Source organism: Thermopolyspora sp. NPDC052614 (assembly GCF_040678635.1).
In the GTDB taxonomy this organism is placed as follows: Bacteria; Actinomycetota; Actinomycetes; order Streptosporangiales; family Streptosporangiaceae; genus Thermopolyspora.
Genome location: NZ_JBFATZ010000012.1, coordinates 1 through 230,686 on the forward strand (window position 1 = coordinate 1; position 230,686 = coordinate 230,686).

Annotated in this window: 195 protein-coding genes, 3 tRNA genes, 1 other RNA gene and 2 pseudogenes (1 of these 201 cut by a window edge); 98 read left to right on the forward strand and 103 right to left on the reverse strand. The window is 70.4% G+C overall.

Going from position 1 to position 230,686, the window contains the following annotated elements:
- The first annotated feature begins 200 nt into the window (after positions 1 to 200).
- The gene (locus tag AB0K60_RS24230; RefSeq protein ID WP_364059178.1) at positions 201 to 1,070 is read left to right on the forward strand and encodes an AraC family transcriptional regulator; all 870 of its coding nucleotides are present in this window, start codon (positions 201 to 203) and stop codon (positions 1,068 to 1,070) included.
- Positions 1,071 to 1,110: 40 nt separating this feature from the next.
- On the opposite strand, the gene AB0K60_RS24235 is transcribed toward AB0K60_RS24230, so the two are convergent.
- On the reverse strand, positions 1,111 to 1,557 hold the full coding sequence (locus AB0K60_RS24235) for an SRPBCC family protein (RefSeq protein WP_364059181.1): 447 nt from the start codon (positions 1,555 to 1,557) through the stop codon (positions 1,111 to 1,113).
- 173 nt (positions 1,558 to 1,730) lie between these two features.
- Entirely contained in the window at positions 1,731 to 2,366 is a 636-nt protein-coding gene (locus AB0K60_RS24240; RefSeq protein WP_364059183.1) for a TetR/AcrR family transcriptional regulator, read from the reverse strand.
- A gap of 134 nt (positions 2,367 to 2,500) precedes the next feature.
- Between AB0K60_RS24240 and AB0K60_RS24245 the strand changes: the two genes are divergently transcribed.
- Positions 2,501 to 3,544: a hypothetical protein gene (locus tag AB0K60_RS24245; RefSeq protein ID WP_364059186.1), complete on the forward strand. Its 1,044-nt coding sequence runs from the start codon at positions 2,501 to 2,503 to the stop codon at positions 3,542 to 3,544.
- Positions 3,545 to 3,584: 40 nt separating this feature from the next.
- On the opposite strand, the gene AB0K60_RS24250 is transcribed toward AB0K60_RS24245, so the two are convergent.
- From AB0K60_RS24250 to AB0K60_RS24295, 10 genes are all read right to left on the reverse strand, one after another.
- Positions 3,585 to 4,085, reverse strand: a complete 501-nt coding sequence (locus AB0K60_RS24250; protein ID WP_364059189.1) for an ArsI/CadI family heavy metal resistance metalloenzyme — start codon at positions 4,083 to 4,085, stop codon at positions 3,585 to 3,587.
- A 238-nt stretch (positions 4,086 to 4,323) separates the two neighbouring features.
- Positions 4,324 to 5,307, reverse strand: a complete 984-nt coding sequence (locus AB0K60_RS24255) for a sigma-70 family RNA polymerase sigma factor (RefSeq protein ID WP_364059740.1) — start codon at positions 5,305 to 5,307, stop codon at positions 4,324 to 4,326.
- A gap of 174 nt (positions 5,308 to 5,481) precedes the next feature.
- Positions 5,482 to 6,009 carry a hypothetical protein gene (locus AB0K60_RS24260; protein WP_364059192.1) on the reverse strand — a complete coding sequence of 176 codons (528 nt, stop codon included), beginning with the start codon at positions 6,007 to 6,009 and terminating at the stop codon, positions 5,482 to 5,484.
- A gap of 23 nt (positions 6,010 to 6,032) precedes the next feature.
- Positions 6,033 to 6,677: a response regulator transcription factor gene (locus tag AB0K60_RS24265; RefSeq protein ID WP_364059196.1), complete on the reverse strand. Its 645-nt coding sequence runs from the start codon at positions 6,675 to 6,677 to the stop codon at positions 6,033 to 6,035.
- Positions 6,668 to 7,909, reverse strand: coding sequence for a histidine kinase (locus AB0K60_RS24270; protein WP_364059199.1), 1,242 nt, complete (start codon positions 7,907 to 7,909; stop codon positions 6,668 to 6,670). The genes AB0K60_RS24265 and AB0K60_RS24270 overlap by 10 nt, the downstream gene beginning before the upstream one ends.
- A gap of 360 nt (positions 7,910 to 8,269) precedes the next feature.
- Positions 8,270 to 8,974, reverse strand: a complete 705-nt coding sequence (locus AB0K60_RS24275) for a hypothetical protein (protein ID WP_364059202.1) — start codon at positions 8,972 to 8,974, stop codon at positions 8,270 to 8,272.
- Entirely contained in the window at positions 8,971 to 9,837 is an 867-nt protein-coding gene (locus tag AB0K60_RS24280) for an ABC transporter ATP-binding protein (RefSeq protein WP_364059205.1), read from the reverse strand. The genes AB0K60_RS24275 and AB0K60_RS24280 overlap by 4 nt, the downstream gene beginning before the upstream one ends.
- Positions 9,834 to 10,196: a GntR family transcriptional regulator gene (locus AB0K60_RS24285; RefSeq protein WP_364059208.1), complete on the reverse strand. Its 363-nt coding sequence runs from the start codon at positions 10,194 to 10,196 to the stop codon at positions 9,834 to 9,836. Before AB0K60_RS24285 ends, AB0K60_RS24280 begins: the two co-directional genes overlap by 4 nt.
- Before the next feature lie 65 nt (positions 10,197 to 10,261).
- Positions 10,262 to 10,987 carry a DUF998 domain-containing protein gene (locus AB0K60_RS24290; RefSeq protein WP_364059211.1) on the reverse strand — a complete coding sequence of 242 codons (726 nt, stop codon included), beginning with the start codon at positions 10,985 to 10,987 and terminating at the stop codon, positions 10,262 to 10,264.
- Positions 10,988 to 11,087: 100 nt separating this feature from the next.
- Positions 11,088 to 12,968, reverse strand: coding sequence for an ABC transporter ATP-binding protein (locus tag AB0K60_RS24295; RefSeq protein ID WP_364059214.1), 1,881 nt, complete (start codon positions 12,966 to 12,968; stop codon positions 11,088 to 11,090).
- Between the two features lie 256 nt (positions 12,969 to 13,224).
- Between AB0K60_RS24295 and AB0K60_RS24300 the strand changes: the two genes are divergently transcribed.
- Entirely contained in the window at positions 13,225 to 15,027 is a 1,803-nt protein-coding gene (locus AB0K60_RS24300; RefSeq protein WP_364059217.1) for a hypothetical protein, read from the forward strand.
- Between the two features lie 156 nt (positions 15,028 to 15,183).
- Here AB0K60_RS24300 and AB0K60_RS24305 read toward each other — a convergent pair whose 3' ends face one another.
- Positions 15,184 to 15,624 carry a helix-turn-helix domain-containing protein gene (locus AB0K60_RS24305; RefSeq protein WP_364059220.1) on the reverse strand — a complete coding sequence of 147 codons (441 nt, stop codon included), beginning with the start codon at positions 15,622 to 15,624 and terminating at the stop codon, positions 15,184 to 15,186.
- A gap of 140 nt (positions 15,625 to 15,764) precedes the next feature.
- Between AB0K60_RS24305 and AB0K60_RS24310 the strand changes: the two genes are divergently transcribed.
- The 3 genes from AB0K60_RS24310 to AB0K60_RS24320 all read left to right on the forward strand — a co-directional run bounded on the left by AB0K60_RS24310 (position 15,765) and on the right by AB0K60_RS24320 (position 18,445).
- A complete protein-coding gene (locus tag AB0K60_RS24310) occupies positions 15,765 to 16,886 on the forward strand; it encodes an SGNH/GDSL hydrolase family protein (RefSeq protein WP_364059223.1) in 1,122 nt (373 codons plus the stop codon).
- Positions 16,887 to 17,057: 171 nt separating this feature from the next.
- Positions 17,058 to 17,711, forward strand: a complete 654-nt coding sequence (locus tag AB0K60_RS24315; protein WP_364059226.1) for an SDR family NAD(P)-dependent oxidoreductase — start codon at positions 17,058 to 17,060, stop codon at positions 17,709 to 17,711.
- A gap of 218 nt (positions 17,712 to 17,929) precedes the next feature.
- Positions 17,930 to 18,445 (forward strand): hypothetical protein, encoded by a 516-nt coding sequence (locus tag AB0K60_RS24320; RefSeq protein ID WP_364059229.1) that lies wholly within the window; start codon positions 17,930 to 17,932, stop codon positions 18,443 to 18,445.
- A gap of 115 nt (positions 18,446 to 18,560) precedes the next feature.
- Here the strand turns inward: AB0K60_RS24320 and AB0K60_RS24325 are convergent, their stop codons facing one another.
- On the reverse strand, positions 18,561 to 19,598 hold the full coding sequence (locus tag AB0K60_RS24325) for an NAD-dependent epimerase/dehydratase family protein (RefSeq protein ID WP_364059232.1): 1,038 nt from the start codon (positions 19,596 to 19,598) through the stop codon (positions 18,561 to 18,563).
- A 69-nt stretch (positions 19,599 to 19,667) separates the two neighbouring features.
- Positions 19,668 to 20,177 (reverse strand): NUDIX hydrolase, encoded by a 510-nt coding sequence (locus AB0K60_RS24330; protein ID WP_364059235.1) that lies wholly within the window; start codon positions 20,175 to 20,177, stop codon positions 19,668 to 19,670.
- Positions 20,178 to 20,603: 426 nt separating this feature from the next.
- On the opposite strand from AB0K60_RS24330, the gene AB0K60_RS24335 reads away from it, so the two are divergent.
- A complete protein-coding gene (locus AB0K60_RS24335; protein ID WP_364059238.1) occupies positions 20,604 to 21,500 on the forward strand; it encodes a putative RNA methyltransferase in 897 nt (298 codons plus the stop codon).
- 149 nt (positions 21,501 to 21,649) lie between these two features.
- A complete protein-coding gene (locus AB0K60_RS24340) occupies positions 21,650 to 23,419 on the forward strand; it encodes a prolyl oligopeptidase family serine peptidase (protein ID WP_364059241.1) in 1,770 nt (589 codons plus the stop codon).
- Between the two features lie 48 nt (positions 23,420 to 23,467).
- On the opposite strand, the gene AB0K60_RS24345 is transcribed toward AB0K60_RS24340, so the two are convergent.
- Positions 23,468 to 25,042 (reverse strand): SpoIIE family protein phosphatase, encoded by a 1,575-nt coding sequence (locus AB0K60_RS24345; protein WP_364059244.1) that lies wholly within the window; start codon positions 25,040 to 25,042, stop codon positions 23,468 to 23,470.
- A gap of 133 nt (positions 25,043 to 25,175) precedes the next feature.
- Between AB0K60_RS24345 and AB0K60_RS24350 the strand changes: the two genes are divergently transcribed.
- Together AB0K60_RS24350 and AB0K60_RS24355 are read left to right on the forward strand one after the other, a co-directional pair.
- Complete coding sequence (locus AB0K60_RS24350) at positions 25,176 to 29,381, forward strand: HAMP domain-containing protein (protein WP_364059247.1); 4,206 nt, start codon at positions 25,176 to 25,178, stop codon at positions 29,379 to 29,381.
- Between the two features lie 3 nt (positions 29,382 to 29,384).
- Entirely contained in the window at positions 29,385 to 30,023 is a 639-nt protein-coding gene (locus AB0K60_RS24355; protein WP_364059250.1) for a response regulator, read from the forward strand.
- 96 nt (positions 30,024 to 30,119) lie between these two features.
- Here AB0K60_RS24355 and AB0K60_RS24360 read toward each other — a convergent pair whose 3' ends face one another.
- Entirely contained in the window at positions 30,120 to 32,669 is a 2,550-nt protein-coding gene (locus tag AB0K60_RS24360) for an NYN domain-containing protein (protein ID WP_364059253.1), read from the reverse strand.
- A 433-nt stretch (positions 32,670 to 33,102) separates the two neighbouring features.
- Here AB0K60_RS24360 and pyrE point away from each other — a divergent pair, with 433 nt between their 5' ends.
- Positions 33,103 to 33,639 (forward strand): orotate phosphoribosyltransferase, encoded by a 537-nt coding sequence (gene pyrE, locus AB0K60_RS24365; protein WP_364059256.1) that lies wholly within the window; start codon positions 33,103 to 33,105, stop codon positions 33,637 to 33,639.
- A gap of 37 nt (positions 33,640 to 33,676) precedes the next feature.
- On the opposite strand, the gene AB0K60_RS24370 is transcribed toward pyrE, so the two are convergent.
- A complete protein-coding gene (locus AB0K60_RS24370) occupies positions 33,677 to 34,237 on the reverse strand; it encodes a hypothetical protein (protein WP_364059259.1) in 561 nt (186 codons plus the stop codon).
- A 114-nt stretch (positions 34,238 to 34,351) separates the two neighbouring features.
- Complete coding sequence (locus AB0K60_RS24375; protein ID WP_364059262.1) at positions 34,352 to 35,542, reverse strand: VTT domain-containing protein; 1,191 nt, start codon at positions 35,540 to 35,542, stop codon at positions 34,352 to 34,354.
- A gap of 112 nt (positions 35,543 to 35,654) precedes the next feature.
- Here AB0K60_RS24375 and fbaA point away from each other — a divergent pair, with 112 nt between their 5' ends.
- Positions 35,655 to 36,677, forward strand: coding sequence for a class II fructose-bisphosphate aldolase (gene fbaA / locus AB0K60_RS24380; protein WP_364059265.1), 1,023 nt, complete (start codon positions 35,655 to 35,657; stop codon positions 36,675 to 36,677).
- A 149-nt stretch (positions 36,678 to 36,826) separates the two neighbouring features.
- Positions 36,827 to 37,249 (forward strand): DUF3151 domain-containing protein, encoded by a 423-nt coding sequence (locus AB0K60_RS24385; RefSeq protein ID WP_364059268.1) that lies wholly within the window; start codon positions 36,827 to 36,829, stop codon positions 37,247 to 37,249.
- Positions 37,250 to 37,403: 154 nt separating this feature from the next.
- Here AB0K60_RS24385 and AB0K60_RS24390 read toward each other — a convergent pair whose 3' ends face one another.
- Positions 37,404 to 42,002, reverse strand: coding sequence for a carboxypeptidase regulatory-like domain-containing protein (locus AB0K60_RS24390; RefSeq protein WP_364059271.1), 4,599 nt, complete (start codon positions 42,000 to 42,002; stop codon positions 37,404 to 37,406).
- A 342-nt stretch (positions 42,003 to 42,344) separates the two neighbouring features.
- On the opposite strand from AB0K60_RS24390, the gene AB0K60_RS24395 reads away from it, so the two are divergent.
- The 3 genes from AB0K60_RS24395 (at position 42,345) to AB0K60_RS24405 (ending at position 45,653) form a co-directional block, all read left to right on the forward strand.
- Positions 42,345 to 42,890, forward strand: a complete 546-nt coding sequence (locus tag AB0K60_RS24395; RefSeq protein ID WP_364059274.1) for a winged helix-turn-helix domain-containing protein — start codon at positions 42,345 to 42,347, stop codon at positions 42,888 to 42,890.
- A 271-nt stretch (positions 42,891 to 43,161) separates the two neighbouring features.
- Positions 43,162 to 44,445 (forward strand): adenylosuccinate synthase, encoded by a 1,284-nt coding sequence (locus AB0K60_RS24400; RefSeq protein ID WP_364059277.1) that lies wholly within the window; start codon positions 43,162 to 43,164, stop codon positions 44,443 to 44,445.
- Between the two features lie 260 nt (positions 44,446 to 44,705).
- Positions 44,706 to 45,653, forward strand: coding sequence for a glycerophosphodiester phosphodiesterase family protein (locus tag AB0K60_RS24405; RefSeq protein WP_364059280.1), 948 nt, complete (start codon positions 44,706 to 44,708; stop codon positions 45,651 to 45,653).
- A 77-nt stretch (positions 45,654 to 45,730) separates the two neighbouring features.
- Here AB0K60_RS24405 and corA read toward each other — a convergent pair whose 3' ends face one another.
- Positions 45,731 to 46,888 carry a magnesium/cobalt transporter CorA gene (corA, locus tag AB0K60_RS24410; RefSeq protein WP_364059283.1) on the reverse strand — a complete coding sequence of 386 codons (1,158 nt, stop codon included), beginning with the start codon at positions 46,886 to 46,888 and terminating at the stop codon, positions 45,731 to 45,733.
- 463 nt (positions 46,889 to 47,351) lie between these two features.
- On the opposite strand from corA, the gene purD reads away from it, so the two are divergent.
- From purD to AB0K60_RS24435, 5 genes are all read left to right on the forward strand, one after another.
- Complete coding sequence (purD, locus tag AB0K60_RS24415; RefSeq protein WP_364059286.1) at positions 47,352 to 48,584, forward strand: phosphoribosylamine--glycine ligase; 1,233 nt, start codon at positions 47,352 to 47,354, stop codon at positions 48,582 to 48,584.
- Between the two features lie 750 nt (positions 48,585 to 49,334).
- Positions 49,335 to 50,600, forward strand: a complete 1,266-nt coding sequence (gene murA / locus AB0K60_RS24420; RefSeq protein WP_364059289.1) for a UDP-N-acetylglucosamine 1-carboxyvinyltransferase — start codon at positions 49,335 to 49,337, stop codon at positions 50,598 to 50,600.
- A gap of 496 nt (positions 50,601 to 51,096) precedes the next feature.
- On the forward strand, positions 51,097 to 52,329 hold the full coding sequence (locus tag AB0K60_RS24425) for a transcriptional regulator (protein ID WP_364059743.1): 1,233 nt from the start codon (positions 51,097 to 51,099) through the stop codon (positions 52,327 to 52,329).
- Positions 52,330 to 52,618: 289 nt separating this feature from the next.
- Positions 52,619 to 54,283 (forward strand): hypothetical protein, encoded by a 1,665-nt coding sequence (locus AB0K60_RS24430; RefSeq protein WP_364059292.1) that lies wholly within the window; start codon positions 52,619 to 52,621, stop codon positions 54,281 to 54,283.
- Positions 54,284 to 54,742: 459 nt separating this feature from the next.
- Positions 54,743 to 55,699, forward strand: coding sequence for an EamA family transporter (locus tag AB0K60_RS24435; RefSeq protein WP_364059295.1), 957 nt, complete (start codon positions 54,743 to 54,745; stop codon positions 55,697 to 55,699).
- Between the two features lie 13 nt (positions 55,700 to 55,712).
- Here AB0K60_RS24435 and hisC read toward each other — a convergent pair whose 3' ends face one another.
- From hisC to AB0K60_RS24500, 13 genes are all read right to left on the reverse strand, one after another.
- Positions 55,713 to 56,768 (reverse strand): histidinol-phosphate transaminase, encoded by a 1,056-nt coding sequence (gene hisC, locus AB0K60_RS24440; protein WP_364059298.1) that lies wholly within the window; start codon positions 56,766 to 56,768, stop codon positions 55,713 to 55,715.
- A 181-nt stretch (positions 56,769 to 56,949) separates the two neighbouring features.
- The gene (locus AB0K60_RS24445) at positions 56,950 to 57,468 is read right to left on the reverse strand and encodes a MauE/DoxX family redox-associated membrane protein (protein ID WP_364059301.1); all 519 of its coding nucleotides are present in this window, start codon (positions 57,466 to 57,468) and stop codon (positions 56,950 to 56,952) included.
- The gene (locus AB0K60_RS24450) at positions 57,465 to 57,881 is read right to left on the reverse strand and encodes a S26 family signal peptidase (protein WP_364059304.1); all 417 of its coding nucleotides are present in this window, start codon (positions 57,879 to 57,881) and stop codon (positions 57,465 to 57,467) included. Before AB0K60_RS24450 ends, AB0K60_RS24445 begins: the two co-directional genes overlap by 4 nt.
- Entirely contained in the window at positions 57,878 to 59,704 is a 1,827-nt protein-coding gene (locus AB0K60_RS24455) for an ABC transporter ATP-binding protein (protein ID WP_364059307.1), read from the reverse strand. Before AB0K60_RS24455 ends, AB0K60_RS24450 begins: the two co-directional genes overlap by 4 nt.
- Positions 59,701 to 60,216, reverse strand: coding sequence for a TlpA disulfide reductase family protein (locus tag AB0K60_RS24460; protein WP_364059310.1), 516 nt, complete (start codon positions 60,214 to 60,216; stop codon positions 59,701 to 59,703). Before AB0K60_RS24460 ends, AB0K60_RS24455 begins: the two co-directional genes overlap by 4 nt.
- Positions 60,217 to 60,248: 32 nt before the next feature.
- Positions 60,249 to 62,072, reverse strand: a complete 1,824-nt coding sequence (locus AB0K60_RS24465; RefSeq protein WP_364059313.1) for an asparagine synthase-related protein — start codon at positions 62,070 to 62,072, stop codon at positions 60,249 to 60,251.
- 88 nt (positions 62,073 to 62,160) lie between these two features.
- A complete protein-coding gene (locus tag AB0K60_RS24470) occupies positions 62,161 to 62,385 on the reverse strand; it encodes a hypothetical protein (protein WP_364059316.1) in 225 nt (74 codons plus the stop codon).
- 164 nt (positions 62,386 to 62,549) lie between these two features.
- On the reverse strand, positions 62,550 to 62,873 hold the full coding sequence (locus AB0K60_RS24475; protein ID WP_364059746.1) for a helix-turn-helix transcriptional regulator: 324 nt from the start codon (positions 62,871 to 62,873) through the stop codon (positions 62,550 to 62,552).
- A gap of 345 nt (positions 62,874 to 63,218) precedes the next feature.
- On the reverse strand, positions 63,219 to 63,875 hold the full coding sequence (locus AB0K60_RS24480; RefSeq protein WP_364059319.1) for an NUDIX domain-containing protein: 657 nt from the start codon (positions 63,873 to 63,875) through the stop codon (positions 63,219 to 63,221).
- Between the two features lie 69 nt (positions 63,876 to 63,944).
- A complete protein-coding gene (locus AB0K60_RS24485; protein ID WP_364059322.1) occupies positions 63,945 to 65,798 on the reverse strand; it encodes a DUF4434 domain-containing protein in 1,854 nt (617 codons plus the stop codon).
- Positions 65,799 to 65,870: 72 nt separating this feature from the next.
- Positions 65,871 to 67,025, reverse strand: coding sequence for a glycosyltransferase (locus tag AB0K60_RS24490; RefSeq protein ID WP_364059325.1), 1,155 nt, complete (start codon positions 67,023 to 67,025; stop codon positions 65,871 to 65,873).
- A 27-nt stretch (positions 67,026 to 67,052) separates the two neighbouring features.
- The gene (locus tag AB0K60_RS24495) at positions 67,053 to 68,315 is read right to left on the reverse strand and encodes a nucleotide sugar dehydrogenase (RefSeq protein ID WP_364059328.1); all 1,263 of its coding nucleotides are present in this window, start codon (positions 68,313 to 68,315) and stop codon (positions 67,053 to 67,055) included.
- Between the two features lie 126 nt (positions 68,316 to 68,441).
- The gene (locus AB0K60_RS24500) at positions 68,442 to 69,962 is read right to left on the reverse strand and encodes a glycosyltransferase family 4 protein (protein WP_364059331.1); all 1,521 of its coding nucleotides are present in this window, start codon (positions 69,960 to 69,962) and stop codon (positions 68,442 to 68,444) included.
- Positions 69,963 to 70,161: 199 nt separating this feature from the next.
- On the opposite strand from AB0K60_RS24500, the gene wecB reads away from it, so the two are divergent.
- Entirely contained in the window at positions 70,162 to 71,313 is a 1,152-nt protein-coding gene (gene wecB, locus AB0K60_RS24505; RefSeq protein WP_364059334.1) for a UDP-N-acetylglucosamine 2-epimerase (non-hydrolyzing), read from the forward strand.
- 40 nt (positions 71,314 to 71,353) lie between these two features.
- A complete protein-coding gene (locus tag AB0K60_RS24510; RefSeq protein WP_364059337.1) occupies positions 71,354 to 73,414 on the forward strand; it encodes a glycosyltransferase in 2,061 nt (686 codons plus the stop codon).
- A gap of 84 nt (positions 73,415 to 73,498) precedes the next feature.
- Here the strand turns inward: AB0K60_RS24510 and AB0K60_RS24515 are convergent, their stop codons facing one another.
- Positions 73,499 to 73,948, reverse strand: a complete 450-nt coding sequence (locus tag AB0K60_RS24515; RefSeq protein ID WP_364059340.1) for a hypothetical protein — start codon at positions 73,946 to 73,948, stop codon at positions 73,499 to 73,501.
- A 231-nt stretch (positions 73,949 to 74,179) separates the two neighbouring features.
- Between AB0K60_RS24515 and hypF the strand changes: the two genes are divergently transcribed.
- A complete protein-coding gene (gene hypF, locus AB0K60_RS24520) occupies positions 74,180 to 76,462 on the forward strand; it encodes a carbamoyltransferase HypF (protein WP_364059343.1) in 2,283 nt (760 codons plus the stop codon).
- Positions 76,463 to 76,495: 33 nt separating this feature from the next.
- Here the strand turns inward: hypF and AB0K60_RS24525 are convergent, their stop codons facing one another.
- Together AB0K60_RS24525 and AB0K60_RS24530 are read right to left on the reverse strand one after the other, a co-directional pair.
- On the reverse strand, positions 76,496 to 77,281 hold the full coding sequence (locus AB0K60_RS24525; protein ID WP_364059346.1) for an SDR family oxidoreductase: 786 nt from the start codon (positions 77,279 to 77,281) through the stop codon (positions 76,496 to 76,498).
- Positions 77,282 to 77,402: 121 nt separating this feature from the next.
- Entirely contained in the window at positions 77,403 to 78,578 is a 1,176-nt protein-coding gene (locus tag AB0K60_RS24530) for an alpha/beta fold hydrolase (protein ID WP_364059349.1), read from the reverse strand.
- 286 nt (positions 78,579 to 78,864) lie between these two features.
- Here AB0K60_RS24530 and AB0K60_RS24535 point away from each other — a divergent pair, with 286 nt between their 5' ends.
- A complete protein-coding gene (locus AB0K60_RS24535; RefSeq protein ID WP_364059352.1) occupies positions 78,865 to 79,767 on the forward strand; it encodes a LysR family transcriptional regulator in 903 nt (300 codons plus the stop codon).
- Positions 79,768 to 79,793: 26 nt separating this feature from the next.
- On the opposite strand, the gene AB0K60_RS24540 is transcribed toward AB0K60_RS24535, so the two are convergent.
- Together AB0K60_RS24540 and AB0K60_RS24545 are read right to left on the reverse strand one after the other, a co-directional pair.
- Positions 79,794 to 81,020: a DUF3500 domain-containing protein gene (locus AB0K60_RS24540; RefSeq protein WP_364059355.1), complete on the reverse strand. Its 1,227-nt coding sequence runs from the start codon at positions 81,018 to 81,020 to the stop codon at positions 79,794 to 79,796.
- Position 81,021: 1 nt separating this feature from the next.
- Complete coding sequence (locus AB0K60_RS24545) at positions 81,022 to 82,131, reverse strand: alcohol dehydrogenase catalytic domain-containing protein (protein ID WP_364059358.1); 1,110 nt, start codon at positions 82,129 to 82,131, stop codon at positions 81,022 to 81,024.
- A 277-nt stretch (positions 82,132 to 82,408) separates the two neighbouring features.
- On the opposite strand from AB0K60_RS24545, the gene AB0K60_RS24550 reads away from it, so the two are divergent.
- A complete protein-coding gene (locus tag AB0K60_RS24550) occupies positions 82,409 to 83,341 on the forward strand; it encodes a dihydrodipicolinate synthase family protein (protein ID WP_364059361.1) in 933 nt (310 codons plus the stop codon).
- Between the two features lie 36 nt (positions 83,342 to 83,377).
- On the opposite strand, the gene AB0K60_RS24555 is transcribed toward AB0K60_RS24550, so the two are convergent.
- The 5 genes from AB0K60_RS24555 to AB0K60_RS24575 all read right to left on the reverse strand — a co-directional run bounded on the left by AB0K60_RS24555 (position 83,378) and on the right by AB0K60_RS24575 (position 88,880).
- A complete protein-coding gene (locus AB0K60_RS24555; RefSeq protein ID WP_364059364.1) occupies positions 83,378 to 84,103 on the reverse strand; it encodes a hypothetical protein in 726 nt (241 codons plus the stop codon).
- A gap of 169 nt (positions 84,104 to 84,272) precedes the next feature.
- Entirely contained in the window at positions 84,273 to 85,625 is a 1,353-nt protein-coding gene (locus AB0K60_RS24560; RefSeq protein WP_364059367.1) for an MFS transporter, read from the reverse strand.
- Between the two features lie 498 nt (positions 85,626 to 86,123).
- Positions 86,124 to 86,339, reverse strand: coding sequence for an SDR family oxidoreductase (locus AB0K60_RS24565; protein WP_364059370.1), 216 nt, complete (start codon positions 86,337 to 86,339; stop codon positions 86,124 to 86,126).
- On the reverse strand, positions 86,336 to 86,926 hold the full coding sequence (locus AB0K60_RS24570; RefSeq protein WP_364059749.1) for an SDR family NAD(P)-dependent oxidoreductase: 591 nt from the start codon (positions 86,924 to 86,926) through the stop codon (positions 86,336 to 86,338). The genes AB0K60_RS24565 and AB0K60_RS24570 overlap by 4 nt, the downstream gene beginning before the upstream one ends.
- A gap of 205 nt (positions 86,927 to 87,131) precedes the next feature.
- A complete protein-coding gene (locus tag AB0K60_RS24575; protein WP_364059373.1) occupies positions 87,132 to 88,880 on the reverse strand; it encodes a SpoIIE family protein phosphatase in 1,749 nt (582 codons plus the stop codon).
- A 476-nt stretch (positions 88,881 to 89,356) separates the two neighbouring features.
- On the opposite strand from AB0K60_RS24575, the gene AB0K60_RS24580 reads away from it, so the two are divergent.
- Positions 89,357 to 90,481, forward strand: coding sequence for a DUF3616 domain-containing protein (locus tag AB0K60_RS24580; protein ID WP_364059376.1), 1,125 nt, complete (start codon positions 89,357 to 89,359; stop codon positions 90,479 to 90,481).
- On the opposite strand, the gene AB0K60_RS24585 is transcribed toward AB0K60_RS24580, so the two are convergent.
- Positions 90,451 to 91,314, reverse strand: a complete 864-nt coding sequence (locus tag AB0K60_RS24585) for an MBL fold metallo-hydrolase (RefSeq protein ID WP_364059379.1) — start codon at positions 91,312 to 91,314, stop codon at positions 90,451 to 90,453. The genes AB0K60_RS24580 and AB0K60_RS24585 overlap by 31 nt on opposite strands.
- 532 nt (positions 91,315 to 91,846) lie before the next feature.
- Between AB0K60_RS24585 and AB0K60_RS24590 the strand changes: the two genes are divergently transcribed.
- The 5 genes from AB0K60_RS24590 to gndA all read left to right on the forward strand — a co-directional run bounded on the left by AB0K60_RS24590 (position 91,847) and on the right by gndA (position 99,653).
- Complete coding sequence (locus AB0K60_RS24590; RefSeq protein ID WP_364059382.1) at positions 91,847 to 93,586, forward strand: LCP family protein; 1,740 nt, start codon at positions 91,847 to 91,849, stop codon at positions 93,584 to 93,586.
- A 78-nt stretch (positions 93,587 to 93,664) separates the two neighbouring features.
- Positions 93,665 to 94,192, forward strand: a complete 528-nt coding sequence (locus tag AB0K60_RS24595; protein WP_364059752.1) for a 2Fe-2S iron-sulfur cluster-binding protein — start codon at positions 93,665 to 93,667, stop codon at positions 94,190 to 94,192.
- 262 nt (positions 94,193 to 94,454) lie between these two features.
- Entirely contained in the window at positions 94,455 to 95,468 is a 1,014-nt protein-coding gene (locus AB0K60_RS24600; RefSeq protein WP_364059385.1) for a xanthine dehydrogenase family protein subunit M, read from the forward strand.
- A 2-nt stretch (positions 95,469 to 95,470) separates the two neighbouring features.
- Complete coding sequence (locus AB0K60_RS24605; RefSeq protein WP_364059388.1) at positions 95,471 to 97,876, forward strand: xanthine dehydrogenase family protein molybdopterin-binding subunit; 2,406 nt, start codon at positions 95,471 to 95,473, stop codon at positions 97,874 to 97,876.
- A 349-nt stretch (positions 97,877 to 98,225) separates the two neighbouring features.
- Positions 98,226 to 99,653 (forward strand): NADP-dependent phosphogluconate dehydrogenase, encoded by a 1,428-nt coding sequence (gene gndA, locus AB0K60_RS24610; protein ID WP_364059391.1) that lies wholly within the window; start codon positions 98,226 to 98,228, stop codon positions 99,651 to 99,653.
- A gap of 73 nt (positions 99,654 to 99,726) precedes the next feature.
- Here gndA and AB0K60_RS24615 read toward each other — a convergent pair whose 3' ends face one another.
- Positions 99,727 to 100,362 carry a transcriptional regulator gene (locus AB0K60_RS24615; RefSeq protein ID WP_364059394.1) on the reverse strand — a complete coding sequence of 212 codons (636 nt, stop codon included), beginning with the start codon at positions 100,360 to 100,362 and terminating at the stop codon, positions 99,727 to 99,729.
- On the reverse strand, positions 100,359 to 100,763 hold the full coding sequence (locus AB0K60_RS24620; RefSeq protein ID WP_364059397.1) for a DNA-binding protein: 405 nt from the start codon (positions 100,761 to 100,763) through the stop codon (positions 100,359 to 100,361). Before AB0K60_RS24620 ends, AB0K60_RS24615 begins: the two co-directional genes overlap by 4 nt.
- Before the next feature lie 57 nt (positions 100,764 to 100,820).
- Here AB0K60_RS24620 and AB0K60_RS24625 point away from each other — a divergent pair, with 57 nt between their 5' ends.
- Positions 100,821 to 102,068 (forward strand): PEP/pyruvate-binding domain-containing protein, encoded by a 1,248-nt coding sequence (locus AB0K60_RS24625; protein WP_364059400.1) that lies wholly within the window; start codon positions 100,821 to 100,823, stop codon positions 102,066 to 102,068.
- A 52-nt stretch (positions 102,069 to 102,120) separates the two neighbouring features.
- On the opposite strand, the gene AB0K60_RS24630 is transcribed toward AB0K60_RS24625, so the two are convergent.
- Positions 102,121 to 102,912, reverse strand: a complete 792-nt coding sequence (locus AB0K60_RS24630; RefSeq protein ID WP_364059403.1) for an MFS transporter — start codon at positions 102,910 to 102,912, stop codon at positions 102,121 to 102,123.
- Here AB0K60_RS24630 and AB0K60_RS24635 point away from each other — a divergent pair.
- From AB0K60_RS24635 to AB0K60_RS24655, 5 genes are all read left to right on the forward strand, one after another.
- A complete protein-coding gene (locus AB0K60_RS24635; RefSeq protein WP_364059406.1) occupies positions 102,905 to 103,246 on the forward strand; it encodes an MFS transporter in 342 nt (113 codons plus the stop codon). The two genes, AB0K60_RS24630 and AB0K60_RS24635, sit on opposite strands and share 8 nt — an antisense overlap.
- Before the next feature lie 237 nt (positions 103,247 to 103,483).
- Positions 103,484 to 104,866 (forward strand): LCP family protein, encoded by a 1,383-nt coding sequence (locus AB0K60_RS24640; protein WP_364059409.1) that lies wholly within the window; start codon positions 103,484 to 103,486, stop codon positions 104,864 to 104,866.
- Positions 104,867 to 105,100: 234 nt separating this feature from the next.
- Positions 105,101 to 106,954: a protein kinase gene (locus AB0K60_RS24645; RefSeq protein WP_364059412.1), complete on the forward strand. Its 1,854-nt coding sequence runs from the start codon at positions 105,101 to 105,103 to the stop codon at positions 106,952 to 106,954.
- 223 nt (positions 106,955 to 107,177) lie between these two features.
- Positions 107,178 to 108,134, forward strand: a complete 957-nt coding sequence (locus AB0K60_RS24650) for an ATP-binding protein (protein WP_364059415.1) — start codon at positions 107,178 to 107,180, stop codon at positions 108,132 to 108,134.
- Between the two features lie 210 nt (positions 108,135 to 108,344).
- On the forward strand, positions 108,345 to 108,731 hold the full coding sequence (locus AB0K60_RS24655; protein WP_364059418.1) for an SCO5389 family protein: 387 nt from the start codon (positions 108,345 to 108,347) through the stop codon (positions 108,729 to 108,731).
- A gap of 118 nt (positions 108,732 to 108,849) precedes the next feature.
- On the opposite strand, the gene AB0K60_RS24660 is transcribed toward AB0K60_RS24655, so the two are convergent.
- Entirely contained in the window at positions 108,850 to 109,623 is a 774-nt protein-coding gene (locus AB0K60_RS24660) for a glucose 1-dehydrogenase (protein WP_364059421.1), read from the reverse strand.
- Between the two features lie 130 nt (positions 109,624 to 109,753).
- A complete protein-coding gene (locus AB0K60_RS24665) occupies positions 109,754 to 110,701 on the reverse strand; it encodes a LysR family transcriptional regulator (RefSeq protein ID WP_364059424.1) in 948 nt (315 codons plus the stop codon).
- 96 nt (positions 110,702 to 110,797) lie between these two features.
- Between AB0K60_RS24665 and AB0K60_RS24670 the strand changes: the two genes are divergently transcribed.
- On the forward strand, positions 110,798 to 112,102 hold the full coding sequence (locus AB0K60_RS24670) for a pyridoxal phosphate-dependent aminotransferase (protein WP_364059427.1): 1,305 nt from the start codon (positions 110,798 to 110,800) through the stop codon (positions 112,100 to 112,102).
- Positions 112,103 to 112,364: 262 nt separating this feature from the next.
- On the opposite strand, the gene AB0K60_RS24675 is transcribed toward AB0K60_RS24670, so the two are convergent.
- Complete coding sequence (locus AB0K60_RS24675; protein ID WP_364059430.1) at positions 112,365 to 112,871, reverse strand: hypothetical protein; 507 nt, start codon at positions 112,869 to 112,871, stop codon at positions 112,365 to 112,367.
- Between the two features lie 688 nt (positions 112,872 to 113,559).
- On the opposite strand from AB0K60_RS24675, the gene AB0K60_RS24680 reads away from it, so the two are divergent.
- Positions 113,560 to 116,754 carry a BTAD domain-containing putative transcriptional regulator gene (locus AB0K60_RS24680; RefSeq protein WP_364059433.1) on the forward strand — a complete coding sequence of 1,065 codons (3,195 nt, stop codon included), beginning with the start codon at positions 113,560 to 113,562 and terminating at the stop codon, positions 116,752 to 116,754.
- 69 nt (positions 116,755 to 116,823) lie between these two features.
- Here AB0K60_RS24680 and AB0K60_RS24685 read toward each other — a convergent pair whose 3' ends face one another.
- Entirely contained in the window at positions 116,824 to 117,105 is a 282-nt protein-coding gene (locus AB0K60_RS24685) for a hypothetical protein (RefSeq protein WP_364059436.1), read from the reverse strand.
- A gap of 208 nt (positions 117,106 to 117,313) precedes the next feature.
- Complete coding sequence (locus tag AB0K60_RS24690; RefSeq protein ID WP_364059439.1) at positions 117,314 to 118,789, reverse strand: methyltransferase; 1,476 nt, start codon at positions 118,787 to 118,789, stop codon at positions 117,314 to 117,316.
- 111 nt (positions 118,790 to 118,900) lie between these two features.
- Between AB0K60_RS24690 and AB0K60_RS24695 the strand changes: the two genes are divergently transcribed.
- Positions 118,901 to 119,209 (forward strand): hypothetical protein, encoded by a 309-nt coding sequence (locus AB0K60_RS24695; protein WP_364059442.1) that lies wholly within the window; start codon positions 118,901 to 118,903, stop codon positions 119,207 to 119,209.
- 56 nt (positions 119,210 to 119,265) lie between these two features.
- On the opposite strand, the gene AB0K60_RS24700 is transcribed toward AB0K60_RS24695, so the two are convergent.
- Together AB0K60_RS24700 and AB0K60_RS24705 are read right to left on the reverse strand one after the other, a co-directional pair.
- Positions 119,266 to 119,874, reverse strand: a complete 609-nt coding sequence (locus AB0K60_RS24700; protein ID WP_364059445.1) for a TetR/AcrR family transcriptional regulator — start codon at positions 119,872 to 119,874, stop codon at positions 119,266 to 119,268.
- A 26-nt stretch (positions 119,875 to 119,900) separates the two neighbouring features.
- Entirely contained in the window at positions 119,901 to 120,491 is a 591-nt protein-coding gene (locus tag AB0K60_RS24705) for a GNAT family N-acetyltransferase (RefSeq protein ID WP_364059448.1), read from the reverse strand.
- 88 nt (positions 120,492 to 120,579) lie between these two features.
- Here AB0K60_RS24705 and AB0K60_RS24710 point away from each other — a divergent pair, with 88 nt between their 5' ends.
- The 3 genes from AB0K60_RS24710 to AB0K60_RS24720 all read left to right on the forward strand — a co-directional run bounded on the left by AB0K60_RS24710 (position 120,580) and on the right by AB0K60_RS24720 (position 123,318).
- Positions 120,580 to 121,137 (forward strand): helix-turn-helix domain-containing protein, encoded by a 558-nt coding sequence (locus tag AB0K60_RS24710; RefSeq protein ID WP_364059451.1) that lies wholly within the window; start codon positions 120,580 to 120,582, stop codon positions 121,135 to 121,137.
- 94 nt (positions 121,138 to 121,231) lie between these two features.
- Positions 121,232 to 122,038 carry an SURF1 family protein gene (locus tag AB0K60_RS24715; protein WP_364059454.1) on the forward strand — a complete coding sequence of 269 codons (807 nt, stop codon included), beginning with the start codon at positions 121,232 to 121,234 and terminating at the stop codon, positions 122,036 to 122,038.
- Positions 122,039 to 122,118: 80 nt separating this feature from the next.
- Entirely contained in the window at positions 122,119 to 123,318 is a 1,200-nt protein-coding gene (locus AB0K60_RS24720; RefSeq protein WP_364059457.1) for an amidohydrolase family protein, read from the forward strand.
- 69 nt (positions 123,319 to 123,387) lie between these two features.
- On the opposite strand, the gene AB0K60_RS24725 is transcribed toward AB0K60_RS24720, so the two are convergent.
- The 5 genes from AB0K60_RS24725 to AB0K60_RS24745 form a co-directional block, all read right to left on the reverse strand.
- On the reverse strand, positions 123,388 to 123,768 hold the full coding sequence (locus tag AB0K60_RS24725) for a DUF1232 domain-containing protein (RefSeq protein WP_364059460.1): 381 nt from the start codon (positions 123,766 to 123,768) through the stop codon (positions 123,388 to 123,390).
- A 294-nt stretch (positions 123,769 to 124,062) separates the two neighbouring features.
- A complete protein-coding gene (locus AB0K60_RS24730) occupies positions 124,063 to 125,022 on the reverse strand; it encodes an LLM class F420-dependent oxidoreductase (RefSeq protein WP_364059463.1) in 960 nt (319 codons plus the stop codon).
- Between the two features lie 265 nt (positions 125,023 to 125,287).
- Positions 125,288 to 126,397: a hypothetical protein gene (locus AB0K60_RS24735; RefSeq protein WP_364059466.1), complete on the reverse strand. Its 1,110-nt coding sequence runs from the start codon at positions 126,395 to 126,397 to the stop codon at positions 125,288 to 125,290.
- A gap of 170 nt (positions 126,398 to 126,567) precedes the next feature.
- Positions 126,568 to 127,083 (reverse strand): sigma-70 family RNA polymerase sigma factor, encoded by a 516-nt coding sequence (locus tag AB0K60_RS24740; RefSeq protein ID WP_364059469.1) that lies wholly within the window; start codon positions 127,081 to 127,083, stop codon positions 126,568 to 126,570.
- Between the two features lie 337 nt (positions 127,084 to 127,420).
- Entirely contained in the window at positions 127,421 to 128,089 is a 669-nt protein-coding gene (locus tag AB0K60_RS24745) for a TetR family transcriptional regulator (protein WP_364059472.1), read from the reverse strand.
- 169 nt (positions 128,090 to 128,258) lie between these two features.
- On the opposite strand from AB0K60_RS24745, the gene AB0K60_RS24750 reads away from it, so the two are divergent.
- A complete protein-coding gene (locus tag AB0K60_RS24750) occupies positions 128,259 to 129,344 on the forward strand; it encodes a hypothetical protein (protein WP_364059475.1) in 1,086 nt (361 codons plus the stop codon).
- A 226-nt stretch (positions 129,345 to 129,570) separates the two neighbouring features.
- Here AB0K60_RS24750 and AB0K60_RS24755 read toward each other — a convergent pair whose 3' ends face one another.
- From AB0K60_RS24755 to ffs, 7 genes are all read right to left on the reverse strand, one after another.
- Positions 129,571 to 130,683, reverse strand: a complete 1,113-nt coding sequence (locus AB0K60_RS24755; RefSeq protein ID WP_364059478.1) for an aspartate-semialdehyde dehydrogenase — start codon at positions 130,681 to 130,683, stop codon at positions 129,571 to 129,573.
- Positions 130,680 to 131,954: an aspartate kinase gene (locus AB0K60_RS24760; RefSeq protein ID WP_364059755.1), complete on the reverse strand. Its 1,275-nt coding sequence runs from the start codon at positions 131,952 to 131,954 to the stop codon at positions 130,680 to 130,682. The genes AB0K60_RS24755 and AB0K60_RS24760 overlap by 4 nt, the downstream gene beginning before the upstream one ends.
- Before the next feature lie 568 nt (positions 131,955 to 132,522).
- Positions 132,523 to 133,053, reverse strand: coding sequence for a DUF5063 domain-containing protein (locus tag AB0K60_RS24765; protein ID WP_364059481.1), 531 nt, complete (start codon positions 133,051 to 133,053; stop codon positions 132,523 to 132,525).
- Entirely contained in the window at positions 133,046 to 133,645 is a 600-nt protein-coding gene (recR, locus tag AB0K60_RS24770) for a recombination mediator RecR (protein ID WP_364059484.1), read from the reverse strand. The genes AB0K60_RS24765 and recR overlap by 8 nt, the downstream gene beginning before the upstream one ends.
- 16 nt (positions 133,646 to 133,661) lie before the next feature.
- Positions 133,662 to 134,015 carry a YbaB/EbfC family nucleoid-associated protein gene (locus AB0K60_RS24775; protein WP_364059487.1) on the reverse strand — a complete coding sequence of 118 codons (354 nt, stop codon included), beginning with the start codon at positions 134,013 to 134,015 and terminating at the stop codon, positions 133,662 to 133,664.
- A 594-nt stretch (positions 134,016 to 134,609) separates the two neighbouring features.
- Entirely contained in the window at positions 134,610 to 137,144 is a 2,535-nt protein-coding gene (locus AB0K60_RS24780) for a DNA polymerase III subunit gamma and tau (protein WP_364059490.1), read from the reverse strand.
- A gap of 27 nt (positions 137,145 to 137,171) precedes the next feature.
- Positions 137,172 to 137,267: signal recognition particle sRNA small type (gene ffs / locus AB0K60_RS24785), an RNA gene on the reverse strand.
- Positions 137,268 to 137,604: 337 nt separating this feature from the next.
- Here ffs and AB0K60_RS24790 point away from each other — a divergent pair.
- Positions 137,605 to 137,690: transfer RNA gene (locus tag AB0K60_RS24790), tRNA-Ser, on the forward strand.
- Positions 137,691 to 137,866: 176 nt separating this feature from the next.
- Here AB0K60_RS24790 and AB0K60_RS24795 read toward each other — a convergent pair.
- Positions 137,867 to 138,988, reverse strand: a complete 1,122-nt coding sequence (locus AB0K60_RS24795; protein WP_364059493.1) for a cation diffusion facilitator family transporter — start codon at positions 138,986 to 138,988, stop codon at positions 137,867 to 137,869.
- Positions 138,989 to 139,068: 80 nt separating this feature from the next.
- Between AB0K60_RS24795 and AB0K60_RS24800 the strand changes: the two genes are divergently transcribed.
- The 4 genes from AB0K60_RS24800 (at position 139,069) to AB0K60_RS24815 (ending at position 140,857) form a co-directional block, all read left to right on the forward strand.
- Entirely contained in the window at positions 139,069 to 139,449 is a 381-nt protein-coding gene (locus AB0K60_RS24800) for a metalloregulator ArsR/SmtB family transcription factor (RefSeq protein WP_364059496.1), read from the forward strand.
- Between the two features lie 219 nt (positions 139,450 to 139,668).
- Positions 139,669 to 139,971, forward strand: coding sequence for a type II toxin-antitoxin system VapB family antitoxin (locus AB0K60_RS24805; protein ID WP_364059499.1), 303 nt, complete (start codon positions 139,669 to 139,671; stop codon positions 139,969 to 139,971).
- An 81-nt stretch (positions 139,972 to 140,052) separates the two neighbouring features.
- Positions 140,053 to 140,142 (forward strand) — tRNA-Ser (locus tag AB0K60_RS24810).
- 58 nt (positions 140,143 to 140,200) lie between these two features.
- The gene (locus AB0K60_RS24815; protein WP_364059502.1) at positions 140,201 to 140,857 is read left to right on the forward strand and encodes an HAD family hydrolase; all 657 of its coding nucleotides are present in this window, start codon (positions 140,201 to 140,203) and stop codon (positions 140,855 to 140,857) included.
- An 89-nt stretch (positions 140,858 to 140,946) separates the two neighbouring features.
- Here the strand turns inward: AB0K60_RS24815 and AB0K60_RS24820 are convergent, their stop codons facing one another.
- Both AB0K60_RS24820 and AB0K60_RS24825 read right to left on the reverse strand, forming a co-directional pair.
- The gene (locus tag AB0K60_RS24820) at positions 140,947 to 142,299 is read right to left on the reverse strand and encodes a hypothetical protein (RefSeq protein ID WP_364059505.1); all 1,353 of its coding nucleotides are present in this window, start codon (positions 142,297 to 142,299) and stop codon (positions 140,947 to 140,949) included.
- Positions 142,300 to 142,319: 20 nt separating this feature from the next.
- On the reverse strand, positions 142,320 to 142,784 hold the full coding sequence (locus AB0K60_RS24825; RefSeq protein ID WP_364059508.1) for a hypothetical protein: 465 nt from the start codon (positions 142,782 to 142,784) through the stop codon (positions 142,320 to 142,322).
- 286 nt (positions 142,785 to 143,070) lie between these two features.
- Here AB0K60_RS24825 and AB0K60_RS24830 point away from each other — a divergent pair, with 286 nt between their 5' ends.
- Together AB0K60_RS24830 and AB0K60_RS24835 are read left to right on the forward strand one after the other, a co-directional pair.
- Positions 143,071 to 143,310: a hypothetical protein gene (locus AB0K60_RS24830; protein WP_364059511.1), complete on the forward strand. Its 240-nt coding sequence runs from the start codon at positions 143,071 to 143,073 to the stop codon at positions 143,308 to 143,310.
- Complete coding sequence (locus AB0K60_RS24835) at positions 143,307 to 143,648, forward strand: hypothetical protein (RefSeq protein WP_364059514.1); 342 nt, start codon at positions 143,307 to 143,309, stop codon at positions 143,646 to 143,648. The genes AB0K60_RS24830 and AB0K60_RS24835 overlap by 4 nt, the downstream gene beginning before the upstream one ends.
- A 178-nt stretch (positions 143,649 to 143,826) precedes the next feature.
- Here AB0K60_RS24835 and AB0K60_RS24840 read toward each other — a convergent pair whose 3' ends face one another.
- The 4 genes from AB0K60_RS24840 to AB0K60_RS24855 form a co-directional block, all read right to left on the reverse strand.
- A complete protein-coding gene (locus AB0K60_RS24840; protein ID WP_364059517.1) occupies positions 143,827 to 144,216 on the reverse strand; it encodes a PPOX class F420-dependent oxidoreductase in 390 nt (129 codons plus the stop codon).
- Positions 144,217 to 144,300: 84 nt separating this feature from the next.
- Positions 144,301 to 144,732, reverse strand: coding sequence for a tRNA adenosine(34) deaminase TadA (gene tadA, locus AB0K60_RS24845; protein WP_364059758.1), 432 nt, complete (start codon positions 144,730 to 144,732; stop codon positions 144,301 to 144,303).
- 95 nt (positions 144,733 to 144,827) lie between these two features.
- Positions 144,828 to 145,310 carry a tRNA adenosine deaminase-associated protein gene (locus AB0K60_RS24850; RefSeq protein WP_364059520.1) on the reverse strand — a complete coding sequence of 161 codons (483 nt, stop codon included), beginning with the start codon at positions 145,308 to 145,310 and terminating at the stop codon, positions 144,828 to 144,830.
- A gap of 19 nt (positions 145,311 to 145,329) precedes the next feature.
- On the reverse strand, positions 145,330 to 145,944 hold the full coding sequence (locus tag AB0K60_RS24855) for a tRNA adenosine deaminase-associated protein (RefSeq protein WP_364059523.1): 615 nt from the start codon (positions 145,942 to 145,944) through the stop codon (positions 145,330 to 145,332).
- Positions 145,945 to 146,055: 111 nt separating this feature from the next.
- Between AB0K60_RS24855 and upp the strand changes: the two genes are divergently transcribed.
- The 6 genes from upp (at position 146,056) to AB0K60_RS24885 (ending at position 150,553) form a co-directional block, all read left to right on the forward strand.
- A complete protein-coding gene (upp, locus tag AB0K60_RS24860) occupies positions 146,056 to 146,694 on the forward strand; it encodes a uracil phosphoribosyltransferase (RefSeq protein WP_364059526.1) in 639 nt (212 codons plus the stop codon).
- Positions 146,695 to 147,044: 350 nt separating this feature from the next.
- Positions 147,045 to 147,263: a hypothetical protein gene (locus AB0K60_RS24865; protein WP_364059529.1), complete on the forward strand. Its 219-nt coding sequence runs from the start codon at positions 147,045 to 147,047 to the stop codon at positions 147,261 to 147,263.
- A gap of 208 nt (positions 147,264 to 147,471) precedes the next feature.
- Positions 147,472 to 147,630 (forward strand): hypothetical protein, encoded by a 159-nt coding sequence (locus AB0K60_RS24870; protein ID WP_364059532.1) that lies wholly within the window; start codon positions 147,472 to 147,474, stop codon positions 147,628 to 147,630.
- Positions 147,627 to 148,154: a PH domain-containing protein gene (locus tag AB0K60_RS24875; protein WP_364059535.1), complete on the forward strand. Its 528-nt coding sequence runs from the start codon at positions 147,627 to 147,629 to the stop codon at positions 148,152 to 148,154. Before AB0K60_RS24870 ends, AB0K60_RS24875 begins: the two co-directional genes overlap by 4 nt.
- 133 nt (positions 148,155 to 148,287) lie before the next feature.
- The gene (locus AB0K60_RS24880) at positions 148,288 to 149,625 is read left to right on the forward strand and encodes a helix-turn-helix transcriptional regulator (protein WP_364059538.1); all 1,338 of its coding nucleotides are present in this window, start codon (positions 148,288 to 148,290) and stop codon (positions 149,623 to 149,625) included.
- 241 nt (positions 149,626 to 149,866) lie between these two features.
- Positions 149,867 to 150,553: a FadR/GntR family transcriptional regulator gene (locus AB0K60_RS24885; RefSeq protein WP_364059541.1), complete on the forward strand. Its 687-nt coding sequence runs from the start codon at positions 149,867 to 149,869 to the stop codon at positions 150,551 to 150,553.
- 14 nt (positions 150,554 to 150,567) lie between these two features.
- On the opposite strand, the gene dnaN (AB0K60_RS24890) is transcribed toward AB0K60_RS24885, so the two are convergent.
- The 3 genes from dnaN (AB0K60_RS24890) to AB0K60_RS24900 all read right to left on the reverse strand — a co-directional run bounded on the left by dnaN (AB0K60_RS24890) (position 150,568) and on the right by AB0K60_RS24900 (position 154,110).
- Positions 150,568 to 151,662, reverse strand: coding sequence for a DNA polymerase III subunit beta (gene dnaN, locus AB0K60_RS24890; protein WP_364059544.1), 1,095 nt, complete (start codon positions 151,660 to 151,662; stop codon positions 150,568 to 150,570).
- A gap of 130 nt (positions 151,663 to 151,792) precedes the next feature.
- A complete protein-coding gene (locus AB0K60_RS24895) occupies positions 151,793 to 152,446 on the reverse strand; it encodes a response regulator transcription factor (protein WP_364059547.1) in 654 nt (217 codons plus the stop codon).
- 59 nt (positions 152,447 to 152,505) lie between these two features.
- Positions 152,506 to 154,110 carry a histidine kinase gene (locus tag AB0K60_RS24900; RefSeq protein ID WP_364059550.1) on the reverse strand — a complete coding sequence of 535 codons (1,605 nt, stop codon included), beginning with the start codon at positions 154,108 to 154,110 and terminating at the stop codon, positions 152,506 to 152,508.
- Positions 154,111 to 154,241: 131 nt separating this feature from the next.
- On the opposite strand from AB0K60_RS24900, the gene AB0K60_RS24905 reads away from it, so the two are divergent.
- The 3 genes from AB0K60_RS24905 to AB0K60_RS24915 all read left to right on the forward strand — a co-directional run bounded on the left by AB0K60_RS24905 (position 154,242) and on the right by AB0K60_RS24915 (position 157,007).
- The gene (locus AB0K60_RS24905) at positions 154,242 to 155,153 is read left to right on the forward strand and encodes an ABC transporter ATP-binding protein (protein ID WP_364059553.1); all 912 of its coding nucleotides are present in this window, start codon (positions 154,242 to 154,244) and stop codon (positions 155,151 to 155,153) included.
- Positions 155,154 to 155,271: 118 nt separating this feature from the next.
- Positions 155,272 to 156,087: an ABC transporter permease gene (locus tag AB0K60_RS24910; RefSeq protein WP_364059556.1), complete on the forward strand. Its 816-nt coding sequence runs from the start codon at positions 155,272 to 155,274 to the stop codon at positions 156,085 to 156,087.
- 101 nt (positions 156,088 to 156,188) lie between these two features.
- Positions 156,189 to 157,007 carry a helix-turn-helix transcriptional regulator gene (locus AB0K60_RS24915; RefSeq protein WP_364059559.1) on the forward strand — a complete coding sequence of 273 codons (819 nt, stop codon included), beginning with the start codon at positions 156,189 to 156,191 and terminating at the stop codon, positions 157,005 to 157,007.
- 24 nt (positions 157,008 to 157,031) lie between these two features.
- Here AB0K60_RS24915 and dnaB read toward each other — a convergent pair whose 3' ends face one another.
- The gene (gene dnaB / locus AB0K60_RS24920; RefSeq protein ID WP_364059562.1) at positions 157,032 to 159,515 is read right to left on the reverse strand and encodes a replicative DNA helicase; all 2,484 of its coding nucleotides are present in this window, start codon (positions 159,513 to 159,515) and stop codon (positions 157,032 to 157,034) included.
- Positions 159,516 to 159,877: 362 nt separating this feature from the next.
- On the opposite strand from dnaB, the gene AB0K60_RS24925 reads away from it, so the two are divergent.
- Both AB0K60_RS24925 and AB0K60_RS24930 read left to right on the forward strand, forming a co-directional pair.
- Positions 159,878 to 161,215, forward strand: a complete 1,338-nt coding sequence (locus AB0K60_RS24925) for an MATE family efflux transporter (RefSeq protein WP_364059761.1) — start codon at positions 159,878 to 159,880, stop codon at positions 161,213 to 161,215.
- 108 nt (positions 161,216 to 161,323) lie between these two features.
- Entirely contained in the window at positions 161,324 to 163,030 is a 1,707-nt protein-coding gene (locus tag AB0K60_RS24930) for an amino acid permease (RefSeq protein WP_364059565.1), read from the forward strand.
- A gap of 307 nt (positions 163,031 to 163,337) precedes the next feature.
- Here the strand turns inward: AB0K60_RS24930 and rplI are convergent, their stop codons facing one another.
- From rplI to rpsF, 4 genes are all read right to left on the reverse strand, one after another.
- On the reverse strand, positions 163,338 to 163,784 hold the full coding sequence (gene rplI / locus AB0K60_RS24935; protein WP_364059568.1) for a 50S ribosomal protein L9: 447 nt from the start codon (positions 163,782 to 163,784) through the stop codon (positions 163,338 to 163,340).
- Between the two features lie 17 nt (positions 163,785 to 163,801).
- Positions 163,802 to 164,038: a 30S ribosomal protein S18 gene (gene rpsR / locus AB0K60_RS24940; protein ID WP_364059571.1), complete on the reverse strand. Its 237-nt coding sequence runs from the start codon at positions 164,036 to 164,038 to the stop codon at positions 163,802 to 163,804.
- A gap of 118 nt (positions 164,039 to 164,156) precedes the next feature.
- Positions 164,157 to 164,666: a single-stranded DNA-binding protein gene (locus tag AB0K60_RS24945; protein ID WP_364059574.1), complete on the reverse strand. Its 510-nt coding sequence runs from the start codon at positions 164,664 to 164,666 to the stop codon at positions 164,157 to 164,159.
- A 189-nt stretch (positions 164,667 to 164,855) separates the two neighbouring features.
- Positions 164,856 to 165,146, reverse strand: coding sequence for a 30S ribosomal protein S6 (gene rpsF / locus AB0K60_RS24950; RefSeq protein WP_364059577.1), 291 nt, complete (start codon positions 165,144 to 165,146; stop codon positions 164,856 to 164,858).
- 265 nt (positions 165,147 to 165,411) lie between these two features.
- Between rpsF and AB0K60_RS24955 the strand changes: the two genes are divergently transcribed.
- Positions 165,412 to 165,723, forward strand: coding sequence for a hypothetical protein (locus tag AB0K60_RS24955; protein WP_364059580.1), 312 nt, complete (start codon positions 165,412 to 165,414; stop codon positions 165,721 to 165,723).
- Positions 165,724 to 166,004: 281 nt separating this feature from the next.
- The gene (locus tag AB0K60_RS24960) at positions 166,005 to 166,763 is read left to right on the forward strand and encodes a deoxyribonuclease IV (protein WP_364059582.1); all 759 of its coding nucleotides are present in this window, start codon (positions 166,005 to 166,007) and stop codon (positions 166,761 to 166,763) included.
- A gap of 58 nt (positions 166,764 to 166,821) precedes the next feature.
- On the opposite strand, the gene AB0K60_RS24965 is transcribed toward AB0K60_RS24960, so the two are convergent.
- From AB0K60_RS24965 to AB0K60_RS24980, 4 genes are all read right to left on the reverse strand, one after another.
- A complete protein-coding gene (locus AB0K60_RS24965) occupies positions 166,822 to 168,135 on the reverse strand; it encodes a mannosyltransferase family protein (RefSeq protein WP_364059585.1) in 1,314 nt (437 codons plus the stop codon).
- A 44-nt stretch (positions 168,136 to 168,179) separates the two neighbouring features.
- Positions 168,180 to 169,562 carry a glycosyltransferase 87 family protein gene (locus AB0K60_RS24970; RefSeq protein WP_364059588.1) on the reverse strand — a complete coding sequence of 461 codons (1,383 nt, stop codon included), beginning with the start codon at positions 169,560 to 169,562 and terminating at the stop codon, positions 168,180 to 168,182.
- Positions 169,563 to 169,633: 71 nt separating this feature from the next.
- Entirely contained in the window at positions 169,634 to 172,204 is a 2,571-nt protein-coding gene (locus tag AB0K60_RS24975; RefSeq protein WP_364059591.1) for a transglycosylase domain-containing protein, read from the reverse strand.
- 308 nt (positions 172,205 to 172,512) lie between these two features.
- Positions 172,513 to 172,923, reverse strand: coding sequence for a DUF5318 family protein (locus AB0K60_RS24980; protein ID WP_364059594.1), 411 nt, complete (start codon positions 172,921 to 172,923; stop codon positions 172,513 to 172,515).
- A 186-nt stretch (positions 172,924 to 173,109) separates the two neighbouring features.
- Here AB0K60_RS24980 and AB0K60_RS24985 point away from each other — a divergent pair, with 186 nt between their 5' ends.
- Positions 173,110 to 173,730 (forward strand): PadR family transcriptional regulator, encoded by a 621-nt coding sequence (locus AB0K60_RS24985; RefSeq protein WP_364059597.1) that lies wholly within the window; start codon positions 173,110 to 173,112, stop codon positions 173,728 to 173,730.
- Between the two features lie 12 nt (positions 173,731 to 173,742).
- Positions 173,743 to 174,822, forward strand: a complete 1,080-nt coding sequence (locus tag AB0K60_RS24990) for an inositol-3-phosphate synthase (RefSeq protein WP_364059599.1) — start codon at positions 173,743 to 173,745, stop codon at positions 174,820 to 174,822.
- 85 nt (positions 174,823 to 174,907) lie between these two features.
- On the opposite strand, the gene idi is transcribed toward AB0K60_RS24990, so the two are convergent.
- The gene (gene idi / locus AB0K60_RS24995; protein WP_364059601.1) at positions 174,908 to 175,534 is read right to left on the reverse strand and encodes an isopentenyl-diphosphate Delta-isomerase; all 627 of its coding nucleotides are present in this window, start codon (positions 175,532 to 175,534) and stop codon (positions 174,908 to 174,910) included.
- A 279-nt stretch (positions 175,535 to 175,813) separates the two neighbouring features.
- Between idi and AB0K60_RS25000 the strand changes: the two genes are divergently transcribed.
- On the forward strand, positions 175,814 to 177,121 hold the full coding sequence (locus AB0K60_RS25000) for an MFS transporter (protein WP_364059603.1): 1,308 nt from the start codon (positions 175,814 to 175,816) through the stop codon (positions 177,119 to 177,121).
- A 92-nt stretch (positions 177,122 to 177,213) separates the two neighbouring features.
- Here AB0K60_RS25000 and AB0K60_RS25005 read toward each other — a convergent pair whose 3' ends face one another.
- Complete coding sequence (locus AB0K60_RS25005) at positions 177,214 to 178,653, reverse strand: CCA tRNA nucleotidyltransferase (protein ID WP_364059605.1); 1,440 nt, start codon at positions 178,651 to 178,653, stop codon at positions 177,214 to 177,216.
- Positions 178,654 to 178,792: 139 nt separating this feature from the next.
- Between AB0K60_RS25005 and AB0K60_RS25010 the strand changes: the two genes are divergently transcribed.
- From AB0K60_RS25010 to trxA, 8 genes are all read left to right on the forward strand, one after another.
- Positions 178,793 to 179,335, forward strand: coding sequence for a YbaK/EbsC family protein (locus AB0K60_RS25010; RefSeq protein WP_364059607.1), 543 nt, complete (start codon positions 178,793 to 178,795; stop codon positions 179,333 to 179,335).
- A gap of 150 nt (positions 179,336 to 179,485) precedes the next feature.
- Positions 179,486 to 181,639, forward strand: coding sequence for a DUF6049 family protein (locus AB0K60_RS25015; RefSeq protein WP_364059609.1), 2,154 nt, complete (start codon positions 179,486 to 179,488; stop codon positions 181,637 to 181,639).
- Positions 181,636 to 183,255 carry a murein biosynthesis integral membrane protein MurJ gene (murJ, locus tag AB0K60_RS25020; RefSeq protein WP_364059611.1) on the forward strand — a complete coding sequence of 540 codons (1,620 nt, stop codon included), beginning with the start codon at positions 181,636 to 181,638 and terminating at the stop codon, positions 183,253 to 183,255. The genes AB0K60_RS25015 and murJ overlap by 4 nt, the downstream gene beginning before the upstream one ends.
- A gap of 239 nt (positions 183,256 to 183,494) precedes the next feature.
- Positions 183,495 to 184,982 carry a protein kinase family protein gene (locus AB0K60_RS25025; RefSeq protein WP_364059613.1) on the forward strand — a complete coding sequence of 496 codons (1,488 nt, stop codon included), beginning with the start codon at positions 183,495 to 183,497 and terminating at the stop codon, positions 184,980 to 184,982.
- A gap of 13 nt (positions 184,983 to 184,995) precedes the next feature.
- A complete protein-coding gene (sigM, locus tag AB0K60_RS25030) occupies positions 184,996 to 185,643 on the forward strand; it encodes an RNA polymerase sigma factor SigM (RefSeq protein WP_364059616.1) in 648 nt (215 codons plus the stop codon).
- Positions 185,633 to 186,841 carry a hypothetical protein gene (locus tag AB0K60_RS25035; protein WP_364059619.1) on the forward strand — a complete coding sequence of 403 codons (1,209 nt, stop codon included), beginning with the start codon at positions 185,633 to 185,635 and terminating at the stop codon, positions 186,839 to 186,841. Before sigM ends, AB0K60_RS25035 begins: the two co-directional genes overlap by 11 nt.
- Before the next feature lie 170 nt (positions 186,842 to 187,011).
- A complete protein-coding gene (gene trxB, locus AB0K60_RS25040) occupies positions 187,012 to 187,944 on the forward strand; it encodes a thioredoxin-disulfide reductase (RefSeq protein ID WP_364059622.1) in 933 nt (310 codons plus the stop codon).
- A 166-nt stretch (positions 187,945 to 188,110) separates the two neighbouring features.
- Positions 188,111 to 188,434, forward strand: a complete 324-nt coding sequence (gene trxA / locus AB0K60_RS25045; protein WP_364059625.1) for a thioredoxin — start codon at positions 188,111 to 188,113, stop codon at positions 188,432 to 188,434.
- A 128-nt stretch (positions 188,435 to 188,562) separates the two neighbouring features.
- Here the strand turns inward: trxA and AB0K60_RS25050 are convergent, their stop codons facing one another.
- On the reverse strand, positions 188,563 to 189,180 hold the full coding sequence (locus tag AB0K60_RS25050) for a GNAT family N-acetyltransferase (RefSeq protein WP_364059628.1): 618 nt from the start codon (positions 189,178 to 189,180) through the stop codon (positions 188,563 to 188,565).
- A gap of 323 nt (positions 189,181 to 189,503) precedes the next feature.
- Between AB0K60_RS25050 and AB0K60_RS25055 the strand changes: the two genes are divergently transcribed.
- The 3 genes from AB0K60_RS25055 (at position 189,504) to AB0K60_RS25065 (ending at position 193,220) form a co-directional block, all read left to right on the forward strand.
- The gene (locus tag AB0K60_RS25055) at positions 189,504 to 190,736 is read left to right on the forward strand and encodes a PLP-dependent aminotransferase family protein (protein WP_364059764.1); all 1,233 of its coding nucleotides are present in this window, start codon (positions 189,504 to 189,506) and stop codon (positions 190,734 to 190,736) included.
- 74 nt (positions 190,737 to 190,810) lie between these two features.
- Complete coding sequence (locus tag AB0K60_RS25060) at positions 190,811 to 191,761, forward strand: D-alanine--D-alanine ligase (protein ID WP_364059631.1); 951 nt, start codon at positions 190,811 to 190,813, stop codon at positions 191,759 to 191,761.
- Positions 191,762 to 192,131: 370 nt separating this feature from the next.
- The gene (locus AB0K60_RS25065) at positions 192,132 to 193,220 is read left to right on the forward strand and encodes a low specificity L-threonine aldolase (protein WP_364059634.1); all 1,089 of its coding nucleotides are present in this window, start codon (positions 192,132 to 192,134) and stop codon (positions 193,218 to 193,220) included.
- 886 nt (positions 193,221 to 194,106) lie between these two features.
- Here the strand turns inward: AB0K60_RS25065 and AB0K60_RS25070 are convergent.
- From AB0K60_RS25070 to rpmH, 9 genes are all read right to left on the reverse strand, one after another.
- On the reverse strand, positions 194,107 to 194,295 hold the full coding sequence (locus AB0K60_RS25070; RefSeq protein WP_364059637.1) for a hypothetical protein: 189 nt from the start codon (positions 194,293 to 194,295) through the stop codon (positions 194,107 to 194,109).
- An 82-nt stretch (positions 194,296 to 194,377) separates the two neighbouring features.
- On the reverse strand, positions 194,378 to 195,346 hold the full coding sequence (locus AB0K60_RS25075; protein WP_364059640.1) for a ParB/RepB/Spo0J family partition protein: 969 nt from the start codon (positions 195,344 to 195,346) through the stop codon (positions 194,378 to 194,380).
- Positions 195,347 to 195,431: 85 nt separating this feature from the next.
- Complete coding sequence (locus tag AB0K60_RS25080; RefSeq protein WP_364059643.1) at positions 195,432 to 196,259, reverse strand: ParA family protein; 828 nt, start codon at positions 196,257 to 196,259, stop codon at positions 195,432 to 195,434.
- Between the two features lie 233 nt (positions 196,260 to 196,492).
- Complete coding sequence (rsmG, locus tag AB0K60_RS25085) at positions 196,493 to 197,236, reverse strand: 16S rRNA (guanine(527)-N(7))-methyltransferase RsmG (RefSeq protein WP_364059646.1); 744 nt, start codon at positions 197,234 to 197,236, stop codon at positions 196,493 to 196,495.
- An 804-nt stretch (positions 197,237 to 198,040) separates the two neighbouring features.
- On the reverse strand, positions 198,041 to 198,595 hold the full coding sequence (locus tag AB0K60_RS25090) for a R3H domain-containing nucleic acid-binding protein (protein ID WP_364059649.1): 555 nt from the start codon (positions 198,593 to 198,595) through the stop codon (positions 198,041 to 198,043).
- A complete protein-coding gene (yidC, locus tag AB0K60_RS25095) occupies positions 198,592 to 199,542 on the reverse strand; it encodes a membrane protein insertase YidC (RefSeq protein ID WP_364059653.1) in 951 nt (316 codons plus the stop codon). Before yidC ends, AB0K60_RS25090 begins: the two co-directional genes overlap by 4 nt.
- 4 nt (positions 199,543 to 199,546) lie before the next feature.
- Complete coding sequence (yidD, locus tag AB0K60_RS25100) at positions 199,547 to 199,828, reverse strand: membrane protein insertion efficiency factor YidD (protein WP_364059656.1); 282 nt, start codon at positions 199,826 to 199,828, stop codon at positions 199,547 to 199,549.
- Positions 199,825 to 200,289, reverse strand: a complete 465-nt coding sequence (rnpA, locus tag AB0K60_RS25105) for a ribonuclease P protein component (protein WP_364059659.1) — start codon at positions 200,287 to 200,289, stop codon at positions 199,825 to 199,827. The genes yidD and rnpA overlap by 4 nt, the downstream gene beginning before the upstream one ends.
- Positions 200,290 to 200,344: 55 nt before the next feature.
- Entirely contained in the window at positions 200,345 to 200,482 is a 138-nt protein-coding gene (gene rpmH / locus AB0K60_RS25110) for a 50S ribosomal protein L34 (RefSeq protein ID WP_364059662.1), read from the reverse strand.
- 788 nt (positions 200,483 to 201,270) lie between these two features.
- On the opposite strand from rpmH, the gene dnaA reads away from it, so the two are divergent.
- From dnaA to AB0K60_RS25130, 4 genes and pseudogenes are all read left to right on the forward strand, one after another.
- Complete coding sequence (dnaA, locus tag AB0K60_RS25115; RefSeq protein WP_364059767.1) at positions 201,271 to 203,082, forward strand: chromosomal replication initiator protein DnaA; 1,812 nt, start codon at positions 201,271 to 201,273, stop codon at positions 203,080 to 203,082.
- A 627-nt stretch (positions 203,083 to 203,709) separates the two neighbouring features.
- Positions 203,710 to 204,846 (forward strand): DNA polymerase III subunit beta, encoded by a 1,137-nt coding sequence (gene dnaN, locus AB0K60_RS25120; protein WP_364059665.1) that lies wholly within the window; start codon positions 203,710 to 203,712, stop codon positions 204,844 to 204,846.
- 70 nt (positions 204,847 to 204,916) lie between these two features.
- Positions 204,917 to 205,861, forward strand: a complete 945-nt coding sequence (gene gnd / locus AB0K60_RS25125) for a phosphogluconate dehydrogenase (NAD(+)-dependent, decarboxylating) (protein WP_364059668.1) — start codon at positions 204,917 to 204,919, stop codon at positions 205,859 to 205,861.
- A 220-nt stretch (positions 205,862 to 206,081) separates the two neighbouring features.
- A pseudogene (locus AB0K60_RS25130) lies at positions 206,082 to 206,270 on the forward strand (CDP-alcohol phosphatidyltransferase family protein); the annotation flags it as partial.
- A gap of 6 nt (positions 206,271 to 206,276) precedes the next feature.
- On the opposite strand, the pseudogene AB0K60_RS25135 reads toward AB0K60_RS25130, so the two are convergent.
- Positions 206,277 to 206,542: pseudogene (locus AB0K60_RS25135) on the reverse strand (transposase); the annotation flags it as partial.
- Between the two features lie 356 nt (positions 206,543 to 206,898).
- Between AB0K60_RS25135 and recF the strand changes: the two are divergent.
- From recF to AB0K60_RS25170, 7 genes are all read left to right on the forward strand, one after another.
- Positions 206,899 to 208,356 (forward strand): DNA replication/repair protein RecF, encoded by a 1,458-nt coding sequence (gene recF / locus AB0K60_RS25140; RefSeq protein ID WP_364059671.1) that lies wholly within the window; start codon positions 206,899 to 206,901, stop codon positions 208,354 to 208,356.
- Positions 208,346 to 208,876: a DciA family protein gene (locus AB0K60_RS25145; RefSeq protein WP_364059674.1), complete on the forward strand. Its 531-nt coding sequence runs from the start codon at positions 208,346 to 208,348 to the stop codon at positions 208,874 to 208,876. The genes recF and AB0K60_RS25145 overlap by 11 nt, the downstream gene beginning before the upstream one ends.
- 294 nt (positions 208,877 to 209,170) lie before the next feature.
- Entirely contained in the window at positions 209,171 to 211,153 is a 1,983-nt protein-coding gene (gene gyrB / locus AB0K60_RS25150) for a DNA topoisomerase (ATP-hydrolyzing) subunit B (RefSeq protein ID WP_364059677.1), read from the forward strand.
- A gap of 55 nt (positions 211,154 to 211,208) precedes the next feature.
- A complete protein-coding gene (gene gyrA / locus AB0K60_RS25155) occupies positions 211,209 to 213,746 on the forward strand; it encodes a DNA gyrase subunit A (RefSeq protein WP_364059680.1) in 2,538 nt (845 codons plus the stop codon).
- Between the two features lie 248 nt (positions 213,747 to 213,994).
- Complete coding sequence (locus AB0K60_RS25160; RefSeq protein ID WP_364059770.1) at positions 213,995 to 214,582, forward strand: DUF3566 domain-containing protein; 588 nt, start codon at positions 213,995 to 213,997, stop codon at positions 214,580 to 214,582.
- A 178-nt stretch (positions 214,583 to 214,760) separates the two neighbouring features.
- Positions 214,761 to 214,834: transfer RNA gene (locus AB0K60_RS25165), tRNA-Ile, on the forward strand.
- Positions 214,835 to 215,412: 578 nt separating this feature from the next.
- A complete protein-coding gene (locus AB0K60_RS25170; protein ID WP_364059683.1) occupies positions 215,413 to 215,661 on the forward strand; it encodes a hypothetical protein in 249 nt (82 codons plus the stop codon).
- Positions 215,662 to 215,702: 41 nt separating this feature from the next.
- On the opposite strand, the gene AB0K60_RS25175 is transcribed toward AB0K60_RS25170, so the two are convergent.
- On the reverse strand, positions 215,703 to 216,014 hold the full coding sequence (locus AB0K60_RS25175) for a hypothetical protein (RefSeq protein WP_364059686.1): 312 nt from the start codon (positions 216,012 to 216,014) through the stop codon (positions 215,703 to 215,705).
- A 372-nt stretch (positions 216,015 to 216,386) separates the two neighbouring features.
- Between AB0K60_RS25175 and AB0K60_RS25180 the strand changes: the two genes are divergently transcribed.
- Positions 216,387 to 217,820: an aldehyde dehydrogenase gene (locus AB0K60_RS25180; protein WP_364059689.1), complete on the forward strand. Its 1,434-nt coding sequence runs from the start codon at positions 216,387 to 216,389 to the stop codon at positions 217,818 to 217,820.
- Between the two features lie 206 nt (positions 217,821 to 218,026).
- Here AB0K60_RS25180 and AB0K60_RS25185 read toward each other — a convergent pair whose 3' ends face one another.
- Together AB0K60_RS25185 and AB0K60_RS25190 are read right to left on the reverse strand one after the other, a co-directional pair.
- Positions 218,027 to 218,860 carry an IclR family transcriptional regulator gene (locus AB0K60_RS25185; RefSeq protein ID WP_364059692.1) on the reverse strand — a complete coding sequence of 278 codons (834 nt, stop codon included), beginning with the start codon at positions 218,858 to 218,860 and terminating at the stop codon, positions 218,027 to 218,029.
- Positions 218,861 to 218,904: 44 nt separating this feature from the next.
- Positions 218,905 to 220,455 carry an MFS transporter gene (locus AB0K60_RS25190; RefSeq protein ID WP_364059695.1) on the reverse strand — a complete coding sequence of 517 codons (1,551 nt, stop codon included), beginning with the start codon at positions 220,453 to 220,455 and terminating at the stop codon, positions 218,905 to 218,907.
- Positions 220,456 to 221,122: 667 nt separating this feature from the next.
- Here AB0K60_RS25190 and AB0K60_RS25195 point away from each other — a divergent pair.
- Together AB0K60_RS25195 and AB0K60_RS25200 are read left to right on the forward strand one after the other, a co-directional pair.
- Complete coding sequence (locus tag AB0K60_RS25195) at positions 221,123 to 221,530, forward strand: putative zinc-binding protein (protein ID WP_364059698.1); 408 nt, start codon at positions 221,123 to 221,125, stop codon at positions 221,528 to 221,530.
- Entirely contained in the window at positions 221,502 to 222,269 is a 768-nt protein-coding gene (locus AB0K60_RS25200) for a YwiC-like family protein (RefSeq protein WP_364059701.1), read from the forward strand. Before AB0K60_RS25195 ends, AB0K60_RS25200 begins: the two co-directional genes overlap by 29 nt.
- A gap of 386 nt (positions 222,270 to 222,655) precedes the next feature.
- Here the strand turns inward: AB0K60_RS25200 and AB0K60_RS25205 are convergent, their stop codons facing one another.
- Positions 222,656 to 222,889 carry a hypothetical protein gene (locus tag AB0K60_RS25205; RefSeq protein ID WP_364059704.1) on the reverse strand — a complete coding sequence of 78 codons (234 nt, stop codon included), beginning with the start codon at positions 222,887 to 222,889 and terminating at the stop codon, positions 222,656 to 222,658.
- Between the two features lie 712 nt (positions 222,890 to 223,601).
- Here AB0K60_RS25205 and AB0K60_RS25210 point away from each other — a divergent pair.
- From AB0K60_RS25210 to csb2, 5 genes are all read left to right on the forward strand, one after another.
- On the forward strand, positions 223,602 to 224,969 hold the full coding sequence (locus tag AB0K60_RS25210) for a helix-turn-helix transcriptional regulator (protein ID WP_364059707.1): 1,368 nt from the start codon (positions 223,602 to 223,604) through the stop codon (positions 224,967 to 224,969).
- A 33-nt stretch (positions 224,970 to 225,002) separates the two neighbouring features.
- On the forward strand, positions 225,003 to 225,482 hold the full coding sequence (locus tag AB0K60_RS25215; RefSeq protein ID WP_364059710.1) for a hypothetical protein: 480 nt from the start codon (positions 225,003 to 225,005) through the stop codon (positions 225,480 to 225,482).
- A 129-nt stretch (positions 225,483 to 225,611) separates the two neighbouring features.
- Positions 225,612 to 227,729 carry an RtcB family protein gene (locus tag AB0K60_RS25220; protein WP_364059713.1) on the forward strand — a complete coding sequence of 706 codons (2,118 nt, stop codon included), beginning with the start codon at positions 225,612 to 225,614 and terminating at the stop codon, positions 227,727 to 227,729.
- A 646-nt stretch (positions 227,730 to 228,375) separates the two neighbouring features.
- Positions 228,376 to 229,602, forward strand: a complete 1,227-nt coding sequence (gene cas7u / locus AB0K60_RS25225) for a type I-U CRISPR-associated RAMP protein Csb1/Cas7u (RefSeq protein WP_364059716.1) — start codon at positions 228,376 to 228,378, stop codon at positions 229,600 to 229,602.
- 7 nt (positions 229,603 to 229,609) lie between these two features.
- Positions 229,610 to 230,686, forward strand: partial view of a type I-U CRISPR-associated protein Csb2 gene (gene csb2 / locus AB0K60_RS25230; RefSeq protein ID WP_364059719.1) — the 5' portion only. It continues 453 nt past the right edge of the window; 1,077 of the gene's 1,530 nt are visible here — the first part of the coding sequence; the start codon lies at positions 229,610 to 229,612; the stop codon falls past the right edge of the window.

The window sequence follows — 230,686 nt, forward strand, 5'->3', positions numbered from 1 at the left end:
GACGGCATGTCGATCGAGATGCGCGACACCGACGAGGACGTCTTCCGCGCCGCGGAGGAGCTCGGCATCGACCTGGCTCGACGTCCCAACGAAGGCGCGATGACCGTCGACGAGGTCTGATCCTGGTCTGATCCTGGCGGGTGGCGGCGGCACGATTTCGCGCCGCCGCCACCCGTCGCCGACGCGCTAGCGTTTGACTCATGGACCGCACGTCGCGATTCGACATGGGGGCCTACGCCGGGTTCGACATGGCGGCATATGTCTCGCGTACCTTGTCGAGCTGGGACGATGTGGGCTGGCGTGCGCTGCTGGTGCAGCGGTTCCGGCACGCGCCCTCGGTCGAGCGCCTGACCCTGCCGGCGTCGTCGGATCACCATCTGTGGCTGGTCACCGCGGGAGCGGGCCGGATGCGGATTCGACGAGCCGGCGAATGGTCCGATGTCGTCATCCGGCCCGGGCACCTCGACCTGGCGATCCCCGGCGAGCCGACGCACCTGGAGTACGCCGCCACCCTGCCGATGGAGACCGTCCAGGTCCACCTTCCGGCGGCGACCGTGGACCGGGTCAAGGCCGAACTCGGCGCTCGGGGTCCGGTGCGTCGTCCCGGCGACGACGCGGTGCTGGCACAGCTGATGCGCTCGCTGGCCGCGGCGGCCGAGCGGCGCGTCGACGCGCTGTACGCCGAGGCCGCGGCGGAGTTCCTCGCCGTGCATCTGGTGGCCGGGCCGGGCGGCGGCGGGGTCGCCGCGGCCACTCGTGAGGACGCTCGGGTGCGCAAGGCCGTCGCCTTCATGCGGGAACGGCTCGCGGAGCCGATCGGCCTCGCGGACATCGCCGCAGAGGTCCACCTCAGCACGTACCACTTCCTGCGAGTCTTCAAGGCCGTCACCGGGGAGACCCCGCGCCGCTACCTGATCCGGCTGCGGGTCGAGGAGGCCAAGCGCCTGCTGGATCGCGGCATGCCCGTCAGCGAGGTCGCCGCGCGTTGCGGCTTCAGCAGTCCGGCGCACCTGTCCGACGCGTTCCTGCGCACGACGGGTCTGCGCCCGTCGAGGTACCGCGTCAGGTAGGGCGTCGGGTAGTACGTCGGGTAGTACGTCGGGTAGGGCGTCAGGTAGTGCGTCGGGTGGTGCGCTCCACCGACTCGGCGTGAGCGGCGAGCCCCTGCGCGCAGCGCCGCATGAAGTTCGTCAGGACGAGCCGCCAGAACCAGCCGGTGCCCGGCGTTTTCGGACGAAAGGTGGCGCGCCAGCGGATGTCGGTGCCGCCGTCCACCGTGCGGCTCAGCAAGATGTCGCCGCGATAGTCGAGCAGCGCGCCGGATTCAATCACATAACCGATATGCCGGTCCGGAGCCATTTCGACGATGCGTTCCCGGCTGACGTTGCGTCCGGTACGAAACACCCGGATCGTGCCGACGCCTTCCGGTTCTTCGCCGTCCACGATCTCGGCAGTGTCGATCGGTGACCAGGTCGGCCAGGTCGTGCAGTCGGCGAGCAGGCCGAAAACGACCGATGGTTTGGCCGCGGAGTGTGCGGTGACGTCATATCCCGGCATGGCGATCTCTCCAATGTCGCGTCGTCGCCCCCGATGGCGACACGACAATCACCGTAGGAGGCGCCCGCTGAGCGCGGCATCCATCGCCTTGCTTGGAAACGACGATCGATTGCTCTTCGGCGACGGGGAGAAGGCCGGTCAGGCGCTCGTGTTTAGGTGTCCTTGAGCCGCCGTCACCCGCCATCGTGAGAAGCGCCCGGCGCTCGTCCCCTGATGAGCGGCAGATAGACCTCGTCCACGATCTCGACGAGGACGTCGTCGGGCACGCTGGAGGTGCCGCGCGTGACGAACTCATTGCGCAGCAGGGCGACGGCCGCCGTGGCGACGCGGGGATGGAGGGCCTCGGGCGCGGCCTCGCCGCGGGCCACGGCCCGCCCGAGGACCGTCAGCCACATGCCAGCCCCGCCCTCGGCCGCCTGGGAGTGAATCCGCGCCAGGAGTTCCGGCTCGTCGCGGGCGCTCGCCAGCAGGCCGAGCACGATCTCCCCCAGCGGCGAGGACAGGTGCCGGTTCGCACGGCGCAGGAGTTCCAGCACGTCCGCGCGCAACTCGCCGGTGTCAGGGGGACGCGCCTCGGTCTCGGTCATCTGCCGGTAGGCGGCGACGGCGAGCGCGGCGCGGCTCGGCCAGCGGCGGTAGATCGCGTTCTTGTTGGTGCCCGCGCGCTTGGCCACCCGGTCCATGGTCAGGCCCGGATATCCGGCCTCCCTGAGCTCCTCGGCGGCGGCGCTCAGGATCGCCCGCTCCAGGGCCGCGCCGCGCCGCCTGGTGGGTGCGGCGGCCTTACCCTGTGCCGATTCTCCAGCCATGATCGCCCTTCCGTTGGGCTCTCATCGTACCCTAATCAACCCGATTGCCTAATCACAGTGATTGCCATTACGGTACTGCCAGTACCTTAACGTCGCCGTAGGGACGGCCGACAGGATGAGAGGAGTGCCGGAGCATGCGCGGCAAAGGCATCAACTTCGACACCGGCTTCGCGGACGCGTTCGCCCGCGAAGCCGGGTGGAGCACCCGGGAACCCTTCGACCCGACGGTGGTCGAGCGGGAGATGCGGATCATCCGGGAGGATCTGCACTGCACCGCCGTACGGATCACAGGCGGCGCCCCCGAGCGGCTCAAGGTCGCCGCGACGCACGCCGCCGCGGCCGGGCTGGAGGTGTGGCTGTCCCCGTTCACCTGCGACATCACCGCCGACGAACTGCTCGCCGTCATCGCCGACTGCGCCGAACACGGCGAACGGCTCCGCCGCGAGGGCGCGGATGTCGTGCTGGTCACCGGCTCGGAGATAAGCCTGTTCACCGACGGCTTCCTGCCCGGCGACACGTTCCGGGACAGGATGCCCCTGCTGGCCCGGCCCGAAAGCCTGCGGCAGGCGCTCCCGACCCTGCCCGCCCGCGTCAACGCCTTCCTCGCCAAGGCGGTGGCGATGGTGCGCGAACGATTCGGCGGCCCGGTCACCTACTCCTCCATCCCGATGGAGCAGGTCGACTGGACCCCCTTCGACATCATCGCCACCGACGCCGGCTACCGCTCGGCCACCACCGCCCCCACCTACCGCGACACCGTCCGCGCCCTGGTCGCCCAGGGCAGGGCGCAGGGCAAACCCGTGGCCGTCAACGAATTCGGCTGCGGCACCTATCGCGGCGCGGCCGACATGGGCGACCGTTCCGACTCGATCGTCGAGTGGGGCCCGCACGGCGGACCGGCCCGTCTCACCGGCGACCACGTCCGCGACGAGCAGGAACAGGCCGCCTACCTGCGCGAAGTGCTGGCCATCCTCGACGAGGAGGGCGTGGACAACGCCTTCTGGTACACCTTCGCCCGCTACGACCTACCTCACCGGGACAACCCGAGCGAGGACTTCGACCTGGCCAGCCTTGGAGTGGTGAAGGTTCTGGAGGCAGGCCACGGCACGACGTACTCCGACATGCCGTGGGAGCCGAAGGCCGCCTTCGCGGCGCTCGCGGACTGCTACCGGGCCTAGGAACTCGCCCACGGCCCTGCGGGCAGGCCGCGAAGCGCCGTCAGCAGCAGCCGGCCCCGGTCTTGGCCTCCACGGGCTCCTCCGCCTCGGCCTTGCCCTCGTCGGCACGGTCGGCCTCGGTACCGCAACAGTCGCTGCCTGCGGCGACCGCGACGTCGCTCTTGCCGAGGGTGTCGGCGTCGGCCTTCACGACGTAGACCTCCCACGGCTCGGCTCCGGGCCCGTGCACCCACACCTTGTCCTGCAGGGCGTAGCAGCAGGTGGTGTCGTTCTCCTCGAAGGTGGCCAGGCCCGCCTCCTTCAGCCGGTCGGCGGCGGCGTTGACCTCGTCGGTGGAGGCGACCTCGATGCCGAGGTGGTCCAGGCGGGTGTCCTGACCGGCCTCGCCTTCGATGAGCACGAGCTTGAGCGGCGGTTCGGCGATGGCGAAGTTCGCGTACCCCTCCCGGCGCTTGGCGGGGGAGGTGCCGAACAGCTTGGAGTAGAAGGCGATCGAACCTTCGAGATCGGCGACACGAAGAGCGAGCTGGACACGGGACATGACGGTCTCCCTTCTAGCGACTGTTTCGACATCCGTCTAATCAATGAGCCTGGCACGCTGATTAGATAAATGTCAATACAGGCTTGGGGTGTCCTGGCGGGACGTCGTCCTCCTCGAACGTCGCAGCCCCCAGGTGTCCTGTACGCCCGCCCGGCCGGTCAACTGATGGTCGATCGGTGACCGATGCCTGCGCCTATGCGCCTCCCCGCAGACGGCCCGGCGGCCGACCCGATGCCCGCTACGCGTCCTGCGGGAGCGTGTCCGGTAGGCCGAAGAGGGGGAACAGGCTGAGGTCGAAGAACATCGTGCCGTGTTCGATGCCCGAGGCGGAGAGGGTGAGGACGTTGATGGCGAAGGAGTGGTAGGTGCCGTCGCGGCGGAGGTACATGGCGAAGGCGGGCTGGCCGTTCGCCTCGGTGGGGAGGAGTCGCAGGTCGCCGGGGCGCTGTGCGGGGCACTGTGCCGAGATGAGGCGGCCGATGGAGTCGGCGCCCTGGTACCAGGTCGGGAAGGGCGGCATCTCCCAGACCGCGTCCTTGGTGAACAGGGTGACGATGGCGTTCACGTCGTACCGTTCGAAGGCCTCGACGTAGCGGTTGAGCAGGTCGCGCTGGTCCTGGGTGGTGGGCTCGGCGACCTCGTCCTCTGATGGGGAGATCTCGTCGAGTTGGGCGCGGGCGCGTTGGAGCATGCTGTTGACGGCGGCGGCGGAGACGTCGAGCAGTTCGGCGACCTCGGCGGCGCGCCACTTCAGCACGTCCCGCAGGATCAGCACGGCCCGCTGGCGGGGCGGCAGGTGCTGCAGCGCGGCGATGAGGGCGAGCCGGACGCTCTCCCGCGAGGTGACGATCGCGGCGGGGTCGGCGTTGGACGCTCCGACCATCACGTCCGGCGCCGGCTCCAGCCATGGCACCTCAACCTGCTCGACCACCGGGATCGCCGGGTCGGCGCTCCCGGTGCCGAGACCGGTGGGCATCGGCCGCTTGCCCCGGCTCTCCAGCGCGGTGAGGCAGACGTTGGTGGCGATGCGGTACAGCCAGGAGCGCAGCGAGGACCTTCCCTCGAACTTGTCGTAGGAGCGCCACGCCCGCAGGTACGTCTCCTGCACCAGGTCCTCGGCGTCGTGGATGGAGCCGAGCATGCGATAGCAGTACGCGGTCAGCTCGCGCCGGAAGGGGTCGGCCAGATGGAGGAAATCGTCCCGGACCTGGGTTTCCATCATGATCGTGCCTTCCGTGCTCTCCCTGCCGAGGGTGTGCGCCGCGTACACCTCGACGTGACCTACCCAGTACACAGGGAGCCACCGACAGAATCCGCGCGGACCGCGGGCGGCCCTCCCGCGACGCGCCCGCCCCGGCCTCGAGGAAACCCGCCCGGCTCGGCGGTGGGGGCCGGGTCAGCGGGACGCGGTCGGGGTGCGGCAGACGGTTTCTGCGGTGGAGAGGCGGCATTCGTGGGTCGCCCGGGGGCCGGCGATCATCACTTTGACGTCCGGGGGGACGGTGAGGGAGTAGTCGGCGGTGCAGGTGAGGCCGGCGCCGGCGCGGGGGCCGGGGCAGATGAACAGGACGTGCAGGACCTTGCCGTCGAGCCACTGCTGGCTGAATTCCCGGCCCTGGGGGCCGTAGGTGAGCTCGCGGCGGATGGTGAGGCGGTCCGGTTCGCCGCGGGTGACGCGGACGCCCACCGGGCCGGTGACGTCGACGATGACCACGGGGGAGGTGATCTCGTAGACGGTGGTGGTGGTCTCCTGGGAGCGCTCGCTGATCAGGGAGGCGCCGTACGTGCCGGGGAAGGCGTAGTCGTAGTCGCGGGGCTCGCGGAACTCCGACCAGATGCCGAGGGCGGTGAGGAGCACGGTGATCACGGTCAGGGCGGCGCCGACGATGAGCCATAGGGCTCGGATGTTGCGGGGCATCGCCATCGGGTCACCTTTCGCCGGCGGGTTCAGGAGATCTTGAGGAAGCGCAGTACGGCGAGCACCCGGCGGTGGTCGCCCTCGGCGTTGGGCAGGCCGAGTTTGGTGAAGATGTTGTTGATGTGCTTGCCCACGGCCCCTTCGCTGATGGTGAGGGCCTCGGCGATGCCGGTGTTGGAGCGGCCCTCGGCGATCAGGGCGAGCACCTCGTACTCGCGGCGGGTGAGCTGGTCGAGCGGGTCGCTGTGCCGCCGGATCAGCAACTGGGCGACGACCTCGGGGTCGAGGGCGGTGCCGCCGGAGGCGACGCGGCGCAGGGCGTCGACGAACTCGGCGACGTCGGCCACCCGGTCCTTGAGCAGGTAGCCGATGCCGCTGGTCTCGGTGGACAGCAGCTGGGTGGCGTAGCGTTCCTCGACGTACTGCGACAAGACGACGATCGGCAGGCCCTGGTGCCGGCGGCGCAGCACGAGCGCGGCGCGCAGGCCCTCGTCGCTGTGGCCGGGCGGCATGCGCACGTCGGTGATGACGAGGTCGGGGCGGTGCTCGTCGGCGGCGCGCAGCAGCGCCTCGGCGTCGGCGACCGCGGCCACGACCTGCATGCCGGCCGCGCCGAGCATCCACACCAGCCCCTCGCGGAGCAGCACGGAGTCCTCGGCGAGCACTACCCGCATGGCAGTTCCGCGGTGATGGTGGTGGGGCCGCCGCGCGGGCTGTCGATGTAGAGGGCGCCGTCGACCGAGCGGATCCGCTGGGTGAGGCCGCGCAGGCCGGTGCCGCGCTCGGGGTCGGCGCCGCCGCGGCCGTCGTCGGAGATGACCACGCGGAGCAGGTCGCCGTCGCGCCAGACCATGACCTCGGCGGACGTGGCCCGGGCGTGCTTGGCGACGTTCGTCAGGGCCTCGGACACGACGAAGAACGCTACCGCCTCGACGGTCGGGGTGGGCCGCTCGGGGACGTCGACGTTGAGCCGCACCGGGAACGGCGACCGTACGGCGAGGCCGGAGAGGGCGGCGTCGAGGCCCTCGTCGGTGAGCACCGCCGGGTGCAGCCCGCGGACGAAGTCGCGCAGCTCCTTCAGCGCCTGCTTGGCCTCCTCGTGCGCCTGCGCGATCATCTGCTTGGCCGGGTCGGGCAGGTCGGTGAGGGTGGCGCGGGCCATGCCGAGGTTCATCGCCAGGGACACCAGGCGCTGCTGCGGGCCGTCGTGCAGGTCGCGTTCGATGCGGCGGCGCTCGGCGTCGGCGGCGTCGATGACCTCGGCGCGGCTCTCCTCCAGGGTCTCGACGCGGCGGGCCAGCAGGTCGTTGACGTTCGGGCCGAGCAGCGCCTCGGCGGCCATCAGGTCGAGCCCGGTGACGCCGCGGGCGAGCCACGGCCCCGCGACGAACAGCGCCAGCGTGAGCAGCATCAGCGGCGCGCTCTGCCAGGTGCCGCCGACCGCCCACACCTGGATGGCGAGCGCCGCCGAGGCGAGGCACGCCGCCCAGGCGAGGATCACCGCGAGGAAGCCGATCAGGCTGATCAGCGGCGAAAGCACGTGGTAGGCGATCTGCCGCCACGTGCTGCCCGCCCGCGCCGTGCGGATCAGCCACTTCACCGGCCCGCGTGCGCCCCTGGGGGCCGGGATGCGCGGAATGTCCATGTTGAGGAAGGCGGAGAACCGGGACCGCTGCAGCGCGGTCAGCAGCGGCAGCAGCCAGAACAGCAGCACCAGGCTGATCAGCGGCACGACGATGGTCCAGATCAGGAAGACCGAGAACAGGGTGAGGGTGACCAGCACCGTCCCGGCCAGCAGGGCGATCGGCACGCCCGTCATCACGTGCATGGTGCGAAGCCAGGTCGGCGTGGACCAGTGGCCGCGGATCCGGTCCCAGGGGGAGGCGACCAACTGCGCATGGCTCATGATTCCACCGTAGGAATTTCGACGTTCGGGCAACATGCGCCAGGCATCCCAATCCGTGGTAGGGATAACCCTACCCTTGGGCGTCTGGCGGGGGTCCGGTACGCGTGAGGCGTGGAGGTGAGCCCTGCTCAGCGGTGTCCTCGGCGGGGCGAGGGCTCGACGCGTCCGACCGGGGGCGGCGGCGGCTGGGTACGGCCCTTTCGGTGAGGTCGCTGAAAGGGCACACTTGCGTGACTCAGGCGAGGCGAGGACCCGATGTGCCCGGCCCCGCGAGGCGGCGGACGCGCGCGATCTTCGTTTCCCGGCCGGGCGGCCGATCCGGGTGTGGTACGGCCGCCCCCGATGTGTCGCCGTCGTGGCTCAGGCGAACTGGTTGCGCAGTGGTATGTCGCGGATGATCGACCAGGTGAGCAGGAGGCCGACGAGGAAGACCGCGACGCCCGCCACGAAGGGGGTCAGCGGCAGGTCGGGCAGGCCGATGTCGAGGCGGTTGGTGACGATGGGCAGCCAGAATTTGGAGTCGATCGAGCTCTCGGCGATGATGATCAGAGCGGCGCCGCCCGGGACCGACAGCAGGCCATTGCTCCGGAACCGGTAGAAGGCCGCACCCATGAACGCGCCCGCCGGGATCCAGGCCGCGAATTGGACCAGGTACTCGGCGAAGATCGGCGGCACCTGGGTGGGCGAGGTGAACAGGTGGGTGCGGGTGAGCACGTGCGGCCAGTCCGCCAGGCCGTACAGGACGCCCTCCAGCAGGTAGGAGATCACGAGCAGGGCGGCCAGGAACGGCGCGAACAGCGCGACGGTGATCAGGCCGTGGACGGCGAAGCGGCGGCGGGTCTGGCCGTGCGCGATGTACATCGGCATGAACTCGCGGACGAGCGCCACGCCGAAGAACAACGCGTACCAGCGCGGGGCCTGCGCGGCGACCTCCCAGGCGCTGCTCGTGAGCCTGCCGGTCACGCCGAGGAACACCGTGATCGCGGTGACGAGCGCCCAGAACCCGGCCCAGAGCAGCAGCGCGAAGACCGCGTTCGCGGCGAGCAGGCGGGTGGGAAATCTCATGTCCGACCTCCGGTCAGGTGGATGAACAGGTCCTGCAGGGCGATCGGGCCGAGCTCCAGCCCCGCCTCGCGGGCCTTGCGGCGCTGGGTCTCGTCGAACTCGCCGTACACCATCGCCGAGGTGGTGGGGCCGAGCGATCGGGAGCCGAGCACCTTCAGACCCGCGGTGAAGGTGTCGACCAGCGCCGTCGGGCCGGTGACGGAGACGCCCTTGGACAGCAGGGTCTGGCTCTCCTCGTGTACGAGCAGCCTTCCCCTGTCGATGATCACGATCTCCTCGAAGAGGGGGCCGACCTCCTCGATCACGTGGGTGGACATGATGATCGTGCGGGGGTGGGCCATGTAGTCCGCGAGCACCTGGTCGTAGAACGCCTGCCGGGAGGGGGCGTCCATGCCCAGGTACGACTCGTCGAACATGGTGAGCGGGGCGCGGGAGGCGAGGCCGACGATGATGCCCATCGCGGAGCGCCGGCCCTTGGACATGTTCTTGACGTTCGCCTTCGGGTTGATGTCGAACAGGTCCATGAGGGAGCGGGCGTAGTCGGCGTCCCAGTTCCGGCGTAGACCCTTGGCGAAGTACAGCGCGTCCTCGGCGGTGCCGATGTCCACGGCCTCGCCGGTGTCGCGGATCAGGGCGATGTCGCGGGTGATCGCGCCGTTCTCGAACACCGGCTTCCCGCCGACGCGTACCCTGCCGGAGGTCTGCTTGCGGAAGGCGGCCAGGATCGACAGCAGGCTCGTCTTGCCCGAGCCGTTGCGGCCGAGCAGGCCGTAGATCTTGCCCTCCTCCAACGTGAGGGTCATCCCGTCAATCGCGGTGACGTCGCCGTAGCGCAGGACCAGGTCCTCGATCTCGATCCTCACGCGCCGCCCTCCAGCTCCTCGATCCGCCGGATGATCTCGCGCAGCGGGATCCCGGCGGCCTTGGCCTCGGCGACCATCGGGTCCACGACGTCGGCGAAGAAGCTCTCCCTGCGCTTGGCCCTGAGTCGATCGCGGGCGTCCGGGCTCACGAACATGCCGATACCTCGCTTCTTGTACAGGACGCCCTCGTCGACCAACTGCTGGAACGCCTTCGCGGCGGTGGCCGGGTTGATCCGATAGTAGGCGGCGTACTGGTTGGTGGACATCACCTGCTCGTCGCCTTTGAGCACCTCGCTCATCACATCGGCCTTGATGCGCTCGGCGATCTGCCGATAGATCGGGCTCCGGTCGTCGAACATGGCACCTGCTTCTTTGGTTCATTACTTGTGTAATGAACCATAGGAGCTTCGCCGGAGCCCGTCAATCACTTTTTCCGCCGCCTCCGCTCCCGGACCGGCGCCCTCAGCAGCCGTACGGCGAGCAGGCTCAGCCAGGCGAACCCGATGGCGGCCGTGCCGCGCTGCAGCAGCCCGGCGATCTCGACCAGGCCCGCCACCTGCGCGAAGCCCACACTGGAGAGCACCAACCCGATGCCGAAGGCGACGCCGGAGAGACCGGAGTAGACCGCCCACCCGCGCTCCCCGCGCACGGCGAACCACCACGCGAACACCAGGCAGGCGGCCGCCAGGCTCACGAAGCCGGGCACGGCCGCCGCGTCGTGGATCGCGCCACCGAGCGTGGGTCGCACGGGCACGTCGGGGGTTCCCGGCGGGTACCCGCTCACCGGGTCGGAGGTGAAGACGCCCGCGAGGATGAAGTGGACGGCCCACACGCCGATCAGCAGCGGACCCCACAGGCCGCCGACCGGACGCAGGACGCGCCGCACGCCGACCGCGAAGGCCAGCGTCAGCACGCCGACGACGACGAAGTTGACCGCCTGCGTCCAGCCGAGGTCGCCGATGGCGAGCGAGCTGCCCGGGTGGCGCAGGGCGTCGTAGCCCTCGCGGGTCGCGCCCAGGACGAGGAGCACGGCGAGGAAGAGCGGACCGGCGATCAGGCCGCAGACGAGCGGCTTTGTGGGGACCGGGACAGGGCGCGGGCGGGGTGCCTCGGCCGCGCCTACGAGTGTGGAACCTGGGATATCAGCCATACTCGTCAACATAGGTTGACGAGTATGGTGTGTCAACCTACATTGACGGGTGCACCCCTTGGACGTCGCCGATGAGGTACCTGATGCGAAATCCCCTACGTCAGGCGGCGGCCTCCACCGGGGACTCGTCGAACTGGGTGCGGTACAGCTCCGCGTAGCGGCCGTCCTCGGCGAGCAGGGACTCGTGGGTGCCGCGCTCCACGATCCGGCCGTCCTCGACCACCAGGATCAGATCGGCCGCCCGTACGGTGGACAGCCGATGGGCGATCACCAGGGCGGTGCGGCCGTCGAGGGCCTCGGCGAGGGCCTCCTGGACGGCCGCCTCGGAGGTGGAGTCCAGGTGGGCGGTCGCCTCGTCGAGGATGACGACGCGCGGGCGGGCCAGCAGCAGGCGGGCGATCGTGAGGCGCTGGCGCTCGCCGCCCGACAGGCGGTAGCCGCGCTCGCCGACGACGGTGTCGAGGCCGTCGGGGAGGGCGCGCACCAGGTCGTCGAGGCGGGCGCGGAGCAGGACGTCCCACAGCTCGTCCTCGGCGGCCTCGGGGCGGGCCAGCAGGAGGTTCTCCCGGATGGTGTCGTGGAACAGGTGGCCGTCCTGCGTGACCATGCCGACGGTGCTTTTGATCGAATCGAGGGTGAGGTCGCGGACGTCGACGCCGCCGAGCCGTACCGCGCCCTCGTCGACGTCGTAGAGCCGGGGCAGGAGCTGGGCGATCGTCGACTTGCCCGCGCCGGAGGAGCCGACCAGGGCCACCAGTCGCCCGGGTTCGGCGCGGAACGATATGTCGTGCAGGACCTGGACGCCACCGCGCGTGTCGAGGTTCGCGACCTCCTCCAGGGACGCCAGCGACACCTTGTCCGCCGACGGGTAGGCGAAGCTCACGCCGTCGAACTCGACCGCGACCGGGCCGTCCGGGACCTCGGTCGCGTGCTCCGACTCCTTGATCAGGGGCTCCAGGTCGAGCACCTCGAAGACCCGCTCGAAGCTCACCAGCGCCGTCATCACCTCGACGCGGGCGCTGGCCAGCGCGGTCAGCGGGGCGTACAGGCGGGTCAGCAGCAGCGCGAGCGCGACCACCGCGCCCGGGTCGAGGGCGCCGGCGAGGGCGAAGTAGCCGCCCAGGCCGTACACGAGCGCGAGGGCGAGGGCGGAGACGACCGTCAAGGCGTGCACGAACACCGACTGCGTCATCGCGGTACGCACGCCGATGTCGCGCACCCGGCGGGCCCGCGCGGTGAACTCGGCCGCCTCCCGCTCGGGGCGGCCGAACAGCTTCACCAGCGTCGCGCCCGGCGCGGAGAACCGCTCGGTCATCTGGGTGCTCATCACCGCGTTGTGGTTCACCGACTCACGCTGCAGGCGGGCCAGCCGCGCGCCCATGCGCCGGGCCGGGACCATGAAGACCGGGAGCAGCAGCAGCGCCAGCAGGGTGATCGGCCAGGAGATGCTGATCATCACGCCGAGCGTGAGCGTGAGCGTCACCAGGTTGCCGGCCACGCCGGACAGCGTGTCGCTGAACGCCCGCTGCGCGCCGATCACGTCGTTGTTCAGGCGGCTCACCAGGGCGCCGGTGCGGGTGCGGGTGAAGAACGCGACCGGCATGCGCTGCACGTGCGCGAAGACCGTGCTGCGCAGGTCGAGGATGAGGTTCTCGCCGATGCTCGCCGACAGATAGCGGGTGAGCAGGCCGATCCCCGCCTCGACGAGCGCGATCAGGGCGATCAGGGCGGCGAGCCCGACGACGACGCTCATCTCCGCGCGCTGCCAGATCGCGTCCACCACCCGCCCCGCGAGCACCGGCGTCGCCACGCCCAGCACGGCGGCGACCACGCTCAACGCCAGGAACCACGACAGCAGCACGCGGTGTGGCCGGGCGAATCGGGCGATACGCCGCAGGGTCGCCCGGGAGAACGGGCGGCGGTCCTGGGTGGCGTGCATGGCGTTGTACATCGAGTGCCATGCGGTGACTTCCATACTCATGCAAGGAACCAATCGTGTCGGCCGGGGTTCCGCCGCTCGGGTTCGGCGGTGCCGCTCACGACCCTAGGACCTCAACCAAAGTTGAGGTCAACAGGTTTTCCGTGGGTACGGCTGGGCGGATGTTTACGGCTGTGAGCTGGGCGTACGCGTTGGACTGAGGAACGTCAAATGCCGCTTTCGGCAGGAGTGAGGCGGCGGTCGGGGGGACAACATCGTCGGGGTGAAGCGTGCCGGGGGGACACCGCATGAGCCGAGGGTGGGCGAACCCACCGCCGAGGTGACGACGACGGAAGGGCCGGATGACCGGCCCTTCTCGCATGGGGACGGCCCGTCCGCGGCCGAGACGGCCGAGACGGAGGCGGGGCGCACGGCGGAACACGTTCCGGGCCACGCGGACGCCCGGCCGCTCGGCGGACACGGCTCCGAGGCACCGCATCGCTCACATCAGGGAGTTCAGGACCAGGTGGACGGCTCGCGCGGCGGACACGACGCCGAGGCGTCGCGCGTGGCCGGTCGGCCTCCTCGTGACCTTCCCGGCGGCACGGACGGGCCGTCCGCGAGTGGGGCGACCGAGACGATGCGCCGCCCGCCGGCCGCCGCGGGCCGGGTTCGCGAGCGCGCGGATGAGCGGGGGCGGCGGAGGCGATCGTGGGTACGGCGAGTCGCCGATCATCCGGCGACGCCCCTCGGGCTGGTGGCCGTGCTGTTCGGGGTCCTGCAGTTCGCCGTCGGGGCGCATCGCATGCCGTGGGGCTGGGACGAACTGGTCTATCTGAGCCAGGTGAGCCCCGCGCTGCCGGACGCCTCCTTCAGCGAGCCGCGCGCTCGGGGCATCACCTGGCTGGTCGCGCCCGCGGCCTGGTTCACCGCCGATCCGGTGCCCGTGCGGGTGTGGATGATCGTGCTGGCGGCGGCGGGGCTGTTCTTCGGTTACCTGCCCTGGCTGCGGGTGATCCGGGCGCGGCGCGCGAAGCTGATCGTGGCGGGGGCGGCGCTGCTGCTCACCGGGCTGTGGGTGGTGCGGTTCTACGGCGGCGAGGTCATGCCCAACCTGTACGTGGCGTACGGGGCGGTGGCGGCGACCGGGTTCTTTCTGCTGGCGACCCGGGTGCCGCGGCCGAAGGGGGCCTACGCGGGACTCGCGGCGTGCCTGGCGGCGGTGGCGGAGCTCCGGCCCGGGGACGCGTTGTGGCTGGGGCTGGCGCTCGGGGTCGCCTGGGCCGCCGTGCGCGAGTGGCGGCGGGCGGCCGTCGCCGTCGCGGTGGTGACCGGGTGCGTGGCCGGGGCCGCGCCGTGGGTGATCGAGGCGTACGCACGGTATGGCGGGCTGCTTGCCCGGATTCGAGGGGCGAGCGAGGTTCAGGGGCATCTGCGGCCGACATGGGGGGTTTGGTACGAGCTCAAGGCGCTCAACGGGCCGCTGCTGTGCCGGCCCTGCAACGTCGAGCTGAAGCACGTTGAACTGACGGTGTGGTGGCTCGCCATTCCGTTCGTGGTGGCCGGGGCGTTGTGGATGGCTCGCCGCATGGTGGATTTCCGCGCGCACGCGCTGGCGGTCGCGGCGGGCGGGGCGCTGGCGGCGCAGTACCTGTTCCTGGTGGGGTACGCGGCGCCGCGGTTCCTCATTCCCGCGTATGCGCTGCTGGCCCTGCCGGTGGCGTACCTGCTGGTGCGGACGGCCGGGCGGGGGCGGGCGGCGCGGGCGCTCGTCGTCGGCGCGCTGGCGGTCTTCCTCGCGATACAGCACGCGATCCTGACGGTACGGCTCGGCGGGATCGGGGCGGACCGGGCGGGTGCGCTGAAGACGGCACGGGTCATCAACGCGTTGGGGGTGCACACGCCGTGCCGCGTCGGAGGGCCGGGGGCGTCGCTGCCGCTGGCGTACGCGGCGGGGTGCCGATACGCGACCTGGCATCCACGGGTGCCCCTGCGCGGCGACCGGGTCGCCTACCTGACCCGGGGCAGGGCGAAACCGGCCGCAGCGTACGCGAACTGGCGGCCCCATCGGGTGAGCATCGCCAAGATCCGCGACTGGATCATCTGGCTGCCACCGCGCTGACCTGCCTGCCACGGTGTCCGGCGACGTTCCACCGGGTCGGGCGCCATCCACGTGGCGCTCCGGTTCGTGCCACGTGACAGCGCGCCATCGCTTCGGCCGGGAGGGGCGGGCCACCGGCGAAGCGACGTGGTCACGCCGCCAACGGCGGCCGGTTGTTCAGCCGACGCGGACGTCGTACTTGTCGCGGTTGGCGAGCACCTCGTCCATGTGCTCCTCCGCCCAGGACTTCAGGCCACGTATCACCTGGTACAGCGAGAGTCCGAGGTCGGTCAGCGCGTAGGTGACCGTGACCGGCACGGTCGGTGTCACAGTTCGGGTGATCAGGCCGTCGCGTTCCAGGGCGCGCAGCGTCTGCGTGAGCATCTTCTGGCTGATTCCGGCCAGCAGGCGGGACAACTCCGAGTACCGCATCGGCCGGGGCTCGCCCGCGCAGCCCGCGCCGGGCCGTTGCGGGCCGCCGTCCCCCAGTGCGGCCAGGATCAGCGCCACCCACTTGTCGGAGATCCGGTCAAGCAGCTTGCGGCTGGGGCATTGGGCCAGGAACGCGTTGTATTCGGCCTTGGCCTGCGCCCTCTTCTCGGCCGCCGTCGTCGTCATCGAGCGCTTTCCTCCGACCTCAGCGTGCCTTACGCACTTTGAAGTGCGTACTTCCCATGAGGAAGTTACCGGTACACAGTGATGCAACGAAACCGTTGGACTCCAGCACAGGGAATCGACCGGGGATGAACGAAACAAGCGTGACTTGGACGGCCGCGTTCCGCACGGCCGTGATCAGCCCGTACGAGGAGATCAGGTTCAGTGAGCCGCGCGGCTTCGCCGATCAGACGGTGCGTCAGCGCCTTCACCTGGCCGGTGGCGGTGAGCGCGTTCGTGTGCGCCTGACGAACCGTTACGGCCGCACTCCCCTGACGGTCGCCGCGGCGACGGCCGCCACCGAGCACGGGCAGGCCGCCCTCGCCTTCGGCGGCACCGGTGAAATCGTCATCCCGCCCGGCGACGAGGCCGTGTCCGACCCTGTGAATCTGCCCGTCGTGCCCGGCGGCGACCTCACGCTGAGCCTCTATCTGCCGGAGGAGACGGGTCCGGCCACCTACTCCCACATGGCCATGGAGGTCGCCCACGTGGCGAGTGGCGATCACACCGGGTCCGCCGCGCTCCCCGACGCCGAGCAGGTCGAGGGCAGGTTCTTCGTCTCGGGGGTCGATGTGCCCGCCCCGGACGGCACCCCGATCGCCGTGGCGCTCGGCGACTCCTGGTTCGAAGGCGTCGGCACCACGACGAGTGCGAACAACCGCTCGGTGGACCTGTTGAACCGGCGGCTGGAACGAGGCTGGGTCGTCAATCAGGGCATCGCCGGGAACCGACTGCTGGAGGACCAGGTCGGCGAGCACGCCCTGAAGCGATTCGATCGGGACGTGCTCTCGATTCCCGGCGTGACCCACGTTCTGGTCTATCTCGGCATCAACGATCTCGTCCTCCCTCGCATGTACGGCGCCGCCCCCGCCACCGCCGAGGCCCTCATCGAGGGCTTCACGACGCTGGCCCGCCGCGCCCACGAGGCCGGTCTGAAGATCCTCGTCGGCACCATCGGGCCGTTCGGCGGGGCCGTCTATGAGGGATTGAGCACCCCGGAGGGCCTCGCCGCGCGCCGCGAGGTGAACGAGTGGATGCGCGGCAGCGATCTCTTCGACGCCGTGTTCGATGTGGCGCGAGCGGTCGAGGACCCCGAGAACCCCGACCGCATCCACCCCGACCTGGACGCCGGGGACGGCATGCACCTCAACGACAAGGGCGCCCAGGTCATGGCCGACACCGTGGACCTGGAACACCTCTCCGATCGGCCCGGCATGCCGGTGTGAGGCGCGGGTCGGTCACCGTCGCCTGCTCGGCGCCTGCCGATCGTCTTCGTGCCCCTGGCGCCGATGGCCGGAGCCGGTAAGACACGTCGTCCGCGAGCCGAATACTACAAGCCGGACTATTGGGCACATATCTCCTCACTGAGCAGCGGAACAGTCGAGGGAGATATCCCGATGTCCACCATTGTCATCGTCGATGCGGGTAACGGTCTCGGGCTCTCGGTCGCCAGGGTCTTCGGGCACAAAGGCTTCAACGTGGCGATGGTCGCCCGGAACGGGCAGCGGCTCGACGAACCGGTCGCGCGGCTCACCGCCGAGGGAGTCCCGGCCGCCGGCTTCGCGGCCGACGTGCTCGACCCGGACGCCATCCGCACCGCCTTCGAGCAGATCACCGATCGGTTCGGCGAGGTCGAGGTGCTGAAGTACTCCGTCGTCCCTCGGCGTACCGCGCCGGACGAGGCTCCCGTCGGCGCCGCCGACGTCACCATGGAGGCCCTGCTCCCCCACCTCGACCTCTGCCTCGGCGGAGCCCTCACCGTCATACGCCAGGTGCTCCCCGGCATGATCGAACGCGACAACGGCACGCTGATCTTCACCACCGGTTTGTCGTCCCTGCACCCCGTCCCCGGGATGGCCCTCGCGGGCATCGCCGCCGCCGGGCTGCGGAGCTGGGCGCACAGCCTGCACGCCGACCTCGTCGGCACCGGCGTCCACGTCGCGCACATCGCCCTCGGCACGTCGGCGACCACGCCCGACATCGACGTCGTCGCGCCGCTCTACTGGGACGTCTACACCAACCGGGATCAGGTCGAGCTTCTCCTCGCCTGATCGCGCACGCGATCCCGCCGCCTTCCAGGCCGCCGCCCGGATCATCGCGCTGGACCGGGCGTACGGGCTCTATGGGCTCGGCACACCCGGCCCGCGTACCGACGATCCAGCGTCTGGACACCGCCAAAGATCGGCATAGCCGCCGGTTTCCGGGGCAGTCGGAGGTGAGCCCCTGCACGGGGCGACCAGCACCGAAGACCACTTTTGGGGTGAGAGCGATGCTAGTGCTGGGTATTGTCCTGATCCTGCTCGCGATCGCGGCGGCGATCGCGGTGACGGTCAACGAGCCCACGGCGTCCACGACGATAACGGTGTTCGGCCGGGACTTCGGTATCACGGCCACACAGATGTTCGTCCTGGGAGTCATTACCGCCGCGCTGTTCCTGATCGGCCTGGCGCTGCTGATGAAGGGACTGCGGCGTGCGCGGAGACGGCGCAAGGAACTGCGCTACGTGCGACACGACGCCCGGGACCGGGTCGCGCGGCTTGAGGAGGAGAAGCGGGAGCTGCAGCGTCGGCTGGAACGCAGTTCGCCCGCCGACACCGCGCCCACCGGACGGGCCGTCCCAGCGGAGGGAGGCGCGCCCGCCGGATCCCGGGAGGCCGGTTACGCGGGCGGCGACACCCGTGAGAACGTGCCCGCCGACCAAGAGCGCACCGCGACGACCCAGCCGCGGAGTTTCATCGATCGCCTGGTCGCCGGGGGCCGCCGGGAGGGCACTCCGCGCCGCTGAGGCGGGCCGGTCCGTACGCGTTGAGGCAGGCGTTGACGCGCGATTGTGAGCGAGCGACCCCGGTGAAGTGCCGGGGTCGTGCGGTCGGCGTCACGCGGCCGACCGGGTGCGTTCGCTATGGGCGGGCGCCGACGCCGGGCCGGAGCGCGGGCTTCTTCGTGCGCTCCAGGGGCGGGGTGCTGCCGCCGGAGCCGTCCTGCATGCCGGCCAGGAGGGCGTTCAGCGCCTCGATTCCGGTACGGCGCGGTGACCAGCCGAGTTCGGTTCGGGCGCGGGTCACGTCGAGCAGGGGGATGTGCAGTGCCATGTCCATCAGGTGCGGCGAGGCCGGGACGAGCCGGGCTCCCCAGGCGGCGGCGAGCACGCCCCGGGCCACCACGCGGGGCACGGGGATGAGACGGGCGTTGAACAGCTCGGCGAGTTCGCGGGGATGGATGACCGGGTCCGCGGCGAGGTTGAAGGCGCCCGACACCTCGCGGGTGACGGCCAGGCGGTAGGCCTCGCCGGCGTCCTCGGAATGCAGGGCCTGGAAGCGTAGGCCGGGAATGTCGGGTATCGCCGGTATCATGCTGGCCCGTACGAGCCGTTTCGGCACGAGCGGGCCGCCGAACAGGCGTACTTGCTCGGCCGCGGCCTCCCGCTTGAACATGAAGCCCGGCCGCATGCGCACCACGCGGACGTCCCGGTGGTCGCGCTCGAAGATGTCGAGCACCCGCTCGACATAGGCCTTCTCCAGCGAGTACGACGCGGTCGGGTAGCCGTGGGTGGGCCAGTCCTCGGTCACCGGGTGGTCGTCGCCGGGCCGGGGCGAGTAGGCGCCCACCGAGGAGGCGTACACCAGCGCGGGCACCTTCGCCCGGGCGACCGCGTCGAAGACCCGCATGCTGCCGTGGACGTTGTTACGCCACGTCATGCGCGGGTTGTGGGTGGGCTGGAAGATCCAGGCGAGGTGGACGACCACGTCCGCGCCCTGGAAGCGGGCGGTCAGATCGTCCTTCGCCACGTCCGCCGTGGCCCACTCGGTCTTGTCCGGATACCAGTCCGGGCGGCGGCGGGCGATCCCGAGGATCGAGGTGACCGCTCGATCGGGCGCCAGCGCGGAGATCACGCTCGTGCCGATGTTGCCCGTACCTCCAACGACGACTACACGCATACACAGCGGGGTGCCCGGCACCCCCGGCTCCAAACCGCCGGGCCCGAACGCGGGATCCCGGACCCTGGGCTATACGCCGATGGGGTGCGAGCCGGCCGGGTGCGAGCCGGCCGGGGAGATGTAGGCGGTGGAGCCGTCGCGGCGGGCCTTGGCGGCGACGCGGACGCGGTGCACCAGGTACGGGGGCATCAGCGCGTCGGCCTCCTCGACGGTGAAGAAGCCGAAGCCGTCGAGCTCCTCCTCCTGCAGGACGATGCCCTCGGCGTCGCTGACGACCCCGCAGTCGAACAGGAAGTGGATGAGCGGATACGGCCGCTCCGGCAGGACCGGAACCCAGTGAACGACGAGCAGGCGGCCGATCGGCGGGGTCAGGCCCAATTCCTCCCGCACCTCACGGGCGCAGGCGATTTCGGGGGTCTCCCCCTCGTCCACGTGTCCGCCCGGCCAGCCCCAGTGGTCGCGATAGTTGGGCTTGACCAGCAGCACACGGTCGGTCGGGTCGGTGAGAAAGGCTCCGGTCCCTGCCAAAACCTTGTTCAGCCCGACGTGATAAGCGACGTCATCCTGGTGCTCGGCCATATGTCCGACGCTAACGTACGAGCGATTCAAAAGTCCGGCATCGCGACGTCCGGAAGCGGTCGCCATCATTGCGTCCCCCACGGTCACCGCGCTCACTGCGCCCTGGCCGCCCGCAGATGGTCCCTTCCCCCTCGGGCAAGATCCTTTAGGGATGGACGCCCCGGCGCGCTGACCGCATATTCAAAATGAAAGTGCACATTGGAGTGGATGGTCGAATCGCCATTGCGCACCGCGTGGCCCTCGGCCGACCCCGCCCGAGGGCCACGTGACGAGAGGCCGCGACTCCTCCGTCATCTGAAGGAAAGCGGCCGCACGCCGGGAGAGGCGGCGGACAGGCACTGCGCGTTTCAAGCCGGAGCGGTGAATGCGGGAGGCGATTCCACGCCGGGCGAACCCGGCGGTCCCCTCGTCGGATTTGATGGGAACGTGCTGGAGAACGTCATCGACCATCTCGCCTGCCCGGTCTGCCGCGGCGAGTTGACCTTGGCCGCGAGGATCGTGCGGTGTGCGCGCGGGCACGTCTTCGACGTGGCCCGGCAGGGATACGTCAGCCTGCTGACCGGCTCGGGCGGCGCGGGCACCGCGGACACGCCCGCCATGGTCGCCGCGCGGGAGCGTTTCCTCGCCGAGGGCCACTACGCCCCGCTGGCCGAGCGCGTGGCCGGACTCGCCGCCGAACTCGTCGAGGACGCCGGGCGGAAAACCTCCCCGGCGCCGGAAATGCCCGGGACCGGGCCGGACCTGGTGGTGGACGCCGGGGCCGGGACCGGCTACCTGCTGGCCCGGGTGCTGGACGCGGTGGGAGGCGCCGGGCTCGCGATCGACATCTCCAAGCACGCGATCAAGCGGGCGGCGCGGGCGCATCCGCGGGTGGGCGCGGTGGTCGCCGACGTGTGGCGCCCGCTGCCGGTGCGGGACGGCCGTGCGGCGCTGGTGCTCAACGCCTTCGCGCCGCGCAACGGGCCGGAGTTCGCCCGGGTGCTGGCGCCGGGCGGGACGTTGCTCGTGGTGACCCCCGCCCCCGGGCACCTCGGCGGGCTGGTCGGCGGGCTGGGGCTGCTGTCGGTGGACGAGGACAAGGACCGGCGACTGGCGGCGGCGCTGTCCGGGCATTTCACCCAAATCGCGGAGGTACGCGTGGAGACGGAAATGGCGCTGGACCACGAGGCGGTCGAGGCGGTGGTGAGCATGGGCCCGAGCGCCTGGCACACCGACGCCGCCGCGCTGCGCGAGCGGATCGAACGTCTCCCGGAGCGGAGCATGGTGCCCGCCTTGTTCCGTATCACCATATGGAAAGGCGAGGACGCGGATATCCGCTCGTAGGACGTTGATGATGATAGTTGTGACGCGCGTGACTGAAGCGCCAACAAGGGTGAAATAACCTCAGATTTGTCGGCCATTTATCTCGCGGAGACGACATACTTATCGGCAGCCCCGCCGGTGAGGGCGAGGTTGAGGAGGGTGCCACGCACATGAAGGCCGAGGAACGCTGGCAGGCCAGGTTCCGTGCGCCCCGGATGACCCTGCCCCGCTGGGCACGGCAGGCGCCCAACAGGTCGGTCTACCGCTGCAACGCCTCCGGCGCCTGGGAGATTTACGCCTGGGACCGGGCGATGGCGACCACGCGGCAGGTGACCGACCGGCCCAACGGCACCGCCCACGGTCTCATCGACCCCACCGGCCGGTGGATCTGGTGGTTCGCCGACACCGACGGCGACGAGTTCGGCGTGTGGATGCGGCAACTGTGGACCGGCGGCCCCGACGAGGTCGCGCACCCCGGCATGCTGCCCGGCCACCCCGCCGGCATCGCGCTGTCGGCGTCCGGCACCGCCGCCATCGGCCGCAGTTCCCCCGACGACGGGTTCCAGGTGCTGCTGGTCCAGGCCGGCTCGTCCGAGGAGCCGGCCGAACTGTACCGGCACCAGGAGGCCGCGTACGTCGCCGACCTGTCCCTCGACGGCTCCCTCGTCGCGATCAACCACAGCGAGCACCGCGACGCGCGCCACCCCGCCATCCGGGTACTGCGCGCCAACGGCCGCCCCGTCGCCAACATGTGCGACGGCCCCGACCTGGGGTTGACCGCCCTGCGGTTCGCCCCGGTGCCAGGCGACCGCCGGCTGCTGTGCCTGCACGAGCGGCGCGGCCGTCGCGAACCCCTGGTCTGGGACCCGGTCACCGGCGAACGGCGGGAGGTCTGGGTGAAGTCCCCCGGCGACATCGCCGCCGACTGGTACCCCGACGGACGCGCCCTGCTGCTCATCATCAACCATCGCGCCCGGACCGAGCTGTTCCGCTACGACCTCGCCGGCGGCGGCATGACGCCGATCAGCACCCCGCACGGCGTGATCGAGGAGGCCGCCGCCCGGCTCGACGGCACCGTGGAGTACTGCTGCTCCAGCTCCGCCCACCCGCCGCTCATCCGGTCGAGCAACGGCCAGGTCGTGATCAACCCGGCCGGGCCGATCGCCCCGCCCTCGGTGCCGGTGGAGGACATCGACGTGGCGGTGCCCGGCGGCCGGGTGCACGCCATGATCTCCCGGCCGGGACATCTGGCGGCGCCGTACCCGACCGTCTTCCTGCTGCACGCCGGCCCCGCCACGCAGGACACCGACTCCTTCGCCCCCGACGTGGCCACCTGGGTGGACCACGGGTTCGCCGTCGTCCGGGTCAACTACCGCGGCTCAAGCGGGTACGGCACGGCCTGGCGCGACGCCCTGCGCGGCGACATCGGCCACGTCGAGCTCGCCGACGTGACGGCCGTGCGGGAGTGGGCCGTCGCGCACAGCATCGCCGACCCCGACCGGCTGCTGCTCGCCGGGGCGTCCTGGGGCGGCTTCCTCACCCTGCTGGGCCTCGGCACCCAGCCCAAGGTGTGGGCGGCGGGCATCGCCGCCGTGCCGATCGCCGACCACGCCGCGGCGTACGAGCAGGAGGCGGAGGGCCTGCAGGCCTACCACCGGGCGCTGCTCGGCGGCAGCCCCGAGGAGGTCCCGGACCTCTACCGCCGCTGCTCGCCGATCACCTACGTCGACGCCGTGACCGCGCCGCTGCTGGTGCTCGCCGGGGAGAACGACCCCCGATGTCCCATCGGCCAGATCAACGGCTATCTGGACGCGCTGCGCAGCCGCTCCCACCCCTGCGAGGTGTACCGCTACGACGCCGGGCACGGCACGCTCGTCGTGGAGGAGCGCATCCGCCAGATGGCCGTCCAGCTCGCCTTCGCCCGCAAGCACGTGCTCTGACGCGTCCCGTCAGCGCGCCCATCAGAGCGGCCCGCCGAAGCGCGCCCGTCAGGACGCGCCCGGCGCGGGGCGTTGCTCGGGGGCGCGCATCACCAGGATCGCCAGGTCGTCGGCGCTGGGCTCATGGGCGAAGTCCTGCACGGCGCGGAAGACGCGCTCGGCCACGCCCCGCGCGGACAGGCCCGCGCACTCGGCCAGGATCTTGGCCAGCCCGCCGTCGTCGTCGAGGAGACGGCCGCCGCAGCGGCGCTCGGTGACGCCGTCGGTGACCGCGAGGAGCACGTCGCCGGGGGCGAGCCGGACGGTCTCGGCCTCGAACGCGGCCTCCTCGAAGACGCCGAGCAGGGACTGCGGGGTGGCGACCACGTCGACCGTGCCGTTCGGGCGCAGCCGCAGCGCCTCCGGATGTCCGGCCGACACCAGGCGCAGGTCGAGGCCGTCCGGGCCGGGTGAGATCTCGCCGTGCAGCAGCGTCAGGAAGCGGGCGCGCTCGCCCTCCTCCAGGATCGCCTGGTTGAGGCGGCCGACGACGGCGGCCACGCCGTACCCCTCCCTGGCCAGCAGCCGCAGGGTGTGGCGGGCCAGGCCGGTCACGGCGGCGGCCGCCGGGCCGGTGCCGCACACGTCGCCGATCGCGAAGCGCCAGCAGTTCTCGCCGGGGCCGGGGAACAGGTCGTAGAAGTCGCCGCCGACGTCGTTGGTCTCGCCCGCGGGCTCGTAGACCACGTGGTAGTCCAGACCCGGGACGTCCGGGATGTCGGGCGGCAGCAGGCTGCGCTGCAGCGCCCGGTTCGCCGCCGCCTGCTGGTCGTACAGGCGGGCGTTGTCCATCGCCAGCGCCGCGCGGCGGGCGATGTCCTCGGCGAGCAGCATCAAATCCTCGGGGAAGCGGTCGCGGCGGCCCAGGCACATCATCCCCAGGCCGCGCCCCCGGGCGAACAGCGGGAGGGCGAGCGCCTGCCAGCCCTCCAGCGGCAGCACCGACGCCGCCGGGCCCTCCCCGACCGGGATGGTCACCTGGGCGAGCCGCTCGCGCAGGGCGTCGATCTCACCCTCGTCGGCGTGCCACAGGTACGCCAGGCGCACCGGCCCGGCCTGCTGCTCGGGGGTGTACACCGCGCACCAGGTGGCGATGCGGGGCACCACGACCTGGGCGACGATCGCGGGCACCATGTCCGGATTGAGGGTGCCGGCGAGCAGGTCGCTGGCGTCGGCGAGGAAGCCGAGCCAGCCCGGCCCGCGGGAGACCTCGACGGTCCAGTCGTCCTGCGGATGCGCCATGCCGCCGGGCAGGTGCAGGCTGACCCAGCGGGTGCGGGAGCCGTCGTCGGCCCGCGTGCCCCATTCACGCGCCGCGTCGATCGCCTCGGTCCAGGGGCGGGCCTGCGGGCCGTCCTGGGTGACCTCCACCCGGACGGTGGCGCCCTCGTGCACCCACTTCACCTGGAACGGTCCGCCCGCCGCCTGGGAGACCAGCTCGACGGTGACCCGCTCGGCGTCGGCGGCGATGGACGTGGCGGCCCACGCGGTCATCACCTCTTTGGTGAACCGCGTGGCGGCGGGAATGGCGTCCTCACCTGGCAGGAATGATGCCGCGAGGACGGCCTGGGTCGAAGTAGTCACTGCTTCGTGCTTACCACATCTCGTGAGCGGGTGGAGTCAAACAAGGGACGACCGCACACCACGCAACGTGACAGACTGGCATCTGTTCAGCAGTGCCCGGATGGGTACCGTGTGAAGGTAAAGGGAGGCCCCGATGACGGCTGCGACGGCCGTACCCGAGCCGGCCGAGCGGGTCTATACCGAGTCCGACCTCCGCCCCCTGCTGGACACGCTCATCACCTGGCGCGACGGCGACTTCAGGCGGCGTGTCCCCCATGCGCCGCCCGGCATCCTGAGCGAGATCCGGATGTTGCTCAACGAGATCGCGGACCGGCGCGAGCACCTTACCAACGAGCTGCTGCGGGTACGCCGCGAGGTGGTCAAGGAGGGCCGGTTCGGCGAGCGGCTCACGCCCAGCCCGGGGGTGGGCTCCTGGGCCGAGGGCGTGGAGTCGGTGAACGCGCTGATCGACGCGATGGTGAGCCCGGTGAGCAGCGCCGCCGACGTGATCGACGCGGTGGCGAAGGGCGACCTGTCGCGGCGCATCGACGTCGACCGGACCTCGCGCGGCGAGGTGCGGCGGCTCGCCAAGGCGGTCAACGGGATGGTGGACCAGCTCGCCCTGTTCACCTCCGAGGTGACCCGGGTGGCGCGCGAGGTCGGCTCGGAGGGCCAGCTCGGCGGGCGGGCGAACGTGCGCGGCATGTCCGGGAGCTGGAAGGACCTCACCGAGGCCGTCAACACCATGTCCAGCCGCGTCTCCGCGCAGGTCAGGGATATCGCGCTGGTCACCACGGCGGTGGCCAAGGGCGACCTGTCGCGCAAGGTGCAGGTGGACGCGGTCGGCGAGATGTTCGAGCTGAAGAACACCGTCAACCAGATGGTGGACAACCTTTCCCAGTTCGCCGAGGAGGTCACCCGCGTCGCCCGCGAGGTCGGCACCGAGGGACGGCTCGGCGGCCAGGCGCGGCTGCGCGGCGTGTCCGGCGTGTGGAAGGACCTCACCGAGAACGTCAACGTCATGGCCGGCAACCTGACCACGCAGGTGCGGGCGATCGCCACCGTGGCGACGGCGGTGGCGCAGGGCGACCTCTCCAAGAAGATCACCGCCGAGGCGCAGGGCGAGGTGGCCGAGCTCAAGGAGACGCTCAACACGATGGTGGACAACCTCTCCCGGTTCGCCGAGGAGGTCACCCGCGTCGCCCGCGAGGTCGGCACCGAGGGACGGCTCGGCGGCCGGGCCGAGGTGAAGGGCGTCTCCGGGGTCTGGAAGGACCTCACCGACAACGTCAACTCGATGGCCACGAACCTGACATACCAGGTCCGCAACATCGCCCAGGTGACCAAGGCCGTCGCGAGCGGCGACCTCACCAAGAAGATCGACGTGGACGCGCAGGGCGAGGTGCTGGAGCTGAAGAGCACCATGAACACCATGGTCGACCAGCTGTCCAGCTTCGCCTCGGAGGTGTCGCGCGTGGCCCGCGAGGTCGGCACCGAGGGACGGCTCGGCGGCCAGGCCCAGGTGCACGGCGTCTCCGGCGTCTGGAAGGACCTCACCGACAACGTCAACTACATGGCGAACAACCTGACCGGCCAGGTGCGCCAGATCTCCGCCGTCGCCACCGCCGTCGTGCAGGGCAACCTCTCCAAGAAGATCACCGTGGACGCGCAGGGCGAGATCCTGCAGCTCAAGGACGCGGTGAACACGATGGTCGACCAGTTGTCGATGTTCGCCGACGAGGTCACCCGGGTGGCCCGCGAGGTCGGCACCGAGGGGCAGCTCGGCGGCCAGGCCCGGGTGCGCGGCGTGTCCGGCGTCTGGAAGGACCTCACCGACAACGTCAACTCGATGGCCACCAACCTGACGTACCAGGTCCGCAACATCGGCGAGGTGACCACGGCCGTCGCCAACGGCGACCTCACCCGGAAGATCGACGTGGACGCGCAGGGCGAGATGCTCGCGGTGAAGACCACGATCAACCGCATGGTGGACCAGCTGTCCAGCTTCGCCTCGGAGGTGACCCGCGTCGCCCGCGAGGTGGGCTCGGAGGGGCAGCTCGGCGGCCAGGCGCGCGTCGAGGGCGTCGAGGGCACCTGGAAGCGGCTCACCGAGAGCGTCAACGAGCTCGCCGGCAACCTCACCACGCAGGTCCGCGCGATCGCCGCCGTGACCAGCGCGGTCGCCCGCGGCGACCTCACCCAGTCGATCACGGTGGACGCGCCGGGCGAGCTCGCCGAGCTCAAGCTCAACATCAACACGATGGTGGCGAACCTGCGCGAGACCACGCAGGCCAACCAGGAGCAGGACTGGCTCAAGAGCAACCTGGCCCGCATCTCCCGGCTCATGCAGGGCCACCGCGACCTCGTCGAGGTCGCCCGGGTGATCATGAGCGAGCTGACCCCGCTGGTGTCGGCGAGCTACGGCGCCTGCTACCTGATCGACCCCTCGCACTCCGACGACCTCAAGCTCATCGCCGGGTACGGCGTGCAGCCCGGCGTCGGCGGCGTGCGCGAGCGCTTCGAGATGGGCGAGGGCGTGGTCGGGCAGGCCGCGCTCGAGGGCAAGCACATCCTGCTGGAGGAGGTGCCCTCCGACTACATCACCATCCGGACCGGGCTCAGCCGGTCCGCCCCCGCGCAGATCGTCGTGCTCCCGGTCCTGTTCGAGAACCAGGTGCTCGGCGTGCTGGAGCTCGCCACCCTGGACCGGTTCAGCGAGGTCCACCTCGCCTTCCTCACCCAGCTCAGCGAGACGATCGGCGTCACCATCAACACGATCATCGCCAACTCGCGCACCGAGGTGCTGCTCAAGGAGTCCCAGCGGCTCGCCACCGAGCTGCAGGAACGCTCCGACGAGCTGCAGCGCCAGCAGGAGGAGCTGCGGCTGTCCAACGCCGAGCTGGAGGACAAGGCGGCCCAGCTCGCCAAGCAGAACCGCGCCATCGAGATCCAGAACTTCCAGATCGAGCAGGCCCGGCGCACCCTGGAGGAGCGGGCCGAGCAGCTCGCGGTCTCCTCGCGGTACAAGTCCGAGTTCCTCGCGAACATGTCGCACGAGCTGCGCACCCCGCTCAACAGCCTGCTCGTGCTCGCCAAGCTGCTCAGCGAGAACAACGAGGGCAACCTCACCTCCCAGCAGGTGGAGTTCGCCAAGACGATCCACGGCGCGGGCTCGGCGCTGCTGCAGCTCATCAACGACATCCTCGACGTGTCCAAGGTCGAGGCCGGGCGCATGGACATCCACCCGGCGCAGCTCTCGCTGACCAAGCTGGTGGAGTACGTGGACGCCACCTTCGCCCCGCTCGCCCAGGACAAGGGGCTGGACTTCAGCATCGAGGTCGACGACAACGTGCCCCACGAGCTGCGCACCGACGAGCAGCGCCTGCAGCAGGTGCTGCGGAACCTGCTGTCGAACGCGGTCAAGTTCACCCCGCACGGCGAGGTGCGGCTGCACATCGGGCGGGCCCGGCCGGACACCCGGTTCGTGGACGAGTCGCTCAAGCACGGCGACGACATCCTGTCCTTCGCGGTGATCGACACCGGGATCGGCATCGCCGCCGACAAGCTCGATGTGATCTTCGAGGCGTTCCGGCAGGCCGACGGGACCACCAGCCGCAAGTACGGCGGGACCGGGCTCGGCCTGTCGATCTGCCGGGACATCGGGCGGCTGCTCGGGGGCGAGATCCAGGTGGTCAGCCAGCCCGGGGAGGGCAGCACGTTCACGCTGTACATGCCGGCCAGGTACACCGGGCCGCTCAGCTCCAAGGACGGCGGGGGCGTCACGACCGCCGCGCCGGCCGAGCCGGTGGGCGGGGAGCGGCGGCGGGAGCCGTACGAGCCGGGGATCGATGACGTGCTCCCGGAGATCCCGTTGCCGGCGGACCTGCCGATCCCGCAGATGGCGCGGCAGCTGCCCGACCGGCATGACTGGTCGGGCGACGACCCGCTCACCGGGGCCAAGATCCTGATCGTGGACGACGACATCCGCAACGTCTTCGCCCTCACCAGCGTGCTCGAACGGCACGGCGCCACGGTGGTCTATGCGGAGAACGGAAGGGAAGGAATCGAGCAGCTCAACCGGAACGACGATGTGGCGTTGGTGCTGATGGACATTATGATGCCGGAGATGGACGGGTGGGCCACCACCTCGGCCATCCGGCAGATGCCGCAGTTCGCCGAGCTGCCGATCATCGCTCTCACCGCGAAGGTGATGCGCGGCGACCGGGAGAAGAGCATCGCGTCCGGAGCCTCTGACTACGTGCCCAAACCCGTCGACGTCGACCGTCTCCTGGAGCGCCTGCGCGGGTGGCTGCTGCGGAGACGGGCCGGCGGTTCGTCCGGCTCCACGGAAAGTTCCTGACCGATGCCTGATCGTGCCAAGATCCTGCTTGTCGATGATCGCGAAGAGAACCTGATCGCGCTGGAGGCCATCCTCAGCTCGCTGGACCTTGTGCCCGTGCGGGCGAGGTCCGGAGAGGAGGCGCTCAAGGCGCTGCTCTCCACCGACTTCGCGTTGATCCTGCTGGATGTGCGGATGCCGGGGATGGATGGCTTTGAGACCGCCGCGCACATCAAACGGCGGGAGCGTACCCGGAATATCCCGATCATCTTCCTGACCGTGGTGGACAGCGCGCCCGACTTCGCCTTCCGCGGCTACGCGGCGGGGGCGGTGGACTATCTCACCAAGCCCTTCGACCCGTGGGTGCTGCGCGCGAAGGTCTCGGTCTTCGTCGAGCTGTACAACATGAACCGGCGCCTCGCCGAGCAGGCCTCGCTGCTGCGGGAACGCCTCGCGGGCGAGCTTCCCGCCGTCGCCGGGGACCAGGGCGCGGTCCTCGCCGAGCTCGGCCGCCGCCTGGCGGCCGTGGAGGAGGAACTCGGCCGCGTCCGCGAGGCCGCCGGCCATGCCCGCGATCACGCCGTCATCACGACGCTCAACGATCTGTCCAAGCGCGTCACCCACCTCAGGTCCGGCTTCGACGCCCTCAATCAGAGTGCCTGAGCCGCAGGCCCTGGCGCGGGAGCCGGACGCCCTGGCGCGGGAGCCGGACGCCCTGGCGCGGGAGCCGGACGCCCTGGCGCGGGAGCCGGACGCCGGTCAGCGGCGGGCGCGTTCGAGGGCGTCCCAGAAGCCACGGCGCAGGGCGTGGCGTACCTCGTCGTGGAGGAGGAAGTCGATGGGGAGGGCGGAGCCCTGCAGAAGGCGGGCCTCCAGGTCCGAGGGCATGCGGGGCTTGCGGGCCAGGACCGCCTCCAGCCAGAGGGCCGGGGCGTCCTTGGCGACCGAGTCGCCGAAGTCGTGCCCCTCCTTGTGGGCCGCCTGGACCGCGTCGGCCAAGGTGGTCGTGCCGCCGGCCTGTCCGCCGCCGGGCTGGCCGACGCCGGGGGACGCGGCCGAGGCACCGTGCAACGGGGCGCCCTGGGGGGCGGTGGTCGCCCCGTGGATGGGCGTGTGCACCGGGGCGGGCTGCGGGCTGGAGTAGGTGCCGCCCTGTGCGTAGGTGCTCGCGCCGGAGGACTGGGCGGTCGACGACGGGATCGCGTGGCTCTGGCCGGTCGAGTACAGAGACGACTGGCCGGTGGCGGGCTCCTGGTGGCGGGCGGGCGACACCGCTCGTGGTGCGGTCGCGGATGAGGGCACCGGGGCGGGCAGGGCCGGAAGCGGGGCCGACGTGGTCACGGAGGACGGCGAGGAGTAGCCCGAGTACGAGGGCAGGGCCGTCGAGGACGTCGATACCGAGGTCGACGTGGGCGAGGTCGATGTGGGCGAGGTCGATGTGGGCGAGGTCGGCGTGGAGGCGGACGCCCCCGCAGAGGCCGAAGTGGTCGGGGCGGGCTGCGGGGAGACCGAGGCGGTGCCGGTGGGCATCGGTTGCGGCAGGGCCGAGCCGGTCGGGGTTGCGGCGGACGCCGGATTCGGCGACGGTGCGGAGGATGACGGCTGCGCGGGCGAGGGCAGGGCCGGGGACGTCGTCGGCGACGAGCCGGTGGATGGCGCGGGAGCGGACGACGGAGAGTGGTCGGCTCGGCCGCCGCTCGCGTGACCGCCGACCTGGCCGTTGCTCATCGCGGGGTCGCCGATCAGCGGCTGGGCGGGATTCGGGTGGCTGCTTCCCGCGGGGAGCGCGTATCCGCCGCCCGATGCGTGGCTACCGCCGGAGGTGACGCCACCCGTGGAGGCCAGGCCGCCCGAGGAGGAGTGACCTCCCCCGGAGATGTGGCCGACGCTGCCGGCGGCATCGCCACCCGTCGTGAGGCTCTGGCCACTGGATGGGCTGCCGCCGGAGGTGAGCGCGTTGCCCGGAGGGAGAGCGTTGCCCGAAGGCACCGGACCGCTGGAGGAGTAACCGTTGCCGCCGGAGGCCAGGGCATTGCCCGGCGAAGAACCGTTGCCCGAAGGCAGCGCACCACCGGAGGAATAGCCACTGCCGCCAGAGACCAGCGCATTGCCCGGGGAAGAACCGTTACCCGAAGGCAGCGCAGCGCCAGAGGAGTAACCGCTGCTAGAGGCCAGGGCATTGCCCGGCGAAGAACCGTTGCCCGAAGGCAGCGCACCACCGGAGGAATAGCCACTGCCGCCGGAGGCCAGCGCGTTGCCTGGCGAAGAGCCGTTGCCCGAAGGCAGCGCAGCGCCAGAGGAGTAACCGCTGCCGGAGGTCAGGCCGTTGCTCGACGGGAGCGCGGTGCCGGAGGAGTAGCCGGTGCCGCTGGTCGAGAGGTTGGCGCCGCTGCCCGAGGAGGCGTGGCCTCCGGTCGAGGCATGGTCGCCGGTGTGGGCCTGGCTCGGGGCACCGGTCGGGGTATGCGCGGACGACGATGACGCCGGAGCGGAACCGCTGAGGCTCTGGGTGTCGTTCTGTGACCCGCCCGCGGCGAGGGCGTGGCCGCCCGAGGCGGCGGTGTCGGTCGATGAGGATCCGGTCAGGGCGTGGTGCCCGGCGCCGCCCGACGGGGTGCCGGTCTGGACGTTGCCCTGGCCGCTGCCGAAGGCGGGGTGAGCGGACTGCCCGCCGGGCAGGGCGTGGGTGCCGCCGCCATTGGCGCCGCTGCCGATCACACGTTGCCCGTTGCCGATCGCGCGATGGCCGTTGCCGACCACACCGAGGTCGGTGCCGGTGATCAAATTCACGTACGGGCGCAGGTGGGCGTTGGAGACCTCGATCAGGTCGTCGCACTCCTGGCGCAGGGTGCGGGAGACCGACCAGTTGCCGTCGGTGACGATGTTCACGACGGTGACGCGGATGCCGAGGTCCTGCGCGTCGCAGACCACCTGGGCGAGGTCCTCGTCGCCGCTGACGACGACCGCGTCGCAGATCGCGGTGTTGCGGGCGAGTGTCATCAGGTCGCGGTGGACCTGGGCGTCCACGCCCTCGCGGCGTCCGGGGCGGATGCGGGAAAGGCGGAGCTTCAGGCCCGGGATCTCGGCCAGCGCGTCATGCTCGGGCGTGCGCCTGCCCTCGACGGTCGCCTCGTACCAGTAGCAGCGCAGAATGGGCAGGCCGGTGCGCTCCCGAGCGAACCCGCTGAGCAGTTGCAAAAGCCCGGGGTAGTCCCACGAGACGGCGTCCCGATGACGGGTGCCGTGCACGGCCATCGCGCCATCCGACAGCAGATAGCCAGCGTCCACGAACAGCGCGCAGCGGTCCACGCGACATCGCCCTCCCCTCGTGGCCTGGCGTTCCCAGGGTAGTCAAGGACATGATCGTGTGAGGGCGAATCCCGGCGATTCGGCCCTCATGCCCGCGAGCTTCATGCAGACCGTACCAGTTTGTCCGGGTATGTCCTCCCCTTGACAGGAGGCGGCGGAAAACGGTTATGGCCGCTGCCCGAAGAGCACGGCGGCCCACGCCCACAGCCGTCCGCACACCGGCATGACGGCCGAAAAACGTGAAACCTGCACTCAACGCGAAAGTACCATTCCGCCAATATGCCTATCTGGCGATCAGGAAAACCGCCGAGAATCCACCGGCCGTCCACCACGTGATCAGGCCCGGCCGCCGCCGTCCGCGCGACGCCGGGCGAAGATCCGGGTGCATACCGGCTCACCTGCGCGAACGGGAGTCCGTCTAGTCTTGGGCACTATGAGCGATCGCGAGAACCTGCTGTCGGAGATCAAGAGCAAAGGTGTCGTGCACGGCAGGGTCGTGCTGAGCTCCGGCAAGGAGGCCGACTGGTACGTGGACCTGCGCCGCATCACCCTCGACGGTACGGCCGCGCCCCTCGTGGGCCGGGTGATGCTCGACCTGACCGAGGACCTCGGCTATGACGCGGTGGGCGGCCTGACCCTCGGGGCCGACCCGGTGGCCACGGCGATGCTGCACGCCGCAGCCGCCCGGGGCAGGACGCTGGACGCGTTCGTGGTGCGCAAGGCGGGCAAGGCACACGGGTTGCAGCGCCGCATCGAGGGGCCGGACGTGGCGGGACGCCGCGTGCTCGCGGTGGAGGACACCTCGACGACCGGCGGCTCGGTGCTGACGGCGGTGGAGGCGCTGCGCGAGGCCGGGGCCGAGATCGTCGGCGTGGCGACGATCGTGGACCGTGGCGCGGCCGACCGCATCCGCGAGACCGGCCTGCCGTACCGGACGGCGTACACCCTCACCGACCTCGGGCTGGCCTGAACGGGTTGCGGGCGTCAGGGCGCGTCAGGGAGGCGCGTCAGGAGGGCGTCGGGGTGGGGCGGCTGGCGGTGAACGTCTGGCGTTCGCCCTCCTCGCCCCGTTTTCGCTCCTCGCCGTTGACGAACACGCGTACCGTCGCCGCGTCGCCGAGGACCACGTCGATGCGGGGTTCGAAGTAGGTCGCCTTCTCTCCTCGGGTCAGGTCGCGGTCGATCAGCACGTCGCCTCCGGGAATCCGGAGGAAGACCGGGCAGATCTCGGCCAGGCACTCGAGGTAGACGGTCGGAATGGACCCGGGAGGGACCGGAGCGCCGGATGCCTGGGGATTCTCGTCCTCCTCGGCCGGGCTCGCGGAACCGGTCGCCGTGGCGTCCGCCTCGTCGGGGGCGTCCTTGGAGGAGTCCGCCCCAGGGGAGTTCGCCTCGGGGGATTGCGTCGCGTCCTCGGCCGTGGAAAGTCCGGCCGATGCGTCGTCGGGGGTGAGTGAGCCGATGAGCGACCACACGCCGACGGAGATGAGCCCGAGCACCGCGAGGATGGCCAGCCCGGCGAGCAGCAGCCGGGTGGCGCCGATCGGATCAGTCCTGTGCCGTCCCACAGGGGGAGATTAGCCGTTGTGCGGATAATTAGAGCATTAGTCACGATTTCAACTAATCATGACAAATCGCACATAGATCGGCATTACTGCTGGCCGGCCCGATAACCAGGCCGCTTATCCGTTGCGATCGGGGCCCTGCCACGCCTGCCAGGCCTGCCAATCCGGACTGGCGGCGGGCTGCTGCGGCACCGATTCCGAATCCGGGCGGGACGCGTTGCCGGGCCGGGCGGCACCGGGGTAGGGGGCGCTGGGCTGTGGGTAACCGGGATACCCGGAGTAGCCCCCGCCGGAGTGGGGAGCGGCGCCGGGGTAGGACGCACCCGGGTGACCGGGATGGGAGCCGCCGGGGTGCCCGGCTCCCGGGTAGGGGTTTCCGGGCTGGCCGCCGGAGAAGGGGTCGCCGGAACGGCCGGATTCCGGGTACGGGTTCCCGGGCTGAGCGCCGCCGTGGTACGGGTCGCCGGACGGAGCGGCACCGGAGTAAGGATCGGCGGGCCGGGCGGCGCCCGGGCGCGAACCCCCCGGCTGGCCGGCGCGGTAAGGGTCGGCGGCCATCTGCCTGGCGTACAGGTCGAACGGATCGACTTCGGGCGCGTTTGCCGCCGTCGCGACGGCGGGGGCGTCGGCGGGGCGGTGGTGCTTGCCGCCGAGGGGCCCGGACTTGGCCGCCTTCCTGTCCTTGATGACCTCGCGCACGATCGGCAGGATGGACAGCAGCACGATCACGAAGACACCGGGCAGGATGTACTTGTCGATGTCGTCGACGGCGGACCCGACGAAGTAGCCGAACAGCAGCATCGCCTCGACCCAGGCGATGCCGCCCACGATGTTCCACAGCAGGAACCGCCGCCGGTCCATGCCGAGCACGCCGGCCACCGGGTTCAGGAACGTACGGACGATCGGCATGAAACGGGCAAGGACCACCGCCTTGGCCGGACCGAACTTCTCGAAGTAGTACTCGGCCTTCTCGACGTGTTCGCGTTTGAACAGCCGGGAGTCCGGTCTGTCGAACAGTTTCCGGCCGAACCTCTCCCCCAGGTAGTGGCCGAGCTGGGCGCCCGCGATGGCGCACAGCGGCGCGGCGATCAGCAGCACGGGCAGCGACAGCGGCGAGATCTGGATCGCGGCCGCGGCGGCGGGAACGCTGAAGATGCCCGCCGCGACCAGCAGCGAGTCACCGGGCAGGAAAAACCCGAACAGCAGTCCGGTCTCCGCGAACACGATGGCGAGCACGCCGATCGTGGCGAAGGCGCCGAACATGCGCAGCCACCACTCGGGATCAATAAGATCAAGAAGAACGTCCATCGTGACCGAGCCTACCTTTCGGCGGCCCTTCTTTCTTAGTTCCCGCGCTCTTGGGGATACTGGCCACCGACATACTTTCGTGACCCACCGTCTCTCAGGGGAGATGACAACGATGCCCATCGCTACGCCAGAGGCCTACGCCGAGATGCTCGACCGGGCCAAGGCGAACGGCTTCGCCTACCCGGCCATCAACGTGACCTCGTCTCAGACGCTCAACGCCGCGCTGCGGGGTTTCGCCGAGGCCGAGAGCGACGGCATCATCCAGGTGTCCACCGGAGGGGCCGAGTTCCTCTCCGGGACCACGGTGAAGGACATGGTGACCGGCGCGACCGCGCTGGCCGAGTACGCCCGGGTGGTGGCGAAGAAGTACCCGGTGACGGTGGCGCTGCACACCGACCACTGCCCGAAGGACAAGCTTGACGGCTTCATGCGCCCGCTGATCGCGATCAGCGCCGAGCGGGTCGCCCGCGGCGAGGACCCGCTGTTCCAGTCGCACATGTGGGACGGCTCGGCCGTACCGCTGGAGGAGAACCTCTCCATCGCCGCCGAGCTCGTGGAGAAGTGCGCGCAGGCCCGCGTCATCATGGAGATGGAGATCGGCGTCGTCGGCGGTGAGGAGGACGGCATCGTCGGCGAGATCAACGAGAAGCTCTACACCACGCCGTCCGACGCGCTGGCCACCGTCGAGGCGGTCGGCCTCGGCGAGAAGGGCCGCTACATGCTCGCCGCCACGTTCGGCAACGTGCACGGCGTGTACAAGCCGGGCCACGTCAAGCTGCGCCCGAGCGTGCTGAAGGAGATCCAGGAGGCCGTCGGCGCCAAGTACGGCAAGGAGAAGCCGTTCGACCTGGTCTTCCACGGCGGCTCCGGCTCGCTGCTCGAGGAGATCCACGAGGCGATCTCGTACGGCGTGGTCAAGATGAACATCGACACCGACACGCAGTACGCGTTCACCCGCCCGGTGGCCGACCACATGTTCCGCAACTACGACGGCGTGCTGAAGGTGGACGGCGAGGTCGGCAACAAGAAGACCTACGACCCGCGCTCGTACGGCAAGGCCGCCGAGGCCGGCATGGCCCAGCGGGTCGTCGTGGCCTGCCAGGACCTCAAGTCGGCCGGCACCAAGATGAGCTGACCCGGCCATTCGGGCGCGAATAGCCCGGGGAAAAGACACGGTCGATCGACGCACGAATAAACAAAGGAGTTGACGACCCGGGTACGGACCGGCCATGTTTCGCCGACCCGCAGGTTCGCGAACAACCTCCGGGAGGTATGACTGTCTCCATGGAATCGCATGAGAACCTCCTGGCCGGTCCGCCCCCCACTTATCTGCCGGACATGCCGGATGCCAAGGAGGCCCTCGACTCGGGCGCCAAGGCCTCCGACGTGGCGGCGCGTTACCCCGCGTACTCCGCCGCCTGGGCCGCCCTCGCGGACGAGTACTTCGCCGCCGGGCACGCCGTGACCTCGTACGCCTTCGCGCGTACCGGCTACCACCGCGGCCTGGACCAGTTGCGCCGCGCCGGTTGGAAGGGGCATGGGCCCATCCCCTGGGAGCACGAGCCCAACCGAGGATTCCTGCGCTGCCTGCACGCCTTGGCCCGGGCCGCGCAGGCGATCGGCGAGAAGGACGAGGCCGAGCGCTGCGCCCAGTTCCTGCGCGACAGCAGCCCCACGGCCGCCGAGATCCTCGCCGCCAAGAACTGACCGAGAAACAACGGACCGGGCCCGCGCCGCCGAAGCGGCGCGGGCCCGCGTCTCCCGTAGGGCATCGGATGGGGGTGCCACGGGAGGTCCCGCGGCCGGTCGCGCCGGTCGGCCGCGGGGGTCGGCGGGGGTCGATCAAGGGCCAGTGTGAAGGTCAGCCGCAGATGGGCCGGAGCTTGAAGTCCGTCGTCACCGTCCTTCCCGCCCGGATCTCGACGTTGACGGCCACCGGCACCCAGCCGTCACGGGCCACGATGATCTGCACCGGGTTGGCCTGCTTGGGCGCCCAGATCTGGTACTTGCCCTCGGTGTCCGCCTTGAGGGTGTACGTCCATCTCCGCTGGCCGTTGACCTGCACGGTGGCCCCCCGCAGCGTGACGGGGTTGTTCCGGCAGTCGGTGCCGGTGACGGTGCCCGCCAGTTTGCCCCAGTCCGCCGGAGGCTTGACGTTCATCGTCACGTCGATCGGCGCGACCCGGTACGGGCTGCCCGTCTTGACGCCGAACTGCGCGGTGTAGGCGCCGGGCTGGGTCGCCCCCGCCGACTCCAGGGCCTTCAGCGTGAGGCTCACCGAGGTCCGCTGGCCGGGCTTCAGCGTGAACGTGGCCGGCGAGGCCTTCATCCACGCCACGTCCACGGCCGAGGTGCCGCACTGGTTGAATCCGGGCAGCAGCTCGCTCTCCGGCGTCGGGGTGAACCCGCCGGTGGAGCCGCCGATCTTGACGAACCCGCAGCCTCCGGCGCCGCGGAAGCGGGCGAAGTTCGCGTTCGGCAGCTCCTGCCAGGCGTCGGCCGCCGGGTCGTACGCGAAGCCCTGGTTCGTCACGGTGGTGGAGTTGTTGGTCAGGCCGCCGGACAGCAGCAGCATGCCGTTGGCCACGTCCACCGCCGAGGCCCACAGGTCCAGCGGCATGTCGGCGACCTGGCTCCACGCGTCGGCCTCGGGGTTGTAGGCGTAGGCGCTCTTCAGCGCCGCCGCCCCCAGACCGCCCGCGCAGTACACGGTGCCGCCGATGGCGCCGCAGCCCTGCCAGGCGACCGGCACCGGGTACGGCGCGGCCTCGCGGAAGACGTCGGCCGCCGTGTCGTAGGCGACGGTGACGTCCGACTTGGCGCAGTTGCCGTCCGCGCAGCCGCCGACCACGTAGATCTTCTCGCCGACGACCGCGATGCCGGAGCCCGCGCCGGGCGCCGGGTGCCGGGCCGCCGCGGTCGCCCACGCGCCGGTCTCGGTGTCGTAGACGTACACCCGGTCCGACTGGCCGCCACTGGCGGTCCAGCCGCCGATGACGTACAGCTTGTCGCCGACGAAGGCCGCCGCCGGCTTCTCCAGGGGCGCGGGCAGGTCGGCGATCCTCGTCCAGGTGTCGGTCGGCGGGTCGTACACGTACGACGTCGCGACGATCGACGTGCCGGACACGCCGCCCACCGAGTACACCTTGCCGTCGTACGCCGCCGCCGCGTTGTCCATGATGGGGATCGGGTAGTTCGCGGTGTTCGTCCACGGCGGCGCGTACGGCTCGGGGTCGGGCGCCACGCCGGGCTTGCGGTCGCCGAGCCATCCGGCCGGGTTGCTGAAGCCCTTGGTCATGTGCAGCCGCACCGGCGCGCCCCGCTTGCCGAGCATGTCGAACGAGCCGAGCCGCTCGGTGAGGTTCACCTCCACCGGGGCCTTGCCGGTGTTGCGGAACGTCGTCGTCACCGACTTGGTCTCGCCGAGGGTCTGGGTCGTGGTCACCTCGCCCGGCTCCACGACCACCCGGCCCGCGTCGAGCGTGAAGTCCTGCCGCGTGGTCTGGCTCGCGGTCACGCTCACCGCGGCGGTGGCCTCCGCGTAGCCGGACTTGTCGGCCGTGAACGGGTGCTCGCCGGTCAGCGAGGAGAACATCCAGTAGAAGCCGTCGCCGAGCGACTCGTCGTCGGGGGTCGCCGCCGTGGTCGTCTTCTCCGCGGGCTTGTCGGCGCTGGTCACGATCGCGCCGTTCACCCCGTCGCCGGAGTTGCCGTCGAGCACCCGGCCGACGACGAGACCGCCGGGGATCGGGTCGCAGGAGCGGTTGAGCACCGACACGTTGTCGAGCTCCCACCACCAGGCCCACGAGCCCCGGTAGTGGAACTTGACCCGCACGTCGGCCTTGCCGCCGGCGTCCGGAATCGGCACCTCCTCCATGACCGGGCCGCGCCGGCTCGCGGTCGTCCACGAGGTGATGGTCTTATACGTGGCGCCGCCGTCCACGCTCAGCTCCACGTTGGCGAAGCCGTTGAGCGCCCGGTAGTCGCTGTTGAAGCGCAGCACCGGCTTCGGCACCGAGGTGAGGTCGAGCGGCGGGGTGACCAGGTCGGTGTCGACGGTCGTGCCCGACCCGGGCGCGTCGCTGTCGGCGATCGCGTACCCGCCGCTGCCGCCGGTGAGGTTGCCGCGGTTCTGGGGGTCGTTGAAGACCCAGCCGCCGCTCGTGGTGCGGTTCTCGACGGCCCAGCCCTCGGGGGTGGTGCCGGTCTCGAACTGCTGGGTGAACAGCGGGTCGCCGTAGGTGTAGGTGTAGCCCGCCGCGGTGCAGGCGACGTCGATCGGCAGGCCGATGTCCTTGACCTGGTCCTGTTCGCCGACCGTGAGCGGCTGGGTGATCTGCTGGTAGGACGGATACATCGCCCGTACGGCGAGGCCGTACTCGCCGGGCGGCAGTTCGAGGCTGTACGCGCCGGTGGCCGGGTCGGTGAACACCGGGCCGCCGGGCCGGCCGGCCACGTCGATCCGGGCGTACAGCGGCCAGCCGTGGCCGGAGCCGTCCTTGACGACGCCCGAGACGCGCCGCGTGGGCAGCGCCGTGAGCGCGAAGTCGGCGGTCGCGGTGCCGCCGTCGGTGATGTTCACGGTGACGGTCTTGGGGGCGTACCCGAAGGCCGAGGCGGTCACCTCGTGCTCGCCGACCGGCAGGCTGAGCCGGTAGGAGCCGTCCTCGCCGGTGACGGTGCCGCTGCCGCCCACCCGCACCGAGGCGCCGGCGATCGGCCCGCCGCCCGCGGCGGTGACCTTGCCGGTGACCTGGCCGCTCGGCCCGGCCACGCAGGTGGGGAACTTCACCGAGCCGATCCGGGTGTGCCAGTCGGCGGTGCTGGTGGAGGCGAGGTACTCGGTGGTGAACCAGAACGTGCAGCCGTCGGTCGGGTCCACCGACATCGTGCTGTAGTCGCCCCACCGGGCGGCCGAGTGCGTCTGCGCGCCGGTACCGGCGATCATCGTGCGCTCGCTCTGGCCGAGTTCGCCGAGCGGGTCGCCGGAGAGCCGCCCGGCCACCCGGATCGACGGGAACGTCGTGGTTCCGGCGACCGAGTAGCCGATGGCGATGTTGCCCGCGACGTCCATCGCGGCGCTCGCCATCCAGCGGTTGTCGGCGTCGGGCGCGTAGGTGCCCTGCTGGTGGATGGCCCAGCCGGACGCGGTGGTGCGCAGCTCGTACCAGCGCAGACCGGCGTGGTCGGTGCCGTCCACGTCCACGGTGTGGTTGAGCACGAGCGAGGCGTGGTCGCCGAAGTTGCGGTACGCGGCCCGGAACATCAGCCGGTCGGCGATCGCGTCGAGCCGTGCCGTGGTGCCCGGCTGCGGGATGCAGGGGCGGCTGTAGTTGCACATGTTCGAGTCGAACGGCTCGGTCTCCAGGAAGCGGTTCGGCGCGAGGTTGTTGCCGAATGTGGAGTTCGCCGGGTTGGTCCAGTCGACCGTGAAGTCCCACAGCAGCAGCCGGTCGGTGGGCGAGATGCCCCAGGCGTCGTCGTCGAACATGACGAACGGCATGGGCGCGCCGGGCGGCGGGGGCATGCCCTCGGGGTCGGCGGGGAGCAGGCCGCCGAAGTCCGTGCCGAGGTGGAAGTAGACCATGCGGGCCTGCTCCCCGGCGAGCATCTTGGTCCGCTCGAAGGCGACCGCGCCCGCGCCGACGAACGACGGGCCGAACTCGTTGGTGGACATGTAGTAGCCGTCGGGCCAGATGCCGAACTTCGGATAGTCGTTCATCCGGCTCTGGTGGTAGAAGAAGTCGTACCGGTAGAACGCGCCGGTCGGGTCGGGGGTCTGCGAGATCGCGATGCACTGGTGGTAGCCGACGCTGCCGCCCGGCACGGCGAACTGGCTGAGCAGCCACCGGTCGGCGGCCTCGTCGTAGACGACGATCGGGTCGCCGTCGTTGGTGGTCTCGCAGGGGCCGCCGAAGCCCGACCAGATGCTGTTGGTGTCGAGCGGGCCGAGCAGCAGGGTGCCGCGCTTGTCGTAGACGGCGTACGACAGGTTCACCATCTGCACGTAGTGGTTGGGGCCGACGTCGCCGGTGGTGTCCGGCGGCAGCACGCCGTTGACGTTGCCGACGCCCTCGAAGTCGTTGAGGAACTCCGGCAGTTGCTGGGCCGAGACCGTCTTCTGTACGGCCTCGCTGCCGGCCTTGACCTTCTCCTCCACCTCGCGCGGGAGTTGGCGGCCGGTCGCCGAGGCATCGACCTTGGCCTTGGGGGGACGCCGCTGGGCCCGTACGGAGAGGTCGCGTAGTTTGCCGGAGAGGTCGTGCTTGACCGCCTCGCGTACCTCGGGCTCGGCGGGGGCGGCCAGGGTGGATGCGGCGGCGGTTTCGGCGGTGGGTGCGGCGGCCGCCCCGGTCCGCGCCTGGGCCGTGGCGGGTAGGCCGCCCAGCACGGTGATCAAGGCGGCGGCGACCGCTAACAGCGGTCCCGACCGTAATGTGCGCCGACGTGCTCGTCTCACAGAGGAGCCTCCTCGTTCCGCCCGGCGGGGGTGTGCCGGGGCTGGGACGTTGCGGAATGCGCTCGTGGCGGCGTCGTCCAGGTCGTCGAGGTCGTTTAGGTCGTCAGGTGGTGCCAGGTCGTGCCAAGTGATGCAGGGAGCGCGTGACCAGCTCTGATCGCGCCGCCCGCCGCGACAGTGCGCGATCATCGTCGGTCGCATCGCGACCTTGCTCAAGATCAGAAGATGGGCAATGGCGGGGCGAAATCGGTTCAGGACGCACCGATTGAGGCTGACTGAAGTGAGACAAGTCGTGAAAGATTCATAGTTGACGGGAGGTGTTCGAGTTGCTTTCCTTAGCGCATGAGCGCTGTACCGGTGGAGGGTCTTGACGACAAGACGGTCATCGTGTGCATCTCACCCAGCCACAGCGAACGGGCACGGGTCGCGCGGCTCATGGGCGGCAGCGGGACGCTGCTGATGTTCTCGGACCTGGACGCGGTCCGCCGGGTGCTGTTCGGCGCACGCGAGCCGGAACCGGCGGCGGCTCCCACGCCCGCCGTGCGCCGGATGGACACGGTGGTCCGGGGGCCGCTGGTCATCGACCCGAACCGGCAGCGGGTCACCTGGGCGGGCGTCCCCCTCCCGCTCACCCGCATCGAACGCGAGGTGCTCGCCGCCCTCGCCACGCCGCCGTCACGGGTGTGGACCTACCGGGAGCTGTACGAACGCGTCTGGGGTGCCGACTACCTCGACGACCCCTCCGCGATCCGCTCGACGATCAAACGGTTGCGTGCCAAGCTGCGCGCCGCAGGCGCGACCATCGCCCTGGAGTCCACCCGGGGCGTCGGTTTCTACCTGGCCGAGCTGGGGCCGGACGGCGCGGGAGCCGCCCCCGCCCGCCGGTGACGCCGGTACGGCCCCGCCCTACCGGGCGGCGCGGCCGAATCAACGGCCGATGAAGGACCGAGTAAGGGGAGATAAGCGTCGTATGACCGATGCCTTGCTCGGTTGCGCCCCAGATGCCGTGACGGGTGGCTTTGGGCGAATCGATGGGCTCAGGTAGTCTCGGTTTGCAAGAGCCCCTGTCGCGCTTGCGCCAGGGGTTTTCGCTTGGCGAAAGCGCGGGGCCCGGCCGCGGCGCGACGCGCCGCACTGAGCACGCAACAGGAGTCGAAGGATGCCGGCTGTCGTTCTCGTGGGCGCCCAGTGGGGCGATGAGGGCAAGGGCAAGGCCACCGATCTGCTCGGCGGCGACGTCGACTACGTCGTCCGGTATCAGGGCGGCAACAACGCGGGTCACACCGTCGTCATCGGCGACCAGCGGTACGCGCTGCACCTTCTCCCCACCGGGGTGCTCTCTCCCGACGTGATCCCGGTGATCGGCAACGGCGTGGTGATCGACCCCGCGGTCCTGCTCGGCGAGATCGACGGCCTGAGCGAGCGCGGCATCTCCTGCGAGCGCCTGATGATCTCCGCCAGCGCGCACCTGATCATGCCGCACCACAAGGCGCTGGACAAGGTGACCGAGCGCTACCTCGGCAAGGCCCGCATCGGCACGACCGGGCGCGGCATCGGCCCGGCGTACGGGGACAAGGTCGCGCGCATGGGGGTGCGGGTGCAGGATCTGCTCGACCCCGGCATCCTGCGGCAGAAGATCGAGGTGGCGCTCACCGAGAAGAACCAGGTGCTCACCAAGGTCTACAACCGGCGCGGCATCGACGTGAACCGGACGCTGGAGGAGTACCTCGGGTACGCCGAGCGGCTGAAGCCGCACATCGCCGACACCTCGCTCGTGCTGTGCAAGGCCCTGGACGCGGGCAAGGTCGTGCTGCTGGAGGGCGGCCAGGGCACGCTGCTCGACATCGACCACGGCACCTATCCGTTCGTCACCTCCTCCTCGCCGACGAGCGGCGGGGCGTGCGCGGGCTCGGGCATCCCGCCGATGCGGCTCGCCCGGGTGATCGGCATCATCAAGGCGTACACGACCCGGGTGGGGTCGGGACCGTTCCCGACCGAGCTGCTCGACGAGCAGGGCGAGTGGCTGCGCGCCACCGGGCACGAGTACGGCACGACCACCGGGCGCAACCGGCGCTGCGGCTGGTTCGACGCGGTGATCGCCCGGTACGCGACGCGGATCAACGGCCTGACCGACTTCTTCCTCACCAAGCTCGACGTGTTGTCGGGTCTGGAGCGCATCCCGGTGTGCGTCGCCTACGACGTGGACGGTGTGCGGCACGAGGAGATCCCGATGACGCAGACCGAGTTCCACCACGCCAAGCCGATCTACGAGGAGTTCCCCGGCTGGCAGGAGGACATCACCAGCGCCAAGACCTTCGACGACCTGCCGCCGAACGCGCGTGCCTACGTCCGGGCGCTGGAGGAGATGAGCGGCGCGCCCATCTCCGCGATCGGCGTCGGGCCCGGCCGCGACCAGACGCTCACGCTGCGACCGCTGCTGTAATGTGCCGCCGAGCCACTGACACCATGACGGGACCGACCTGACAAGCCCGCGCAAGCCGGGCGCTCCCGGTGTGGACCCCTCGCAGGTCAGGGCCTGACGGCTGGAGGCGATCCGCCGGTTTCGGTGCACCGAAACCGGCGGCCCGGTTAGGCCCGGTACGGCCGGGCGGGATGGATGGGGTCACGACTGTGGCTAAAACCGTGGCTGGACACCCAGCTGGACACCCAGCTGGACACCCAGCTGGACACGCAGCCGGACATGTGGCTGGACAGGTGGAGCTGCACGGCCACCGGGGGGCGCGTGGGCTGCGGCCGGAGAACACGCTTCCCGGGCTGGCCCACGCGCTGGAGCTGGGGGTCGACGCGCTCGAGTTCGACGTCGCGCTCACCGCCGACCGGCGGCTCGTGCTCACGCACGATCTGACGGTCTCGGCGGTGACCAGCGCGGACACCCGGCCGGCCGTACCGGGGGACGAGGACTATCCGTACGTGGGCCGCCCCATTCGGGCGCTGCGCCTGGCGCAGTTGCGCATGCTGGACGTGGGCGTGCGCCGCCCGGCGGCCGGGGCCGACGCGTTCACGCCCACCCAACTGCCGCTTCCCGGCACCCGGATGCCCACGTTGAGTTCGGTGCTCGGGCTGGTGAACGCCTACGACGCCGACGGGGTGCGGCTGCACGTGGAGCTGAAGTCGGACCCGACGCGGCCGGACCTCACCCCCGACCCCCGGGAGTTCACCGAGTTGGTGCTGGCCGAGCTCGACCGGCACGGGCGGCTGGCGGGCTCGGCGCTGCTCAGCTTCGACTGGCGGATCGTGGCCGCCGCCCACGAGTTCGTGCCGGACAATCCGCGGTTCGCCCTGCTGGAGAAGGCGACGCGGCACAGCGTGTGGCTGAACGGCCTGGATCCGCGCGACTTCGACGAGGACATGGTCGCGGTGGCGCAGGCCGTCGGGGCCACGACGTACTCCCCCGATCGGGTCCTCGTCGACGCCCGGCTCATGGCCGCCGCGACCGCGCGGGCCATGCCCGTGGTGGTCTGGACGGTCAACGATCCGGAGGAGGCCGGTCGGCTGATCGACCTGGGCGTGTCCGGCATCGTCACCGATTATCCCGATCGCATGCGCGAGCTGTGGGCGCGGCGCGGCCTGGCCCTGCCCGCGCCGGTCCTGCGTCCGTCCCCGGTGGGCAGCGGCGCGTCGCGCCGCTGACGCCCTCCGGGTGAGACGCACGTGACCGCCCCGCCCAGCCCCGCCCGGCCCGCGGCTCGGGCGGGCCGGCGGGGCGGCTACAGCCAGCCGTTGCGGCGGAAGGCCCGATAGAGAATCGTGCAGGCGATGACCATGACCGCGAGGACGGCCGGGTAGCCGAAGACGGACTTGGTCTCGGGCATGTACTCGAAGTTCATGCCGTAGACGCCGGCGATCATGGTGGGGACGGCGAGGATGGCCACCCACGAGGAGATCTTGCGCATGTCCTCGTTGGCGAGGGCGTTGGAGCGGGCGAGGGCGGCCTGCAGGATCGAGTTGCACAGCTCGTTGGAGGACTCCACCTGCTCGCACACGCGGGACAGGTGGTCGCCGACGTCGCGGAAGTAGTCGCGCATCTCCGAGGGGATCATGCGGCGCTGCGGGAGGTTGCGCAGCGGGGCCTCCAGCGGGGTCATCGCCCGCTTCATCTCGATCATCTCGCGCTTGAGCTGGTAGATGCGGTTGATGTCGCGCGAGCTGACGTCGGCGAAGACGGCCGCCTCCACCTCCTCGAGCTCGGCCTGCATCTGGTCGGCGACGGTGAGGTAGGAGTCGACCACGTGGTCGGCGATCGCGTGCAGCACGCCGGTCGGGCCACGGTTCATCAGCTTGGGCTTGCCCTCCAGGCGGGCCCGGACCTCCGACAGCGAGCAGTGGTCGCCGTGCCGTACGGTCATGACGAAATCGGAGCCGATGAAGGCCATGATCTCGCCGGTTTCGATGATCTCGCCGGTGTCGGACGTGGCCTCGTTGCCGACGAAGCTCACCGTCTTCAGGACGATGAACAACGACTCGCCGTACCGCTCCACCTTGGGCCGCTGATGCGCCTTGATCGCGTCCTCGACGGAGAGCGGGTGCAGGCCGAAGACCTCGGCGAGCCACTCCACCTCGGGCGCGCCGGGCTCGTGCAGGCCGACCCAGACGAACGCCTCGGGCTCGGTCAGCTCGCGGTTGTGCTCCCGGACCAGGGCCAGCGCCTGGGGGATGTCGTCGGCGGCCACGCGCCTGCCGCGCACGTACGCGCCGAACTCCACCAGCGAGGCGCTCGGCGGGACGGGCGGACGGGCGGGCGTCGCGGTCTCCGGACGCTCAGGGCGATCAGAGCGCGGTGCGGGCACGCGGGCGCGGCCGTTGTGCCGCGGTACGGCGAGACGGGGGTGGCGGTTGATCCTTGAGAAAAGCGTGGACGAGCGCATGGCGGTCCCTTCCAGCCCAGCCCATGCACGCGCGGATCAGTGTCACCTCGGCTTCATCAGAAATGCGCGGGGCCGGGCACCTTGGTCGAAGTGGTCAAGGCGCGCACGGAGTACGTACGCAGGCACGTACTACTGCTGGGATCTCCAGGGGTCATCCCCGACCACCTCCAATCACCAGAAGGCTCCGCAAAGCCGCCGTAATGGGACGCTCAACCGTGTCTATAGGGTCCCATGAAAGGTCCAGCATTCAGGATAGCCCTCCGCGAGGGCACGACTCGCACAGAACTTGCCAAAAAGCCCGTCGCCATCCTGGCCGCCGGACCCTCGACACGGGCCGCCACCTGGGCGTCCGCACCTTCGCACGTCCGGTTATACGGACTGGCGGTATCCACAGGCCGGCGGGTATCCACAGGCTGGCGGGGTGCGGCGTCGCCGGTGGGCGGCACACACTAGGCTCTGGCTCGTGCGCGTTCTTGTCATTGGATCCGGTGGTCGTGAGCACGCGTTGTGCCGTGCCCTGGCTCTCGATCCGCAGGTGTCGGAGTTGCACTGCGCGCCCGGTAACCCGGGGATCGCGCAGGTGGCGACGACGCACGCCGTCGCGGCGACCGATCCGGGGCAGGTGACGGCGCTCGCCGAGCGGCTCGGCGTGGAGCTGGTCGTGATCGGGCCGGAGGCGCCGCTGGTCGCCGGGGTCGCCGACGCGCTGCGGGCGGCGGGCGTCGCCTGCTTCGGGCCCTCGGCGCAGGCCGCGCGCATCGAGGGGTCGAAGTCCTTCGCCAAACAGGTCATGACGGCCGCCGGGGTGCCGACCGCGCGGGCGCGCACGTGCACCGACGCCGAGCAGGTCGCGGCGGCGCTGGAGGAGTTCGGCGAGCCGTACGTGGTGAAAGCCGACGGGCTCGCGGCCGGGAAGGGCGTCGTGGTGACGCGGGACCGCGCCGAGGCGCTGGCGCACGCGAAGGCGTGCGGCCGGGTCGTGATCGAGGAGTTCCTCGACGGGCCGGAGCTCTCGCTGTTCGCGTTGTGCGACGGCGGCACCGCCGTGCCGTTGCAGGCGGCGCAGGACTTCAAGCGGGCCTACGACGGCGGGCGCGGGCCGAACACCGGCGGCATGGGCGCCTACACGCCCCTGCCCTGGGCGCCCGCCGACCTGACCGCCCAGGTGATGGAGCGCGTCGTGCTGCCCACGCTGGGCGAGCTGGGCCGGCGCGGCCTGCCATACGTGGGGGTGCTGTACGCGGGCCTGGCGCTGACCGCGGACGGCCCCAAGGTCATCGAGTTCAACGCCCGCTTCGGCGACCCGGAGACCCAGGTGGTGCTCGACCGCCTGGAGACCCCCCTCGGCGGCCTCCTGCACGCCTGCGCCACCGGCACCCTCGCCGCCTTCGGCCCCGTGCGCCACCGCGAGGGCGCCGCCGTCACCGTGGTGCTCGCCGCCGAGAACTACCCCGCCGACCCGGTCAAGGGCGACGTCATCGAGGGCCTCGACGCCCTCCCCCCGGACGCCTACGTCCTGCACGCGGGCACCGCCCTGCGCCCCGATGGCGCGCTCGTCTCCGCGGGCGGCCGCGTCCTCAACGTGGTGGGCTCCGGCCCCACAGTCGCCGAGGCCCGCGCCCGCGCCTACGAGGCCATCGCCCGCATCACCATGCGCGGCTCCCACCACCGAACCGACATCGCCGCCGACGTGTGACGGCCCCGCGCCACTCATAGAGCCACCGTCCGCGTGGAGGGTCCTGGGCGCGGCGGGGTGGGACTTCGTCGATGCGTCGGATCCGTGCCGAGCGGCGCGTCGCGGCCTCGTCGTGCCCGCGTCCCTGACGTGTGGGGGTTGCGGCGCGGCGGGGTGGGTGGGACCCGTCGGTACGTCGGATCCGTGCCGGGCGGCGCGTCGCGGCCTCGTCGTGCCCGTGTCCTTGACGGGTGGGGGTTGCGGGGGTGTCGGCGCGAGGTTTACAGCGCGGAGACGTCGTCCGGGCCATTGGGTGGGGCAAGGCGGAGTGTTTTCGCTGGTAGAGCGGGTAGACAAGTGGTGCGGATTAGTACAAAACCCTTTCTTTGGGGTATTCGGGACAAATGTGGCGGCCCGCATCTGACTGGCTCACATTGGTGCGGGTAAATCTGTGATTAAGAGTGATCAAGACCTGTATGTCACAGGAGGGGACGAAGCGCGGCGAAATACCCAGGTGATCAGTTGGAAGGGGCTACTGTTGCCGATAAGTCTGGTGAGGGAGCCGAGCTACGCGATCGTGGAGTTGTCGGGGAACGGTCGTGTGACACGTGAGGCGGACTCGAACCAGTTGGCGTAGAGGGAGCCGAGCTGGGGTGCGCCGGTATGCGGGCGGCGGACCGGTGTGCCGTAAGCGCGGCGGACTCCACCCGAAGAAACGGCTGGCGCCCACCCAATCATGCGAGTCACACCCTTATCGAGGAGCCTCAACCCATGGTTCGTTACCGCGTTCGCGGTGGGAACGTCCTGAATGGCACCGTATTCATCCAAGGCGCGAAGAACGCTGTACTCCCCATGATCGGAGCCGCGTTGCTCGCCGCGGAGGGCCGTACGGTCCTGCGGAACGTCCCCATCATCGAGGATGTCCGGCGTGCCGTAGAACTGGCGCGATCCATCGGCGCGCACGTCGAGTTGCACGAGGCCGAACGCGTCCTGGTGATCGACGCATCGCGGCTGACCAGCCCGGTGCTGCCCGCGGAGATCGCACGGCGGTTCCGTGGAGCGGTCCTGTTCGTTCCCGCGCTCATGCACCGCCTCGGCGAGGCGGTCATCAAGGGCATCGGCGGCTGTAACCTCGGCAGCCGCCAACTCGACTTCCACTACATGGGGTACAAGCGCCTCGGCGCGGTGGTGGACGAGGGCGAGACCGTCATCCACATCAAGGCGTCCCAGCTCACCGGCGCCCCGCTCTACCTCGACACCCCCTCGCACACCGGCACCGAGAACCTCGTCATGGCGGCCGTCCTCGCCAAGGGCACCACCGTGATCGAGAACGCGGCGCTGGAGCCCGAGGTGCTCGACGTGATCAACATGTTGCGCCGGATGGGCGCCCGCATCCACGGCTCGGGCACCGGCTTCCTCGTCGTCGAGGGCGTGGACGAGCTGCGCGCGGTCGAGCACTCGGTCATGCCCGACCGGCTCGACGCGGGCGTGTTCGCGATGGCGGCGGCGATCACCGGCGGCGAGGTGAACCTCGTCGGCGCGTCCCTGGAGCACCTGGGCGTGGTGCGGTGGAAGCTGGAGCAGATGGGCGTGGAGTTCGCCACCGACGGCGCGATCCTGCACGTGCGCCGCGACCGGCAGCTCCGGCCGATCAACATCATCACCGACACCTACCCCGGCTTCGCCACCGACCTGCAGTCGCCGATGATGATGGTCGCGACGATGGCGGACGGCGTCAGCTACATCCACGAGCGCATCTTCGACGGCAGGTTCGCCCTCGCCGGCGAGCTGAACAAGATGGGCGCCAATATCGAGGTGCAGGGCAGCCGCGCCGTCGTGCACGGGCCCACCAAACTCGTCGGCACCACGGTGAACGCGCACGACCTCCGCTCGGGAATCGCGCTGATTCTGGCCGGGCTCGCCGCCGAGGGCGAGACCGTCATCTCCCCGGCGTACCTCATCGACCGGGGGCACGCCCACGTCGCCGAGCGTCTGCAGGCGCTCGGCGCGAATGTGGTACGGGAAATTTCCACATAGCGTCACCACCCCTGCTATCGCCTTAATTTCGGTTCTGACCAGCAGAAATGTCGCTGTCAGCCGTCCCTTAAGAGGTTACCGGAACGGTATTCCGGCAAATCCGGGCGTGACATTACGGCCGTCACGCGCGATCGTTCCAAAGAGAACTATCACTCAAGACCGGAGAGGAAGCCACGCCGGGCGGCGAGGGAACCGCATGCAGAGCGGAGGCGCGCCGGTGCTCGAACCGGAATGCGCACGGTCACGGCCGGGCGCAGGGCGGTCGGCCACCGGGTCCCGCACGTTTCCGCCGTGATGCGCGCAGCGGCTCAGTTGATGCGGCGCGCGTCCGTGCGCGGACCCGGCGAGCGCGAGGCGCGGCCGACTCGACCTGAGGCGATGCAGGATGGGACGAACATTGGTCGAGCGGGAAGACACTCCGCGCGGGTCGCGTTTAGGCGCGGCCCCTGACCTCACGATCGGCGTGGTCGGGCCCCACGACCTCGTCGAGCGAGTGATGCTGATGGGGCACGGCGCGGCACCCGTACCGTGCCGTCTGGTGGCGGCCGCCTACCGGGACGAACAGGAGGCCGCGGACAAGGTGATCAGGCTGGGTCCGAGCGTGGACGCGTGCCTGTTCGCCAGCCCGGTGCCGTTCGAGCTGGCCCGGCGGGCGGGCGTGCTGACCATGCCGGCCACGCACGTGCAGCTCGGCGGCGCGGCGCTGATCGCGGCGCTCACCCGGGCCGCGATGGACGACCGCATCGACCCGCGACGGGTGAGCACCGACGTGCTCAGCCGGGGCGACATCGAGGAGGCGTACGCCGACGTCGGGCTGCCGACGGCCGACGTGCACAGCCGTGACGAGCCGGGCGCGACGGGGACCATCGCGGCCTACCACGAGCGGCTGCTGCGGCAGGGCGTCACGACCGGGGCGATGACCTGCATCCCGGGCGTGGCCGACCGGCTCAGCGCCGCGGGGCTGCCGGTGGTGCGGATCCGGCCGACGGCCGGCTCGGTGCGCATCGCGCTCAACACCGCGGCGCTGCTCGGGGCCCACCACCGGCTGGAGGAGTCGCAGCTCACCGTGATCCTCATCGAGGTGCCCACGCTCCGCGAGCCGGTACGGCGCGCGGCGCCCCGATACTGGCGCGACGAGCTGCGGCTGTCGCTGCACCGGCTGCTGGTGCAGGAGGCCAACCGCATGAACGCGGCGGTGTGGCCGATCGACGACCACAGCTACCTGGTGACCGCGACCCGCGGCTCGATCCACGCCGCCACCGACGGCTTCCGGGTGCTGCCGTTCGCCGGCCGCATCCGGGACGAGCTCGGGCTCGCCGTCGAGGTCGGCGTGGGCATGGGCCGTACCACCCATGACGCCGAGACCCACGCGCGCGCCGCGCTCGCCCGCAGCCAGGCGGGCAAGCAGACGCAGGGGTTCGCGGTGGACCGGGAGGGCCGCGCCCTGGTGCCGCCGCCCCGGATGCCTCCCCAGACGTCCGGACCGGCCAAACCCAAAGGAGTGGAGGTGCTCGCCAGGCTCGCCGCCAAACTGGAAGGCGGCGACACCGTCGTCGACGCCGAGGGCGCGGGCAAGATGCTCGGCGTCACCCCCCGTACGGCACGGCGGCTGCTGCGCACGTTGGTTGACGAGGGACTCGCGTGGCCGCTTCCGCCAAACCGTACGCCCCAGCCCGGCCGTCCGCGGCAGCTCTACCGGCTGATCGTGGAGAAGCTGTCGGGCCACTGAGCGGGCGTCGCACGCCCGCCGGGTGACCGGGCACCGTCCCGATCACCGAGCTTGACCCACCGCCGGTGGCGCCTCATCCCCCACGCGAGGCGCCATCGGCGGCGCGCCGCGGTCGGTCGGCGAGGGCCGTACAAGATCTGTTCGTAAGATCTTTTCGCGGCGATTGACGGTGAATCGAACGCACCATGTGACCCTTCCGTATCTCGCTTCGACGGGGCATCCGATCCGAGATACGCAAGGGAGAGAATGAATGCGTCATGACCTGCGGCGACGAGGATACGTTCCGGCCTTGAGCATCCTCACCGCATGCGGCGTGGCGGTCCTTGCGGGCTGCTCCTCGCAGCCGGCGAGCCCCTCACGTTTCGACGGTGCGGGCGGCTCTGGGGCCGGCAGCGTGGTGGTAACCGCGGAGTGCCCGAAGGTCGCCGACGGACTTCCGGACATCGAGGTGTCGCAGTCGCTCCGGCGAACGGTCGCGCGGAACCTCGGCCTCCTGGAGATCCAGGTGGCGTCGGCGAACCAGCGACTCGCCGACACGGCGAACGCAGCGGACCCCGCCGCCGCTCAGCAGGCGGTGCTCAGCACCCTGGCGAACCAGCGCGCGGTGACGATCGAGCGCATCGCCGACGCGATCGACCAGGTGGCGCAGCGCCCGCAGAATCTGGGCGCGCTGGCCACCTGCACGCTCAACAACGGCGCCGCGGCGAACCCGAGCGTGGCGCCCACCGGCAACGCCACCGGCAGCGGCACCGCCAACAACACCGCCAACCCCACCGCCAACCCTTCCGCGAACCCTTCCGGCAACGCCACCGGCGCCGCGAAGGCGAAGAAGAAGTCCTCGACGCCCAGCCCGTCTCCGTCGGGTGCGACGAAGATCAGGGTGCAGGCCGCGAACGCCTCGGCGAAACCCACCGGCAACGCCACCAACAACTCCAACGGCAACGGCAACGGCACCACCAACAACAACACCGCCAACCCTTCCGCGAACCCCTCCGGCAACGCCACCGGCGCCGCGACACCGAACGTCTCCGCCACGCCCGCCGCGACGCCCCCACCGGCCGTGCAGACGCGGCTGCTGGTCTGCCCCTCGGTCGCCGACCAGATCGTGATCCCCCGCGCAGTGCAGTCGGACGTCGCCCTCGAACTGGGTCTGATGGAGTTGGTCGAGAGCGGCGCGAACGAGCGGCTCGCGGCCTTCGCGAACAACGGAGTGAACAACGGCGTCAACAATGGCATCAACAACGGCACCGGCAACAACGCCAACAACGGGAACGGCAACGTAGGTGACGCGTCCAATGGCGTGAACAACAACGGCGTCAACCAGGGCAACGGATCCAACGGCACGAGCAGCAACGGCGTCGAAGGGTTCAACAACTCCGGCGACGGCTCCAACGGCGTGAACAACGGCACGAACAACGGCGTGAACAATGGGGTCGGGGCGAACAACGGAGTGAACAACGGCTCCGGCGGGTCCGGCACCGGCTCCGACCCCTGGTCGAACACCGCGAACAACACGGCGATCAGCGGCGACCAGGACGCCGTCCTGCAGGGCCTCGCGCGGGTGCGTGCGGCGAGCCTGAATCGCATCGCGAACCTGCTCAACCAGTCCGGTGGTCAGGCGGTCCAGGACCTGGGCAACCTCGTCAACTGCCAGCTGAACAACAGTGGCGCGCTCATCGACAACAACCCGCCCACCAACGCGCCCGTGGACGCGAACGGCAACCCGGTTCCGTCGGAGTCCGTGGCGCCGACCACGGCCGCGCCCGCCGAGAGCTCGGTCCCGGACAACAACGGCTTCAGCAACGACTCCAACAACGGCAACGGCAACGGGTCCGGCAACGGGTCCAACTTCGGCAACAACGGCGTCGACAACAACGGCAACGGGTCGAACTTCGGCAACGGCAACGGCAGCGACGACGACGTGTGGTTCGCCGACACGGACTCGGGCTACTGATCGTGCGCCGGCCCCGGCGGTGAGGGAGGTGACGGCGATGGACGGGCAGGGGAAGGCCGAACGGCGCCACATCCCCTGGCCTGCCCCCTGCCCTGTCCCTTGCCCTGCTCCCTGCCCGCCGCCGCCTCCGCTGCTGCCGGGCGCGATGCCCACGGTGATGTTCCTGTCACCGATGACGCTGACCCTGACCTCGCCCCCGGCCCCCGCGTCCGCCGACCCCGTGTCACCAGCCCCCGCGTCACCAGCCCCTTCGGCCGACCACAGCCCCGTCCGGCCCGATGTTGCGGGACGGCCGCCGGTGCCTGCGCCCGAGCGGCCTCCCGGAGGCACGTCGATGACCAAGGTGGCGTTGCGTTATCAGCGGGAGCCCGAAGGCGCGGGCACGTCGTGGTTCCGCACGACTTCCAGAGCCGAAACCCGCGTGAAGATCGTCTGGGCCACCCGATAGTGTCATGAGTCATGGGGCAGAACACCCGTGACATCCGAGTCTGGACCGCTCTGGTCACCCTCTACGTGGTGTGGGGGTCCACCTATCTCGGCATCATGATCGCCATCGAGACGCTGCCCCCGCTGTTCAGCGGCGGGTTTCGCTTCTTGATCGCCGCGCCCCTGCTCGCCCTCGGCCTGCTGTGGCGGCGAGGCCGTTCCGCCCTCCGCATGAGCCGCCGCGAGTTCCTCGGAGCCGCGCTGGTGGGCGTGCTGCTGCTCACCGGAGGCAACGGCATGATCGCGGTGGCCCAGCAGCACATCTCCACCGGCCTGGCCGCGCTGCTGGTCGCGTCGGTGCCGCTGTGGCTGGTGCTGTTCCGCGTGGCCGTACGCGACCGGCCGCAGACGCTCACGCTGGCCGGCGTGCTCATGGGCTTCGGCGGCGTCGCCGCGCTCTCGCTCACCGGCGGCAGCGGCGGCTCCTCCACGGTGGGCGTCCTGATCGTCCTGGCCGCCTCGTTCTCCTGGTCGATCGGGTCGTTCATCTCGGGGCGCATCCCCATGCCGAAGGACCCGTTCGCCGCCAGCACGGTGGAGATGCTCGCGGGCGGCACGGCGCTGATCGTCCTGGCCACCGCGTTCGGCGAACGCCTCGACCTCGCCCACGTGTCGGGCCGGTCCCTGGCCGGTCTGGCCTATCTGATCCTGGTCGGCTCGCTCATCGGGTTCACCTCGTACGTCTGGCTGCTGGGCAACGCACCGATCTCGCTGGTGTCCACCTACGCGTACGTGAACCCGGTGGTGGCCGTCATCCTCGGCATGCTGGTCCTGGGCGAGACGGCGACCACCGGCATGATCGTCGGCGGCCTCGTCATCGTCGCGGGCGTGGCGCTGGTGGTCTCCACCGAACGCCGCGGACGCGCAACCGCCGCGCCCCTGCCCAAGGAGCCCGAGGGGGAGGCGCGACCGCAACCGGCGCGCCCCTGACCCGGCCCGGGACCTACCGGGGGAACGAGCCCGCGGCCTCGAGGAAGGCGTCGTTCGCCTCGGCGTCGCCGATGGAGACGCGGGCGCCCTCCCCGGGGAAGGGCCGCACCGCCACGCCGTACCCGGCGCAGTGCTCGGCGAACGCCATCGTGCGCTCGCCCAGCCGCAGCCAGACGAAGTTCGCCTCGGTGGGCGGCACCTCCCAGCCCTGGGCGAGCAGCGTCTCCCGCACCCGCGTGCGCTCCTTGACGACCACCTCGACCCGATCGAGCAGCTCCCGCTCGGCGGCGATCGACGCGATCGCGGCCGCCTGCGCGATGTGGTTGACGGCGAACGGCACCATGACCTTGCGCACCGCCTCCGCCGCCCGGCCCTGCCCGATCAGGTAGCCGACCCGCAGCCCGGCGAGGCCGTACGCCTTGGAGAAGGTGCGCAGCACGACCACGTTGGGCCGCTCGCGGTAGAGGGTGAGCCCGTCGGGCACGTCCTCGTCGCGCACGTACTCGTGGTAGGCCTCGTCGAGGGCGACCACGACGTCCTCGGGCACCCGGTCGAGGAACGCGATGAGCTCGGCGGTGCGGTTGACCGTGCCGGTGGGATTGTTCGGGTTGCACACGAAGACGAGCCGGGTGCGGTCGGTGATCGCCTCGGCGAGCGCGTCGAGGTCGTGCGTCTCGTCGCGCAGCGGCACCTGGACCGAGGTCATCCCCGCCACGTCCGCGAGCAGCGGGTAGGCCTCGAACGACCGCCAGGCGTAGACGACCTCGGTGCCCGGCTCGGCGAGCGTCTCCAGCAGCTGCTGGGCCACGGTCACCGATCCCGGGCCGAGGGCGATGTGGTCGTACGGCACGCCGTACCGGTCGGCGAGCGCCTCGGTGAGCCGGTGGCAGGAGGCGTCGGGGTAGAGGTGGGCCTCGCTCGCGGCCCGGCGCATCGCCTCGACCACCGAGGGCGGCGGACCGAACGGCGACTCGTTGGAGGAGAGCTTGAACGACCGGCCGTCCGGCGCCACGACCCGCTTGCCCGGCTTGTAGACCGGCATCGTGTCCAGAATCGCCCTGAACCGCATGCTCCACCCCTCCTACGGTCCTACCCGGCAACCCTATCGCGGGCGGCCGCCGAGGCAATGCGCACAACCGGACGGCCGAGGATGTCCCCCCGCGGGGCACGGCGTTGGCGGAGCGCCGCGGCGTCCCCGGCGTACGGCCCCGGCCAGAGATCAGGCTTGGGTTGTAGAGCGGCCGACTAGGTCACGGCCCGCCGAACAACGCGATGATCTCGTCCATGAAGATGACATTGGCCGCGACCCAAAGAGCACATATCACCGCTATCGCGGCCCCCGCGGGATCGACGTCGCCGAAGGCGCCCCGGCCGGCAAGCCCCGCCAGCGCGACGCCGAGCAGGAAGACATTCCGGATGACGTGCCGTGTCGACAGGACCGCCCCCTGGCGGCCGAAACAGTGACACCGCGCCGCTCCGTCCTTGCGGATCGCGACGGCCACCCCCACGGTGAAGGCGGCGAGCAGGACCGCGGCGAGGCCGAAGCCGATGACGCTCGCCCTCCGGTCGACCAGCGTGGCGATGAACGCCGCCACCGTGATCAGCTCCGCGGTGGGCACGAGAACCGCGGTGAGGGCGAGCGTCCGCCCCGGCACCAGTCCCCGCAGCGACGCCCGGAACCCCGGTAGGTCGCGGAGTTTTCCGAGACTCGCGGCCGCGAAAGTGGTCGAAATGACCACCATGGCGCCGACCATCAGGTAGCCCATCATCTGCTCAGCTTTCGTATCACGGTCGCGTGGACCAGATCGGTGGAGAGAAATCCCAGCTGGCGCGAGTCCACACTCTGCGACTGGTTGTCGCCCAGGACGGCGATGTGCTGAGGCGGCACGATGTCTCCAGGAACACCCTCGGGAGCCTTCTCGCCGGCGACGGCGGCGATCCGCTTCACCAACCTCCCATGGGTCCCGGGCCTGTCCACCGTCGGCCGTGGCCCATCCAGGATGACGACCTGACCGGGCCGCAACGGCCCACCTCGATATCGCGCGGCGAGAACCCGATCACCGTCCAGGTAGTTCGGCGCCATACTCGGGCCGTTTATCCTGACGATCTCGAAATTCCGCCGCAGCGCGATCCACGCGATCCCCGCCAGAGCCCCGGCGAGGAAGACGAATGCCCACCTCATCGCCCTTCCCGGTAGCCATCGGCCTGCATCGCGAAAAGGCGCGCGTACCGACCGTTGCGTTTCATCAGCTCATCGTGGGTGCCCAGCTCCACAATCACGCCTTGGTCGAGAACCGCCAGCATGTCCGCGTCCCGGAGCGCCCCGAGCCGATGCGAGATGAGCAGGCTCGTGCGATTCCTCCGGTAATCCTTGAGGCACTTGTGGATCTCGTGCTCGGCCTCGGCGTCCAGCCCTGAGCTTGGTTCGTCCATGATGAGGAGATCTCTGGTGCCGCGAAGCAGCGCGCGGGCGATGGAGACGCGCTGGCTCTGTCCACCGGACAGGAAGACCCCTTCGGAGGCGTCGTCGTCCTGGAAGAACACCCGGGTGATCAACGTGTCGTAGCCTTTGGGCAGCCTGGTGATCACCTCATGCACTCCCGCCCGCATCGCCGCCTTCGCTGTCGCCGTTCGGTCGTCGAATAGCTCGAGATCGCCGAGGCCTATGTTCTCGGCGGCGGTCAGGTCGTACTGCATATAGTCCTGGAAGACCGCCGATATCCGCTGGCGCAGCTCGTCGGGCGGGAAGTCTCTGATATCCGTCCCATCCCATAAGATGGCGCCCTGCACCGGGTCGTAAAATCGGCAGAGCAGTTTTACCAGGGTGCTCTTCCCGGAACCGTTCACCCCCACCAGGCCGACGCTCGCGCCGGCGGGAATGAACAGGTCGACGCCGCGAAGCACCCATGGGTGCCGGGGAGAATACCGGAACCAGACATTTTTCAGCTTGATTCCCTCGCGGAGCTCCGGCACCGGGGACAGAGACCGGACCGGAAGGTCGGGCGTCGTGGTGATCACGCCACGGTAGTGATCGAAGAGCAATAGCTGCCGGTGCATATCGCCGAGTTGCGCGACAAGGTTCCCGAGGCTGGATTGCACGCCCGCGACCGCCGCGATGAACATCGAGACGTCGCCGATCGTGAGGGAACCGGCGGCGGCCTGGGCCATCGCCCAGACGAGGCCGCCACCCGAGATGGTCGCCGACAGCACGCCCAGGCCAAACTGGACGCCCAGCACCCGACGCTCGAGCATGCGCAGCCGGTGGTTCGCCTCGCGACGTTCGCGCAGCATCCGCTGTCGGAAGAAGCCGCCAAGGCCGAAGAGCCGGATCTCCTTGGCGGCCTCGACGCTGCACATGAGCTGGCTGTAGAAGAACTCACGGCGCTCCACCGGCCCAAGCCGCCACATCATCGCGGCCCGCTGCCGGGCCAGCATGATCTCGGCACTGAGCGCCGGAACGGCACCGAGCAACAGCATCACCACCATCACCGGGCCGAGGGTGAGCAGCGACCCCAGAAATCCCCCGATGAGGAGCAGGCCGCCGACAAGACTCAGGACCAGGTCGGCCACCTGGCCGGGCGTCGCCCCGCCGGACTGGGCCGCGAGCCTGAGCCGGTCCAGGAACTCCGGGTCCTCGAACCTGGCGAGGCCCGGCAACCGGTTGACGGCCGCGTGCAGTCGGTCCTGGGCGAGCAGCCGGATTCGGCGTTCGAGTTCCCCGTTCGCATAGCGCTGGACGGCTGGTAAGGCGCTCGTGGTGAGGCCTACCGCGGCGAGGCCGATCGCGAACGGAAGCACCTCCCGCAGGGAGCCGCCTCCGGTCAACGTGTCCAAGGCGAGCTTGGTCATCCAGGCCGCGACCACCGGTACGGCGGAAGTCGTCAGCGAAAGGACGACGGTGACCGACGTCCAGATCGGCCCTGCCCGCCAGACCATCGCGAGCGCCGAGGCGAGCCTCGCGATGGTCTTTCGTCCCGCGCCGTCGCTCCCGCCGTGTTCCGTCATGCGGCGTGCTTCGCCGCGATCTCCGGCAACCCGGTTTCGGCCACCGTGCCGTCCTCGATCAGCAGCACGGTGGGCGTGCCGGTCACCCGGAACGCCGTGCTGATCGGGCCGCCGTGCGGCTCCACCGCGACCCAGGCGACCGGCTCGAGCGTCTCGGCCATCTCCTGGATCTCCTGCTCCTCGCCGAGCACCACGGCCAAGGCGGGAGTACCCGTGCGGCGCACGTGATCGACGAATCGTGGCAGCTCGGTCAGGCAAGGCGGGCAGCTCGGTGAGAAGAAGCCGATCAGCACGCGCTCCGGCAGATCGTCGCTGGAGAGCGTGCGGCCCGTTGTGGTGACCGCTGTGAAAGGTCCGACCTTGGCCCCTACGGGAAGTGCCGTGTCAGGGGCTGAGAGCGAGCTGAGCAGCTGACTGTGTACGCGCAGCCTGCGGATTAATCCGTAGGTGAGAACCAGGTTGAAGCCGACGAGTACGGTCGCCGTCACGGCTAATGCGGCAACGATGGTCATGTCTCCTCCCGCCCGAATACGGTTCCGGTGACCTATTGGGTCTTGGGGATCTCCACGCGGACCGGCTCGAGCTCCGCCGGAGGCGGGCCCGGGTAGGTGTCGGAGAGAAGCGCGGCGACGGTGTAGAGGTTCCATGCCAGCGCGGGTTGCGCCACGGATGGAGCGGCGAAGACGGCCTTCAGCTGCTCCGGCCGGACGAGTCGCGAGAGGAGATCGGCGCGTTCGAGCACGTAGTCACGGAGCAACGCGGAGAGAACCGGCCCGGGGCTCGTCCGCCAGTTCCAGGCGGCGCCGGCCTTCTTCGGCGACGGGGAGCCGGTCTTCGGCGCTTTCCCCTTGTCGTTCCCCTTATTCGACCATGGCCAGATCCCGCGCGGCTTCTGCTCCGTCATGCTGAACCGCCATGGCGTTCCTTCGAGCTGGATCTTCTCCAGGCCCGGGGCGAAGTGGCGGATCAACTCGTAGACGACCTGCTCCGAGTGCCGCCAGCGCTGGTCGAGGGTGAGGGCCCGGGCCACGAAACGGTTGTCCAGGAAAGGCTGTACGGCGTCGCCGCGGCGCAGGGATCCCGCCCTGGCGGAGGCATGCCAACGCCCGACCCGATAGACGACGTACATGTGGTCGAGCACTTCCCAGGCGTTCTCCTCGGCCCGGGCCAGCCATGGGCGGGCCAGCTCCCGCGCGTGTGCGTTCGCGTCGTCGGTGAACAGATCCTCCTGCTTCAGGAAGAAGTCGTTCACCCGCCGCTTCATCGCCTTGTCCGTGGTCTGCCCCTGGCTGTACAGGAACCCGCCGCGGAGGATCTCGCCGCTCTGCCCCGACATCGTCGGCTTGCGGCTGTAGGGCAGGTACTCCACGATGCTTTCGTAGGCGGAGGTCATTCCCTCGCAGGTGCGCAATACCTCGTACGTCCGCTCCAGCGGGTGCGGGATCACCACGGCGTCCTTGCGCTCCGTCTGCTCGGGCGGGATGACGGTGTGGTCGATCCGCAACTTCCGGGCGATGAGCCGGGCGATGACGACGTCGGGGGCCGTGTCGAAGCCGTTCGTCGTGGCCCGGAACGGGATGCCCGCCGCGTGCAGCAACGCCGCCATGAGGCGGCTGTCCCGACCGCCGGTCAACGCGAGGTTCACCGGTTCGGGGGCGGATCGCAATGGTTCGACCGCGGCGATCAAGGCGTCCGCGACCTCGGCGATGGCGGCCCGGCGCGCCCTCTTGGAGGAGGGCATCGGGGCGGCGACGGGAAGCGGGATCTCGGTGATGGTCCTGCGGCCCTCGTCGATGCGGATGGCCGCGGACGGGGGGAGGGCCGAAACGCCGGAGTACGGCGTCTCATCCGAGAGGAAGTAGCCCTGCCGGATCATCGTCTGCAGGGCGATCTCATCCGACTGGATCCTCCCTTTGTTCGCCACGAGGTGCACGTGGAGCGCGCGGCTGCCGATCACATGGAAGTCGGAGTTCTCCGCGTAGAAGACCGGGCACGCTCTCGTGCTGGATGTCACCCCCTGCACGCGGCCACGTTCCGCTTTGAACGCGGAGAAGCAGCCAGCGGTGCTCTGCGCCTTGTCAAGAAGCGAGGCGGCCTCCGCGAGGCCACCGACGTCCGCCTTGAACGAGATGTTTCCACAGATCCCTAACGCGCGATTCTCAGTGCGGTCGAGCAGCGGAGGACGATCGGTGACATCTCCTTCGTTGGACCATGCGAGCAGCGCCGTGTCCGGGCCGACCCAGGAGGTTCCGGTCACGGTCTCCATAGGCACGGGGAAGACCTGATCCATCACCGCCTTGGCGGCGGAGACGGCCTTCGCGAGGTCGGCCCTCGGGTGCTTCGCGGCAACCGCTAGATAGACTCGCATGATCCACCTTGTTCGCTGTTATCGGGCAGATGCCTCCCGGCTTTCGAAGAAGCACCGGGAGGCACCATTCCGAACGGCTGGGAAACGGTTAGCAGCCGCAGGCGTAGTAAGCCCACGAAGTGCAGGAGACCACCGTACCGTTGTCGTTGTAGGTGCACGTCCGCGACTGACGCCAGCGGTGGTTGTACGCGTCACATCCGGACGAACCGGTAACGCACCGGTACTGCACGATCTGGTAGGTCGCGGCGGCCTCCGACCCGGGAAGAAGTCGCGTAAGCACGCGGTCGGTCAGCCTCTGGATCCCACTCAGCATGAGGTCCTCCTTTCATAAGGCGACACTGAATCGATGTCGCACGAAAAAGAGGCTCACTTACACGCTGACCCGGGTCAATAGAGATGATCGGAGAAATTTGTCCGGGACTGTCCGGGACTAATCGAGACAAACTCCCGATCCGCTGACCATCCAGCGCGGTTCGACTACCGCGTGGTCATCATGGCTATCTCTCGCCGAATTTCGACCCAACGCCGCGCCTCCTCCGGACTGCAGCCACAGGCGCGCACAAACGAGAAGACCAGCCGATCACGCGGCAGGCAGTTCCGGGACAGCGTCGCGGAAAGCGTACTGCGGGGCAGCGTGAGGCCCAACATCTCTGCGTTACGTTCCAGGTCTCGAAATGTCAGCCCGGACCAGGCTTTCAGCTGTCGAAGCTGCTTGACGAACTTCTCGATCGTACCAGGATTTTCGAACTCCGGACAGCACTTAACCGAAACTCCCTCGGCAGGAGGATCATGTTGCGACATCGCTTCTGCCACCTTCACCCCGACGAGCTGCGCCCCATGAAAACAGGGATCGAAATACCACCCCTAAAGGACGGCAACAGGTGCCGCACAACCCTTTATCAGTGCCACCAGCCTAACGATCATGGCATTCGAAAGATGGCTTTGCAATTCGTTAAGGTCCATGTGATGATCATCACATGGTATCGGTCGCGACCATAACGGGTTATGGTCTCGCCTGATCGCGACGGGGTTGGCGGCGATTGCCCACCCGATCGGTTTTCCAGGTAATTTCGATTAGGAAGACGGGTAATTTGGAATGAGCCCGCGGGGCGGGCAGGCCATCGCCCTCTCCCGCCCGGCGGGCACTCATACTCTGAGCATGGGCGGATGAAGCAGTTCCGCCGGTCCGCGGCGATAGAGCATCGCCGGCCGCCCGCCGTCCCGGGTGGTCGTCCGGCCCGTCGGGATGAGGAAGCCCTCCGCCTTGGTCACCTTCCGGTGGAAGTTCCGCGGGTCGAGCGGCCTGCCCCACACGATCTCGTACACCCGGCGCAGCTCGGCCACGGTGAACTCGGGCGGGCAGAACGCCGCGCCGAGCGAGGTGTACTCCAGCTTGCTCCGCGCCCGCTCCACCCCGTCGAGCATGATCCGGCGATGGTCGAAGGCCATCTCGGTGAGCGAGTCCATCGGCTGCCAGCTCATGTGCGCCTCGGTGGAAGCGGGCAGGTCGGGCGCGATGCCGAGGTAGGCGACGCTCACCACGCGCCGCCGCGGGTCCCGGTCGGGGTACCCGTACGACTGCAGTTGCTCCAGGTGCACAGGCGCGCCGGGCAGCCCGGCCCGCTCGGCGAGCACGCGTTCGGCCGCTGCGGGAAGGTCCTCGTCGAGTTTGATGAACCCGCCCGACAGCGCCCAGCGTCCCTCATACGGCGGCCGGTCCCGACGCCAGACCAGGGCGCTGAGCGCCTGCGCACGAACCGTGAGCACGACGAGGTCAACGCTTACGGGAAGAGTCGGGATCACGCTTCGCACGCTACCGGAATCTCACCCCATGCAGACCAGAGTTCTCCTAGCAGACGGCCCCTCCGCGATCTATCCCTGATGCTGGTAGTAGATCGGCTCGGCCGCGATGCGCCCGTCGGGCGCGGTCACCCCGACCCGGACCCACCGGCCCTCCGGCACCTCATCGAGGTCGAACGGGATCCACACCCGCTCGACCCGTTCCGGCAGTCCCGGTATCGGGCCGGGCTCGAGCACCCCCACCTGCGCCGAGTCGACCACCTTCGGCTCGTCCACGCCGGTCCAGCTCAGCGTCACCTTCACGCCGCGCAGGTTGTACCCGCGGATCTCCAGCCCGTCCTGGATGTCCCGGGGCCGACGGAACGCCTGGATCGCGATCGGCCGGTTCCAGTCCTGCGCGATCTGCTCGGCGAGCGAGGGCGACCCGCAGGTGAAGTAGTCGCTCCACATGTAGGAGATGATCTTCGAGACGTACGGCCCGACGAGCGTCACCGCCGTGTCGAGGCGCGGCTTGTCGGTCTGCCCGCGGGTGCTCTGCCGGGCGCAGGGTTTGTCGCCTTCCGGCTCGAACGCCTCGATGTTCGCCCACAACTCGACGTGGATGCCCTCTTCGGCGAGCTCCTGACGCGCCTGGGCCATCATCCGGTAGTAGTCGCGGGTGCCGCCGTAGTACGCCTTGGCGTAGGTGGTGTCGCCCACCACCGGACGCAGCCGCTCGTCGACGGGCTTGTTCTTCCAGTTCGGCCAGAACAGGCCGCCCTTGCCGGTGCCTCTGCCGTCCTGCGGCGCGATGATGCCGGCACCGGTCCGGGCGAGGACCTTGAAACCCCTCGCCGCCTCCGCCGGGGTGGCGGCGAACTCGCGATCCCGGCGGGCGTCGAGATAAGGGCTGATCAGGATGGGCTTGCCGGGGAGCTCCTGCTCGACGATGAGGTGCTGCTCGGCGAGCACCTTCAGGGTGTCCACCTTGTCCGGGTCCGGCCAGTCCCTGATCTGCAGCTCGAAGGGCTGGTAGACGCCGCCGAGGGAGGCCCGCCCGCTGAACCGCGCGCCGTAGTCCTGCACGATGCGCCTGGTCAGGGTGGTGAGCGTGCCGATGTGCCGGGGGTTGGCCTTGGTGAAGCCGGTCGGGTCGCGCGGGGCGAGCGGCAGCCCCGGGAAGACGCGGATGCCGAAGCGGTCGCCGAGGGCGAGCAGATTGGTGAGACTGTCGGTCTTGCCCGCCGACACCAGGATCAGGTGATAGCCGCGCCCCTTGGAGCTGAAGTCGCAACTGGCGTCGTCGGTGCCGTCGTCCGGGGCGATGAGCCGGAAGAACACCCGCTCCGCTGTGACGATCTCGTGTTCCATCTGCGGGCAGCGGAAGATGTGGTCCCCGTAGTGCTCGTCGGTCCGGTAGACGTAGGTCCAGGTGATGCGGTTGCCGGAGTTGGCCGCCTTGAGGTCCTTCTCGGCCGCCTGCACGCAGGTGAGCCCGTCCTCGACGCACGTGGCGTAGCGCTCGTCGGGCTTGTCCCCCTCGGCGTCGAGCACCTGCCCGGTGTCGCTGTCCACCCGCCGGGGTGAGAGGCCGTGCGCGAGCCGTACCACGGTGTCGCCGCCGACCCGGTGGATCTCCTGGAACTGGGGACGCCAGGTGCACTCGTTCGAGGTCGGGATGATCCAGTAACCGGTGATCGGGTACGGCGTCTGCATCGTGGTGTCGAACGTGCCGCAGGGGTCGGTGAACGCGCTCCCGGACGGCGAGGGCTTTGCGGAACCCGTCGAACCGGTGGTTCCCCCGGAGGCGGAGGCACCAGCGGCGCCGGACGCCGTCGAGCCGACGCCGGTGGTGATCGGAGCGGTCGTCTCCTGCCGCTGAATGTTCACGACGTACCCGACCCCGGCGATGATCGCGAGACCGAGGACCAGAGCGAGCCAGCGCACTTTCAGGAGACTACCGTCCTTACGATCAGCCCAGCATAAATCGGCCGAGCGGGCATGGCCCCGCCGCCGCGCCTACTTGTCGGCCTTCTCGCTGGTCCCCGTCTGCTCCACGGAACGGCGGGACCTGCGCGGCCTCGCGCCCCGCCGGCCCTTCGCGCGGCCCTCCTCGCCCCAGATCTCAAGCTGGGTCACGAACCGCCGCGCCGAGTTCGGCCAGTGGTGGTTCGCCCGCGCCGCCGCGTACCCGCGCGCCCCCTCGGCGCGCCGCTCCTCCGGGTCGTCCCGCAGTTCGAGTACGGCCCGCGCCACGGCCTCCGGGTCCCGCCAGGGCACCACCTTGCCGCTGTCGTACCGCTCCACCAGCTCCACCGCCCGCGGCGACGGGGTGGTGATCACGGGAATGCCGTGCGCCATGTATTCGACGATCTTGGTGGGCATGGAGTGCCGGTAGTTGGGCTCGTCGTGCAGCAGCGACAGCCCGGCCAGCGCGCCGTCGAGCCGCTTGAGCGCCTCGTCGTTCGGCATGAAGTCGCGCCACTCCAGCACCCCGTCGGCCACCGCCTGGTTGAGCAGCGGGCGGCTCTGCGGGTCGGCGTACCCGATCAGCTCGACCGCGACCCGGTGCGGGCGCAGCAGCTTGGCGACCTCGACCGCCTCCTGTACGCCGCGCGCCTCCGACAGCCAGCCCAGGTAGACCACCCGGTCGTCGCCGGGCGGGCTGACGTGGTCGGGCACCCAGGTCTCGTTCGGCACCACCAGGTGGGCCTGGCGGAACCGCCCGGCGTACGCGGTCTCGGCGAGCAGCAGGTGCAGATAACGCTCGGCCGTGCCCTCGAGCAGCCGGGCGAGGAACCGCACCGGAGGCCGCAGGAACGGCGGCAGCCACGGCTTCAGCGACAGCGTCGCCGGGGTGTCCTCGTGCACGTCCCACACGACCGGCGGCCGGTTGCGCACCCCCACGACGGCGAGCAGCAGCTCGGGGTCGTGCAGCAGCACCAGGTCCACCTTGTCGCGCATGCTCTTGAACAGCTTGCGCGCCGCGCGCACCGCCGCGATCCGCTTGCGCTCGGAGGCGCGCGGCAGGTCCACGCCGGTGACCCAGGCCCGGGGCACGACCCCTCTGGCCGTGTACGGCGCGGCGTACGTGACCTCATGACCGGCGTCCACGAGGGCACGGACCTGCCGGTGCAGGATCCGCGCGTCCTCGGGATGATGCACCACTGTCATGACGAGCACGTGCACGCGCCGGACCCCCTAAAGCCGCTCGACGCGTTCGTTCTCGACCAGGACGCCGCGGGTGTCCAGGACGAGACTGCCCCGCTCCTCCACCACGTCCAGGTCGAATGCGGAATGTTGCTGCAGGAGCACGGTCACGTCGGCCGCCGCCACCGCGGTCGCCAGATCCTCCTCCCGCCGCACCGGGACGCCGTCGACGCGCCAGGCGGCCACATGCGGATCGAGGAAGGACAGCTCCGCGCCGAGGTCGAGCAGCCCCCGGGCGACCGGGACGGCCGGCGTCTCGCGCTCGTCGGCGATGTCCGGCTTGTAGGTCACGCCGAGCAGCAGCACCTTCGACCCGTTCACGGCCTTGCGGCGCTTGTTCAGCAGCCGCTGCACGCGGGCGACCACGTACGCCGGCATGCGCTCGTTGATCTCCTGCGCCAGCTCGACGAAGCGGAAGGGGTAGCCCAGGCGGCGCACCGTGTACGACAGGTAGGACGGGTCCACCGGGATGCAGTGGCCGCCCACGCCCGGCCCGGGCAGGAACTTCTGGAATCCGAACGGCTTGGTGGAGGCGGCCTCGATCGCCTCCCACAGGTTCACGCCCAGCTCGTCGCAGAAGATCGCCATCTCGTTGACGAGGGCGATGTTGACGTGCCGGTAGGTGTTCTCCAGCAGCTTGGCCATCTCGGCCTCGCGGGTGCCGCTGACCGGCACCACCTGCTCGACGATGCGCGAGTAGAAGGCGACCGCGCGCTCCCGGCAGGCCGGGGTGTAGCCGCCGACGACCTTGGGGGTGTTGCGCAGGCCGTACTTGGCGTTGCCGGGGTCGATGCGCTCGGGCGAGAAGGCGAGATGGAAGTCCTTGCCCGCGACAAGCCCGGACGCCTCAAGCAGGGGACGGACGACGTCGTCGGTGGTGCCCGGGTAGGTGGTGGACTCCAGCACGACGAGCGTGCCGGGCCGCATCCGCCGGGCGATCGCGCCCACCGCGCCCTCCACCGCCGACAGGTCGGGCCGATGGTCCTCGTCGAGCGGCGTCGGCACGCAGATGACGATCACGTCGCTGTCGGCGAGCACCTCCTCGTCGAGGCTGGCGGTGAATCCGCTCCGCAGCATCTCGTCGAGGTCGGCGTCGCTGAGGTCATCGATATAGGACCGCCCGGATGTGAGCGCCTCCACCTTCCGTGGGTCCACGTCCAGGCCGACCACCCGCAGTCCGGCGGCCGTGGCCTCCTTGGCCAGCGGCATGCCGACATAACCGAGACCGACGATCGCGAGATCGAACGCGGTCACGACGACACCGCGGAAGGTCGGATACAACTCATCATGGTCGCAAAGGCTATCTCAACTCGGCACCAAGCACGTCTAATGCGACTGAACCCGTCACATCCGTAAGCCCTACATCCCCCCACCATTGGGCTAGCGCTTCGCAACGAATCGGTAAACATCACGGTAGGTCTCCGCGATGCGACTCCACGTTCGCTTCGCGGCGACCTCGGCGCGGCCCGCCTCGCCCATCTCGGCGCGCCGTTTCGGGTCCTCGCGCAGGGCGGCGAGCGCGTCGGCGAGGGCCTCGGGGTCCTCCGGCGGCACGAGCCGTCCCGCGTCGGATCCGCCGAGCAGCTCCGCGAGCGCGGGCAGGTCGCTGAGCACCACGGGCTTGCCCAGCGCCATCGCCTCGACCGGCTTGAGCGGCGTGACCAGGCGGGTCACCCGCACGTCGACGCGCGGGCAGACGAAGATGTCCAGGGCCGCCTGGGCCTGCAGCGCCTCCTCCGGGCCCACCCGGCCGGGCAGCAGCGCCCGGTCGCGCAGCCCCAGCCGCGCGACCTGCTTAAGCAGGTTCTCGCGCTCGGCGCCGTCGCCGACGATCAGCACCCGGATCGGCACGCCCCGGTCGCGCAGCACCGCGGCGGCGTCCAGCAGGGTCGCGAAGCCCTCGTAGCCGACGATGCTCGACACCGAGCCGACCACGACCTCATCGGCCCCGATGCCGTGCGCGGCGCGGAACGCGGCGCCGTCGTACTCGGCGGTGAGCAGCGAGTCGTCCACGGCGTTCGGCGCGAGGAAGATCCGCTCGCGCGGCACGCCCCGCTCGACGATCTCGGTCGCCATCGTCTCGGCGAGGGTCACCACCGCGTCGGCGGAGCGCATCAGGTGCGCCTCGCACTCGCGCTGAAGCTTGTGCCGCTCGGTGCCGACCCGGGCCGGGTCGCGGGAGGCCCAGGTCTCCTCCAGGAAGCCGCGCACCTCGTACACGAACGGCGTGCCGGTGCGCTCGCGCACGGCCATCGCCACGTTGCCGTTGCGGTGGTCGGTGGCGGCGTGCAGCACCTGCGGGCGCAGCTCGGCGACGAGCGCGGTGACGTCCTCCGCGCCGCGGACCAGCCGCCCCTGCGCGTGCAGCGGCACCTCGCCGTGCGGCAGCAGGCGGTGGTAGGGGATGCCGTCGATCTCCTCCCGCGGCTCGACGGCGGTGTGGCCCTGCAGCATCGGCCAGCCCCAGCTCGTGACCACGTGCGGGTCGAGCCCGGCGGCCTTCTGCGCGGTCACGATGCGGTGGGTGCGCACGGTGTACCCGGCCTGCGTGTACGGCAGCGCGTTGGTGACCATGTGCAGCACCCGGTTCTCCACCCGGGGGCCGATCTCGACCGTGGGGCCGGGCGGGATGGGGTTCGGGCTGATCGCCGCGACCTCGCCCTCGTAGTAGGCGAGCCGGCGCTTGGTGAACGCCCAGCGCTCGACCGTACGCAGCGTCTCGAAGGCCTCGCTGATGCGGCCGGCGTCGTACAGGGCCTTGGCCTCCTTGAGCGGGCCGCGCGCCCGGCGCATGGAGACGAAGCCGACGGTGCGTCTGACCCGGCGGGCGACCGGCCAGGCGACGCTGCCCACGAAGGGGCGCAGGCGCGGCGGCATCGCCTCGGCGGCGGCCTGCGCCACGCGTAATGGGTCTGATTTGACCCTAGTGATCACAATTTTGGAGACAATGACCGGATGCCGGAGCAATCCCCGCAGGAATCCCCGGAGGCCCGCCTTGGCGAGCGAGGGGGACGCCTTTTGCTGCGGCCTGGCATTGGAAACCACGCGGTGACCGTACCATAGGCAACGTTTGCCCCACTGCTATATGAAAGGCGAGGTCATGAGGGATAACCCCCTCGTCCTGCACGTCCTCGGCGCGCGCCCGAACTTCGTCAAGGCGGCTCCGGTCGTGCGCGGCCTTGCGGCGCTTGACCTGAAGCCCAAGGTGCAGCAGGGCATCATTCACACCGGCCAGCACTACGACGCGCTGATGTCGGACGTGTTCTTCGCCGACCTCGGCCTGCCCGAGCCGATCGCCAACCTCGGCGTGGGCTCCGGCACGCACGCCCGGCAGACCGCCGCGCTGCTCACCGGCCTGGAGGACGTCGTCGGCGAGCACCGCCCCGACCTGGTCGTCGTCTACGGCGACGTGAATTCCACGCTCGCCGCCATCCTCGTCTGCGCCAAGCTGGGCGTGCGCACCGCGCACGTCGAGGCGGGCCTGCGCTCCTTCGACCGGACGATGCCGGAGGAGGTCAACCGGATCGTCGTCGACGCGCTCGCCGACATCCTCTTCTGCACCAGCCCCGAGGCGCTGTCCTACCTGGCCAACGAGGGCGTGGACCCGCGCAAGGCGCATCTCGTCGGCAACCCGATGATCGACAGCCTCTTCGCGGCGCTGCCGTCCCTCGACCCCCAGCCGGTACGCGGCCGGCTCGGCCTGCCCGAGCGGTACGCGGTGGCGACCCTGCATCGCCCCGGCAACGTGGACGACGCCGACGCCGCCCGCGAGCTGGTGGACGCGGTGCGCGAGGTGAGCCGGACCGTGCCGATCGTGGTGCCGCTGCACCCGCGCGGGCGCACCCGGCTCGCCGAGGCCGGGCTCGTCACCGGCGACGGTCTGACGATCATCGACCCGCTGGGCTACCTGGAGTTCCTCTCCCTGGTCAGGGGGGCCGCGCTGGTGGTCACCGACTCCGGCGGCGTACAGGAGGAGACGACCATGCTCGGCGTGCCGTGCGTGACCGTGCGGCCCAACACCGAGCGGCCGATCACCATCACCCACGGCACCAACCGCCTGGTCACCCCCGCCACGCTGCCCGCGGCCGCCGCCAAGGCCCTCGCCGACGGATCGGCGACGCCCACCGGCGAGCTGCCCCCGCTGTGGGACGGCCAGGCCGGTCCGCGCATCGCGCGGGTGATCGCCGCCTGGCTGCGGGGCGACAACCTCGCACCGGCGGCGGCTCAGGCCGTACGAATGACAGGCGACTGACGCCGGACCCTCCGGACGCGAACCGACAGGCAGGAACGACATGGCCGACGAGCAGCAGGACGAACCGCGCTTCCAGCGCCTCGGGGCGGTCAACTGGCTGCCCGAGGAACGCAAGGAGGTCGAGCGCTACGAGGAGCGCATCCGCGAGCTTGAGGAGAAGCTCGCGATCCAGACCGCCCGCGCCGACTACGCGATCTGGAAGCTGCGCGCCACGCAGAGCCAGCGCCCCTACCGGGTGGCCGAGGCGCTCACCGGCGCCCGCCGCCCGTCGAAGCTGGTACGGCTGCCCGCCGACCTGCGCCGGGCGCTGAAGGTGAAAAACAGCCCCAAGGCGCCCGCGTCCGTGGTGGAGGCGGCCGAGGCGGCGGCCAAGCGCCGGCCCGAGGTGAAGATCCCCAACCTGGCCTGGCCGGACGGGCCGATCAACCGGCCGGACCTGCCGGTCGCGGTGATCCTCGACGACTTCTCCCGGATGGCGTTCCGGTACGAGTGGGACCAGATCGAGTTCGGCCTCACCGACTGGCGGGAGATCTTCGCCGACAAGCGGCCCGAACTGCTGTTCGTGGAGTCGGCGTGGTTCGGCAACCAGGGCCGCTGGCGGTACCAGATGACCGGGACGAACGCCCCCAAGCAGGAGCTTCGCGACCTGATCGCCTGGTTCACGGCGGAGGGCATCCCCACGGTCTTCTGGAACAAGGAGGACCCGCCGAACTTCGACTTCTTCATCGACACCGCGAAGCTGTTCGACTACGTGTACACGTGCGACGGCGACATGGTGCCGAAATATCGCGAGATCCTGGGGCATGACCGGATCGGTGTGCTGCAGTTCGCGGCCCAGCCGCGCGTGCACAACCCGATCCAGACCCGCTGGGGGCGCGCCCAGGACATCGTCTTCGCCGGGATGTACTTCCGCGACAAGCACCCCGAGCGCCGCGAGCAGATGGAGACCGTGATCGCCCCGGTCCGCCCGCTCGGCCTGCACATCTACGCCCGCAACGACGGCGCGGGCGAGAAGTACCAGTGGCCCGACGAGTACCGGCCGCACATCGTCGGCGAGCTTCCCTACGAGCAGATGCTCGCCGCGTACAAGATGTACAAGGTCTTCCTCAACGTCAACTCGGTGATCGACTCGCCGACCATGTGCGCCCGCCGCGTCTTCGAGCTGTCGGCCTGCGCCACCACCGTGCTGTCCGGCTGGTCGCGCGCCATCGAGGAGACCTTCGGCGACCTCATCCCGGTCGCCCACACCCAGGAGGAGGCCTACAACCAGGCCCTCTACCTGATCAACAGCCCCGAGTACCGCGCCCGCCAGGGCCACCTCGCCATGCGCGAGGTGCACGACAAGCACACCTTCTCCCACCGCGTCGACCAGATCCTCACCGCCATCGGCCGCGAGGTACGGCCCCGCAGCCGCCCGATCACCGTCGTGCTGCCCACCAACCGGGCCGGACAGCTCGAACACGCCATCCACCAGGTCGCCCGGCAGCGCCACCGCGACCTGCAGCTCGTCCTCGTCCTGCACGGCATCGACATCGAGCCCGGCGTCGTCCGCGAGAAGGCGCTCGCCGCCGGCATCCCGGACGTCAAGGTCCGCCTCGCGGACCCCTCCCTCACCCTCGGCGAGGTCCTCAACCTCGGCATCGAGGTCGCCGACGGCGACTTCATCGCCAAGATGGACGACGACAACCTGTACGGCGAGCACTACCTGTCCGACCTGATCCGCGCGTTCGACTACGCCGACGCCGAACTGGTCGGCAAGGGCGCGCACTACACGTACTTCCCCGCCACCAACAGCACGGTGCTGCGCCTGCCCGGCCTGGAGCACCGGTACGCCCACCTGGTCCAGGGGGCCACGATCCTCGCCAAGGCCGACCTGCTGCGGGCCATGCCGTTCGAGGCCGTCAACGCCGGCGAGGACACCCGCCTGGTCCGCCGGTGCAAGGAGGAGGGCGTGCGCATCTACTCGGCGGACCGCTTCAACTTCGTCTACATGCGCTCCGCCGACGCGACCACGCACACCTGGCAGGCCCCCGACTACAAGCTGCTGCGCAACGCCCAGTTCTGCTTCACCGGCAACCCCGAAAGCCACGTCATGATCTGACGCCGCGGTCGCGCCCGTCGTGCGCCCGTGCCGGGCCACCGACGGGCGCGGCACGGGCGCTACGGCGGATCGGGGCGTGCCTTCCTACGCCCTCGGCGGCACCTGGGCCTCGACGCGTCGCAGCGTGGCGATCAGGTCCTCCGCGCTGGCGGCGTGGACGACGGTCAGGTGCCAGAGCCGCCGCGAGGCGGGCACGGCGATGAAACTGCCGGGAATCGGTTGCATGATGAGCCAGCCCGGATGGAGCCTCCGCAGCCGCCATACGGGATCGTTCTCCTGCTCCGCGATGAGAGTGGCGGCCCCCTCGGCGTTGTTCAGGGGATGAATCTGCAGGCCGCTCCCGACGGGCCAGGAGTAGCAGTCGGCCTCGATGCCGATCGTCAGACCGGACGGCAGCACCACTTGCGGACCGCGTTCACCGGTCCGCCGCTCGGCGAGGACGCCGCGGAGAGCCAGCGCGTTCAACAGGGCCTCGGCCGCCTGCTCAGGCAGGACGGCGGCCCCGTTGAACCGACCGCTCTTCTCTGGGGTCATGACACGAGCATGTCGACGACGCAAGCCGTTAAGTTTCACGGATGCGTGAACGATAAGCCACCGAGCGATACCGATCCGTTCCGCCCGCGGCGGGAGCTGAACCGGTTTCGCCTTTTCTGCGTAGCAGGGAGCGATGCGCGGGGACGTGCCGATCGGTGATCGCCTTGGGTACGTGTTGCCCTATGGGAAGGGGTGGCGGGTGTGTCGGTGGGCATGCTGAGGCCGGAAAACATGAGTGATGCACGTATCCGGTGCCGCATCCGGGTTGAGGGCATCGTGCAGGGCGTGGGGTTCCGGCCGTTCGTGTACGCGCTGGCCAGGGGGCTCGGCCTGGCCGGGCTGGTGGGCAACGACTCGGCCGGGGTGTTCATCGAGGTCGAAGGGCCGGCGCCGGCGATCTCGCGGTTCGAGCGGGCGGTGCGGAGCGAGGCGCCGCCGATGGCGGTGATCTCGCGCGTCGTGGTGGAGCCCATTCCCCCGGTGGGCGAGCAGGGGTTCGCGATCATCTCCAGCCGGGGCGGGGAGGAGCGGCAGGCGTGGATCGCGCCCGACGTCGCGACCTGCGCCGACTGCCTGCGCGAGGTGTTCGACCCGGTGGACCGGCGCTATCGGTACGCCTTCGCCAACTGCGCGAACTGCGGCCCTCGGTTCACCGTGGCCAAGGACGTCCCCTACGACCGGGAGGCCACCACGATGGCGGGCTTCCCGATGTGCGCGGAGTGCTCCGCGGAGTACAACGACCCGGCCGACCGGCGCTTCCACGCGCAGCCGATCTGCTGCCCGGCGTGCGGACCGAAGCTGCGGCTCGTCAACGCCTCGGGCGACGAGGTGCAGGGGGATCCGATCGTGGCGGCGGCGCGGATGATCCGCGCGGGGCGGGTCGTCGCCATCAAGGGGCTGGGCGGATACCACCTGGCGGCCGACGCCAAGGACGAGAACGCGGCGATCACGCTGCGGGCGCGCAAGGTGCGCGAGGACAAGCCGTTCGCGGTGATGGTGCCCGATCTCGCGACGGCCGAGCGGCTGTGCGAGGTGGACGAGACCGCGCGGCGGCTGCTCTCCGGGCCGCGGCGGCCGATCGTGGTGCTGCCCCGGCGTACGGACGCGCCGGTGGCGGCGGCGGTGGCCCCGGACAACCGGTTTCTCGGGCTGATGCTGCCGTACACGCCGCTGCATCATCTGCTCGCCGCCGAGCTGGCCGGGCCGTACATTCTGACCAGCGGAAACACCTCGGACGAGCCGATCGCCTTGGACGACGAGGACGCGTTCCGGCGGCTGAACGAGATCGCCGACGCGTTCCTCACCCACGATCGGCCGATCCACATGCGGGCCGAGGACTCGGTGATCCTGCTGCACCAGGGCCAGACGACGCCGGTGCGGCGCTCGCGCGGGTACGCGCCGCAGCCGTTGCCTTTGCGGGTGGCGCCGCCGCGGCCGGTGCTGGGGTGCGGGGCCGAGTCGCGCAACACGTTCTGCCTGGCCAAGGACGGGCACGCGTTCGTGTCGCAGCACATCGGGGATCTGAAGGACTTCGAGACGCTGAAGGCGTTCCGGACGGGGATCGCCCACCTCGGGCGGCTGTTCGACATCGAGCCGCGGGTGGTCGCGCACGACCTGAATCCGGAGTTCCTGTCCACCAAGTACGCCCGGGAGCTGACCGGCGTCGAACTGGTCGGCGTGCAGCACCATCACGCGCACATCGCCTCGTGCCTGGCCGACAACGAGGAGAGCGGCACGGTGATCGGCGTCGCCTTCGACGGGCTCGGGTACGGACCCGACGGCACGATCTGGGGCGGGGAGCTGCTCGTCGCCGACCTGCTGGGCTACATGCGCGCCGGGCATCTGCTGCCGGTACGGGTGCCGGGCGGCAGCCTGGCGATCCGGGAGCCCTGGCGCATGGCCGCCGCCTACCTGGACGCGGCCCCCGGCGCCCCGAAGACGACGCAGGTGCGCGAGCGGCACGCGAGCCGCTGGGACTTCGTCGTCCAGGCCGCCCGCAGCGGCGCCAACAGCCCGCTGACGTCGAGCGCGGGGCGGCTGTTCGACGCGGTCTCGGCCATCCTCGGCGTACGGGAGTCGATCAACTACGACGGGCAGGCGGCGATCGAGCTGGAGCAGCACGCCGACCCCGCCGTGACCGACGCCTACCCGGTCCGGGTGCTCGGCGGCCATCCCCTGCTGCTCGACGGCCCCGACCTGGTGCGCTCGATCGCCGACGACATGGCCGTCGGCACCCCGACGCCGGTGATCGCCGCCCGCTTCCACAACAGCCTCGCCGTGATGGTCGCCGAGGCGTGCGACCGCATCCGCACCTCGACGAGCCTCGGCACGGTCGCCCTGTCCGGCGGCGTCTTCCAGAACCGGCTCCTGCTCGGCCGCGTCGTCCCCGCGCTGCGCGAGCGGGGCTTCCGCGTCCTCACCCACCGCCACGTGCCTCCGAACGACGGCGGCATCAGCCTGGGCCAGGTCGCCATCACCGCCGCCCGCGACGCCGGCCGGTACGGCAGGGCATGACCGGCGCGCGTCGCGGGCGACGGGAGGGGGAGATCACAGGCCGGCGATGAGGCCGCCGTCGACGCGGATCACCGACCCGGTGACGTACGAGGCGCACTCGCCGGCGAGGAAGGCGGCCACCTGGGCGTACTCGCGGGGCTCGCCGTACCGGCCTGCGGGGATGGCGGCGAGGCTCTCGGCGACCACCTCGGCCATGGGCCGCTTCTCCCGCTCGGCCCTGGCCGTGTCCAGCATGCGGGTTCTGCGCGTGGCGATCCGGCCGGGAACCAGCACGTTGACGGTGATTCCCTCGCCTGCCACCTCCCGCGCCAGCGTCTTCGACCAACCGGTGAGGGCGAGCCTGAGAGAGTTGGACAGTCCGAGGTTGGGGATGGGCGAGATGATCCCCGAGCTCGTGCTGGTGATGATCCGGCCCCACCCGCCCGCGCGCATCCCGGGCAGGACCCGGTCGGTGAGGGCGATCACCGACAGCACCATCGAGGTGAAGTGTTCCCGCCACAGCGCCGGATCCTGCCCGTGGGCGGGCGTCGGCGGCGGGCCACCGGTGTTGTTGACCAGCACGTTCACCGGTCCATAGCGGTCCTCGACGGTGCTGACGGCGCCGTCGATGGCGGCCAGGTCGCCGAGGTCCCAGCTGACGGGCAGCGCCTCGCCGCCCGCGTCGGCGATCTGCCGGGCAACGGCCTGCGCACGTTCGGCGGAGCGGCTCGCGACGGCCACGCGGGCCCCCTCACGGGCCAGCTCGGCGGCGATCGCGCCGCCCAGCCCGCCGCTCGCGCCGAGCACGAGCGCGGTTTTCCCTGCGAGCCCCAAATCCACGACGTCTCCTAAGGTCGAAACATTGCTGTCGAGAAACCCGACCGTATCGGCGGCGATGTGCGTCCGCCGGTTGAACACGCGGCCTCGCGAGCGATCACGGCGTCGGCCCCGGGGTGTCCGCTCACTCCGGGATCCGTGGTTCCGGCAGGCCGGACAGGCGGGCCCGCATCCAGTCGGCGATGAGCACGTCGCGGTCGGCCCGGTGGTTGTAGACGCAGTGGTCGCCGTCGGAGAAGACGACCATCCGCTTGTCGTCGGTGGGCGCGCCCTCCAGCATCGCCCGCGCCGTGTCCGACGACACCAGGGGATCCCGGCCGCCGTGTACGACCAGCAGCGGATAGCCGGCGTTGGGTCCCCCGTCGAGGGGCGTCACGGTCTTCCAGGCGTCATGCGCCAGGTCCGCGTCCTCGGTGCCGCAGACGGCCGTCATCTTCGTGAAGAAGGTCCCCACGCTCGGCGGCACGAGCCACGGAGCCGGGATGCCGCCGTTGTCGACACACGCCCGGATCCGGGTGTCCCGCGCCGCGACGGCCATGGCGAAGCCGCCGCCCATGCTGTTGCCGACGATGCCGATGGGCAGGCCCGGCGAGCGCTCCGCCAAGAAGTCGACGGCGCGCCGGTACGCCTCGGCCCACGACCGCGACAGGTAGTGACCGTGGACGAGGCGCGTCTCGCCCTGCCCCGGGGCGTCGAGCATCAGCGCGTCGACGCCGCGCGCGGCGAGGGCCTCGCCGATGCAGACGAAGTCCATGGCCCAGCCCTCGACGCCGCCGACGACGACGGCCGAGGCCACGGCGGCGCCGTGCGCGGGAACGAGCCATCCCGCCACGGGGCCGCGGCCGGTCTCCAGCGTGACGCGCTCATGGTCGCCGCTCAGCTCGGCGGCCTGCCCGAACAGCTCGGCGGCCCGTGCGAAGATCGCCCGGCGGTCGTCGGTGTCCGCGAGCATCATCACCTGGCTCATGCGCAGCAGGGCCGAGGCCCGGCGCAGGTACGCGACGCGCGTGGGCGTGGCGGCGACCTCGGCCGCGCCTCCGACGCGGCGCAGGCACGCCTCCGCGAGCTCGGTGGCGACCGAGCGCCAGTCCCGCCCGTCGAGCACGCGGGCACGCAACTCGACGGCGTCCGCGTAGTCCACGCCGTACCCCATCAGACGCTCAAGCGAGAACTGGCGCAGCGCGGCCGCCGACTCCACCGGGAGCGCCGCGATGGCGTCGTCCGTCTCCGCACGGCGACCGGCGAACTCGCGGACCACGACCGGAAGCCGGCCCTCGATCGTCTCCTGCTGTGATGACATTCGTGACGCTCCTCGTATGCGTTCGCGTCCGGAGACCGGACGGCCGATCGGCGAACCGCGACGGGCGGCAGCCGCGCGTCGGCGCGAGCCGCGGTCCGGGTCGTCGCAGGCTACATAGGCGACATTGGCGACATAGGTGACATAGATGACAGGGACGACGTGGGCGACGTGGGCGGGGCACACGGTCCCTTCGTGTCCCCTCATGATTCGCGCAGCCGGGGCCCGCGTCCAATATCGGATGCGACCATTGACTATAGCCGGGGCCTATAGTGCTACCCTCCCGGGCATGCGCCTGCGCCAGCTCGAGTACTTCATCGCCATCTGCGAATACGGCTCGTTCAGCGCGGCGGCCGCTCAGCTTCTCGTCGCGCAGCCCTCGCTGTCGCAGCAGATCCGCGCCCTGGAGCGAGAGGTGGGCGCCAAGCTGCTGGAGCGGGGACGACAGGGCGTCACGCTCACGGCCGCCGGCCGGGTCTTCCTGCCCCGCGCGCGGTCGGTGATCGACGCGGTCGAGGCGGCGCGCAGGGCGGTGGCCGACGTGGTCGGCGGCCTCGACGGTGAGCTGCACGTGCTGACCGTGCGGTCGGTGGCCTCGGGGGTGCTGCCCGCCGGCATCGTACGCTGGCACGAGAAGTACCCCGCCACGGTGCTGCGGCTGCACGACTACTCCCACCGCAGGGACCTTGAGACGGCGATGCGCGCCGGGCACGGCGACGTGGCGATCGGACCCCGGCCACGCAACTGGGACGGGGACATCGTGTCGCTCGGCTTCGAGAGCCTGGTGGTGGCCGGTCGCGGGCCGTACGACGCCGAGCGCGCCTCGGTGGCCGAGCTCGCCGCCGGGAAGTGGATCCACTTCGAGCCCGAGCAGGGGATGTCGGAGGTCGTCGACTGGGCGGCGCGGTCGCTCGGCTTCACGCCGCGGACGGTGGCGCGGGTGGGTCAGGTCGCGGCGTCCCTGAACCTCGCCGTGCAGGGGGTGGGGTTCGCGCTGATCCCGGCGAACGCCGTACCGCCGGGCTGGGAGCGGCACGTGCGGCCGCTGGAGCCGCCGCTCTACCGCGAGCTGGTGGCCTATGGGCGCGGCCCGATGATGCAACTGGTACGGCGGTTCGTCGATCTGCTGAACTCGGTGGAGCTCCCGCTGGTCAGCCGCGCCGGCGTGCCCGCGGACGCGCTGGTCTGCTAGGACCCCTGGCGGCCGGTCCTGGCACGTCAGTGCGGGACCTCGCCGCGGTGCGACGCGAGCAGGTCCAGTCCGAAGTCCCCATCCGGATCCCGCCACACCGAATGCGCGTGGTTGGCGCCGCGCTGGGTGTTGTCGTACTCGATGAGCAGCCGCGGCCCGGTGAGCCGGTAGTAGTGCGGCTCGCCCGGCGAGATGCCGCCGGCCCAGCCGAAACGCACCTGATCAAGGTTGTGGTCGCGCAGGTGGTGGCGGCGATGGGCGGCGGCGACCGGCGCGGGAGAGCGGTCGGTGTAGGCCGCGAGCAGCGCGCGGAGCAGGTCGCGCTGCTCCGGCGTCATCTCGCGGGCGGGGAACCCCTGGGGCTCGGCGGTGAGCGCCATCGCCTCGTGGTCCTGTTCGGTGTAGCCGGAGGCGCGCTCGGCGACCTCGTCGATCCGGTCCACCAGCGCGGACAGCCGAGGCGGGGGAAGCGGCCCGCGGAACAGGTCCTGCATGTGCAGCATGCGGTCGCCGGGGCGGACGCGGGCGCGGTTGCCGGAGACGATGTCGGAGATCGCGCGGGGATGCAGCAGGGCCCGCGCCCGCTCCCGTTCCCCCAGCGAGGTCATGAGGGCGCGGGCGAGGTCCTCCACCCCGCCGAGCGGTCGCAGCGTCCCGGCGAGCAGCGGCGACGCGGCGGGGTCGGCGCCCAGGAACGACGGCGTCGCCGCCGCGATCCGCCCGTCGTGGATCAGCAGGTTCACCGACAGGTGGTGGCCGCCGATCCGCCACCCCCAGAGGGGCTCGCCGGGACGCCCGAAGACGCGTACCCAGTACAGCCCCGGGTCGCGTCCGCGCTCCCGGCCCCAGTCGACGTGCCACCCCTCCAGTTCGTCGAGGACGTTCTCCAGCCCCATGACGGTGCAGGCGGTGACGTACGCCGGCCGGGTCAGGCCGCAGGCCAGGAGCCGCATGACGAGGCTCTGCTGCCGGGGCGCGAGTTCGCGGATCGGCACCCCGCCGTGGTCGGTGGGGGTGTAGAACCAGCGGAGCCGCTCGGCCTCGACGTCCGGATCGCCGAAGGGGACCAGGGCCGCGCGGGCGCGCAGCGCTTGCGGGAGCGAGTCGAGGAGGTCGGCCGCAGCGCGGGCCATATCGTCCACGAGCGTCCGCTCGTCATCGTCGCCCACGAGCGTACGCTCGGCGTCGTCGTCCACGACCGTCCGCTCGGCGTCGCGCGGACGGCCCTCGGGGCCGGTGGCGTTCTCGCCCATCTCAGCCCTCGCCGAGGTCCGGCGCGTCCGGTTCCGCGATGTCGAGCATGACCTTGATGGCGTCGTCGCGGCGCTCGGCGTAGGTGTCGAACGCCTCGGTCAGCTCCTCCAGCGGGAAGTGGTGGGTGACCAGCCGTTCGGTGTCGAGCCGCCCCTGGCCCGCCAGCGAGACGGCGCGCGCGACCGAGCCGGCGCCCTCGCCGCGCACCGTGTGCAGGGTGATGCCGTTCATCACGGCCTGGTTGAGGTCGGCGGTCACCGGCCGCTCGAAGAATCCGACCAGGACCACGGCGCCGCCACGCCTGGTCATCCGCAACGCGTCGTTCACGGCCGGCGCCGCCCCTGAGCACTCCAGGACGACGTCGGCCCCCAGCCCGCCGGTGGCGGCCCGCACCCGCGCGACGACATCGTCCTCGTGCGCGTTGAGCAGGAGATCCGCCCCGTACATCGCGCCGATCTTGAGCCTGGCCTCGCGGGTCCCGCTCAGCGCGACGAGCTCCGCGCCCAGTTGCCTGGCGACCTGTACGGCGAGCAGGCCGATCGGCCCCGCGCCGAGAACGGCGACCCTGCTGCCGGCGAGCATCGTCCCCAGGACGTCGAACGCGTGCATGACGGTGCCCACGGTCGTCAGGACGACCCCGGCGTCGAAGCTGATCCGCTCGGGCAGGCGGTGCAGCGTCGAGACATGGTTCAGGGCGTACTGCGCGAATCCGCCGTTGACCGTCATGCCGAGGGCCCGGTGTCCTTTGCCGCGGTCGCCGTAGTTGAGGCAGCCGGTGTAGGCCCCGTTCAGGCAGTTGACGCAGCGCATGCAGCCGCGGTGCGCCTCGGTCACCACCCGGTCGCCGACGCGGAACTCGTCCACCGTCGAGCCGACCGCCGCCACGACGCCGGCGTACTCGTGTCCCGGCACGAAGGGGTCCGCCGGCGGGCCCCCGTGGGCGAAGAACTCGCCGCTGCGGATCTTGAGGTCGGTCCCGCAGAGGGAGGCACGATGGACGCGCACCAGGACGTCCTCCGGTCCCGGCTCCGGCACAGGGAGATCGCGTATCCGGATGCGGCCGGGCTCGGCGAGCACGGCCGCCCGCATCACGTTCGGGATCGCGGTCATACAGGGGTCCTCACTGTCGCGAAGGGTGACCACATCAGCGTGGGGGTGCGAGCCCGCGGGTGTCCAAGACGCACTACCGCTCCCGGGGATAGGCACCGCCTATCCCCGGCCCTATTACGGACCTGTCCCCGGGCGCGCCCCCGAGAACGCATAGGCGAGGCTTATGGAGTGCACGAGGGATTGGTCTTAGCGCATAGGCGGTCCGGGCGGCTTCAGTGATGGGTGAACAAGAAGCGGCCGTGCGACCCCCGGCCACCGACCCCCAGGAGGGCGATCAATGACGTCGATCAGCAGGACCACCCGCGGCGTGTACGCGATCGCGCCGACGCCGTTCCACCCCGGCGGCGAGGTGGACCTGGACTCGCTGCGGCGGCTCGTCGACTTCTACGAGGCGGTCGGAGTCGACGGCCTCACGCTGCTCGGGCAGATGGGCGAGGCGCCGAAGCTGACGCACGCCGAGGCCGTGGAGATCGTCGAGACGGTCCTGGGCCGGACCCGCCTCCCCGTGATCGTCGGGGTCTCCGCGCCGGGCTTCGGGCCGATGAAGGCGCTGACCGACGAGGTCATGTCCCGGGGCGCGGCGGGCGTGATGGTCGCCCCGCCGAACACCCTGCGCACCGACGACCAGATCGTCGGCTACTACGCCCAGGTCGGGGACGCGCTCGGGCCGGACGTGCCGGTCGTCGTCCAGGACTATCCCCTCACGTTCTCCGTCGTGATGTCGGCGCCGGTGCTGCGGCGCATCGCGCGGGACGTGCCGTCGGTGGTGATGCTCAAGCACGAGGACTGGCCCGGCCTGGAGAAGATCAGCGCGCTGCGCGCCGCCGAGGAGGCCGGCGAGATGCCGCGCCTGTCGATCCTGTGCGGCAACGGCGGCCTGTTCCTCGACTTCGAGATGCGGCGCGGCGCGGACGGCGCGATGACCGGCTACTGCTTCCCCGAGCTCCTCGTGGACGTCGTCCGGCTCGTGACCGAGGGGAACACCGACGACGCGCACGACCTGTTCGACGCGCATCTGCCGTTGATCCGCTACGAGCAGCAGGCCGCCGTCGGTCTCGCGGTCCGCAAGTACGTCATGCGGCGGCGGGGCCTGCTGGCCTTCGACGCCCAGCGCGCCCCGGGGCGGCCGCTCACCGCCGCCGAGCGCGCCGAGGTCGATGTGCTGCTGGAACGGCTCGCCCGGCGGGACCCCCGAGCGAAGATCTCCTGAGCCGCCCTGAGTCGCCCTGAGCCGCCGGGGCCGGGGTCAGTGCGGCGAGCCGAAGCGGCGGGCGACCTCCTGGTATCCCGCCGCGATGGACCGGTACGCGCGGGCGTGGTCGACCCAGAGGCGTTCGAGGTTCTCGATGGCGTAGGCGCGCTCCATCACCGCCGCCGCGTCCGCTCGGGGCACGCGCACGGCTCCGTCCCGGTCGGACACGATCAGGTCGCCCGGGCTGATCTCGACCCCGCCGATCAGCACCGGGACCCCGGTTCCTCGGCAGGAGCCGCGGAACGCCCGCGGGTGGGCGCGGCGGTAGCGGACCGGGAAGCCGTAGCCCTCGATTTCGTCGGTGTCGCGGATCAGGCCGTTGGTGAGGGCTCCGGCGAGGCGCCGCGCGGCCGCGGTTCCGGCGGTCACGCCGCCGAGCGTGCTGATCTCGTCCCCGTCCGCCGCGAGGACGAGCACGCTGCCCGCGGCCGCGCCGTCGACCACCTTCCAGACCTCCTGGGCGTCCTGCGGGCCGTCCGGCGCCGGCTCGCCGAACCGGATGGTGACGGCGGGCCCGATGAACACGCCGGAGCCAAGGATTGACCGGGGTCCTTCGATGATTCCATCGGCCCCGCGCTCGGCCATGGCGTCCACGACCGACGCCACTCCGACGGCCGCGAAGAGGGGCGAGTCCGGGCCGCCCGGGTTCGGTGTTTCGATGACGACTCCTCCTCCGCCGAGCGCGATCGTGCGGCTCGGCTGTCTCGTGCCCGTCGGCACCTCGGCCGACGCTCGTTTCCTGGATCTGATGCCCGACTTTGATGCCCAGCCCTTGATGCCCGACTTTGATGACCGACTTTGATGACCGACTTTGATGGCCGACGCCGTACGGCCGGATCCGGACCCCGGCTCGCCGGAGATCCGGATCCGGCCTCCCTATGGCCGGTCTTCAGGAGACCTGGCTCGCGGACGCGGACAGGTCGGCGGGCTGGGGCGCGGCGGCGTTCAGCGGACGGCCGTCCAGATGCCTGCGCGGGAGCAGCAGGACGACGAGCACGCCGATCACCGTGGGGGCCATGAGGGCGTAGAAGGTCCAGCTCACCGGCAGGCCGACCACGATGATCCAGCCGAGTGCGAGCGGGCCGAGGATGCTGCCGAGCCGCGACACCGCCAGGTAGGAACCCACCGCGGAGGCGCGGACCGCCGCGTGGAACCAGGTGCCGACGTACGCGTGCAGGATCGCGGCGGTTCCGCTTCCGCCGACGCCGGCGAGGGCCACCGCCAGGTAGACGACGGCGGTCGGCGGACCGGCGCTCAGCACCGCCAGCGCGATGACGCCGATGCCGAAGCTCACGATCAGGACATGGCGCGGACCGGCCCGATCGGCGAACCAGGACAAGGTCAGGCTGCCCACGATCGCGCCGACGGAGAGCGTCGCGAGGAAGCTCAGGGCCGAGGTCAGCCCGTAGCCGGCCGTCTGCATGATCTGCGGCAGCCAGGTGTTGAGCCCGTAGATGGACACCTGCACGATCAACGCCGCGATGCTGAACAGCACGAGGCCTCCGAGCAGCGGTCGTCGCATCAGCACGCGCAGGTTCGACCGCTCACGCCCGTCGGCCGCCGCCTGCCGGGGCGTGGTGTCGGCGGTGGGAATCGGCAGGTCGAAGCGCCGGGCCACCTCCTGCGCCGCACGGATCCGGCCCTTGGACACCAGGTAGTCGATCGACTCGGGCAGCATGACCATCGCGACCGGCATGAGCAGCAGGGGCAGGCCCGCGATCGCGTACATCGGGCGGAAGCCGAACTGCGGCAGGATCGCGATGCTGAGCAGCGCCGAGATGATCGCGCCCACGGAGAATCCGGCGTTCCCGATCGCGTTGAACAGGTAGCGCCGGGACGACGGGGCGAACTCGACGGTCAGCGCGATACAGACGGGGATCACCCCGCCGAGTCCGATGCCGCCGAGGAAGCGGAACAGCCCGAATATCTGGCTCGTCGGCGCGACGGAGCACACCAGCATGCACGCGGAGAACCAGCTCGTGGAGAGGATCAGCATGCGCTTGCGTCCCAGCAGGTCCGTGGCGAAGCCGCACAGCAGGGAGCCGAGCAGCAGGCCGACCAGGGCGAGGCTGGCGATCGCGCCGACCTCGGCCGCGTCGAGATTCCACTGCTCGTACTTCAGCAGCACCGGGACCGTGGCGCCGAAGACCGAGACGTCGTAGCCGTCGCAGATGATGATCAGGCAGCAGAATGCAGGGACGAAGTACCTCAAACTGCTGCCACGCAGCCGGAGTGGTGCCATTTCGTGTTCCTTACCCTTGGGGGATGCGTGCGGGCGGGTGGACTGGGCGCGGGTCGGGCGCATGACCCAGGTGCAGCGCCGGTGGGAGGGGACGCGGCTCGGCTGCGACCGCGTACGTGAGCGCGTGATCGGGGGCCCGTCCCCGCCTTCCGATCCGCAGGCCGGGAGCGGCACGGCTCCCCTGGCTCACAGACTGTCGGGCGATGTGCGGTGTTCGCCGGAGGCGGGAGGGCGGGTGAGAGACGGAGCGATCACCGTGGGTACGGGAACGCCTCGGGGCGGACGGCCGGCCGCATCCCGGCGGGTGATCGGCCCTACCGGATGCGGACGGCCCATCGCCTGTGCGAGTCGATGTGCAGTGGTGATGTGCAGTGGTGAATTGCGGTGAGGATGTGCAGTGCTGAGGTGAGGTGAATTCGAACGGTTGCCGACGCCACCGGCACAGGCCAGAGGCAGCGGGTCAGCGGCAGCGGCGGCGCTCTGCCGGCGACGCCGCCGTCAGATGTTCACCGAGCCGCCGGTGACGTCCAGGCACGCGCCGTTGACATAGCTCGCCTCCGGCGAGCACAGGAACACGATCGCCGCCGCCTGCTCCTCCGGCTCGGCCAGCCGCCGCATCGGGTGCTGAGCGCCCAGCGACGCGCCGCCGTCCGGATACAGCGACCGGACCCGCGGAGACAGCGTCGTCGACGGGGCCGTCGCGTTGACGGTCACGCCGGCGGCGGCCACCTCGCGGGCGACGTGCTGGTCAGGCCGATCACTCCGGCCTTGGCCGCCGCGTACGCCGAGGAGCCCACCCGCGTCGGCATGCGTCCGGCCTCGCTGGCGACGGTGACGATACGCCCCCACCCGCGCTCGATCATGGCGGGCAGCACCGCGTGCATGACCAGGTACGCCGAGCGGAGGTTGATCGCCATGATCCGGTCCCAGTCGGCCGCCGCGAGGTCGGCCGTGGCCGCGGCGCTGGTGATCCCGCCTGCGGCGTGTACCACGATGTCCGGCGGCCCGAAGGCGTCGGTCGCTGTCGCGACGAGCCGCGTCACGACCTGCTCATCGGATACGTCACCGAATGCGAGTTGTGCTTTGCCGCCGGCGTCGATAATCCGCTTGACCACGTCTTCTCCGCCCTCGCCGGGGCGCAGTGTGGCCGCTGTCACCGAGACGCCCAGTGCGGCGAGCCTGCTCGCCACGGCGGCGCCGATACCCGCCGCCGCTCCCGTCACAAGCGCCGAGCGACCCGCCCAACCGGGCGCGGACGCCGAGGCGACCGGTTCGGGGAACGATGACGTTGAGATTTCCATCACGTAAACATGATGCGGCTCAGCGTAGGGGTGAGTCTAAGTCGCAAACCTGTCCCAGGCCATAGGCCGAGGCTATGACCGAGGGGCCGCCCGCCGGACTCCCTTACCGCTGCTCAACGCCGGTTTCCGACGGCTCGGCGCCAACGACGGCGCCAACCGCCGTGAACAACGCACCCGCCGTACCCGCGCCCGCGAGGCCGTGCCATCAGCCGGTCTCGCGGGCGACCTGGAAGGCGAGGGCGCAGGTGTCGTCCTCGGGGTTGCCGAAGTCGAAGGCGGCGAGGGCGCTGTCGGGGTCGGTGGCGCCGCCCGCGCGGACGGCGCGCTGGAGGACGTGCGCCGGGTCGGCGAGGTCGCCGGTGCGGCGTTCGACGAGGCCGTCGGTGTAGAGGAGGACGAGGTCGCCGGGGTGGAGGAGGGTGGTGGTGACGCGGTAGCCGGCGTCCTCGGTGGCGCCGAGGACGGTGCCGGAGGAGTTGCGCAGGCGGCGGGCGCGGCGGTCGCGCACGAGGACCGGGGCGGGGTGACCGGCGCGGGCCCAGGTCAGCTTGCGGGTGGCGGGGTCGAAGTGCGCGACGACGGCGGTGGCCGTGGCGGTCTCCTCCTGGGTGTGGTACACGACCCGGTTGATGCAGTGCAGGATCTCGGCGGGGGTCGCGCCGGTGAAGGCGACGCCGATCAGGGCGCTGCGGAGCTGGGACATGCGGGCCGCGGCGGTGAGGCCGTGGCCGCTCGCGTCGCCGATGGCGATGAGCACCCGGCCGTCGGGCAGCGTCGTGGCCTCGTACCAGTCGCCGCCGACCTGCTCGGTGTTCTGCGCGGGGTGGTAGCGGACGGCGACGCGCACGCCGGGCAGGCGGGGATCCGCCTGCGGCAGCAGGGCGCGCTGCATCTCCTCGGCGAGGCGCAGCCGCTGCCGCTCCAGCTCGTTGCGCGACTGGGCGAGCTGCTCCTCGATGCGCCGCCGGGCGGTGACGTCCTGCATGACGCCGCGGAACGCGATCGGCTGTCCGAAGTTGTCGAGCACGGGCTCGGCGGTCGCGGAGACGTGGCGGTCGCCGACGCGGAACTCGAAGGTCTCGGAGCGGTGCAGCTCGGTGAGCGCGGTGATGGCGCGGCGGACCTGCGGCGCGTCCTCCGGGTGCACCCGGTCGGGGAGCTGCGCCAGCGGCAGCGGCGGCTCCTTCGGGCCGTTGCCGAAGATCTTGTAGATCTCCCCGGTCCACGAGGTCTCGCCGGTGACGTTGTTCCACTCGGCCCAGCCGAGCTTGACCATGCGCTCGACGTCCGCCATCCGAGCGGCCAGGCGCGCCTCCTCGTCGTGGAACTGCCAGCTCACCAGCAGCCGGTCGGCGACCTTCTGCGCCCGCACGCTGAGCACCGCCGGGCACAGCACGCCGTTGATCGCCTCCTGGTAGGTGAGCGGGCCGAGCCGTACGGGCTCGCCGGTCTGCATGACGTGGACGTACGCCTCGAAGATGCCGGAGAGCAGGATGCCGGGGAAGGTCTCGCGCAGACGGCGGCCGGTGATCTCCTCGGGGGTGCGGCCCATCAGGTCGGTGGCCTCGCCGTTGCACCGGTCGATGCGGAACTCCACGATCGCGCCGCCGGCGACGCGGATCGGAATCAGCAGCGCCGCCGGGGTGGGGATGACGTCGAGGACCCCGTCGACCCACGTCGCCGACCACTCCGCCGGATGCAGGTGGGGACGCTCGATGACGGTCGGATCGGTCAGCGCGGCCGAAGGCTCGTCCAGACCGACGTCGCCGACGAGGGTGGCGGCGACGGTGGTGACCCCCACCCCCTTCTCTCCGGCGACGCGCTCCAGGTGTCCGAGCGCCTCGGGAGACGAGCAGCCCAGACGCTCGGCGAGCATCTTCTGCGCCTCCTCGACGACCGCCGAGGACCCGACCATGAGCTCCCGTGTCTCATGGTCGCCCTGAAAGTGAGGCACCTTTCCCCCTGATCCAACGTGTGGACCGGCATGCCTGATCATTGCTCCCTCGCGCTCCGCACCGGGATCTGTTTCCCCCACACTCCCGGTGTCGGCCCGCCGGTCCCTGCCTGACTTGAGCGGCCGCTCATCTCCGCGTCGACGGCGGCACACTACGAGTGATCATGCGATTACGACTCGCAGTGCACTGTCTACCAGTAATCCCCCGCCACGTCACTCGCAAAAGAAAATCTAAATACCACAGAGTTCTACAGCGGCGACTCATTGTGTGCGACCGGTGTCACGCAGAACCCTATCGCTCTCCGCGAGCCCTCGCGCCTTCTTCGGCATCCCTTGATCGCCTCCCCTGGTCGCCGCCCTCGATCATCCCGCAGCCCCCGTACGGCCCGTCCCGCCGCCCCACGCGTCATCCCTGCCCCTTCCATCCCTTGAGACGGGGGGATCGCCGCGCGCCCATGCCTGCGACCATGGCGGATGTGAGTGAGATACAGGTGGAGCGGCGCGTCGAGTTGTGCTTCGACGACGACGCGCGGGCAAGCGAGACGCACACCAACCTTTCGGCGGTACGGCAGGACGGCGCCTGCCTATGGGTCGCCGGCGACGAGACGGCCACCATCGAGCGACTGACCGCCGTACACGACGCGGAGGGCCGGGTGACCGGCTACGCCGACCACCGCACCGTACGGCTCGCCGACCTGATCGACCTGCCCGCCGGCCCCGACGACGAGGCCGACATCGAGGGCCTCGCCCGCGCCGGCGCCTGGCTGTGGGCGATCGGCTCGCACAGCCTCAAGCGCCGCCGCATCCGTCCCCACCACTCGGCGGCGAAGGCCCGCCGCAGGCTGGCGACGGTGGTGCGCGAGCCCAACCGTTTCATCCTGGCCCGCCTCCCGGTCGTGACCGGCCCGGACGGCCTGCCCGAGGTCCGCCGCCGCGCGGTCGTGGACGGCGAGGCCCGCACCGCCGCCGTGCTGGGCGCGCACAAGGACGCGCTCACCGACCTGCTGGAGGACGACCCGCATCTCGCGCCGTTCCTCGCCCTGCCCGGCAAGGACAACGGCGTGGACATCGAGGGCATCGCCGCCCACGGCGACCGGCTCTACATCGGTCTGCGCGGGCCGGTGCTGCGGGGCTGGGCCGTACTGATCGAGATCCGGCCGCGCACCCACCCCCACCACGACGACCGGCTGGAGCTCACGCCGCTGGAGGACGGCGCGCTCTACCGCACCCACTTCCTCGACCTGTCCGGGCTCGGCATCCGCGACCTGTGCCCGCACGGCGACGATCTGCTCATCCTCGCCGGTCCCAGCATGGACCTCGACGGGCCGGTGCGCGTGCTGCGCTGGCCGGGCGCCGCCGTCGTCGACCAGCCGGAGATCGTGTCCGCCGACCGGCTGGAGGTCCTGCTTGAGCCCCCGTACGGTGACGGGGACGATCACGCCGAGGGCATCGCGCTGCTACGCGAGCCGGTCGGGCCGGGCGAATCGGAGGAATCAGGGGACTCGGGGGATCGCCTGCTCATCGTGTACGACAGCCCGGCCGCGAGCCGCCTGGCCGAGAGCGGCTCGGTCTACGCCGACGTGGTGTCGCTGCCCAGGTAGGTCTCGGGGTCGGCGCCGCCGGTGGCCCAGCGGATGTAGCGCTCGGCGGAGCGGTGCACGGCCTCGCGGGCGCCGGAGGGGATGACGCTGTCCCACCAGCCGCCGTAAATGCGGTCGAAGGGGTACGGGGCGAGGCGGTCGAGGATGTGGCGGATCGCCCGCTCCGGCAGCGGGATCTGATTGGGATAGCTGCGCATGAAGGTCACGTACCTGCGGTCCTGCACGACCGTGATCGTGTCGCCGGTGAACAGCGCGCCGCGGCCGTCCGCCCCGGCGGCCCAGTGCAGTACGGCGCTGCCGGGGAAGTGGCCGCCGCACTGCACCAGCGTCACGCCGGGCGCGATCTCGTAGGTGTCGCTCCACAGCCGCACGGCCGGGTCGGGCCGCATGAGCCACTCGGCGTCCGCCTCGGGGATGAGGATGGGCGCGCCGTCGAAGGCGTGGCTCCACTCGACGGCCACGCCGTAGAAGTGCGGGTGGGAGGCGGCGACGCCGATCAGGTCGCCGCGTTCGCGCACCGCCCGCACGGCGGCGGAGTCGATGTGGCCCGGCACGTCGAACAACACCTGGCCAGCGGGGGTGGAGACCACCAGGGCCCGCTGGCCGATGGCGAAGCGGGGCTGTACGCCGATGCCGATCAGGCCGGGTTCGAGCTCACGCACCTCGCTGTGGTGGCCTTCGATGACCAACTGGGCGAGGGTGGTCCACTGCTGGCCCTGGTGGCCGACGTACTGCCGCTCGTCGTCGCAGATGCGGCAGTTCGACGGCGGCTGCGGGGTCGCCGCCGCCTGGTTGCCACAGGTCCTGCAGATCCACGCGGTGCTCTCGGTCACGGCACCCGCCTCCCGGGGTCGTCGTCGTTGTGTGTCTTCTCGCGCACGCGTCCGGCTAACCTCCCACGGCACCGCGCTGATGCCGACCCAGAGGGTTGCAAGGTTCACATTTTGGGTAGTTGACGACTCCTTGCCACCAAATCAACCGATCAATGACCAATAGCGGAAAACCGCAAGAACAGCAAATATCTGATCTTCTCGCCCGAGTCCGCCCTTTTAGACTGATACTGCGCCTTACTTGGCCTCGAAGGTGCGCGCCTTCACGGCATCGCGAAGGACCCGAACCCGCGGCCGGTAGGTGCCGAGAAGGACCGGGATACCAACCGTCGCCGGTTGCGCCGGCCCGGCGGCGGGGATGGCGCGCATCGTTCGTCGGGCGGCTTGGTCATCGCCGCCCTCGAACACATTACCGGATCGTGCGGCGGCGTCTTGATGGCGGCTCGCCTGGCGGCGAATCGCCTGCCCCTGCCCTGCTCCGCAGGGGTCCGATTCCTCCCCCGCCCCCAGGCGGGGGTCTCCTCGGAGGTATCTGATGAACGCCGGGCTTGGCGGGGAGACCGCCGACGACAGACAGCCGAGCGCGTCCGGAGCCCCCGACTCCCCCGAGGACGCGCGACAGGACACGGGGAAGGACACGCGGGAGCACGCGCACGGGGACACGCCGGAGGACAAGCCGGAGCACGCGCACGGGGACACGCCGGAGGACGCGGGCAGGGACGCGCCGGAGGACGCGGGCGGGGACGCGCCGGAGGACGCGGGCGGGGACGCGCCGCCGGAGGTCGTCGCCTCCGACGGCGACGAGACACGCGACGAGGCCGGTGACGTCGTGGCGGACGCCGGACGTACGGGGACTCCCGGCGACGGGCGACGGCCGCGCCGGCGAAGGCGGGTCTGGCTGTGGTCGGTGGTCGCGACCGTGCTGGCGGTCGTCCTGGCGGCGGGCGTCGCGGTGGCCGCGGCGTACGTGCGGCTCAGCGGCAACATCCGCCACACCGAGATCGCCGCCGGGGACCTCGGCGTACGGCCGGAGAAGGTGACCGACGCGGTCAACATCCTGATCGTCGGCTCGGACGAGCGGGACGGGAAGAACGCCAAATACGGACACCGCGTCAGCGGCCGACGCACCGACACGATCATCCTCGCGCACCTCTCCCCCGATCGCGACGACGCCCTGCTGGTCAGCTTCCCGCGCGACTCGCTCGTGCGCCTGCCCTCCTGCCCCGCCAGGGACGGCCTGCCCGGCCAGCGCGAGCACACCGGCATGATCAACGCCGCGTTCGCCGCCGGAGGCATCGGCTGCCTGTGGAAGACGATCGAGTCGCTGACCGGCATCCACATCGATCACTTCGTCAAGGTGGACTTCATCGGGTTCAAGGAGATGGTGGACGCGCTCGGCGGCGTCGAGATGTGTCTGCCCGAGCCGATCCGGGATCGCAAGGCGCTGCTCGACCTCCCGGCCGGGCACCAGACCCTCGACGGCGAGCGGGCGCTCGGCTACGTTCGCACCCGGTACGGCGCCGGGGACGGCTCCGACATCGGCCGCATCGAACGCCAGCAGCTGTTCATCGGCGCGATGGTGCGCAAGGCGACGAGCGGCGCGGTGCTTACCGATCCGGCCCGCCTCTACCGATTCCTCGACGCGGCGACCCGGTCGGTCACCACCGATCCCGACCTCACGCCCGGGGTGCTGCGCGACCTCGCCGAAAGCGTACGCGGGCTCGACGCGGGCGGCGTGCGGTTCGTCACCACCCCGTGGCGCTACTCGGTCGCGTCGCCCGGCCGGGTCGAGTGGGTGCGGCCCGATGCGGACCGGCTGTTCGAGCACATCGCCCAGGACCGGTCGATCGACGGCGTGCGCGGCGGGCGGCACGATCCGCCGCCACGCGACCGGGTGCGCGTCGTGGTGCGCGACGGCACCGGGCGCAAGGACGGCGCGAGCTCGGCCGTCAAGGTCGCCGCCGAGCTGCGGCGGCGTGGCTACCAGGTGGACACGGCGGCCGAGGCGACCGGCGAGCCGTACCGGAGGACGACCATCGAGTACGGCCCCGCCGCCGAGAGCGGCGTTCTGACGCTCGTCGGCGACGTGCGCGAGGCCCGCCGGATTCGCGTTCCCGGAGTGGACGGCCCCGCGCTCGTGCTCGTGATCGGGAAGGACTGGAAGGGGCTCACGACGTTCGAGCGGGGGCGGCAGGAGATCGCCGAGGGCGTTACGGCCTTCGACGCGACGCGGCAGGTCTGCCCACCTCCAGATAACCGGACAAAAATGAAATAAGGGACAATAAGGGAGAAAACCCGACGGGTGGGTAGGGGCCCCGGCGTGGCCGAGGTACTCCACCCCGATCGGGTGCGCATCCAGCCGGTGCGGCTGATCGTCAACCGGGTGCCGCACCACGTCCGCGTGGACACCCGCGCCACGCTGCTCGACACCCTGCGCGAGCGGCTCGGGCTCACCGGCGCGAAGAAGGGCTGCGACCACGGCCAGTGCGGCACCTGCACGGTCCTGGTCGGCGACCGCCGCGTCTACGCCTGCCTCGCCCTCACCGTCGCCCTCGACGGTGCCGAGATCACCACGGTGGAGGGCCTCGCCGCCGGCGGCGAGCCTCACCCGCTGCAGCGGGCCTTCATCGACCACGGGGCCGTGGGGTGCGGCTACTGCGCCCCCGGCCAGCTCTGCTCGGCGGTGGCGATCCTGGCCGACGTCGCCAGGGGCGCGCCGAGCGCGGCCACCGCCGATCTGTCCGCCCCGCCCCGCCTGGACCTCGACGAGGTCCGGGAGCGCATGAGCGGGAACATCTGCCGCTGCGGCTGCTACGGCCGCATCGCGGAGGCCATCACGGAGGTGGCGGCGACACCCCGCGCCGAGAGGCCCCCGCCATGAGACCGGTCACGAGACCCGTCATGCGGCCCGTCATGCGGCCCGTCACGAGGCCGGTCACGAGGCCGGTCACGAGGCCGGTCACGAGGCCGGTCACGAGGCCCGCCATGAGGTACGTCATGAAGCCGGTCACGGGGCCGGTCATGAGGCCCGTCATGAAGCCCGTCACTAGGCCCGTCATGCGGCCCGCCATGAGGTACGTCAAGAGGCCGGTCACGAGGTCGGTCACGAGGCCCGCCATGAGGTACGTCAAGAGGCCCGCGTCATGAGACCTTTCGACTACGAGCGGCCCCGGCGCGTGGAGGCGGCCCTCGCGGCGGTGGAACAGACGCCGGGAGCGGTGTATCTCGGCGGCGGGACCAATCTCGTCGATCTGATGCGGCTCGGCGTGGTCGAGCCCGAATGCCTGGTCGACGTGACCGGGCTGCCGTGCGACCGGATTGAGGAGGACGGCGGCGGGCTGCGGATCGGGGCCGCGGTGCGGATCGGCGACCTCGCCGCGCACCCCGCCGTACGGCGGCGGTTCCCGATGCTGGCGCAGGCGGCGCTGCGCGGCGGCTCCGGGCAGATCATGAACATGGCGACGGTCGCCGGAAACCTCCTGCAGCGCACCCGGTGCCCGTACTTCAACGACGTCACCAAGCCCTGCAACAAGCGCGAGCCCGGCAGCGGATGCCCGGCGAGGAACGGCGAGCACCGCAACCTGGCGATCATCGGGCACTCGGCGGCGTGCGTCGCCACGCACCCCTCCGACCTGGCCGTGGCGTTGGCCGCGCTCGACGCGACGGTGTGCGTCGAGGGCGTCGCCGGCCCGCGCCGGGTGCCGCTGACCGGGCTGTACCGGCCGCCGGGCGACGATCCGCGGCGGGACACGGTGCTGGAACCCGCCGATCTCATCACCGGAATCGAGGTGCCCGCGCCGCGCGTCACGGCGCGGTCCCGCTATCGCAAGGTGAGCGACCGCGCGTCGTTCGCGTTCGCCGTGGTGTCGGTGGCGGTCGTGCTCGACCTGGGGGTCCGGAACGACGGCGAGACGGGCGGGCTCGCGGAGGGCCGGGCCGTACGGGACTGCCGGATCGTCTTCGGCGGCATCGCGCCGATGCCGTGGCGGGCGGTGCGCGCGGAGGAGGAGCTGCGCGGCGCGCGAGCCGCCGAGCCCGACTTCGCCCGTGCGGCGCGGGCGGAGCTGGCCGCGGCCCGGCCGCTGCGGGACAACGCGTTCAAGGTGCCGCTCGCCCGCAACCTGCTGGTACGTACGCTCACCGAACTGATGGAGTGATCATGACGCATGGCGTTCCCCGGAGCGGATCCGAAGGCCGCGGCGCGGTGCCCGGGCCATGGGAGCCCGGGCCATGGGAGGAGCGCTGGAACGAGGTCACCGGCCGGGCCCTGTTCGCCGCCGAGCACGCCCCCAGCCCCGTGCTCGCCTACGTCGTGCCCGTGCAGTCGGCGATCGCCCGCGGCGAGGTCGCGTCCGTCGACTGCGAGACGCCGCCCACCCTGCCCGGCATGCTCGCGGTGCTGTGGCACGGCAACGCCCCCGGGCTCGGCACGTCCGACGATCCAGAGCTGAACCTGTTCCAGTCGCCCGAGATCGCCCATCGGGGGCAGTTCGTGGCGGCCGTGGTCGCCGAGACGCTGGAGACCGCGTACGAGGCGGCGTCGCGTATCGAGGTCGAGTACGTCGCCAAGCCCCACGACGTCGTGCTGCATGCCGGGCATCCCCGGGCGTACCGGCCGCCGGATCATGAACCGGGCGAGACCGGCCACGGGGACGTGGAGCGGGCGCTGCGGGAGGCCGCGGTCAGCGTGGACCTGACCTACACCTCCCCGGCGTACCACCACAATCCGATGGAGCCGCACGCCACGGTGGCGGTGTGGGAGGACCAAGGGCTGACCCTGTACGACACGTGCCCGGGGGCCTCGGCCGTGTGTGAGGTGCTGGCCGGACTGTTCGCGCTGCCGCCGAAACTCGTGCGGGTGATCGCGCCGCAGCACGCCGCCGGTTTCGGGGGCGAATGCGTGGTGCGTCCGCAGACCGTGCTCGCCGCGATGGCGGCGAAGGTCACCGGCCGTCCGGTGAAGGCGGCCCTCACCCGGCGGCAGATGTTCGCCGTCACCGGCTATCGCACCCCGATCATCCAGCGCGTACGGCTCGGCGCCGACGCGTGCGGCAGGCTCACCGCGATCGCGCACCATGCCGTCGAGCAGACCTCCGTGCTGAAGGATCCCGGCGAACCGGTGATGCGGATGGCCCCCGCGATGTACCTCGCGCCGAACCGCCGCGTCACCCGCGAGATCGTTCCGCTGGACGTGCCGACGCCGTCGTGGCTGCGGGCGCACGGCGAGTTCCCGGGCCTGTTCGCGCTGGAGTCGGCGATGGACGAGCTGGCGATCGCCTGCGGCCTCGACCCGATCGAGCTGCGCGTCCGCAACCAGCCGGAGGCGGACGCGCACGGGCGTGTGCCGCGCTCGTTCAGCCTCGTCGCCTGTCTGCGGGAGGGGGCCGAGCTGTTCGGCTGGACCGGGCGTGACCCCACGCCGGGCGTGCGCCGCGACGGGCGGTGGCTGGTCGGCACCGGCGTGGCCGCCTCGACGTGCCCGGTGTGGGCGAGGCCGGCGGAGGCGACGGCGCTGCTGGAGGCGGACGGCCGGTACCGGGTGCGGATCCCCGCGCCCGGCATGCGCGCCGACGAGCGCGCGGCGCTCAACAAGATCGCGGCGGACGCGCTGCGGGTCGCTCCCGAGCGGGTGCGAATCGAACTGCGGGGTGGCGGACCGCGGGCCAGCGAATTGGGGGCCAGTGAACCGAGGGCCAGTGAACCGGGGGCCGGTGGACCAGGGGCCGGTGGACCAGGGGCCGGTGGACCAGGGGCCGGTGGACCAGGGGCCGGTGGACCGGGCGGCGCCGTGACGTGGGCCCCGGCGGTGGTTCGCGCATGTGAGGCGCTGGTGGAGCTTCTCGGCCAGGACGAGGCGCACGCGGGGCCGTTCGGCGCGGGCCCGGCGGCGGTTCCCTGCGCCACCAGGGGCGTCGGGCCGCCGCGCGAGGCGACCGCCACCCTCCCCGCCGCCCTGCCTGACGCCCTGATCGAGCACGCGGCGGACCCTGCCGGACGGTATCGGCGGGCGCGGCACGCGTACGGGGCACAGTTCGCCGAGGCGCGGGTGGACGTGGACACCGGCGAGGTGCGGGTGCCGCGGTTGCTCGGCGTGTTCGCGGCGGGGCGCGTGGCCGACCCGGAGGAGACGCGTGCCCGGTTCGTCGCGGCGATGACGATGGGGCTGTCGATGACCCTGCTTGAGCACAGCGCGCTGGACGAGACGTTCGGGGACTTCCTCAACGACGACCTCTCGCGCTACCTCATCGCCACCTCGGCGGATGTGGGGAACATCGACGTGCGCTGGGTTGGAGACGACGGCCTCGGCACGGGCTCGCGGGAACCGCGCCAGGGCCGGGACCAGCACCGCGAGCAGGGCCGGGACCAGGGCCGCGAGCAAAGCACGGAGCAGAGCATGGAGAGCGTGGCGGAGATCGGGATCGTCGCCACGGCCGCCGCCATCGCCAACGCGGTCTACCACGCGACCGGGGTGCGGGTGCGCAACCTGCCCATCCGGCTCGACCGGCTGGTCACCCGCCTACCGGCGATGCCACATGCCGGCGGAACGGGCGGCTCCGGCTCCTGATCATCCATGAAGGCGCCGCCGCCGCCCACCGCCGAGCCGCCGTTGCGCACGGTATCGTGCGAGGACACGCCCTTACGATCATTTCGGAGGGCCCTGAACCGGGCCGCGCGGCGGGCCGTACCCCCTGCTGATGCCGATGATGATCGCGCCTGGAACGTTCGACCGGCGCCCAACCCGCCGCCCCGCGTTCCGATCGTCCGGCAAGGCCGCAGCCTGGCCGTTTACGCGATCGCCGTCGGACGCGGAAGAACACGACTCGCGTCTTTGCTTGTGTGAAGCGCGGCAAGCCGCGTGAAATTCTCCGCACGGGGGAGCGAGAAGCACTGAGGTGAGAGAGAGAGTGGGAAACATGGCGAATAAGGCAGTCATCGGCGTCACGGGCCTGGCGACCATGGGCAGGAACCTTGCGCGCAATCTCGCCCGGCACGGTCACGTGGTGGCGGTGCACAACCGCACGGCGTCGCGGACCAAGGCGCTGGTGGAGGAGTACGGCGACGAGGGCACGTTCGTGCCGGCCGAGTCGGCCGAGGAGTTCGTGCGGTCGCTGGAACGTCCCCGGCGTATTGTGATCATGGTCAAGGCGGGCGCGGCCACCGACGCGGTGATCGAGGAGTTCGCGCCGCTGCTCGAACCCGGCGACATGATCGTCGATGGCGGCAACGCCCACTTCCAGGACACCCGGCGGCGGGAACGCGAGCTGCGCGAGCGCGGCCTGCACTTCGTCGGCACCGGCATCTCCGGCGGCGAGGAGGGGGCGCTCAACGGGCCGAGCATCATGCCCGGCGGGTCTCCCGAGTCCTACCAGGCGCTCGGCCCGCTGCTGGAGAGCATCGCGGCCAAGGTCGAAGGGGTGCCCTGCTGCGTGCACGTCGGTCCCGACGGGGCCGGGCACTTCGTGAAGATGGTGCACAACGGCATCGAGTACGCCGACATGCAGCTCATCGCCGAGGCGTACGACCTGCTGCGGCACGGCCTCGGCATGCCGCCCGCGGAGATCGCCGAAGTGTTCCGCACCTGGAACTCCGGACGGCTGAACTCGTACCTGATCGAGATCACCGCGGAGGTGCTCGCGCACACCGACCCGGTCACCGGCAAGCCGTTCGTGGACGTCGTGCTCGACCAGGCCGAGCAGAAGGGCACCGGCCGCTGGACCGTGCAAACCGCCCTGGACCTGGGCGTTCCGGTGAGCGGCATCGCCGAGGCCGTGTTCGCCCGGTCGCTGTCCGGGCACGCCAGGCTGCGCGAGGCGGCGCGCGGGCTGCCCGGCCCGAGCCGGTTCAAGCTGGAGCAGCGCTTCGCCGACGACGTGGAGCAGGCCCTGTACGCCTCCAAGATCGTGGCCTACGCGCAGGGCTTCAACCAGATCCAGGCCGCCGGCGACGAGTACGGCTGGAACATCGACCTCGGCGCGATGGCGACGATCTGGCGCGGCGGCTGCATCATCCGCGCCGGCTTCCTCGACCGCATCCGCGCGGCCTACGCCGCCGACCCGAGCACGCCCACGCTCCTCACCGACGACCACTTCGCCGGTGCGATCGGCGACGCCCAGGACTCCTGGCGCACCGTGGTCTCCATCTCGGCCCAGATCGGCATCCCGACGCCCGGTTTCGCCACCTCGCTCGCCTACTACGACGCGCTGCGGGCCGAACGCCTCCCCGCCGCCCTCACCCAGGCGCAGCGGGACTTCTTCGGCGCCCACACCTACCGCCGTACCGACCGCGAGGGCTCCTTCCACACCCGCTGGGAGCTCCCCGACCGCCCGGAGATCTCCTCCTGATGCCACGCCCCGGCCGCGGCCGGGGCTTCTCAACCGGCCGCGCGACGACCTGATGCGATTCGGCGGACCGGGATCAGGGCTCGGCGTTGCGGTCGAGGCCGAGGGTGGCGATGAGATCCTCGTGGAGCTCGAACCAGACGCGATGGCAGGAGTCGATGTCGGTGCGGTCGATCCAGCCGCCGTCGCCCGCCCGGGCGCGTCGCAGCGCCGCGCTGAAGCGGGCGTCGTAGCCGCAGAACCGGAGGAGTACGTCGTCGAGGCGGTCCGCGAGCGGGGCGAGGGCGCGGTCGATCGCGCCGAGTTCGTCGAGGACCGCGGCGTCCCAGGCGGGGTCGGAGTGATCGTTGGCGGCGAGCGGGTCGCCGGAGGCGGGGCGGAGCTGCCAGTCGGTGCACGCCTTCTGCAGGCGGGCGTTGAGCGGGAGGAATTCCCGGTAGACGGCACGGACCTCGTCGGCGGCGCCGACGCTCGCGAGTTCGGCCGCGAGCCGGCGCTCGTTCTCCGCCCGGCCCGCCTCGGTCAGCGACCAGCCCTGGAGGTCGGCGAAGCCCGTGTGCGTCACCCAGCCGCGCGCCTCGGCGTCACGCAGCGCCTCAAGGGTCTGCCCGGGATCGAGATCGAAGCGGTGGGCGATCGCGGGGGTGTCGGCGTACCCCTTGATGCGGACGCTGTGCAGGACCAACAGGTCGAGCGGGGAGTTCTGGGTCACGGGTCGCCACCTTGTCGGGCCGTCAGTCGGTTGTAGTGCTGCTGGCATGCCTGCGGGGAGTTGAACCCCATCGCGTCCGCGATCTGCGCCCAGGTCAGGCCCGCGCTCCGGGCGGTGAGGAGCAGCCCGGCCTCGAGTTCCTCGACCTCGGCGCGTGCGGCGGGCAGGAGCGCGAGCGCGGCGAGGAGATCCTCGGGGGCCGTGCGCGCGGACCGCCAGAGCGCGAAGTGCGCGAGATCCACCGCCGACGGCGGGATGGGCGCCGGACGCCAGGGGCGGGCGGGGAGCTCGTCCGCGCCGAGGGCGAGCAGGCGGTCACGCGCGTCCTGCTCGCGACGCGCCCGAGCATGATCGGCGTACGCGGAGTGAGCGGGGTGAGCGGGGTCGTGCTTGCGGTGCATGCGGCCGATCCTGGAGAATCAACGAATTGTTGTCAACATTTCGTTGAAGGAATCCGGTTGATCGTCGCGCTCAGGGACGCCGTCGCGGACTCCGGCGGAGGCAAGGCCGGCTCGCTCGGCACGCTGCTGCGCGCGGGTCTGCCCGTGCCCGACGGCTTCGTCATCCCGTTCGACGTCTATCGCCTCGCGCTCGGCGATCCGCGCCGCGCCCCATCGGCCGACCCGGACGCGGTACGGCGAGCGATCCAGGCCCTTGCGCTGCCGGATGGCCTCCTCGGCTCCCTCGCGTACGGACTCGACCGGCTCGGCGGCGGTCCGGTGGCCGTGCGCTCGTCGGCGGCCGGCGAGGACACCGCGCGGGCGTCGGCGGCCGGGCAGCACGAGAGCGTGCTCGCCGTCCACGGCCTCGGCGCGGTCGCCGACGCGGTCCGCACCTGCTGGGCCTCGCTGTACACCGCACGCGCCGTCCACTACCGCAGCGCCTCCGGCGAGCATCCGCCGAACGGCGAGCCGGCGATGGCCGTCCTCGTCCAGCGCCTCGTGGACGCCGAGGTCTCCGGGGTCATGTTCACCCCCACGCGCCCGGACGGCCCGACCGAGATCGAGGCGTCCTGGGGCCTCGGCCCCAGCGTGGTCGGCGGCATGGTCACCCCGGACGCCTACCGCGTCGCCGCGGACGCGTCGGTCACCCGCACCGTCGCGGACAAGCGGATCCGCCTGGACCGGGACGGCACCCGCCTCGTGACGCGCGACGTCCCCACCGCCGACCGCGACCGGCCGTCGCTCGACCACGCGACGGCCACGCGACTCGCCCTGCTCGGCCGGGAGGTCGCCGCCGTGCTCGGCGGGCCGCAGGACATCGAGTGGGCGCTCGCCGACGGACGCGTCTGGATCCTGCAGGCCCGGCCGGTCACCGCCGCTCCCCAACCGGCGCCTCGCGGTGCCCCGGCCGCCGTACCGGCGACGCTGCGCGGCGCACCGGGCAGCCGCGGAACCGTGACCGGCACGGCCAGGGTCGTCCGCGGGCCCGGCGACTTCGCCCGGGTGCGTCCGGGCGACATCCTCGTCTGCCCCCATACCGACCCGAGTTGGACGCCGTTGCTGCGCATCGCCTCCGGTGTCGTCACCGAGACCGGCGGGGTGCTCTCCCACGCCGCGATCGTCGCCCGTGAGCGCCGCATCCCCGCCGTACTCGGCGTCCCTGGCGCGACGACCCGGATCCGCGACGACACCACCGTCACCATCGACGGCGCCGCCGGGACCATCACGACGGGGCTCACCTCCGCGCAGGAATCGGGCGGGTAACCCGGTGGCCTCTCCGGCCTCCCCGTCGAAGCGCTCGCCGTGACCGCCGTACCTAGTCGGCCTGCGCGCTGAGCGGGGCCGCGATCGCTTCGAGGCCCTTTCGTTCGGCGGCGATGCCGAGGACGAGTTCGACGAGACCGGCCACGATCATGACGGTGGCGCCGATGGCGAAGGCCAGGGCGGTGTCGCCGGGGTTTCCGCTCTCCACCAGGTTCGCGAAGATCAACGGGCCGGAGATGCCGCCGACCGCGGTGCCGATGGCGAAGAAGAACGCGATCGCCATCGCCCTGGTCTCCATCGGGAAGATCTCGCTGACGGTGAGGTACGCCGAGCTCGCCCCCGCCGAGGCGAAGAACAGCACCACCGACCAGCAGGCGGTCAGCGTCACCTCGTTGAGCATGCCTTGATTGAACATCCAGGCCGTGACGAGCAGCAGCGCGCCGGAGAGGACGTACGTCCCGGAGATCATGGGTGTGCGGCCGACGCTGTCGAACAGCGGCCCCAGCAGCAGCGGCCCGAGGAAGTTGCCGACGCAGATCACCGCGAAGTAGTAGCCGGTGTAGGTGTCGATGTCGTAGAACGTCGACAAAATCTGCGCGTACCCGAACGTGATCGCGTTGTAGAGGAACGCCTGCCCGACGAAGAGCGAGAAGCCGAGCACCGTGCGGCGGGGGTAGCGGGCGACCATGGTGTGCGCAATGCGGCCGAAGCCGATCGAGTGGCGCTGGTGGATGGTGATCGTCTCACGGGGGCGCTCCAGCCGCATGCCGGTATCCCGTTCGACCTCCGCCTCGATGCCGGCGACCAGTTCGTCGGCCTCCCGGTCCCGGCCGTGGATGAACATCCAGCGGGGCTTCTTCCTGTGCCGTTTCCTCACCGGATTCGGCATCGGCGGAGAGTACGCGGCGATCAACTCGGCGATCGACGAGCTGATCCCGAGCGACCACCGGGGCAGGATCGACATCATCATCAACGGCAGCTACTGGCTCGGCGCGGCGGGCGGCGCGCTGCTCACCGTGCCGCTGCTCAACGACTTCCCGATCAACGTCGGCTGGCGGATGGCGTTCGGGCTGGGCGTCGTGCTCGGCGTGGCGATCCTGCTCGTACGGCGGCACGTTCCGGTCCAGTGCCATCGGGACCACGGTAAACGATCAAGCCGAGCGGGGACGTCAGTCTGAATCGTCCCGGTTTCTACCGCACTCATCTCCCACCTCGCCGCCGCCACTACCCGCGGCGACCGGCCGTATGCCCTCGACTTCGATCACCGCGGGTCGCCGGGCGCGTCCGGGCGATCCTCGGTCGGGCCGGTGACGACGCCGCCCGCAACCCCCTGTGGATCAAGGGATGGCCGAGTTTTTCCACAGGCCGTGCGTCACCTCTGTCTGATGGGCGTGTTAGGGGTTACTAATCGGGTTATGGACGCCGACGCCCCAGCCCACCGCGAACGCCGTGGTCTGCCTTCCGCGCTCGCCCTGACCGTGGCGTCGGCGCTGCTGTGGGGCGTGGCCCACCTGTTCGCCGGGCGGTCCAGGGTCGGCGTCGCGCTGCTCGCGTCGCAGACCGCCCTGTTCGGGGCGGTGCTGGCCGGGGTGACCGCGCTGCGGTTTCGCCTGGTGTCGCTCGCCGTGCAGCCGGGGTGGCTCACCGGGCTGATCCTCGCGCTGGCGCTGGTCGGCGCGGTCTGGGCGGCCGTGGTGGTCCTCTCCTACCGGGCGGTGCGGCCCCCCGGGACCGGCGGCGCGGGCCGGGTGGCCGCGCGCCTGGTCGTCGGCGCGCTGTGCGTGCTCGTCATCGCGCCCTTCGCCTACGCCGCGCGGGTCGCCTACGTCTCGCGCGACGTGCTCACCACGCTGTTCGCGGCGGGCGGGGACGAGCAGGCCGAGGATCCGTGGCGCGGCCGGTCGCGGGTGAGCATCCTGCTCGTGGGCGCGGACGCGGCCAGGAACCGGCCCGGTGCCCGCACCGACAGCATGACGGTCGCCACCATCGACACCCGTGACGGCCGGACCGTGCTGTTCGGGCTGCCCCGCAACCTGGAGCGGGTGCCGATGCCCGACGGCCCGGCGCGTCGCTGGTTCCCCTACGGCTTCACCGGCGACGGCACGGCCCGCACCCCCGGCCTGCTCAACGAGGTGTACCAGTGGGCCGAGGACCACCCCGCCATCGTCCCGGGCGTGCCCGACGGTCGCCGGGGCCCCACCCTGCTCAAACAGACGGTCAGCGGCATCCTCGGCATCCCCGTCGACTACTACGCGGTGATCGACATGAAGGGCTTCCAGAATCTCATCGACGCCATCGGCGGCGTGGTCATCACCGTCAAGTCCGACATCCCGTACGGCAGGCAGGGGCACGTGCTGCCCGCAGGCACCCGCCGCCTGTCCGGCAAGGAGGCCCTCTGGTACGGCCGCTCCCGCAGCGACAGCAGCGACTACGTTCGCATGGCCAGGCAGAAGTGCCTGCTCCACGCCGTCGCCCGGCAGGCCGACCCGGCTCTCGTGCTGAGCGGCTTCGAGCGCATCGCCGACGCCGCCAAGCGCTACGTCTCCACCGACATCCCACGCAGCGTGCTCCCGGCCCTCGTCGACCTGGCGGTCAAGGCCGGCGACTCGAGCATGACGAGCCTGCAGTTCGTCCCGCCGCTCATCGACACCGCCGCCCCCGACTGGCACCTGATCCGCCGCAAGGTCTCCGACGTCCTCTCCCCCGCCCGCCCGCGGCACTCCCCCAGGGCACCGGCCACGCCCGCCCCGTCCCCCGCGCCCGACGCCCCGGTCAGCCTCGACACGTTCTGCGTCTGAGGAGCGGCTGTGGCACCGGCACCGCCCCGGAGTTCACTGCCCCGGAGTTCACCGTCCCGCCCGCCCGCGGCGCGGGTGTGCGTCTCGGCGGAGATCCACAGGTCACGGCACACGTGGATGAACTCGGCCGCACGGGCATTGATGGGGACACGTGGCCGTCGCTCCGCTTAGGGCGATTTGTGGGAGACTGCCGCTCTGCTGGTGTTGGCGTGTCGCCCGTGAAGGGGCTTGCGGATGGGTACACCTGGCCACTTGGTCGTTAATCGGTACCGTCTGGTAAGAGCGTTGGGGCAGGGCCGCATGGGCACCGTGTGGGAGGGGCACGACACCCTTCTCGACCGGGCGGTGGCGGTCAAGGAGGTCGTGCCGCCGCCGGGGCTGGGCATCAAAGGGCAGGCCGAGTTCATCCGGCGGATCACCCTCGCCGCGAGCGCGGCGACCCGCGTCACCAACCGGAACCTCGTGGCCGTCTACGACGTGGCCGAGGACGACGAGCGGCCGTGGGTGGTCATGGAGCTGCTGCCGTCCCGCGCGCTGGGGGCGATCGTGGCCAACGACGGCCCGCTGCCGCCCGAGCGGGTCGCGCAGATCGGACGCCGGGTGCTCGACGGGCTGTCCGCCGGGCACGCCGCGGGCCTGATCCACGGCGACGTCCGGCCGGCCAACGTGCTGATCGGGTACGAGGGCCGGATCGCGCTCGCCGACCTCGGCGTACCGGTGACGGACGGGGTTCCGCCCTTCCGCGCGCCCGAGGGGGCGCACAAGGGCCGGGCCGCCGACCTGTGGTCCCTGGGCGCGACCCTCTACACCGCCGCCGTGGGCACGCCCCCGGAGTCCGCGGCCGACGTCGAGCGGGCGCCCGCCGTACTGCGCCCGGTGCTGGGCGGGCTGCTGACCGAGGATCCCGCCTTACGGATCAAGGCCGCGCAGGCCGACATGATGCTGGAGGCGATCGCCCCGCCCGAGCCGCCCCCCGCGCCCCCCGCGCGGACCAAACGCGGCAAGGCGGCCCGCGCGACGCGGGCATCCGGGCGATCGGCCGCCCCGCCGACGATGACGCCGGGGCCGCGACCGACGACCCGGCCAACGGCCGCGACCCCATCGACGGACCGAGCGGCGCCCCGATCGGTGGGCCGATCGCCGTACGAACCGGTGACGCCGTCGGGATCGCGGTCCGAGTCAGAGCCGGGTGTGGGGCCGGGTGTGGAGCCAGATGCGGGGCCGGGTGTGGGGCCGGGTGTGGGGCCGGGTGTGGGGCCGGGAGCGGCGTCGGTGACGAGCTCCGGCACGCTCGCGACGCACGCGGAATCGCAGCCTGAAGAGAGATCAACGCATGCGAAGACGGGGTCGGCGCCGCTGCCAGGCGACACGGGCGTGTCCGTACGGCTGGGCGCCGCCCCCGCCGCGCCCTCCGGTACGGGCCGGCGGCGGGGATCGCGGGGCAAGCTGATCGCGGCCATCACCGGCGGCGCGCTCATCGTCGCGGCGATCAGTGGATGGGTTCTGCTGCGCCCCTCCGCCACGTCCCAGGCCGCCCCCGGTCCCTCGGCGTCCGCCGCCACGCCCACCGGCGCGCCCGTCAGCCCCACCCCGACCGCGCCCGCCCGCTTACCCCTCAAGTGGTACAAACCCGGCACAGGCTGGGAGGCCGCGGTCCCCCGCGGCTGGAAGCGTGAGGACCACGCCGACTACCAGGAATGGTCGGCCCCGGACGGCACGGGTCACTTCAGGGTCAGCGTCATCGACTGGGGCGGCCAGGACCCGCTCATCGTGCTGCAGGACGCCGAGTCGAACGTGTCCGCGTCCGTCAGGTCCTACCGCAAGGTCCGGATGGAACGCATCAAGTTCAAGGACGCCCAGGCCGCCGAGTGGGAGGCACGCTGGAGGGCCTCCGGTCTCCCGCTCTACCCCTGGGCGGTCAAGGGCACCGTCTATCACGAGCTCCGCCGCGTGATCTGGACCGGTAAGACCACCACGATCCTGACCTGGATCACCCCCGACGACCAGTGGGCGGCCCTCCGCCCCACCATGCGCGCCGCCTTCCGCCTCTACCGCGTCCCCGAAGGGGATCTCCTCCCCGCCCGGTAACCCGAAGACACCTGAAACCACCCGGACCCGGCTGAACCCGACCACACCCATCTGAACCCACCTGAAACCATCTGAACCCATCTGAACAGCGTCAACAGCGCCGCCGCACTCCCCGATCTAGTGGGAACACGGCGGCGTTTCGTGTGTGCGCGGGTCGCGAACGTGGCATGATTGTCGGCGCAGACACTTGCAATGATTTTCATTCTCGGATTGGATCGGGGACGTGAGGGTTGCCTTCGTGGGCAAGGGCGGCAGCGGCAAGACGACGCTGTCGTCGCTGTTCGCCAGATTCGCAGCGGTCGAGGGGGGTGCCGTCGTCGCCATCGACGCCGACATCAACCAGCACCTCGGGCTGGTGCTCGGGCTGGAGCACGATCGGCTGCCGGAGCCGCTCGGCGGCCACCTGACCGAGATCAAGGATTATCTGCGCGGCGACAACCCGCGCATCCACTCCGCCGCGGCGATGGTCAAGACCACGCCGCCGGGCCGCGGCTCCCGGCTGGTTCGGCTCGACGACCCGTTCTTCCAGGGCGGGTTCTGCGTACGGGCCGAGGGGCTGAGCCTGATGGTCACCGGCCCGTTCGCCGAGGAGGACCTCGGGGTCGCGTGCTACCACTCCAAGGTCGGCGCCGTCGAGCTCTACCTCAACCACCTGGTGGACGGGCCGGGCGAGTACGTCGTCGTCGACATGACGGCGGGCGCGGACTCGTTCGCCTCCGGGCTGTTCACCCGCTTCGACCTGACCTTCCTCGTCGCCGAGCCCACCCGGCAGGGCGTCGGCGTCTACCGGCAGTACCGCGAGTACGCCGCGGACTACGACGTGCCGATCGCGGTCATCGGCAACAAGGTGCAGGACGAGGGCGACGTCGCGTTCCTGCGCGACCACGTGGGGGACGATCTGCTCGTCTGGCTGGAGCACTCCCCCGCGGTCCGCGCGATGGAGCAGGGTCGCCCGTTCACGCTCGGCGACCTGGAGCCGGCAAACCGCGAGGCGCTCGCCACGATGCTGCGCCGCCTCGACGACCAGCCCAAGGACTGGGAGAAGTTCGGCCGGCAGGCGGTGGAGTTCCACCTGCGCAACGCCGAGGCGTGGGCGAACCGCGCGACCGGGGAGGACCTCCGTGCCCAAGTCGACCCCGACTTCACCTTCGGTCCCGTCCCGGCCGGATCCCCCGCATGACCGCCGGGCGGACGGGCCAAATGTCACACTCCAGGCCAAAACAGGCACCATCGGCGTCATCCACAACAAAGGAACGATTGCCGCGCAAGGGGGCGCACGCCTTGCCTTCTCGTCCGACGAGTGTCGCCTCAGGGTGCCTGGAGCCGGTCCCGTATGCCGCCTAGCGTCGAAGCCATCCCCTCACCCATGTCAATGCGAGAGGAGCACGCCATGTCGCTGACCGTCCCGAGTGATCTGCTCGAGCGGGCACAGGCCGGGGAGGTGGACGACGACGCGTTCGTCGCCTGCGTCCGCGACTCACTGCCGTACGCCTGGTCGTTAATCAGCGGCCTGGTCGAGGAGCGCGACCGGAGCGGCGCGGAGTTCGCCGACAACCAGGTCCCGCCCCCCGACGAGGCCGCCCGCGGCCAGTTGCTGCGCTGCATGGCCAGCGACGCCATGCGGGGAGCGCTGGAACGCCACTTCGGCGTGCGGCTCGCCTTCCAGAACTGCCACAGGGTCGCCGTCTTCGCGCCGACGGCCACCGAGGCGCACGCCGAGTTCGTCACCCCCCGCGCGCAGATCCTCAACCAGAAGCCGGAGTTGGTGGACTGCTGAGCGCATCGGGCGGCGTGTCCGGCGGCCCAGCCCCTCAGGTCGCCGGGCACGCCGCCCGCACGTCGCGGGCGGCTCACGCCTCGCCGTGAGCCCCCGTGAGCCCCTGTGAGCCGCCGCGTCAGCGGGCGCCGCCGTTGATGTAGAGGGTCTGGCCGCTGACGTACGAGGCGTCGTCGGAGGCGAAGAAGGCCACGACGGAGGCGACCTCCTCCGGACGGCCGACGCGGCGCAGCGGCGTGTTCGCCGCGGCGAGGGACTGGTGTTCCTCCGGGGTGACGCCGACCCGGATCGCCGTGGCCGCCGTCATCGGCGTGTCGATGTACCCCGGCGCGACGGCGTTGACGCGGATCCCGAAGGGGCCCAGCTCGATCGCCATCGTGGCGGTGAGCCCCTGGATGCCCGCCTTGGCCGCCGCGTAGTTCGCCTGGCCCCGGTTGCCGAGCGCCGAGCGGCTCGACAGGTTGACGATCGCGCCCGACCGCTGGGCGACCATGTGCTTTTGCACCGCGCGGGAGACCAGGAAGACGCTTTTGAGGTTCACGTCGATGACCCGGTCCCAGTCATCCTCGGACATCTTGAACAGCAGATTGTCGCGCGTCATCCCGGCGTTGTTCACCAGCACGTCGATGCGGCCGAACTCGCCGATGACCGCCTCGACCATCGCGTCCACCCGTGCCGGGTCCGACACGTCGCAGTCGACGGCGATGGCCGTACCGCCCGCCTGCCTGATCTCCGCGAGGACGGGGGCGCAGCGCTCGGCGGTCAGATCCGCCACGGCGACCGCGGCGCCCTCGGCGGCGAGCCGCCGGGCCGTGGCGGCGCCGATGCCCTGGGCCGCGCCGGTGACCAGCGCGTACCTGCCCTGAAAACGCGGGGAAAGTGGTGTGGACACGGGTGCCTCCTTGGCGCGGGGTCGGCGTGACCCTCGAATGTAGCGAACGGACCGCCGGGTTCCCCCGTGGGAATTCGCCCTGTGGAAAAAGGCGAGAAGCCGCCTTCTTCGTGAAGCGGGGGTTTGTCGGCTACCCAGGTTGCGACGTCTGAAGCGACTCGACGGGCTCAAGGTCCATGGCGATCAAACGCGCCGAGACGTGGATCGCGCGCAGCGTGGCGGCGACCGAGGGGCGGTGCAGGCTGGAGGGGCGCACGACCGCCTGCACCTCCCGGCTGATCGGGCTGCCGGGAAGCGCCCGTACGGCGATGCCGCGAACCCCCGCCGCCAGCGCCAGCGCGGGCACGGCCGCGATGCCGAGCCCTTTGGCGACCAGGCCGAGAATCGTGCTCAGCCCCTCGAACTCCCACGCCACCGGCTGGGCCCCGCCGACGTCGGCGAGCAGCCGGTCCACCGCCAGCCGCGACGGCTCCCCGTCGGGGGTGGCCATCCACGGCTCGTCGCGCAGCGCGTACAGGTCGAGCGGCACCTGCGGGTCGGCCATCGGGTGCCGCCGGGGCACCACGAGCACGAGGGGGTCGCGCAGCAGCGGGAAGACCTGCAGGTTCTCCTGCGTGCGTGAGCGGCCGTACCAGTCGTCGACGAGCGCGATGTCCACCTCGCCGGACTGCACCTCGCGGATGCCGCGCCCGGAGCGGCTCTGCCGCAGGCGCAGGGTCAGCTCCCGGTGCCGGCGCAGCGCGCGGGCGACCGCCGGGGCGAAGGCGACGGCCGCCGTGGGGAAGGCGGTGACGACCACCCGGCCGCTGGGCGTGGAGGCGTGCGCGGACAGGTCCGATTCGGCCTCCTCGACCAGCGCGAGGATGCGTTCGGCGTGTGCGACGAGGCGGCGTCCGGCCTCGGTGAGCTCGGCGCTGCGCGAGGTCCGGTCGAGCAGCGCCGTGCCCGCCTCACGTTCCAGCGTCGCGAGTTGTTGGGAGACCGCAGACGGCGTGTAACCCAGCGCGGCGGCCGTCGCGGCAATGCTCCCCCTTCGGGCGAATTCACAGATCAGAGACAGCCGACGGATATCTAGCATCAGGAAAGCTTACGCCTACCCTCGCTATCTTTCGCTTGTGCTTATGCCTACGGGACCGCAGTCTGGGAACGGTTCACAGAGCTTGGAGGATTTGCGATGAACATCACCCTTTCTGCCACTTTAGCCGCGAATGAGGAAATCGCCCGAAGGCGCACGGCGGGAGAGCGGGTGCTGCACATGGCGTTCGGGGAGGCAGGACTTCCGGTCCACCCCTCGTTACGCGAGCGCCTGGAGAAGTCGTCGGCGCACAACGGGTACGGCCCGGTCGCCGGCGCGCCCGATCTGCGCCAGGCGGCGGCCGGATACTGGGAACGGCGCGGCCTGCCCGTCGACGCGGATCTCGTGGTGTGCGGGCCCGGCAGCAAGCCGCTGCTGTACGCCCTGCTCCTGGCGTTGGGCGGGGACATCGTGCTGCCGATGCCGAGCTGGGTGAGCTACGCGGCGCAGGCCGACCTGATCGGGGTGCGCCCGCTGCTGGTGGAGCCGCCGCCGGGTCAAGGCGGGGCGCCCGACCCGGACCGGGTGGTCGAGGTGGTCCGCGAGGCGCGGGCGCAGGGCCGCACGGTGCGGTCGATGCTGGTCACCCTGCCCGACAACCCCACCGGACTGCTGCCCACGCCCGACACCGTGCGCAAGCTGGCCGAGGTGGCCCGCGAGCTCGACCTGATCATCATTTCCGACGAGATCTACCGCGACCTGGTCCACAACCCGCTAACCGCCTGCCTCAGCCCGGCCGACCTCGCCCCCGAACGCACCGTGATCACGACCGGCCTGAGCAAGAGCCTGGCCCTGGGCGGGTGGCGCATCGGCGTGGCCCGTCTCCCCGACGGGGCGTACGAACTGCGGGCGCGCATGCTCGCCATCGCCAGCGAGATCTGGTCCAGCCCGGCCGCCCCCGTACAGCAGGCCGCCGCCTACGCCTTCACCGAGCCGGCGGAGCTGGTCGCCCGGATCGCCGACAGCAGGCGGTTGCACGGCGCCGTCGTCCGGGCGGTGACCGAGCGGTTCATGCGCGCCGGGGCCACGGTGAGCATGCCGCAGGGCGGCTTCTACCTCTACCCCGACTTCGGCTTCCTCGACGGCTTCCGCACCTCGGAGGAGTTCGCCGCCACCCTGCTCGACCGGTACGGCGTGGGCGTGCTCCCGGGCAACGCCTTCGGCGACCGGCCACAGGCCCTGCGGGTGCGGGTGGCGACCAGCATGCTGTACGGCGAGAGCACCCAGCAGCGCCTGGCCGCGCTCAACGCCCGCGACCCCCTGACCCTGCCGTGGATCGCCGAGTCCCTCGACCACCTCGACGAGGCGCTCGCCGGAATCACCGGGGCCGCCGCGACCCGTCCGGCGCGGGACGCCGCCCCGAGCCGATCGTTCTTCTCCGCACCGGCCGTGGCGCCCGCCTGACCCTCGAAACACGCCCGCCGACGATGCGCGGACCCCTTCCCACTCCGACCGAGTTCTGACCGGGCCACGACTGGGCCCCAACTGAGCCCCGACTGAGCCCCAGAGAGCACTGGGCCGGGACGTCGGGCGGAGCATGCCGAACGGCCCGTTCAGGTCTCCCCCCCGGGATCTGAACGGGCCGTGGTTGGCCGATTGTTCAATTATTCGATCGTGGCCGCGCCTCGTCGCGCGCGCCGGACGCCATGCTCAGGCGTGTGAGGGACTAGAACTTGGCGAAGTAGACCGGCTTGAAGTCGCCGCACCGGGTCGGGTAGTGGGAGAACTTGCCGATCTGGCAGACCTGGGCCTTGACCCCGTCCACGTGGAACTTCCAGAAGTCGAAGTGGCGGGGAGCCTTGTCGGCGCCGCACCAGCGGTAGGTCGGGCCGGTCTTCCACTTGAAGCCCGGGTCGCCCAGGTGGTGGACCTTGAAGGTCACGTAGGCGCACTTGCCGCCCTGGTCGAAGGTCCGGTAGTCGAGGTCGTACAGGTCGCCCTTGACGTTGACCTTGTTGGTGTCGTGGTGCGGGTTCCACTTGACGAACACCGAGCCCTTGACCTTGGCCTTGAAGTTCGCCGAGAAGTACGGCCCGTAGTAGTCGAACTCGGTCGTCGTGCTGCTGCCCCCGGCGGTCGAGGCGCTGGCGCTGGTGGCCAGGGCCGGGACGCCCAGGGCGACGATACCGGCGGCGGCGGTCACACCGAGCAGGGTGCGGATGGAGCGACGCATTTCATTCTCCCCGTTGAACTATGAGGTGCTGTGGGATCGTGGTGCTTGCCCCCGTCGGGCTTGCACACCAATTGATAGGGGGCATCGCCTGCAAGGCGCTTGCACCGGATCCGCACCCGCTTACAGATCGCTGTAGTCCGACATGCAGCCATCACCCGGACATATCGCCATGATCGACGCGACGCGGAGTCGCCGCCGTACCCGGGCCGGAGTCGCCGCAGAAGGAGGATCAGCAGGTCACGCGTGGTTCGCTACCGAGGCCGGGAAACCACGGGTCCGCCATCACGACCGGCCCATGCGTCTTCACCCGCTGGTTCAGGACAGCGGTAGACGGTGGGAGACATGGAAAGTCCTCCGCGGACACCCCTAGCCGCGGAGGACTGACGACCGTGAAGGTCCTTGGGGTCCGGCCGTCGACGCAGGCGTTCGCCGCCATCCCCGACCGGGCCGTACCGGCGCAAATGCCGGTACGCCGGTCCGGGAGCGCCCGGACCGGGAATATCGTGTCGGCGTGGCCGCCCCCGTAGGGACCACGCGCGCTTGATGACAACAATCCCTGATCTCGCTTAATGCCGGATCAATGGCGGATTAATGCTTCGACCGACGGTCCGCGCCGTGTCTAGGGGGTGGGCAATGTGGGGAACTATGATTTGGTGACAATCGGGTCCACAGGCGGAGACAACTGAGAATGGCCGGTCAGGGTGGGGGTCAGGGGCTGCGCTTCACCATTCTCGGGCCCGTGCAGGCCTGGCGGGACGGCGAGGAGTTCGACCTCGGCACGCCGCTGCAACGCTCCATCCTGGCGATGCTGCTGCTGCGGGAGGGCCGCGCCGTCACGCCCGGCGAGATGATCGACGCCGTCTGGGGCGAGGGCGCGCCGCCGCGCGCGCTCGGCGCCCTGCGCACCTACATCTCCCGGCTGCGCAACGTGCTGGAGCCCGGCCGTTCCCCGCGCTCCCGCCCCGAACTGCTCACCTCGGTGGGGCGCGGGTACGCCCTGCGCCTGGGCGCGGGCACGCTCGACCTGGTCGAGTTCGAGCGCTCGTGCGCCGCCGCGGAGTCGGCCAGGCGTGCGGGACGCGTCGAGGAGGCCGCCGAGATCCTCCGCTCGGCGCTCGACCTGTGGACCGGGGAGCCGCTGGCCGGCGCGGTCGGACCGTACGCCGAGAACCAGCGGGAGCGGCTGATCGAGCGGCGCATCACCGTGCTCGAGACGCTGGCGGACCTGGACCTGGAGCTCGGGCGGCACGCGGAGCTCGTCGCCGAGCTGCGGGCCCTCACCGGCGAGCATCCGCTGCGCGAGCGGCTGCGCGCCCAGCTCATGCTCGCCTACTACCGCTGCGGGCGGCAGGCCGAGGCGCTGAACGTCTACACCGAGACCCGGCACGCGCTCATCGAGGAGCTGGGCATCGAGCCCGGCCCCGAGCTGACCGCGCTGCAGCAGCGCATCCTCGCCGCCGACCCGACGCTGATGGCCCCCTCCCGCACGCCCGTGCCGCAGGCCCGGCCCGCCGACGGGAGCCGGGCCGCCTCCGCAACGCCCACAATGGTCTCCGACGCCTCGCGGACCACGGCCTCCGGCCCGGCCGCCGTCGGGACGCCGGGAGACGAGGCGGTGGCGACGGTCGGCGGGGACGCGGCGGGCGGCGGCGCGGGCGCGCCGCGGGCGGCCGAGCCGGAGCCGGTGGCCGAGCTGCCGCGCCCGGCGCAACTGCCCCCCGCCGTCGGCGACTTCACCGGGCGCAAGGAGCTGGTCAACCGGCTGCGTACGCTGCTGACCAGCCCCGTCGGGAACGAGGGCGTGCCCGTCGCGGCGATCTCCGGCATCGGCGGCGTGGGCAAGACCGCGCTCGCCGTACACGTCGCCCATCTGGTCCACGACCGGTTCCCCGACGGGCAGCTCTACGCCGACCTGCGCGGCTACGGCGAGGATCCGATCGCCCCGGAGACCGTGCTCGCGGCCTTCCTGCGCGGCCTCGGCATGCCGATGGACATCATCCCCGAGAGCGCGGCCGAGCGGGCGGCGCTGTTCCGGTCGCTGCTCGCCGACCGGCGCATCCTCGTCCTGCTCGACAACGCGCGGGACGCGGCGCAGGTGACGCCGCTGCTGCCCGGTTCGCCGGGCTGCGCGGCGATCGTCACCGGCCGCAGCAAGCTCGCCGACCTGCCCTCGGCCCGGCTGGTCGATCTCGACGTGATGGAGCCGGAGGAGGCGCTGAGCCTGTTCGCCGCCGTCGCGGGGCCCGAGCGGGTCGCCGCCGAGCGCGCGGCGGCGATGGACGTGGTCGCCGCCTGTGGATTCCTTCCGCTCGCGGTGCGCATCGTCGCCGCCCGGCTGGCCGCGCGCCCGGCCTGGACGGTCGCCTCGCTCGTGCCCCGGCTCGCCGACGAGCGGCGTCGGCTGGACGAGCTCAAGGTCGGCAACCTCGCGGTCAGCGCGACCTTCGCCCTCGGGTACCACCAGCTCGAACCCCGGCAGGCCCGGGCGTTCCGGCTGCTGTCGCTGCCGAGCGGCTCGGCCATCTCGGTGCTCGCCGCCGCCGCCGTGCTCGGGCAGAGCCCGATCGAGACCGAGGACGTGCTGGAGTCGCTGGTCGACGCCAGCCTGCTGGAGGCTCCGGCGCCCGGCCGCTACCGCTTTCACGACCTGCTCAAGCTCTTCGCCCGGCGGCAGGCCGAGCAGGCCGAGGACCCCGCGGCCACCGCTCAGGCGCTGCGCCGGCTGCTCGGGTTCTATCTGGCCTCCGCTCAGGCGGCGCACCGGCTGGCGTACGAGGGAAGCATGGTCGCCGACCGCCTGTCGTCGCCGGGCGCGGTGACGGGACGCACCTTCGCCTCGGCGGACGAGGCCGTGGAGTGGCTGGCCGTGGAGGGCGAGGACATGTTCGCCGCGATCGGGCAGGTCACCGAGCCCGAAGGGCCCGGGGGACCCGGCGGTTTCCTCGGCGGGCCTGATGGCGAGGCCCGCCCGGAGACGCCGGTGGCGTCGCTGCTGCCCGCCGCCGACCTGCTGGTCGCGATGGAACCGCTGCTGGAAGCGGGCACGTACGCCCGCGAGTTCGACCAGCGCACCCGGGCCGTGCTCGCCGCCGCCCGCGCGGCGGGCGACCCGGCGAGCGAGCTGCGCTGCCACTACGTGCTCGGGCGGGTGCTGTTCGGGGCGAACCGGCTGGACGAGTCCGAGGAGCAGTTCCGCGCCGCGCTCGACCTGACGGGCAGCACCGGGGACCCGATCCTCACCGGCGAGATCTTCAACGGGCTCGCCGTGGTCGCCGGTCGCAAGCGCCGCCATGAGGAGGCGCTGGCCTGGTTCGACGCGGCGCTGAAGGCGTACCGGGAGATCGGGGCGCCGGCGGGCGAGGCCCTGGTGCTCAGCTACTCGGCCCGGGATCACCTGGGGCTCGGGCACCCGGAGGAGGCGATCGCCGCCGCCGAGCGCGGCCTGACCATCTTCACCGAGATCGGCAGCGGGGCGGGCATGGCCCGGGCCCGGTACCACCTGGGCATCGTGCTGTCCCACGTCGGCCGGTTCAGCGAGGCCGTGGTGCATCATGCCGAGTGCCTGGACTTCTTCCGCGCCAGCAGGCAGCGGGTCTGGGAGCAGCGGGTGTGCTGTCGGTTGGCCGAGACGTTCATCGCCGCCCGGCGCTACTCCGACGCCGCCCGGCACGCCGAGCAGGCCCTCGCGGTCAGCAAGGAGATCGCCCACCCGTACGGCGAGGCACTGTCACTGGCCGTCCTCGGCAAGGCCCTCATCGGCCTCGGCAGTTCCCACCGCAGCCGCGACTGTCTGCGCCGCGCGCACGACATCTTCCGCCGCCTCGGCGCCCCGGAGGCAGACGATCTACGCGCCTTACTCGAACGCGACGAAGTGGGGAGCTGACGCGTTCGCGACGTCGCGGGCACGGGTGGCAGGTGCGACGGCGTCCGGCGCGCCCGTGACGGGCGCGCGTCAGCCGAACGCACCGGTGGCGAACGTGTCCGTGCCGGACTCGCCCATGACGGCCGCGCCCGTACCCGATGCGCCCGCGATCCGGGTGCTCGTGCCGGACGCGCCGGTTGCGAACGTGTCCGTGCCGGACTCGCCCATGGTGGCCGTGCCTCTCCCGTACCCGTCTGCGGGGAATGCGCCGGTGGCGCAGAGGTCGAGGGTGCCGGCGTCGTCGTGACCGGGGACGTCGAGCCCCGCGAACAGGTCGTCGTCCAGCCGCGTCATCCAGAAGTGGTTGATCACTGTCGCTTCCCGGTGCTCGCCAACAGGAGACCGCAATGGTCGTCCGGCCGGCCGCCCGACCACCGCCCGGCGCCATGGGGCCCGGGTGCGTTCCGGTGCGCCTAACGGTGGCAGCCGCCTCACAACGACGGCCGACCGGACTTTCGGGGCGATCCAACCCCCTGAATCGCGCCCAAGGTCACCATCCCGCAGCCCGGTCAACGTCGAATCAATGATCGGTTGCGGGCCTCGCGACCTCGAAGAACCCCTCGGCGATCAGCCCGCGCAGGCCGTCGGCGCCGCCGATCACGGCGTCCCGCTCCGCGCCGGTGAGCTCGGCGATGGCGGCCAGCAGCGGTCCGAGCGGCAACTCGCCGTCGCACACTCCGGCGAGCGCCGCCTCCACCGTGCCGACCTCGGCGCTGCGCCGCAGACCCCGCGTCTGCCGCAGCACGATGCGGGCGGGATCCTCGGCGCCCGGCGGGCCGATCCGCTCCTCAAGCACGTCCGGCCGGGTCACCAGCGACGCGTCAAGCAGTTCCTGCGGACCGAGCCGATGAGCCGTGGTGATCGCGTCGAGCATCTCGTCCACATATGCCCCGACCGGCTGCTCGACCGGCGAGGTGAGCTCCTCCACGCGTACCACGGGATCGAGGGAGCCCCCGTCGCGCAACGTGATCCAGCCGAAGCCGACCCCGGTCACCCCGAGCGACTCCAGCCACCCCAGCCACTCGTCGTAGCGTTCCCGATAGGCGGGCGTGCCCTGCTCGGCGGAGTCGCGCAGCCACAGCTCGACGTACTCCGCCGGGTCCTGCACATCCCGCTGTACGGCCCAGCCGTCACACCCGGTCGCCGCGAGCCACCCGCCCACGCGATCCCGCCAGTCCTCCCCCTTGACGTGCAGCCAGTTGGCGAGGATCTGGAAATGTCCGCCCGGGTTGAGATGGCGCGGCGCGGCGGCCACCAGCTCGCGGCAGAACCCGTCGGCCTCGGCCCCCGTCTCCCGATACGCGAACCGCCCACGCGGCGAGATCACGAACGGCGGGTTGCTGACGATCAGGTCGAACCGCTCCCCCGCCACCGGCTCGAACCCCGAGCCGATCCGCGCGTCCGCGTCCGCCACCTTGCCGGACACGCCCGACAGCGCCCAGCTCAACCGGGCCAGTTGCAGCGCCCTGGGGTTCACGTCCGTCGCCGTGATCCGCTCGGCGCGATCGGCCAGGTGCAGCACCTGTACGCCGCAGCCGGTGCCGAGGTCGAGCGCCGTGCCGACCGGGCGGCGGACGACCAGGTGGGCCAGGTTCGCCGAGGCGCCGCCCGCGCCGACCACGTGGTCCTCGCGCAGCGCCGGGTCGCCGGGCCGTACCTTGCGGTCGGAGACGAGGTGGCCGCCCGTCTCCCAGGGCTGCAGGTGGACGGCGGCGCGGACGTCCTCGCCGTCGCGTTCGAGCAGGCCCGCCGCTACCAGCTCGGCCGCGGGCAGGCCGGTGCGCCGCTCGGGGACGGGCAGACCGAGCCACCACAGCCGGATCAGGGCGGCGAGCGGGTCGAGCTCGCGCGTGGCCCGGACGGCGGGCACGAGCTCTTCGCGGGCGAGCGCGGTGGCGGCGGTGTCGCCCAGGCGCTCGCGTACGCCGTCGATCGTGTAGTTCGCCTCGGCGAGCCGGTCGCGAAGCCTTGTCAGCAGGTCGGGCGGGACGTTCACGGCTGGGAATCTATCGTCCGCAGCCGCCTTCAAGTGACCTTCAAGTGGTGTCCGCTATCCATGGTCCTGTACGACACCCATGCCGCCGCCACACGCCGAGGACCGTGCTCGATGTTGATTCCCTGCTTCGCCTGCTGGTCGCGTTTTGGCCCTGATGAGTACTTCGCCGCGTGCCATGACTACCACCGCGGCAAGGATCTGGTCGCGTGGACATGCCCACGATGCGGCAATCGCGATGAACTGCGCGTGTTGCCCGGCGAACTGGGCTTCGGCTACCCGGCCGGTAGGCGGTTCCAGGTGCTCGACCGCTACCGGGTGCCGGGCCTGCGCCGACGCCGCGCCGACCTGCGGCTGGACATCAGCCTGGACAAGAAGGTCTGGCGGGTCCCCACCCGCGCCAAGCAGGCGGCCGCCTGCTGAGCCGCTCGGCCATCCGCCGACCGCCGTCGCGATCACGCCGCTCGGCCGCGCCCGGCTCAGCGCTCCTCGTCCTCGTGCGGCTCCCGCAGGCTGTGCCAGGCGGCGACGCCCAGCTCCTTGATGTCCTCCGGGGTGGGCTGGTAGGCGCCGGCGAACCACAGCCGGCACATCTCGTACGCCGGGCCCAGCCACAGCACATAACACATGCTGGAGGAGACGGGCCGCAGCACCCGGGCCTTCATGTGCGGCCGCCACCAGTCCGCCACCTGGCGCAGCATGGCGCGGCGGGCCTCGCCCACCTCGGGGCCGCCGGGCTCCTCCCGGCGCGGCGGGCGCTCGCTGATGAGCAGGCGGGCCCGCTCGGGGTGCTCGCGGCACCAGTTCATGTGCATCGCGACGATCGCCTCGATGCCCGACCGCGCGTCGTCGTGCCGGAGCAGCTCGCCGAGGAACGCGTCGTAGTACATCCGCTGAATGTCGGCGTACAGAACGCCGAAAACGTGTTCTTTGCTGGCGAAGTGATGGTAAAAACTACCTACGCTGACTCCGCTCTCCTGTCGGAGGCTGGCCAGCGTGGTGGCCGACACACCGTCTCGGCTGAAGCGCCGCAGGGCGCCTTCGATGATCCGGGTACGGCCGTCACGGCCCGTCTTCGCGTTCGTCACGCCGTCAATGGTGGCGCAACAGAACCTTATTCTGCAAATGTCGGCACCAAGCCGGAGATACGGGCCCTGACCTCGACCGTTCCCGAGCTCACCCGCATCGCGGCGTCGGGCCATTGGCGGCGGACCATGGTGAGCACCCGGCGGTTCTCGCCCATGACATCCATGCCGAGTTCGGCGATCCCACACGCCGCCGCGCGCAGCACCAGCCGCTCGACGAGCCGCCTGCCGATCCCCCGGCCCTGCCACTCGTCGGTCACCACCACCGCGATCTCGGCCACGCCCGCCGATCCCGGCGTGGTCGTGTGACAGCTCATGGCGTGCCCGATGATCTCTTCGTCGGTCGCGCCGGGCCGTACGGCGACCAGGGCATGGCGCCGCTCGTCGCGAGCGATCATGGCGCGGACCAGCGAGGCCGCGGGCCGGGGAACGCCGGCGAAGAACCGGAGCGTCTGGGTACGCAGGGACAGGCCGAGGATGAAGTCGCGTATCCGGCGCTCGTCGTCCATGCGAGCGGGGCGGATCTCCACCGCCGCGCCCGCCTTGATCGCCTCCGCCTCACCGGGTGCGAGGGAGGTGCGCGGGATCGCTCCGGCCCGCTGAAGCTGAGTTTGATCCATAGACTCAGATGATGTCGGATCCATCTGAGTATGTCAACTAGACTCAGGTTGTCTGGAAGGACCGGGGAAGGGGTCTTACCATTTGGACATGACCCGGACAGAGCTGCAGGCCGACCCAGGGCGGACAGACAACGAGCCGGGCACGGACGAGCCGTCCGCGCCGACCCGTGAGTCCGGCGCGGTCGAACGGTTGCGATACTCCACCGACAACTGCTCGATCGCCCGCACCATCGGCGTCGTCGGCGAGAAGTGGACCTTCATCGTGCTGCGCGAGGCGTTCAGCGGCATCCGCCGGTTCGCCGACTTCCAGGTGGCCACCGGCGCGCCCCGCCAGGTGCTCAGCGCCCGCCTCGGCCGCCTCGTCGAGGAGGGCCTGCTGCGCAAGACGCCCTACCAGGAGCCCGGCCAGCGCCAGCGCTACGAGTACCGCCTCACCGAGAAGGGCCTCGACCTCTACCCCATCATGATCGCCCTGATGCACTGGGGCGACCGCTACATGGCCGACCCCGAGGGCCCCTCGGTCGTCGTCACCCACCGCGGCTGCGGCGCGCCCGTCAGGCAGTACTTCCGCTGCGACGAGGGCCACGAGGTCGGCGGCCCCCGCGAGGTCTCCCCGCGGCCCGGCCCGGGCGCACGCATCGCCTGACAAGGCCTCACGAGCCCGTACGGCTCCCGCCCCCGCGGGCCGGTGCACGCACGCGGGTGCGGGACCGCGTCGTGGCCTGCATACCCTGGATGACGTGTACCGGTTCCTGCTCGCTCCGCGATGGCTGGCGTTCCACCTGCTGGTCCTGCTGGTCATCCCCTCGTTCTTCCTGCTGGGGCAGTGGCAGTTCGGCCGGTACGAGACGCGCTCGGCCAACCAGGCGCGCACCCAGGCCAACCTCGCGGCCGAGCCCGTCCCCCTGGACCGCCTGACCACCGTCGGCGGGACGGTCGGCGACGAGATCAAATTCCGGGCCGTCACGGTGTCGGGCCGCTACGACCCGGCCCACGAGCTGCTCGTACGACGCCGCCCCCTGGACGGCCGGCTCGGCTACTACGTCCTGACCCCGCTGATCACCGGCGAGGGGCAGGCGGTGCTGGTGAACCGAGGCTGGGTGGGCATGGGCGCCACGGCGGAGGCGCGGCCCGATGTGCCCGCCCCGACGGCCGGCGAGGTGACCGTGCGGGGCAGGCTGCGACCGGCCGAGACCGAGGAGAACAGCGGCATCACCGACCGGAAGGGACTGCCCGCCGGCCAGATCCTGCTGATCAACACTCCGGAACTCGCCAAGAGCCTGCCGTACCGCCTCTACGGAGGGTATGTTCAGCTCGGCTCCCAGCAGCCCCCCGCCGCGACCGCGCCCACCCCGGTCCCCGATCCGGAGCCGGACGGCGGAGGCGGCCTGAACCTCGCCTACAGCGTCCAGTGGTGGTTGTTCATCGGCATCGCCATCGGCGGATGGTTCGTTCTCATCCGGCGCGAGGCACGCGATCGCAAGGCCGCCGCCGAGAAGTCCACACCCCCAAACATCAGGGCTTATTCCGATAAAGTGACCGGCTAAGCGCTGCGGGTGAATGAACGGATACCAACCGGAGACCTGCCAGCTTGTATGGCGTTATTCCATGGCCTTACGGTTTCCCTGTGACTACTCCGCCGCCTCTCCCCGACCCCGAGCCCAGGCGGCGGGATTATGTGATCATTTCGGCGGATGACCACCTCATCGAGCCCCCTGACCTATTTGAGGACCGGCTGCCGGAGAAGTACGCCGAGCTCGCCCCCAAGGTCGTCGAGACCGACGCCGGGCACCAGGTGTGGCGCTACGGCGGAGTCACCTACCCGTGCGCGGGCCTCGACGTCGGTGCCGGCCTGCCGCCCGAGCAGCGCACCCTGGAGCCCGTCCGCTTCGACGAGATGCGCCCCGGCTGCTACGACATCGAGGCACGGGTCGCGGACATGGACCGCGCGGGCGTGTGGGCCGCGCTGTGCTTCCCGGGCATGCTCGCGGGTCAGGCTGGAACGGTCTTCTCCAAGACGCGTGACCAGGACCTCGGCCTCGCCCTGGTCCGGGCCTGGAACGATTGGCACGTCGAGGTGTGGGCCGGCACGTACCCGGAGCGCATCATCGCGCTGCAACTGCCGTGGCTGCCGGACCCGGAGATCGCGGGCAAGGAGATCCGGGCGAACGCCGAACGGGGCTTCAAGGCCGTGCTCTTCCCGGAGTTCCCCTCACGGCTGCGGCTCCCGTCGATCCATTCCCGCCACTGGGACCCGTTCTTCGCCGCGTGCGAGGAGACCGGCACGGTCGTGTGCCTGCACAGCGGCTCGGCCTCGTGGGCGCCGGTGCCCTCGCCCGACACCCCCATCGAGGCGATCACCACGCTGATCCCGGCGAGCGCGATGTTCGCCTGCGCCGACTGGCTGTGGTCGGGCATCCCGCTGCGCTTCCCCAAGCTGCGCATTCTCATCGTGGAGGGCGGGGTCGGCTGGCTGCCCATGCTCGCCGAGCGCGCCGACTACGCGCTGGACCACCCGGTGGCCGGGGAGGCCGACTGGGAGGGCGGCCTGCGTCCCAGCGAGGTGCTGCGCCGCAACTTCTTCTTCGGCACCCTCAACGACCACGCCCTGTCCGGCGTACGGCTCGCCGTCGGCCTGGAGCACGTCCTGCTGGAGAGCGGCTACCCCCACGCCGACTCGACCTGGCCCGACACCCAGCGCACCGTGGCCCGCAACCTGGGAACGCTCCCGCCCACCGACATCGCCCGGGTCGCGTACGGCAACGCCGCCCGCCTCTTCGGGCATCCCCTGCCCTCCAGGGCCTGGCTCCGCATGGAGACCATCTGACGGGACCCGCTGACGGGACCTGCTGATGGGGCCGGGAGCGACGCAAGACCGCTCTCCCGGCCCCTTTTTTCAGCGTGCGACGCGCTGCCGGGGCCCGGTGTGGCCGGTGTCGTCCTCAAGGCCACCGGTGATCCGGTGGCGCTCCCAGTCGAGGTACTGGCCGCTCTCCGAGAGCAGCGCGGTCATCAACCACAGGAAGACGCCGAAGTCGTCGGCGACGCCGAGCACCGCCAGGAAGTCCGGCACGACGTCGATCGGAGACAGGATGTAGGCCACGCCGAGCCCCATCATGCCGAGCTTGCGCATGCTCAGGTGCGGATAGTCGCCGCGCAACGTGCCGCGCAGCATTCGCGGAACCGCCCGTACCCGGGCCATCAGACCCGCCGCACCCGGTCGTTTCACCTCGCGGTAGGCATGCCAGGCCGCGAGCGCCCGTCCCGCCTTCTTCATCGGTCGCTCACCATTCCTCACTCGATGCCGTTCGCCCCGCCCCCCTACCCGGCCGGGCATAGGCATAACGAACGAGAGTCGCGACACGTCCCCGGGTCCCGCCTATTGCGATTGCTTCTCCAGATCCGGCTTCTCGGTCGCCGCGACGGCGCGTTGGCGTGCTGCGCCGGTGGACGGTGCCCGACCCGGTGCACGTTGCGGACACAACGCCAGAATCTCCAGGGCTTATTCACCGGCCATGCGTACGCGAGAGGCCCTAACCGCGCGAACGCGCCGTCAACGAGCGCGGGCCGGTCACGAACCGCCGGGCGCGAGGGCCCGCACCACCTCGTCGATCGGCGTGTCGTCCACGGGGACGGGGGCGAGCACCGGCGTGTCCAGACCGTTGGCCACGTACTGCTCGATTTTGGCCCGGCACGTCGCCGCGTCCCCGTGCACGACGAGCGCGTCCACGACCTCGTCGGGGATGGCCTTGAGGGCGGCCTTGCGGTCGCCGGCCGTCCACGCCTCATGCATCGGCCGCAGCGCCTCCCCCCTCCCGAGCCAGTCGTGGAAGGCCGCGTACACGGGGACGGTCAGGTAGCTCGCCAGCATCCACCGCGCGCGTTCCCTGACCTTCTCGACGTCCTCGCTCACGCACACGAACAGCCGCGCGATCAACTCGACGTCCGGCCCGATCTCGGCGCGCACCTTGCGGACGTCGTCCGGCGACAGCCAGTTGGTGATCACGCCGTCCGCCTCCCGGGCGGCCAGCCGCAGCATGCCGGGCCGCAGCGCGGCCAGCACGATCTTCGGCGGGATCGCAGGAGCCCGCTCCAGCCGGAATCCCTTCACCTCGAACGTCTCGTACGCCTCGGTGACCTTCTCGCCCGCCAGCGCCGCCCGCAGGAACCGCAGCGTGTCCCGGGTCCGCGCGTACGGCTTGGCGAATTCCCCGGCGTTCCACCGCTCGACGATCGCGGGCGACGACGAGCCGATGCCGAGCACGAACCGCCCGGGGGCGATGTCGGCGATCGCGGCCGCCGACATCGCGAGCAGCCCGGGGCCCCGGGTGTACACCGGGATGATCGCGGTGCCGAGGCGCGCCTCGGGCGCCCAGTCGGCGGTGAGCGCCAGCGGCGTGAACCCGTCGCCGCCGCTCACCTCGGCGCTCCATACGTCGGTGTAGCCAAGGGACGGCAGGTCGGCGATGAGACCCTTGGCCTCGATCATCGTCCGGCCGATAAACGGAATCGTGATGCCCCAGCGATTCACCTGCCACCCCCAACGGGTCGAGAAGGACCGGCCGCGGAAGCCGTGCGACCACCATACCAACCGGACGGTATGGGCCAGGAGGCCCCCTCCCGCGGAAATTCGCGGTACCTAGGGGGCCTCCCGGCCCGTGAATATGTCGAGTCGCCGAGTGGCGATCCTTGCGGAGGCGAATTCTTCGGCTTCTTGCTTGGCTTCTTGGCTTCTTGCCGGCGGTCGAGAGAGACCACGGCCCCCGTTCGCGGCCCCCGTGCTTAAGAAGGCGTTGCTATGACTGCGGGATCTCGCCCACCTTGTCGACGTACCCGGTGAGTTCGAACGTTCGCTGCAGCAGCGGGAAGGGGACGCCTTCCTCCAGGATGTCGCTCTGCAGGAGCTTGCCCGAATCGGCGTCGAAGATCAGACGCAGGGTGACCGGGCCGCCCCTCTCGCTGTCCTGCTTGGTCCCCGGCGTCTCCAGCGAGATTCCGGTGCGTCCGAGCGCGTCGACGACGCCCGTGTGGGACTTGAACCCCGAGGCGGAGTCGGCCAGCACCTGGTACAGCGCCGCCCGGGTGCCCGGAGTGATCGGCGCAGTCAGCAGGTCCATGCTCGTGCTCCAGTAGAACTGGGCGAGAGACTCCCCCATTTCCTTCGCGGAGCTCTCCTCGTACACATCCAGCAGCTTCGCCTTGAGCCCCTTCTTGTCCGTCGGCAGGCTGCGGATGCTCGACCAGGTCAGGCTCGGGTTGCCGATCGACAGGATGTAATTCGGCTTACCCTCCTTCGTCGTCGGCCCCTCGTTCGCCCTCTCCTCCAGCACCGGGGAGCCCGCCTGTCGCCACTTGGCCTCGTCCTCGGGCGTCGCGAACGTGACCTTGGGCTTCTGGTTGTCCACCTCGCGGCCCTTGCCGTCACGCAGCGAGCGCCACGTCTCGGTGGTCGACGCGAAGCTCGCAGAGTAGGGGAGCGTCTCTTGCTTCAGCTCGATGAGCTTCCGCGTGAACGTCTTCTTCGCGGCCTCGATCTCGGCGGACGTGGCGTCCGGATCGTTCTTCGTGCGCTCGTACTCCTTGGACAGAATCGCCAATTTCTTGTAGTACTCCTCATCGGAGTTATGGATCAAAGCGCTGCCGCGCTCCCGCTGGTACCAGTATTCGCCCCGGCCGATCGGCTCCTTCGCCGCCACCTTCGCCACCGCCAGCAGGACCGCCCTGGCGTTCGCGGCCTTGGGAGCGGCGGGCGCCGAGGCCGAGTTCTTACGGGGGCTCGCCAGGGTGTCGGGGGCCGCGACGGAACCCCCGGCCGCCGAGCGCCCGGCCGCCGAATGATCCGAGATCACCTGCGGAATGACGATCACGGCGGCGGCCAGACCCGCGGCGGCGGCCGTACCCGCCATCACGAGAAATGGTCGGCGTCTGGACATAAGAAACCTCCGAGAATGTGGAGATGTGCGTGGAGATCGCATCGCGCGAACGAGATCGGCCGAGCGGCGCCGCCTGTAGGCGTCCTCGGTGAACTCGTCCGGGCGCAGCGTCTTAATGAGTTCCTTGAGAGGGTCGTGCTCGTTCATGTCTGTTCCCGGAAGAGGGCGAACGGTGGATTGGGCCGAAGCGCGTCGGCGAGACGACGGCGTGCGCGGAAGAGCCGGACGGAGAATGTTCGCGCCGAGCAGCCCACGACCTGGGAGGCCTCCGCCGGCGTGAGCCCGTACCAACTGGTCAGGATCAGCGCCTCCACGTCCTGGTTGCGCATCCCCGAGAGCACGGCGAGGGCCTCCTGCCGGGCGGCCACCCGCTCGGCGATGTCCCCCTCCACGAAGGTGGTCAACTCCTTGAGCCGAGCCACCAGTTCGTCCCCGCGGGACCGACGGGAACGCTGGTTGCGTACCAGATTCCGCGTCACCCCGAGCAGCCATGGCAGCGGAGGATCAGGCACATCGTTTAACCGCCGCCAGGCGACCAGGAACGTCTCGCTCGCCAAATCCTCCGCCCCGCTCGGGCCGACCCGGAGCAGGGCATAGGCCAGCACGTTCCGGTAGTGCCGGTCATAGAGGTTGGTGAATCGTTCTTCGGGATCGTCCACGCTAAGAACTGTCGCGGGCGACCGGCATTACTACCGGAGTTCGTAAAAAACTCAGAATTCACTCCTGACCCGCCGATCCCACGACCTCCTCCCTGGAGGGCGTGCATCGGTACGGCTCCCCGCCCGCCTTGCCATGCCCACTCCTCCGCCTCCGCACGTCGGGCGCGTCCGAGCTCGGCAGGGCCATGCCGGGAAAGCCGATACCCAGTCGTCCACGGCCACAGCCCTACCGGTGGCTTCAGGGCGCGGTGCACCGGGTCGCCATGAAACATGGCAAGATCGTTTTCATCACGACGCCGTACGGTGACCGGATCCACCCGCACGCGAGCCCCCGCCGTCACCCGCGTAGTTCGCGGATCACCCCGATGAAGTCCCGCGTCACGCCCCGCAGACCGGGCAGATGGGACAGGCCGACGAGCCGGTCGATGAGCGGAACCGACTGGTCGATCAGCCGATAGGTACGTTCGCAGCCGGGCGAGGTGTCGTGCACCCAGAACAGCACGATCCCCATCGACAACAGCCACAGCAGCTCGGGCAGCTCCGCGCGCAACTCGGCGTCGATACGGTCGCTCGCCCCCTCGACCACCTCGCGATAGAGGGCGATCGCCGCCTCCCTGGCGGGCGCGGACTCGCGGCTGAACGGGCTGAGCGGATTGCTCGGCTCGGCCGCGTGCTTGAAGAACTTCACCGCGAAGGGGTGGTACGGCTCCGACACCCGCACCCACGCCCGCAGCACCCCGCCCAGCCGGGCCGCGAGCGTGCGTTGGGTGGCGAGCACCTCCCGGCAGGCGTCCTCGTGCTCGGCCTGCGCCCGGTCGTAGTACGCCTGGACGAGCTGCTCCTTGGAGGAGAAGTAGTAGTAGGCGTTCCCGACCGACACCCCCGCCTCCGCCGCGATCGCGCGCATCGTCGTCGCCTCGAAGCCCCGCTCGCGGAAGAGCCGCAGCGCGGTCTCGACGATCAGCTCCCTGGTCGTCTCGCCCGCACGTGCCTTCGGCGCACCCACGTTCGCCACTGTACGGCTCTCGCGCCCGTCAGGTCCCGCCGCCCTCCGGTCACGGACCCGTCCGTTGATCGCCAGGTTCCCATAAAGATCATCCGTATTGAGGGATCAGTCCCGGTCTGCCGTGGGATCGATGTCTCAGCGTATAGATCGGCCTGATGAGGAACCAATCATGGAATCTCGTCCCTTACGGTGGGACCGCGTGCGCATGTCCGCCGCCGCGCTTCTCACCGTCCAGATGGCGATCACGGCGGTCGTCCCGGGAGCCGACGCCCCGATCTCCCCACCGTCGGCACGCCCACCCGACCCGTTCGGCCCGAACGGTCCGGACAGGGCGCTCCCCGACCGCTTCACCGACGCCTCGACGAGAGTCGCCACCATCGCCGAGGGCTTGGCGAGGGTCACCGCCTTTGCCGCCGCCCCGATGATGGATGCCCCCCGCACGGCCAGCCTGGCGCAGGACGCCGCCTCCACCGACGGCCCGGCGAAGTACGCCGCCCTGCCCGACGATCGGGCGACGGCCGTCATCCGCACCGGCGGCCCGATGCGACAACGCGGCCTGATGGGACAACGCGGCCTGATGGGACAACCGGGCGGCCTGACGGCACGATCCGCCTTCACCGGCGACCCGGCGGAGGAACTCGGCGGCAGGCGAACCATCGCCGCACCCGCCCTGACTTCCCGGGCACCCGCCGGACGGCTGCCCGCCGGTGCGTTCCGCCTCGTGTCGGCGGCCGACCGCCAGGACGCCGGATCCGGCGCCTATGGCCGGGCCGGCGGCCTGGTCCAACTCCTCGGCATGTCCTCCGGTGCCAAGACATTCGAGCGTCCGCAACGCCCGCTGTTGCACGCGCACGCCCAGCTGTCCCACCGCTTCGCCGCAGCCCGGCTACGCGATGCGGGCATCAAACGAAGATCCACCGGCAGATGCGCCAGCAAGCACCGCCCGAACTGCACGTCCTACACCGCCATCCGCGCGGGCACGGTCGCCCAGTTGATCCGCCTGAAGCGCCGCAGCAGATGCTCGATCGTGGTCACCGGCGGCACCGAAACAGGCCACGCCCACGGACGGCACAGCCACGGCAGCGGCTACAAGGTCGACATAGCGACCAACGGCTGCATCGACGCCTACATCAGAAGAACGCACAAGCGGGTCGGCACCAGACCGGACGGCGCCGCCCTGTACCGCTCGGGAAACACCGCCAGAAGCGACATCTTCGCCCGCGAGCGCGACCACTGGGACATCACCTTCCGGTGACCGGCCACCGCCTACCCCCCACACCGGCGAGCACACCAGCGGGCACGACCAGGCAACTCCACGGCCACCGGTTCGGCGACGGTGCTGGAAGCGGCAGGTCATCGCCACAGATGGACAAGTCCAGTGCCCTGGGGAAGTCCAGCGCCTTGCAGCTCGGGCCTTCAAGGATGCCGTCCGGACGCCCGCCGTCGCAGGCGTCCGGAACACAAACGCGCCGACCCGACGATCAGGCGGTGAACTCCGCGGCCACCAGCTCGGCGATCTCAGCGGTGTTGAGAGCGGCCCCCTTGCGGAGGTTGTCGCCGCAGACGAACAGATCCAGGGTGTTGGGGAAGTCCAGCGCCTGGCGGATGCGGCCCACGTAGGTCGGGTCGGTGCCCACGACGTCGGCCGGCATCGGGAAGACGCCGTTCTCCGGGTCGTCGAGCACGACGACGGTCGGCGCCGCTTCCAGGACGGCCCGAGCGCCCTCGACCGTCACCGGCTCGGAGAAGGTCGCGTGGACCGCCAGCGAGTGCGTGGTGACGACCGGCACCCGGACACAGGTGGCCGACACCTTCAGATCCGGGATGCCCAGGATCTTGCGCGACTCGTTGCGGACCTTCAGCTCCTCGGAGAACCAGCCGTCGCCCTTGTACGAGCCCGCGGCCGGGACGACGTTGAAGGCGAGCGGCCCCGGGAACGGCGAGTCGGCCAGGTCGGGCACGGTCTTGCGGACGTCGCCGGCGACCGTGCCGAGGGTGCGGTCGCCCGCGACGGCCTCGACCTCGGCGTACAGCCGCTCGGGCCCCGCCACGCCCGCGCCGGACACCGCCTGGTAGGAGGCGACGACCAGCTCGCGCAGGCCGTACTCGCGGTGCAGCGCGCCCATCGCGGCCATCATCGACAGCGTCGTGCAGTTGGGGTTGGAGATGATGCCCTTGGGCCGGTTCCGCACCTGCTCGGGGTTGCACTCCGGCACCACGAGGGGAACGTCCGGGTCCATCCGGAAGGCACCTGAGTTGTCCACCACGACCGCGCCGCGGGCGGCGGCGATCGGGGCCCACTCGGCCGACACCTCGTCGGGGACGTCGAACATCGCCACGTCCACGCCGTCGAACGCCTCGGGGGACAGGGCCTGGACGACGACGTCCTCCCCGCGCACCCGCAGCACCTTCCCGGCCGAGCGTGCCGAGGCGATCAGGCGGATCTCCCCCCACACGTCGGGACGCCCGGAGAGGATGTCCAGCATCACCGTGCCGACCGCGCCGGTGGCCCCCACCACGGCGAGGGTGGGCTTGCGCCCGCCGCCCTGCGCGCCCGAGGCGGCGCCCGCCGGTTGGCTCGTCGTCTCGCTCATCGCCCGGTACCTCCGTACACCACGGCCTCCACCTGGTCGGCGTCGAGGTCGAACGCACGGTGCGCGGCGGTCACCGCGGCGTCCACGTCGTCCTGCCCGACGATCACCGAGATGCGGATCTCCGACGTGGAGATCATCTCGATGTTGACGCCCGCGTCGGCGATGGCGCCGAAGAACTTGGCGGTGACGCCCGGGTGCGAGCGCATGCCGGCCCCGATCAGCGACACCTTGCCGATCTGGTCGTCGAACAGCAGCGACTCGAACCCGATCTCCTCCTGGATCTTCTGCAGCGCCCCGATGGCGGTCGCGCCGTCGGCGGCCGGGAGGGTGAAGGAGATGTCGGTGCGCCCGGTGGCGGCGGCCGAGACGTTCTGCACGATCATGTCGATGTTGATCTCGACGTCGGCGAGCGCTTTGAAGATGGCGGCAGCCTCTCCGACCTTGTCGGGCACGCCGACAACGGTGATCTTGGCCTCGCTCCGGTCGTGCGCGACGCCGGAGATGATCGGCTGCTCCATCTCGCCTTCCTCACTGACGGGGTCGGAGACGACCCACGTGCCTTCCTTGTTGCTGAACGAGCTTCTGACGTGGATCGGCAGGTTGAACCGGCGGGCGTACTCCACACAGCGCAGGTGCAGGATCTTCGCGCCGCACGCGGCCATCTCCATCATCTCGTCGTAGGAGATGCGCGGGATGCGCCGGGCCGTGGGCACGATGCGCGGGTCGGCGGTGAAGACGCCGTCCACGTCGGTGTAGATCTCGCACACATCGGCGTTAAGCGCCGCCGCGAGGGCGACGGCGGTGGTGTCGGTGCCGCCACGGCCGAGGGTGGTGATGTCCTTGGTGTCCTGCGACACACCCTGGAAGCCGGCCACGATCGCGATCTGGCCGTTGTCGATGGCCTCCTGGATGCGGCCGGGGGTGACGTCGATGATGCGGGCCTTGCCGTGCGTGGAGTCGGTGATCACGCCTGCCTGGGAGCCGGTGAACGAGCGGGCCTCGTAGCCCAGGTTGCCGATCGCCATGGCCAGCAGCGCCATCGAGATGCGCTCACCGGCGGTGAGCAGCATGTCCAGCTCGCGTCCTGGCGGCAGCGGCGAGACCTGCTTGGCGAGGTCCAGCAACTCGTCGGTGGTGTCCCCCATCGCGGAGACCGCCACGACGACGTCGTTCCCGGCTTTTTTCGTCGCGACGATCCGCTGCGCGACCCGCTTGATGCAGGCAGCATCGGCGACGGACGAACCACCGTACTTTTGAACAACGAGCGCCACGACATGTCTCCGGAAGTCAGACTGCGGAAGCCACAGTTTACTTAGCTCCGCCGGGCGTTCCGCGGGTCCGCCCAGCATGTGGACAACTCCGCGATCATGGCCCTGACCTGTGGATAACCGAGGAGCACCGGTCTTCGCAAGCTGCGGTGACGGAGTACCCGTGCCGTGGAGGGCCTGTCGAGCAGGCAAATCGCGGGAACGGCCGCCCGCATGCGCCATCCCGGCCGCCAGGGGCTTCGACACGGATCACACCATCGGCGGCAGCCCGAAGGATCACCACGCCTCACGGGGATCTGTGATTTCAGTCACGAGGCCCGTCCGATGCGGGCACGCCACCGGACGCTGCCGTGATGGATATCCGACCGGCGCAGACGCCCTGTCGCGTTCGCCACCGGCTCACGGCCACGCGGGACCGCCCGGAGTGGGATCGCCGCGTGGGCCGGCATGTGGACCCACTGTGGACCGCTTTCCGGGCTCCTTCCGGCTCCTTCCGGCTCTTTCCGGGCTCTTTCTGGGCTCTTTCCGATCTCCGCCGCCCATCCGGACGTAAGTCCCGGCGACGAGTCGATCAGACCGGCGTACGCTCCTCTTCGACGTCGAGCCGCGTGTGGGCGACGAGGGCCTGCAGGGCGCGCATCGCGGCCCCGGCGTGGTTCCCCCAGGTGTTGAAGTAGGAGTACTGCAGCCACCACAGCGCCTCAAGCGGCCGACCGGCCTGGTAGTGACGCAGGCCGTGGACGAGGTCGGCCGCCACCGCGGCGAGGTCGTCGGACAGACGGTACGCGGTCACCGTGGTGTCCTTGTATGGATCGAACACCTCGGCGTAGTCGTCCACCGGGCCGAGCCGGGCCGCCAAGGCCGTGCGCAGCGGGTCGACGTCGGGGTCGGGACCGATCGGCGGCTCGATGTTGTTCTGCAGAATCACGTCCTCGACCGCGCCGAGTTGCGCCCCGGCGAGGCTCACCTGGCTGACCTCCACCAGCAGCAGCGGGAGGATGGCGTCCCCGCCCTCGCCGTTGGCCAGCCGCGTCAGACCGTCGAGGAAGTTCTGCGCGTGCCCCGCGACACGCTCGGCGAGAGCGTTCCACTCGTCATACATCCAGCAGTCTCCGTCCTTCGAACGCACGGCCCAGTGTGACCTCGTCGGCGTACTCCAGATCGCCGCCGACGGGCAGCCCGCTGGCCAGCCGTGTCACTTTCAAACCCATCGGCTTGACGAGCCGGGCGAGGTAGGTCGCGGTCGCCTCACCCTCGAGGTTGGGGTCGGTGGCGAGGATCAACTCGGTGACCTGGCCGTCCGCCAGCCTCGTCATGAGTTCCCTGATGCGCAGATCGTCCGGGCCGACGCCGTCGATGGGACTGATCGCACCGCCCAGGACGTGGTACCGCCCGCGGAACTCGCGGGTCTTCTCGATCGCGACGACGTCCTTGGACTCCTCGACGACGCAGATCACGTGGGGGTCGCGCCGCATGTCGCGGCAGATCCGGCACTCCTCCTCAGCCGCGACGTTCCCGCACACCCGGCAAAAGCGCACCTTCTCCTTGACCTCAAGCAGCACGTGCGCGAGCCGCTTGACATCCGCCGGGTCCGCGGCGAGCAGGTGGAACGCGATGCGCTGCGCGCTCTTGGGACCGACGCCCGGCAGCGTGCCGAGCTCGTCGATCAGGCTCTGGACGACCCCTTCGTACATCGGTCGAAACCCGTGCTCAGAACCCGGGCAGCGCCGGACCGCCGAAGGCGCCGCCCAGCCCCTGCGCCAACGGGCCGAGCTTCTCCTGCTGCAGTTCCGCGGCCGCCCTCGTGGCGTCCCGAACGGCCGCGATCACCAGGTCGGCGATCGTCTCGGCGGTGTCATCGGGGTCATCGGGATCGATGACCTTCGGACTGATCTTCAGCTCCAGCAGGTCCCCGCCGCCGTTGACGACGGCGACGACCAGCCCGCCGCCCGCGGTGCCCTCGACCTGGGCGTCGTTGAGCTCCTGCTGCGCGGTAACGAACTGCTGCTGCATGAGCTGCGCCTGCTCCAGCATCTGCTGCAGGTTGACATCCCCTGGATTCACGATGGTGCGCTCCTCATGGCTTCGCTTGTCTTCACGAGCCTACGGGGTTTGCCCCAGGAGTTGCACTGGAGGACGCACGTGTTCCACCGGACGGGCCGACGATCCATGCGACCGTACGCCCAGCCCCACCCGGCCGCGCTGCTCCCCCGGCCGCAACGAATCGCCTGGTTCGTCGCGATGCCCACACATGTACGCGGTCCGCGTGGCGTCGGTCGGCACCGTACATCGGCACGCCCTCGCGACATCCGTAAATTACCGACCGGCGAAACGATGCGGCCACGACAGCCGTTTCGGTCACCGCCGCGCAGGCGCGTCCACCGTCGGCCCCCGCCCCGCCACCGACACCGTCGCCGCCCGCACCGCTCGCCTGCGAATCCGGTTTGGTGACCGTGCACGGCTCCTGACGCTCCGGGGCCGGACCGATCAGGCACCAGGGAAGCCGTGGCACCCGCAAACGATGCACGCCATCCCGAGGCCGGCCACCCCGTCACGCTCACCATCGCCGGCGGGCTCCACTGATCGGCACCGGCCCGGACGACGACCACCGATGCGGCAGCCGGGCGACGGGCCCTGTCATCACCCGGCGACCGGGTGCTAGGTGTGATCGATCTCACCGATGATCTGTCCGCCGAGCTCACGCTGGATCAACTGCATGCCCACCAGGCCGTCGCCGTCGGCGTCCATGTCGTTGTCCGGGTCCACCTCGTCCACATCCGCCGCGGGGCGACGGCCCGGCACCGCGTCGGGCCAGGCGTCGACCCCACCGCCCTGCCGCGCACCCGGCTGGCCGGTGCGCGGGCGCGCCTGGGCGGCGGCTTTGGCGGCGGAACGCGCCGCGGCGAGACCGGCCGTAGGCGCGGGACTGGCAGGCTCATACTCGTCGTCGGACGGCGCGTCGGGCCAGGAGTCGTCGGTGGCGGACGCCGCCTGCGACTGCCGCGCCGACGCGGGACGGCCCGCCCCGGTCTGTACGGCCGTGCCCCCCGCCCCAGCGGAGCCGCGCGCGGCGGACGCGGAGGCCCCCGTTCCTCCAAGGCCATCCGAACCTCTGACCCCGACTTCCCCGGACCCACCCGAGGGCACGGCTCCTCCGCCCCCCGCCGGGCCCCCCGCCGAGGCGAAGCCACCGCCCGCAGAAGTTCCTCCACCGGAACCGGCGCCACCCGCCGCAGGCGCGGAGCCCCCCGGACCAGAGGCATGACCAAATGAGCCGCCTCCGGCCGGACCGCCACGTGCCCCCGAACCCGAACCCGAACCCGGACCCGGACCCGGACCCGGAACCGACGCGGGACCGGATCCACCGGCCGGGCCGGTACCGCCCACCACGGCCTCAACACGCCACTGCCCGCCCAGCACCTCGCCGAGCGCCGCCGCCACGACCTCGTCGCGCTTGCCCGCGAGGAAGCCCTTCATCGTGCCGGGCTTGTCGAAGCTCAGCGTGGCGACGTTCCCCTCCAGGCCGATGAGCCGCCCTTCGGTGCTGAGAATGCTCCACGTCACCCGCTGGCGCTGTTTGATCGCCTCCAGCACCCGAGGCCACGCCTGGAACGCCGCAGCGGCCCCACCGGAGCTCGCCTGCGCCGTCGGCGACGCGGCCGAGGAAGCGGCGGCCGGCGGTACACCCGCGGCCGAGCCACTCCCCTGCCGCCCATGCGAGCCCTCGGACCGCGCGGATCCGGGCCGCGAAGGCTCGGGCCAATCGTCGGCGGGCCGTACCCCCGACACCCCGGACATCCCGGGCGCGGCGGACGAGCCGGAACCCGCACCCGGCGACGAAGGGCCGACAGGCCCTCCCTGCACCGGCGCGGCCTGCACCGGCGCGGCCTGAGCCGGTGCGGTCTGAGCCTGCGCGGCCCCGACCGGAGCCGAAGACACGGAACCGCCGCCCGCCTGCGACACGACCGGGCCAGCTGCTTGAGCGGGCACGGCGGCAGGTGCCGGGGCCTGCGCGTACACCTGCACGGAACCGGACGCGACACCGCGCTCAAGACGCTCCAGCCGGGCGAGGACGGACGCCTCCCCCTGGTCGGCCCCCGGCAACAGCACACGGGCGCACATCAACTCAAGCAGCAGCCGAGGCGACGTGGCCCCGCGCATCTCGGTGAGCCCGGCGTTGAACACCTCGGCGGCCCGCGTCAGCTCCGCCGGCCCCATCAGCGCCACCTGGGCCTTCAAACGCTCCAGTTCATCGTCGGGCCGGTCGAGCAGCCCGTTGGCGGCTGCCTCGGGCACATTGGCGAGCACCACCAGGTCCCGGAACCGTTCCAGCAGGTCCATCGCGAACCGACGCGGATCGTGCCCGCCCTCGATCACCCGGTTGAGCGCCTGAAACACCTTCGCGCCGTCCCGCCGCGCGAACGCGTCCACCACCTCGTCGAGCAGGTCCGCGTCGGTGTACCCCAGCAGCGAGACCGCCCGCTGGTACGTGATGCCCGACTCGTCCGACCCGGCGAGCAACTGATCGAGGATCGACAGCGAGTCCCGCGCCGACCCCGCCCCCGCCCGCACGGCCAGCGGCAACGCCGCCGCCTCGTACGGCACGCCCTCGGCCTGAAGGATCTCCTCCATCAGTTGCCGCAACGTCGACGGCGGCATCAGCCGGAACGGATAGTGGTGCGTCCGCGACTTGATCGTGCCGATGACCTTCTCCGGCTCGGTCGTCGCGAACACGAACTTCAGATGCGGCGGCGGCTCCTCGACGAGCTTGAGCAGCGCGTTGAACCCTTCCCGGGTCACCATGTGCGCCTCGTCGATGATGTAAATCTTGAACCGCGCCGAAACCGGGGCGAAGAACGCCCGCTCACGAAGATCACGCGCGTCGTCCACACCACCGTGCGACGCCGCGTCGATCTCTATGACATCGAGGTGACCGGGCCCGGTGGGCGCGAGCGCGACACACGACTCGCACACCCCACACGGATCGGGCGTGGGCCCCTTCTCGCAGTTGAGGGACCGGGCGAGAATGCGCGCGCTTGAGGTCTTGCCGCATCCGCGCGGCCCACTGAACAGGTAAGCGTGGTGAATCCGGCCGGTGCGCAACGCCTGCCGCAACGGCTCGGTGACATGCTCTTGACCCTTGACCTCGGCGAACGTCCCGGGCCGGTACTTGCGGTAGAGCGCAAGACTCATGAGGGGTGATCCCGTCCGGTGACTAAGGCTAGGGACCCCCCGCGCACCCGCCAGAGCCCGCTTATCCTTGCTGCCTTCCGGCCCTGGGGAGGTTCACAGGATGACGCCGCACGAGGGGTCGCCGACCAGTCTAGCCATGTCCAGCAGTGCTCGGGCGCATACACGCCACCCACCCGAACAGACTCCCCACCACCCCACGCACCCCGCCCCCAAGACTCCGCCGTTCCCCATCCAGCCGACAATCCACCACGGCCTCCGCAGACCCGCCCTCCCCGACAAGCACCTCGCCCCACCGCGCCATCACACCCGCCGCCGTACGCCGAGCCGCCTGCCACCTTCAACCTGACGACCTCCTGAGCAGCACCGAACCGCGACGCGACCACAAGGCGGCCGATTCGTGACCATCCACACGCCGGGAACATGGTCTACGCACCGCTGAAAGTTAGATAGGCTTCTCCACGGAGGATTCGCCTAGTTGGCCTAGGGCGCACGCTTGGAAAGCGTGTTGGGGGCAACCCCTCGCGAGTTCGAATCTCGCATCCTCCGCGCTTGGTTGAGCAGCGCCATAGGGCCGGTCCAGTCATGGACCGGCCCTATGCGTGTCCAGGGCCCGCCTGTCCGAACTCTCGGTTTGGTCCTCAGTTGTCTCCTTCAGGGCATGGACCACCCGCCGCGCCGCCGTCAGCGCTGCCAGTCGGCTTCCTGTCTGCTTTTCCCCGGCGCTATCGGTGCGCGAGAAGGACCGCGTGGTGGTCGATGTCGGCAGGGCCGTCGGGGTCGGCGTGTACGGTGGCGGCCCGCAGACATGGCAGCTCGTGGATGAGCCGGTGTTCGGCCTCCACCGCCACGGCGTGCGCCGCGATGAGCGACAGTTCGTGGCGTACCGCGATCTCGACCTCGGCGCGCAAGGCGTGACCGATCCAGCGCAGCCGGACCGCGCCGACCCGCTCAACCCCGGGCACGCCTGACAAGATCTGCTCGGCCTGTGCGATCAATTCGGGATCGACCGCGTCCATCAGCCGGTGATAGATCTCTCGGGCGGCGTCCCGCAGGACGAAGCAGATCGCCACCGTGATCAGCAAACCGACGAGCGGATCGGCGAGCGGGAAGCCGAGCGCGCTGCCGCCGGCGCCGAGAAGAACGGCCAGGGAGGTGAAGCCGTCAGTGCGGGCGTGCAGGCCGTCGGCCACCAGCGCGGCCGAGCCGATCTCGCGACCGACCTTGATCCGGTAGCGGGCCACCCATTCATTGCCGAGGAAGCCGACCACGCCGGCGGCGGCCACCAGGCCAAGCGCTTGCACGTCTTCGGGAGCGATCAGACGCTTGACGGCCTCGTACCCGGCCATGCCCGCCGAGAGGGCGATCAAGGCCACGATGACGATCCCGGCCAGGTCCTCGGCCCGGCCATAGCCGTACGTGAACCGGCGCGTGGCCGCCCGACGCCCCAGTGAGAAGGCGATCGCCAGCGGGACCGCCGTCAGCGCATCGGCGAAGTTGTGCAGCGTGTCGCCCAGCAGCGCCACCGATCCGGAGGCGGCCACGATCGTCGCTTGGACCAGCGCGGTCGCCATGAGCACGGCAAAAGAGATCGCCAGCACGCGTAGGCCCCGACTGCTGGACTCCAGAGCCGCGTCGGTCTTGGCGGCACTGTCATGACTGTGCGGAGTGAAGGCGTGACCAGCGCGGGCAAGCAGCGCGCGCACATTGCCGGACCCGCCTGTCCCTCGTTGCCCGTGTCCGTGGCCGTGTCCGTGTCCGTGACCCTCACTCACGTAATCGGTCGGACGGCCGGTCGGTACCTGGTCACGGCACTGCTGCTCGCGGGGAGTGCTCTGGTCGGTCACAACGGCTCCAGCTTGTGGGGATAGGGGTACACCGGATGGGTCGGCTGGACGGCGCACCACACATCCTCCATTATGTGCATATGAGCGCACGCATGCACCTATCAGGTGCGTACGACTGGCAGGAACACACCACAGGCGAACACTCCCAAGGGGCCCAAGGGGAACGTCTGGCGGTGGCCGCCGACATCCTGTCCCTGCTGGCCGACCGCACCCGCTTGGCTCTGCTGCAACGGCTGTCGGAGGGAGAGGCGGATGTGACAACGCTCACAGCAGCCTGCGGCCTCGCCCGCCCTGCGGTGAGCCAGCACCTGGCCCGCCTGCGCTTGGCCGATCTCGTCACCACCCGCAAGGAGGGCCGCCGCGTGATCTACGCCCTGCGCCACGGGCACCTACGGCGCCTGGTCGACGAAGCACTCAACGCGGCGGACCATCAGCTCGGCCGCCTCCCGTCCCACGATTGAACCCGCCCGGCAGGGCTGTGCGATGCCCCTCACCACCAGATGGGAGCGCCGTGATCAAATTCACTGGGCCCCGTGGTCGGCTCGGCGGACGCCACATGATCTCAATCAGGCGGACTGATCACGGCAGGCCAGGACATCGGACCGAAACCCAAGCCGGACTTCGAGATCGGATTCCGGCATCGTACGGCCCCTCGCCGATTCTCTCCTAAACTACATAGCGTGATCTTTAAGATGGTCGGCGACGTACGCCCTTACCCCGAGCACGGACTCTCCAACCGGGAGTGGGCGCAGATACCTCCTCGCCAGGTCCGCCTCGACTCTCTGATCACCACCAAGGCCGTGCTCGACCTGCACTCCCTGCTCGCCAAGGACTCGACGTTCTACGGCGACCTGTTCCCGCACGTCATCCAGTGGCGCGGCGAGCTCTACCTCGAAGACGGCCTGCACCGCGCCCTCCGCGCCGCCCTCCACCAGCGCTCGGTCCTCCACGCCCGCGTCCTGGAGTTGGAGAACGACGAGTAGAACCCCTCCAGCCGGGACAACCGGCGCGTCAGCCGGATAACCGTGCACAGGTCCCGTTCATTTTCGGGTAGGCTGCTCCGCGGTGGAGTCGCCTAGTGGCCGAGGGCGCACGCCTCGAAAGCGTGTGATGGGGCAACCTATCCGTGGGTTCAAATCCCACCTCCACCGCCACTCAGAGGGCCTCCGAGCCGACCACCGGCGCGGAGGCCCTACTCGTAGACTCGCCACCGTGATCCGAGCCGTGGCCTTCGACATCGGTGAAACCCTGGTGTGTGATGACCGTCACTGGTCGTCCTGGGCCGACTGGCTCGGCGTCCCTCGGCACACTCTCTCCGCCCTCGTCGGCGCCATGGTGGCACAGGGTCGTGACAACGCCGAAGCCATACGGCTGCTGCGCCCTGGCATCGACCTGGCCGCCGAATACGAAGCCCGCGAAATTGCTGGTCGGGGCGAGCGCCTCGAGGAGAGCGACCTCTACCCAGATGTCCGACCGGCCCTCACCGCCCTACACGACCTCGGCCTGCGCGTCCTCGTCGCAGGGAACCAGACCGTCCGCGCCGCCCAACTGCTACGCGAACTGAACCTTCCCGCTGAAGCGATCGCCACCTCCGGTGAATGGCGTACCGCGAAGCCCGCCCCCGCGTTCTTCGCTCGCGTTGTCGAACTCTCCGGTGTCGCCCCTCACCAGATCGTGTATGTGGGCGACCATCCGGCAAACGACATCATCCCAGCGAAAGCCGCAGGCATGCACGCCGCACTCATACGCCGCGGCCCGTGGGGATATTTGTGGGCTGATGACCCCGTCGGCGCTGCCGCTGATTGGCGCATAGATTCGCTGGCAGAGCTTCCTGCACTACTCGAACAGCATCGGGGAGAGGCAGGATAGCGACACCAGAGACAGGCTGGTGAACATGACGCTACGCTCGAACGCAATGTCGTACGCATGATCAGCAGGAACTCGCGAACGCCGCGTAATCAGACCGATCCCGGTGCCAGGAGCGCATCGTAGATGTGATCGTCGAGGTCGGAGACGAAGGCTTCGGTACGCCAAGCCCGCAGCTCGCGGCGTACTTCAGCGATCCGGATGGATGGAACGCGTGCTTGTGTGGCCGCCGCGAGATCAACACAATCGTGGAGAAGCAGGGCGGCAGCTTCGGGAGCGCCGTTCCGCAGCCGGGCAAGCGCAAGGTCAGCGGTGATGACGGCCCGCTGCACGGCTTGCCGAGGGTGGGCGAGGGCGGCCAGGGAACGGGTCAACTGCGACTCGGCTTCGCGGCCGCGACCGAGATGGAGGTTGCACAGTCCCTCGAAGCCTTCCAGATAGCCGGGACCGAAACGACCCGCGGCGGGATCGGCGCCGGCGTGGCGGTCGACATCGGCCCAGGCGCGGTGCAGCGCGGTGAAGGCCTGCTTCTCCTGGTTGGCGCGAGCCGCCATCTCCGCCAAGAGCGCGTGCGCGCGAGCGCGCATGACGCGACTGTCACTGCGACGGGCATCGCGTACGGCGATGTCGACGATCTGACGGGCCGCAGGGACGCTCCTGGTGGAGTACAGGGTGACCAGGGCCTGGCTGGTACGGATGGCGGCGCGTTCCCAGGATGGGAGTTGGCCGGCGGCGTTGATGGCCTGCCTGTACATCCTGGCTGAGATGTCGAAGTCCCGGACCTCGAACGCGATCCGAGCGGCGATCATGAAGGCGTTCGCCGCGGTCCGGGACAATTGTGTGCCCACCGGCCCGGCCGGGTTCGACTCAAGCAGCAGACGACATGCCTCCACGGCGGGCGCGAGAGCCACTTGCAGCCGTGCGAAGGGCAGTCCTCCGATCTGCGCATCCAGATCGGCGACGAAGTCGGCCAACTGGGCGACCACTTCGTCGGACACTGTCGCGGGGGCCGTCAGCGCACGGGAGAGAGACTGTCTCAATCCGGGCGAAAGGAACGCCAGGAGATTATGCCCGCAGGTGGCAAGTCTGGTGATCTGCGCACGTAACGCCGTGATCCGATCCGCCGAGGCGCCGAGATCCGCGAAGACGGACATCAGCTCATCGAAGTCCGACCCACGTCCGACGGCGACATCATTGCCGCGCACCGCGAACGCGTAGGCGAGAAGGAGTTGGTAGCGCTCTCCCGGGGCGACCGGCTTGCCCTCGCACTCCCAGCGAGCGATCGTCCGCACCAGGCTTGCGACACTCGTCCGTGCCACGGCTTCGATGGCCAGGACTCGCGCCGCGTCGTTGATGGCCCGAGCCTCATCCGCCCATGACCAACCTCGGCGTTCCCGCAGCGCACGAAGCGTACGAGCGGCATTTCGCCTGACGGGTTCGGGCATGGCGATCCACCAGATTCATCCTATATGGGCTTAATGAGTCGAGCCTTGTCATTTAGAGCCGCATATTCGAGGGTGTACCAGGTTCCGCTTGATCTATCGGTTCCTCTGGGAAAACCGACAACGAGCTCACTTTTATCGACCATCCAACGGTTGCGCCGATGATATCCCTCGACCGACGGGTGCGAGGGGGAATTCAGTTCAATCAACCCGGCCAGCCGCCCTCGTTCCCGGCTCGCCATGACCGCCTCACGGGCATCCTCCGGCTGTGCCGCCAAAGTCCCAGGTACCACGACGTGGAGGACCGCCTCGGTTTCGGCGGCGAGCCACAGCAGCGCCAGCGAGTCGATGCCACGCGCACCCCCCAAGTAGAAGGTGACGCCGGGCAGGGCAAAGGGGCCGAGATATTCTGCGAAAATACGGTCATAATCCGATTTCGGACGATGCTCCGTCGATCTCGCCCCGGTGATCGTTATAGCAGTGGGCACGGCCGCACCTCATGTCATCGAATGTCATCTTCCTCAGCGGCAACCGCTGGCATCTACTTGCTGCCATGACTCAGGGTGGTCGCTTCGCCTGCCTTCCGGGCGGGCGTTCTCAAACCGGTTACCGGCACCGCCTCGCCTCTCGCGTTCGCCCCAATCGGCCGGCCGAGGGAAAGGTGGCCGCGTGATCGGCAGGATGCGCACATGGTGGCACGATCCACCCGCGCGCGGGCGACATCGCCAAGGCTTGCCGACGGTACGCGAAACGGACTGCCGGTGGCGATGGGACATGGCCGAGCGTGCGGCGGCGGCGCGGCTGGACCTCGTGGAGCGGGCCTGGACGGTGCTGTACGGCGTGGGCCGCCGTCGCTTCTACGCGTTCACGCAGTGGGTGACCGACGAGCCGCTGGTCGTGGAGGCGACCACCGTCGAGGGCCTGCGCGAGGTGATGCGCGAGGCCGAGACGTCCGCGTTGAGCGCGGCGTCGCCGTTGTGGGGGCGTGGGGTTCGGGAGTGGAGGGCGGCGTGAACGCGTACGACGGCGAGCTGGCGGAGTTGCACCGGCTTCAGGTCGACTACGGCCGGGAGTGGCGGATCTGGCGGTCGACGCCGAGTCCCAGAGGCAGGAGCGGTTGGTACGCCATCAGGCGGCGATACTCAAACCCGGACGTCGGGCGTGGGCTGTGGCACACGCTCGGCGCGGACACCGCCGAGGAACTGCGCGAGCAACTGGAAGCTCAGGTGCGGGCGGCCGAGGCCGCCGGGGCTCCCGGGGTCTCGCCTTCGATCGACCCGCTGCCGTACGACCTCATGCGGTGGGGCATCCCGGGGCAGGGGACGTCCACGATGCCGGAAGCCTTCGGGTGATCTTCGAGGGTCGCATCGCGCAAGGTCGCAATGTCCACGTGGCCTGGTCCTCAGGCGTTGGGCCTGCGGCGCGCGGGGCGAGCGAGGAGCTCAGGTGGGGCGCCCGAGCCCTCCCTCACGCCTTGCGGCGCGCTCCCGCTCGCACTCGACGCCCGCGCCGTGTCGCCAGGGTTCTCTCTCAGGCCTTGCGGCTGGAGCGCGCTCCGTCCAGGCCCCATGAGATGATCCTGGTCGGGGTGATCTTGATGATCTCCCTCGACATGGACGGCACGGGGGGTTCGTGGTCCGTCAGGGCCACGGCGGTGCCCCGGATCTCGATGCCCCGGACCGTCCAGGGATTGACGGAGGCCAGGTCGTCCACGACGAGCGCGGCCGCGCTGCCCTGCTGCACGTTCTTGAACTTCTTCGTCGTGCCCATGGCGTACCCGCCGATGGTGATGGTGCCGGACTCCGCGTCGACGAAGAATGCGACGGGATTGTTCTGCGGCTGGCCGTCCGGTGCCACCGTGGCCAGGCGGCCGAGGCGCTGGCCCTCCAGATAGTTCAGTTCTGCCTGCGTGAAAGTCATGGCGAACAGGGTGCAACCTCAACAGTGGTTGAGGTCAAGCCATGTCGTACGCGGTCATCGCGGGGCGGGAGCCGTACCGGTGGATCAGCGGCGTGCGGCGAAGAAGGCGGTGAGGGGGGCGGCGCAGGCGTCGGCGAGGACGCCCATGATGACCTCGGGGCGGTGGTTGAGGCGGCGGTCGCGTAGGACGTCCCACAGGGAGCCGGCGGCGCCGCCGCGCTCGTCCACGGCGCCGTAGACGACGCGGGCCACGCGGGACTGGACGGCGGCACCGGCGCACATGGTGCACGGTTCGAGGGTGACGACCAGGGTGCAGCCGTCCAGGCGCCAGGTGCCGAGTTTGGCGGCGGCGGCGCGCAGGGCGATGATCTCGGCGTGGCCGGTCGGGTCGCCGGAGGCTTCGCGGTCGTTGCCGGCGGCGGCGAGCGGACGGTTCGCCGGGTCGAGGACGACCGCGCCGACGGGGACCTCGCCGCGGGTCGCCGCCCGCTCGGCCTCGGCGAGCGCGAGCCGCATCGCCTCCTCGAAGCCGGGAGGCGGCGCGGGCGGCCGGCTCGGCGGAGGTGCGGGCGGCCGGGTCGCCGGAGGTGAGGGCTCACCGGGGGGGCGGTTCACCGGAGGCGGTCGAGTTCCTCGGCGAAGGAGAGGCGCTCGGCGATGACGCTGAGCGTGTCGCCGGGGAGGGCGCCCTCCTCCATGCTCAGCTCCAGCAGTTCCTCGGAGGAGACGCCGAGGTCGTCCAGCAGGTCGAAGTCGCCCGCGGGGCGCACGCCGAGGTCGTTGGACTCGGTGGACGGGGCGGCGCCGGCCAGTTCGGTGAACATCTCGCCGAACCGGTCACCCCCGATCTGCACGTCGGAGATGAAGGCGCGGGGCTCGGCGTCGCCCTCGATGCGGACGAGCGCGAACCATTCGTCCTCGACCTCGACGCAGAGCAGGGCGAGCTCGTCGCCGGACAAACCGAGCGACTCTTGGACGAGGTCGGTCACGTCGTCGGCGATCTCAGCGCTGGAGAGGTCGACTTCGACGCCCGACCAGCGGTCTCCGTCACGGGAGAAGGCTGCGGCGAACAGATTCGACGGTCCCGAGGGCATGGCAGGCTCCGGAGGAATGTCACCCGATGGCGGCGTCGACGGCACGTTCGTAAGGCTGGGAGAACCCGAGGCGGGCGGCGATGCTGGACAGCACTTCGTCGGGGAGCAGCTCGCGGTCTCCGGACAGCGCCAGCAGCTCCATCTCGTCCATCCCGAGATCCGCGAAGATCGACAGATCTCCGGCGGGCAGCACCATGCCCTTGTCCTCGTTGAGGATCGCGTCGAGCTCCTCCTCGTCGGGGACCGGGATCTCCAGGTGGTCGAGGACCTGTTCGGCCAGCGGCCAGTCCCAGGCCGCCGTGATGTCGGAGAGGAACACGCTCACTCGATCGCCAAACACGCGTAGCGCCACAAAGAACTCATCCCCAACGTCGACCAGGCCAATCGTGCCGCTCATGCTCGGCTGCTGGCGCAGCGCGTGGATGAGGCGGTCGAGGTTCGAGGTGAGCGCGAGGGGGAGCATGTCGGCCTCCCACTCGTCGTCCTCGCGGTAGACCACGATGGCGAAGTCGAGGGGCTCGGCATCCTCAAGGTCGTCGTCGCGATCGTCCTCGAGGTCGCCCCTGAGATCGTCGTCCTGTTGGCCAGCGTCCCGTCGGTCCATCATCGTCCACCCCACCGACGCCGTCGTCATGTCGTTCAATGCTTCCAGACTCCCTGCCCGCGCGTACGGCGCTCAGGCCAAATTGTGATCAAAACCGTGCGGTCGGTACGCCCTGTTTTGCCTGTTGTAGCGTTGCCTTCCATGAAGACCCTCGTCGTTGAGCACCCCTTGGTGGCGCACAAGCTGACGGCCTTGCGCGATGTACGCACCGACTCGCCGACGTTTCGGCGTCTGGCCGATGAGCTGGTGACCCTGCTCGCGTACGAGGCGACGCGCGACGTCCGGACCGTCGAGGTCACGGTGGAGACGCCGCTGGCGCCCGCGCACGGGCTGCACCTGGCCCGGCCGGCCCCGCTGGTAGTGCCGATCCTGCGCGCCGGGCTCGGCATGCTCGACGGCATGACCCGGCTGCTGCCCACCGCCGAGGTCGGCTTCCTCGGCATGATCCGCGACGAGGGCACGCTCAAGGCGCAGACGTACGCCACCCGCCTGCCGGAGGATTTGTCCGGCAGGCAGTGCTATGTGCTCGACCCGATGCTCGCCACCGGCGGCACCCTCGCCGCCGCGATCGAACTGCTGTTCGAGCGCGGCGCGACGGACGTGACCGCGATCTGCCTGCTCGCGGCGCCCGAAGGGCTGGCCCACCTGGACGAGGTGTTCGGCGATGACGCCAAGCCGGTGCGGGTGGTGACCGCCGCGCTGGACGAGCGGCTCAACGAGCACGGCTTCATCGTGCCGGGGCTCGGCGACGCCGGGGACCGCCTCTACGGCGTCGTCTGACGCCTCTGCGGCCGGGGTCGGCCGGTCCGTCCGTGCTCCGGACGCCTCGTGGACGCCTCGTGGACGCCTCGTGGACGCCTCGTGGACGCCTCGCCGCGTCTTCCCGTCCCGCCGGATGGGTGGCCGTGATCGATCACGAAGCGGGTGGAACGATCCTTTGGTAACGACCCCCATTATCGGTTACGGACGGCGATAATATGGGTACGTTGAGCGATGACACGGCGATCCGGTCGGCGGCGCGACTCTTGTGGGCACCCGTGCGATGACGCGGAACCGTCATAAAACGGTGCGAGCTACAAGATTGTCACCAAAGCGCCACCTCAGGCATCGGGGGACCACGGGGGAGCGGGATGAGCCAGATTCCGGCGGCCGAGCCGTACGAGCAACTCGCGGCCGCGCTGCGGGACGAGTTCGCCGCCGTGCACCCGCCGTCGACCGTCGCGCGCTGCGTGGACGCGGCTCGGTACGGCGCGCTGGAGGTGGTCGGCCACGCCCACCCCATGCTGGTCGAGCGCATCGCGCGCAAGCACCTACAGGTGCTGGCGATGGGCGCGACCGGGCGGGCGTGAGGCCCTAGCCGGGATCCGGCGGACGGCGGTCGCGCGGCGAGGCTCGCGGACGGCGCCGCCCGGCCCTGCCATGCCGGTCACGTACAACGATCCTCAACGGTCTGGTACGCGGCCGATCCGGGGCTCATACTGGGCGCTGTGTCGCGCTTTACCCAGGCTATGGCGAGGGTAATGTATACGGTGGGTGTCCAGGGCGAGAGGGGCGGCAGTGCAGGTCAAGAAGGTACTCCAGTACACGGGCATCGCTTTTGTGGCCTTCTACCTATTCACGAGACCAGGTGACGCGGCCAGTGCTGTCAGGGGCGCGTTGGACACCGTGATGGGTGCGGCCGATTCGCTGGCTCAATTCTTCACGGCGCTCACATGAGACTTGTCACCCACGGAGACTCAGCTCCGTCGTCGATCAGCCGATACCTCCTTCCCCACGAACACTCGGTCATCATGGTGCGCCGACACCCCGCGGTCCTGCTGCGACCGGTCGGGGAGATCTTCGGCGGGCTCATCCTTGCGGGCATTCTGAGCCGATGGCTCAGCGGCACCGGCAGCGGCCAGGCGATGCTCATCGTGTGGTGGGCCTGGCTCCTGCTGCTGGTCCGGTTCGTCTGGAAGGTCGCCGAGTGGTCGGTCGACTACTTTGTGGTAACCTCGCAGCGCATGTTGTCCACCACCGGGCTCATCACCCGGCAGGTCAACATGATGCCGCTGGGCAAGGTCACTGACATGCGCTTCGAGCGGTCCTTACTGGGCCGCTTACTGGGGTATGGGTCCTTCATCACGGAATCGGCCGGCCAAGATCAGGCGTTGCGGCAGGTCGATTACCTCCCCTACCCGGAGACTCTGTACCTCGAGGTGTGTCAGATGATTTTTCCCGGCAAAGGCGACGACGATTGACGGTCGTATGTCCGTAATTCTCAGTGTTCTGGCCTAGTTCGGCCACACGATTCTTAACTGAGGGTTACCCGATACGGCCTGTTCGTGCCATCATGGCGACACCATTGACCACTCCCCCGCCGTGAGAGATCAGATGCCGAGTCAGGGATCCATCGGTGACCGCGTCCGCGGTTTACGGCTGAGTAGACGGATGTCCCAGGCCCAACTGGCCGGGCCCGACCTCTCAGACAGTTACGTCTCGCTCATCGAATCCGGCAAGCGGACGCCGACCCCCGTGGTCGCGCGCCTGCTGGCAGAGCGGCTCGGCTGCACGACCGAGTTTCTGCTGCACGGAATCGAGCCGCGCCAGCGCATCGACACCGAGCTGGGGTTGCGCCACGCCGAGCTCGAACTTCACCACGGCGACCCCGCCGTGGCCGCCGACCGCTTTGGCGAGATCGTCAAGGCCGCCGACGAGGACAACGTCATGCTGGCCGCGCAGGCCCGGCTGGGCCGGGCCCGGGCCATGGAGCGGCAGGGCAAGGTGGGTCGTGCGGTGGAGGCGTACGAACGCCTGCGCAAGGAGGCCGCCGCCCACCCCGAGCGCCTGGCCGACCTGCCGCTCGCCGTGGCGCTGTGCCGCTGCTACCAGCGCGCCGGCGACCTGCTGCGGGCCAAGGACCTGGGGGCGCACGCGCTCGCCCAGGTCGAGAAGCTCGGGCTGGTGCACGGCGACGTCGCGGTCGATCTGGCGGCGATCCTGGCCGAGATCGAGACGGGCCTGCCCTACGTGGAGCGCGTGCTCGACGCCAACGGACTGCCGGACGCGGTGGATCGCACCAATGAGATCCAGTCGCTCTGGCAGGCGAGCATCGCGGCCTCGGAGGGCGAGGACTCCGCGCTCGCCGTGACGCTCGCCGACGACGCGCTCGCCGCCGGGCGTGCCGGGCGGCTCGCCGTGCGGACGGCTCAGGTCGCCATGCAGTGGGCGCGGATCATCACCGCCCGCCCGACGGTGGACGAGGAGTTCGCGCACGCCGCCGAGCTGGCCGGCAAGGCGTCCGACATCCTCGGCGTCTTCCCCGCTGAGCACGTCGAGCACGCCCGCAGCCTCACCGTGCTCGCGCACGTCAAGATGCGCGGCGGCGACCACGCGGCGGCCGACGAGCTGGCCACGCGAACGCTGGAGCGGCTCGGCGAGACGCAGGGCGTCATCGCGGCCTCGGCCCACCTCATCCACGCCCACGTGGCGTTGGCACGATCCGCGGGCGACGTCGTGCCCACGCTGATGAAGGCGCAGGAGCTGCTGCAGAACGGCCAGGCCGCCGGTCCCGACCGCGAGGCGGCCCGGGTCTGGCGCGAGCTCGGCGATCTGTGGGGCAAGGCCGGATCCCGGCACGAGCAGTTCAGCGCCTACCGCCGGGCGCTGGAGGCCGTCGGCATCCGGGCGAACATGCCCGGCTCCACCGCCGCCGCCGTACTCACACACTAGTCACGCACTAGGCGGGGCACGCTCGCCCGCCTGACGCGCCTGGATCGCCTTGGGGGAGGCGGCCGGGCCGCGGGGAGCGCCCGCCCGCGCGGGAGTGGCAGCCCTGTGGGCCGTACGGTCCACAGGGCTGAATGGTGTCTCTTCGTCCGCCCGGAATTTGCGGCAAAGACTCCGGAATAATTACGGTCGACCAGTCATTGGCTCGTAGGATGATTGTGCCGAACCCCGGAGGAGGCGGATTGTGAGTCTGCGCACGGCCCAGCGGGCCTCGCTCGTCGACCAGGTGATCGATCAGCTCAAGGAGCAGATCACCTCCGGCGCATGGCAGTTGCACGGGAAGATTCCCACCGAGACCGTGCTCGCCGAGCAACTGGGCGTCGGGCGGAACACGGTGCGCGAGGCCGTACGTGCGCTGACCCACGCCGGGCTGCTGGAGTGCCGTCAGGGCGACGGCACCTACGTCCGCGCCACGAGCGAACTGTCCGGAGCGATGCTGCGCCGACTCCGCGCCGCCGAGCACCTTGAGATCTTCGAGGTACGGCGCGCCCTGGAGGTGGAGGCCGCCCGCCTCGCCGCCAGCCGCCGCACCGAGGAGGACATCGAGGAGATCAAGGTCGCTCTCGCCAAGCGCGAGCAGGCGTGGGCCGACCGCGACGCCGCCGCCTTCGTCGAGACCGACCTCGCCTTCCACATGGCGGTCGTGGAGGCCACGCACAACCGCGTGCTCATCGACATCTACAACGACTTCTCCGCCGCGCTGCGCGCCAGCATCACCGCCGCCGGCGTACCGGTGGAGAAGACCTACATCTCCCACGACGGGATCTTCCGCGCCATCGCCGCCGGCGACGCCGCCGCGGCCGAGCGCGCCGGTCTGGAGTGCATGGAGCACATCCTGGCGTCCCTCACCGAGTCGACCGGCCTGAGCTAGCGTACGCCCGCCGGTCAGGCCAGCCGCAGGGACATCACCAGGTAGCGGAAGGACGGGTCGTCGGCGTCGTCGGTGATGAGCGCGGGGCGGGTGGGCGAGTCCATGCCGATGCGCACGCGCTCGCTCTCCAGGCCCGACAATCCGTCGAGCAGGAACTGCGGCTGGAAGGCGATCTGGATGTCGTCCCCGTCGAGCTCGGCGTCGATGACCTCGGCGCCGCGCCCGATGTCGCCGCCGCCCGCCTGGATGAGCACCTGGCCCTGGGTGAACGACAGCCGGACCGCCGTGTTGCGCTCGGCGACCAGGGCCACGCGCCTGATCGCGTCCACCAGCGGCGCGGTCTGCACGCTCGCGCGGATCGCCCAGTCGCCCGTGAGCCGGGAGCGGTAGTCGATGAACTGCTCGTCGAGCAGCCGCACCGTCGTGCGGCGGCCGACGCTCTCGAAGCCCGCCACCCCGTCGCCCAGCGAGATCGACACCTCGCCGGCGCGCAGCGTGCGCGCGACGTCCACCATCACCCGGGCGGACACCATCGCGGCGGCCGAGAAGTCCCCGGTCTCCGGGCGCCAGAGGAAGTCCCGGGCGGCGATGCGGTAGCGGTCGGTCGCCGCCATCGTCACGTTCGGCCCCTCGATGTCCATGCGGATGCCGGTGAGCATCGGCAGCGTGTCGTCGCGGCTCGCGGACGGCGCCACCTGGGCCACCGCGGAGGCGAAGACGCCGCCCCCGACCGCCCCGATCTTCGGCGGCATCTGTGGGAGCGCGGGAAAGTCCTCCACCGGCATCGTGTGCAGGCCGAACTCGGTGCTGCCGCAGGTCAGGACCGCCTCCGAGCCGTCGGCGACGATCTCCACGGGTCGGTCGGGCAGGCTCTTGGTGATCTCCGCGAGCACCCGCCCGGGAAGCAGCGCCCGGCCCGGCTCGTTCACCCCGGCCTCGATCGTCGCCCGGGCCGACACCTCGTAGTCGAACGCGGACATCGTCAGCTCCTCGCCGGTCGCGTCGAGCAGGATGCCGGCGAGCACCGGGATGGTTGGACGGCTGGGCAGGATCCGGGCGGTCCACGCCACCGCTTCGGCCAGCACATCACGGTTCACGTGAAACTTCATCCTGACCGCTCCCCTTTCGTCGTTCACGCCCGACTGTATGTACGGAAAGGTAGTCGTTCGTACCGACAAGAAACGGGTGAGCGACGGGATCGGCAGGGCCGGAGCGCCCCACGCGCGCGGGTCAGGCGGGTCAGGATCGGGCGGCGTTGAGATAGGCGAGTACGGCCAGCACCCGCCGGTTGTCGTCGTCGGAGGGGGCCAGGTCGAGCTTGGCGAAGATGTTCGCCGTGTGCTTGCCCACCGCGCTCTCGCTCAGATACAGCCGCTGCGAGATGGCCGCGTTCGAGCGCCCCTCGGCCATCAGCTCGAGCACCTCGCGCTCACGGGGCGTGAGCCGCGCCAGCGGCTCGTTGCGGGCGTTGCTCGCCAGCAGTTTGGCGATCACCTCGGGGTCCATGGCGGTGCCGCCGGCCGCGACCCGGCGTACCGCGTCCACGAACTGGTCGGCGTTGAACACCCGATCCTTGAGCAGGTAGCCGACCCCGCCGGCGCCGTCGGCGAGCAGCTCGCGGGCGTAGAGCTGCTCCACGTGCTGGGACAGCACCAGGATCGGCAGCCCCGGCACCCGCTTGCGGGCCTCCAGGGCCGCCTGCAGGCCCTCGTCGGTGAACGTGGGCGGCAGCCGTACGTCCACGATCGAGACGTCCGGCCGTTCCTCCGTGAGGGCCCTGAGCAGTTCGGGCCCCGACTCCACGGCGGCGGCGATCTCGAACCCGTGCGCGCGCAGCAGATGCACCAGACCGTCGCGGAGCAGGTAGAGATCCTCGGCGAGCACGACTCTCACACGACCACCCTAGTCAGCCACCCTAATCAGCGAACCGGACATCTCGGCGGGGCCGCCGGTCAGGAGTCGGGCGGCGCGGGCCGCTTGGACGACTCGTAGCACGCGCTCAGGTACAGGCCGGTGATGAGCATCACCAGGCCGATGTTGATGAAGAGGATGCACGCCGCCCACCCGAAGGGGTCCGGCAGGTGCAGGGCGAGGAACCAGCTCTTCTCGTCGATGCCGATGATCTTCAGGATGACCGCGACGACGCCCTGCGGGAACAGCGGGAGCCAGGCCAGGCCCAGGCACACGCCCATCAGCATGGTCTTCCCGCGCGACATGCTCGGCTTGACAGGCTCGGTGGCGGGCAGCACGTTCGGCAGCTCGATCGTGGCCACGGTCGGGCCGCCGACGGGGCTGTGGATCGCCAGCACCCCGTCGAAGGCGGCCAGGCGCCGCTCAAGACCGCGTAGGCCGCTGCCCCGCGAGGGATCCACGCCGCCGACGCCGTCGTCGGTGACGGTCACGCGCAGCGCCGTCCCGCGCCGGCTGATGTCGATGCTCACCTCGTGGGCGTCGGCGTGCCGGGCGGCGTTGGTGAGCAGCTCGCTGACCGCGAAGTAGACGGCCGACTCCACCGGGGGCTCGGGCCGATCGGGCAGGTCCACCTCGACGGCGACGCGCAGCGGGCTGTCCAGGGCGAGCGCGCGTACGGCGTCGCCGAGGCCACGCTCGGCCAGCACCGGCGGATGGATGCCGCGCACCAGCCGGCGCAGCTCCGCCAGGGCCTCCTGCGACGCCTCCCGGGTCCTGGCGAGCAGCGCCTTGGCGGCGGCCGGGTCGGTGTCGACGAGCTGCTCGGCCGCGCCCAGGGTCATGCCCATCGCGACGAGCCGGGCCTGCGCGCCGTCGTGCAGATCGCGCTCGATGCGGTGCAGTTCGGCGGTCTGCGCGTCGACGGTCTCGGTGCGGGTCCGGGCGAGGCGGGCCACCTGGCGGGTGAGCCTGGCCCGCATGGTGGCTCCGAGCAGCGCCCGGGTCCACAGGCCGTACAGGTTCGGCACGTACGGCGCGACCGCGACGGCGGCGGCCGCGACGAGCGGCGCGGCCACCAGGCCCAGCGGCGAGCCGAGGGTCGGCAGGTAGACGGCGAAGCCGAGCAGGATCCACGGCAGCACCGCGAGCAGGGCGCCGGTGATCGGGTAGACGAGCAGCCAGGCCATGTCACGCCAGGTGGCCTCGTCCTTCATGTACCAGTTGAGGCGGCCGTGCCACGCGGGGTAGCGCGGGGACCGGTAGCGGTTGCCGCCCACGTGGTACCAGCCGTCGCGCTGCCGTACCGGGGGCGGGGGCGGCGGGTTGTAGGGGTCCTCGATCTCGATGCCGGACCACTGCTGGGCGTGGCGGCGGGCCACGGCCGTCCAGCGGCGCGTCAGCCGTACCGCCGGGGGGAACAGGAAGACCAGGCCGAGGCCGAACGTGAGCAGCAGGCACAGCAGGACGATCACGATCAGCGGGATCTGCACGACGCCCAGGGCGAACATCATCAGGCCGCGGCCCATCACGTCGAGCACGACCAGGGCGAAGTCCGCCGACCGGCGCCACACGCCGCGCGCGGGCCCGGATCGGGATGCGCCGGGCACAACCTGGCCGGAGGTTCTGTCGGTAATGCCCTCAGTCATGTGTTCAGTCTGCGTCCGGCCCGCGCGGGTGTCACTGCGTCCAAGCACCGGGCGGGGTGGGGCTAGCCCCACCTCTGAACTGCGGCTCGGGCCAGCGCGCGGGACCGCCTGCGAAACCTACCGTGGCTGCCATGTCGATTATCGAGGTCAGCCATCTGAGTAAGCGCTACGGCGATCAGGTCGCGGTGGCGGACGTGTCGTTCTCTGTCGAGGAAGGCGAGATCTTCGGGATCGTCGGGCGCAACGGCGCGGGCAAGACCACCACCGTGGAATGTGTGGCCGGGCTGCGCGTGCCCGACGGAGGCGAGATCACCGTTGACGGGCTGCATCCGCAGCGGGACAGGGCCGAGGTCACCCGGCGGCTCGGGGTGCAGCTGCAGAGCGCCGCCCTGGCCGACAAGCTCAAGGTCGTGGAGGCGGTGCGGATGTTCACCTCCTTCTACGGCAACCGGGTCGACGCCGACCGGCTCATCAAGCTGGTCGGCCTGGACGGGAAACGCACCGCCGCCTTCGGCTCGCTCTCAGGAGGCCAGCGGCAGCGGCTGTCGATCGCGCTTGCGCTCGCCGGGGATCCGCGCGTCGCCATCCTGGACGAGCTCACCACCGGCCTGGACCCGCAGGCGCGCCGCGACACCTGGGAGCTGATCGAGGGGGTGCGTGACCGGGGCGTCACCATCGTGCTGGTCACCCACTTCATGGAAGAGGCCGAGCGGCTGTGCGACCGCATCGCGCTGATCGACGGCGGCCGGGTCGCCGCGCTCGACACCCCGGCCGGTCTGGTACGGCGGGCCGGCCTGGGCGAGCGCGTCAGCTTCCGCGCCTCCGCGCCCTTCGACGAGAACCTGCTGACGGCCCTGCCCAAGGTCGCGACGGTGACCACGAGCGGCGGGCGGACCACGGTGACCGGTGACGTCGACCTGGCCCAGGCCGTCATCGCGACCCTCGCCGGGCACGGCATCGAAATCACCGGGCTGCACGTGGAGAAGCCCTCGCTCGACGAGGCCTTCCTGGCCCTCACCGACGGCGACGCCGTCGCGGCCTGAGTCCCCAGGCTCGAGAAGCGGCGCGGATCTCCGCCGCGCCACGCCGAACATCCATTGATCGGCAGCCGGAATCCGGCCCGGCATGCCGCCCACCTCATCGGACAGGAGATGCGTTCAGATGAACGACACCCGCACGATCTCACCCTCGCCCTCGCCGCAGGCCGCCCCGGCGCGTGCCCGTCCGGGCCGTTCGCCGCTGGTCACGTTGACGCTCGTCGAGGCCCGGCTGCTGCTGCGCGACCCGGCCGCGCTGTTCTTCCCGCTGGTGCTGCCGACGGCGCTGCTGCTCATTCTGGGATCCACGATCCCCTACTTCCGCAAGCCGTCGGCCGAGCTCGGCGGGCTGCGGGTGATCGACGCGTACTTCCCGGCGTCGATGACCATGATGGCCGTCGCCGTGATCGCGCTCACCATCATGCCGGCGGCGCTGGCCGGATACCGCGAGAACGGCATGCTGCGGCGCATGTCCACCACGCCCGTCGGGCCCACCCGGCTGCTCGCCGCTCATATGATCGTCTGCCTGGGTCTGGTGATCTCCTCGATCGCCGTCATGGTCGTGTCCGGCCGGGTCGTGCTGGGCACGGCCATTCCCCGGCAGTTCCCCGGGTTCCTGCTGGCGTGCGTGCTGGGCACGGCGGCGTTCCTCGCCCTCGGGCTGCTGATCGCCGTGTTGGCGCCGAGCGGGAAGGCCGCCCCGGGCATCGGGTCGGTGGTGATGTTCCCCATGTTGTTCCTGGGCGGCGTGTGGATGCCCCGGCCGTCGATGCCCCACGCGCTGGGCGTGGCCAGCGACCTGTCGCCCGCCGGGGCCTTCGCCGAGGCGATGCGCCTGACCTGGGGTGGCTCGGGGCCCACGGTGGGGTCCCTGGTCGTCCTGGTGGCGTGGTTCGTCGTCGCCGGGGTGCTGGCCGTACGGATGTTCCGCTGGGAGTGACGGGCGGCGGCTCCCCGGCGACCCGGGCCGGCCCGTCGTACGGATTCCATGACCTGGGACGTAATCGCGCGGGGGCCGGCCCGGCGCGTAGCGTCGGGTCTGTGACCTCAGCGCAGCTCTACCAGCGCACGATCGGCGACCTGCTCAGGCAGTGGCGGGAGCGCCGCCGGATGAGCCAGCTCGACCTGGCCATCCAGGCCGAGGTCTCCACGCGGCACCTGAGCTTCGTGGAGACCGGCCGGGCCAAGCCGAGCCGGGAGATGATCCTGCATCTCGCCGACGAGCTGGAGGTGCCCTTGCGGGAACGCAACCACCTGCTGCTCGCCGCCGGGTACGCGCCCGTCTACACCGAGATGTCGCTGGACGCTCCGGAGATGGGCCCGGTCCGCAAGGCCGTCGCCCAGTTGCTCAAGGCGCACGAGCCGTACCCGGCCGCGGTGATCGATCGCCGGTGGAACCTCGTGGACGCCAACGCCAGCACCGCCCTGTTCACGGTCCTGGCCGCGCCCGAACTGCTTGAACCGCCGATCAACGTGCTGCGGCTCAGCCTGCACCCGGACGGCATGGCCCCACACGTGGCCAACCTCGGCGAGTGGCGGGCCCACCTGCTCTCCCGGCTCCGCCGCCAGATCAACCTCACCGCCGACGCCGACCTCGTCGCCCTCCACGACGAGCTGCGCGGCTACCCGTGCGACCAGCCCGAGCCGGAGGTCGAGCTGCCGGGCCCCGGCGACATCGCCGTGCCGCTGCGCGTCCGCGCCGACGGGCACTCCGGCGGCCACGAGCTGACCTTTCTCAGCACGGTGTCCACCTTCGGCACCCCGCTCGACATCACCGTCGCCGAGCTGAGCATCGAATCCTTCTTCCCCGCGGACGACGCCACCGCCGAATATTTGACCGATCGTTCTCGTAAGTTCTAGCCACGCCGCATGGCCACAAGAACCTCAGTGGGGGGCCATGTCGACGAAACGGCTGTAGTGCCCCTGGAAGGCGACCGTCACGGTCGCGGTCGGCCCGTTGCGGTGCTTGGCCACGATCAGGTCGGCCTCGCCCGCCCGGGGCGACTCCCGCTCGTACGCGTCCTCCCGGTGCAGCAGGATGACCACGTCCGCATCTTGTTCGATAGATCCGGATTCGCGTAGATCGCTGACTTGGGGGCGTTTGTCCGTTCGCTGCTCGGGACCTCGGTTGAGCTGGGAGATGGCGATCACGGGCACCTCCAGCTCCTTGGCGAGGAGCTTGAGGGCCCGGGAGATCTCCGAGACCTCCTGCTGGCGGCTCTCGGTCTTCTTCGGCGAGCTCATCAGTTGCAGGTAATCGACGATGACGAAGCGCAGGTCGTGACGCTGCTTGAGCCGCCGACACTTGGCCCGGATCTCCATCATCGACATGTTCGGCGAGTCGTCGATGAACAGCGGCGCCTCGGCGACCTCGCTCATCCGCCGCGCCAGCCGCGTCCAGTCCTCGTCGTTCATCATCCCCGACCGCATGGTGTGCAACGCCACCCGCGCCTCGGCCGACAGCAGTCGCATCGTGATCTCGTTCCGGGACATCTCCAGCGAGAACACCACGGTCGTCATGCCGTGCTTGATGGCCGCGGAGCGGGCGAAGTCCAGGCCGAGGGTGGAGTTGTGCGTGGGGATCCACGTCCGACCGGCGAGATACAGATGGTCGGCGTTGTCGACCTGAACACAGCGGACGGGAACGCTGGGAACCTCGCGGACATCCGTGATGTAGCGCAACCGCGTCGTCGGATGTTCACGAGTGCTCTGCCGGGCGAGCTTCTCGGACAGCCGGAAGACCTTGTCGGCAGGAGTGAAGGTGATGACGTGCCTGACGGAGCCGTCGGCCGACCGGACCTTGACCTGTTCGGTGGTCATGGTCGCCTGGTAGCCCAGGCTGAGGATCAGTTCCCGGGCGTCCTCGGCGAGCCGCTTGCCGGTCAGGGCGAGTCGGACCGTCCCGGAGTCGTTCACGTGGCCGTCCGCGTCCAGCAGCCCGGCCAGGAGCGCTCGACGCTGCGACTCGGAGGCGCGCAGGTACGCGAGCGGAATGTGCTTGTTGCCCAGTACGCCCATGCTCCGCAGGACTGCCTGGACCGTGCCGTGATGGTAGCGGCACTCCTGGCCCGGACGCGGCCCTGTGGACGACCGGCCGCAGTCGGGACAGGCCGGGACCGGCGCCGAGGCCGACGGGAAGGGCAAGCGGATCCCGTAGAGCAGGTCTCCCGGCAGCTTGGTTACATGCAAGCCCTCCGCCTCGATGTTGGAGACGATCTCCGGGTCGGCGGTGGTGAACCGAGCCTCGCCGGGGTGGCCGTTGGCAAGCCAGACTCCGAAGGCGTACGGCGGAAGCGGCAGCTCGCGATCGGGAAGATCGATCGGCTCGGCGACGGGCACCGCGTGGGTGAGGCACCCCCCAGCGGCGTCGCGGCGCACCGACTCCGCGATCTCCTTGGTGGTCTTCACCGACCCGAAGCTCCGCCTGCCGCGCTGCGGGTCATGGCCGGTGGCGGCCTGCCGGGCGGACCCGCGCGAGGCCCGGGTCTCGGTGAACCACTGGTGCTCGGCGTCCGCGACGATCACCGTGCCGTCGTTGAACTCGACCGCATAGCAGGGACGGCCGTGCATCACCTCCGTCGCGGCGACGACCCTGGTGGGTTTGCCGTCCGCGCCGATCAGGTGATCGCCGACGGCGACCTCGCCCATCGTCGTCCACCCGGTGGGCGTCGGGAGCGGGGTGTCGAGCGCGAGCGCCTTGCCGATGGCCGGACGCGCCGCGACGACGATCATCTGGCCGGGGTGGAGGCCGTTGGTGAGGGCGTCGAGGTCCTGGAAGCCGGTGGGAACGCCGACCATCTGGCCGGCGCGGCTGCCGATGGCCTCGATCTCGTCGAGCGCACCGGGCATGATCTCGGCGAGCGGAAGGTAGTCCTCCGAGGTGCGCCGCTCGGTGACCTTGTAGATCTCGGCCTGGGCGCGGTCGACGAGGTCGTCGACCTCCTCGCCGTTGCCGCCGTAGCCGTAGGAGACGATGCGCGTGCCGGCCTCGATGAGGCGGCGCAGGATCGCCTGTTCGCGCACGATCTTGGCGTAGTAGCCGGCGTTCGCTGCCGTCGGCACCACCGCGGTGAGGGTGTGCAGGTACGGCGCGCCGCCGATGCGGCCCACCTCGCCCCGGTTGGACAGCTCGTCGAACACGGTGACGATGTCCGCCGGCTCGCCTCGGCCGTACAGATCGAGAATGACGTCGTAGATGATCTGATGGGCCGGGCGGTAGAAGTCGTCGGCGCGAAGCACCTCGATCACATCGGCGATGGCGTCCTTGGACAGGAGCATGCCGCCGAGCACCGACTGTTCCGCCTCGATGTTGTTGGGTGGCGTGCGCTCGAACGATGCGTCGTAGATCGGAGGCTCCGCAATGCTCACCTCGACACCCCCTCCCCGAACCAGCCGCGCCCCCACATTTAGCGGACGGGTCTGACAGTTTCCCGAACCCTCCGGCCGACCGGCAACGCGGCCTGGGGACGACGCTGTGGATAACCTGTGCGCACCTGCCCCCAAGGTGTGGGCAGCCTGGGGATAAGCCTGTGGATAACAAGAAATCTTCATCCACAGAACCCGTCTGACCAGGGGAAACATAATCCACCGCCTGTGGAGGAAAGAAAGTTGGGCAACACGCCGACGTGACCCGCGCACGGGTCGCCCACGGGTCGCCGCGGAAGCGGGAGGCCACGTGGGAGCGCGGATTTCGTAACAGGCACAATGGCTCGGTGCCCATTACCCCCGGCGTGCCCGTCACCCCCGGCGGGGACCCCACGCCCGCAGGCGGACGCGCGTACGACCGCGAGATCCTGCGGCTCGCCGTGCCCGCCTTCGGCGCGCTCGTCGCCGAGCCGCTGTTCCTGCTCGCCGACTACGCGATCGTGGGCAGGCTCGGCACGGCCGCGCTCGGCGCGCTCGGGGTCGCTGGCACCGTGCTGACGACGCTGATCAACCTGTGCGTGTTCCTCGCCTACGCCACCACCGCTCAGGTGGCCCGCAGGATCGGCGCCGGAGACCTGCGGCAGGCGCTGCGGTGGGGCGTCGACGGGCTGTGGCTGGCGGCGGGCATCGGCGTCGCGCTCGGCGTCGTCGGCTGGCCGGCCGCCCCGTGGCTGGTGGAGCTGTTCGGCGCCTCTGCGGAGCTCGCCGGTCAGGCCGTGACCTACCTCAGGATCGGCCTGCTCGGCACGCCCGCGATGCTGCTCGTGCTCGCGGGCACCGGCGTGCTGCGCGGCCTGCAGGACACCCTCACCCCGCTGGTGGTGTCCGTGACCGGGTTCGGGCTGAACGCGGCGCTGAACGCCTGGTTCGTGCTTCGGCTGCGCTGGGGCATCGCCGGGTCGGCGTGGGGCACCGTGCTGGCGCAGGTGCTGTCGGCCGCCGCGTACCTGGCCGTCGTGCTCCGCGGCGCCCGTCGGCACGGCGTGACGCTGCGGCCGAGGCTCGCCGGGGTCAGGACGTCGGGGGCGGCCGGGTTCGCGTTGCTGATCCGCACGGTCGGGCTGCGCGTGGTGCTGGTGCTCGCGGCGGCGGTGGCGACCCGGATGGGCGACGCCCAGATCGCCGCGCACGGCATCGCCTTCCAGGTGTGGACGCTGCTGGCGTACGCGCTCGACGCGATCGCGATCGCCGGGCAGGCGATCACCGGGCGCACGCTCGGCGCGGGCGACGTGGCGGCGACGCGGGCCGCCACCGCCCGCATGGTCGGCTGGGGCGTCGGCTCGGGGATCGTGCTCGCCCTCGCGGTGATCGCGGCGCGGCCGTGGATCCCGGGGATCTTCGACGCCGACGCCGCGGTCGCCGCCGAGCTGCTGGCGGTGCTGTGGCTCGTCGCCCTCCACCAACCGGTCGCGGGCGTGGTCTTCGTGCTCGACGGCGTGCTCATCGGGGCGGGCGACCAGCGGTATCTGGCGTGGGCGGGGGTGCTCTCGACGCTCGCCTTCCTGCCCGCCGCGTTCGCCGTGGTGGTGACGGACGGCGGGCTGATCGCTCTCTGGCTCGCGTTGGGCGTGTGGATGATCGCCCGGTTATTCACTCTCGCTGTAAGAATCCGCAGTACGTCCTGGCTGGTCACCGGCGTGTGACATGGGGGTGCCCGTGCCTTAACGCGCACGTGACATGAACCCTCTTGTCAGAAACGTCCCTTTCAGGCAGGGTAAGCCGAACCGTTATTGCTGCGATTGGTATGCCCGTTGCGCCACGACCCGTACGCACGATCCACCTCGCTGCTGCGCCGACTCCCGCCGAGCGAGGCCACCGGGATGCGGACCGGTTCCCGCCACCGGCTCATCGCGGTCTACCAACGCCGCGACCTGGTCGTGCTCGGCCTCGGCGTCATGATCGGCGCGGGCATCTTCACCATCGCCGGACGGCAGGCGGCCTCCGTGGCGGGGCCGGGCGTGATCCTCTCCTTCATGATCGCGGGCATCTGCAGCCTGCTCGCCGCGTTCTGCTACGCCGAGCTGACCTCGACGATGCCGGCCTCCGGCAGCGCGTACACCTTCACCTACGTGATCTTCGGTGAGCTGTGGGCGTGGGTGATCGGATGGGCGCTCATCCTGGAGATGGTGCTCGCCGCGGCGGTGGTGTCGCGGGCCTGGTCGTTGATCACGGCCCAGATGCTGGGCGATCTCAACGTGCGCGTGCCCGAGCCGATCGCCGGGATGATCGGGCAGCTTGAGGGGTTCGACCTGCTCACCCTGGTCATCCTGGTGCTGCTGATCGGCATCGTCGCGCTCGGCGCCCGGTTCGGGCTGCGCACCCTGTGGGTCATCGTGATCGCGAAGCTGATCGCGATCGGCGGGGTCATCGTCGTCGGCGCCCTGCACTTCGACGCCGCCAACCTGGCCGCGATCCCCGCGCCGGCGACCACCGCGTCCGAAGGTGCGCGGGACACGCTGAGCACCACGATCCTGGGCCTGATCGTGGGCGACACGACCAACTTCGGCTGGTACGGCATCTTCGCCGCCACGCCGGCCATCGCCTTCGCGTACATCGGGTGGGACATCGTCGCCACGGCCGCGGAGGAGACCAAGGAACCGCGCCGCAACGTGCCACAGGGCATGATCCGCAGCCTCATGCTCACCACCGTGATCTACATCGCGGTGGCCCTGGTCATGGTCGGCATGGTGGACTATCGGAGGATCGACCCCGACGCGCCGCTCGCCACCGCCTTCCGGACGGTGGGCGAGGACTTCATGGTCCATGTGATCAACATCGGCGGCGTGCTCGGGCTGACCACGGTGATCCTGGTGGTGCTGGTCGGGCAGACCCGCATCGTGTTCTCGATGGCCCGCGACGGGTTGCTGCCGCGCGGCCTGAGCAAACTCAGCCGCTGGCGCGCCCCCTCCAGGGCGACGCTCGTGCTCGGCGGGTTCGCGTTGGTGCTCGCCGAGACCGTGCCGGTGCTCGCGCTGGAGCAACTCGTGGTCATCGGGACGATGTTCGCGTTCCTGTTCGTCTCGGCCGGCGTCATCGCCATGGGGCAGACCATGCCCGACCTGCCCCGCAGCTTCCGCGCCCCGCTCTACCCGGTCGTGCCCGCCCTGTCGGTCGCCGCGACGTTGTGGCTCATGCTCAACCTCCAGGTGCTCACCTGGCTCGCGTTCGCCGCGTGGATGGCCGTCGGCCTGCTCGTCTACGTCGTGTACGGCAGGCGGCACAGCATGCTCGCTCCCGGCGCCTACGAGCGTCGCCCGCGGCCTGACGACGGCCATCCCCCGGACACCCACCTCGGCGGCCCGCGCCCGAGCGGCCCCGTGGGCGGCCCCACCGGGCCCCAGCCGCGCCCCCACTCCGGCGGCCTTCCCCCCGGCGCCTACCCGCCGCCGCGTCCCACCGGCCACCCGCCGGACCGCCCTTCCGGCCGTTCCGGCGGCCGTGGCCGCCACCGCCGCTGAGACCTGGAACGCGCCTCCGGACGCTCCGGCGGGCAAACGGCTCTCGCGAGAACGCGAGTGCCCCTTCCCCACGTGACGTGGGGAAGGGGCACTCGAAACCGCTGATCCGGGCTCACCCACGGCTCATCCGGAGCATCGCGGCACACGCGGCCACACGGAGCCTCCAAGGCCGTCCCTGAGCCTCCAGGGCTTTCTAGGGCCGTACAGGGCGGTCAAGAGCCGCCCAGGGCCACCTGGGGGTCTGGAGCTCGGCCACGGCACGGCCTCAAGGCCGGAAGCCGGGTGGGCGGCGGGCCGGATGCCGGCGTCAGGAGCCGACGACCTCGACCTCGACGTTCACGGAGACCTCGGGGTGCAGGCGGACCGACACCGTGTGGCGGCCGACGCTCTTGATCGGGTTGCCGATCTCGATGCGGCGGCGGTCGAGCTCGGGGCCGCCCGCGTTCTTGACGGCGGCGGCGATGTCGTTGCTGGTCACCGAGCCGAACAGGCGGCCGGCCTCGCCAGCGCGGGTGGTGAGCCGCACCTTCAGCGCGCCCAGCTGCTGGGCGACCTCCTGGGCGGTGCCGAGGTCGCGGATCGCCCGCGCGTCACGCGCCTTGCGGATGGAGGCGATCTGCGACTCCGCGCCGCGGGTCCACCGGATCGCGTAGCCGCGCGGCAGCAGGTAGTTGCGGCCGTAGCCGTCCTTGACCTCGACGACGTCGCCGGGAGCGCCGAGGCCGGAGACCTCGTTGGTGAGAATGAGCTTCATGTCCCAGAGACCTCCTGTCAGCGAGCCGTGCTGGTGTAGGGCAGCAGGGCCATCTCGCGAGCGTTCTTGATCGCGGTCGCCACGTCGCGCTGGTGCTGGGTGCAGTTACCCGTCACCCGGCGGGCACGGATCTTGCCGCGGTCGGAGATGAACTTCCGCAGCAGCGTCGTGTCCTTGTAGTCGACGTAGGAGATCTTGTCGTGGCAGAACAGGCAAACCTTCTTCTTCGGCTTGCGCAGTGCCGGCTTGGCCATCATGGTGCTCCTTCGTGAGAGCCCCGCCCACGGCGGGAATGGTCGCTCGGATACTGGTCGGATGGATATCGGTCGGTTATACGCCCCGGCGGGGGCGCGTTCACTGGAAGGAGGGCGCTTAGAAGGGGGGCTCGTCGCTCAGGTCGCCGCCGCCGAAGCCGCCGCCACCCTGCTGGCCGCCGCCGAAGCCGCCTCCGGGCGGGGCCGGGGTCGCGGTGGCCCACGGGTCGTCGGCCGGGGCTCCGCCGAAGCCGCCGCCCTGCCGCGAGGTCCTGTTCACCTTCGCGGTCGCGTTGCGCAGCGAAGGGCCGACCTCGTCGACCTCGACCTCGTAGACCGTGCGGCGCTCGCCCTCCTTGGTCTCGTACGAACGCTGCTTGAGCCGGCCCTGGACGATCACCCGCATGCCGCGCGTCAGGCTCTCGGCGCAGTTCTCCGCCGCCTGGCGCCAGACGTTGCAGGTGAGGAACAGGGCCTCACCGTCCTTCCACTCGTTGGTCTGGCGGTCCAGATACCGCGGAGTGGACGCGATGCGGAACCGTGCCACCGCCTGACCCGTGGGGGTGAAGCGCAGCTCGGGGTCGTCGACCAGGTTGCCGACGATGGTGATCGTGGTGTCGCCTGCCATGGGTGGCGCCTTCCTGCACTGCCGTTCACTGGGATAGGGCTCAGAGTACGGGTCCGGTCCGACAAAAGTCGGGTGCTTGCCCGCCCTTGTGGCCCCGATGTTCCACGGCCGTCGGGAGCGCCGCGCGCCCCGTGACGGGCCCATCGCCGCGACGCCGCCGTCGGGCGGCGCCGCGCCTGTGGTGAAGGCTCAGTGCACGTCCGGGCGGAGGATCTTGGTCCGCAGGATGCCCTCGTTGAGGTTCAGCTGGCGGTCGAGCTCCTTCACCGCGGCGGGCGACGAGGTCAGGTCGATCACCGCGTAGATGCCCTCGGACTTCTTGGCGATGTCGTAGGACAGCCGGCGACGGCCCCACACCTCGACCTTCTCCACCGAGCCGCCGTCCTCGCGGACGACGCCGAGGAACTGGTCGAGCGACGGCGCCACGGTGCGCTCGTCGAGGGACGGGTCCAGGATGACCATCACTTCGTAACGACGCATACGGACTCCAACCTCCTCTGGACTCTTGCGGTCACGACACGGTGCCGTGACAGGAGGACGCTGCGATCTCGCGGCCCGCCCTGGTGGCGGGGACCGCCCGGCGTGGGCTTGACACAGCATCACCCCGTCACGCCATCACGCCATACGCAGCCGATTCAGACTACCAGCTGCCGCGGCCGCACCGGTCCCGCCACCTTTGCGTGGTTTGCCCGGAGTTTTCCCGGTCATCGGCGGGGCACGTGCAGGAGAGGAAGGAGGGGTTTCCATGTCGCGCATCCTCGGACCCACGCGCAACGAGTCGCTGCGCCTGACGCTCAACACCGACGGCAGGCGTCACCCGATCGAGAACGTGCTGACGGTCTCCACCCTGGCCCTCGGCCTGGTGGCCCTGGTGACCGGCCTCATCGTCGAGACGCACGCCATCGCCTGTTGGGCCGGGCTGCTGGGCTTCCTGATCGGCCTCGAGTCGCAGTACGTCTCCGCCACCACGCCCGAGCGCGCTCTCAACATCGTCGGCATCGTGGGCTCGTTCGTCGGCGCGGCCCTCGGCATCTACCACGGCGGCTTTCTGCCGTAACGGTCCGGCGGCGGTCGCCCGGCGGGCAGGCCGCCGTGTGGGCCGTGGGAAGCCGGGCGCGGGCCGCGGGTCGGCTCAGGCGAGCCGGGGTCCGTGGCTCCGCGCTCCTGCGGGCCACGCGTACGGGCGCGCGGCGGCGTCCGTACGGTCTGGCGGCCCCGGGCTTGCCGGTTTGGGCTTGCGGGTTTGGGTTTGCGGGTTTGGGATTGCGACCCCCGGTCTAGTGGCCGAGATGGGCGACGGCACCCGGATGGGGACGTGGAGCGGCTAGGTTGGGAGGCATGGTGCGTATCGGAGCTCACGTCGATCAGGACGACCCGCTGGGGCACGCGCACGCGATCGGCGCGGATGTCGTCCAGTTCTTCCTCGGCGACCCGCAGGGCTGGAAGGGTCCCGTGCTTCCGGCGACGGCCGACGCGCTCAACGCGTCCGACGTCGACGTCTACATCCACGCGCCCTATGTGATCAACGTGGCGACGGCGAACAACCGTATCCGCATCCCCAGCCGCAAACTGCTCGCCGCTCACCTGGAGGCCGCCGCGGGGCTGGGCGCGAAGGGGCTGATCGTGCACGGCGGGCACGTCGGCAAGGACGACGACCCGCAGGTCGGCTTCGACAACTGGCGCAAGGTGTTCGAGCGCATGGACTGCCCGATTCCCGTGCTCATCGAGAACACCGCGGGCGGCGGCAACGCGATGGCCCGCAAGCTCGACCGGGTGGCGCGGCTGTGGGAGGCGCTGGACGGCCTCGAGGTGGGCTTCTGTCTCGACACCTGTCACGCGCACGCGGGCGGGGAGGACCTCGCCGACGTGGTGGACCGGGTCAAGGCGATCACCGGCCGCATCGACCTGATCCACTGCAACGACTCACGCGACGCCTTCGACTCCGGGGCCGACCGGCACGCCAACATCGGCCAAGGGCGCATCGACCCCGAGCTGATCCTCAACGTGTGCCGGGCGGCGGGCGCGCCGATCGTGGTGGAGACGCCCGGTGCGGGGCAGGCCGAGGACATCGCCTTCCTCCGCGCCAACCTCAACTGATCCACACCCTGTGGATAACTTCTTTGGATTACGGACGACGCGAATGGGGTAACCGGTCTCATCCGGCCCAGGAGCCCTCGAGGAACACCATTGTGTTCAGCACCATGAGGGGCACGGTGAGGGCACCGTACACGATCATCATCCACGGGCGGCGCGCCACCGTCTGCCCGATGACGATCCACAGCGGCCACCACAGCAGCGTGGAGCGCGGAATCGACAGGTAGTAGGCCGAGCACAGCAGCGCGCCCACCTGCAGTCCGACATAGATCAGCTCGCTCCACCGCCGCAGGGCCAGCAGCCAGACGATGGCCACGACGCCCACCGCGGCCCCGGCGAGCTCCATCCGGAACGCCCAGGCGAACCGCCCGTCGGCCATCGCCTGCTGCCAGGTCGTCAGGAACGACTCCCACGGCCACACCAGCGTCCGTCCCCAGCCCGCCTCCTGGGCGTGCTTCCAGGCGAGCCAGTCCCCGGTGCGCGCGTACTGGTAGGCCGAGTACAGCACCAGCGGCACGAACGGCACCGCCAGCCACGCCATCCGCGCCGACCACCACCGGGCGCGGGCGGGTTCCACCGGCGCGTCGGCCTGCACACCGGCCTGCACACTGGCCCCCGCACCGGCCCCCGCATCAGCCGGTACGGCTCCCGCCGCCCCCTCCGGCGCGGCGCCGACCCGCACCCGCACGGCCCCGGCGCGCTCGGCCACGACGGCGCGCCGCCGACCGGCCGCGTACTCCACGATCAGCGCGCAGGCGAGGAACAGCCCGGTGATGCGCACGCACGAGGCCCCCGCCGCGAGCAGGCAGGCGGCCGGCCAGCGCCCCCGGCGGGCGGCCAGCCAGGCCGGGATCGCGAAGGCGAGGAACAGCGCCTCGCTGTACCCGGCGAACAGGAACACCGACGTCGGCCAGAACAGCACGGCGAGCACGGCCCAGCGTCCCGCGCCCGGCGGCCCCTCCAGCTCGCCGAGGCGGGACAGCGCGACCATCGCCACGCACCCCGCGATCAGCGAGATGACCACCCCGCCGAGCACCCAGTCCGGCAGGATCATGTGCACCGCCCGCAGCGCGAGCGGCATGCCGGGAAAGAACGCCGGAAGGCCGGCGTCGGGAGGCTGCGCGGGGTCACCGGCGTAGCCGTACCGGGCGATCTCGACGAGATGGTCGGCGTCCCAGCGCCGCAGCCGGTCCAGGAACGGCGCCACCGTCTCGCCCTGCGCCAGCATCGCCGCGCCCACCGTGCCGAGCACGATGACGCCCAGCCGGGTCGCCAGCCAGATGAGCAGGGCCTCCCAGTCCGCCTCGCCCAGCCGATCGAGGCCACGCCGTCCGCCCGCGCGTCCCATCACCCCGCCCGTCCTCAGCCTGGTCATCCGGGTTCACCATGCGGCACTCGTGGAACGTCACGCGCGGTCGCTCACACGCGCACCGGCGGGTACGCGGTCCGGCCGGTGAGGTCGAGCACGAACCGGTCCTCGGCCTGGTCGAACACGCCGCCCTGGGGGTCGTCGACGCCGCCCTGCCGGATCACGTCCTTGTCCGGGCGCAGGATGTCGCGCACCACGAACGCCATCATGATCACAATGGTGAGCGCACGCGCCCACACGGCGGTGAAGTAGGTGTCGGCGCTGATGCCGAGGGCCTCCTGGCCGGGGGTGAGCGCCACCAGGTAGAGCCAGATCGCCAGGAAGTACCAGATCTCGGCCGCCTGCCACAGCGCCAGCGGCTTCCAGTTCGGCCGGGCCAGCACCGCCAGCGGCACCAGCCAGAGCACGTACTGCGGCGACCACACCTTGTTGGTGAGCATGAACGACGCCAGGACCAAAAAGCACAGCTGCGCCAGCCGGGGTCGCCGGGGGGCGGCCAGGCCGAGCACGGCGATCGCCAGGCACAGCGCGCCGAGGGAGACGATGCCCAGGGTGTCGAGGAGGTCGGCGTTGCCGAGGATCGGCCAGCCCTTGCCCTGGAAGAAGTACCACAGCGATCCCCAGTCGGCCGGGCGCTCGTCGCTGAAGGCGTAGAAGCGCTTCCAGCCGTCGAAGGCCGTCACGGCGATCGGCACGTTGACGAGCAGCCAGACGCCCAGCGCAGCGGCGACGGACTGCAGGAACGGTCGCCACGCGCCGGTGCGCAGGGTGAGCACGAACAGCGCCCCGAACAGCACCAGCGGATAGAACTTCGTGGACACCGCGAGGCCGAGCAGCGCCCCGGCGATCAGCGGCCGCCGCCGCGACCAGGCCAGCAGGCCGCCGAGGGTGAGCGCGTTGCACAGCAGGTCCCAGTTGATGTACGCGGTGAGGATCACCCCCGGCGCCAGGGCGTACCACAGCGCGTCCGTACGCCGCCCCGGGCCGGCCAGCGCCGCCATCAGCAGCACGCCGACGAGCAGGCAGATCGCCATCAGCAGCACGGTGATGTCGTAGAACGCCACGCCGCCGGACGGGTCGGCGCCGGAGGGGGTGTGCACGATGCCGACGATCCGGCGGACGACCTCCATCACGAACCCGATGCCGACCGGGTACTCGACCGGATGGTCGAAGTACGGCACCGCGCCATCGGCCAGCTTCTCGTTCCACCACAGCGGGTAGATGTCGGTGTAGCAGAAGCGGAGGAACTGGCCGGAGCCGTCGTTCCACGCGCCGCCGAACCGGCAGGGCGACTTCCACAGGTAGGCGAGAAGCGCGCCCAGCACGGCGAACAGCGCGAGAGGCACATACGGCGCGAGGTCGGCCGGTCGGAGAGTCCACGGCCGGGAGCCGGGCGCCTGCCCGGCCGATGGATCCGCCTTGGACTCGGTCATGACCGGCCCTCCCGCAGGGTGTCGTCGGCGGCCCGCGGCGCGGGCCGGGTCGCACACATCATGCCCGCATGTCAGCCTTCGCCCGCGGGTCGGGACTTGTGGCTCGCCGGATTGCCGTTGTTGAACACCGCGTCGTCGGTGAGGACGCCGTCGTTCGGCTGTTCCTGGAACGGCCCGTCGCCGCCGCCGAAGTCGCCGTTGCCGCCGCCGAAACCGTCGTCGCCGCCACCGAAACCGTCGTCGCCGAAGTCGCCGTTGCCGCCGCCGTTGCCCACGCAGGCGAAATCGCCGGGAAGGCACTCATTGCCGCCCTCGCCGGACGGATCCTCCTCCTGCTTCGGCTCCGGCCTCTGCACCAGATCGTGCTGAGTGCCGGCGAACGCGGGCTTGGGCAACGGCTTCGGCGTCCGGTTCTTCATGGCCTCGATCATGAACTCCTTCCAGATCTTGGTCGGAGTGTCGGCGCCCTGGATGCCCGGAAGCGGCACCTCCTTGGGCAGCGGGAAGCCGTTGGGGTCGCGGAGCACCTTGCCCGTCTTGGGGTCGGTCTGCGCCACCTCCTTGTACATGCCGACGGCCGCCGACAGCTGCGCGGTGTAGCCGACGAACCAGGCCTCCTTGTTCTCGTTGTTGGTTCCGGTCTTGCCGGCGATCTCGTGGCCCGGGACCACCGTGCCACGCGCGGTGCCGCTCTTGACCACCTGCTCCAGCGCGTACGTCACGTCGGCGGCGGTGTCGGGGCTGATCACCACGCTGGCCGGGGCGTTCTCCTCGTACACGGACTTGCCGCCGTCGCCCTTCACCGAGATGACCACGTGCGGCGCGTAGTGCTTGCCGCCGTTGACGAACATGGTGTAGCCGGATGCCTGCTCCACCGGGGTCACCAGACCGGAGCCGATCGACAGGGCGAAGGCGTGGTCCTTACGGGCCTGTTCGAGGTTCTTCTTGCTGATGCCGGCCTGCTCGGCGATCTTGATAACCTGGTCGAGACCGACCTCCTGGGCCATCGTGGCGAACGCCGTGTTGACCGACTCGGCGGTGGCCTTGTCGATGCGCACCGCCGCCCCGACGTCGTGCGAGTTGCTGATCGGCTTGGTGCCGGGCAGCTCGACCGGGCCCTTGCCGGAGACGAAGCTCTTGAGGCTGTATCCGGACTCCAGCCAGGCGGCCAGCACGTACGGCTTGAACGCCGAGGCGGCCTGCTTGTAGGCGACGAAGGCGTTGTTGGTGAAGCCGCGCCGCTTGTCCAGGTAGTCGTGGCCGCTGTAGAACGCGATCACCCGGCCGTTGTTCGGGTCGACGGCGGCCAGGTTCGCGCGCACGTTCTTGTCGCCGACCGCCTTGAGGTTCGACTCGACGGTCCGCTTGGCGGCGAGCATGAGCCGCTTGTCGAACGTGGTGATGATGCGGTAGCCGCCGCCGTTGAGGTCATCCTCGGTGATCGAGGCGCGCTCCTTCAGCTCCCGCTTCACCGCGTCGATCATGTAGCCCTTGATGCCGCGGTTGATCTCGGTGTCATCCCTTTTCTTGACCTTGGGGAACTTCGCGGTCTTGATCAGGTTGCCGTACTTGGCCGGGTCGACGACCGTCGCCATGCCGTTGATGACGTAGTTGAACCGCTCCTTGGTGGGCGCCCAGTCGTTGGCCAGCTCGGCGCGGTCGAACCGGTCGGGGTTCTGGATGCGGCCGGCCAGGTACGCGCCCTCGGCGATGGTGAGCTGGTCGACGTTCTTGCGGAAGAAGGCCTGCGCGGCGGCCTGGATGCCGTGCGCCCCACGCCCGAAGTAGATGGTGTTGGCGTAGTGGGCGAAGATCTGGTCCTTGCTCATCTCGCGGTCGACGCGCACCGCGACGAAGATCTCCTTGATCTTACGGCTGAACGACACCTCCTGGCTGAGGCCGTCGTAGTAGTTCCGCACCATCTGCTGGGTGATCGTCGATCCGCCCTGGAGCTGCTGGCCGGTCACCGTCATCCACGCCGACCGCGCGATCGACATCAGGTCGATGCCGGCGTCGGTGCGGAAGGAGCGGTTCTCGGCGGAGATGATGGCGTCCTGGACGTGCTTCGGGATCCTGGTGATCGGCACGATCTCGCGTTTGACGCCGAGCCGGGCGATCTCCGTCTTGCCGTCCCGGTAGTAGATGACGCTGCCCTCTTGAGTGGCTGACTGCTGGGTGACGACCGGCAGCGGGGTGTTGAGGTAGGCCACCGTGATCATGCCGAACACGCCGGCGGTCAGCACCGCGAAGGCGACGAGCACGATCTTCCAGTTGGGGACGAAACGCCGCCAGCCCCTGCGCTTCGGCTCGTCGTCGAGGTCCTTGCCGCCGCCGGAGCCACCCGGACCGCCTGGGCCGCCGGAGTCGCCGCGACCGGGGCCGCCCGGAGTCCCGCCGTACGGCGCGCCGCCGGAACGCCGCCGGCCGGGCGTGCGCTGTCCCGGCCCCTGCTGCATCACCTGGGTCTGCTGCGTATTCCGATTCGCCCGTGCCGCCCTGCGGCCGGGCGCGGGCGTGGGACCCGACGACGGGGCCGCGGCCGGGTCGGGGACCGCGCTCATCGCGGCGGTCTCCTCGTACGCCGCCTCACGCCGCCGCGGCTGCGGCTGTGGCGCGCGGCCGTCGTAGGAGGCCGTGACCATGGGGCTCGTCGCCTGCGGCGCCGGATGCGGCGGCGGGGCCGCCGACGGGGCGGGGCGTGGCGGCATCGGCTGGTTACCGCTCGGCGACTGGTAGGTTGCGGGCCCCTGGGGCGAGCGACGACGCCTCCCCGGACGTGCCGACGCACCGGGCCGCCCCTCGGCGATTTCGGGGCGCCCGCTCGGCTCCGGGCCATAGCTGTTGTAACTCACGGGTCCTCGTTCGGTCATCGGCGGTCTGCGCGATCACGACATCACTCGGCAGGCCGAGAGCGTACCCCGAGTTCCTGGGGCCGCGACCCGGACGCGGTCTACCGTTCCGGGACCCGCCGACGGGCCGAGTCGGTGTGGTCCGGCGGCTCGCCCGTTCCGAGGATGTACGAGACCGTCAGATGGTTCCATGAACAACCTTGGCAGACCTCAACAACGTAGACCCGGAATTCGCCGTATTCGCGTGCCATAGCGGCCAGCTCTGACGACGCCTTTACCCGGCCCGTCGCCTTGCCAAGTTGGTCCCCGTACACGTATGTGACATTGGTCACGTTGCGCTTCTCGCACACCGGGCAGATGCGATCGGTGGGCTCGCCGTGGTATCGGGCCGCGCGCAGGAGGTAGGGGTGCGCGTCGCAGACGTCCGCCGTGGACACCCGCCCTGAGCGGAGGGAACGCACCGCCGCTCGCTTCGCGAGTCCATAGTCCACAACCGAGCGCCGAGACCACATAGGTCCCAGATTAAGTCTCTTGTCCTTATCTCGCTCGGTATGCGCTGATTGCCGACCGTTCCGCGCATGATCCTCCCCCGTGGGGGCACCATGATTGCGCGATATGTCGCAGCGACGTATCCTCGGGATGTATCGCAGCGATACATCGGGAAGATATGCCGAGCACGAGACGGGGAGGTGGTTCCAGTGACCGGTGCGAGGGGCGGGGTGCTGGAACTCGCCGTGCTCGGGTCCCTGCACGAGACCCCGCTGCACGGCTACGAGCTGCGCAAACGCCTCAATGCGCTGCTGGGCATGTTCCGGGCCTTCTCCTACGGCTCGCTCTATCCGTGCCTGCGGCAACTGCTCGCCGACGGTCTCATCGCCGAGGAACAGCCGGCCGACGTCGCAGCGCCGCTGTCCGGCCGGCGATCGAAGATCGTCTACAAGCTGACCGCCGAGGGCAAGGAGCGCCTGCAGGAGTTGCTCACCCAGGCCGGCCCGTCCGCCTGGGAGGACGAGAGCTTCGGCATCCACTTCGCCTTCTTCCGGCACACCGAGGCCGAGGTACGGCTGCGCATCCTGGAGGGCCGCCGCAGCCGCCTGGAGGAGCGGCTCGACAGCGTGCGTACGGCTCTCGCCCGCACCAGGGAACGCCTGGACAGCTACACGCTCGAACTCCAGCGCCACGGCCTGGAGTCGGTCGAGCGCGAGGTGCGCTGGCTGAACGAGCTGATCGCCACCGAGCGGCAGGGCCTCCCGTCAACACCAACCGATAGGACCGATAGGGCGGAAAAGCCCGGTTCAGATACGACTGATCTTGACTAAGGAGCGAGTGCGATGGGTTCGGTGCGCGTAGCCATCGTCGGTGTCGGCAACTGTGCCGCGTCGCTGGTGCAGGGCGTGCATTACTACAGGGACGCCGACCCGGGCAGCCGGGTGCCGGGCCTGATGCACGTGCGGTTCGGCGACTACCACGTGGGCGACGTGGAGTTCGTCGCCGCGTTCGACGTCGACGCCAAGAAGGTCGGCCGCGACCTGTCCGAGGCCATCGTCGCCTCAGAGAACAACACGATCAAGATCTGCGACGTGCCGCCGCTGGGCGTGACCGTGCAACGCGGCCACACCTATGACGGCCTCGGCGAGTACTACCGCGAGATCATCGAGGAGTCCGACGAGGATCCGGTCGACGTCGTGCGCGTGCTGCGCGAGTCGAAGGCCGACGTGCTCGTGTGCTACCTGCCGGTGGGCTCGGAGCAGGCGGCCCGCTTCTACGCCGAGTGCGCCCTGGAGGCCGGGGTGGCGATGGTGAACGCGCTGCCGGTCTTCATCGCCTCCGACCCGGAGTGGGCCGAGCGGTTCCGCACCGCCGGCGTGCCCATCGTCGGCGACGACATCAAGTCCCAGGTGGGCGCGACGATCACCCACCGGGTGATGGCCAAGCTGTTCGAGGACCGCGGGGTCGAGCTGCTGCGCACGTACCAGCTCAACTTCGGCGGCAACATGGACTTCATGAACATGCTGGAGCGCAAGCGGCTCCAGTCCAAGAAGATCTCCAAGACCCAGGCCGTGACCTCGCAGATCCCGCACGAGATGGCGAAGGCGGACGTGCACATCGGCCCGTCGGACCACGTGCCGTGGCTGGACGACCGCAAGTGGGCCTACGTACGTCTTGAGGGCCGCTCGTTCGGCGACACCCCGCTCAACCTGGAGTACAAGCTCGAGGTGTGGGACTCGCCGAACTCCGCGGGCGTCATCATCGACGCCGTGCGCGCGGCGAAGATCGCCAAGGACCGCGGCATCGGCGGCCCGCTGCTGTCGGCCTCGTCGTACTTCATGAAGTCGCCGCCGGTGCAGTACTCCGACGACGACGCCTACGACGCGGTGGAGAAGTTCATCCGCGGCGAGGTCGAGCGCTGACCCGCACGTCGAGGCCCTGAACGCGACGGACGCCGCCCGGCGGCGTCCGTCCGGCGTTTGTACGGGCGTTTTTTCGGGCGTTTGATCAGGCGGCGTCGAGCCGGGCGGCCGGGGGCAGGGCGCCGTCGTCCGCCGTCGGCCAGGCGAGCGGGTCGGGGCCCAGCGCGCACAGCAGCGGCACCTGATCCCGGCACCACGGCGAGACCGGCACGTACCGGACCCCGGTGCCGTCGCCCGGCACGGGCACGGTCCCGGCGAGCACGCCCTCGGCGAACCGCCGCCAGGGCAGCCAGCCGACCTCGGCCACCTCCTCCGGATTCGGCCGCGGCGGCGCGGAGACGATCGCGCGGTACACCGGGCACAGCTCGTGCTCCACCGTGCCGTCGTCCATCGACGCCCGGTAGGAGAACCCGGGCAGCAGCAGGTCGAGCGAGTCGACCGTCAGCCCCAGCTCGAACGCGAGCCGCCGGGTGACCGCCGTGGGAAGCGGCTCGCCGGGCAGCGGATGGCCGCAGCAACTGTTGGTCCACGCTCCCGGCCAGGTGAGCTTGTGCCGGGCGCGCCGGCTGAGCAGCACCCGCCCGTCGCCGTCGAAGACGTAGCACGAGAAGGCCAGGTGCAACGGGGTCTCCGGGCCGTGCACGGAGATCTTCGGAGCGGTGCCCACCGCCTTGCCGTCGCTGTTGACGAGCACAACGTGTTCCTCGGTCATCACCGCTCCCTCATCAGTGAACCACCGGAGTGAGCCCGCGCGCGTCGCGTGGGCGGGCCCTGCCCCCGACGCCACTTTCGGCATCGGATCGCGCACGTACCGTAAAAGTCCGCACTGAATCCGTCAAACGCGATGCCCGCTCGGACACGCCTCATGGACACCAGCGTGTCACGTGTGGTGACCGTTCCGGCCCTACGAGGGTAGGAGTTCGGCGAGGTTCGCCGCCACGGGTTCGCCGATGGGGGCTCCCGGCTTCTCTTGGGCGAATAGGCTGTCTGAGTGTCATTCGTCGCCGATCTACGTGCCGTCCTGCGAGGTCGGGACTTCAGACGCCTGTTCGGCACCCGCCTGGTGTCCCAGTTCTCGGACGGGATCTTCCAGTTCGCCGTGTACGGGTACGCCTTCTTCACCCCCGAGAACCAGACCAGCGCGGCCGAGGCCGCGGCGGCCTTCGCCGTGCTGCTGCTGCCGTACTCGATCCTCGGGCCGTTCGTCGGGGTCTTCATCGACCGGTGGTCGCGGCGGCAGATCCTGGTGATCGGGCCGCTCGTGCGGGGCGGCCTGCTGGCGCTCGCCGCCGTCCTGGTCGCCACCGGCGCGCCCGACGCGTACTTCTACATCGCCGCGCTGGGCGTCCTCGGCGTCAACCGGTTCTTCCTGGCCGCGCTCGGCGCCTCGCTGCCGCACGTGGTGCCCGCCGATCGGCTGATGATGGCCAATTCGGTCACTCCCACGTCGGGCACGGTGGCGACCTTCGTCGGGGCGGGGGCGGGTTACCTGCTGCGCCTGCTCTTCGGCCCGACCGCGCAGGGCACGGCGATGCTGCTGGTGGTGTCCGGCGCGGTCTTCGGCCTGAGCGCGCTGGTCGCGTTGACGATGGAGCGCTCGCTGCTCGGCCCGTCGTACGACCCGAACCGGCCGCAGGCGCGTGAGGCCCTGCGCAACGTGCTCAGCGGGCTGGTGGACGGCGCCCGGCATGTGACTCATCGCAGGACCGCCGTGGCCGCGTTGGGGAGCATGGCCGCACATCGGTTCATGTACGGCATATCCCTCGTGATGACGGCCATCCTGTACCGGTTCTACTTCAGCCAGGGGGACGCCGAGGTCGGCCTGATGCAGTTGTCCGGGGTGGTCGCGACCTCGGGCGTCGGCTACTTCTCCGCCGCGTTCGTCACGCCGTGGGCGACCGCGCGCATGCGCATCGAGACCTGGGTCACCACGATGCTCGCCTCCGCCGGGATCCTGCAGTTCCTGCTGTGCTTCCCGTTTCAGGAGTGGGGGTTCCTGATCGGCGGATTCGTGCTCGGGCTGGCCGGGCAGTCGGTGAAGATCTGCGCCGACACCGTGGTGCAGCGCGACGTTGAGGACGCCTACCTCGGCCGGGTGTTCTCGATCTACGACATGCTGTTCAACGGCATGACCGTCGCCGCGGCGGCGGTGAGCGGGCTGTTCCTCCCCGCCGACGGCAAGTCGTATCTGGCGCTGGGGATCGTCACGGTCGGCTATCTGGTCGCCGCGGCGGTCTACCGGCTGGCCATGCCGACCGGCGAGCGGCCGCGCCCCAACCGCGCGGTGCACACGTCCTGAGCCCGTCCGAGCCCATCTTGAGCCCATCTTGAGCAGGGCCGATCATCCGGTACGGCGACGCGCCCAGGCGAGCGCCGTACCGGATGAAAGTGTCACGCTTCGAGTACGCCGTTCTCCCGAGCCCACGCGAGCAGCGCCTCCCGCGCGGCGTCCTTGCCCACGACCCCGCGATCGAGCCGCATGTCCAGCAGGAACCGGTACGCCTTGCCCACCACCGGCCCCGGCGGCACGCCGAGGATGCGCTGGATCTCGTTTCCGTCCAGCTCCGGGCGGATCTTGGCGAGTTCCTCCTCCTCGGCGAGCCGCGCGATCCGCTGCTCCAGGTGGTCATAGGTGCGCCACAGCGCCGCCGCCTTGCGCTTGTTGCGGGTCGTGCAGTCGGCCCGGGTCAGCTTGTGCAGCCGTTCCAGCAGGTGCCCGGCGTCGCGCACGTACCGCCGCACCGCGCTGTCGGTCCACTCCCCCGACCCGTACCCGTGGAACCGCAGATGCAGCTCGACGAGCCGGGACACGTCCGCCACCACGTCCTTGGGGAAGCGCAGCGCGGTCAGCCGCTTCTTGGTGAGCTGCGCGCCGACCACCTCGTGGTGGTGGAAGGAGACCCGGCCGCCCGGCTCCAGCCGGCGCGTCTTGGGCTTGCCGATGTCGTGCAGCAGCGCCGCCCAGCGCAGCACCCGGTCCGGCCCCGACTTCTCCAGCGCGATCGCCTGCTCAAGCACGATCAGCGTGTGCTCGTAGACGTCCTTGTGCCGGTGGTGCTCGTCGATCTCCAGCCGCAGCCGGGGCAGCTCGGGCAGCACGTGCTCGGCGAGGCCGGTCTCCACCAGGGTGGTGAGGCCGTCGCGCGGGTACGCCCCGCAGATGAGCTTGTCCAGTTCGTCGCGGATGCGCTCGGCCGAGACGATCTCGATGCGGTCGGCCATCGCGGTCATCGCCGCCCGCGCCTTCAGGTCCACGGTGAACCCGAGCTGGGAGGCGAACCGGGCCGCGCGCAGCATGCGCAGCGGGTCGTCGTCGAAGGACCGCTCCGGCGGGCCGGGGGTGCGCAGCACCTTGGCGGACAGGTCGGCGAGCCCGCCGAACGGATCGACGAACTCGTGGCCGGGCAGTCGCACCGCCATCGCGTTGACCGCGAAGTCCCGCCGCTCCAGATCGCCCTCAAGCGTGTCGCCGTACATGACCTCGGGCTTGCGCGACTTGGGGTCGTACGACTCGCTGCGGTACGTGGTGATCTCCAGCAGCCAGTTGCCCTTGCGCGCGCCGACGGTGCCGAAGTCGATGCCGATCGTCCAGATCGAGTCGGCCCACGGCCGGACGATGTCCAGCACCCGCTCCGGGCGGGCGTCGGTGGTGAGGTCCAGGTCGTGACCGATCCTGCCGAGGAGCACGTCCCGCACCGACCCGCCCACCAGGGCGAGCTGGTGACCGCTCGCGGCGAACAGCTCCCCGAGCTCATCGACGACGGGCGCGATGCGGCGGAATAGATCGGCCACCGCCCGCTGCTGATTGTCATTGAGGTTGGAAACGGACAAGGCTGGGTAAGTCCTTCGGTTACGGAACAGGTTCCCCGGGTCACGCCCGTGCGCTTCTGGCGGCTCCCCGGCAGGGGCCCACGAGGTGGCCGGTGGTCATGGATCCGGGGGCGACGGGACGAGGCAAGGAGCTGCAGAGATGAAAGACGCTCTCGCGATCCACCGCTGGCTCCTCGCCCACCAGGTCCATCATGAGATCCTACGTCTTCCGCGATCGCTCTCGGGGGCCGAAGACCTGCCGGAGACGCTTGGAGTTCCACCCGAAACCTGCGTCAGCGTAGCGGTCTTCGCAGCCGTCTACGCATTCGGGACCGAACGGGTGACCGAGCACGCGGCGGTGGTGAGCGCGGTGGCGCACCCGGTCACGCCCGGCATGGTGGCGTCGGTGCTCGGGGCCGTGGAGGTACGGCCCGCCCCCGCGTTCGCGGTCAACGCCGTCACCGACTACGCGGCCGGGCTGGTGTGCCCGCTGCTGCTGCCCGAGGAGCTGACCGTCCTGGTCGACCAGCGGCTCTTCGACGGGCTCAAGGCCGACGACGCGGTTTACACGCCGACCGGTGAACGGGCCACGGCGCTGCGGCTGAGCGCGCGCGACCTGCTCGCGATGACCGCGGGAAAGCCCGCCGAGCTGCGGCGCGGCCCGTTGAGCGGGTCGCTGCCGGGATTCCGCAGACGCTCCTGAGTCCCCGCGCGGTCACCGCGCCGGTGGTCGTCTTCGCGGCGCGCCGACAGGACGTGGCGAAGCGACGTCCGAAAGCGGGAGACGCGCCGGATCGGCGAAATAGGCCGATAGCATTCTGGGCGTGCGCCGTACCTCACCCCTGGCCGGCCCGTGATCCGTAGAGCCGCGTTGATCTTCGCGCTCGCCTCCGCCATGCTCGTTCCCGCGGAGGCGGCTGTCTCAAGCACGGCGCAGGATCTCGGGCGTACTGCCGTGCAGACCTTTGGGCAGGTCTCTGGGCGCGTCTCTGGGCAGGTCCTTGGGCAGGTTTCCGCACCGGCGCCGAAGCAGCGCGCAAGCGCGGCCGTGCAGGTCACGATCGACCAGATCACCCCGCAGGTGCCGCGCGACCCCACCACCCAGATCAAGCTGACGGGCACGCTCGCCAACACCGGCAACACCCCGTTCACCGCGCTGCGGGTCCGGCTGCACTTCTCGGCGCGGCCGTTCGAGCGACGCGCCGACATGGAGGCGTACGTCACCGGTCAGGGCGTTTTCGACCCCAGTTTCAACACCCTCACCCCGATCCCGCGGCTCGACGCGGGCGGCAAGGCGTCGTTCGAGGTCGTCACCACGGCCGCCGACCTGAAGATGAGCCGGTTCGGCGTGTACCCGCTCACCGTCGAGATCATCGACGCGCTTGAGCAACAGGTCGCGGTGACGCGCACCTTCATGACGTACGCCCCGCAGGGCGAGAGGCTCCCCCGCGTCCGGCTGGCGATGGCGATGCCCGTCATCGACCAGCCGCGCCGCGCCGACGACAACACGTTCCTGGACGACGGGCTGCACGCCTCGCTCGCCGGGAACGGCCGGCTGGCCCGGCTGCTGCGCATCGCCCAGCAGCCGCACAAGGGCGTGACCTGGTTCATCGACCCGGCCGTGCTGGACGACGCGCAACGCATCGGCCGGCCGTACACGGTCAAGAAGGGCGACGACGTCGAGACCCGGCCGGCCGACCCGGACGCGGGCGCCTGGCTGGCGGGCCTGCGCACGGCGCTCGCCAAGTCGTCGGTGGTGGCCACGCCGTACGCCGACCCCGACATCACGGCGCTGGTGCACAACGACGTGGACGAGCTCGCGGCCAAGGCCATCGCCAAGGGCGGGCAAGTGGCCGGGTCGCTGCTGGGCCGTACCGTGGGCGCGACCATGAACTGGCCGTACGGCGGCATCATCGACCGCGACGCGCTCGACGAGCTGGCCATCGGCGGCGTCCGCACGCTGCTGCTCAACGGCTCCGCGCTGCCCACCGAGGCGCCGGTCACCACCACCCCTGACGCCGCCACCACGATCGACAGCGTCTCGGGGAAGCTGACGGTGCTGCTCGCCGACCCGACGCTCAGCTCGCTCGTCGACGCGGCGGCCACGGGATCCGGCGCGGCGGCGGCACGGCAGCGTTTCATCGCCGAGACCGCGATGATCGCCGCCGAGGATCCGGAGACGACCCGGACCGTGATCGCGGCGCCGCGCCGCCGCTGGGATCCCGATCCGGAGGCGGTGCAGGAGCTGCTCGCCACGGCCGGTTCGCTGCCGTGGCTGCGCCGTACCACGCTGGAGGAGATCAAGCCGCCGAAGCGGCCCCTGCCGCGCACCGACCTGGTCTACAGCGCCCAGCACCGGCAGTCCGAGCTCAACCGGGCATACCTGCGGCAGGTGCGCGAGCTGGCGGGTAAGGCCGAGCTGGTTCCCACCGTCACCTCGTCGACCGCCAGGCCCTTCGAGAACGCGCTGCTGCGGCTCGGGTCGTCGGCGTGGCGCGGTCGCGGCGGCACGGCGCGCACGTACGTCGAGCAGCTCGGCCAGGCGGTGAACGCCCAGATCGACAAGATCTCGATCACCGGCCGGGGGCAGCCGCGGCTGCTCGCCGGCACCAACGGCAACGTCGGCATCAGCGTGCAGAACAAGCTCGGCCAGCAGGTCAAGCTGAGCATCGACGTCAAGTCCGCCGACCCGCGGCGCCTGATGATCGACACCTACCGCAGGGAGATCTCGATCGAGGCGGGCAACACCACCACGATCCAGGTCCCGATGCGGGCGCCGAACGGCGGGGACACGCAGGTGACCGTGCAGCTCGCCACGCAGGCGGGCGCGCCGTACGGGGACCCGGTGGTGCTGACGGTGAGCGCCACCGGCTACACCGGCATCGCCGCGGTGATCGTCGGAGGCGCGCTCACGGTCATGCTCGCCGCGGTGCTGCTACGCATCCTGCGGATCCGGTCCAATCGGAAGAAACGGGGCGCCGGCAGGCGTCGTGAAGGGACACGATGAACCGGCTGCTGCGCGCCGGGGCCATCATGGCCGCCGGCACGATGGTCTCCCGCCTGACGGGCTTCATCCGCACCGCGGTGATCGCCGCCGCGATCGGCACGGCGCTGCTCGGCGACGCCTACAACGTCGCCTACCAGATCCCGTACATCCTGTTCGACCTGCTGATCGGCGGCATGCTGAGCAGCGTGATCGTGCCGAGCATCGTGCGCGCGCAAAAGCACGACGCCGACGGCGGCAAGGCCTACGAGCAGCGGCTGCTGACCATCGCCACGGTCCTGCTGATCGGCGTGGCGGCCCTCGGGGTGCTGCTCGCCGAGCCGATCATCGAGCTGTACACCAGCGACCTGTCGCCGCGCGGGGTGGAGGTCGCGGCGACGCTCGCCCGGTACATCCTCCCCCAGATCGCCTTCTTCGGGCTGGGGGCGATCGCGGGGGCGATCCTCAACACGCGGGACCGGTTCGCCGCGCCGATGTGGGCGCCGGTGCTGAACAACCTGGTGGTCATCGGGGTGGGGCTCGCCTACATCTTCGTCATCCACGGCAGCGACGACATCGACAAGGTGAGCGCGACGCACCTGGCGGTGCTCGGCCTCGGCACCACGGCGGGCATCGTCGCGCAGTCGATCGCGCTGGTGATCTCACTGCACCGGGCGGGGTTCCGCTTCCGGCCGCGGTTCGACCTGCGCGACAGCGGGCTGGGCGAGCTGGCGAAGCTCGGGGCGTGGGCGCTGGCGTTTGTCGGCATCAACCAGCTCGCGTTCGTGGTCACCACGAACCTCACCACCGCGGCGGGCTCGCGGGCGATCGCCGAGGGCGTGGCGTACGGCGCGGGCTGGACGCCGTACAACTACGCCTATCAGCTCTTCCAGTTGCCCTACGGGATCATCGCCGTCTCGGTGATCACCGCGATGCTGCCCCGGATGAGCAGGTACGTCACGGACGGCCGGCTCGACCTGGTGCGGGATGAGTTCTCCTCCGGGGTACGGATGGTCTGCTCGGTGATCGTGCCGGCCGGGGTGCTGCTCATGGTGCTCGGCCCGGCGGTCACCGTGCTGATCTTCTCGCACGGCGCCAACAGCGTGCAGGACGCCGTCTACATCGGGAACGTGCTGCAGGTCTTCGGCCTGGCGCTGGTGCCGTTCTCCCTGTTCCAGCTCCTGCTGCGGGTCTTCTACAGCTTCGGCGACACCCGCACGCCGGCCCTGGTCGCGCTCGGCAACGCGGTGCTGAACGCCGCGCTCAGCTTCGTGGCCTACCTCGTGCTGCCGGCCGGGCAGGCGGTGATGGGCATGGCGTTCGCGTTCACCGTCACCTACACGGTCGGCGCGGGCGCCACCTGGATGCTGGCGAGCCGCCGGGCGGGCGGCCTCGGCGGGCGCAGCGTGCTCGACGGCCTCTGGCGCATGTACGGCGCGGCCCTCCCGTGCGCCGCGATCGCGCTCGGCGTGCTGTGGGCCACCCGGCAACTCGTAGGCCTGGGCACGCTCGGCTCGGCGCTCATGCTCGTGGTGGGCGGCGGTCTCGGCATGGCCGTCTATCTCTTCCTCGCGCATCGTCTGCGTATCCCCGAGGTCAACTCGATCGTTGGTTTGGTCGCCGGGCGGGTAGGCCGATAGAGGTAACGCCGATCGAGGTGACACCGCGATCGGCGAAAGGCGTCGATCCGGTAAGCCAAACGTCCGATTCGTGCGTCTTCCACCGGAAGCGCGTACGGCACGGCGCGGCACTACGATGGTGCGCCACGGGGCCGGAAACGGCCTGAAACGACGAAGTGGAAGCAGGAGGGCGTGGGCGTATCCACCCGGCATCGCGTACTGTGCGATTGCGCCGTTGAGCCACTGGGCGTGGAGGGTGCATGAGCATGTCGGCCATCGAACCCGGTACGCGCCTGTCGGATCGCTTCCTGCTGGAGGATCGGGTCCACCAGGCCGGCGGAGCGACCCTCTGGAAGGCCACCGACGAGATCCTGGCGCGTCCGGTGGCGGTGCACACCTTCTCCCCCGAGTTCGAGCTCGTCGATGAGGTGGTGACGGCGGCCCGCGCCGCGAGCCGGCTCACCGACCCTCGGCTGACCCAGGTCTTCGACGCCGCCGACGACGGCGACACCGCGTACGTGGTGACCGAGTGGGTGACCGGCGAGTCGCTGGTGGACCTGCTCGCCGGCGGGCCGCTGGAGCCCGAGCGGGCGGCCGGGCTCGTCGCCGAGGCCGCCGAGGCGCTGGCGCACGCCCACGAGGCGGGGCTCGCCCACCTGCTGCTGACGCCCGAGCGCCTGGTGTGGACCGGGGGCGGCACCGTGAAGGTGCTCGGCCTCGCGGTCGACGCCGCGCTCACCGCGACCACCAGCGACGAGCCCGCGGTGGAGGACGCCCGCGGGCTGGGCCGGCTGCTGTACGCCGCGCTCACCGCCACCTGGCCGGGCGAGGAGGAGTGCGGGCTGCCGCCCGCGCCGCGCGACGACGGCAAACTGTGCACGCCCCGGCAGGTCCGGGCGGGCGTGCCGGGGACCCTCGACGCCATCACCTGCCGGGCCGTACTGCAGGAGCCGCGCCGGAACCAGCCGCCGCTGGCCAGCCCGGCGGAGATCGCCGAGGCGCTCGCCGACGTCCCCCGGCCCGCGCCCGCCCCGGCCCCCACGCCGCCGGCGGTCGGGCTGCGCTCGGAGGCGCCCTCCGGTCTCACCGTGGCGGGGTCGCCGCAGCTCACCGTGGTCGGGCCGCCGCCCGGCGGCACGACGATCAGCCGCGCGCTGGTGATCGCGGTGGTCGCGATCGTCGTGGTCGCGGTGGGTCTCGGGGCGTGGACCATCGGCCGCAACCTCGCCCAGCCCGCGGCGTCGGGGCAGGCCGCGCCGAGCCCGACCGCGTCGGGGGCCGCGCCAAGCAAGGGGCCGGTCGAGGAGGTGAAGGCGGCCAAGGCGCACGGCTTCGATCCGCTGGGCGACCGTACCGAGCATCCGGAGATCGCCGCCGACGCGATCGACGGCAAGGACTCGACCGAGTGGCACACCGACTCCTACAACAGCGCCGAGTTCGGGCGGCTGAAGAAGGGCGTGGGGCTGCTGCTCGACATGGGCAGGTCGATCCGGGTCGCCGATGTGGTGGTGGAGCTCGGCGGCACCAAGGGGTCCTCGCTGGAGTTGAAGGTCGGCGACTCCAACGATCTCGACGATCTGAAGACCGTTGCGGATCATGACAAAGCATCCGGAACCGTGACATTGACCCCCGATAAGGAAGTCAGCGGCCGGTACGTTTTGATCTGGTTTACGCGGCTTCCCCCATTCGAGGGAAGGTTTCGTGGCACCATCTATGACGTAGTGGTGCACTCTCCCGGATCGGCCTAGCAGGACACCCCTTGTGAACCCTCAAGCAGACAACCCACCCTCCACGGCGGGGCACGTGGCGCGGTCCGCGCTGTCCGACGCCGAACTCCTCCATAGACATATCGACGGCGATCCGCAGGCCTTCAGCGAGATCGTCCGGCGTCACCGGGACCGCATGTGGGCGGTCGCGCTGCGCACGCTGGGCGATGCCGACGAGGCCGCGGACGCCGTTCAGGACGCTTTCGTCTCCGCGTATCGCAAGGCGGACAGCTTTCGCGGCGAGGCGGCCGTCACGACGTGGCTGCACCGCATCGTGGTGAACGCCTGCCTCGACCGCATGCGACGCAAGGCCGTACGGCCCGTCGCGGACGACGAGCTCATCGAGGCCGCGGAGCGCGACACGCCGCTGCCCGACCACACCGGCGACCGCGAGATCTCGCTGGAGGTGTCGGCGGCGCTGAAGCTGCTGCCGGCCGACCAGCGGGCCGCGTTGGTGCTGGTCGACATGATGGGCTATTCCGTCGAGGACGCCGCGTCGGTGCTCTCCGTACCCAGCGGAACCGTCAAGAGCAGGTGCGCACGTGGGCGTGCCAAACTCGCCCCGATTCTTTCGCATTTGCGGAACCGATCTGACCTAACTCGCGTCTCATCCGCGAAGGGAGCAGAACTTCGTGACGGGTGACACGCACTACGACCTGGAAACCTTGGCCGAGCTGGCCGAAGGTCTCCTGGATGACGCCACGGCACGGCAGGTCCGAGACCATCTCGTGATCTGCGATCCCTGTGGGGAGGCGCTCGCCGATCTCGCCGGTGTCCGCGAGGTTCTCGCGGCCATGCCGGTGCCGGCGATGCCGCTCGGCGTGGCGATGCGGGTCGACCAGGCACTGGCCGCGGAGGCCGAGCGTCGCCGAGACGGCGCGCTACGCCTGGATGAGGCGCCCGACTGGGACCGCATCATGCGGGACGCCCCCTGGGAGACCGGGATGCCGTGGGACGACGAGCCCGCAGCGCCGATCGAGCAGGCCCCGGCCGACACGCCGTCGTTCGACACGCCACGACTGGTGCCGCTCACGTCCGCCTCGCCGGCGGCGGTGAACGGCGTCAACGGGGCGGCGATCAACGGCTCGTCGGTGAACGGGTCGTCAGGGTCGTCCGATTCGACCAAACTGAACGGCTCGCCGTTCTCGGTGACGCCACTGGTGGCCTCGGCGCACTCTGCCGACGCCGCCTCCGATATCGAGTCCGATGGCAAGTCCGACAACGACAACCAGCCCGGTGACTCGTCCTCGATCGAGGATGACGAGCCGGCGCGCACCTCTCTGGGCGTGGTCGCGGAGGACGGCACCGTGGTGCCGGCCCGGCGGCGCAGGCCCACGGGACGGCGGCGCTGGCTCGTGCCGCTGTCGTCCGCCGTGGCGGCGGCCGCGGTGGTGATCGGCGGGGCCTCGGTGGCGAGCAACCTGCTCATCGCCGATGGCCAGGGCCCGGCGAACAGGTCCGAGAGCGTGGCTCTGCCGAAGCCGAAGCAGGACATGCTCGCCGACGTGCCTTCCGGGAAGGAGGGCGGCTCGCGGTTCCCCGTGGGCGAGACCGGCTACAACTATCTCGACGCCGAGCTGAAGGGCCCGCTGGTCGAGTACTTCGGCTCGATGCCGAGCTGGGGGAGCGAGGCGGGCGACGCCAAGCTCAACCGCTGCATCAGCAAGCTGTCCAAGCTGGCCAAGAGCGAGCCCATCGGCATCGACCGGGCGTACTACAACGGCAACGAGGCCATGATCGCGCTCTTCTGGCACAACAAGAAGCAGAACTCGGTTCAGGTGCGGGTGGTCGACTACGAGTGCAAGAACCTGCGCAAGCCGGCTCTCGCCTCGTGGAACTGATCCACCGGAACCGAACCGGCACCTGAGCGCCGGGAAAGGCCCCTCGCGGAGCGCTGCGGGGGGCCTTTTCGATTTCGTCTTCCATCCCACGGCCGGTGCCCCCTGGCGGGGAATGACCAGTGCTTAGGATCTGTTGACGCCACTGCCATCGGGAAACGAAAGGCGAGACTGTGAGCGACGTCCGGAATGTCATCATCATCGGCTCGGGGCCGGCCGGGTACACGGCCGCCATCTACTCGGCGCGCGCGGACCTGCGCCCGCTGGTCTTCGAGGGCTCGGTGACCGCGGGCGGGGCGCTCATGAACACCACCGACGTGGAGAACTTCCCCGGCTTCCCCGACGGCATCCTGGGCCCGGACCTCATGGACAACCTGCGCAAGCAGGCCGAGCGCTTCGGCGCCGAGCTCGTCGCCGACGACGTGGTCTCCGTCGACCTCGCGGCGAACCCCAAGGTGGTGCGCACCGCGACCGACACCTACCACGCCAAGGCGGTCATCGTGGCCACCGGCTCCGGCTACCGGGAGCTCGGGCTCGCGGGCGAGAAGCGGCTGTCCGGGCACGGCGTGTCGTGGTGTGCGACCTGTGACGGCTTCTTCTTCCGCGACCAGGACATCGCCGTGGTGGGCGGCGGCGACACGGCGATGGAGGAGGCGACCTTCCTGACCCGGTTCGCCCGGTCGGTCACGGTCGTCCACCGGCGCGACAAGCTGCGCGCCAGCAAGATCATGCAGGATCGCGCGTTCGCCAACGAGAAGATCACATTCGCCTGGAACAGCGAGGTCGTCGACATCCACGGCGAGGACCGGGTGACCGGCGTACGGCTGCGCGACACGCAGACCGGCGAGGAGCGCGACCTGTCGGTGGGCGGCCTGTTCATCGCGATCGGCCACGACCCGCGGACCTCGTTGTTCAAGGGCCAACTCGAACTCGACGACGAGGGGTACATCAAGGTCGACGCGCCGTCCACCAGGACGAACATCCCCGGCGTCTTCGCCGCGGGCGACGTCGTCGACCACACCTACCGCCAGGCCATCACCGCCGCAGGCACCGGCTGCGCCGCCTCGATCGACGCCGAGCGCTGGCTCGCCGATCAGGGGGACTGACCGGCCGTGGCCCGGCGTCCCGCGGCGGCGGCGAGGGTTCGGGCTTGACCGCCGAACCACGTGACCTCTGGACCACGCCGTGCCGGTCGGCAAACCGGCACGGCCCACCGTCCGGGCCATATCGGGGGCCGGACGTAGCAGATCGCAACGATATGAGGAGAGAACCGTGGGCGCCATCAAGGAAGTGACCGACGCGTCCTTCGAGGCCGACGTCCTGCAGAGCGACATGCCCGTGCTGGTCGACTTCTGGGCCGAGTGGTGCGGTCCGTGCCGTCAGGTCGCACCGATCCTGGAGGAGATCGCGAAGGAGCAGGGCGACAAGCTGAAGATCGTCAAGCTGAACACCGACCAGAATCCGGTCACGACCCGCGACTCGGGTGTACTCCAGATCCCGACCCTGAACGTCTACAAGAACGGAGAGGTCGTGAAGCAGATCATCGGCGCCAAGCCGAAGGCCATGCTGCTTCGCGAGCTCGAGGGCATCATCTGATCGCCCCCTGCGGCGTCGCCGTACCAACCGCCTTTCCCGGGCGGCACACCCAACCAGAGCCCTCCGCCATCCGGCGGGGGGCTCTCGCGTTGTCGATCGACCGCCGCCCCTGACGCGCTCAGAACGCCTCAGACGGGGCGTAGGGCCCGTTCAGGGCTCATGGACCCGAGAAGGCGTTCCAGGGCCACCTCGACGTCCTCGCGCCAGGAGACGGCGCTCTTGAGTTCGAGGCGGAGCCGGGGGTACCGCAGATGCGGGCGTACGGTCTTGAAACCCACGGCGAGCAGGTACTCGGCGGGGAGCACGCAGCTCGGCTCCTCCCACTTCAGGTCGCCGAACGCCTCGATGGCGCGCACCCCCCGCCGGGTGAGGTCCTTGGCCACCCCCTGGATCAGCATGCGGCCGAGGCCGCCGCCGGAGAACTCGGGGATGATGTGGGCGGTCATCAGCAGGACCGCGTCGGCGCTTACCGGAGATGTCGGGAACGCCGACGATCGGGGGACGTAGAGGGGAGGCGCGTAGAGCACGAATCCCGCCGGGACGCTGTCGACATAGGCGATCTTGCCGCAGCTGCCCCACTCCAGCAGCACGGCCGAGATCCACGCCTCCTTCTCCAGCCCCGGGTCACCGCTGCGTTGCGCCCGCTCGCCACTGACCGGGTCGAGCTCCCAAAACACGCACCGCCGGCAGCGGCGAGGGAGATCGTCCAGGTTGTCCAAAGTCACGTTGACAAGCCGACGCGACACCTCTGGCCCCCCATCCTGGCGAGACGATCGCTAGGTCCCAGCGCGAGTTCATGATGGAAAAGCGCGCGAAAAAGGCGTCTCCCCGTGGCATCGTAGCCGAGTACACACCGTGGGAAGCAGGATCGCGACCGCTTCGCGCGGCGTACCGGCCGGACCGGTGCGAGACCCCCTGGCGTACGCTGGTGTGACCAGCGTTACGCGCGTAGAGCCATCACCTAGGAGGTGGGACCGTGACATCAGAGCAGGATCACGGTCGGACGACCGCGGCCCACGGGTCGCGCATTGACGCCTACGTCGACCGGTACGCCGCACGAGCTACCGGGATGGTCGCCTCCGAGGTCCGAGCTCTCTTCGCCGTCGCTTCGAGGCCCGAGGTGGTCTCGCTGGCCGGCGGCATGCCGTACGTCACGGCCCTCCCCCTCGACGTGGTCGGCGAACTCGTCTCCGACCTGGTGGCGCGGCGCGGTCCGGTCGCGCTGCAGTACGGCTCCGGCCAGGGCGACCCGCAACTGCGCGAGCAGATCTGCGAGGTCATGCGGCTGGAGGGCATCGAGGCCGGGGCGGACGACGTCGTCGTCACCGTCGGCTCCCAGCAGGCGCTGGACCTGATCACCCGCATCTTCATCGACCCGGGCGACGTCATCCTCGCCGAGGGGCCCTCGTACGTGGGCGCGCTCGGCACCTTCGCCGCCTACCAGGCGAACGTCGTGCACGTGACCATGGACGACCACGGGCTCGTGCCCGAGGCGCTCGCCGAGGCCATCGAGGCGTGCGCGCGGGCCGGACGCCGGATCAAGTTCCTGTACACGATCCCCAACTTCCAGAACCCGGCCGGGGTCACGCTCACCGCCGAGCGACGACGCCAGGTGCTGGAGCTCTGCCGCCGGGCCGGCGTGCTCGTCGTGGAGGACAATCCGTACGGCCTGCTCAGGTTCGACGGCGAGCCGCTGCGGGCGCTGCGCGCCGACGACCCCGAGGGGGTCGTCTACCTCGGCTCGTTCTCCAAGACGCTCGCGCCCGGCTTCCGCGTCGGCTGGGCGCTCGCGCCGCACGCCGTGCGGGAGAAGCTCGTTTTGGCGATGGAATCGGCCGTTTTGTCGCATTCCAGCTTCACCCAGCTCGCCGTGGGGCGGTACCTGGAGACCCAGCCGTGGCGTGAGCAGATCAAGACGTTCCGGGAGCTTTACCGCGACCGGCGCGACGCCATGCTCGACGCGCTGGACGCCCTGATGCCCGAGGGCTGCACCTGGACCCGGCCGACCGGCGGCTTCTTCGTCTGGATGACGCTGCCGGAGGGGCTGAACTCCAAGGCGATCCTGCCCCGCGCGGTGGCGGCCCGGGTCGCGTTCGTCCCCGGCACCGGCTTCTACGCCGACGGGCAGGGGGCCCGGCAGATACGGCTGTCGTTCTGCTACCCCGAGCCCGACCGCATCCGTGAGGGGGTACGCCGGCTCGGCGGCGTCATCGAGCAGGAGCTGGAGGTCCGCGACACCTTCGGCACCGGCGGCGGACGCAACCGCCCCGGCGTCGACACGCCCGGCCCGGACCTGGCCTGACGCACCGTACGGCTGACGCCTTAGGGTAGGGCGTCAGCCGTACACTTGTCAGCGACAGAAGAAAGGCTCCCCCGATGAGTGATCTCGGCCACGTTTTGGTGCTGGCCGGCGGGCTTTCCTACGAGCGAGAGGTCAGCCTCCGCTCCGGCCGCCGGGTCGCCGAGGTGCTCCGGGCCAAAGATGTCGAGGTCGAGACCAGGGATACCGACGCGAGCCTGGTGCCCTCCATCCTCGCCGACCCGCCGGACGCGGTGTTCGTCACCCTGCACGGCGGCAGCGGCGAGGACGGGGCGATCCGCCAGGTCCTCGAACTGCTGTCGGTCCCCTACGTCGGCGCGAACCCGGACGCCTGCCGGGTGGCGTTCGACAAGCCGACCGCCAAGGCGGTCGTCCGCTCGTGGGGCCTGCGCACGCCCGAGTCGGTGACGCTGCCCAAGGAGACCTTCCACGACCTCGGCGCGTCCGCGGTGCTCGGCCGCATCGTGGACCGCCTCGGCCTGCCGCTGTTCGTCAAGCCGTCCCGCGGCGGCTCCGCGCTCGGCGCCTCGATGGTCCGCAAGGCCGAGGAGCTCCCCGCGGCGATGGTCGGCTGCTTCGCCTACGGCGACACCGCGCTCATCGAGCAGTACATCGAGGGTGTGGAGGTCGCGGTCTCGGTGGTCGACCTCGGCGACGGCCCCGTCGCCCTGCCCCCGGTCGAGATCGTGCCCGACGAGGGCGTGTACGACTACGCCGCCCGGTACACCGCCGGCCACACGGAGTTCTTCGCCCCGGCCCGCCTGCGCGAGGAGGTCGCCGAGGCCTGCCTCGCGATGGCCGTCACCGCCCACGAGGCCCTGGGCCTGCGCGACCTGTCCCGCACCGACATCATCGTCGACTCCGACGGCAACCCCCACTTCCTTGAGGTCAACGTCGCCCCCGGCATGACCGAGACCTCCCTCCTCCCCATGGCTGCCGAAGCCGCCAACCGCGACCTCGGCACCCTCTGCACCCGCCTCCTCCACATAGCCGCCGCCCGCGCCTAACCGCCATCCGGTCAGGCCCCGGCAGACGAAACGCCGGCCGCGCGACGGAAAGACGCCTCTCCCCCATAGCCCCTTGTCGGTGCCCCTTGTCGGTGCCCCTTGTCGGTGCCCCTTGTCGGTGCCCCTTGTCGGTGCCCCTTGTCGGTGCCCCTTGTCGGTGCCCCTTGTCGGTGGTGGTCGTACGCAGAGGCGGTGTCGCCGTCCAGCCGGTTGCGTACCCCCTCCCCCGGCGGCCGGTCGCCCCGGCACTGGCGTAGGGGTGCCCGCGGTCGATCGCATGACGGCGGGTCGGCGTTCGGCACGGCCGGCGGACGGCACCCGAGGTGCGCCCCTCGGATCGCGGAGGCGGCGGGCGGCGTAGCCTGACCGTGTGATCGAATCGAGTGACGATGTGTTCGACCCGGGGGATGGAGGAAGCGCGGTGCTGCAAACCGACTTCGCGAGCGACAATCACGCCGGTGCGCACCCGGCGGTGCTGGAGGCCATGGTCGCGGCGAATGCCGGATGGGTGCCCGCGTACGGCGGGGACCCCTGGACGGCGAATTTCCAGGAGCGGATCAAGGAGGAGTTCGGCGAGCAGGCCGCCGGGTTCGCGGTGCTGAACGGGACGGGCACCAACATGCTCGGTCTTTCGCTGCTGCTCGGCAACCGGTATGAAGCGGTGATCTGCCCGGAGACGGCACACATCGCCACCCACGAGGGCGGCGCGTCCGAACGGCAACTCGGCACGAAGCTGATCCTCGCCCCGACGCCGGACGGCAAACTGACCCCCGATGACGTGACCGCACGACTGCACGGGCTGGGCGTCCCCTACGAGGTGCAGCCCAAGGTCGTCTCCATCTCCCAGGTGACCGAGCTCGGCACCTGCTACACGCCCGACGAGGTCGCCGCTCTCGCCGAAACGGCCCACGCGCACGGGCTCCTCCTCCACATGGACGGAGCCCGCCTCGCCAACGCGGCCGCCCATCTCGGATGCTCCCTTCGCGCCCTCACCACCGACGCCGGCGTCGACGTGGTCGGCTTCGGCGGCACCAAGAACGGCGCCGTGCTCGCGGAGGCCCTGATCGTGTTCCGCTCGGAACTCGCCGCCAAGGTCCCCTTCCTCATCCGCCCGTCCCTGCAACTGGCGTCGAAGACCCGTTTCATCTCCGCCCAGCTGACGACCATGCTCACCGACGAGCTATGGAGACGGAACGCCGAACACGCCAACGCCATGGCCCGCCGCCTGGCCGACGGCATCACCGACCTCCCCGGCATCTCCCTACGCTGGCCCGTACAGTCCAACGCCGTCTTCGCCGCACTCCCCCACAACGTGATCGGCGAACTCCAGACCCGCTACACCTTCCACGTGTGGGACCACCACGAGGGCGTGGTCCGCTGGATGACCGCCTTCAACACCACCCCGGAAAGCATCGACGCCTTCGTCTCCGCCATCGCCGCCGCCCTCAAATCAAGCTGACCACCACTCCTCGCCGCCCTGTTTCACGTGAAACACCCCCTCCCCGCAGAGCCGCGATCCACCACCCCTTCGACCGACCCATCTCACGCCGGGGCGTTTCACGTGAAACATCGGCACGCTTCCCGAGGTCCTCGGACGCCTTCCTGCTTCATCGACCAGTCCGCGTACAGAGGGCCCGCTGAAGCAGAGGCCAGCCCGTCTTTGTTTCACGTGAAACCGCCTCCCCCGTTGCGCCGCGATCCAACTCTCCCGAGACGACGCCGGCTCGCCCTGGGTGTTGCGTGATACCTCGGCACGCTTCCCGAGGTCCTCGGACGCCTTCCTGCTTCAGCGGTCCAACCCAATGTTGCGCCGCGACCAACTCTCCTCGGCCGACGCTGCCTCGTACTTCCGCGTGACGGGCCTATCCCCGGCGACCGGGTAGCCGCCGACTGTGCAACTCAGTGGAGCACATCGAGGCGCTGTCCGCCTGCTCAACGCCGGGCTCACCCCGGTCAACCAGAACGTCCACTACCGAGGCGCCGAGTTGCGGCATCTGCGAACCGACACCCGCAGGACCTCAGTACGCCTCTCGGCCGCATGGCCCGTAGCCGATATCCGCCAGCGCCACGAAGCACATGCATAGCCTCGAACATCAGCGGGCAGACAGCCGAAGGGGAAGGTTGGATCGCCCGAATGAGCCGGGCTGACTCTTCGCCCAGAGTCCATAGCGACGGGATGGTTTGACCCCTCGATGCCGACTCGTCACAGCCTTGAGGCTCAGGTGTTTCACGTGAAACAACGGCGGCCTTCCCGTCCCCGGACGCCTTCACCCGCTTCATCGACCGGCCCGCTAGAGAAGCTCACTCGCACGACCCGCTGAAGCAGGCGTCCAGCCATTCCTGTTTCACGTGAAACACTCCCCGGTCGCCCCGGCAGGCGAGTCCGGCACGATCGGCGCGGAGGAGTCGGACACCGCAGCGGCCGAGGGTCGCGCGTCGTCGGCCGCGGCCGCGGCCGCCACCCGCCGGGCGGAGGTCACGGCGGCCTGTTTGACGGCGACGTCCTCCAGATCGTGCGCGGTCAGGCCGTGCACCGCCGCATGAGGGAAGGCCCCGTACTCCCCTACTCCCCTCAGCCCGAGGCCGACGAACCGGACGGGTCGCGTGACCCGTGCTCTATTCGGAGGAGCTCCGCATGGTGGCGATGGCGTCCGGGGCCATGGAGGACAGGATGCGTTCGAGGTCGTCGACGGAGGCGAACTCGACGACGATGCGGCCCTTGGTCTTGCCGAGATCGACCTTCACGCGGGTCTCGAAGAGGTCGGAGAGGCGATCGGACAGGTCCTTCAGCGCCGGGGTCGGGGGTTGCTTGGGGGCGCGCTGACGCGGAGCGCGGCCCGCGGTGGCCTCGCCCATCTGGACGATTTCCTCGACGGCGCGGACCGATAGCTGCTCGGCGACGATGCGCTTGGCCAGATGCTCCTGGGCGGCGGGGTCGTCGAGGGTCAGGAGGGCGCGGGCGTGGCCGGCGCTCAGCAAGCCGGAGGCGAGGCGGTTGTGGATGGAGGGCGGCAGGGTCAGCAGGCGCAGCGTGTTGGTGATGTGCGGGCGGGAGCGGCCCACCTTGCGGGCGAGCTGTTCGTGTGTCGCGCCGAAGTCGTCCAGGAGTTGGCGGTAGGCGGCCGCCTCCTCCAGCGGGTTGAGCTGCTCCCGCTGGAGGTTCTCGATCAGCGCCTCCCGGAGCATCTCGTCGTCCTGGGTGTTGCGCACGATCGAGGGGATCTGCTTCAGCCCCGCCAGCTTGGACGCCCGCAGCCGCCGTTCGCCCATGATGAGCTCGAACCGGCCGCCCTCCTTGGCCCGCACGACGATCGGCTGAAGCAGACCGACCTCTTCGATGGACATCGCCAGCTCGTCCAGCGCCTCGCCATCGAAGATCTCCCGCGGCTGACGCGGGTTCGGGTCGATCAACTCGACGTCGATCTCCTGGAAGTACGCCCCGGCGACGGGAACCGGAGCGGGAGCGAACCCGGGAGCGACCTCCGGGTCGGCGGGCTCCGGTTGTGCCGAAGGCTGCACGATCGGTCCGGTGGGGATGAGGGCGCCCAGCCCCTTCCCCAGTCCGCGCCGCGGCCGGTTACTCACTTGGCCTCCCCCGCGTGGGGCCCTCCCACGCGTCTTCCCTTGCTGCTGACCGGTTGCCGTGATCCGCTGCGAGACCGCCGACGGCTCAGCCGCCGGTCACGGTCGCGCTGCGAAACGCGATCTCGCGGGCCGCGTCGGCGTAGGCCATCGCGCCGCTCGACCCCGGATCGTAGGTGATGACCGACTGGCCATAGCTTGGGGCCTCGGACACCCGCACACTACGCGGGATCACCGTGTTGAGGACGGTATCACCGAAGTGCGACCGTACTTCCTCGGCGACTTGCGAGGCCAGGCGCGTGCGCCCGTCGTACATGGTGAGCAGCGCCGTCGAGACCGAAAGGCCGGGGTTGAGGTGCGCCCGGACGAGTTCCACGTTCTGCAGGAGCTGGCTGAGCCCCTCCAGGGCGTAGTACTCGCACTGGATCGGAATCAGCACCTCGGCCGCGGCGACCATGGCGTTCACCGTGAGCAGCCCCAGCGACGGCGGGCAGTCGATGAAGATGTAGTCCACCTCGAACGCGTCGAAGGCGTTGATCGCCCGGAGCAGCCGGGACTCCCGCGCCACCATCGACACAAGTTCGATCTCGGCGCCGGCCAGGCCGATCGTCGCAGGTGCGCAGTAGAGGTTCGGCATGTCCGGCACCTGCTTCACGATCTCGCTCAGCGGCAGATCGTCCACAAGCACCTGATAGATCGACTGCACGTCGCCACGGTGCTCGGTGGCCAGCGCCGTCGAGGCGTTGCCCTGCGGGTCCAGGTCGATGACCAGCACCCGCTGCCCGTGCATGGACAGCGCCGCCGCCAGGTTCACCGCCGTGGTCGTCTTGCCCACGCCGCCCTTCTGGTTGGCGATCGTGATGACCCGCCGGCGGGACGGACGCGGCCAGTCAGCGTCTGAGGAATAGCCGTTCACAGAGGGGGCCGGAGGGCTGGGAGTAGATGTTTCACGTGAAACCACGGAACTCAGTACCTCTCGTACCGGTGGCGAATCGCCGGGGTTCGGGGGATTCGGAGGGTCGTTCGTCGTCTTTTCTATCGGCTTTTGCGCGGGTACGGCAGCGTTCGAAGGCCAGCCCACTCCGGATGGACGCCCAGCCGGTACGGCCACGCCGCCCCCCGGCCAGCCCAGCCCTTGGCTCTCGGTCATCACTGCCTCTTTCGCCGCCGCTTGTCCTGACCACCCGGCGCGCGTCGTCCGCCCCCGGGTGCACTCGCCTTTCCACGCCGGCGCTCGTCACGCGCGGGGGCCCGTCCCGCGATCACACGGACGAGGGTGGCGGGCGGCTCGACCTTACCGCGCCCGACCGTGACAAGCTCGGCCCCCTGCGCACCGGTCCTGCGCAGCTCGGCGTCGGCGGCCTGAAGCTCCTCGGCGGCGCGCTCCCCCTTCATCGCCAGGAGCTGACCGCCCTCGGCGAGCAAAGGCATGGACCACGCGAGCAGACGATCGAGTGGAGCGACGGCCCGAGCGCAGGCGACGTCGAACACCCGCTTGCCCGCCAGTTCCTCCGCCCGGCCGCGCACCACCTCCGCGTTACCGAGTTTCAGCGTCTCCACGCACTCTTCGAGGAACACCGTCCTGCGCAGCAGCGGCTCCAGGAGGGTCACCGTGATGTCCGGCCGGATGATGGCGAGCACGATCCCGGGAAGCCCCGCACCGGACCCGATGTCGACCAGCCGCACCCCCTCGGGCACGGCCTCGGCCACCACGGCGCAGTTCAGCAGGTGCCGGTCCCAGATCCGCGGCACCTCGCGCGGGCCCAGCAGTCCTCGCACCACTCCGGGCCCGGCCAGTATCTCGGCGAACGCCCGCGCCTGCGGCCACGCCTCATCGGAAAAGACTTCACGCGCCACGTCCGGCGCGTCGGGAAGTTCGTTGCTCTCCGCCATCGCTCACTCGTTATCGGAATCTCCGAGTAAGGGTAGTCGTGATCGCCCCATTGCGACGGCATCGAACCACTCAGGAGGCTCTCATTCGCGGCGGGATCCGTAGATCCGGGCGAGCCACGCCTCGAGCGTGAGCACGCGGGCGTCGCTCGCGCAGGTCCGGGATGTCGGCGTCTACGGACTCGGCGAACCAGAACACCCGTGCCCGTCGCCCGGAGCAGCGCCCAGGGAAGACGGAGGTGGCGTCCCTGCCTTCCCGAGGCCTTGATCGTGGCGGCATCTGGGGACGGAGATGCGGGATCTGGCGGACGCCCTTGGCGCGTCAGCGGCCGAGCGATCGTTCCCCTTGTGGACGCGCTGGAGCCCGATGGCCTGCTCACCAGAGAGCCGGACCTGGGAACCGGCGCGACCGATTCCGGTTACTCCCAGGAACCCGGAGACGCTTCACACCTCGGTGCCCTGCATCACACGCTCGGTTATCCACAGGCTGGGGATAACCGAGCGGAAAGCCGGAAGCGTTCCGCCACCTGGCGGTTGAGGCTTACTACGGTCATACGACGGCCGGACGCCACGGCCCGTTATCCACAGGCAGCCTATGATCATCCACATATCGCCATACCGCCGAGCCTCGCGGGGATGGGGTACGGCGAGCCGGGCAGATCGGCACCGCGGGAAGGTCCGGAAGGCGGAGCCGCCGCCGGAGGAGCGGGACCGCAAGCGGAAAAACGAAGACCGCCGACCTGTTGCCGGGTCGGCGGTCCTTGTCACCGTACGATGTGCCGATGATCGTGGTCGGGTGACCGTGGGTCAGGCGGGAAAGACGACCACGTAACGGCTGGGCTCTTCGCCCTCGGACTCGCTGCGGAGACCGGCGGCCGCCACGGCATCGTGGACGATCTTCCTCTCGAACGGGGTCATGGGCGCGAGCGGCTTCGGCTTGCCGGTGCGCTTGACCTCCTCGGCGGTGGCGGTGCCGAGCTTGCCCAGCTCGGCGCGGCGGCGGTCACGGTACCCCGCGATGTCCAGCATGAGGCGCGAGCGCTCCCCCGTCTGCCGGTGCACGGCGAGGCGGGTGAGCTCCTGAAGCGCCTCGAGGACCTCCCCGTGCGGGCCCACCAGCTCGTTGCCCTTGATCCCCACCACGGACACGACCGCACGGTCGCCCTCGACGTCCATGTCGATGTCGCCGTCGAGGTCGGCGATGTCGAGCAGCCCTTCGACGTAGTCCGCCGCGATCTCGCCCTCCTGCTCCAGGGCGGCGAGGTCGGGAGCAGGCCTGTCGTTCTCCGGCTCCGGCTCGGCTGTCACGGTGGCGGCCGCAGGCGTCTCGGCGTCGGTCACGTCCGGACTCTCCTTCCTCATGACTTCTTGCTACCGGTCCTCTTGCTTCGCGGCTGCCTGCTCGGCTGCTGGCGAACGATCTTAGTCTGCGGCTTGGCCGGTTCGGGCGCGGGCTCGGGTGCCTTCTTCCGGAGCCGCGCCAGCAGGCCGGGCGACGGCTGCACGGGCACCACGTTGCCCTTCTCGTCGAACTTCGGCATCGGGTGCCTGCTGTAGAACCAGTGCTGCTGGGAAAGCGTCCACAAGTTGGTGGTTACCCAGTAGAGGATCAGACCCAGCGGGAAGTTCAGGCTGAAGATGGCGAACATCGGCGAGATGTACATCAGGATCTTCTGCTGCTGCGCCATCGGGTTGTCCGGCATCTGGGCCATGGAGCGGGTGACGCTCTGCCGAACGGTCATGAAGGTCGTGAACGAGCTGATCGCGACGAAGACGCCGAGCACGATCCGGGTGTTCAGGGGCACCGCGTCGAACGCCATGATGTCCGCGTCACTGCTGAAGAACGTGGCGGGAATGGGCGCACCGAAGATGTGCGCGGCGCGGGCGCTGTTGACCAGTTCCTGCGTCATGCCGAACTTGGCCTGGCCCGCGGCCATCGCGCGCAGCACGGTGAACATGGAGATGAAGATCGGGAACTGGGCCAGGATCGGCAGGCAGCCGCCGAGCGGGTTCGCGCCGGCCGTCTGGTAGAGCTTCATCACCTCCTGGTTCATGCGCTGCTTGTCGTTCTTGTACCGCTTGCGCAGCTCCTGAACCTTGGGGGCCAGCTCCTGCATCTTCCGCGACGAGCGCATCTGCTTCAGGAACAACGGGAAGATCAGCAGGCGCATCAGCACGGTCAGCGTGATGATGGTCAGCGCCCAGTTCAGGCCGTTGGCCGGGGGAAGGAAAGTGCTGTAGCCCCGATGGATCGTAGTGATCACGAAGGCGACGGCCTCATAGAGCCAATTCAGCCAGGACAGCTCCACTGAGCTAGCTCCCTTGCGTCTCGTCGTGGGGCCGGACCGGGTGGGGCGGCACCGGGTCGTACCCTCCGGGGTGGAAGGGATGGCATCGGCTGATGCGCCGGACCGTCATCCACGAGCCGCGCAACGCCCCGTGCACGGCGATGGCCTCAAGCCCGTACGCGCTGCACGAAGGTTCGAAGCGGCAGCGGGGCCCGAGCAGTGGGCTGATGAAGGCCCGGTAGAACCTGATCGGGGCCATCAGGATCCGGGCGGCCGGGGTGATCCCGGCGGTCTGTTGCGCCGTCATGCCTGTCCATCCGTCCGGGCCTGCGGGTCAGGCCCACGCCGCCTGAGTAAACGATCCAGCGCGACGTCGAGTTCGGCGGCCAGGTGCTCACTTCGCGCGGACGCGGCCGGTGGATTGGCGCGTACCACAAGCAGGCTACCCCGCGGAAGTCGGTGCAGGCGGACGCGCATGAGGTGTCTTAGGCGCCGTTTCACGGTGTTCCTGGTGACGGCGCCTCCGACGGCCTTGCTGACCACAAAGCCGACCAGGGGCGGGGCATCCCGGTCGCCGTCGGCGTTCTGGACGACGTTCAGGTGGAGGACAAGGCTCGGGCGTCCGGCGCGGCGTCCCCGCCGGATCGCTGTCGCGAAATCCTCACTTCGCCGCATTCGGGAGGCGGACGGCAGCACGAGTGACCTCCTGGAGCGATGACTCCCCCGATGCGAGGGCGCTCCTGGCGGCTGTGCCCTCTGCGGCGTCACCGCCCGCCGCGATCGTCTCGGGCGGGCGGATCACGTCGGAGGGCTCGGCCGCTCGTCAGGCGGACAGCTCCCGACGGCCCTTGCGGCGCCGGGCGGAGATGATCGCCCGGCCTGCGCGCGTACGCATGCGCAGCCGGAAGCCGTGGGTCTTCGCGCGGCGGCGATTGTTCGGCTGGAAAGTACGCTTGCTCACGGGTGGGCTCCATGCTTGAGACGCGTCCGCAGGATCTGTGGACGCTTAACGTCGCTTGAGGTTGCCGTTGGCCGTCATGTGCGGGCATGCAAAAAGCGTCACGTGACGTGCCGACCTTCGTACGTTACGGGCTAGGCCGCACGATGGTCAAACCAGCCGCCCGCGGGGCGCGGGTTCGAGGGGCGTGCTTCCGCCACCGGACCGCACGATCATAACGATCATAGGGGTCTCGCCCTACCGTCCCGGCCGCCGCCATCGCCATGCCGCCCGGCTCGCCAACGGACGGCCCGCGCCGCTCCCCGGTTCCGGGCGTCCAGGCCCGCAGACTCCACCGATGACTCGCAGAATCACCGATGAACGGCCCGTGCCGCCGGCCACAGCCTGTGGAGGACGGCGGGCGAACGGAAGTTATCCACTAATCCACAAGGCGGTTATCCACCGATGGCCACTCATCCACAGCATGTGCACGCGCGAGCCCCCACACTGCCACTAGGCTGTGGACAACGTCTTGAACAGGGATGTGCACAACGCTACTGTCGGCCCCTCCAGAACCTTCTCTCGCGTGCGTGAATGAGCTGGATGCGACGCCCGCCGGCTGTGCACATCATGTGGATTCAGTGTGGATTCCATGTGGATCACGGAAGGGCTGCTGCGGAGAACGCGACCGGGCACGGGCGGGCGCCGAGGCGAAGGACGGCGTCTTCAGCCCGGCGGCCTGTGGATAAGTGGACCTGTGGATAAGTGATCGCGGCGGGCGACCGGGGGCCGCGCAGGAAGGGAGGGGATGAATCGTGGAGGGTCTCGACCTCAGGGCCGTGTGGACGCGTGCGCTGGGGAACTTCCTGGACGGAAGCGTGCCTTCGCAGCAGCGTGCCTGGCTCGCCATGACTCGTCCCTTCGGTCTCGTCAACGACACCGTGGTGCTCGCGGCGCCCAACGAGTTCGCAAAGGATGTGCTGGAGAGCAAACTCCGGCCTTTGATCGCGCATGCGCTCTCCCAGGAGTTCGGCCGGCCGATGCGGGTGGCCGTCATGGTCGACCAGGGCGGTGGCGGCGACGGCGAGGAGCCTCGGCAGAGCCGTCCCCAGCCGGTCGCGCCCGCCCAGGGGCCCCGGTATCCCCACCCTTCTCCCCAGGCGCCGCTGCCCGGTTATCCACAGGGTGGAAAACTCGACCGTGACGTGGATTCCCAGCACAGGCAGGGTGTTGTAGGCGCTCCGGGCCTGTCCGAGACAGGTTCATCCACCGAATATCCACAGGCTCGTCCACAGGCGGCGCAGTATCCCTACCCCTATGCGCCCGGCGCGTCAGCCTTTCCCGGTGTGACGCCCGGCGGGGCGGGAGAGTCGGGCGCTTCGCCGTACGGCGCAGCGGCGGGCGGCCCCGGAGGGGACCCGGCCAGCGGCGCTGAGGGCGTCGGCGCGGGCCCGGCCGCCGACGGCACGCGAGGCGAGACGCCGGGGGGACCGCCGCCAGGCAGGCACGCAGGCCAGGGTTTCGAGACGCCCGGCGCCGGTCCGCTGCCGAACCGGTGGGAGAGCCGCGGCAGCAAGCCGAGCGAGCCCGCCCGGCTCAACCCGAAATACACCTTCGAGACCTTTGTCATCGGGTCGAGCAACCGCTTCGCGCACGCCGCGGCGGTGGCGGTCGCCGAGGCGCCCGCGAAGGCGTACAACCCGTTGTTCATCTACGGCGACTCCGGGCTGGGCAAGACCCACCTTCTCCATGCGATCGGTCACTACGCCCAGAGCCTTTACGACGGCGCGCGGGTGCGGTACGTGAGCTCGGAGGAGTTCACCAACGACTTCATCAATTCGATCCGGGACCACAAGGCCGACGGGTTCCGGGCGCGGTACCGGGCTGTGGACATCCTGCTCGTCGACGACATCCAGTTCCTTGAGGGCAAGGAGCAGACGCAGGAGGAGTTCTTCCACACCTTCAATACGCTGCACAACGCGAACAAGCAGATCGTCATCTCCAGCGACCGCGCGCCCAAGCAGCTGGTGACGCTGGAGGACCGGCTGCGCAACCGGTTCGAGTGGGGCCTGATCACCGACGTGCAGCCGCCCGAGCTGGAGACCCGCATCGCGATCCTGCGCAAGAAGGCACGTCAGGAGGGTCTGGCCGCGCCCGACGAGGTGCTGGAGTACATCGCCAGCCGGATCTCGACGAACATCCGCGAGCTGGAGGGCGCGCTGATCCGGGTGACGGCCTTCGCCAGCCTCAACCGGCAGTCGGTCGATCTGCAGCTCGCCGAGATCGTGCTCAAGGACCTGATCACCGACGACTCCGGGCCGGAGATCACGATCGCCACGATCATGGCGCAGACCGCCGACTACTTCGGCCTGTCCATCGACGACCTGTGCGGCGGCTCGCGCTCGCGGGTGCTGGTGATCGCCCGTCAGATCGCCATGTATCTGTGCCGGGAGCTCACCGACCTGTCCCTCCCCAAGATCGGGCAGCAGTTCGGCGGCCGTGACCACACCACCGTGATGCACGCCGACCGCAAGATCAGATCGCTGATGGCGGAGCGGCTCTCCGTGTACAACCAGGTCACCGAGCTGACCAACCGCATCAAGCAGCAGTCGCGCAACGGCTGAATCGCACTTTCATCCTCACTTGTGCACAGCCTGTGGATAACTCTGTGGATCACGGTGGATAACTGTGGGGACCCGTCGTACGGCGGGATCCCGGGCCTCGCCGTACCTGATCATTGCTCTGCCGCGGGTGCACAGCGCTCTCAGGCCTGGGGACAAACCTGAGGACAACCTGTTGATGACCTGGGGAAAACCAGAGGTGACCTGGGGATTACCTGTGTACGACGAGCGGCCCGAGAGACAAAAGGTGCATATACCCAGTGGATAACCTGTTGAAACATCGGTGGATAACCGGGGACGGCCGGTGGACAACCTCCGATGGGCCTGTGGACGGCCTGTGGACATCTTCTCGTTATCCCCAGGCACGTCTCGGTCATCCACCGCCCACCCACAGGGCCGGTGGATAAAAAGTTGGGCCTGAGCTGCGGAAACACCGGTTGTCCACAGTATCCACACCCCCTAATGAGATGACCAATATCTCTCTCCCTATAGAAATCAAACCCAATAGAAGGTTCTGGCCGTGCGCGAGCGCGCGAGAGTGAAGACTGTCCCCAACGGCACCCATGAGGCGCTAGCGTCTGTGGAGCACAGCAGCCCGTGGACCGGGCCAGACACAGGAGGCGGATTCACGTGATGTTCCGGGTCGACCGAGACGTACTCGCGGAGGCCGTCGCATGGACGGCCCGCAGCCTTCCGGCCCGCCCGTCCCAGCCGGTGCTCGCCGGCATGCGACTGGAGGTCACCGAGAGCCAGGCGCTCAAGCTGTCGGGTTTCGACTACGAGGTCTCCGCCGAGGTGACCCTGGAGCCGCAGGTCGGCGAGCCGGGCGTGGTCCTGGTCTCCGGCAAGCTGCTCGCCGAGATCACCAAGGCGCTGCCCGGCCAGCCGGTGGACTTCTCCCTGGACGGCACCAAGGCCGTGGTCACCTGCGGCACCGCGCGGTTCACCCTGCAGACGATGTCGGTGGAGGACTATCCCTCCCTGCCCACCATGCCCCCGGCCGCCGGGCGGGTGGGCAGCGACGTGTTCGCCTCGGCCGTCGCGCAGGTCGCCGTCGCGGCGGGCAAGGACGAAACCCTGCCGATGCTCACCGGCGTACGCATGGAGATCGAGGGCGACACCGTCACCCTCGCCGCCACCGACCGCTACCGCCTCGCCGTACGGGAGCTGAAGTGGCAGCCGGAGCAGCCGGACATCTCCGCCGTCGCGATGATCCCCGGCCGCACCCTCGCCGACACGGCCAAGGCCCTCGTCACCGGCGCCGAGGTGGAGATCGCGCTCAGCTCGTCCGGCGGCACCGGCGAGGGCATGATCGGTTTCACCAGCGGCGGCCGCCGCACCACCACCCGCCTGCTCGACCCGGAGTTCCCCAAGTACCGCTCGCTGCTGCCCACCGAGTTCAGCGCCCGCGCGGACCTGCCCACCGGCCCGTTCGTGGAGGCCGTCAAGCGCGTCGCCCTGGTCGCCGAGCGCAACACCCCGGTACGGCTCGCCTTCAGCGGCGGCGAGGTGGTTCTGGAGGCCGCCAGCGGCGACGAGGCGCAGGCGGTGGAGGTGCTCCCGGTCGAGTTCGACGGCGAGGACATCAACATCGCCTTCAACCACCAGTTCCTGCTTGAGGGCCTGCACGCCATCGACTCCGACGTGGCCCGCCTGCAGTTCACCACGTCCACCAAGCCCGCCATCCTCACCGGGGGCAAGCCTGTGGACGACGAGGGCGTCCCCGACTACCGGTACCTGATCATGCCGATCAGGCTCTCCAGTTAAGCTCTGCCGTATCGGGTAGGGGCCCGGCGTCCGCGGCGAATCGTCGTTATCCACAGGGGGTGGGGGTCACATGCGCATCGGCATGATCGGGCTCGGCCGAATGGGCGGCAACATGGCCGAACGGCTGCGCGCCGGCGGCCACGAGGTCGTCGGCTACGACCGCGACCCGCGGGTCAGCGACGTCGGCAGCCTGCAGGACCTGGTCGACCGCCTCGACCCGCCCAGGGCCGTGTGGGTGATGGTCCCCTCCGGCGCCCCGACCCGGGCCACGATCGGCGAGCTCGCCGCCCTGCTGTCGCCCGGCGACGTCATCATCGACGGCGGCAACTCGCACTACGCCGACGACCGCAGGCACGCCGAGGACCTCGGCGCCAAGGGCGTCGGCTTCGTCGACGTCGGCGTCAGCGGCGGCGTCTGGGGGCGGCAGTACGGCTACGCGCTCATGGTCGGCGGCGCCGAGGACGACGTGCGGCGGCTGATGCCGATCTTCGAGACCCTCAAGCCCGAGGGCGAGGACGGTTTCGTGCACGCCGGCGGCCACGGTGCCGGGCACTTCGCGAAGATGGTCCACAACGGCATCGAGTACGGCATGATGCAGTCCTTCGCCGAGGGCTGGGAGCTGCTGGAGGCCTCCGACCTCGTCACCGACGTCGCCGGCTGCTTCAGGAGCTGGCGCAGCGGCACCGTCATCCGCTCCTGGCTGCTGGACCTGCTCGTGCGGGCCCTGGACGACGACTCCGACCTGTCGGAGCTGCGCGGGTACGCGGAGGACTCCGGAGAAGGCCGCTGGGCCGTCCAGGCCGCGGTGGAGCACGCGGTGCCCCTGCCCGTCATCACGGCCGCCCTGTACGCCCGCTTCGCCTCCCGGCAGCCCGACTCCCCCGCCATGAAGGTCGTCGCCGCGCTGCGCAACCAGTTCGGCGGGCACGCGGTCGCCTCCGCCGAGGGCGCCCACGCCAAGGGGGCCGACTCCCCCGGCGCGGACGTCACTCCGCCGATCGAGACCGAAAAGTAATCCACAGGATTACGAGATATCCACAGACCCACCGGAAGGGCTCATATCCCAGGCCGCGTAGGCAAATTGGGCAATCGTCCACCGAAGTTATCCACAGCCCTGTTGTCGGACCGCTCCGCGCCGAAGTCGGCGGCATAGGCTTCGCCGAATGAAGCCGATGGCCCGGATTCCTTATCCGCGGGAGCGGAAGGAGGATGACGCCTGGGGGAGCCCAGCCACTCAGGTTGACGGCTGGGCGGTGCTGCTGCTGATGCTGGCGGGCTTTTCCGACTGGCTCGACGGCCACCTGGCCCGGGCCTGGAACCAGGTGAGCCGGATCGGCCGCCTGCTCGACCCGCTCGCCGACCGCCTGTACATCCTGGCCACCCTGGTCGGGCTCACTCTGCGGGAGATCATCCCGTGGTGGCTGGCGGTCGGGGAAGTAGGAGCCGGTGCGCAGCTTGGGGATGGCCGGCTCGACGGTGCCGGCCCGGGTGTCCCATTCCCGCATCCGGTAGCCGTTGCGGTGGTTGATCCGCTCGATGCCGCTCGCCGTGGGCGGCGCCGCAGCGGGCGTCGGCCTCGGCCGACATCAACGCTTCGGCCATGGTCTTCACCCATGGATCGCAACAGATCCGGATCCTGGGCCTGGATCTGCTCCGCGAGCCAGGCTGCGGGGTCCACACTGTTGTGCACGGCCATCGTCCGGTTTTCCTTCGATCTTGACTTGCAATCACGAAGGATCACGCGATGGCCGTCCTCATGTCCGGCGGCGTGCCTGTCACCTGGTCAAACTCGTACACCACCACCATGGACGCGACTCGATGAAGAGCTCCGAAAGCCGGTTCCCGGCGCGGGCCCGATGCGAAACGGTCCGGCGGAGCCCGGCCAACCGGCCCCACCGCCCACCGGCCGGGCTGTGGAAAACCTCACACATCCTCTTCTCGCTCTTCTCGCGGGAAGGTCCTCCCTCTCCCCCGCCTCGCTGATCGCGGAGTTATCCACAGGCCCGCCGGGCCTTGCCCGCCACGGCCGGGTCTCCCGCTACCCTCGTGGGGGTGCATGTGGCCCACTTGTCGCTCACCGACTTCCGCTCGTACGGGTCGGTCGACCTTGCCTTGGAGCCCGGGGTGACCGCGTTCGTCGGTCCCAACGGGCACGGCAAGACGAACCTGGTCGAGGCGGTGGGCTATGTCGCGACCCAGTCCAGCCATCGGGTCGCCTCCGACGCGCCGCTGGTACGGCACGGTGCCGCGCGGGCGATCGTACGCGCGATGGTCGTGCGCGAGGAGCGCCGGGCGCTCATCGAACTGGAGATCAATCCGGGGCGGGCCAACCGGGCGCGGCTCAACCGCTCCCCCGTCTCGCGCGCGCGTGACGCGCTCGGCCTGCTGCGCTCGGTGCTGTTCGCCCCGGAGGACCTCGCCCTCGTGAAGGGCGACCCGGCCGAACGCCGCAGGTTCCTCGACGACCTGCTGGTCGCCCGCGCCCCCCGGTTCGCGGGCGTGCGCGCGGACTACGACCGGGTGCTCAAGCAGCGCGGAGCCCTGCTGCGCGCCGCGGCGGCGTCGAAGGCGGGCCGCAGGCGCGGCGCCCGGCGGCAGGAGGCCGAGGCCGCGTTCGCGGCGGCCGGCGCCGGAGACGTGCTCAGCACCCTCGACGTGTGGGACGCGCATCTGGCCCGGGTCGGCGCCGAGTTGCTCGCCGCCCGGTTGGATCTGGTCGAGGCGCTGCGGCCCCTGGCGGCCAAGGCGTACGCGGCGCTCGCCCCCTCCTCCGGCGCCGCCGACCTGATCTACCGCTCGACGTTGTCCACAACCGGTGGATCCTCGACCGACAGGCCGCCGGGCAGTGAGAGCACGGGCGGTGGCGGTGCGGAGGGCGGCTCCGCCGCCGGTGGCACGGGGCATGAGGGGACGGCCGAGCGCGCCGGACCGGGCGGCGTGACGGCCGATGCGATGGGCGGCGATGTGACGGGCGGTACGACGGGGGGTGCGATGGGCGGTGTGACGGGCGGCGACCGGCCTGTGGGCGGTTCCCCCGCCGGCGTCGGCGGCGCGGCACCCGGCGCTGCCGGGTTGTCCACAGGTGGCCGAAGGCCGGGGACGGCCGACCGGGAGAGCCTCGCCGTACGGCTGCGGGAGGCGTTGCTCGAGGTCCGGGCCGCCGAACTGGAACGCGGCGTGAACCTGGTCGGCCCGCATCGCGACGATCTGGAGCTGCGGCTGGGGCAGCTGCCCGCCCGCGGCTACGCCAGTCACGGCGAGTCCTGGTCGTTCGCGCTGGCGCTGCGCCTGGCCGCCTACGATCTGCTGCGAGCCGACGGCGGCGACCCGGTGCTGATCCTCGACGACGTCTTCGCCGAGCTCGACGCCTTCCGCAGGCGCCGCCTGGCGGAGATCGTCGCCCCGGCCGAGCAGGTGCTGATCACGGCGGCCGTTCCGGAGGACGTGCCCGCCGAGCTGTCCGGTGCCCGGTTCGACGTGGCGGATGGGAGCGTGACACGTGTCCGATGACCTCGATGACCGGCCCTCTGGCGAGTCGCGGGACGAGGTGAACGCCCGCGGCGCGGCCCACGCGAGGGAGAAGCTCGCCCAGGCCAAGGCCGACGCCGCCAGACGCGGACGGCTGCCCCGCACCGAGCCGCGCCGCAGGTCCGCCACGCCGCGCCGCGACTCCGGCGACCCGCTGCCGTTCGGCCGGGCGATCCGCGACCTGCTCGCCGCCCGGGGCTGGGAGCAGTCCGCGGCGGTCGGCGGCGTGTTCGGTCGATGGGCCGAGATCGTCGGCCCCGACCTGGCCGCGCACACCCGGCCCGAGTCGTTCGCCGACGGCGAGGTGATGGTGGCGGCCGACTCCACCACCTGGGCCACGCAGGTGCGCCTGCTCGCCGCCGTGCTGGTCAAGCGCCTGAACGAGGAGCTCGGCGAGGGCACCGTCACCCGCGTGCGGGTGCACGGCCCGCAGGGCGCCCCCCGACCCTCCGGCGGTCTGCGGGTGACCGGCGGACGCGGCCCCCGCGATACGTACGGCTGAAGCCGTCGCAACCATCCGAAATCAGGACGGCCGGACGGCTGAAAAAGCGCTCACAAGCCAGCGAGGGGAGTGATGGTCTGGTCGCGTGGGGGGATGCTGAACCGGGGGGTGGGGGCGTTAGCGGCCATCACAGCGGCCGTCATTGCCACCTCGGGCCGCCAAACCCGGTAGAATGGCAGAGGATTCCGGACACGGCCACTTGCGTGTCACCCCGGCTTGCCGCCGATTCCCCCCGGGTGACCGCATCGCGGCATTCACGACGGTGACGGGCACCACAGGACAGAGCATCGCTTGATGTCTGCCCTGTCGCGTGTCCGCGGCAGGAGGATTTCGCACTTGTCCTACGACGCTAGCTCAATCACCGTCCTCGAAGGACTGGAGGCGGTCCGCAAGCGCCCGGGTATGTACATCGGCTCGACGGGCGAGCGCGGTCTGCATCACCTTGTCTACGAGATCGTGGACAACTCCGTCGACGAGGCGCTCGCCGGTTACTGCGACAACATCGACGTCACCTTGCTGCCCGACGGGGGGGTGCGGGTCACGGACAACGGACGCGGCATTCCCGTCGGCATCGTGGCCGGTGAGAACCGTCCCGCGATCGAGGTCGTGCTCACCGTGCTGCACGCCGGCGGCAAGTTCGACAGCAAGTCATACGCCGTCTCCGGCGGCCTGCACGGCGTGGGCGTCTCGGTGGTCAACGCCCTGTCCACGAAGCTGGAGGCCGAGGTCCGCACGGACGGCCACGTCTGGCGTCAGTCGTACGATCGCTCGCGCCCCGGTCCCCTGCTGAAGGGCGAGCCCACCGACGAGACCGGCACCACGATCACCTTCTGGCCGGACGGCGAGGTCTTCGAGACCACCACCTGGAACTTCGAGACGCTGTCGCGCCGGTTCCAGGAGATGGCCTTCCTCAACAAGGGCCTCACGATCACTCTGCGCGACGAGCGCCCCGAGTACAGCAACGGCGAACCCCGCGTCGTGCAATATCACTACGAGGGCGGCCTGTCCGACTTCGTCTCGCACATCAACAGCAAGAAGGAGCCGATCCACGGCTCGGTGATCGACTTCGAGGAGCAGGGCGACGGCATCGCGGTCGAGATCGCCATGCAGTGGAACGCCTCCTACAGCGAGTCGGTCTACACCTTCGCCAACACGATCAACACCGCCGAGGGCGGCACCCACGAGGAGGGCTTCCGCGCCGCGCTGACCTCGATCGTCAACCGGTACGCGCGCGAGCAGAAGTTCCTTAAAGAGGGCAAGGACGACAACCTCACCGGCGAGGACATCCGCGAGGGCCTCACGGCGATCATCTCGGTGAAGCTGGCCGACCCCCAGTTCGAGGGCCAGACCAAGGCCAAGCTGGGCAACACCGAGGCCAAGTCGTTCGTGCAGAAGGCGTGCAACGACCACCTGCGCGACTGGTTCGAGCGCAACCCCGGCGAGGCCAAGGAGATCATCAACAAGTCCCTGCAGGCCTCCCGCGCCCGCATCGCCGCGCGTCAGGCCCGTGACCTGACGCGCCGCAAGTCGCTGCTCGAGGCCGGCTCCGGCCTGCCCGGCAAGCTCGCCGACTGCCAGTGGACCGAGCCGGAGAAGTGCGAGCTGTACATCGTCGAGGGCGACTCGGCGGGCGGCTCCGCCAAGGGCGGCCGGGACCCCAAGTTCCAGGCGATCCTCCCCATCCGCGGCAAGATCCTCAACGTGGAGAAGGCCCGGATCGACAAGGTCTTCCAGAACGCCGAGGTCCAGGCCCTGATCACCGCGCTCGGCACCGGCGTGCACGACGACTTCGACATCAGCAAGCTGCGCTACCACAAGCTGATCCTCATGGCCGACGCCGACGTGGACGGCCAGCACATCCGCACCCTGCTGCTCACCCTGCTGTTCCGCTTCATGCGACCGCTGATCGAAGCGGGCCACGTCTACCTCGCCCAGCCCCCGCTCTACAAGATCAAGTGGGACCGCCGCGGCGAGGACGCCGACTACGCCTACAACGACCGCGAGCGCGACGCGATCATCGAGGCGGGCATCGCGCAGGGCAAGCGCGACCCCCGCCTGCACGACGGCGTGCAGCGGTTCAAGGGTCTCGGCGAGATGAACCCCAGCCAGCTGTGGGAGACCACGATGAACCCCGCCACCCGGCTGCTGCTCCAGGTGACGCTCGACGACGCCGCCCAGGCCGACGACCTGTTCACCGTGCTGATGGGCGAGGACGTCGGGGCGCGCCGCGACTTCATCATCAGAAACGCCAGGGATGTCCGGTTCCTAGACGTGTAGTCGGACGTGCAGCGGCAGCACGTACCCGCATAGATTCCCGAGAGGACCTCCACCTGTGACGGAAGTCAACACCCCACCCGCCGGACCGCCCGCGGACCGCGTGGAGCCGGTCGACATCCAGTTCGAGATGCAGCGCAGCTACATCGACTACGCGATGTCGGTCATCGTCTCCCGCGCGCTGCCGGACGTACGCGACGGTCTCAAACCGGTGCACCGCCGCGTACTCTACGCGATGTACGACGGCGGCTACCGGCCCGACCGCGGGTACTTCAAGTGCTCGCGCGTCGTCGGCGACGTCATGGGCTCCTACCACCCGCACGGTGACACGTCGATCTACGACACCGTGGTACGGCTCGCGCAGCCCTGGGCGCTGCGCTACCCGCTCGTCGACGGCCAGGGCAACTTCGGCTCCCCCGGCAACGACCCGCCGGCGGCGATGCGGTACACCGAGTGCAAGCTCGCGCCGATCGCCATGGAGATGCTCCGTGACATCGACAAGGAGACCGTCGACTTCCAGCCCAACTACGACGGGCGCTCGCAGGAGCCGGTGGTCCTCCCGGCCCGGTTCCCGAACCTGCTGGTCAACGGGTCGGCCGGCATCGCGGTGGGCATGGCCACCAACATCCCGCCGCACAACCTGCGCGAGGTCATCGACGGCGTCAAGTGGGCGCTACAGCACCCCGAGGCGAGCGACGAGGAACTGCTCGACGCACTGATCGCCCGCATCAAGGGACCGGACTTCCCCACCGGGGCGCTGATCGTCGGGCGGCGGGGCATCGAGGAGGCCTACCGCACCGGGCGCGGCTCGATCACCATGCGGGCCATCGTCGAGGTGGAGGAGGACGTCAAGGGACGTCAGGCGCTCGTCGTGACGGCCCTGCCGTACCAGGTCAACCCGGACAACCTCGCGCAGAAGATCGCCGAGCTGGTCAAGGACGGGAAGATCAGCGGCATCGCCGACGTCCGCGACGAGACCTCCTCCCGCACCGGCCAGCGCCTGGTGATCGTGCTCAAGCGCGACGCGGTCGCCAAGGTCGTGCTGAACAACCTGTACAAGCACACCCAGCTGCAGGACACCTTCGGCGCGAACATGCTCGCCCTGGTCGACGGCGTCCCGCGCACGCTGCGACTGGACCAGTTCGTGCGCTACTACGCGGCGCACCAGATCGAGGTCGTCGTCCGCCGCACGCGCTACCTGCTGCGCAAGGCCGAGGAGCGGGCGCACATCCTGCGCGCGCTGCTCAAGGCGCTGGAACGCCTCGACGACGTCATCGCGCTGATCCGGCGATCCCCGTCGGCCGCGCAGGCGTCGATCGGCCTGCAGGAGCTGCTGGCGATCGACGAGGTCCAGGCCCAGGCCATCCTCGACATGCAGCTGCGCAAGCTGGCCGCCCTGGAGCGCCAGCAGATCACCGACGAGTACGACGCGCTGATGGCGCAGATCGCCGACTACCACGACATCCTCGGCTCCGAGATCCGGCAGCGCACGATCGTCGCCGACGAGCTCACCGAGATCGCGAACAAGTTCGGCGACGACCGCATGACCGAGATCATCGCGTACGACGGCGACATGTCCATGGAGGACCTGATCGCCGAAGAGGACATCGTCGTCACGATCACCCGCGGCGGCTACGCCAAGCGCACCAAGACCGACCTGTACCGGGCGCAGAAGCGCGGCGGCAAGGGCGTGCGCGGCGCGCAACTCCGCCAGGACGACATCGTCGAGCACTTCTTCGTCACCACGACCCACCATTGGCTGCTGGTCTTCACCAACAAGGGCCGGGTCTACCGGGTCAAGGCGTACGAACTGCCCGACGCGGGGCGCGACGCCCGCGGCCAGCACCTGGCGAACCTGCTGGCGATGCAGCCCGACGAACACGTCATGGAGGTCCTCGACCTTCGTGACTACAACGTCGCGCCGTACCTGGTGCTCGCCACACGCAGCGGTCTGGTGAAGAAAACCCGTTTGTCCGAGTACGATTCGCCACGTTCCGGTGGCCTCATCGCGATCAACCTGCGCGAAGATGACGAGGTGATCGCGGCACGGCTCATCTCCGAGGACGACGACCTGCTGCTGGTTTCGCGGAACGCCATGTCGATCCGGTTCACCGCGTCCGACGACGCGCTGCGCCCGATGGGCCGCGCGACCAGCGGTGTCATCGGCATGCGGTTCGTCGACGGAGACGAGTTGCTGGCAATGAACGTGGTAAGTGATGGCGCGGACCTGTTGGTCGCGACCGAAGGTGGGTACTCCAAGCGCACGGCGGCGGACCAGTATCCGGTGCAAGGGCGAGGTGGCAAGGGAGTGCTCACTGCGAAAATCGTCAGCTCTCGTGGGAAGCTTGTAGGAGCGGTAATGGTGAACCCTGAGGACGAGGTCTTCGCGATCACGTCCGCAGGCGGGGTGATCCGCACGAGCGCCGGTGAGATCAAGCAGTCCGGTCGGCAGACCATGGGGGTTCGTCTCATGAATCTCGCGATGGGCGACAGCGTCGTCGCACTCGCACGCAACGCGGAATCGCGGGGCGACGACTCACTGGATGCTGAACAAGCGCCGCAAACCGAGCAGAACCCGGCAGGAGACCAGGAATGAGTAGCCAGGGCAACTCCGGCGGCGCCAAGACAGGCACGACCGGCAACCGAAACCGTCCGCCGACGGCGGGCGGCCCCCCCGCGGCGACCCAGGCCCGGGAGAAGGTCGGCGACAAGCTCGACGCGCCGAAGCCCGCGGACGGCGTCCGGGACGGCGCCGCCAAGCCGGCCACGGGATCCACCGCCGAGGCCACCGCGCCCCGGCGGCGGGACTCCGTCGGCGACGCCGACGGCCGCCCCGGCAAGTCAATGGAGAACAACGTCACCACGCGCATCCGCTCGGACAAGCCGTGGTCGTCCTCCGCCGACGGCGCGGGCACACCGTCCGGCAACGCGGGCGTCGGCCTCATGCGCGGCACCGACGGCACCGCGTCCCGCCCGTCCGGCGGCCTCACCACCGAGTCCCCCGCGCGCCCCACCTCCAAGCCCTCCGGCAAGAGCGGCAAGCCCGAGCCACGGGCCCCCCGCAAGGCCCACCTGATCCTGCGCCGCGTCGAGCCCTGGTCGGCGATGAAGTTCAGCTTCGTCGTCGCCCTGGTCTGCTTCGTGGTGCTGTTCGTGGCCGTCGCCGTCCTGTACGGCGTGCTGTCCGCCCTGGGCGTCTTCGACTCGATCGTCCAGACGGTCACCCAGCTCACCGAGGGCGACGGCCAGCAGGCCAGCGGCCTGGACATCAAGTCCTGGTTCGAGCCGGTCCGCATCCTCGGCTACACCGCCCTGATCGGCGCGGTGAACGTCGTCCTCATCACCGCCCTGTCCACCCTCGGCGCCGTCATCTACAACCTCTCCGCCGACCTCGTCGGCGGCATCGAGGTCACCTTCAGCGAAGCCGAGTGACCCACGCGCCCCGGGGAGCCCGCCCCGCCCGGCCGGGCTCCCCACCCGCCACTCCCCCGCCACCCCGGCGAAACAAAGGCGCGAACACCCCCCGAAACACGGTAAGCTACTCCTAGCTCGGGCAACCGATTCGCCTCCACCCCATGGATGCGATAACCTCATCTCCGCCCGAAGCTGCGGGGCTATAGCTCAGTCGGTTAGAGCGCTTCCCTGATAAGGAAGAGGTCCCAGGTTCAAGTCCTGGTAGCCCCACCCAAAAACAAAGGCCCGTTCCGATCTTTCGGACGGGCCTTTGACGGCAGTAGAGGCGGCGACGTTATTCGCTCGCGTCTCCAAAGAGCTTCCCTGAGATCCCCCCGATGGCATCTCTGTGGGACTCGTGGCCGCCGTGTGTGTAGATCTCCATCGTGACCGAAATGCGCGAGTGGCCCAAGATTTCCTTAGCGTCTCGCGGAGAGATCTTCAGGTCCTTAAGCATCGTGCCCGTCGTGTGTCGAGGATCATGTATGCCGTGGGCTGAGTCGAGCAGTGGGGCGCAGGACCGAGGTGTCTCGGTGGTGGAGTGGTGATCACCTCCGCGATCATCGTTGCCGTGGCCCTCGACCTGGTTGCCTTGATTAAGGCCCTTGTAGCGCACCGGCTGGGTGTGATCCACGGCGAGCGATGAGCGCGGATGATGGGGGGACCATGTGTGCCTCGCTCGCGTGGTGAAGCGATACGGCCGAGGGGCTCGCCCCTAAGCGCGCGACATGGATCGGGAAGTGTGCCATGCTGGGCGGTGGTCGGGATGAGGTGAAACGGTGGCAGAAGGCGGGCCGCAGAGAGACCCGGTGAGGCCCTCACCGGAGCGCATCGCACGCCTACGCGCGCTCGCCGACCTCCACGACGAGTTCGTACGGCGGAACGCCGACAGCGCCCCATTCCACCCCGAGGGCCGCCCGGCGGGCTCGGACTACAACCAGCACCACGTGTTCCTCGAAATGCCGGCCGCCGAGCAGGACGAGTTCTTCCGCCGCGCCCGGGAAATCATGGGCCTGGACCCGGTGACCGGCCACTGGCTGGAGCCTCCCACCTCCTGACGCGATCGTCTCAACCGCGCGCAGTCTCCGGCACCGCGCGGTCAGGGCGACAAGGTCGCGACGACCTCATCCTTGAGCGCGTCCCAAGGAAAGAGCGTTCGGCCCGCTTCTCCTAGATTGGGGGTGGGGAGCGGGTAGGTGTCCGGGTCGAACAGGACGCGCACCCCCTGCTTTCGCAGGAATTCCACGCTGCGAGCGAAGGCCGGATGCCGGGCGAGCGTCACGTTTGGCGTCGGCACCGCGATGATGGGCCGACCGGCGCATAGGCCCTCGTTGGCGGGGGCGACGACGAAGGCGTCCGGGGGGAAGGGGAGCACGTCGGGATCTTCCGGTCGCTTGTAATCGTCGCGCACAGGATGCCCGGTGATACTCGCCGCCGTGCGTCGAGGAACTTCATTCCGGCGGGGGTCGCGACCACACACGTCCCAGCCCTCTCCCCGTGCCCACTCGACGAAGCCGGGAAGGTCGCCGGCGGGTCGGCCGCCGCATGCGATGACGTACAAGACCCTGCCCGTAGGCACGCGCATCCCCCCGCCACACCGACGTCTCCAGGCGATCGGCCAACGCCCGAAGTCGATCGTCTCTCCCGCTGGGCGTACGCAGCAACCGGCCGACCTGTCTGTGTCCTGGGTGACCGGGCGATTCCCGGCGAATGGAAACCGGTTGTTGAGCGTATGCCGATCGCGCGCCGAGAGTTACGGCACGGCGTTCGAAGAGGAGGATCAGTGGTGGAATCGTTTGGGCACGTCATTGCGGGTGAGGAGGTCGGCTCCGCCGATGAGGCGACGTTCGAGTCCGTGGACCCGTGGACGCGGGAGCCGTGGGCCGCGGTGGCGCTCGGTTCGGCGGGCGACGCGGAACGCGCCGTGCACGCCGCGCGGTCGGCGTTCGACGACGGGCCTTGGCCGCGGATGAGCCACGACGAGCGCGGCGCGATCCTGCACCGTCTTGCCGACCTGCTGGAAGAACACGCCGACGAGTTGGCGGCGGCCGACACCGCCGACATGGGCAAGCCGGTCACGCAGACCCGCGGCCACGACGTTCCCCGCGCCGCGCGTAACTTCCGCTTTTTCGCCGACCACGCCCGGCTCACCCCTGCCGAGACGTTCCCGATGCCGACCGGGCATCACGCCTACACCGCGTACGATCCGGCGGGCGTCGTCGCCGCCATCGCGCCGTGGAACTTCCCGCTCATGATGGCGAGCTGGAAGGTCGCGCCCGCGCTGGCCTGGGGGAACACGGTCGTGCTCAAGCCCGCCGAGCAGTCCCCCGCCTCGGCCACGATCCTGGCTCGGCTGGCCCTGGAGGCCGGGCTGCCGCCGGGCGTGCTCAACGTCGTGCACGGGTTCGGGCCGAATTCGGTGGGGCAGGCGCTGACCGAGTCGCCGCTGGTGGATCGGATCACCTTCACGGGGGAGTCGGCCACCGGACGGCTGATCTCCCGGGCGGCGGCGGCCAACCTGACCCCGGTGAGCCTCGAACTCGGCGGCAAGGGGGCGAACATCGTCTTCGCCGACGCCGACCTCGACCAGGCGGTTCGCTGGTCGATCCAGGCGGTGTTCAGTAACAGCGGGCAGGTCTGCCTCGCCGGTAGCCGCCTGTACGTGCAGCGCCAGGTGTACGACGAGTTCCTGGCCGCGTTCACCGCCGCCGCCGACGCGCTGGTGATCGGCGATCCGAAGGATCCGGCGACGCAGATCGGCCCGCTGTCCTCCAAGGAGCACTTTGAGAAGGTGGCGGGCTATCTCGACATCGCCACCACGGCGGGTGCGCGGCTGCACACCGGTGGCGTCGGCGACGGCTGGATCGTGCGGCCGACGATCGTGGTCGGCGCGGGACAGCGCGACCGGGTCACCCAGGAGGAGATCTTCGGGCCGGTCGTGGTCGTGCTCCCGTTCGACGACGAGGCGGACGCGGTGGCCGCGGCCAACGACACGCCGTACGGGCTGAACGCCATGCTGTTCACCCAGGATCTGTCCCGCGCCCACCGGGTGGCACGGGCGCTGCGCGTCGGCACGGTGTGGGCGAACTGCTTCTTCATCCGGGACCTGCGGGCGCCCTTCGGCGGCGCGAAGAACTCCGGCGTCGGCCGCGAGGGCGGGACGTACAGCCGGGAGTTCTTCACCGAGCCCAAGGCCGTCGTCATGGAGATTTCATGACGCCAGGGCACAGAACACGGCGGCCAAGGGAAGCCGCTGCCGTGGCTCGTCGACCACGTACTCGTTCACGTACTCGTCGTACGGGCTGCCGCCGGCCGGATCGGTGAACCAAGGCCGGCAGGCGGCTGACCCGCGTAGCAGTTCGCCGGCTCGAGTCCTGTAACCGCTGACGCGCCACGGGCCGGATCGGCGTGACCTCGGCCGGGTCACGCAAGCCGGTCGTCCGCACCGACCGAGCCCGTGGAACCGGTGGCCTCCGGCTCGCTCGCGTAGCCGTTCGCCAGCTCTCGGGAGATCGACTTCGCCGCCAGCCGCAGCGCGGGCTCCACCGCACTCAGCGACCGGCTGCGGGCGACCGTGTGGGAGACGACGGAGAGCGCGGCCACGACCCGGCGGTCGGGACCGTGGATGGGCACCGCCACGGAGGCCGTGCCCAGCGTCAGCTCCTCCGAGCACCGCGCGATGCCGGTTTCGCGAACCTCCTGCAGCGCCCGCATCAGCAGGCCCGGCATGACGATCGTGTGCGGCGTGTAGCGCTTCAGCTCGGACGCGAGCACGGCCTGCTGCAGCTCGCGCGGCGCGTGCGCCAGCAGCACCTTTCCGACCCCGGTGGCGTGCAGCGGCCGCCGCCAGCCGACGCGGGTGGCCACGTCGACCGAACGCGGCCCCCACATCCGCTCGACGTACAGGGCCTCGTAGCCGTCGAGCACCGCGAGGTGGACGTTCTCCCCCGTGGCCTCGTACAGGTCGTGGATGTACGGCAGCGACACGTCCCGCAGTGTGCGCGGCTGCGGGCACAGCGAGCCCAGCTTCCACATGCGCAGCCCGATCCGGTACGTACCGTCGCGGTCCTTCTTCAACGCCCCCAGCTCGACCAGCTCGGTCGCGATGCGGTGCACCGTCGAGACCGGCAGCCCGGTCACGGCGGTCAGATCCACCAGGCGCAGCGCGGGCCGATCGTGGGAGAACGCGCCGAGCACGGCGAATACCCGGCTGGACACCGTCCGGCCCGCCTTGCGGGCATCGCGCAGGGTGCTCATGGCGATAACTGTGGTTTCGGTCCTTGAAATCTCGTCTGTCCGGTTCACCGATCGTACCTTTCCGGGCGTCGCAGATCACGGGCGAGAAGGGCGATCACGGCCACGGCGACCACGGTCATCGCCACCGCGAGGCCGCGCGGATCGGTGGACGCGGACGGGTCGCGGGGGGCGAACGCGCCGACGAGCCCGACCGCGAGGATCGCGCCGACGTACCGGGCCGACTGGAACAGGCCGCCGACCACGCCGGTCATCCCCGCGGGCGCGCGCTCGTACATCAGCCGCTGCAGGCCCAGGTTGCACAGCCCGTACGGCACGCCGAGCACGATGCCGTCGAGCACGACGGCCCACGCGGGCGTCGCCGTACCGAACATCATGATCGCGGCGACGCCCGCCAGCAGCAGCCCGCCGCCGGTCAGCAGCGTGCGTCCGACGCCGGACCGGCGCATGATCGGCCCGCCGAGCACGGTCGCCACGACGCTCGTGGCGGCGATCGGCAGGACCAGCAGCCCCGCCTGCGCCGCGCTGAACCCGAGCGCGGTCTGCAGCCACGGCGGCAACCCGTAGAACGCGCCGTAGTAGGCCAGGTTGAACAGCACGAACGTGCCGAGCACCGACAACGGCCCGCCCGCCGCGGCGAGCGCGCGGACGTCCACGAACGGCTCGGCGGCACGCCGCTCCCACCACAGGAACCCGGACCCGGCGACGACCACGGCGACCAGTCCCGGGATCGAGATCCGGGGAAGGGCGAGCATGACGGCCAGCAGACCGACCACCGCCGCCGCGAACAGGACGACACCCGCCGGGTCGATCGCGCGGACCAGGCTCGCGGGTGCAGTCCGCCTCTCCGGGCCGACCGCGCGGGATGGCCGTCCATCTGCGGGCCGTCCCTCCTCAAGCCGGACTGCGGGGGCGGGCTTCCCGCACGTGGGCTGTCCCGCCTCGGCACCGATCGCGGTGGCGGGCTCGCCGCGCGCGGTCCGTGCCTCTTCGGGGCCGATCGCGGGAACCGGCTCCCCGGGCGCAGGCCGCCGCTCGTCGGGGCCGATCGCGTGCCACGCCAGCACCAGCGCTCCCAGCATGATGGGCAGGTTGACCCAGAAGATGGCCTGCCACCCGGCCCAGGAGGTCAGCAGCCCGCCGAGCACCGGGCCGACCGCCGCCGCGGTCGTGGTGACCGTCGCGACGGCCGAGAGCCGCGCCGCGTCGCCGTGCCGCCGGATGACGACCATCGCGCACGGGAACGCCGCCGACACGCCGACGGCCTGCACGCACCGGCACAGCACGAGCGGCGGCAGCGACGTGGCCATCGTCGCCGCGGCGGAGGCGAGCGCCGCCAGCGCCATACCGGCCGCGAACAGCCTGCGCGGTCCGACGCGGTCCGCCACCCGGCCGAGCACGGGCTGGCAGACGCACGCGGTCAGGTAGAAGATGGTGACGACCCACGTCGTGGTGGCCAGCGGCTCGCGGAGGTCGCGCTGGATGGGCGCGAGCGCCACCGCGACCATGGAGGAGTTGAGCGGCGCGAGCAGGGTGCCGCCGAGCAGCGCGGCGAGAGCCGCCCCCGTCCTGCGCGGGGGCCGCACGGTGATCGTCATGCTGTCACCCTGTCAGCCTTCGCCGTTTTCGCGAGACTTCCGGAATCGCCCTCATCGGCGGAGGACCCCGCCTCGTGTGGCAAATCGACGACGGGGTGCTGGCGGTGGTGGGGCGGTCGCCGGTGACGTCCACCAGCCCGGTACGCGCTCGCACGAGCAGGTCCGCCTTCGGCCGCCCGGTCATCGGCCCGCGTGACCCCGGCCGCCGACTCTTGGACGAAGTGCGAGAAGCTCAGGACCTTCATTAATTTACTGATTTGCCCTCCGCGGCGGCGGCGACCATGCACACCGCGACCATAGGAAGACGCGGCCCCGGTTGCCAACGTCGCGTTCCCGCTGAGTGGGAACGCGGCACGTCGGACGGCCCCTCCGGTCCCGGATATGGCCCTTCGCCGCCTTCGCGGCGGAGTCGGCCGCCAGGGGCCGTTGCGTCCCGGCGCTCAGTCTGGCGGGCCACGGCACCCGGGCCCACTTCCCGGCGAGCCACCTCACCAGGGACGTCGGCGCCCTCCGCGCGGAACCCGCACCGGCCGGGCCTAACTACCCACCAACTGCCTACTTTCGACCCTAAAAGGACGCCGGTTCGGTGGCGATAACGTGTCGAGGCGAGAGACCTGTGCCGAAGCGGTGGTCTCCCCATGAGCGCCCCTGGAAGGACATACCGCCTGTGAACCGCCGGGATCTGCCTCTCGTCTACTCGTGCTCCGGCTGCTCAAGCGCCGCCCAGATGACCAATTGGCTCGCCCTGCAACTGGACCGCCGGGGCGTAGCGGAGATGTCCTGCATCGCCGGTGTGGGCGGAGACGTCCCGAGCCTCGTACGCAAGGCGACCAGCGGCCGCCCGGTCATCGCCATCGACGGCTGCGTCCTGCGCTGCGCGTACAGTTGCCTGGCCCGGCACGGCGTGACCCCGGCCGTCCACCACCTGCTCAGCGATGACGGCGTACGCAAGCGCCTCGGCGAGGACTTCGACCCGGACCAGGCCGAAAAGGTGCTCGACGGCCTGCTCGCCCGGATCGCGGCCGAACTCGGCAGAGATGAGCAACATGACCATCAGCCGACCGGCGCCCGCTAACCCCACCGCCACCCCCAGCGGCCGACGTCGACGCGGCCGCTGGATACCGCCGCAGCATGGCGCGTGGGCGATGCTGCTCGTCCCCTACCTCGCCGGCCTGCTCACCACCGGCTTCACCTGGGTCCAGCTCCCCCTGCTCATCGCCTGGCTGGGCGGCTACCTGCTGTCCTACTTCGCCCTGCTTGCCGTAAAAACCCGCCGCGTGAGCCGATTCCGCCCACAACTCCTGACCTACGGGCTCGTGGCCCTCGCGACGGGCACGGTCGTCCTCGCGGCCCGCCCCCAACTGATCGCCTTCGCCCCGCTGTTCATCGCCGTGCTCGCGATCAACGGCTTCTTCGCCTCCCGCCACGACGACCGAGCCTTGATCAACGGCCTGGTCTCAACGGCCGCCGCCTCCCTCATCCTCCCGGTCGTCGCCGTCGTCAACGGCGAATCCCCCTGGCAAACCGCCCAAACCACCCTGATCATCGTCCTGTACTTCGCAGGCACCGTCTTCTTCGTCAAGTCCTGCATCCGCGAACGCGGCAACCGCCCCCTCCTCACAACCTCCATCGCCTTCCACACCCTGACCCTGGCCGCCGCCACCTGGCTCGCCCCGCCGTACGCGCTGCCCTTCACCTGCTGCCTCGCCCGCGCCGCCCTCCTCCCGCGCCTCGCCATGTCGGCCAAGCAAATCGGCATGGCCGAAGTGGCAGGCTCCCTGCTGCTCCTCGCCATGATCGCCGTGGTGGAGTGATCCTGCGGGCGGTCGAGACCGGAGTGGATGGAGATGCGGCTCTACTGAAAGGCCTCCGGCATCATGTACGAGCCATGGCCCAGAGAGACCTCATCGCATGAGTTCGTCTGGGATTGGCTGAACCACGTTGCGTGAGGACTCCGACGGTGATGTGGGCGTTTGGGCGGCCAATGCCTGGGCGTCCAGTTGGCGGCGGAGTTCCTCGGCGGTGTCGGCACCGAGCGTCGGCCACAGCCCTCGTGCGTGGTCCGGCTCCGCATAGCGGCGTCGAGTGGCGTACCAGCCGCTTCTGCCGTCCGGGGTCGGGGTCGAACGCCAGATCCGCCACTCTCGACCATGATCGACCTGGAGTCGGTGCAGCTCTGCGAAATCGCTGGTGGACCCGTTCAAGCGGCCCTCCCCTCAAAGTTCTTGCTTCGTGCCGCCGACGCCTGCGCCGCCGCGCCCAGGCGGGGCACTTCGGCCTCGCGCATCTGGTCAAGCAACTCCTCGACGGTGGGTGCCTCAACGACCAGTGGCTCCTCGACCGTCCACTGAGCGAAGGCGTAGAACCGGCGTCGGCCTACGCCGTAGAGCACGGCCCAGGCCCGCTCGGCTCGGTCCAGCCGCGCAGCGGCCAAGCGCTGCTCGGTATCCCACTGCCATCGGCAGTCCGCACCGCGCACCATGGGCAGGCCCTGGCGGTGGCGACCGCGGGCCGGCGGATCGCGCTACCACTCGCGCATCTTGCCGATCACGCCGCCGCCCTCCGATACGGACGACCCCGTTGACGGTCGGGTGGTGCGGCGGGGCCGGACGCCTGGATCACGGAGCCGCGGCTCTGCCTCGAGGCCACCGCCTCTCGGTGGTACGGGGAGACGTCCGGTGCGAGGAGCGGGGTGGCGTGGTGCCAGGGCGTTCGGGCGGGGGCCGGTGCGGGGAACGTCCGGCGCGGGCCCAGACGGCGCCGTGCCGCCATCCGCGCCCGCATCTGCGCGATGGTCGGCTGCTCCCAGTCATGGCCATGCCGGTGGGGCAGCGACGAACCGTCGTGCGCATACGGCGCGCCTCCGCACCAGCGGCATCCCATGGGCAACGGGGGATGATCGGCATGCCAGCGGATGCGGATGGCTCTAGGCTTCTGCATCGGGATCGGACCTCCTGCGTCCGGTTCAAGGCCCCGGTTTCCCCGGTGTTCGCGCACCGGCCCGGGGCCGTCTTCGTCGAGACCGCCGAAAACAGCGGCCCACAGCGGTAACGTTGTCAATACGGAACGTGATGATCTAGAGGCGGACTGTCCGCAGGGCGTCCGCAGCGTTGCGGACACACGGCGGACATGGCGGGGAGCACGGCATGGGCGCGGAGTCATTCGGCCAGGCGTTGCGGCGTCTTCGCGGCGATCTGTCGATACGCGAACTCGCTCGTCGTGCGAACTGCGGTAAGAGCTACGTTTGTGACTTGGAGCAAGATCGCAGGAGTCCGAGTGGCCAAGTGGCTATGGCTCTCGACAAAGCGTTGGGAGCCGGAGGTCTGCTTGTTGCTCTGGCCGCATCAGGGTACGGCGGTGTGGGTACGGTCACAAGTGGCGAGACCGTTTTTGCTTCGATCACTGCCCCAGGTCTTCCGTGGGTATGGGAGCCGAAACTCACCGTCGATGCCGTTTACGCCGTCAGCAGAGATGATTTGATGCTTGAACGTCGACAGGCCGTCCAGATGTTTACCGTGACGGCGGGAATTCCGCTTATTGACCCTGCTCAGCTCTGGCTGGGCAAAGTCTGTGAGGTCCCGGTCTCCTCGTGCGAGGGGCGTATTGGGAACGACGAGGTGGAACGGCTCGAACAGACTGTCAGTGTCTTCCGGTCCTGGGATGATTCCCACGGGGGCGGTCTCGCGCGCAAGGCGGTCATCGGTCAACTCAATGAGGTGGCCGACCTGCTGAGAGAGTCCCACCCTCGTCATATCACCGTGCGTCTGTTCAGCGTGCTGGCCCAATTGGCGAAGATCGCGGCCACGATGTCTTGGGACTGTGGCATGCAAACCGCGGCTCAGAAGTACTACGTGCTGGGTCTGCAGGCATCCAAGCCGACGGGCGATCGTTCGTTCGGAGCCGGCGTTTTGGCGTCGATGGCCCGCCAACTGCTCTGTCTCGATAAGCCGCACGATGCCCTTGAGCTTGTGCGACTCGCGCTGGACGGCGTCGGCACGACCGCGACACCTCGACTGCGGGCGATGCTGCACACCCGGGAGGCGTGGGCGTACGCCAAGCTGGGCAGGGCCGAAGCGTTCAAGAGGGCTACCGGTGCGGCGGAGGAGGCATTCAGCGAGGTGCGCCTCGACGATGCGGATCCGGAGTGGATTACGTACTTCGACGAGGCCGAACTCGCGGGGGTCACGGGACATCGTTATCTGGAACTGTCGTTTCAGAACATTCGGTACACGACTCATGCTTTGACTCGCATCGGGCGAGCGCTGGAGCTCCGGAAGCGGTCGAGCATGCGTAGTTTTGCCCTGGATCAGCTTGGGCTCGCCCATGTGCACCTGTTGAAAGGAGACGTGGACGAGGCTGTGGCGGTGGCCGGAACGGCGATGGAAAGCGTAGGTCAGGTTCAGTCCGATCGGGTGCGGGTGAAGCTCCGCAAGATTTACGTTGAGATCAGTAAACGGCGTGATCCTGTCGTCTCCGGGCTACGCGAGCAACTTCGGGAGATGCTGGCACGCTAGGGGAGACGTCCTCAGCAGGTGGTGGATGCATAGATGGTGCGGATTGGTGTGACCGGCCATATGAATTTGACCGCGGAGACGGCTGTTTTCGTGTCTGAGGCGATTCGGGCGCGGCTGCGTGAAGTGGATGGCGAGGTGGTGGGGGTGTCCTGTATCGCTCGGGGGGCCGACTCGCTGTTCGCGGAAGCCGTACTCGATGTGGGGGGTTCGCTTGAGGTGGTCGTGCCGTCGCGTGACTATCGGGAGTCGAAGGTCGGGGCGGATCACAGGGAGCGGTTTGACGCGCTGGTGGCTAAGGCCGGTCGTGTTCGGGTGATGGATTTTGAGCGTGCCTGTCGTGAGGCGTATGTCGCGGCGAATGAGGCCGTGCTGGGGTCCATCGACGAACTGGTGGCCGTGTGGGATGGGCAGCCCTCGGGTGGGTCCGGGGGAACGGCGGATGTGGTGGAGAGGGCGCGTTCGCGTGGGTTGCCGGTGGTTGTCATATGGCCGGAGGGTGCGGTGCGAGAGTGATCTCGCAGTTTCGATTCGGGGTGCAGGGCTTGGTTCGGCGGCGAAAATCAGTACGGCGTAAGGGGCTTCACGGTCTACGGTGGCGGGAGTCGGCACTTTCGATAAGCGACCGAGTGGAGCGAGTTTTTCATGCCGAAGCAGGTAGCGCCCAAGCTTCTTTCGTGGGCCAGCGACATCGATCCGGGCACGGTTGAGCAGGCCGCCCGTACCGCGCGCCTGCCGTTCGTTCCATCTCACGTTGCGCTCATGCCGGACGCGCATGTGGGGTTTGGTTCCACCGTCGGGTCGGTGATTCCGACCGAAGGGGCGATCATTCCTTCGGCGATCGGCGTGGACATTGGGTGTGGCATGGTGGCCACGGAGACGACGCTGACGGCGGCCGATCTGCCGGGCAGCCTGGATGCGCTCATGCCGCTGGTTGAGCGGGACATTCCGGCCGGGGTCGGGCAGGGGCACGACGATCCGGCCGTGGATGAGGCGCTCGCCGCGATCGGGCGGCCGGACAGCGAGTTGACGGCCAAGCAGGAGAAGACGGCGGCCTGTCAGTTCGGCACGCTCGGGTCGGGCAACCACTTCGTGGAGGTGTGCCTGGATGAGCGGGACCGGGTTTGGACGGTGCTGCACTCGGGGTCGCGGGGTATCGGCAACCAGCTCGCCACCAAGCACATCGACGGGGCGAAGAAGCTGATGAAGCAGTACTTCATCGAGCTCGAAGATATGGACCTCGCTTACCTCGCGCAGGGCACCGAGCAGTTCTGGGCGTACATCCGGGACATGCTGTGGGCGCAGCGGTACGCGATGGCGTCGCGGGCCCGCATGGATCGGGTTCTGTCGGAGGCGCTGTTCGCGGTGGTCGGCCACGGAGAACGGGTACGGACCATCAATTGCTTCGCGGGCGAGACCGGCGTGATGACGAGTTCAGGCACGCTGGCTATCGCCGAGTTGGCTGGCGGCGTCCACGAGTTGCTGACCACCGGAGGCGAATGGGTCAAGGCACCTGTTCGGTCTTTCGGACGTCAGCGCCTCATGCGCGTACGGCTGTCCCGCAACGGCGTCGAGAAGGTCATCTACGCCACCCCTGGGCATCGGTGGCTCCTGCGCACCCACAGCAGCGGTGGCACCCGCTATTGGGGTAAACGACCCGCCGAGGCGACCACGGCAGAATTGAGGCCAGGAGATCGCTTGGCCTGGGTGTTCAGCAAGAGGCCCGAGAACATGACCGTCGACAGGATCGGCGCGGCACGGGGTTTCGTGTTCGGCGATGGGTCGGTCTCCTCACGCAACCGGGCTCGGGCCAACTTCTGCGGCAACAAGGACCAGTCGTTGCTGCATCTGTTTGAGGGGCTCGGGAGGCCGCCCCGCTCGTACGGCCAGTTGAAGGTGATCTATGGCCTGCCGGTCGAGTGGAAGCTGGAGATCCCACCCCTGGACAGACACCCCAACTACCTGTACGGCTGGCTCGCCGGCTACTTCGCCGCCGACGGTGACGTGGGGAAGACCGGGCGACCCACGCTCGCGTCAGCCTGCCGTGAGAATCTCGAACGGGTCCGTGTGATCTGCGACCTTCTCGGGATCGGCACGTACGGCATCCGTACCAGGATGCGCTCCGGCTTCGGGAAGGAGCCGACGGCGATCCACCTGCTCGGCCTTATGCGCGGTGACTTGGATCCTTCGTTCTTCCTCATTCCTGAGCACCGCGAGCGATACGAAGCTAGCGCCAAGGCCATTGAACGCCGAGGCTGGACGGTGTCGGCGGTTGAAGAGACAGACCGGGTCGAGGAAGTGTTCTGCGCGGTGGTGGACGGCACTCACGCATTCGCACTGGAAGACAACATTCTCACTCGGAACTGTCATCACAATTTCACGCAGCAGGAGCGGCACAACGGCCGGGACCTGTGGATCACGCGTAAGGGTGCGATCAAGGCGGCGGTCGGTGACGAAGGTGTGATTCCGGGCAGCATGGGGACTCGGTCGTACATCGTGCGTGGGCTGGGCAACCCGTCGTCGTACAACTCCTGCTCGCATGGGGCGGGCCGGCGCATGTCGCGGGCGCAGGCCAAGCGGGAGCTCACGGCCGAATCGCTTGCCGCGGCGATGGCGGGCCGGACCTGGAACGCCGATCGGGCCGAGGCGCTGGTGGACGAGCACCCGGCGGCGTACAAGTCGATCGACCAGGTGATGGAGGACCAGCGGGACCTGGTCGAGGTGCAGCACACGTTGCGTCAGATCTTCAACTACAAGGGCTGACGCGTCGGGAGACATGCCCCATCGCCGCCGTCGTCGCACGGACGGATGTCGTCGTGCGGATGGCCGCGCCGGACGGCCCCGTATGGCGCGCCCGTCGCGGACCACCGCCGCCCGGCCATAACTGCCGCCTTGACTACCTGATCTCCTTATTCGCGCTGCTCGCCATCAGGACTCGCCGTCCCGGCCCGCAGCTTGCCACGTACGTGGGCGTGGCGCCCACGGCAGGGGCGGTGCCTGCCGCAGTTGATCGGCGTCGCCCCGCTGTCCGTCGTCGTGCTCGCGGCCAACGGCATTGCCGCAGTGACCTGACCGCCATGGACATGACGGCCCGTATGGCGTGCCCGTAGCAGGCCACCGCTAGTACCAGCCCGGTCGTACACGTCTGCCCCCATGGCGGCAGTAATCGATACAGCAGCGACGATGAGTGACGAAAGCGGACAATATATTGGGAACCGGATTCACAATGAAATTTATGGAATAGCTGTTTCTTGACCTACAGTTCCGCTATGCTCGGTCCACTCCCCCTCGGCGAGGACTCGCGCTGGTTCCCGAGCTCGGGAGCGATCCGCATGCCGTATCGCGGCCTCATCCCCTGGTGTAACAGCCGGGGGTGACATTTTTGCCCTCCCCCAATCCGGAGACGTCCATGAATCCGATCTCGCTGGACCTGCTGTTGTCCGCAGCCGCCCCGGGGGGCGGAAGCTGCCTGGCTTCCACCACCGAACTGGAGCCTGCCGGGGGGCCGCATTGTGCGGTGGCGCCGGCCAAGTTCGCGGCACCTCGGGGCAAGGAGAGCGTTTACGCGTACGAGAAGCGGTATCTGGACGGTGAGCTGCGCACGGCGGTGATCATCGATTCAAAGCAGAGCCAGCTCAATCGGGCGGAGGCGGGGCTGGAACTCGCCGTCGAGGATCAGAACCCCGTCCTGTCGCGATTGCCGCGGGTGGTGGTCGCATACACCGTGGACGGGCGGGTGGAGACGTATTCCGATCTGTCTTTGCCGCATCGGGTCTTTGACGGGCACATCCGTGCCGCGAGCAAGGACGGGGTTCCCGTGACGGATCTGCCGGAGTACCGCGCGATTCGGGATGCCACGCCGGGGAACGCGCGGGCGTTACTGGAGGCGAGTCCGATCACGTTGGTGTTCGGCGGGTGGGATTCCAGCCGCAGGTCCCGGCAGGGGCGGTGGCGCAGTGCGCTGGTCGGGGAGATCATCGGCTTCTGCCGGGCCGACAAGGAGGGGGACAGACGGCCCCTTCGCGGTGGTGCCCGGGTGGATGGCGTCGGGATGCAGATGCTGCTGTCGGGCAAGGACTTGCGCGAGGTAGTGACCCGTCAGTCGGGCGAGCTCAGCGGCAAGAGCGTCGAGAAGCTGCTCAAGGAGGCCGATAAGGCGGCCAAGGAGGGTAAGCCGATCTCGGCTTCGGCGGTGGGGCTCGGGGGGATTCCGCCGGCGCTCAACCAGTTGGCCGGGGTGGCCTGTGATCGGATCATTCGTACGCATGTGTTGTCGTTCGCGACGCTGCGGCAGATGCGGTTCGGCGCGGGCGCGGCGGGGGACCAGGCGTGCCGGGCGCTGCTGGCGGCGCTGGCGCTGAACGGGCTGGCCCGGGCGGACGCGGAGTTGTATCTGCGCGCCAACTGCGACCTGCGCGAGGTGGGCACCACGACGGTGACCCTTGACCAGCGGGGCGGGCAGACAATCAGCCTGGCACCGCTGGGGATCAAGGAGGCCGATGCGCTGCTGGCCGATGCGCTGCTGCATGCCGAGCGTGAGGCGGGCGTGCGGTGGAACGGTCCGGTGCTGGAGGTCGAGGGGAATCCGGCGATCGTGGCGGGTGCCGTCGCGGGTGACGCGGCCGAGGAGGAGTGAGCCGGTCGTGCCGTACGCGATCATCGCCGAGCCGGTGCTCGGCACGTATCACGCGCATGCCGGGGACGGCGAGATCGACGTGGTGCCCTCGCCGGCGCGGCTGGCGGCGGCGTTGCTGTGTGCCGCTGCGCAGGGGCCGCGGGCCGTGTACGACGGCGGATCGCTGCGGCCGTGTGAGGTGGACATGGCCGCGTTGCGCTGGCTGGAGACGCATCCGCCGGACGGGGTGCGTGTTCCCGAGCTGGTGGTGAACCGGCCCGAAGGGCTGGCCTACCGCACCCGGCTGCTGGAGGTACGTCAGCGTCGGCGGATGATCGCCAAGACACCGCAGCCGCTGGGATCGGTGGCGGTCAACGGCTCGTATGCCTGGACCTGGCAGGTCGGGCCGCCCGCCGGGCTGCGGGAGGCGATCGAGGCGCTGTGCGCGGAGGTGTCGCATCTGGGCATGGCCGAGACGCCGGTACGGATGCGGGTAGGGCTGGCCGAGCCGACGCACGATCTTGTGGTCGACGCGAACTGGTGGGACGGCGTTCGAGGCGATCTGGATTTGGACGTGCCGGGGCCGGGACGAGCCGAGGCACTGCTGGCGGCCTACCGTACCGACAACGCGGTGCCCCCGAGCCTGGCGGCGGACCGGGTAAGGCCGGGCACCAATGAGACGCAGATGCCGCCGACGCGGGTCGGCACCGCCGTCTCCCCGGCCCGCTATGCGGCTCGGCGTCCGGCACCCGCCGAGACGCCGTGGGATCGGGTCCTGGTGGCTGCCGTGGACACCCCGGTGCCCGGCGAGGCGGACCGGGTCCGGTGGGCGGTCGCCATGCATAAGGCGCTGATCAAGATGATCGGCGAGGGGGCGCCTGCCGTGCTGACCGGGCATTACGCGGCGGGTGTGGAACGCCCTGCCAACCGGTGTGCGATCCAGATTCTTAACCGGAAGGAGGCGGGGCTCTGCGGGGTGCCCGCCGAGTCGCTGATCGTGATGATGCTGCCCGCCGACATCGACGCGGCTGATTACCGGGTGATCAAAGGCGCGTGGGAGGAACTCGCCCGGCTGCATCCGGAGCGGGCGCTGCGGCTGTCTCAG

Coding starts and splice junctions, on each gene's coding strand:
- AB0K60_RS24230 (WP_364059178.1), top strand. CDS start 201: ATGGACCGCACGTCGCGATTCGACATGGGGGCCTACGCCGGGTTCGAC.
- AB0K60_RS24235 (WP_364059181.1), bottom strand. CDS start 1,557: ATGCCGGGATATGACGTCACCGCACACTCCGCGGCCAAACCATCGGTC.
- AB0K60_RS24240 (WP_364059183.1), bottom strand. CDS start 2,366: ATGGCTGGAGAATCGGCACAGGGTAAGGCCGCCGCACCCACCAGGCGG.
- AB0K60_RS24245 (WP_364059186.1), top strand. CDS start 2,501: ATGCGCGGCAAAGGCATCAACTTCGACACCGGCTTCGCGGACGCGTTC.
- AB0K60_RS24250 (WP_364059189.1), bottom strand. CDS start 4,085: ATGTCCCGTGTCCAGCTCGCTCTTCGTGTCGCCGATCTCGAAGGTTCG.
- AB0K60_RS24255 (WP_364059740.1), bottom strand. CDS start 5,307: ATGATGGAAACCCAGGTCCGGGACGATTTCCTCCATCTGGCCGACCCC.
- AB0K60_RS24260 (WP_364059192.1), bottom strand. CDS start 6,009: ATGGCGATGCCCCGCAACATCCGAGCCCTATGGCTCATCGTCGGCGCC.
- AB0K60_RS24265 (WP_364059196.1), bottom strand. CDS start 6,677: ATGCGGGTAGTGCTCGCCGAGGACTCCGTGCTGCTCCGCGAGGGGCTG.
- AB0K60_RS24270 (WP_364059199.1), bottom strand. CDS start 7,909: ATGAGCCATGCGCAGTTGGTCGCCTCCCCCTGGGACCGGATCCGCGGC.
- AB0K60_RS24275 (WP_364059202.1), bottom strand. CDS start 8,974: ATGAGATTTCCCACCCGCCTGCTCGCCGCGAACGCGGTCTTCGCGCTG.
- AB0K60_RS24285 (WP_364059208.1), bottom strand. CDS start 10,196: ATGTTCGACGACCGGAGCCCGATCTATCGGCAGATCGCCGAGCGCATC.
- AB0K60_RS24290 (WP_364059211.1), bottom strand. CDS start 10,987: ATGGCTGATATCCCAGGTTCCACACTCGTAGGCGCGGCCGAGGCACCC.
- AB0K60_RS24295 (WP_364059214.1), bottom strand. CDS start 12,968: ATGAGTATGGAAGTCACCGCATGGCACTCGATGTACAACGCCATGCAC.
- AB0K60_RS24305 (WP_364059220.1), bottom strand. CDS start 15,624: ATGACGACGACGGCGGCCGAGAAGAGGGCGCAGGCCAAGGCCGAATAC.
- AB0K60_RS24315 (WP_364059226.1), top strand. CDS start 17,058: ATGTCCACCATTGTCATCGTCGATGCGGGTAACGGTCTCGGGCTCTCG.
- AB0K60_RS24320 (WP_364059229.1), top strand. CDS start 17,930: ATGCTAGTGCTGGGTATTGTCCTGATCCTGCTCGCGATCGCGGCGGCG.
- AB0K60_RS24325 (WP_364059232.1), bottom strand. CDS start 19,598: ATGCGTGTAGTCGTCGTTGGAGGTACGGGCAACATCGGCACGAGCGTG.
- AB0K60_RS24330 (WP_364059235.1), bottom strand. CDS start 20,177: ATGGCCGAGCACCAGGATGACGTCGCTTATCACGTCGGGCTGAACAAG.
- AB0K60_RS24340 (WP_364059241.1), top strand. CDS start 21,650: ATGAAGGCCGAGGAACGCTGGCAGGCCAGGTTCCGTGCGCCCCGGATG.
- AB0K60_RS24350 (WP_364059247.1), top strand. CDS start 25,176: ATGACGGCTGCGACGGCCGTACCCGAGCCGGCCGAGCGGGTCTATACC.
- AB0K60_RS24355 (WP_364059250.1), top strand. CDS start 29,385: ATGCCTGATCGTGCCAAGATCCTGCTTGTCGATGATCGCGAAGAGAAC.
- pyrE (WP_364059256.1), top strand. CDS start 33,103: ATGAGCGATCGCGAGAACCTGCTGTCGGAGATCAAGAGCAAAGGTGTC.
- AB0K60_RS24375 (WP_364059262.1), bottom strand. CDS start 35,542: ATGGACGTTCTTCTTGATCTTATTGATCCCGAGTGGTGGCTGCGCATG.
- fbaA (WP_364059265.1), top strand. CDS start 35,655: ATGCCCATCGCTACGCCAGAGGCCTACGCCGAGATGCTCGACCGGGCC.
- AB0K60_RS24385 (WP_364059268.1), top strand. CDS start 36,827: ATGGAATCGCATGAGAACCTCCTGGCCGGTCCGCCCCCCACTTATCTG.
- AB0K60_RS24395 (WP_364059274.1), top strand. CDS start 42,345: ATGAGCGCTGTACCGGTGGAGGGTCTTGACGACAAGACGGTCATCGTG.
- AB0K60_RS24400 (WP_364059277.1), top strand. CDS start 43,162: ATGCCGGCTGTCGTTCTCGTGGGCGCCCAGTGGGGCGATGAGGGCAAG.
- corA (WP_364059283.1), bottom strand. CDS start 46,888: ATGCGCTCGTCCACGCTTTTCTCAAGGATCAACCGCCACCCCCGTCTC.
- murA (WP_364059289.1), top strand. CDS start 49,335: ATGGTTCGTTACCGCGTTCGCGGTGGGAACGTCCTGAATGGCACCGTA.
- AB0K60_RS24425 (WP_364059743.1), top strand. CDS start 51,097: ATGCTGATGGGGCACGGCGCGGCACCCGTACCGTGCCGTCTGGTGGCG.
- AB0K60_RS24435 (WP_364059295.1), top strand. CDS start 54,743: ATGGGGCAGAACACCCGTGACATCCGAGTCTGGACCGCTCTGGTCACC.
- hisC (WP_364059298.1), bottom strand. CDS start 56,768: ATGCGGTTCAGGGCGATTCTGGACACGATGCCGGTCTACAAGCCGGGC.
- AB0K60_RS24445 (WP_364059301.1), bottom strand. CDS start 57,468: ATGATGGGCTACCTGATGGTCGGCGCCATGGTGGTCATTTCGACCACT.
- AB0K60_RS24450 (WP_364059304.1), bottom strand. CDS start 57,881: ATGAGGTGGGCATTCGTCTTCCTCGCCGGGGCTCTGGCGGGGATCGCG.
- AB0K60_RS24455 (WP_364059307.1), bottom strand. CDS start 59,704: ATGACGGAACACGGCGGGAGCGACGGCGCGGGACGAAAGACCATCGCG.
- AB0K60_RS24460 (WP_364059310.1), bottom strand. CDS start 60,216: ATGACCATCGTTGCCGCATTAGCCGTGACGGCGACCGTACTCGTCGGC.
- AB0K60_RS24465 (WP_364059313.1), bottom strand. CDS start 62,072: ATGCGAGTCTATCTAGCGGTTGCCGCGAAGCACCCGAGGGCCGACCTC.
- AB0K60_RS24470 (WP_364059316.1), bottom strand. CDS start 62,385: ATGCTGAGTGGGATCCAGAGGCTGACCGACCGCGTGCTTACGCGACTT.
- AB0K60_RS24475 (WP_364059746.1), bottom strand. CDS start 62,873: ATGTCGCAACATGATCCTCCTGCCGAGGGAGTTTCGGTTAAGTGCTGT.
- AB0K60_RS24490 (WP_364059325.1), bottom strand. CDS start 67,025: ATGACAGTGGTGCATCATCCCGAGGACGCGCGGATCCTGCACCGGCAG.
- wecB (WP_364059334.1), top strand. CDS start 70,162: ATGAGGGATAACCCCCTCGTCCTGCACGTCCTCGGCGCGCGCCCGAAC.
- AB0K60_RS24510 (WP_364059337.1), top strand. CDS start 71,354: ATGGCCGACGAGCAGCAGGACGAACCGCGCTTCCAGCGCCTCGGGGCG.
- AB0K60_RS24515 (WP_364059340.1), bottom strand. CDS start 73,948: ATGACCCCAGAGAAGAGCGGTCGGTTCAACGGGGCCGCCGTCCTGCCT.
- hypF (WP_364059343.1), top strand. CDS start 74,180: ATGAGTGATGCACGTATCCGGTGCCGCATCCGGGTTGAGGGCATCGTG.
- AB0K60_RS24530 (WP_364059349.1), bottom strand. CDS start 78,578: ATGTCATCACAGCAGGAGACGATCGAGGGCCGGCTTCCGGTCGTGGTC.
- AB0K60_RS24535 (WP_364059352.1), top strand. CDS start 78,865: ATGCGCCTGCGCCAGCTCGAGTACTTCATCGCCATCTGCGAATACGGC.
- AB0K60_RS24540 (WP_364059355.1), bottom strand. CDS start 81,020: ATGGGCGAGAACGCCACCGGCCCCGAGGGCCGTCCGCGCGACGCCGAG.
- AB0K60_RS24545 (WP_364059358.1), bottom strand. CDS start 82,131: ATGACCGCGATCCCGAACGTGATGCGGGCGGCCGTGCTCGCCGAGCCC.
- AB0K60_RS24550 (WP_364059361.1), top strand. CDS start 82,409: ATGACGTCGATCAGCAGGACCACCCGCGGCGTGTACGCGATCGCGCCG.
- AB0K60_RS24560 (WP_364059367.1), bottom strand. CDS start 85,625: ATGGCACCACTCCGGCTGCGTGGCAGCAGTTTGAGGTACTTCGTCCCT.
- AB0K60_RS24570 (WP_364059749.1), bottom strand. CDS start 86,926: ATGGAAATCTCAACGTCATCGTTCCCCGAACCGGTCGCCTCGGCGTCC.
- AB0K60_RS24590 (WP_364059382.1), top strand. CDS start 91,847: ATGAACGCCGGGCTTGGCGGGGAGACCGCCGACGACAGACAGCCGAGC.
- AB0K60_RS24600 (WP_364059385.1), top strand. CDS start 94,455: ATGAGACCTTTCGACTACGAGCGGCCCCGGCGCGTGGAGGCGGCCCTC.
- AB0K60_RS24605 (WP_364059388.1), top strand. CDS start 95,471: ATGACGCATGGCGTTCCCCGGAGCGGATCCGAAGGCCGCGGCGCGGTG.
- gndA (WP_364059391.1), top strand. CDS start 98,226: ATGGCGAATAAGGCAGTCATCGGCGTCACGGGCCTGGCGACCATGGGC.
- AB0K60_RS24620 (WP_364059397.1), bottom strand. CDS start 100,763: ATGCACCGCAAGCACGACCCCGCTCACCCCGCTCACTCCGCGTACGCC.
- AB0K60_RS24635 (WP_364059406.1), top strand. CDS start 102,905: ATGAACATCCAGCGGGGCTTCTTCCTGTGCCGTTTCCTCACCGGATTC.
- AB0K60_RS24630 (WP_364059403.1), bottom strand. CDS start 102,912: ATGTTCATCCACGGCCGGGACCGGGAGGCCGACGAACTGGTCGCCGGC.
- AB0K60_RS24640 (WP_364059409.1), top strand. CDS start 103,484: ATGGACGCCGACGCCCCAGCCCACCGCGAACGCCGTGGTCTGCCTTCC.
- AB0K60_RS24645 (WP_364059412.1), top strand. CDS start 105,101: ATGGGTACACCTGGCCACTTGGTCGTTAATCGGTACCGTCTGGTAAGA.
- AB0K60_RS24655 (WP_364059418.1), top strand. CDS start 108,345: ATGTCGCTGACCGTCCCGAGTGATCTGCTCGAGCGGGCACAGGCCGGG.
- AB0K60_RS24665 (WP_364059424.1), bottom strand. CDS start 110,701: ATGCTAGATATCCGTCGGCTGTCTCTGATCTGTGAATTCGCCCGAAGG.
- AB0K60_RS24670 (WP_364059427.1), top strand. CDS start 110,798: ATGAACATCACCCTTTCTGCCACTTTAGCCGCGAATGAGGAAATCGCC.
- AB0K60_RS24675 (WP_364059430.1), bottom strand. CDS start 112,871: ATGCGTCGCTCCATCCGCACCCTGCTCGGTGTGACCGCCGCCGCCGGT.
- AB0K60_RS24680 (WP_364059433.1), top strand. CDS start 113,560: ATGGCCGGTCAGGGTGGGGGTCAGGGGCTGCGCTTCACCATTCTCGGG.
- AB0K60_RS24695 (WP_364059442.1), top strand. CDS start 118,901: ATGTTGATTCCCTGCTTCGCCTGCTGGTCGCGTTTTGGCCCTGATGAG.
- AB0K60_RS24705 (WP_364059448.1), bottom strand. CDS start 120,491: ATGGATCAAACTCAGCTTCAGCGGGCCGGAGCGATCCCGCGCACCTCC.
- AB0K60_RS24710 (WP_364059451.1), top strand. CDS start 120,580: ATGACCCGGACAGAGCTGCAGGCCGACCCAGGGCGGACAGACAACGAG.
- AB0K60_RS24725 (WP_364059460.1), bottom strand. CDS start 123,768: ATGAAGAAGGCGGGACGGGCGCTCGCGGCCTGGCATGCCTACCGCGAG.
- AB0K60_RS24735 (WP_364059466.1), bottom strand. CDS start 126,397: ATGGCGGGTACGGCCGCCGCCGCGGGTCTGGCCGCCGCCGTGATCGTC.
- AB0K60_RS24750 (WP_364059475.1), top strand. CDS start 128,259: ATGGAATCTCGTCCCTTACGGTGGGACCGCGTGCGCATGTCCGCCGCC.
- AB0K60_RS24755 (WP_364059478.1), bottom strand. CDS start 130,683: ATGAGCGAGACGACGAGCCAACCGGCGGGCGCCGCCTCGGGCGCGCAG.
- AB0K60_RS24765 (WP_364059481.1), bottom strand. CDS start 133,053: ATGTATGACGAGTGGAACGCTCTCGCCGAGCGTGTCGCGGGGCACGCG.
- recR (WP_364059484.1), bottom strand. CDS start 133,645: ATGTACGAAGGGGTCGTCCAGAGCCTGATCGACGAGCTCGGCACGCTG.
- AB0K60_RS24780 (WP_364059490.1), bottom strand. CDS start 137,144: ATGAGTCTTGCGCTCTACCGCAAGTACCGGCCCGGGACGTTCGCCGAG.
- AB0K60_RS24800 (WP_364059496.1), top strand. CDS start 139,069: ATGAGCGCACGCATGCACCTATCAGGTGCGTACGACTGGCAGGAACAC.
- AB0K60_RS24820 (WP_364059505.1), bottom strand. CDS start 142,299: ATGCCCGAACCCGTCAGGCGAAATGCCGCTCGTACGCTTCGTGCGCTG.
- AB0K60_RS24830 (WP_364059511.1), top strand. CDS start 143,071: ATGGCCGAGCGTGCGGCGGCGGCGCGGCTGGACCTCGTGGAGCGGGCC.
- AB0K60_RS24840 (WP_364059517.1), bottom strand. CDS start 144,216: ATGACTTTCACGCAGGCAGAACTGAACTATCTGGAGGGCCAGCGCCTC.
- tadA (WP_364059758.1), bottom strand. CDS start 144,732: ATGCGGCTCGCGCTCGCCGAGGCCGAGCGGGCGGCGACCCGCGGCGAG.
- AB0K60_RS24850 (WP_364059520.1), bottom strand. CDS start 145,310: ATGCCCTCGGGACCGTCGAATCTGTTCGCCGCAGCCTTCTCCCGTGAC.
- AB0K60_RS24855 (WP_364059523.1), bottom strand. CDS start 145,944: ATGACGACGGCGTCGGTGGGGTGGACGATGATGGACCGACGGGACGCT.
- upp (WP_364059526.1), top strand. CDS start 146,056: ATGAAGACCCTCGTCGTTGAGCACCCCTTGGTGGCGCACAAGCTGACG.
- AB0K60_RS24865 (WP_364059529.1), top strand. CDS start 147,045: ATGAGCCAGATTCCGGCGGCCGAGCCGTACGAGCAACTCGCGGCCGCG.
- AB0K60_RS24875 (WP_364059535.1), top strand. CDS start 147,627: ATGAGACTTGTCACCCACGGAGACTCAGCTCCGTCGTCGATCAGCCGA.
- AB0K60_RS24880 (WP_364059538.1), top strand. CDS start 148,288: ATGCCGAGTCAGGGATCCATCGGTGACCGCGTCCGCGGTTTACGGCTG.
- dnaN (WP_364059544.1), bottom strand. CDS start 151,662: ATGAAGTTTCACGTGAACCGTGATGTGCTGGCCGAAGCGGTGGCGTGG.
- AB0K60_RS24900 (WP_364059550.1), bottom strand. CDS start 154,110: ATGACTGAGGGCATTACCGACAGAACCTCCGGCCAGGTTGTGCCCGGC.
- AB0K60_RS24905 (WP_364059553.1), top strand. CDS start 154,242: ATGTCGATTATCGAGGTCAGCCATCTGAGTAAGCGCTACGGCGATCAG.
- AB0K60_RS24910 (WP_364059556.1), top strand. CDS start 155,272: ATGAACGACACCCGCACGATCTCACCCTCGCCCTCGCCGCAGGCCGCC.
- rplI (WP_364059568.1), bottom strand. CDS start 163,784: ATGAAGCTCATTCTCACCAACGAGGTCTCCGGCCTCGGCGCTCCCGGC.
- rpsR (WP_364059571.1), bottom strand. CDS start 164,038: ATGGCCAAGCCGGCACTGCGCAAGCCGAAGAAGAAGGTTTGCCTGTTC.
- AB0K60_RS24945 (WP_364059574.1), bottom strand. CDS start 164,666: ATGGCAGGCGACACCACGATCACCATCGTCGGCAACCTGGTCGACGAC.
- rpsF (WP_364059577.1), bottom strand. CDS start 165,146: ATGCGTCGTTACGAAGTGATGGTCATCCTGGACCCGTCCCTCGACGAG.
- AB0K60_RS24955 (WP_364059580.1), top strand. CDS start 165,412: ATGTCGCGCATCCTCGGACCCACGCGCAACGAGTCGCTGCGCCTGACG.
- AB0K60_RS24960 (WP_364059582.1), top strand. CDS start 166,005: ATGGTGCGTATCGGAGCTCACGTCGATCAGGACGACCCGCTGGGGCAC.
- AB0K60_RS24965 (WP_364059585.1), bottom strand. CDS start 168,135: ATGACCAGGCTGAGGACGGGCGGGGTGATGGGACGCGCGGGCGGACGG.
- AB0K60_RS24970 (WP_364059588.1), bottom strand. CDS start 169,562: ATGACCGAGTCCAAGGCGGATCCATCGGCCGGGCAGGCGCCCGGCTCC.
- AB0K60_RS24975 (WP_364059591.1), bottom strand. CDS start 172,204: ATGGTCACGGCCTCCTACGACGGCCGCGCGCCACAGCCGCAGCCGCGG.
- AB0K60_RS24980 (WP_364059594.1), bottom strand. CDS start 172,923: ATGTGGTCTCGGCGCTCGGTTGTGGACTATGGACTCGCGAAGCGAGCG.
- AB0K60_RS24990 (WP_364059599.1), top strand. CDS start 173,743: ATGGGTTCGGTGCGCGTAGCCATCGTCGGTGTCGGCAACTGTGCCGCG.
- idi (WP_364059601.1), bottom strand. CDS start 175,534: ATGACCGAGGAACACGTTGTGCTCGTCAACAGCGACGGCAAGGCGGTG.
- AB0K60_RS25010 (WP_364059607.1), top strand. CDS start 178,793: ATGAAAGACGCTCTCGCGATCCACCGCTGGCTCCTCGCCCACCAGGTC.
- murJ (WP_364059611.1), top strand. CDS start 181,636: ATGAACCGGCTGCTGCGCGCCGGGGCCATCATGGCCGCCGGCACGATG.
- AB0K60_RS25025 (WP_364059613.1), top strand. CDS start 183,495: ATGAGCATGTCGGCCATCGAACCCGGTACGCGCCTGTCGGATCGCTTC.
- AB0K60_RS25055 (WP_364059764.1), top strand. CDS start 189,504: ATGGTCGCCTCCGAGGTCCGAGCTCTCTTCGCCGTCGCTTCGAGGCCC.
- AB0K60_RS25060 (WP_364059631.1), top strand. CDS start 190,811: ATGAGTGATCTCGGCCACGTTTTGGTGCTGGCCGGCGGGCTTTCCTAC.
- rsmG (WP_364059646.1), bottom strand. CDS start 197,236: ATGGCGGAGAGCAACGAACTTCCCGACGCGCCGGACGTGGCGCGTGAA.
- AB0K60_RS25090 (WP_364059649.1), bottom strand. CDS start 198,595: ATGAGGAAGGAGAGTCCGGACGTGACCGACGCCGAGACGCCTGCGGCC.
- yidD (WP_364059656.1), bottom strand. CDS start 199,828: ATGACGGCGCAACAGACCGCCGGGATCACCCCGGCCGCCCGGATCCTG.
- gnd (WP_364059668.1), top strand. CDS start 204,917: ATGCGCATCGGCATGATCGGGCTCGGCCGAATGGGCGGCAACATGGCC.
- gyrB (WP_364059677.1), top strand. CDS start 209,171: ATGTCTGCCCTGTCGCGTGTCCGCGGCAGGAGGATTTCGCACTTGTCC.
- AB0K60_RS25160 (WP_364059770.1), top strand. CDS start 213,995: ATGGAGAACAACGTCACCACGCGCATCCGCTCGGACAAGCCGTGGTCG.
- AB0K60_RS25185 (WP_364059692.1), bottom strand. CDS start 218,860: ATGAGCACCCTGCGCGATGCCCGCAAGGCGGGCCGGACGGTGTCCAGC.
- AB0K60_RS25190 (WP_364059695.1), bottom strand. CDS start 220,455: ATGACGATCACCGTGCGGCCCCCGCGCAGGACGGGGGCGGCTCTCGCC.
- AB0K60_RS25200 (WP_364059701.1), top strand. CDS start 221,502: ATGACCATCAGCCGACCGGCGCCCGCTAACCCCACCGCCACCCCCAGC.
- AB0K60_RS25210 (WP_364059707.1), top strand. CDS start 223,602: ATGGGCGCGGAGTCATTCGGCCAGGCGTTGCGGCGTCTTCGCGGCGAT.
- AB0K60_RS25215 (WP_364059710.1), top strand. CDS start 225,003: ATGGTGCGGATTGGTGTGACCGGCCATATGAATTTGACCGCGGAGACG.
- AB0K60_RS25220 (WP_364059713.1), top strand. CDS start 225,612: ATGCCGAAGCAGGTAGCGCCCAAGCTTCTTTCGTGGGCCAGCGACATC.
- cas7u (WP_364059716.1), top strand. CDS start 228,376: ATGAATCCGATCTCGCTGGACCTGCTGTTGTCCGCAGCCGCCCCGGGG.